The organism is Rhodopirellula sp. MGV (assembly GCF_002251265.1).
Classification (GTDB): domain Bacteria; phylum Planctomycetota; class Planctomycetia; order Pirellulales; family Pirellulaceae; genus Stieleria; species Stieleria baltica_A.
Genome location: NZ_NPDI01000001.1, coordinates 57,672 through 260,635 on the forward strand (window position 1 = coordinate 57,672; position 202,964 = coordinate 260,635).

The 202,964-nt window shown below is 55.1% G+C and carries 133 protein-coding genes and 2 tRNA genes (1 of these 135 only partly in view); 45 read left to right on the plus strand and 90 right to left on the minus strand.

Going from position 1 to position 202,964, the window contains the following annotated elements; genetic code table 11:
* The 3 genes from CGZ80_RS00185 to CGZ80_RS00200 all read left to right on the plus strand — a co-directional run.
* Positions 1-9,071 carry the 3' portion of a S8 family serine peptidase gene (locus CGZ80_RS00185; RefSeq protein ID WP_143543664.1) on the plus strand. 1,714 nt of this gene lie to the left of the window's left edge, so the window shows 9,071 of its 10,785 coding nt (coding positions 1,715-10,785); the start codon falls outside the window, past its left edge; it ends in the stop codon at positions 9,069-9,071.
* Between the two features lie 5,357 nt (positions 9,072-14,428).
* Entirely contained in the window at positions 14,429-17,362 is a 2,934-nt protein-coding gene (locus CGZ80_RS29175) for a tandem-95 repeat protein (RefSeq protein WP_409994528.1), read from the plus strand.
* A gap of 117 nt (positions 17,363-17,479) precedes the next feature.
* Positions 17,480-39,706, plus strand: a complete 22,227-nt coding sequence (locus tag CGZ80_RS00200) for a tandem-95 repeat protein (RefSeq protein ID WP_094410758.1) — start codon at positions 17,480-17,482, stop codon at positions 39,704-39,706.
* Between the two features lie 79 nt (positions 39,707-39,785).
* Here the strand turns inward: CGZ80_RS00200 and CGZ80_RS00205 are convergent, their stop codons facing one another.
* From CGZ80_RS00205 to CGZ80_RS00240, 9 genes are all read right to left on the minus strand, one after another.
* Positions 39,786-40,859: a glycosyltransferase family 4 protein gene (locus CGZ80_RS00205; RefSeq protein ID WP_094410759.1), complete on the minus strand. Its 1,074-nt coding sequence runs from the start codon at positions 40,857-40,859 to the stop codon at positions 39,786-39,788.
* A 114-nt stretch (positions 40,860-40,973) separates the two neighbouring features.
* Positions 40,974-42,128, minus strand: a complete 1,155-nt coding sequence (locus CGZ80_RS00210; RefSeq protein ID WP_094410760.1) for a DegT/DnrJ/EryC1/StrS family aminotransferase — start codon at positions 42,126-42,128, stop codon at positions 40,974-40,976.
* A gap of 31 nt (positions 42,129-42,159) precedes the next feature.
* A complete protein-coding gene (locus CGZ80_RS00215) occupies positions 42,160-42,819 on the minus strand; it encodes a hypothetical protein (protein WP_094410761.1) in 660 nt (219 codons plus the stop codon).
* Complete coding sequence (locus CGZ80_RS00220) at positions 42,816-43,586, minus strand: sulfotransferase (protein WP_143543666.1); 771 nt, start codon at positions 43,584-43,586, stop codon at positions 42,816-42,818. The genes CGZ80_RS00215 and CGZ80_RS00220 overlap by 4 nt, the downstream gene beginning before the upstream one ends.
* 2 nt (positions 43,587-43,588) lie before the next feature.
* Positions 43,589-43,762: a hypothetical protein gene (locus tag CGZ80_RS28165; RefSeq protein ID WP_198953590.1), complete on the minus strand. Its 174-nt coding sequence runs from the start codon at positions 43,760-43,762 to the stop codon at positions 43,589-43,591.
* Positions 43,763-43,969: 207 nt separating this feature from the next.
* The gene (locus tag CGZ80_RS00225; protein ID WP_094410763.1) at positions 43,970-44,323 is read right to left on the minus strand and encodes a hypothetical protein; all 354 of its coding nucleotides are present in this window, start codon (positions 44,321-44,323) and stop codon (positions 43,970-43,972) included.
* A gap of 439 nt (positions 44,324-44,762) precedes the next feature.
* Positions 44,763-45,173, minus strand: coding sequence for a hypothetical protein (locus CGZ80_RS00230; protein ID WP_143543667.1), 411 nt, complete (start codon positions 45,171-45,173; stop codon positions 44,763-44,765).
* Positions 45,174-45,430: 257 nt separating this feature from the next.
* On the minus strand, positions 45,431-45,961 hold the full coding sequence (locus CGZ80_RS00235; protein ID WP_094410765.1) for a PilZ domain-containing protein: 531 nt from the start codon (positions 45,959-45,961) through the stop codon (positions 45,431-45,433).
* A gap of 290 nt (positions 45,962-46,251) precedes the next feature.
* Positions 46,252-47,259: an ATP-binding cassette domain-containing protein gene (locus tag CGZ80_RS00240; protein ID WP_094410766.1), complete on the minus strand. Its 1,008-nt coding sequence runs from the start codon at positions 47,257-47,259 to the stop codon at positions 46,252-46,254.
* 133 nt (positions 47,260-47,392) lie between these two features.
* Between CGZ80_RS00240 and ispF the strand changes: the two genes are divergently transcribed.
* Positions 47,393-47,896 (plus strand): 2-C-methyl-D-erythritol 2,4-cyclodiphosphate synthase, encoded by a 504-nt coding sequence (gene ispF, locus CGZ80_RS00245; RefSeq protein WP_094410767.1) that lies wholly within the window; start codon positions 47,393-47,395, stop codon positions 47,894-47,896.
* Positions 47,897-47,919: 23 nt separating this feature from the next.
* On the opposite strand, the gene CGZ80_RS00250 is transcribed toward ispF, so the two are convergent.
* A complete protein-coding gene (locus CGZ80_RS00250; protein WP_094410768.1) occupies positions 47,920-48,636 on the minus strand; it encodes a hypothetical protein in 717 nt (238 codons plus the stop codon).
* Between the two features lie 56 nt (positions 48,637-48,692).
* Here CGZ80_RS00250 and CGZ80_RS00255 point away from each other — a divergent pair, with 56 nt between their 5' ends.
* Positions 48,693-49,577: a response regulator gene (locus tag CGZ80_RS00255; RefSeq protein WP_094410769.1), complete on the plus strand. Its 885-nt coding sequence runs from the start codon at positions 48,693-48,695 to the stop codon at positions 49,575-49,577.
* 200 nt (positions 49,578-49,777) lie between these two features.
* The gene (locus tag CGZ80_RS00260; protein ID WP_143543668.1) at positions 49,778-52,051 is read left to right on the plus strand and encodes an AMP-binding protein; all 2,274 of its coding nucleotides are present in this window, start codon (positions 49,778-49,780) and stop codon (positions 52,049-52,051) included.
* Here CGZ80_RS00260 and CGZ80_RS00265 read toward each other — a convergent pair.
* The 5 genes from CGZ80_RS00265 to CGZ80_RS00285 all read right to left on the minus strand — a co-directional run bounded on the left by CGZ80_RS00265 (position 52,048) and on the right by CGZ80_RS00285 (position 57,957).
* A complete protein-coding gene (locus tag CGZ80_RS00265) occupies positions 52,048-52,626 on the minus strand; it encodes a histidine phosphatase family protein (RefSeq protein WP_094410771.1) in 579 nt (192 codons plus the stop codon). The genes CGZ80_RS00260 and CGZ80_RS00265 overlap by 4 nt on opposite strands.
* Before the next feature lie 107 nt (positions 52,627-52,733).
* Entirely contained in the window at positions 52,734-53,108 is a 375-nt protein-coding gene (locus CGZ80_RS00270) for a hypothetical protein (RefSeq protein WP_094410772.1), read from the minus strand.
* A gap of 258 nt (positions 53,109-53,366) precedes the next feature.
* A complete protein-coding gene (locus CGZ80_RS00275; protein ID WP_094410773.1) occupies positions 53,367-55,592 on the minus strand; it encodes a sialate O-acetylesterase in 2,226 nt (741 codons plus the stop codon).
* A 22-nt stretch (positions 55,593-55,614) separates the two neighbouring features.
* A complete protein-coding gene (locus CGZ80_RS00280) occupies positions 55,615-57,009 on the minus strand; it encodes a glycoside hydrolase family 5 protein (protein ID WP_158222487.1) in 1,395 nt (464 codons plus the stop codon).
* Between the two features lie 42 nt (positions 57,010-57,051).
* Positions 57,052-57,957, minus strand: a complete 906-nt coding sequence (locus CGZ80_RS00285) for an alpha/beta hydrolase (RefSeq protein WP_094410775.1) — start codon at positions 57,955-57,957, stop codon at positions 57,052-57,054.
* 232 nt (positions 57,958-58,189) lie between these two features.
* Here CGZ80_RS00285 and CGZ80_RS00290 point away from each other — a divergent pair, with 232 nt between their 5' ends.
* The 3 genes from CGZ80_RS00290 (at position 58,190) to CGZ80_RS00300 (ending at position 63,571) form a co-directional block, all read left to right on the plus strand.
* Positions 58,190-58,738, plus strand: a complete 549-nt coding sequence (locus CGZ80_RS00290) for a DUF2760 domain-containing protein (protein ID WP_094410776.1) — start codon at positions 58,190-58,192, stop codon at positions 58,736-58,738.
* Positions 58,739-58,820: 82 nt separating this feature from the next.
* Positions 58,821-60,653, plus strand: a complete 1,833-nt coding sequence (locus CGZ80_RS00295) for an Hsp70 family protein (RefSeq protein WP_094410777.1) — start codon at positions 58,821-58,823, stop codon at positions 60,651-60,653.
* Between the two features lie 62 nt (positions 60,654-60,715).
* Positions 60,716-63,571: a hsp70 family protein gene (locus CGZ80_RS00300; protein WP_094410778.1), complete on the plus strand. Its 2,856-nt coding sequence runs from the start codon at positions 60,716-60,718 to the stop codon at positions 63,569-63,571.
* An 83-nt stretch (positions 63,572-63,654) separates the two neighbouring features.
* On the opposite strand, the gene CGZ80_RS00305 is transcribed toward CGZ80_RS00300, so the two are convergent.
* From CGZ80_RS00305 to CGZ80_RS00320, 4 genes are all read right to left on the minus strand, one after another.
* Positions 63,655-65,514 carry a CRTAC1 family protein gene (locus tag CGZ80_RS00305; RefSeq protein ID WP_094410779.1) on the minus strand — a complete coding sequence of 620 codons (1,860 nt, stop codon included), beginning with the start codon at positions 65,512-65,514 and terminating at the stop codon, positions 63,655-63,657.
* The gene (locus CGZ80_RS00310; RefSeq protein ID WP_094410780.1) at positions 65,504-68,398 is read right to left on the minus strand and encodes a tetratricopeptide repeat protein; all 2,895 of its coding nucleotides are present in this window, start codon (positions 68,396-68,398) and stop codon (positions 65,504-65,506) included. The genes CGZ80_RS00305 and CGZ80_RS00310 overlap by 11 nt, the downstream gene beginning before the upstream one ends.
* 193 nt (positions 68,399-68,591) lie before the next feature.
* The gene (locus CGZ80_RS00315) at positions 68,592-68,969 is read right to left on the minus strand and encodes a hypothetical protein (protein ID WP_094410781.1); all 378 of its coding nucleotides are present in this window, start codon (positions 68,967-68,969) and stop codon (positions 68,592-68,594) included.
* 164 nt (positions 68,970-69,133) lie between these two features.
* Positions 69,134-70,528 (minus strand): two-component system sensor histidine kinase NtrB, encoded by a 1,395-nt coding sequence (locus CGZ80_RS00320; RefSeq protein ID WP_094410782.1) that lies wholly within the window; start codon positions 70,526-70,528, stop codon positions 69,134-69,136.
* A 252-nt stretch (positions 70,529-70,780) separates the two neighbouring features.
* On the opposite strand from CGZ80_RS00320, the gene CGZ80_RS00325 reads away from it, so the two are divergent.
* The gene (locus tag CGZ80_RS00325; protein WP_094410783.1) at positions 70,781-71,788 is read left to right on the plus strand and encodes a putative zinc-binding metallopeptidase; all 1,008 of its coding nucleotides are present in this window, start codon (positions 70,781-70,783) and stop codon (positions 71,786-71,788) included.
* A gap of 117 nt (positions 71,789-71,905) precedes the next feature.
* On the opposite strand, the gene CGZ80_RS00330 is transcribed toward CGZ80_RS00325, so the two are convergent.
* The 10 genes from CGZ80_RS00330 to CGZ80_RS00375 all read right to left on the minus strand — a co-directional run bounded on the left by CGZ80_RS00330 (position 71,906) and on the right by CGZ80_RS00375 (position 83,324).
* Positions 71,906-72,970 (minus strand): chemotaxis response regulator protein-glutamate methylesterase, encoded by a 1,065-nt coding sequence (locus CGZ80_RS00330; RefSeq protein WP_094410784.1) that lies wholly within the window; start codon positions 72,968-72,970, stop codon positions 71,906-71,908.
* Between the two features lie 33 nt (positions 72,971-73,003).
* Positions 73,004-74,539: a CheR family methyltransferase gene (locus tag CGZ80_RS00335; protein WP_158222488.1), complete on the minus strand. Its 1,536-nt coding sequence runs from the start codon at positions 74,537-74,539 to the stop codon at positions 73,004-73,006.
* A 95-nt stretch (positions 74,540-74,634) separates the two neighbouring features.
* Positions 74,635-74,907, minus strand: a complete 273-nt coding sequence (locus CGZ80_RS00340; RefSeq protein ID WP_094410786.1) for a hypothetical protein — start codon at positions 74,905-74,907, stop codon at positions 74,635-74,637.
* 169 nt (positions 74,908-75,076) lie between these two features.
* Positions 75,077-77,716 carry a methyl-accepting chemotaxis protein gene (locus CGZ80_RS00345; RefSeq protein ID WP_198953591.1) on the minus strand — a complete coding sequence of 880 codons (2,640 nt, stop codon included), beginning with the start codon at positions 77,714-77,716 and terminating at the stop codon, positions 75,077-75,079.
* Positions 77,717-77,854: 138 nt separating this feature from the next.
* Positions 77,855-78,388 carry a chemotaxis protein CheW gene (locus CGZ80_RS00350; RefSeq protein ID WP_094410787.1) on the minus strand — a complete coding sequence of 178 codons (534 nt, stop codon included), beginning with the start codon at positions 78,386-78,388 and terminating at the stop codon, positions 77,855-77,857.
* A 73-nt stretch (positions 78,389-78,461) separates the two neighbouring features.
* Positions 78,462-80,471, minus strand: a complete 2,010-nt coding sequence (locus tag CGZ80_RS00355) for a chemotaxis protein CheA (protein WP_094410788.1) — start codon at positions 80,469-80,471, stop codon at positions 78,462-78,464.
* Positions 80,472-80,493: 22 nt separating this feature from the next.
* Complete coding sequence (locus tag CGZ80_RS00360) at positions 80,494-80,859, minus strand: response regulator (protein ID WP_094410789.1); 366 nt, start codon at positions 80,857-80,859, stop codon at positions 80,494-80,496.
* 17 nt (positions 80,860-80,876) lie between these two features.
* Positions 80,877-81,890 (minus strand): methyl-accepting chemotaxis protein, encoded by a 1,014-nt coding sequence (locus tag CGZ80_RS00365; RefSeq protein WP_094410790.1) that lies wholly within the window; start codon positions 81,888-81,890, stop codon positions 80,877-80,879.
* A 63-nt stretch (positions 81,891-81,953) separates the two neighbouring features.
* Entirely contained in the window at positions 81,954-82,259 is a 306-nt protein-coding gene (locus tag CGZ80_RS00370; protein WP_094410791.1) for a lipid asymmetry maintenance protein MlaB, read from the minus strand.
* A 555-nt stretch (positions 82,260-82,814) separates the two neighbouring features.
* Complete coding sequence (locus CGZ80_RS00375; protein ID WP_198953592.1) at positions 82,815-83,324, minus strand: MarR family winged helix-turn-helix transcriptional regulator; 510 nt, start codon at positions 83,322-83,324, stop codon at positions 82,815-82,817.
* Positions 83,325-83,923: 599 nt separating this feature from the next.
* Between CGZ80_RS00375 and CGZ80_RS00380 the strand changes: the two genes are divergently transcribed.
* The 8 genes from CGZ80_RS00380 to CGZ80_RS00415 all read left to right on the plus strand — a co-directional run bounded on the left by CGZ80_RS00380 (position 83,924) and on the right by CGZ80_RS00415 (position 92,490).
* Positions 83,924-84,145, plus strand: a complete 222-nt coding sequence (locus CGZ80_RS00380) for a hypothetical protein (protein WP_094410793.1) — start codon at positions 83,924-83,926, stop codon at positions 84,143-84,145.
* Positions 84,146-84,226: 81 nt separating this feature from the next.
* Positions 84,227-84,799, plus strand: a complete 573-nt coding sequence (locus tag CGZ80_RS00385; RefSeq protein WP_143543669.1) for a hypothetical protein — start codon at positions 84,227-84,229, stop codon at positions 84,797-84,799.
* A gap of 2 nt (positions 84,800-84,801) precedes the next feature.
* Positions 84,802-86,274 carry a sodium:solute symporter family protein gene (locus tag CGZ80_RS00390; RefSeq protein ID WP_094410795.1) on the plus strand — a complete coding sequence of 491 codons (1,473 nt, stop codon included), beginning with the start codon at positions 84,802-84,804 and terminating at the stop codon, positions 86,272-86,274.
* A gap of 129 nt (positions 86,275-86,403) precedes the next feature.
* Complete coding sequence (locus CGZ80_RS00395) at positions 86,404-87,510, plus strand: aspartate carbamoyltransferase (RefSeq protein WP_094410796.1); 1,107 nt, start codon at positions 86,404-86,406, stop codon at positions 87,508-87,510.
* Positions 87,511-87,533: 23 nt separating this feature from the next.
* Entirely contained in the window at positions 87,534-89,453 is a 1,920-nt protein-coding gene (gene asnB, locus CGZ80_RS00400) for an asparagine synthase (glutamine-hydrolyzing) (protein WP_094410797.1), read from the plus strand.
* Positions 89,453-90,706, plus strand: coding sequence for a Zn-dependent hydrolase (locus CGZ80_RS00405; RefSeq protein ID WP_094410798.1), 1,254 nt, complete (start codon positions 89,453-89,455; stop codon positions 90,704-90,706). Before asnB ends, CGZ80_RS00405 begins: the two co-directional genes overlap by 1 nt.
* Before the next feature lie 53 nt (positions 90,707-90,759).
* On the plus strand, positions 90,760-91,497 hold the full coding sequence (locus CGZ80_RS00410; protein ID WP_094410799.1) for a cysteine hydrolase family protein: 738 nt from the start codon (positions 90,760-90,762) through the stop codon (positions 91,495-91,497).
* 159 nt (positions 91,498-91,656) lie between these two features.
* A complete protein-coding gene (locus CGZ80_RS00415) occupies positions 91,657-92,490 on the plus strand; it encodes a hypothetical protein (RefSeq protein ID WP_094410800.1) in 834 nt (277 codons plus the stop codon).
* 49 nt (positions 92,491-92,539) lie between these two features.
* On the opposite strand, the gene CGZ80_RS00420 is transcribed toward CGZ80_RS00415, so the two are convergent.
* On the minus strand, positions 92,540-93,343 hold the full coding sequence (locus tag CGZ80_RS00420; protein WP_233148143.1) for an endonuclease/exonuclease/phosphatase family protein: 804 nt from the start codon (positions 93,341-93,343) through the stop codon (positions 92,540-92,542).
* Positions 93,344-93,474: 131 nt separating this feature from the next.
* Positions 93,475-94,218: a hypothetical protein gene (locus CGZ80_RS00425; RefSeq protein WP_094410801.1), complete on the minus strand. Its 744-nt coding sequence runs from the start codon at positions 94,216-94,218 to the stop codon at positions 93,475-93,477.
* Positions 94,219-94,504: 286 nt separating this feature from the next.
* On the opposite strand from CGZ80_RS00425, the gene CGZ80_RS00430 reads away from it, so the two are divergent.
* Positions 94,505-95,431 carry a glycosyltransferase family 2 protein gene (locus CGZ80_RS00430; RefSeq protein ID WP_094410802.1) on the plus strand — a complete coding sequence of 309 codons (927 nt, stop codon included), beginning with the start codon at positions 94,505-94,507 and terminating at the stop codon, positions 95,429-95,431.
* Here the strand turns inward: CGZ80_RS00430 and CGZ80_RS00435 are convergent.
* The 28 genes from CGZ80_RS00435 to CGZ80_RS00570 all read right to left on the minus strand — a co-directional run bounded on the left by CGZ80_RS00435 (position 95,376) and on the right by CGZ80_RS00570 (position 127,078).
* Positions 95,376-95,984, minus strand: coding sequence for a hypothetical protein (locus tag CGZ80_RS00435; RefSeq protein WP_233148144.1), 609 nt, complete (start codon positions 95,982-95,984; stop codon positions 95,376-95,378). The genes CGZ80_RS00430 and CGZ80_RS00435 overlap by 56 nt on opposite strands.
* Positions 95,981-97,408 (minus strand): hypothetical protein, encoded by a 1,428-nt coding sequence (locus CGZ80_RS00440; RefSeq protein ID WP_094410803.1) that lies wholly within the window; start codon positions 97,406-97,408, stop codon positions 95,981-95,983. The genes CGZ80_RS00435 and CGZ80_RS00440 overlap by 4 nt, the downstream gene beginning before the upstream one ends.
* Positions 97,405-98,565 (minus strand): glycosyltransferase family 4 protein, encoded by a 1,161-nt coding sequence (locus CGZ80_RS00445; protein ID WP_094410804.1) that lies wholly within the window; start codon positions 98,563-98,565, stop codon positions 97,405-97,407. The genes CGZ80_RS00440 and CGZ80_RS00445 overlap by 4 nt, the downstream gene beginning before the upstream one ends.
* On the minus strand, positions 98,566-99,735 hold the full coding sequence (locus tag CGZ80_RS00450; protein ID WP_094410805.1) for a glycosyltransferase family 4 protein: 1,170 nt from the start codon (positions 99,733-99,735) through the stop codon (positions 98,566-98,568).
* A gap of 124 nt (positions 99,736-99,859) precedes the next feature.
* Positions 99,860-100,753: a glycosyltransferase family 2 protein gene (locus CGZ80_RS00455; RefSeq protein ID WP_094410806.1), complete on the minus strand. Its 894-nt coding sequence runs from the start codon at positions 100,751-100,753 to the stop codon at positions 99,860-99,862.
* Positions 100,750-101,997 carry a glycosyltransferase family 4 protein gene (locus CGZ80_RS00460; protein WP_158222490.1) on the minus strand — a complete coding sequence of 416 codons (1,248 nt, stop codon included), beginning with the start codon at positions 101,995-101,997 and terminating at the stop codon, positions 100,750-100,752. The genes CGZ80_RS00455 and CGZ80_RS00460 overlap by 4 nt, the downstream gene beginning before the upstream one ends.
* Complete coding sequence (locus tag CGZ80_RS00465; RefSeq protein WP_094410808.1) at positions 101,994-103,013, minus strand: glycosyltransferase family 2 protein; 1,020 nt, start codon at positions 103,011-103,013, stop codon at positions 101,994-101,996. The genes CGZ80_RS00460 and CGZ80_RS00465 overlap by 4 nt, the downstream gene beginning before the upstream one ends.
* Positions 103,010-103,969, minus strand: a complete 960-nt coding sequence (locus CGZ80_RS00470) for a glycosyltransferase family A protein (protein ID WP_158222491.1) — start codon at positions 103,967-103,969, stop codon at positions 103,010-103,012. The genes CGZ80_RS00465 and CGZ80_RS00470 overlap by 4 nt, the downstream gene beginning before the upstream one ends.
* 62 nt (positions 103,970-104,031) lie before the next feature.
* A complete protein-coding gene (locus CGZ80_RS00475; RefSeq protein ID WP_094410810.1) occupies positions 104,032-104,907 on the minus strand; it encodes a sulfotransferase domain-containing protein in 876 nt (291 codons plus the stop codon).
* Positions 104,904-106,001, minus strand: a complete 1,098-nt coding sequence (locus tag CGZ80_RS00480) for a glycosyltransferase family 10 domain-containing protein (protein ID WP_146043044.1) — start codon at positions 105,999-106,001, stop codon at positions 104,904-104,906. The genes CGZ80_RS00475 and CGZ80_RS00480 overlap by 4 nt, the downstream gene beginning before the upstream one ends.
* Positions 105,922-106,917, minus strand: coding sequence for a sulfotransferase (locus tag CGZ80_RS00485; RefSeq protein ID WP_158222492.1), 996 nt, complete (start codon positions 106,915-106,917; stop codon positions 105,922-105,924). The genes CGZ80_RS00480 and CGZ80_RS00485 overlap by 80 nt, the downstream gene beginning before the upstream one ends.
* Before the next feature lie 25 nt (positions 106,918-106,942).
* Positions 106,943-107,920: a galactosyltransferase-related protein gene (locus CGZ80_RS00490; protein ID WP_143543671.1), complete on the minus strand. Its 978-nt coding sequence runs from the start codon at positions 107,918-107,920 to the stop codon at positions 106,943-106,945.
* 86 nt (positions 107,921-108,006) lie between these two features.
* Positions 108,007-108,639 carry an acyltransferase gene (locus tag CGZ80_RS00495; protein WP_158222493.1) on the minus strand — a complete coding sequence of 211 codons (633 nt, stop codon included), beginning with the start codon at positions 108,637-108,639 and terminating at the stop codon, positions 108,007-108,009.
* Entirely contained in the window at positions 108,639-109,829 is a 1,191-nt protein-coding gene (locus CGZ80_RS00500) for an acyltransferase family protein (RefSeq protein ID WP_094410815.1), read from the minus strand. The genes CGZ80_RS00495 and CGZ80_RS00500 overlap by 1 nt, the downstream gene beginning before the upstream one ends.
* Positions 109,826-111,133 (minus strand): glycosyltransferase family 4 protein, encoded by a 1,308-nt coding sequence (locus CGZ80_RS00505; protein ID WP_094410816.1) that lies wholly within the window; start codon positions 111,131-111,133, stop codon positions 109,826-109,828. Before CGZ80_RS00505 ends, CGZ80_RS00500 begins: the two co-directional genes overlap by 4 nt.
* Positions 111,118-112,461, minus strand: a complete 1,344-nt coding sequence (locus tag CGZ80_RS00510; RefSeq protein WP_094410817.1) for a glycosyltransferase family 4 protein — start codon at positions 112,459-112,461, stop codon at positions 111,118-111,120. Before CGZ80_RS00510 ends, CGZ80_RS00505 begins: the two co-directional genes overlap by 16 nt.
* Positions 112,458-113,663, minus strand: coding sequence for a glycosyltransferase family 4 protein (locus tag CGZ80_RS00515; RefSeq protein ID WP_143543672.1), 1,206 nt, complete (start codon positions 113,661-113,663; stop codon positions 112,458-112,460). Before CGZ80_RS00515 ends, CGZ80_RS00510 begins: the two co-directional genes overlap by 4 nt.
* Complete coding sequence (locus CGZ80_RS00520; protein WP_094410819.1) at positions 113,660-114,646, minus strand: class I SAM-dependent methyltransferase; 987 nt, start codon at positions 114,644-114,646, stop codon at positions 113,660-113,662. Before CGZ80_RS00520 ends, CGZ80_RS00515 begins: the two co-directional genes overlap by 4 nt.
* Positions 114,647-114,669: 23 nt before the next feature.
* Positions 114,670-115,827 (minus strand): acyltransferase family protein, encoded by a 1,158-nt coding sequence (locus CGZ80_RS00525; RefSeq protein ID WP_158222494.1) that lies wholly within the window; start codon positions 115,825-115,827, stop codon positions 114,670-114,672.
* A gap of 8 nt (positions 115,828-115,835) precedes the next feature.
* Positions 115,836-117,119 (minus strand): ABC transporter ATP-binding protein, encoded by a 1,284-nt coding sequence (locus CGZ80_RS00530; RefSeq protein ID WP_094410821.1) that lies wholly within the window; start codon positions 117,117-117,119, stop codon positions 115,836-115,838.
* Positions 117,120-117,134: 15 nt separating this feature from the next.
* The gene (locus CGZ80_RS00535; protein ID WP_233148145.1) at positions 117,135-118,004 is read right to left on the minus strand and encodes an ABC transporter permease; all 870 of its coding nucleotides are present in this window, start codon (positions 118,002-118,004) and stop codon (positions 117,135-117,137) included.
* Positions 118,001-119,074, minus strand: coding sequence for an NAD-dependent epimerase/dehydratase family protein (locus CGZ80_RS00540; protein ID WP_094410822.1), 1,074 nt, complete (start codon positions 119,072-119,074; stop codon positions 118,001-118,003). Before CGZ80_RS00540 ends, CGZ80_RS00535 begins: the two co-directional genes overlap by 4 nt.
* Before the next feature lie 8 nt (positions 119,075-119,082).
* The gene (locus tag CGZ80_RS00545; protein WP_094410823.1) at positions 119,083-120,204 is read right to left on the minus strand and encodes a glycosyltransferase family 4 protein; all 1,122 of its coding nucleotides are present in this window, start codon (positions 120,202-120,204) and stop codon (positions 119,083-119,085) included.
* A gap of 6 nt (positions 120,205-120,210) precedes the next feature.
* Positions 120,211-121,287 carry a non-hydrolyzing UDP-N-acetylglucosamine 2-epimerase gene (gene wecB / locus CGZ80_RS00550; protein WP_094410824.1) on the minus strand — a complete coding sequence of 359 codons (1,077 nt, stop codon included), beginning with the start codon at positions 121,285-121,287 and terminating at the stop codon, positions 120,211-120,213.
* A 48-nt stretch (positions 121,288-121,335) separates the two neighbouring features.
* Complete coding sequence (locus CGZ80_RS00555) at positions 121,336-123,537, minus strand: O-antigen ligase family protein (RefSeq protein WP_158222495.1); 2,202 nt, start codon at positions 123,535-123,537, stop codon at positions 121,336-121,338.
* Positions 123,538-123,681: 144 nt separating this feature from the next.
* Entirely contained in the window at positions 123,682-124,671 is a 990-nt protein-coding gene (locus CGZ80_RS00560; RefSeq protein ID WP_094410826.1) for a GDP-mannose 4,6-dehydratase, read from the minus strand.
* 1 nt (position 124,672) lies between these two features.
* On the minus strand, positions 124,673-126,028 hold the full coding sequence (locus CGZ80_RS00565) for a glycosyltransferase family 4 protein (protein WP_094410827.1): 1,356 nt from the start codon (positions 126,026-126,028) through the stop codon (positions 124,673-124,675).
* Positions 126,029-126,085: 57 nt separating this feature from the next.
* Entirely contained in the window at positions 126,086-127,078 is a 993-nt protein-coding gene (locus CGZ80_RS00570) for an NAD-dependent epimerase/dehydratase family protein (protein ID WP_094410828.1), read from the minus strand.
* A 793-nt stretch (positions 127,079-127,871) separates the two neighbouring features.
* Between CGZ80_RS00570 and CGZ80_RS00575 the strand changes: the two genes are divergently transcribed.
* On the plus strand, positions 127,872-128,633 hold the full coding sequence (locus CGZ80_RS00575; RefSeq protein WP_094410829.1) for an LON peptidase substrate-binding domain-containing protein: 762 nt from the start codon (positions 127,872-127,874) through the stop codon (positions 128,631-128,633).
* A 76-nt stretch (positions 128,634-128,709) separates the two neighbouring features.
* Here CGZ80_RS00575 and CGZ80_RS00580 read toward each other — a convergent pair whose 3' ends face one another.
* The gene (locus CGZ80_RS00580) at positions 128,710-130,281 is read right to left on the minus strand and encodes a sulfatase family protein (protein ID WP_094410830.1); all 1,572 of its coding nucleotides are present in this window, start codon (positions 130,279-130,281) and stop codon (positions 128,710-128,712) included.
* 852 nt (positions 130,282-131,133) lie between these two features.
* Here CGZ80_RS00580 and rpoB point away from each other — a divergent pair.
* From rpoB to deoC, 5 genes are all read left to right on the plus strand, one after another.
* On the plus strand, positions 131,134-134,856 hold the full coding sequence (gene rpoB / locus CGZ80_RS00585; RefSeq protein ID WP_094410831.1) for a DNA-directed RNA polymerase subunit beta: 3,723 nt from the start codon (positions 131,134-131,136) through the stop codon (positions 134,854-134,856).
* A gap of 228 nt (positions 134,857-135,084) precedes the next feature.
* The gene (gene rpoC, locus CGZ80_RS00590; protein ID WP_094410832.1) at positions 135,085-139,470 is read left to right on the plus strand and encodes a DNA-directed RNA polymerase subunit beta'; all 4,386 of its coding nucleotides are present in this window, start codon (positions 135,085-135,087) and stop codon (positions 139,468-139,470) included.
* A 174-nt stretch (positions 139,471-139,644) separates the two neighbouring features.
* The gene (gene nadA, locus CGZ80_RS00595; RefSeq protein WP_409994529.1) at positions 139,645-140,790 is read left to right on the plus strand and encodes a quinolinate synthase NadA; all 1,146 of its coding nucleotides are present in this window, start codon (positions 139,645-139,647) and stop codon (positions 140,788-140,790) included.
* 110 nt (positions 140,791-140,900) lie between these two features.
* Positions 140,901-143,768: an excinuclease ABC subunit UvrA gene (uvrA, locus tag CGZ80_RS00600; RefSeq protein WP_094410883.1), complete on the plus strand. Its 2,868-nt coding sequence runs from the start codon at positions 140,901-140,903 to the stop codon at positions 143,766-143,768.
* A 128-nt stretch (positions 143,769-143,896) separates the two neighbouring features.
* Complete coding sequence (gene deoC / locus CGZ80_RS00605) at positions 143,897-144,622, plus strand: deoxyribose-phosphate aldolase (protein ID WP_094410834.1); 726 nt, start codon at positions 143,897-143,899, stop codon at positions 144,620-144,622.
* 170 nt (positions 144,623-144,792) lie between these two features.
* Here deoC and CGZ80_RS00610 read toward each other — a convergent pair whose 3' ends face one another.
* From CGZ80_RS00610 to rbsK, 5 genes are all read right to left on the minus strand, one after another.
* A complete protein-coding gene (locus tag CGZ80_RS00610) occupies positions 144,793-145,800 on the minus strand; it encodes an ABC transporter permease (RefSeq protein WP_094410835.1) in 1,008 nt (335 codons plus the stop codon).
* Positions 145,797-146,900: a sugar ABC transporter ATP-binding protein gene (locus CGZ80_RS00615; protein ID WP_409994525.1), complete on the minus strand. Its 1,104-nt coding sequence runs from the start codon at positions 146,898-146,900 to the stop codon at positions 145,797-145,799. The genes CGZ80_RS00610 and CGZ80_RS00615 overlap by 4 nt, the downstream gene beginning before the upstream one ends.
* Positions 146,855-147,343, minus strand: a complete 489-nt coding sequence (locus CGZ80_RS29180; protein WP_409994526.1) for an ATP-binding cassette domain-containing protein — start codon at positions 147,341-147,343, stop codon at positions 146,855-146,857. Before CGZ80_RS29180 ends, CGZ80_RS00615 begins: the two co-directional genes overlap by 46 nt.
* A gap of 4 nt (positions 147,344-147,347) precedes the next feature.
* Positions 147,348-148,337: a sugar ABC transporter substrate-binding protein gene (locus CGZ80_RS00620; protein ID WP_094410836.1), complete on the minus strand. Its 990-nt coding sequence runs from the start codon at positions 148,335-148,337 to the stop codon at positions 147,348-147,350.
* Between the two features lie 63 nt (positions 148,338-148,400).
* Positions 148,401-149,381: a ribokinase gene (gene rbsK / locus CGZ80_RS00625; protein WP_094410837.1), complete on the minus strand. Its 981-nt coding sequence runs from the start codon at positions 149,379-149,381 to the stop codon at positions 148,401-148,403.
* A 184-nt stretch (positions 149,382-149,565) separates the two neighbouring features.
* Here rbsK and hisA point away from each other — a divergent pair, with 184 nt between their 5' ends.
* From hisA to CGZ80_RS00640, 3 genes are read left to right on the plus strand one after another with little or no spacing between them, the layout of a single operon-like run.
* Entirely contained in the window at positions 149,566-150,294 is a 729-nt protein-coding gene (hisA, locus tag CGZ80_RS00630; protein ID WP_094410884.1) for a 1-(5-phosphoribosyl)-5-[(5-phosphoribosylamino)methylideneamino]imidazole-4-carboxamide isomerase, read from the plus strand.
* A 4-nt stretch (positions 150,295-150,298) separates the two neighbouring features.
* On the plus strand, positions 150,299-151,390 hold the full coding sequence (locus CGZ80_RS00635) for a prolyl oligopeptidase family serine peptidase (protein ID WP_094410838.1): 1,092 nt from the start codon (positions 150,299-150,301) through the stop codon (positions 151,388-151,390).
* Positions 151,391-151,401: 11 nt separating this feature from the next.
* Entirely contained in the window at positions 151,402-152,382 is a 981-nt protein-coding gene (locus CGZ80_RS00640) for a hypothetical protein (RefSeq protein ID WP_094410839.1), read from the plus strand.
* Between the two features lie 118 nt (positions 152,383-152,500).
* Here the strand turns inward: CGZ80_RS00640 and CGZ80_RS00645 are convergent, their stop codons facing one another.
* The 3 genes from CGZ80_RS00645 to CGZ80_RS00655 all read right to left on the minus strand — a co-directional run bounded on the left by CGZ80_RS00645 (position 152,501) and on the right by CGZ80_RS00655 (position 155,186).
* Complete coding sequence (locus CGZ80_RS00645) at positions 152,501-153,235, minus strand: SDR family oxidoreductase (protein WP_094410840.1); 735 nt, start codon at positions 153,233-153,235, stop codon at positions 152,501-152,503.
* A 191-nt stretch (positions 153,236-153,426) separates the two neighbouring features.
* Positions 153,427-154,437 (minus strand): hypothetical protein, encoded by a 1,011-nt coding sequence (locus CGZ80_RS00650; protein WP_094410841.1) that lies wholly within the window; start codon positions 154,435-154,437, stop codon positions 153,427-153,429.
* The gene (locus CGZ80_RS00655; protein ID WP_143543673.1) at positions 154,434-155,186 is read right to left on the minus strand and encodes a hypothetical protein; all 753 of its coding nucleotides are present in this window, start codon (positions 155,184-155,186) and stop codon (positions 154,434-154,436) included. Before CGZ80_RS00655 ends, CGZ80_RS00650 begins: the two co-directional genes overlap by 4 nt.
* 344 nt (positions 155,187-155,530) lie before the next feature.
* Here CGZ80_RS00655 and CGZ80_RS00660 point away from each other — a divergent pair.
* Both CGZ80_RS00660 and CGZ80_RS00665 read left to right on the plus strand, forming a co-directional pair.
* Positions 155,531-155,604: transfer RNA gene (locus tag CGZ80_RS00660), tRNA-His, on the plus strand.
* A 75-nt stretch (positions 155,605-155,679) separates the two neighbouring features.
* Positions 155,680-155,973, plus strand: coding sequence for a hypothetical protein (locus tag CGZ80_RS00665; RefSeq protein ID WP_094410843.1), 294 nt, complete (start codon positions 155,680-155,682; stop codon positions 155,971-155,973).
* On the opposite strand, the gene CGZ80_RS00670 is transcribed toward CGZ80_RS00665, so the two are convergent.
* The 5 genes from CGZ80_RS00670 to CGZ80_RS00695 form a co-directional block, all read right to left on the minus strand.
* Positions 155,974-156,981 (minus strand): DNA glycosylase AlkZ-like family protein, encoded by a 1,008-nt coding sequence (locus CGZ80_RS00670; protein WP_158222496.1) that lies wholly within the window; start codon positions 156,979-156,981, stop codon positions 155,974-155,976.
* A gap of 141 nt (positions 156,982-157,122) precedes the next feature.
* On the minus strand, positions 157,123-158,193 hold the full coding sequence (locus CGZ80_RS00675) for a DUF1559 domain-containing protein (protein WP_094410885.1): 1,071 nt from the start codon (positions 158,191-158,193) through the stop codon (positions 157,123-157,125).
* Between the two features lie 125 nt (positions 158,194-158,318).
* Positions 158,319-159,104, minus strand: a complete 786-nt coding sequence (locus CGZ80_RS00680; protein ID WP_094410845.1) for an ABC transporter ATP-binding protein — start codon at positions 159,102-159,104, stop codon at positions 158,319-158,321.
* Between the two features lie 255 nt (positions 159,105-159,359).
* Entirely contained in the window at positions 159,360-162,179 is a 2,820-nt protein-coding gene (locus tag CGZ80_RS00690) for an FtsX-like permease family protein (protein ID WP_094410847.1), read from the minus strand.
* The gene (locus CGZ80_RS00695) at positions 162,176-162,889 is read right to left on the minus strand and encodes an ABC transporter ATP-binding protein (protein ID WP_409994527.1); all 714 of its coding nucleotides are present in this window, start codon (positions 162,887-162,889) and stop codon (positions 162,176-162,178) included. The genes CGZ80_RS00690 and CGZ80_RS00695 overlap by 4 nt, the downstream gene beginning before the upstream one ends.
* 285 nt (positions 162,890-163,174) lie before the next feature.
* Between CGZ80_RS00695 and CGZ80_RS00700 the strand changes: the two genes are divergently transcribed.
* From CGZ80_RS00700 to CGZ80_RS00710, 3 genes are all read left to right on the plus strand, one after another.
* Positions 163,175-166,165, plus strand: a complete 2,991-nt coding sequence (locus tag CGZ80_RS00700; protein ID WP_094410848.1) for an FtsX-like permease family protein — start codon at positions 163,175-163,177, stop codon at positions 166,163-166,165.
* 446 nt (positions 166,166-166,611) lie between these two features.
* Positions 166,612-171,546: a beta strand repeat-containing protein gene (locus CGZ80_RS00705; RefSeq protein ID WP_158222497.1), complete on the plus strand. Its 4,935-nt coding sequence runs from the start codon at positions 166,612-166,614 to the stop codon at positions 171,544-171,546.
* Positions 171,547-171,928: 382 nt separating this feature from the next.
* Positions 171,929-173,692: a ShlB/FhaC/HecB family hemolysin secretion/activation protein gene (locus CGZ80_RS00710; RefSeq protein ID WP_094410850.1), complete on the plus strand. Its 1,764-nt coding sequence runs from the start codon at positions 171,929-171,931 to the stop codon at positions 173,690-173,692.
* A 202-nt stretch (positions 173,693-173,894) separates the two neighbouring features.
* Here the strand turns inward: CGZ80_RS00710 and CGZ80_RS00715 are convergent, their stop codons facing one another.
* Positions 173,895-174,401 carry a DUF3592 domain-containing protein gene (locus tag CGZ80_RS00715; RefSeq protein ID WP_094410851.1) on the minus strand — a complete coding sequence of 169 codons (507 nt, stop codon included), beginning with the start codon at positions 174,399-174,401 and terminating at the stop codon, positions 173,895-173,897.
* 325 nt (positions 174,402-174,726) lie between these two features.
* On the opposite strand from CGZ80_RS00715, the gene CGZ80_RS00725 reads away from it, so the two are divergent.
* Complete coding sequence (locus CGZ80_RS00725) at positions 174,727-174,957, plus strand: sulfurtransferase TusA family protein (RefSeq protein ID WP_094410853.1); 231 nt, start codon at positions 174,727-174,729, stop codon at positions 174,955-174,957.
* A 68-nt stretch (positions 174,958-175,025) separates the two neighbouring features.
* Positions 175,026-175,415 carry a DsrE family protein gene (locus CGZ80_RS00730; RefSeq protein ID WP_094410854.1) on the plus strand — a complete coding sequence of 130 codons (390 nt, stop codon included), beginning with the start codon at positions 175,026-175,028 and terminating at the stop codon, positions 175,413-175,415.
* Positions 175,416-175,419: 4 nt separating this feature from the next.
* Here the strand turns inward: CGZ80_RS00730 and CGZ80_RS00735 are convergent, their stop codons facing one another.
* Positions 175,420-178,242 (minus strand): bifunctional diguanylate cyclase/phosphodiesterase, encoded by a 2,823-nt coding sequence (locus CGZ80_RS00735; RefSeq protein ID WP_094410855.1) that lies wholly within the window; start codon positions 178,240-178,242, stop codon positions 175,420-175,422.
* A 38-nt stretch (positions 178,243-178,280) separates the two neighbouring features.
* Positions 178,281-178,883 (minus strand): DsrE/DsrF/DrsH-like family protein, encoded by a 603-nt coding sequence (locus CGZ80_RS00740; RefSeq protein ID WP_094410856.1) that lies wholly within the window; start codon positions 178,881-178,883, stop codon positions 178,281-178,283.
* Between the two features lie 392 nt (positions 178,884-179,275).
* On the opposite strand from CGZ80_RS00740, the gene CGZ80_RS00745 reads away from it, so the two are divergent.
* Positions 179,276-180,244, plus strand: a complete 969-nt coding sequence (locus CGZ80_RS00745) for an aldo/keto reductase (RefSeq protein WP_094410857.1) — start codon at positions 179,276-179,278, stop codon at positions 180,242-180,244.
* A gap of 81 nt (positions 180,245-180,325) precedes the next feature.
* Here the strand turns inward: CGZ80_RS00745 and CGZ80_RS00750 are convergent, their stop codons facing one another.
* Together CGZ80_RS00750 and CGZ80_RS00755 are read right to left on the minus strand one after the other, a co-directional pair.
* On the minus strand, positions 180,326-181,525 hold the full coding sequence (locus CGZ80_RS00750; RefSeq protein WP_143543674.1) for an efflux RND transporter periplasmic adaptor subunit: 1,200 nt from the start codon (positions 181,523-181,525) through the stop codon (positions 180,326-180,328).
* A gap of 57 nt (positions 181,526-181,582) precedes the next feature.
* Positions 181,583-184,723, minus strand: coding sequence for an efflux RND transporter permease subunit (locus tag CGZ80_RS00755; RefSeq protein WP_094410859.1), 3,141 nt, complete (start codon positions 184,721-184,723; stop codon positions 181,583-181,585).
* A 135-nt stretch (positions 184,724-184,858) separates the two neighbouring features.
* Here CGZ80_RS00755 and CGZ80_RS00760 point away from each other — a divergent pair, with 135 nt between their 5' ends.
* Positions 184,859-185,524, plus strand: coding sequence for a GntR family transcriptional regulator (locus CGZ80_RS00760; RefSeq protein WP_094410860.1), 666 nt, complete (start codon positions 184,859-184,861; stop codon positions 185,522-185,524).
* Positions 185,525-185,674: 150 nt separating this feature from the next.
* On the opposite strand, the gene CGZ80_RS00765 is transcribed toward CGZ80_RS00760, so the two are convergent.
* The 3 genes from CGZ80_RS00765 to CGZ80_RS00770 form a co-directional block, all read right to left on the minus strand.
* Complete coding sequence (locus CGZ80_RS00765; RefSeq protein WP_094410887.1) at positions 185,675-186,889, minus strand: DUF1559 domain-containing protein; 1,215 nt, start codon at positions 186,887-186,889, stop codon at positions 185,675-185,677.
* 63 nt (positions 186,890-186,952) lie between these two features.
* On the minus strand, positions 186,953-187,204 hold the full coding sequence (locus CGZ80_RS27465) for a hypothetical protein (RefSeq protein ID WP_143543675.1): 252 nt from the start codon (positions 187,202-187,204) through the stop codon (positions 186,953-186,955).
* 325 nt (positions 187,205-187,529) lie between these two features.
* Positions 187,530-188,435, minus strand: coding sequence for an AraC family transcriptional regulator (locus CGZ80_RS00770; RefSeq protein WP_198953593.1), 906 nt, complete (start codon positions 188,433-188,435; stop codon positions 187,530-187,532).
* Between the two features lie 377 nt (positions 188,436-188,812).
* Between CGZ80_RS00770 and CGZ80_RS00775 the strand changes: the two genes are divergently transcribed.
* From CGZ80_RS00775 to CGZ80_RS29075, 3 genes are read left to right on the plus strand one after another with little or no spacing between them, the layout of a single operon-like run.
* Positions 188,813-189,781 carry an alpha/beta hydrolase gene (locus tag CGZ80_RS00775; RefSeq protein WP_198953594.1) on the plus strand — a complete coding sequence of 323 codons (969 nt, stop codon included), beginning with the start codon at positions 188,813-188,815 and terminating at the stop codon, positions 189,779-189,781.
* Between the two features lie 52 nt (positions 189,782-189,833).
* Positions 189,834-190,022, plus strand: coding sequence for a hypothetical protein (locus CGZ80_RS00780; RefSeq protein ID WP_094410862.1), 189 nt, complete (start codon positions 189,834-189,836; stop codon positions 190,020-190,022).
* A gap of 56 nt (positions 190,023-190,078) precedes the next feature.
* Positions 190,079-190,669 carry a DapH/DapD/GlmU-related protein gene (locus CGZ80_RS29075; RefSeq protein ID WP_315851393.1) on the plus strand — a complete coding sequence of 197 codons (591 nt, stop codon included), beginning with the start codon at positions 190,079-190,081 and terminating at the stop codon, positions 190,667-190,669.
* A 203-nt stretch (positions 190,670-190,872) separates the two neighbouring features.
* Here the strand turns inward: CGZ80_RS29075 and CGZ80_RS00790 are convergent, their stop codons facing one another.
* The 8 genes from CGZ80_RS00790 to CGZ80_RS00830 all read right to left on the minus strand — a co-directional run bounded on the left by CGZ80_RS00790 (position 190,873) and on the right by CGZ80_RS00830 (position 198,396).
* On the minus strand, positions 190,873-191,355 hold the full coding sequence (locus CGZ80_RS00790; protein ID WP_094410890.1) for a TIGR03067 domain-containing protein: 483 nt from the start codon (positions 191,353-191,355) through the stop codon (positions 190,873-190,875).
* A gap of 35 nt (positions 191,356-191,390) precedes the next feature.
* Positions 191,391-192,146, minus strand: a complete 756-nt coding sequence (locus CGZ80_RS00795) for an SDR family NAD(P)-dependent oxidoreductase (protein WP_094410863.1) — start codon at positions 192,144-192,146, stop codon at positions 191,391-191,393.
* A gap of 103 nt (positions 192,147-192,249) precedes the next feature.
* A complete protein-coding gene (locus CGZ80_RS00800) occupies positions 192,250-193,134 on the minus strand; it encodes an RNA polymerase sigma factor (protein ID WP_094410864.1) in 885 nt (294 codons plus the stop codon).
* A gap of 224 nt (positions 193,135-193,358) precedes the next feature.
* Positions 193,359-193,976, minus strand: coding sequence for a hypothetical protein (locus CGZ80_RS00810; RefSeq protein WP_094410866.1), 618 nt, complete (start codon positions 193,974-193,976; stop codon positions 193,359-193,361).
* 336 nt (positions 193,977-194,312) lie between these two features.
* Positions 194,313-194,386 (minus strand) — tRNA-Pro (locus CGZ80_RS00815).
* A 111-nt stretch (positions 194,387-194,497) separates the two neighbouring features.
* Entirely contained in the window at positions 194,498-196,099 is a 1,602-nt protein-coding gene (locus CGZ80_RS00820; RefSeq protein ID WP_094410891.1) for a serine/threonine-protein kinase, read from the minus strand.
* A gap of 50 nt (positions 196,100-196,149) precedes the next feature.
* On the minus strand, positions 196,150-196,833 hold the full coding sequence (locus CGZ80_RS00825; protein WP_094410867.1) for a sigma-70 family RNA polymerase sigma factor: 684 nt from the start codon (positions 196,831-196,833) through the stop codon (positions 196,150-196,152).
* 798 nt (positions 196,834-197,631) lie between these two features.
* Positions 197,632-198,396, minus strand: coding sequence for a DUF1080 domain-containing protein (locus CGZ80_RS00830; RefSeq protein WP_233148150.1), 765 nt, complete (start codon positions 198,394-198,396; stop codon positions 197,632-197,634).
* 374 nt (positions 198,397-198,770) lie between these two features.
* Between CGZ80_RS00830 and CGZ80_RS00835 the strand changes: the two genes are divergently transcribed.
* The 5 genes from CGZ80_RS00835 to CGZ80_RS00855 all read left to right on the plus strand — a co-directional run bounded on the left by CGZ80_RS00835 (position 198,771) and on the right by CGZ80_RS00855 (position 202,659).
* Complete coding sequence (locus CGZ80_RS00835) at positions 198,771-199,043, plus strand: HAD family hydrolase (RefSeq protein WP_094410869.1); 273 nt, start codon at positions 198,771-198,773, stop codon at positions 199,041-199,043.
* A 93-nt stretch (positions 199,044-199,136) separates the two neighbouring features.
* Entirely contained in the window at positions 199,137-200,744 is a 1,608-nt protein-coding gene (gene lpxD, locus CGZ80_RS28175; protein WP_198953595.1) for a UDP-3-O-(3-hydroxymyristoyl)glucosamine N-acyltransferase, read from the plus strand.
* Positions 200,729-201,001, plus strand: coding sequence for an LpxI family protein (gene lpxI, locus CGZ80_RS28180; RefSeq protein WP_233148151.1), 273 nt, complete (start codon positions 200,729-200,731; stop codon positions 200,999-201,001). Before lpxD ends, lpxI begins: the two co-directional genes overlap by 16 nt.
* 138 nt (positions 201,002-201,139) lie before the next feature.
* The gene (locus tag CGZ80_RS00850) at positions 201,140-201,841 is read left to right on the plus strand and encodes a class I SAM-dependent methyltransferase (protein ID WP_094410870.1); all 702 of its coding nucleotides are present in this window, start codon (positions 201,140-201,142) and stop codon (positions 201,839-201,841) included.
* Between the two features lie 206 nt (positions 201,842-202,047).
* Positions 202,048-202,659, plus strand: a complete 612-nt coding sequence (locus tag CGZ80_RS00855) for a thioredoxin family protein (protein ID WP_094410892.1) — start codon at positions 202,048-202,050, stop codon at positions 202,657-202,659.
* A gap of 9 nt (positions 202,660-202,668) precedes the next feature.
* Here CGZ80_RS00855 and CGZ80_RS27800 read toward each other — a convergent pair.
* Positions 202,669-202,964, minus strand: a 296-nt coding sequence (locus CGZ80_RS27800) for a hypothetical protein (RefSeq protein ID WP_233148152.1), incomplete at its 5' end; no start/stop codon positions are given.

The following is a 202,964-nucleotide window of genomic DNA, read 5'->3' on the forward strand; positions in this document are numbered from 1 at the left end:
GCGGTCTGACGATCGCACTTGGGGCGCTTGACCAACTGACCGCCACAGCGAACTCGACGATTCGAAACGTTCCGGTGTTGGATGCGGACATTCGTGTGGACCCAACATTTGAGAATCCTGCGATTGTCTTTAGCAACCAAGTCTCCTTCGACTTGAACTACGGCGAAGACTTTTTCCGCAAAGCGATGGCTTCGATCGGCCTGATTTTGGGACTCGATCAATCCAACGATGTCACGCCACAAACCTTGATGGCGCTCGACCCCGAATTCCTGAACGGGACGATCAATCCGGACAGTTACACCGCACCGATCGACCCCTTTAGCGATAGCCAAACGGCGATTCAGCAAAAGGTCAATCCGCAAATCGATGCGAACACCATCGTCCAGCCACTGCCGAATTCGCTTGAAGGTGACGAACCGGTCTTCCCAGGTCGATTGGACGTCATGCACGGCCAATTGCTGCATCGCGCTGACAGCATCGACGTCGACCTTTATCGATTCGAAGTCGCTTTGGACGCGGCGCGAGAATACGGAACTCTGACGGTCGAATCGTTCGCCGAGCGGCTTGCCGATTCTAGCTTGCTCGATACCTCGTTGACACTGTTCCAAGACGTTTCGGCGACTGCGACAACCAACTTCGGGTTGGGGCCGGACATGCTGGTTCGCTTCGATTCGCAATTGCCCGGCGAGCTTGGCAACCGTTCGCGAATCGAGTTCATTCAAACCGACCGTGTCATCGGCGATGTGAATATCCGAGTCGATCGCGTTGCCGCCAGCAATGGTGAATTGGTGGACAATGCGATTCGCGTTGACTTGCCACGTCGCGGCCCAAGCGTGACCTCGCTGACCGTTGGACAGATCGTCGACGCGATCAACAACGATCCGTTCGCGAGTTCCCTGTTTGACGTTGCGATTGTCAAAGGCAACAGCAACACGCAAGTTCTCGATGTCGCGTCGAGTGCCTACTCTCCCGTTCGACTGGCCGGTGGCGGAACCGTTGAACTGTCACGCAACGACGATTACTTCAGCAACGATTCGCTGATGACGGCCCGTTTGGAAAACGGTGTCTACTACATCGGCGTTGCTGCCAGTGGCAACGACAGTTATGACCCTGCCCTCAGTGGCAGCGGATATGGCGGCAAGACTCAGGGCAAGTATGAGTTGTTGGTCAAGTTCGAGCCTCAGGTCAGTCAAACCGACATCATTCGTGACCGAGATTCGGACCGCGAAGGCGTTCCTGGCACCGCGCTCGATGGTGACCTGGATGGAACGCCGACTGGCGTCAACAATTTCTGGTTCCAAACTCGTCCTCTGGACAGAGTCTTGGAAATCGTTTCCGACGGAACCGGGATCAATCCAGGGCAGACCGTGACCGTTACGGGGGCCGATGGAACGAGCCGACGTTTCGAATTCGTTTTGATCGGAACCGATCCCCAACCAGGCAACATTCCGGTCCGCTACAGCAACCTGAGCACGATCGCGAACATCGCAACGACTTTGGCGACGGCGATCAATGGCAACACAGGTGTCCTTGGCGTTACCGCGACGGTTCAAATCGATGAGACCGACCAACTCGCACCTGCCCAGTTGGTGCTCGAAGGTGAGCGATCGCTAAAGTTCAGTGCGAATTTCCAAGGCATCCATGCACTAGGACGCACGATCTTCGTCGACAAGCTGGCGAGTGTTGTCTCTGACGGAAGTTTGGACGAGCCATTCCGCGACATTTCCGGTGCGGGCGGAACGGGCGCGTTCGACGCCGCATTGCCTGGTGACATCGTTCGTATCGTTGGCAACGGCGGTCAAGACAATGACGTGAGCACCAAAGCAGATAACTTCTCGTATCAAATCGGTCTTTCCGAAATCGGCGGAAACACGCTCGAAGACGGGCGGCACATGAACGTGCCCAAGGGCGTGACGACGATGATCGACGCCGGCGCGTTGTTCAAGTTGCGTTCGGCGACAATCGGTGTCGGCAGCAACAACTTGCTGACCGATCGCAGCGGCGGTGCGCTGCAAGTGCTCGGTACCCCGCGGATGTTGCAAGTCGGCGAACCCGGTGCGCCCGGATCGAACGATACCGGTCTGACCGACCTCGGCGTGAACGGGGATGTTGTCTTTACCAGTACCCGTGATCGTGTGGTTGACGCCGCGGCGGCCGGGAACAGTCCTCTGCCTGACGACGGAAACTGGGGCGGGATTATCTTCCGCAGCGACTTGGACCGAAACGAAGGTCGCAAGAACATCGAAGACGAGGGGATCTTCCTGCAAGTCATTAACCACGCCGACATTCGCTACGGCGGTGGTAGCAACATTCTGATCAATTCGATCCAGCAAACGGTCAACCCAATCCAGATCGTTGACTTGCGTCCGACGATTACGTTCAACCGTTTGACACGCAATGCCAGTGCGGCGATGAGTGCGTCACCCGACGCGTTCTTGGAAACTCGCTTCCAGTCGCCTCGCTATCAGCAGGCCGGCGCGTTTGTTGCTGACTATGGTCGTATCGGTCCCGATATTCGCCAAAACTTGGTAGTCGACAACAGCATCAACGGTCTGTTTATTCGAACGATCGCTGAAAACGGCCAAACGGCACGACCGGTGACCGTTGCGGCACACATCGATGACGTCGATATCGTTCACTTCATCGCCGAGAACGTCGTCTTGGCGGGACAGCCTGGTGGCCCAATCGAAGACGGCTATCGTCCGACCGTCGCCGCAGTCACGTTGAACACCGCCGGGGGCGGACAGTTGGCCGCCGGCACGTATGACTATCGTGTCACTTTCGTCGATCGCTCGGGATTCGAATCCTTGGCGAGTGATGCCACCTCATCGGTCACAGTGAGCGCCGGTGCGCGTACCGTGCAGATTCTGAACCTGCCATTGATCGGTGACGGATCAGACTATCTGACACGCCGACTCTATCGATTGGATCCGGGCTCAGGTGAATATCGCTTGGTCGGTGAACTTAACCGTAGCGAATCCAACTTTGTCGATGACGGATCGGTAGCCGGTGGTGCGGTCTTGGATCTAACTCGCGAAGGCGTTCGCGGTCGTTTGAACGCTTCGCTGGTAATCGATCCGAACACTGTGGTGAAAGTCCGCGGTGCACGTATCGAACTCGGTCAGGGCACGAACCTGTTCGCCGAAGGTGTGCAGGGACAACGAGTCGTCTTTACCAGTGCACTTGACGATCGTTTTGGCGCCGGCGGTTCGTTTGATACCAATGAAGATGCCGGTACACCTGGTGGCGGCACCGCACCAGAACGCGGTGATTGGGCAGGTATCTATGCCGCTCCGACCGCAAACGTCAGCATGGATTATGGCATCGTCGCCTACGGCGGTGGTGTTAGCTTGATCGAAGGCGGCCAGACTCGTGGCTTCGCCGCGTTGGAACTGCAGCAAGCAACCGCACGCGTCACGAACTCGCGATTCGAATACAACGACCATGGCCAAGACGGTTCCGGGCCGGTCGGCCGCAACGGACGATTGGCGGTCACTCCGGCAACGATCTTTGGTCGCTTTACACAGCCGATCATTGCCGACAACCAGTTCATCGATAACTACGGCTCGATCATCGATTTGGACCTGGCATCGATGACCGACGAAATGATCAGCGATCCGGGACGCCAGATCGGCGACGTCGACAAAATCGTCGGATATGACGACAACGTCGGTCCGTTGCTGCGAGGCAATACGACTGATAGCGAGCCGAGCAGCGCGTTCGGACGTCGTCAATTAAACGGACTACGAATTCGCGCCGGCGAGTTGGCAGGGGCGAGCACTTGGGACGACACCGACATCGCACACGTGCTGTTCGAATCGGTGATCGTGGGCAACACCGTTTCGAGTGGTGGCCTGACTTTGAAGAGCCGTCCTGACGAAAGCTTGGTCGTGAAAATGACCGGCGAAGGCACTCCAAACAGTCCGACGGCCGGCACTGGAATTACCGCGACCGGATCGACGGGGGATATCTCCGATCGGATCGGCGGTACGGTGCACATCCTGGGTCTGCCTGGCGTCCCAGTTGTCTTGACTAGTTTGAAAGACGACTCCGTCGGTGCAGGCCGTAAAACTGACGGCACCGCACAACAGGACACCAATGGTGACGGCGTCGGAAGCCGCCCCGCCGGAAACGATTGGCGAAGCTTGTTCTTCGATGGACTAAGCAATGACCGAAACTTGGGCGTCGTGCTGGAGCAGGAACTGTCGACCGCAGCCCCTCCCGGACGCAACGCATCGGTTGCTAACGCCCAGGTCCTTGGTGAATTGGCACCTCGTTTGACCGCCAGTGATGACGTGGCCCGCTTGGGTTACGAAGTCCGCGGCTATATCAGTGCGGCTGGCGATATCGACACTTACACGTTCAGCGCCGTTTCCGGAACGCAAGTTTGGATCGATGTCGACAAGACTTCGCTCGGTTTGGACAGCGTGATCGAAGTCCTTGATGACGCTGGCAACGTTCTCGTTCGCTCGGACGATAGCTTCAGCGAACTCGATAACGTTGGCGACATCGATGTCCTGTCGCCTAACCTTGCCGCGCAATCGTTGGGAGATGCCGAAGATCCCGGGACCAAACGTTGGGTCAACGGCGAATACTACGATGTCGGTTCGACCAACTTGCGGGACTCGGGATTGCGTCTGACGTTGCCAGGCGGCGTCGGCATCCAGAACGACTATTTTGTTCGTATCCGCGCGGCATCGACCGACCCGGACGACATCGCCGGCGGCACGACCACCGGTGCGTACAACTTCCAGGTGCGTCTGCGGGAGGAACAAGAATTCCCAGGCAGCGTCGTCCGGTACGCCGACATCCGTTATTCCAACCACGGTGTTCACGTCCAAGGCTTGCCAGGAAGCTCGCCGTTGGTCGGTGAAGCTCAGGAGAACGAATCGGCAGACGTGATTTCGGCGGCGGGACAAGAGATTGTCGATCAATTGCCTTACCTGCCCACCGGTGGCTTGGGCATCGAAGGCGAGCCAAACTACCCGACCAATCTGTACGCCGACAACGGCGAATTGACCGGCGGTTACTTCGGTGGTTTCGATGCCTTCGACCCGACCGTCTTGAATTCGCGTCCCCAGAACCTGGGTGACTTGGTCGATTCGAAAACCGGTACGATCAGTGTCGGCGGTCAGTTGTCCAGCATCAATGATGTCGACTTCTATCAAATCGACATCGACCGCGATGGAATGATGGGTGCCTCGCGTCGTTCGACGGTCTTCGATGTTGACTTCGCAGCCGGTTTTGACCGTCCAGATACCAATATCAGCGTTTTCTACTCGCCGACCGGGAACCCCAACCAAGCCCGTTTGGTCTTGTTCGGGGAAAACAGCAATGTTCTCGACGACCAATCGAGTCCCTTGTCGACCGAGTTGATCGGCGAATTGCTGGAGCGAGGATCGATCAGCACACAGGACCCATTGATCGGTCCGGTCTCGTTGCCGGCGGGAAGCTATTTCATCGCAATTACTGAAAGCAGCCGAGTCCCAACCGAGTTGAACAATAACGGTGTTCGCCGGGCGCCAATCGATTCGACCGTGCGGATCTTCGATGACCGCATCGAAGTCAACGGAGGTGGGACTGCCGAATCACCGCTGTACGACGGGTTTGTTGAGACCGTCAGTGCCGGTTGGTCGATTACGACAAACCGAGATGTCGATTTGGGACACAGCCCCGTTTCGACGTTCTCGTCTACCGATACGGTCGCACCGACAGCTCAAGTCAGCACTTTCAACAGCAACCTGAGCTTGAGCCTCGCCAGCGCTTCGCTTCGTGGCGGAGTCAATGTTCCTGGCTCGGGTGATGAAAATGGGTTGCCGAATTACATGCCCGAACCGGGCGTTGATTTTGCCGCAGACAAGCTGCTGCTGGCATTCAAAGACGGCGTTGCGACCCAAACGCAAAACAGCGTCTTGGCAGCACACGGCCTGACAATCAAACGCTCGTTCCAAACCTTCAACGGCATGGTAGTCACGACCCAAGAGGGCGCTGACATCGTGGCTCTAGTTGAAAGTCTTAACGACGAAGACGCGATCCTGTATGCGGAACCTGATTATATCCGCGAACTCGCCGTGACTCCGAACGACCCGTTGTTCAACACACAGTGGCACTACAACAACACCGGTCAAACCCAAGGCACGCCAGACGCTGACATCGACTTGCCCGAAGCTTGGGATACGTTTACCGGATCGGATGAAGTTGTCGTCGCTGTGATCGACTCGGGGATCCAACTCGATCACCCGGATATCATTGACAACCTCTGGGTCAACCCGGGAGAAATCCCAGGGGACGGGATCGACAACGATAACAACGGCTATGTCGACGACATCAACGGCATCGACTCGTTCAACGGTGATGTGGATCCAACCGACTTGACGGTCGGACACGGGATGCACGTGGCCGGAACGGTTGCGGCGACTGGTAACAACAACATTGGCGTTACCGGTGTGTCTTGGAACTCGAAAATCATGCCGTTGAAAGTCGGCGATGATACCGGTTTGAGCACTGCTGCGATCGTGGAAGCGATCGACTACGCAACCATGATGCGAAGAGATCATGGGATCAACGTCAAGGTGAGCAACAACAGCTACGGCGGTTTCTTCCCCAGCTTCGCGGAGCAGTTCGCGGTCCAAGCTCATACCAACGCAGGCATCCTGTTTGTCGCAGCGGCTGGTAACGATGGCTTGAACATCGACCAGTTGCCGACGTATCCGGCGACCTATCCGGTACCTGGAATCGTTTCTGTTGGGGCGACCGATGATGACGATCAACTTGCCAACTTCAGTAACTTTGGCGTTGGCAACGTCGATTTGGCCGCACCTGGTGTGAACATCAACAGCCTTGGGCTTGGCAGCACGTATGTGCTAAACAGCGGTACTTCGATGGCGTCGCCACACGTCGCCGGGGTGGCGGCATTGATGGCGGGCTACGCCCCTAGTGCGACCGTTGCCGATCTGAAGAACGCGTTGATGCTGGGAGCCGATCCGCTCACCAACTTGCAAGGCTCGTCGATCACCGGTGCCCGTCTGAACGCGGCCGGTGCTCTGGCCGCCCTGCCGTCAGGTTTCGTCGGCAACGAGTCCTACCACTTCGACCGAAGCGAAGAGGTCGGAACGTTAAGTGCAACGCCGTTCGACTTGACCGGCTACTCGGCTGACGATTTACCACGTTTCTACTTCGATTACTTCATCGGCAAGGCGGGATCGGACACGATCAGCGTCCAGGCTCACAGTAACGAACAATCCACGCCGGTATCGCTTGGAATCGATCTAAACGATCCGACCTTGGGCGGTGCTTGGCGTCAAGCGATTCTTGACTTGGGGCAATTTGCCGGTGATACGGGAATCGTGATTGAGTTCACGTACCAAACCGACACCAGCGTGACGGCAGAAGGTCTGTACCTGGACAACTTCATCGTCGGCTTCGCCGAACGCGGCGAATTGGTCGACGGGGCCGCGTTCGGGCAGGGCGGTTTCACCGCAGCAACCGGCGGCTTGGTGGGCGAGTATCAACTGGAAGTTCGCCCCGGTACCGAATACACCGAAGTTCTCGATGGCGGTTACTTCATCGACCGTGCTTTGGAAGACGCACCGCGGACTGTCGTTACCGAATACCTGCAGCTGAAATCCGGCCGCAGCATCATGCCGTACGACACGTTCGAGATTGAGATCTTGAACACCGTTACGGGAATGAACGAAACCGTTGTCTTCCAGTTCCAGCCGAGCAATTCGGCTCTACAAGATCCGTCAAAAGAAGACGCTAATGCGGTAGCGGTGAATTTCGACCGATTGGATACCGAAGCGGATATCGCCAATCGATTGACTCTCGCGATCGCAACGCTGACCGATTACGCGATCTTCGATTCCGGTCGCACTGACATCCGATTGACCGACTCGTTTGATACCAACGATCGACATTCGCAGTCGGTGACCATCATCGCCCCGTCTTCCGATCAGATCAGTGACGGCAGCACTTTCCGGCTCGGAGATGGCCGGATGTCAAAGACATTCGAGTTCACGACCGACTCGGCAGTGACGTTCGGCAACATCCCGGTGCCCTTTAGCCCTGGTGATTCAGAGCTGGAAATCGCACGTAGCATCATCCAGGTGATCAATTCGGATGTTGTTCAGGGAACGATGTATTTGCGTGCTTCGACCGTGTCTGGCAATTGGGATTTCAATAACCCAACTTCGCCTGACATGTTGCCAACTGATGCCCGAATCGCATTGCATGGCAACGCCGTTGGTAACTTCCAATCGGTCGAACGCGTGGCGGACGCGACCACCGGTGACCTTCCCGTTTCCGCAAGTGGCGACCTGATCCTTTCGGCGATCTATCACAACGGTATCGGCGATCCAAACACCGTGCGTACGCAAGGTCAAGTGATCATCGAGAACAACAAGATCAGCGAAGTTCGCGCGATCGGCATCTGGAGCGATCCGGGATTGCGTGGTACTGACCCAGAAGACGAACGCAATGAGCAAACGGATTCTGCGGGAACGAACTACATTCAAATGCCTCCGGTTGGCAATTCGCCGCTGGGTGGTGTGATTAACTTCCCAGAATTGAATGACAGTGTGACCGGCGGATTGGCGCCCGGAGTTGTTGCCCAGAACAACATCATCGACCGCGCCGGTTACGCAGGAATCAAAGCGGACGGTGACACTCGTCCGTTCGTGCTGGAATGGAACGACTTGTTGGGAATTTACGCGAGCGGCACCACTGTGGTGACGTCGCTGGTGACATCATGGTTCCTGACGGATTCACGTTTGCTCTCGATGCGGGCGGTACTCGCGTCGTGTTTGAATTTGAGGAACTCGGCGGCGTGCCAACCAACTTGGGCGGCAGCGGCGTTGTCGGTGGCGACGGTTGGGTCGATGGACACGTACCGGTTTACTATCGCTTGGGTGCCGGGGCCACGACCTACAACCCGAATGCTCCTGCACCGGTCCGGAGTGTTGGATCGACTTATCATGAGATCATGTTGTCGATCTACGAATCGATTCAGGGCAGCATCCTGGTCACGAACGGATTGGTCGAACTGGTCCACGCGACGCTGGGGCCATCATTGACGTACACCGCGTTGCCACAGCAACAAACGATCGATGGCGAACTGGTTGCACCTCGTCCTTGGGCAATCGACCCGAACTATCTCGATTACGCTACCCCAGCGGTCTACCTGGAAGGCGTGACTGGGATGTACGCGACACAGGCGTTCCAAAAACAAGTCGGATCGGGGCGTTCGTCGCAATTGAACTTGAACCGTCTCGGGTACTTCACGCCCGAGACCAGTATCGAGACAGATTTTGATCCCAACACAGGTATCGCGACCAATTCTCCGGCACCAATGATGCCGATCGCCGAGTCTCCGCAGCCGCTGGCCAAATTGGTCAACAACACGATTCGTGGCAGCGACGGAACCGAAGGAGCAATCTTGGCTGACGGTTCATTGTCGCGGGCAATCGAATCGCCAACGGACGAGTCAAACGACACGATCTTCGACGCCGTCGATACGAAACTAGAAGTCAGCCACCGAGGTGCTTACACGGCGACCGGTACGATCGGCGACAACCAAAACTTCTTGACCGCCGATCAGGACGTCGACTTCTTCAAAGTTGAACTTGATGTCGGTGACCGATTGATCGTGGACATTGATACGGATGAGGACACTGATCCGTCGACGATGATCCGCGTCTTTGATTCTTCGGGCATCGAAGTTTTCGTCGGTGATGTCGGTCAATTGCCCGACTACCTGAACCCCGGATATTCGACTTACGCCGCGACGCCCGCTGTGGATACCGCAAACGGCCGCGACCAATTTGTCGACTACACCGCGTTGAAGAAGGACACGTACTATGTCGGTATCAGCAGCGTCGGTAATGATTCGTACGAAGCGAAGAGTCTGACCGAACGTAAAGAAGGAACCGGTGGCATTGGCGATTACGACATCAACATCGAAGTCTTGGCACCTCGTTCGTTCGTCTTTTCGCTGGACAGTCACCCGTTGGATCCATTCGGTGCAGAGCAACTGAGTGGGAACCTCAACGGTACCTATACGTCAGGTGGGCCTGCCGGTGCGGGAACGTTGATCGGTACCACGTTCACGATCTCTCAGATTCCGGATTACTTGGTTCCGACCCGTCCCGGCGACGCCTATGCCGGTGTCAACGCAGATGGAAACCGGGTCACGTTCGAATTTACCGCCGGACAGAATGTGGTCGTGCTTGGGAACGGCAATATCAATGTGCCGATCCTGGATGGCCTATTGGATGGCAACGGATACCGAGTGCCTGACATCATGCGGGCGATTTCCAACGCGATCAACGGTTTCTTGAACAACGCGGCGTTGCCAAACCACGGTGTCGGCAATGGCCCGAATGGCCAAGACGGACCGATTGGTCGAGTTGTCGCTCACGCCCTTGGCGGTAGTGATGGCGACAACATCGGCATCCAGAATATGACTCGCGAGAACAACGCGTATCTTGATCCGACCATGTTGCCATACGGCATCTACGGTTCGATCGACTTCCCAATCGGATATGGTCACGATCGTCGCGAAAGTGGTGGTACGGCAAACGTGATTCCGAACGGAACGTTGACCGATTCCCGTGGAACGACCGAGTTGTACGTCTTGATCGAGAATGCCGCACGCATCGAGATCAGCCCCGAAGCACGAGCTGCCGGACTGAAGCTCGGCCCAGACAACACCGGTTTGGAAGCCGATCGCTTGGGCAACACCTCGTTCGCGACCGAGTCGGATCAGCTACTTGCCGAACAAGGGATCTTTGTTGGCAGCGGTGCCAGCGCGTCGATCTTGAACAACGTGGTCGTGAACGCTCATCAGAGTCTGGTGAAAGACGAGTCGAGTGTGTTTGGCTTCGGCGGACGGATCGACGAAAAGAACCCCGATTTGGCGGTGAAGAAAGGCAGCGTCGTCGCGACGGGTAATACGTTCCAGTACGACGATTATCGCAATACCCAGATTCGCTCGGACATCTCTTGGTGGGTCGGTTTCGGCGGTTTCGTCAACAATAACTTCGCTCTTGATACCGGGCTTTCGACTGACCTGCGAACCGGCCCAAGCAATGTGGCAGGCGGCAACTCGGACTTTAACTTTGTCGTCCGACAGCCCGGAACGCCTGGCCAGTCGCCTGGTGATTTCGTGACGTTTGTTGGTGATGACCTGTTGGAAGACGGTGCGGCCGGACGGTTCCGCCCAGCTGCTAATTCGAACATCATCGACAGTGCTGTCGACGCGATCGAACCACTCGTTGAATTGGTGGTCTTGAACGACCAACTTGATATTCCGACGCGAGTCATCGCGGCGCCGCAACGTGATTATTCCGGCCAATTGCGTGCCGACGAACCCACGATGGCGCCACCATCGGGTATTGGTGCGAACGTCTTCAAAGACCGCGGTGCACTTGACCGAGCTGACTTTGTCGGCCCAGTCGCTAGTCTGCAAACGCCGTTGGACAATGACTTCGCGATGACGGATACCGATCCGGCGATCAGCTTTGTAAGCCGCGAAGACGGGACCTTCACCGAGTTCCGTGTCCTGGTCCAGGACTTGGGTGATGAATCCAATCCGTTCGTCGGAAATGGCATTGACCCAACGACGATTTTGGTTCCGCCGATCGACGGACTGCGAGATCGTGGTGCCAACATCACGCTGTTCGAGAACGAACGGTTGCTGAAAGAAGGCGTTGACTACTCGTTCAGCTATGACGAGACGAGCGGCGTGATCTCGCTCCGTGCTTTGGCCGGGGTATGGCGAGATGACCGAGCTTATCGAATCGAACTCAACAACCGCGACCGTTCGGTTCTGGTTGCACCCGAAGCACGAAACTTGGCCGACGGCGATCAGATCTCTGTGATCGATTCCGACGGCGGAACTGTGATCTTCGAATTCGAAACAGGCTACTTGTTGAACATGCCTGAAGTCTTGACCCTGGAAGTACCACGCCAAGGTACGAACCAAGGCGGACTGATCGATGGTGGCGTGTTCACCCTGGACGGTCTGGTGTTCGAAATGGATTCCAACGGAACCACGGTTCCCGGCAGTATTCCAGTGACGTTGCCGACCACACCGACGCCGATCGATTCGGCGGCTCGTGAGATTTATCTTGCCGAGATTGCACAGAACATTCGCACGGCAATCATCGCTGCGTCCAATAACCCGAACTTCCAGTTGGACGTTGACGTTCGGGCCGAAGGTCGGCGAATTTACATCGGAGCGGAAGCGGGCAAGACCGTTGACGCTGGAACGAGCGGTTTGTTGATTGAACCGCGAACGCTGGCCTTGGAAGTTCCGCCTGCGGGATCTGACATCGGCGGCGTGATTGTCGGTGACACGTTCACCATCAACGACGGAAACGTCTCTGCGACGTTCGAGTTTGTCGATGTAAACACCACAGCGGCGGCCGGCAACATTCCGATTGATATTTCGCCAGTGGGCGGCGCCGCGTTGAACAGCCAATTGACCGCAGCGGCGATCGTCGCAGCGATTCAAGGTTCGAACTTGCGACTGACCCCGGAAGTCATCGGACGCCAGATCTTCTTGGGCTTGCCAGATAGCGGTTCGGCATCCGTATCGAGTGGCCGATTGCGTGCAGTCGGGCTAAGCCGTACTCCAGATGACGGTGACTTGATCACGGTCACGCCGAATGATGGCGGAACCCCTGTCGTCTTCGAGGTCAACCGCACCGACGAGCCAGACGGAGCGGGCGGGACGATGAACGACGGCGTGACTGCTGGTCGAATCGCCATCGATATCACTCGCGAAACAACGGCTGACCAACTGAGCGAATTGTTCGCCGCGGCGATCCAGTCACAGTCGATCGCCGGACTGCCAAACGAAGGTGTGATGGCAGTCGGTGGCGGAGTGTTGCAGCTTGGTGGTGAAGAGAATTTGCTGATCAACGCCGCCGGTACTCCATTCCGAGTTGCCGGGTCGCCAGGTGTGACGGGCGTTTCGACTTTGGAAGTCTTTGGACCGCTCCTGTTGGAAGTTCCGTTCACGACACCACTGGAAGGCGAATCGTTTACGATCACCGATCCAAATGGTCTGGTGATCAACTTCGAAATCGACACCGACAGCATCCTGACCGATCCGTCCGCGGTTCGGGTTGCGATCCCACGTTTCGCTGATCAACAAACCGTTACCAGTGCAATCGTCGCTGCGATCAACGGTTCGACGACCGGAGTGAATGCTGCGGCAACCGGAACTGGCTTGATTTCGCTCGGCCGTATTCAATCGAACCGCGTCGACACGGCTGGCAGCTCATTCACAGCACGTCGTGGAATCGTCAGCGATGGCGAATCGATCACGATCCGCCAAGGCGGCATTGCGGTCACCTACGAATTTGAATCGGTGGTCAACGGCGGTGGAGTTGGTCAAGGACACATTCCGGTTCCATTCCAGCCAACCAGTACTCCGGTCGATGTCGCGAACAGCTTGGCGGCTGCAATCAGCAGCAATCCTGGCGGCTTGAACGTCGATCCGCAGGTCACACCAGAAGGCCGTGTCGAACTGAACGACGTCGCGGGAACCACCGTCGATGTGAGCAGTGCTGCGTCCGTGATCTTGACTGGGGTCCCAGGCGGTGCGAATGCCGTTTCGCTGTCGCCTGCCGACTCGCCAGAGATCATCAATCGTGCGATTCTGGCCGCGATCAACAACCTGCCGAGCAGCTCACCGCTGACCGCAGTCAATCGTGGTGGGGCGACCTTGTTCATCGAGAACGCACGGCGTATCGACGGTCCGATCAAGAACTTCTACCTGCCAGCGATTAAAGACTTGGCGGGCAACAATCTGGCATCGAATCGTGATGACACGACCACGCAATTTACCTTGCTGATGCCGGGTATCCCGTTGGACTTCGGTGACGCTCCGGATCCACGTGGTCTGATTGATGGTCACTATCCAAGCTTGATCAGCAACGATGGTGCACGTCACGTCGTGACTGGTGATTTGACCCTGGGTTCACGTATCGACGCGGAACCAGACGCTCAAGTCACAGAGGCGGCTGATGGCGATGACTTGATTGCGTCCGTTTCTTCGGTTGGTCAGCTCTTTGCGACCAGCTTGGGTGATGGATACGCGGCGATCGAAGTCTTGCAGAATGTCGACGGTACAACCCGTGACGGTGATACCGTGACACTGGGCATCGCCGACCGTGAGGTCACTCTCGAATTCGACTTGGACGGGATCTTTGCCGAAGATCACTATGCGATCGCCGTCGAACCGGGGGATGCTAATTCGGTCGACAGAATCACCGAAGCAATTCGCGCGGCTGTTCTCGAGTCTGGACTGGATGCGGCCGGCGTCGAAATCTCAGGGGACCAAGTCTGGGTCTTCTCGGACGACGAAGACGGCGTACGCTTTACCAGCGCATTGAATCCGAACGGGAACTTCAGCAAGTCGGTGATGACGCCGATTACGGTCAGCGTGACTGGCACCGGTATCCTGCAAGCCTGGATCGACTTCAACGCGGACGGCGACTGGGATGACATCGGTGAGCAGGTCATTACCGGAACGGAATCGAGTGCGATGTTCGTTGATACCGGCTCACCGGTCGAACGGACTTTCAATATCACTGTTCCTTCCTTCGCGACTCCGCCGAACACTGCCACCGAAACGTACGCACGGTTCCGTGTGTCACGCGAAGGCGGACTCGGCCCGGCCGGTTTGGCCCAGAGCGGTGAAGTCGAAGATTACCGCGTTCTGTTGGTTCCGGATGCACCGCCGACACTGACACCAAGCCAGTCGACGCGACAGTTCAACGTTCAAGAGGACGGTGCTCTGTTGGCCCTCGATCGTGACGGCACGTCGACGACGAGCACCGCAGACGACGGCCTGTTGAAAGGCATCGTTGATCCCAATGGTGACCAAGTCGCGATCTACTCCGAGGACACTGGGGTTCGTACGCTGACCACCGACGGACAAGTTGCCGGTCAACTCAGCATTTCGTCCGACGGTACGTTCACCTTCGTTCCAGAGGCCGAATTCAACGGTCAAGCAGTCTTCACGGTTCGCTTGACGGATGTGAAGCCGACCAACACCGAAGCGAACTTGGTCAGTCAAACGCCGTTGACCGTGACGATCACGGTGACTCCTGTGAACGACCAGCCGTTCGCTGCCACCTCAAACGTGTCACAGTCGGTCAGTGTCGACGAGGATCAAGTCACGATCTTTACTGCCGAAGATCTGATCGACCCGTACTACGTCGCCGGACCAGCAAACGAAAGCGATCAACTGTTGATTTTCCAATCGGTTAGCAGCATCAACGGTGGCGAAGCGGTGTCGTCGCTTGGCGGGATCTTGGAAATCCTGCCAGGTGGTCGCTCCGTCCGTTACACACCACCGGTGAACTACAACGGTTCCGTGCCAGATTCGTTCAACTACAGCGTGGCGGACGTTCCCGGAACGTTGCAAACCTCGCGGGTTGCCGACAAGCAAGGCACGATTTCGATCTCGATCAACTCGGTCAACGATCCACCAATCGCGGCCCCAGACTTCTTCAACGCGATGGAAGATACCAATTTGGTCATCGCGGTACGCGGCGACGGGCAGACGTTTGACGGGATCTTGGACAACGATCGTCCGGGACCACAGAACGAAATCGATGCTCCGTTTAACCAAACGCTGTATCTGCCAATGGATCAGTTCGATGAGCCGATCACAACGGAACGTGGCGGTATGGTCCGCTTCGTCAATGGCGCTTTGTTGTACTCGCCACCTGGCCTGTACAGCGGACTGGATTCTTTCACCTACCGCGTCGCGGACAGTGATGATGCGGAATCGATTGGAACCGTCACCATCGACGTTGGCGGCGAAAACGATGCACCCGTGTTCGAAGGCGTCGGCGGAGAAAAGGACACGTCCAACCGACCGATCACGGATATCGAATTGTTGGAAGCGAAACCGAACAACGTTTCGACCTCGTTCGTGCTCGATTCCTGGTTCTCCGATCCAGAAAGCGATCCTTTGACTTTCACCGTCGTCAGCAGTGATCCCAACGGTGACATCGTCGATGTCGACTTGGATGACAGTGCTTTGACGCTGACACAAAAGGCGTTTCAGTTCGGCGAAGTCACATTGACCGTGACAGCTTCCGACGGCTCGATCAGCACCACTCAGGACATCACTGTCACGATCGTCAATGAAAACGACTCGCCGCTGATCAACCAGCGTCTGGGAACATTGGTTATCGACGAAGACAACGATGTGATTCGCCAACTCGGTAACGTCTTTGTCGATCCCGACAATGACACACTGACGTACACGATCACGCGTCTCGGGTCTCAGAACCGTCCGACCGCCGAAGATATCGCGAATCATCCGCTGATCGAATCGATCGAGATCGACCAGAATGGCGAAATGAAGATCACGCCGAAGCCAGACCAGAACGGCTCGGTCGAAATCGAAATCGAAGCGACCGATGGCGAATTCCGTGTGAACGACCGTTTCACACTAACGGTCAACCCGGTCGAAGATGCACCGCGTGCGGCGAACGACGCCTACAACTTGCCGATCGGTTCGACGCTTCGTCGCTTGAATCCTTCCGATGGAGTTTTGGCAAACGACTTCGATCCAGATGGTGATTCGATTCAGGTTATCCTGCCGATCGAAAGCATGCCGACCAAGGGCGACTTGGAAATCAATGCCGACGGAACGTTCGTCTACAACAACCGTTCTGGAAGCGTTGGCGAAACCGATACGTTCAGCTATCGCATCATCGATTCGAACAACAACGTGAGTGCGGTTCGCACCGTGACGTTGACTTTGAATCGATCGCAATACCAGAACCCGATCGGCGGATTCGAAGCCGACGTTACCGCTGACGGATTCGTTTCGCCGATCGACGCGTTGCGGATTATTAACCTGATCGCACGACGTGGCGACAGTACCGGTTCGGTTCCTGTTTCGCAAATCGGTACGCCTCCACCAGACTTCTACGACGTTGACGGTAACGGCGTGGTCTCGGTGCTTGACGCTTTGTTGGTGGTCAACGCACTCGGACGAATCCGAAGCGGTGCACAGGGTGAGCAAGTCGTTAGTTCGTTGTCGGGACTGGGATCGACCAGCTACGTCTCGGCGACTTCAGACTTCTTGCCAAGTGTAACGTCGACGCTTTCGTCCAACGATGATGGCGAAGATTCGTCGTCGGATGCGGAAGCCGTTTCGGCAACCGCAACAACTGACGCCCTACTGACTGCAGGGTTGCAGTTAGATTCTGCGATGGTCGACTCGGCCGGTGACCAACTGGTCGATTCGACGAGCTCGGACAAGGACGAATCAGCCGTCGACGAAGCACTTGCGGGTTTGTTTGACGACCTGGATTTAGCGTTCGAGTCATAACAGCTCGAACATCAACATGATTTTTTACCGAGGAAAGTTGGTTACCTTATTCGACTAGCTTTCCTCGGCGGCCCTTCCCGTTTTTATTTCCTCACCGATCTAGGCTACGGTCAACCTATGACCTCTCGACGAAAAACGAAGCTCAAGTCCGCACACAAGACCTCACGCCGCTCGCAACATCAGGCGTTGGAGCGACGCGAATTGCTTGCAGCGGAATTAGAGGCACCTCGTTTGATCGCTGTGTCAGCGAACTCGGGGCAGCAGTTCGACCTGCAAAGCAACACGCAGCTATCGACCTCGCCAACGGAGTTGAAGTTTCGCTTCGGGGGTGATCTGATTGACGCGTCGACACTGGCGGGGATCCAATTCAAACGGGCCGGGGGCGACGGATCGTTCACTCCGGATTCTGCAGAAGCGGCCGCAGGTCAGCCCGGATATCAAGTCGTTACGCCTGGCTATCTTGGGTTCGAAGACAACGACGGGACGAACATTATCGTCGCCCGTTTTGCCGAAACGCTGCCCGATGACCAGTACCGTGTCGAGATCGCCGGCTATGACGATACGAACGCGCAAATCGTTGGTCTGCGAGACGTCGATGGCGACTTGTTTGCGGCCGACGGTGCGACCGATCTGATTTCGCCAGTTCAGACGATTCGGTTCGAAGTCGAAATCGGGGCTCGTGTCGTATCGGTCGTTCCGCAGCCGATCGAGAATCTGACCGGGGCAAACCCCGTTCAACGTCGCGACCAGATTTTTGTCTATTTCAACGATGACCCGCTTTCCAATCCGCTCGCGGGGCCGGTCAATTCGAGCACCAGTTCGCTGCCGGTTGTTAAGCCTGATTACTACAAGTTGATCTATACCGGTGAAACGGTCGAAAACACCGACGACACCGTCAACGAGCCGATCAATGTCGAATACGATCCGCTGCTCAATCGTGCACGGTTGACGTTCGCGTCCGACTTGGTCGATCTGTTGCCAAATGATCCGTCTGGTGATCCGCTCGCGTCGGGCACATTCCGTCTGCGTGTCGGTCGAGGCGATGATTTGCCGACCGCACCGATCGAAGTCGCCAGTGCTGGCGGCGGTGGTGATACCTTCGCCGACGCGATGGATCTTGGCACGACGTTTGGAAACGCCACACAAAGTGTTGTTGTCACCGAAGGATTGATCAAATCCACCGACGCGATCATTCCCGATTGGCCTGGCGCGTATCCTGCGCCCGGTACTCGTGACAACCGACGTGACAAACAAGTCACAGGCCAAACGGATACGGCAGTTGGTATCGACGTCTTTACCTACAACTTCGCCAGAATCTATGGCGTCGATCCCCAGCAAAACCTGCTCGAGAATGCAATCACGGATGCGCAAAAGCAACGTGTGCGTGAAGTGCTCGATCTTTACAGCGAGCGATTGGGCGTCGAGTTTGTTGAAACCGCGGATGACGGTTTGCAAATCGTTACTGGTGACTTGCGAGCGGTCGTACCGACGGCCGATACCGGTGCCGGTGCGGATACACCACTGAGTCTTTATCGCGTCAGCGAGCGCGATCCGTCCAAAGGTATTTTGGTTCTCGATGCTGGCGAAAACTGGTTTGACGGTTACGGGATCTCTCCCGACAACCGGTTGAGCTACTTCACTGAAGCATTGCGCGGTGTCGGCAATTTGCTGGGTATCGGCAACATGTTCGAATTGCCGAGTGGTGTTGCCGCCGGTGGTAGCAGCCCTGACGAACCGAACTCGATCGACTTCACCAACCAGTACTATCCGAATCTGCCGGTCGAGCCTGAGTTCCTTAGCCAAAGCGACGTGACGATCGGTCAAGGTCTGCATCGTCCTGAAAGCAACGATGTCGACTTTTACAAATTCACGACGATTCAAAAAGGCCAAGTTTCGATCGAAACCCTGGCCGAACGTCTCGACGGCAGCAGCCTGCTGGATACGCACCTGATGCTTTACCGCGTCGTTGATGCGGCGGCTGGCGACTATGAATTGGTCGCGCAAAACGACGACTTCTACAGCGAAGACTCGTTTGTGGGTGTTGAACTTGAAGCCGGAAACTACGTCGTCGGCGTCAGCGCCAGTGGCAACGACCAGTACAACGGGATGATTTCTGGGAGCGGCTTGGGCGGCACCAGCGAAGGTCGCTACGAACTTCGGATCACGTTCAAAGCTGCTGGCGGCCAGACGATCACCGATACCAACGGCACTGCGTTAGATGGCGATGGTGACGGCGAAGCGGGTGGAGAATTCAACTTCTGGTTCCGCACCGCGCGTCCAATCGACGTCGCTGGCGCGGACGAACCACGTACGATTTTCGTCGATAAAGCTCGCGGTGATGATAGTGCCGCGTTCGACGGTTCGTTGGCGACTCCCAAGCGAACGATCAAAGCCGCGCTCGCGATGGCTGGTGAAGGCGACATCGTGCGGATTCTGCCAAACGCCGGTGTTGACGGTTTGATCAACACTCAAAACGACAACCTTGCGTACGAGATCGGTGTCGGTGGCGCGACCAACAATGCTCTCGCCGACGGCGCCGAATTTGTCGTGCCGAAGGGCGTCACCGTGATGATCGACGCCGGTTCGTTGTTCAAAATGAAGGATGCCAAGATTAGCGTCGGTAGCGAAACGGTTGATGAAGACCGTTCGCTGGCTTCGCTACAAGTTTTGGGAACCCCGATCATCGCCGGAGAAACTGGCGGCTCGGGTGAAGTGTTCTTTACCAGTTGGGACGACCAATCACTCGGCGTGGACACCAACCCACTTCCGACGACCGCTCAACCTGGTCAGTGGGCAGGTATCGAGTTCCGCAACGACTTCGATTACTCCGAAGGCCGACCGGTTTGGGAAACGGAAGGGATCTTCTTGGACTTCGTCTCGCACGCGAACATCCAATACGGTGGTGGCAGCATTAGCCCCAACGATCCGGTCGTGACACCATTGCAAATGAATGAAAGTCGGCCAACGCTGATTTTCAACTCGATTCGCAATAGTGCGGATGCGGCGATCAGCGCCGACCCGAACAGTTTCTTGGAAACGAACTTTACCGAGCCTGTCTATCAGCGTGCGGGTCGCTTTACCAGTGACTACAGCCGCGTCGGGCCCGAGTTGTCGGGCAACCGTTTGACCGACAACACCATCAACGGCTTGTTCGTCCGTGTGGAAACGCCAGCTGGTGGTCAGTTGGAACCGATGACCGTGCCAGGTCGATTCGATGACTTGGACATCGTGCACGTCCTAAGCGAAGTTTTGGTACTTCAAGGACAAGCCGGCGGACCACAACTGCTGGAAGAACGTCCGGACGTTTTGAACGTCGCCTTGTCAGCCCAATCCGACGGGACGCTCGCACCGAACACCACCTACGATTATCGCATTACTTATGTGACGTCAGCCGGTAGCGAGTCACTGGCAAGCTTGCCGACCGTCCAGCTGACGACATCGGCAACCTCGAAAACGATCGTCGTCAATAACTTGCCGACCACCCCATCGAACTTCGTCGGCCGGCGTCTGTATCGACGTATTCCCGGCAGTCCGAACTTCGAATTCGTCACGCAACTGGACCGTGTAACGACCAGCTACACCGACAGTGGCGAGACTCGCGGTGGGATGTTGCGATCGGAATTCCGCCCCGACGGTTCTGCGGTCGTTGCCAACACGGGACGCGGCGGATCGCTTGCCGCGGGTGTCGGATACAACTATCGCTTTACCTTTGTTGATGCGATCGGCGGCGAAACATCGGCGAGTGCCGCGACAACCACTTTCGCGGCACCGGATAGTGGTGCACTAGCGCTGACCGGAATTCCCGTTCCGACCGAAGATTACGTCGGCACCCGTGTTTATCGTTTGATCCCGCAGTCCAACGAATACGAACTCGTCGTCGAATTGAAAAATGGCGAGACGTCGTACACCGACGATGGCGAAAACGAAACTTTGATTCAATGGCGTTTGCCGAACAACGGTGACAATTCGTCGTTGCTGTTGCCACGCTTCGACGCACGCTTGTCGATTGATCCGGGCATCGTGGTCAAATTGCAAAGCGCCCGAATTGAAGCTTCGTTTGGAGCTGATTTCTACGCCGAAGGTGTTGATGGCAAGAAGGTGATCTTCACCAGCCGTCGTGACGACACCTACGGTGCTGGCGGTACCTTTGATACGAACAATGACAAGGTTTCCGGCAACGCTCAAGTCGGCGACTGGGGCGGTTTGGTGTTCCGCCAGGACTCCACCGGTAGTCTTGATTACAGCGAAATTCGCTACGGTGGTGGGTCGACATCGATCAGCGGTGGCTTTACCGACTTCAACGCAGTCGAAATTTTGCAGGCCGACGTGCGGATCGCTAACTCCGTCATCACTGACAACGCAGACGGATTCGCCAGCCAGACGATCCGCGGCGGGATCGGTTTCAACGACCAAGCAGCCATCTTCGTTCGTGGCAGCCAACCGACCTTGATCAACAACATCATCGAAGGCAACCAAGGGGCCGCGATCAGCATCAACCCTGACTCGTTTGTGTCCGAGTCGAAACTCGATGCGGGACGATCAACTGGTGCGGTCGATACCATCACGGTCGACAGCGACAACCAAGGTCCATTGATTTCGGGCAACCGACTTGATGACAACGATATCAACGGTATCCGAGTTCGTAGCGAAATCTTGACCGGTGACAGTGTCTGGGACGATACCGACATCGTACACGTCGTTGACGGTTCGATCGTCACGATGACACATCACTACGAGGGAACGTTGCGTCTGAAGAGCGATCCGGATCAAAGTCTTGTGGTTAAGTTCGGACCAGGTGCCAATTTGGTCGGCACGGGACGACCACTGGATATTACCGATCGAATTGGCGGCACGTTGCAAGTCATCGGTACGCCTGGAAATCCAGTCGTAATGACAAGCTGGAACGACTCTTCCATCGGTGCTGGCTTTACGCCTGACGGTAAGCCAATGAATGCGACACTGTCGCAGGCAGTCGCACCGGCAGCTGGCGATTGGCAAGGCATCGTCCTCGACGAATACGTCAACGACCGGAACGTCGCATACGTGTTGGAAGCCGAAACGGCCGACAGTGCTTCGATCGCGACCAATGCGTTTGCCAAAGACGCACAAATCATTGGTGACCTCGCCGACGGACAGAAGAGCGGTGACGAAAACGAGCGTCTGGGCTTCAATGTTCGCGGAACATTGGCGACCAACGACGATGTCGACGTCTATAGCTTTACGGCAACGGGCGGAACGGGCGTCTACATCGATATTGACCAGACCAGTGTCGGGTTGGATAGCATCGTTGAACTGGTAACCGCCAACGCGACGACCGTTAGCGGCAACACCAACGTCCAAGCACGTAGTGACAACTCGTTCTATGAAGCGACCGATTCGACGTTGATCTACAGCAGTCTGCCTGCCGGAACGGTACAGCCGCTGTTCCAACTGGGAGTTGGGAATGTCGAATCCGCAAACCGTTATGACGCGGGGATGCGAGTCATTCTTCCCGGTTCGAACAACAGCGAAAACACATACTACGTTCGCGTACGCAGTGCCGATGGACAATCGAGTGGTTCTTATCAACTTGGTATCCGCTTGCGTGAAACGGAAGAAGTCGCCGGCTCGACCGTACGTCTAGCCGATATCCGTTACGCAACCAACGCGATTACCCTGCCAAGTGCACCGCTTCATTCGCCGTTGACCGGGACGGCTGGCGAGAGCTTGGATTACACAACGGTGATCGATCCGACCGCGCAAAGTGGTGACGAGTACATTCGCGAAACTCAGAACGTGCTGTTGGATTACAACGCAGCCAACGCGGACAAGCTTGGCAACCTGCTGACTTCCGATCGTGGCTCATTGGTCGTCAACGGCGTCATCGGAAACGTCTCCTCGACCGATGCGGACGTGCGTTTGGGTGATGTCGATGTCTACCAAGTCGACTTGTTTGCTCAGCAGCTCGAAAGTGATGTCTTCGACAGCGAAAACCGCTTTGTCACAGCGACCTTCGACATCGATTACGCGGACGGTTTGGGCCGACCCAATACATCGATCGCTGTTTACGATCAAAACGGAACGTTGATCCTGCACAGTCGCGATTCAAATGTCGCTGACGACCGAGGTCGTCCGCTTAACGGTGTTGACCAAGGCAACTTGGCAGGCGGTTCGGCTGGCGGGTTGGATGCTTACATCGGCCCCGTCGAACTTCCCGAAGGCACTTATTTTGTTGCCGTTAGCAGTGCCGCCGCAGTTCCTGCCGACTTGAACCAATACTTCACCGTCGATACCGACGGCCAAGGCAATGCCGTCAACGATGAGGCTCGCTTGTTCCCGATCAACTCGGTACGACGATTGATCGATGAATCGTTTGACACGATTCCTGGTAGCGGTGACACGTACTACAGCGCCGATGCGCCAATCATTCCGTCCTTCCAAGATGACACTTCGTTTGTGCCGTACTCGTTGGACGACATGCGATTGTTCGTCAACCTGGGAACGGGTTATAGCGGAACGAACCGATCCGGCCTTGTCAGTGTGAACCCATTCACAGGGATCGTGGAACGTTTGATCGGCCAGTCCGCGAGCGGCAACAGCGACATCGCAGCCCGTGCGGACGGTGAGCTGTTCCAGTATGCGTTGCCTCCGTTCAACAACCCGAACAACGGCAACAGCGGTGGCTTCGAAAATATCAGCCCTGTCAACGGAGCCGCGACCGCGCTATCGGATGACGGTATTGTCTTCCGCCAGTCCAACCAAAACGGCAACGGAACCGAAACCAACGATGCGGCGCAATTCCTAGCACGCGGACTCGCGTTCCCGTTGGCTGATCGAGGCAACTCGGCAGATACGAGGCGAACCAACTTGGTTCCCAACAACAGCGACGCATTTGTGATTGGTGCTCGTGACGCACGCGGCCGCGGCGGCGAAGTACCGTTCGAATTCACTCGGAACATTCTGTACGGTTTCCGCCAGCAGACGGGTGAAATCACCAGCTTGGGCAGCACGAATGCGGACGATCACCGCAACTTCCCAGACCAGACTCCGTATCGACCAGCTCAAGGTCCTGCCTCGGAAGACATCGAATACGGTATTGTCGATACCGGTTTCATTTACAACACCGGTGGTGACGGCGGAGAAATTCAGGGCTTGGCATATGATCCGGAGCTTCGCGACGCGCAGCTTTGGGGCGTGACAAACAATGGCGGAATTCACTCGTTCTCGCCGTACCAAACGATCAGCACTCCGGCAAATTCGCCGCTGGCTGGCTACAACCGCGTCATTCCGACGAACTTTCACGGTGTCGTCGAGAAAGTGCCGGAGCACGCTGCGATCAGCGGACCAGGAGCTCCGAACTTCAGCGGTTTGACGTTCGGTCCACGTCAGATCGACAACCAAGGCTATCGACAAACGCTGTTCATGAGCACCAGCGATGGCTGGTTGTATGCGGTGACGATCGATAGCAACGGTGGTATCACTCCTGCGAACGTCTTCTACAACGGCCGGTCGGCACTTCAACTGCAATACAGCGGCGGCCTGTCAACCGTGAACTCGGTTACCGGTATCGCTTTCAGCAATCTCGAGGCCAGCCCATGGGGCCTGACTGGCGACCGCAACCTGAATGACGGTCACGGGGTGAAAACTCCTTACGATCAAAGTCGTACGGAATTTGCGAGCCGCGGCGGTGCGAGCTTGTACTACGGTTTCGAAGTTAATAACGGCAACAACAACGCGGCCAGTCAAGCAAACGATGCCGGAAACACGTTGTCACGCCCTGATGGCAACAACGGCGAGTTGGCTCCCGGCGGTTCGCACGGTTCGATCATCTCTGCCCCGATCGACCTGGAAGGTTACAGCAGTGGCGATAAGCCAACGTTGTACTTCTCGTACTACATGCAAGTCGAAGACAACGACGACTACATTCCGACTCGCCAGCAAAACGACAGTTTCCGTGTCTTTGCCGCTGGTGATGATGGTGAATGGAAATTGTTGGCGACAAACAATGATTTCCGTCAATTGCCGGCAGCCGACGAGTACGACTACTACGACGAGACCGGCATCCCGGTCCAAGAATTGTTCGACGACACGAACAACCGCTGGCGTCAAGCTCGCGTTGACCTGTCGCCGATGGCCGGCAATGAAAATGTTCGCATCCGGTTTGACTTCTCGACCGCCGGCGCAATGCAGGCGCACTTCGATTCGCTGGAATTGGTCGCCGTCCCAGGCGATGACGTCGTCAATGGTCAGTTGGCCGCATTCTTGGATGCGACCGGCAACCAAATCGTTTTGGAAAACAAAGTCGGTACCACCGTTGCGTTCCCGGCTGCTTCCGATATCACGATTGGTGATGTGATCCAACTGGTCGACGGCAATGGTGTTAACTATGCCTTGCAGTTCACCAACACAACGCCGTTGCCAGGCCAGGTGCAAATCACTCCCGGGATGACTGCCAACCAAGTCGCGCGGGCTGCCATTGCCGCACTGAGCCAAGACGTTCAGGCGAAAGGTCCGCTGTCGACCTTGTCTACCGATGGACGAGTCCGGTTCGCATCGATCACGGATTTTTCCGTCTTCGGTTCGACCGTGATTGGCGAATCGAACCCAATCTTGGTTCAACGATTTGACACGATGTTCGATGGTGCGATCACTGCAAACGCAGGTGGCATCGCGGACCAAATCGTGATCCCTGATGGTCAGCTCATCCTGTCGGGTGACCAATTGGTCTTTGGAAATACTCAGACCATCGAGTTTGTCGAAGAACTCACTGGCAACCCAAACGAATTCCTGTTCAGTCCGAGCGAAACGGCTGACGAGATCGCTCGGCGTTTGATGACCGTGCTCGATTCGCAATTTGACGCGATCTACGAAGGCGACGGCATCATCACGATCGTCGCGAACCAAGCGGTCAACTCGGTTGCAACGGCGGATTCGCCATTTGATCAAGCCGCGATCTCTTCGGTCGACGAAGGTCGGATCGAAGTCGCCTTCCAAGATGCGATCACGGGCATTCCAGCCGACATCATCACGATCGATCATGTTGGCGGCACTTCGCGAGTTCAGTTGGTCAACCAGCTTTCCAACTTCCCGCCAGCCAATCTGATCGAAGTCCAGGTGGGCTTGCTGGACACGGCCGCTGACATCGCCGCAAAAGTCCAAGCCGCGCTACCTGGCGAAGCGGGTGCCCTGGTAACAGCCACCGGCGAACTTTCAGTTGCCGCTTCGTCTGTCACCATCAGTTCCGACATCGGCGCGATGGGAACGGGTTTGGCGTCCGCGCGAGAATTGACCGTTCCCGCTGGCAACCAGATTGCCGACGGTGAAATCCTGTCGATCGCCGACGACAACGGAATCACGACACTGGAGTTTATTGACAGCCCTGTTGCTGGTCCTGCAGGTACCGTGAATTTCCAAGCGGGCGATGCTGCGGATGTGATTGCCGCTCGGATCCTGGCCGCACTCAACGGCAACACGGAAGCCTTCGTCGTGGCCGACGTTGTCACAATCTTCGGTGCATTCAGCATTGATTCAGACAACGACTTGACCGCATTCAACGACGTCGCGATCAACGCTGCCGAGTTCAATGTGCCTCGCGGTGACCAGATCGCGGTCGATGACACTATCGACGTGACCGTCGGTGGCCTCACGACCACGTTCACGTTTGTAAACGGCACACCCACTGATGTGACGCAAATTGAATTTGCGGTGACAGATAGCTCTGCCGCAATCGCCAACCGTGTGGTGGCCGCACTCGTTGCGTTCAACGCAGTCCGATCGGATACCGCTTTCGCTAATTCCGGGGTCCGCCTGCTCGCAGACTCCGTCGCTTTCTCAGCATTTACGCCAACTGAAACGTTGGCTCACGCGACGATCCTTGGCGACGTGACGTTGATTCCGATCAACAGTGTCGAACGCCTTCGTCACGGCATGCAGTTCGCAATCTCTGCCAACGGCGATTTCGAACAGTTCACTTTGATCGAAGCCGGTCGCAGCATCGATACGAACGCTGTTCTGAATTCGAATGCGGTTTACTTTGACCGCGCGGGATTGCAGTTCACGCCGCAACAGGCGTTCAATGAAGTGGTCCGCCAAATCAACGAGGCGATGCCAAACACGGCGGTCTATGCCGATCCAAATGGCCGTGGCATTGTGATCGACGATGACAACGCTTTCGTCACCGTTTTTGATAATGGTGTTGTCGGAACGCAGCTGAACACTCGTGAAATCAACGAGTCGGCATTGCCGCTGACGTTGCCCGCCGGTAACAAAATCGTCGCTGGCGAGCAGTTGACGGTGACGCTCAAACGAGACAGCTCGCAAAGTGCTGGTGGCACCATCGTGCTTACGTTGGTCCCAGAGAGCCAAGCGACTGGAGCGGCAGGCGAGATTCTCTATAACCCAGCGGATTCGGCAGCGGACGTCACCACACAAGTGTTGTCGCAATTGCCGCTTGAACTCCAAGCGTTCCAAGACGACGCGCGCAAGCTACTGCTGTTGGGAGTTCGGTCGGTCAAGACTTCGTCAACTTCAAAGATCATCAGCTACGCACCGGCGAACACCGGTACCGCGCCGATCATCGTTGATTCGACCATGACGATTCGTGAAGTCGCGTCGCGATTGCAAACTGCTGTTTCCGAAGGAGTCGCGCCATTCATCACCGCAAACTCGAACCAGTCAAGCACTCGGTTCCATTCGACCTACGGTGGCGATCGGATTCGTCTCTACAATCTGACTCCTGCTTCCAGTGCCGGTTACGGTCTCTCGCAATACGAGGTTTTGAACTACGGCAACGGTGAATTGACCACATCGCCTGTTCCGGCGGATGAGTTCGGCGTCGGTCGTCCAGCTTCCTATGCGGGCAGCCAGCAGAGTACTGCTGCGGCAGATAACAACGACAACATCGAAGGTGTCTACATCGACGATATCGTCGTCGGATTCGCCGAACGTGGTGAAATGGTTGTTCAAGGCTCGAACCGTACTGCGTTCTCACTGAATCCCGAAACGCTTCCGGATTCGCACCCACAAGCGGTTCAACCTGAACGTCAGAACGAGACCCTGCTCGGTCCCTACTCGCTGGAAATCCGCACCTCCGACGAGTACGGCGTTCCTCAGGATTACGATCCGATCAACTTGGAATTGGACGAATACCTGGGACTCGGCCGGTCGTTCGATACCAATGACCGATTGACCAGCGGCACAGTTAGCTTGATCACACAGCCCGGCACGACGTTGCGGGACGGAAATACGTTTGTATTGGACGATGGCTGGCGTCGCCTGACATTCGAATTCGATAGCATCCGCGATGGCAATGTCACCCAAGGAAATGTGCGTGTCTCGTTCGACCCGTCCAGTCCTGATGCCGCGTTGACCGCTCGAGCCGTTCGCAACGCGATCAATTCGGCTCAGGTGCAAAACGTTCTGTCGATCACTGCCGCGACTTCCGATAGCTTCCAATCGGCTGCCAACACGGCAAACCGCGTCGAGCTGTTCGGTTCATCGTCGATCACGGTGAACCCAACTGGCGGACGCTTTATCAAACAAGATTTGGTCAAAGCTGAAACTTCGCAAGGACGTGAGACTTCGCGTGAAACAACGATCATCAGCCAAGAAGACGAGATTGTTCAACGCGTCCAATTCGGCGATGAACTCGCTCGTTCGACACCTACCGGATTCGTCAACGGCGATGCGGATACCTATGTGGGCATCGGAAAGATCGGTGACTTCGTAAACACCGGTACCGTGTTCCAGGATGGTGCAGCGGTTCTGCCAGCCGATCCGGCCTTCGACTATGACTCGGTTCGGATCTATCTGAGCCAAGGCCAGACCGTCGACATTGACGTGGACACCCTCGGGTTCGCTCGGGGTGCCGAGAAGTTGGACTTGCCATATATCAGTGTCTTCGAAGCTGGCGAAGTCAGTTCGGAAACCCTGTTCCACTTTGAGATCGATCGTCAGCGCCAAAGCAGTCTGTTTGAACCGAGTCGCGCCCCGGGCGAGTCGGAAGACGGTGCCTTCCTGGCATTTACGGCGCCAAAAGACGGCTTCTACGATGTCGTTGTCAGCTCGACTTCGTTCATGGGGTCGGAGTACCTGTTCCTACAAGAAGCGTTCCGTAACTTCTATGCCGGAGGAATGATCGAAATCACGTCGGGCGTATCACAGGTTCGATATGAATACACCAACGGCGGGCCTGTCACGCCAGGCAACGTTGCGATCGACTTGTCCGATGCCAGCCAAACGGTCGCTGAATTGACCGCCGCGGCAATCGCGGCCAATCAGGCTTCGGTTGTCAAAGCGAACGCGGATGGACAATACGTCAACCTGTTCAATTACGGCAACACCTACGGCGTTGGCCCGACGATGACCGTCAATACCAATGCGGGTGGTACGTTCTCGTTCCCACTGTTCGCTGCGTTGCAGTTCCGTGATTCGGACTTCGGCGAATACGCTTTGAATATTCGCCCCGCAGACGATCCAACCTCGGTTGGCGATGACGATGTGATCATGGTTGACTACCAATTCGGTATCAGCGATGCGAACCGAGTCGAAGACCAAGGTCAAATCGTTATCTCTAGCAACTTCATCCAAGACTCGTCCGGAACCGGTATTAACGCTGTTAGCAACACGCGTGGTAGCCGCTTGGTTGTTTCTGGAAACACGATCACTCCTGATGCGTTGCCTGAACCTGGTTCGGCACGCTTGCTGCGAAACCAAAACACAGATTCCTTGATTCCAGGTGTTGTGATCTCGAATAACGTGATCAGTAACTCTGGAACCAGCGGCATCAACTTTGGCGGCGATGTCAACGTCAACGGCCAGATCCCATCTCCGACTTCGTTCGGACGCATTGTCAATAATACGGTCGTCAACGAAGGGAATGCGGACGGTATTCGTATCAGCGGCAATGCAAGCCCGACCGTGCTCAACAACATTGTCAGTGGCTTCACCAACGGTATCGTTACGACTGCGAATCAAGCTGGCGAAGTCGTTGTCGGCGGAAACGCATTCCAAGGGAACAACAACAATTCGTCGATTCCATTGGCAACTTCGTCGATCGTGGTGCCAGGTGGCGTGCAACTGTTCCAAGACGCCGGCCGTCGAATCTACATTCCAGCAGCCGGCAGCGAAGTGATCGACAGTTCGTTCGCATCTTTGCCCGATCGCAGCGAGTTCTTCCAGACAGTTAAAGATCCTGTCGGTATCGCCCCTTCGCCGATCATCGCTCCGGAATACGATGCCTACGGTCAACCGCGTGTCGATGACCCGCTCGTCAACACGCCGGCCGGTGTCGGTCAAAACGTCTTTATCGATCGGGGAGCAATTGACCGCGCCGACGATGTACGTCCGACCGCCGTATTGACCGGACCACAAGACGCGATTGGCATCCAAATTCCTGGCGGTGACCAAGACCAAGACGGCTCCTTCGTTCGTTTGACCGAAGGAACTCTGACCTACTTCGAGGTCCAACTCCTCGATCCAGCAGGAACGGGAATCGATCCCGCAACGGTCAATGAAAACACGGTTATCCTGACCGAAAATGGCATTCGGTTGATTCCGGATCGCGACTACGTCTTCGGATACAGCAGCAATAGCAACACGATCCGGTTGACTCCACTCACCGGTATCTGGCGACCCGATGCGGTTTACGAGATCACACTCAATAACTCGCTACGCTTGGAAGTTGCGTTGCCTTCCGGAGATCAAATTCCAGACGGCTCGCAAGTCATCATCACCGAGAACGGCGGTGCCGTAACAACGTTTGAGTATGAATCCGGCTACAGCCTGGTAATTCCGCAAACGACCTTGCTGACAGTTGACGGGACGAACGCACAGTTCACCGATGGCCAGCAAATCGTGATCACCAATGCGACAGGTGTGACGCGAACCTTGGAGTTCAACACCAATGCCGCTGCGACGCCGTCGACCATCCCGATCGACATCCGCACGGCAGGAACCGTTGGACAAGTTCGTGACGCGATCCTGGCAGCTTTGCTGAGCACCGACCCGGGATCCAATCCGGCGGTTACCGTCGCTCAAGCGTTGGGCCTGAATCCGACCGCGATTGGAAATGACCAGGTTCAACTTGGTACGACCGGCGGACATGTCATCACGACAACCGCGACCGCGATGGAAATCAGCGGAGTTGACCAAGGGGTGCAATCTGGTGACACGTTTACTTACTCGGACGGAAGCACTTCGGTGACGTTCGAGCTAACCACCACGTCAGTAAGCGATCCGAATAACGTCGAGGTGCTGATTTCGCCAACCGATTCGCCTGATGAAATCGCCGCGGCAATTGCGGCTGCCGTATCAGCTCAGAACCTGGGATTGGGATCGGCACAGGCTGTCGGTGGCGGACGCGTCGCACTTGGCGGTTCCGTCGGCGACGTCGCGACGGTTAACAGTTCGGCGATGGCTTTGGAAGGTTCGCCTGGTATCGCGGCCGGTGCGATCGCGATTCCATATCGTCAAACCGCCGGTTACACGTCTTCGTTGGCAGCAGCCGATTTGCAAGCCGCGATTCGTGAGGCCGGATTGAATGTCGAAACGTTCAACCCAGGTGGTGGCACATTGCTGATCAGTGGTGCGTCATCGATCCAATCGGATATCGGTGGCGTTCTGACGGACATCGGAACTAACCTGCCAGCCGTGTCTGACTTGGCCGGCAATCGTGTTCGCGAGACTCGCGTCAATGATGAAACCCGGTTCACGATCATCATGCCTGAGGTGCGTTTCGACTTCGGCGATGCACCCGCCAGCTTTGATACTTTGTTGGTCGACAATGGCGCCCGCCACACGGTTTCCGGAACAGGTGGGGCGCGTTTGGGCGTCTACTTGGATACCGAAGAAAACGGCCAACCGGTCAATCGTGACGACGCCCTGTTGGACGTTTCAATCACGCAGGTCGGCAGTTTGTTCTCCATCGGGCAGAACTCTGTCAGTGTGGTCGGTAGCGTCAGCGGTGGTGAAGAATTGACGGTTACCATTGGCAGTCAAGTCGTGACCTACCAACTGATCCGGGCGACCGAAAATCCGACCGGGGCGAACGTTCCGATCACTTTCGTGGATGGCGAATCTGCTGAAAGTATCGCTCAGAAGGTCTTCGAAGAAATCCGTGCTTCATTCGACGTTATCGGATCGGCAGTTCTTATGGAGCTGTCAGGGGATACCGTGAATCTGCAACCGGTTGATGACGAAGACGGTGTACCGATCGGAACGTTGGTTGTTGGAAACGTACCGTACTTGGTCTTCACCGATGACCCGAACGTCACGGGCAACGTCATTCCTGACAGCGTGATCGGATTCCTGAACCCACTGGATCCTTCCGGCAGCACGATCCCGATCAATGTGACGGGAAGTGGCTTGGTCGATATCTGGGTCGACTTCGACGGTAGTGGTGAGTTTGAAGCGGACGAGCAGATTATCTTCAGCGAACCTGTCACCCAGGAACTGAACCCCAATCCGCTGATCGTCGCACAGAGTTCGTTCCCAATCGACGCGGTTCCACAAGGCCATGTGCAAGGCCAGCCGTTGCCCGATCGTTGGATGCGAGTTCGCTTGAGCCAGTCTGGCGATCTCAGCCCAACCGGTGTTGCGGTTGGTGGTGAGGTCGAAGATTACATGATCTCGGTCGCGCCTTACGATCCGCCACAACCGGTCGATGACCCCGTGAACCCGGCGAACGGCACACCTTATGTCGTGGTCGAAGACGGAACGTTGACGGTAGACACGAGCACCGCAACGCCCGCACCGATCACCGACAACGACTTGGGATTGAATCAGCTTCTGCCGGTTCGCTACTTCGTCGGACAACAGCCACAGCACGGTCGCTTGGTAATCAACCCCGGCGATGAACTGACCGGGTCGTTCACGTACATTCCGGATTCAGACTTCGTCGGAATCGATACTTTCACGTATCGCTTGACCACACAACGCAACAGCGGCTCGGAAGCTGTCAACGCGACCTTCGGAACGGTCACGATCGAAGTCACTCCGGTCAACGACATTCCGGGCGTAGTCGACCATGCATTGGTTGCGACTGAGTACCAGCCAAACGAAAGTCCTGCCGACACGCCGACGGTCTTCATGGCGTCTGACCTGATTGCCGGGGCGACCGGCGATGGCAACGCGATGATCCCAGGCTTGCCGTTTGACGAATCAAACCAAGACAGCTCGCTGCGTCTGTTGGCAATCACGGCGGGTGGTGTGACGATCGATGCGTCGAACCAGACCGCGGTCGCGATCACGCCGGAAGGCGGACGCTTGACGGCCGAATTTGCGACGGACTTTGCTGATCCGCTTGACCCGACAACCTTTGATCGAACCTACATCTCGAGGGTTTATTATCAGGGTGCGGATTACTTCAACAGCGACAACTTGCGTGCCGCAACTGATCCACCGATTTTGGATAGCTTTGTATTCACGATCGGTGACGACGGACGAAGCTTGGACGCCGATGGCAACATCGTTGCCGGAACCCCATTGTCCGCAAGTGCGACGGCGACTGTTCGCGTGACACCGCAGAACAGCACCCCGACGCCGGGTACCGACTTGGTTTCGATCGCTGATCCGGACTATGTCGACTACTACAACGGATTGGGGCAAGCAGTCGTCACCCCGATGGAAGACACTTCGATCATCATTCCTTCGGCGTTCTTGCTGCAAAATGATCTGCAAGGCTCGCCAGCAGCAGAAGACGAAAACGAAGGCATCAACTCGAACGATGGCCAACTGACGATCACCTCTGTTTCGGTCGATCCGTTCTATGGAACCGTGGAACTGGACGCGACAACCGGCGATATCATCTTCACACCTGCTGATGATATTTATGGCCAAGTCCTGTTTAGCTATGAAATCGAAGACCGTGGTCAAGACGAAGCAGTTGACGGGACACGTGCAAACGCATTCCGCCGTGCGACTGTCACGAGCACGATCTTTGTCGAGCCAGTCAACGATGTCCCGGTCGCTTATGACCGTGCGTTGAGTGTTGATGAGGCGATTGAACCGGCCGGACCAGCAATCCTGTCCTTCACCGCAAACGACCTGATCAACGGCCGTGGCGTAACGACGAACTCGCCTGTTGCGACGACAAGTTCGAGGTTTGTTGTGGTCGCGGGATCGGCAATGATCGATGGCGAGACATTCATCTTGACCAACTCGGCCGGCGTCCGTCGCGTGCTGGAATTCAGCACGACAGATGTCCCATCGGTCGGAACTGACGTCCTCGTAACGTACTTGACCACCGACACGGCTGACGAAGTTGCCTTGAAGCTTGGCAACGCGTTGGTCGCGGCAGGATTGGGTGGTGTCGTTGACGCCGCCACAGTCACCATGCCTCTCGTTACCGCCGTGTCGACCCGCAGCTACACCGCTGCGAGTTCGGCATCAGCGTCGGGTATCTCCGTGCCGGACGGTTCGATGATCGTCGGTGGTGAAGTCATTCGCATCACTGACGGCCAAGGCCAAGTGACGACATTGGAATTGAGCACCAGTGGCGTGTCGGCGACCGGTGCTGATCTGCTGGTGACCTTCACACCGACAGACACGGCCGCAACGATCGCCACGGCAATCAAGACCGCTTTGATCGGAGCGGGAATCGGTGCCTACGACGATCCAGCCCCAGCGACCGATCGAGCAGGAGTCCTGCTCAACTCGCCTACAGTCACCGGTATCAACGAGCCATCGTCGCTGATCGTTTCCAGTGGCAATCGCCTGAGCCTGCCCGATGGCGCAGGACTTGTCGATGGTGAAACCGTCACGTTTGCTGACGGTCGGGGTGGCGTGGTTGTGGTTGAATTCAACACGACCGGGACCGCCGCCGCCGGCAGCGACTTGGTGGTTCAGTACACCGCAACGGACTTGGCGACTGATATCGCGACGAACCTCGTGTCGACTCTACGCGGCAACGAGCTAGGCGTCGTGGACAACGCCGATGGATCCGTTTCGCTGACCGTGATTGCTTCGGCAGTATCCGTTGCACCGACGTCCGCGATCTCGGCTTCAACGACTGCGATCACGTTGCCCGCACCAGAGCAGCTGATCGACGGAGAGACGGTGACACTAACCGTGGATGGCAATCCGGTTGTTGTTGAATTCAATACGACGGGAGTCGCGACGGTCGACACGAACTATGTCGTTCCTTTCGCATTGACCGATACGCCAGCTGATTTGGTTGCAAACCTGGAGGCTCTACTGCGAACCGATGGTTACGCCGTGACAGCCGTTGGCGATACGCTGCAACTGTGGGACAACGCTTCAACCGTTGCCAGCGAATTGCGAAACGTCCCCGGGTTGTTCGATAAAGATTTGCCAGCTCCGTACAACGAAGCCGAGCAAACCTTGCGAGTCGTCTCATTCACGACCGCTGCCGGAACGATCAACGCAATGCCAGGATTCACCGGGTCCCAGACATTGGATTCCGATAACGGCGGGTTGTACACGTTCAACTTCACCAATGGGGTCTTCGTCAACGGTACCTATGCACCGCCTGTCGACTACAACCAAGCTCCACCGTCGGTGCCATTCGAGTCCTTCACATACTCGATCGCAGACAACGGCCGAACGACGCTGCCATTCGCTGGCTTGGTCCGTAGCTTGCCAGAGGAAACCAGTGTGCTGGAAGGTACCGTGACGATCACGGTGCGTCCGGCTAACGACAAGCCTTACATCGAGTACGAGCAAGAAGTCGAAATTCTCGAAGACCCAGCTCCGGGACAGTCGACGATCGATGGTGTGTTCACAACTGTTTTGCCAGCACCTCCAACCGCCGGCGATGAGCAACTGAACCAAGGCCGACCGACCGTCACATCCATCATTGCGACGGATCCGCGTGGTGTGATGGAACAGCTGCCTGTCGTCACAGACGAGGGCGGGTTGACGGTTTATCCGAAGGCGGATGCTGTTGGACAAGTTGTTTATGCGATCACGTTCACCGACGATCATCCGACCAACCCACAATCGACGACGGTTACGCTGACGGTCAATGTTCGACCTGTGAATGACGCTCCTCGTTTCAATCCCAATGTGGCCGGAACCGGTGCCGTCAACACGCTGGATGACGCTTATGAAGTCGCCAACGTTGTCGATCCGAACACCGGACTGGTTACCGACGCGTCGATCACGTACACGCTCCGCGAAGATAACTCGCAGCCTGTCGGTCAAGCCGACCGCGAGTACTTCATTCCGCTGTACCGTGACCCATCCGTGATTGGTTACAACCCTGTCGGTCTCTTGGACGTCTTTACCGTCGGACCGGCAAATGAAATCAGTACGACGATTGAAGGTGGAAACCAGTCGTTGATGTTGAACAATGTGCCAGTGACAACGGATCTCGGCGGAACGTTGCGTCTGGGAACCGATGGATTGGGTCGACAAGGTGTGTTCTATGATCCGCCTCAAGACTTCAACAATCAGATTGGCGGTTTCGATACCTTCACCTACTCGGTAATCGACAACGGCACCACTTGGGGCAACGGCCAACTGGAATCTGATCCACGCATCTCCACCAATGTGGTGCGATTCGATCTGAATCCGGTCAATGACCGCCCGGTGTTCGACATCAACCTGCCGCCTGCGGATATGAATGATCCGACCGGGCCGCTGCGTGCGATTGAGACCCTGGAAGACAGTTCGCGGACGTTGATCAATAACTTCGCGTTCAACATCAATCCTGGTGTTCCGACCAGTGCGTTTGACGAAGTGAATCCGGTTACCGGCCAGACGGTTCGGTTCAGTCTGACTTCGCTCGGCTTCCCGCAGTCGCAAGCAAACCAATTCTTCACCGAATTCCCAACGATCAGTGAAGAAGGCATTCTGACGTTCCAGCCTGCACCCGATGTGTTCGGCAGCTTCGATTTTGAAATCGTGCTTTCCGATGATGGTCCAGGCAACGAGACCCGAGGTGACTTGATCTCGTCGCATCCGCGTACGATCACGATTGACGTCCTGCCAATCAACGATCCACCGGTTGTCGATCCCGCAGCGGATCCATTGGAGTTCAGTATCAACGAAGACGGTTCGATCGACATCATGACCGTCGGCACCCCAGGAAATCCTGGTTTGCTTGACGTGTTCAATGTCGGGCCGATCAATGAAGGTGAGGACTTGACGCCCGGTGGCAATCAAACTCTGTCGATTCAGTCGCCGATCCCAACAAGCTCGACCTTTGAAGGGACGATCGAAGAAATCCGCCAAGGCGGACAGTTGGTCGGACTGCGATACCATCCAAAGGAAGATTTCGTCGGCACCGATACGTTTACCTACACCGTGACCGATGATGGCGTTACCGTTGATTTCGGAACCGGCGGTGTACCAAAGTCTGACCCACGAATCGCGACGAACATCGTCAAGATCAACGTGAATCCGGTCAATGACATTCCGCAGTTCAGCGGACCGGCGAACGTCACAGTCGATGAAGACGCTGGTACGGTCAGCATTTCGAGCTGGGCAAACAACGTCCTGCCTGGACCGCCATCGGCACTGGATGAATTGGATACGCAAGACGTGTTCTTCACGATCAACCAGGTCAGTGGTGCCCAAGGGCTATTCACGAGTGCTCCTGTTGCGGTAATCGATCCTGTGACGCAATCTGCTTCGCTGGACTTCGTGACCGCCCCCAACGCGAATGGCGTCGGGGTCTTTGAAGTCCAACTCACCGACGTGCCCACCGATGGCACGACACCGATGAGCACTTCGTTCCGGACGTTCACAATTTCCGTTCGCCCGGTCAATGACCCGCCGACTTTCGATCGCCCGATGGGGCCGATTACGATCACCGAAGACTTTGGTCCGTATTCGGAATTGTGGGCGACCAACGTTAGCCCGGGTCCCGCGGACGAAGCGGATCAAACCGTTCGATTCGAAGTGGTCACGCCTCCGGACGCACAAAGCTTGTTCCAGCAATTGCCGGAAATTGGCGCGGATCGATACCTGCGATTCTTGCCGGCCGCAAATGCGAACGGCACTGTCGATCTCACCGTAACCGCGATCGATTCTGCGGGTGGTGTCTCCGAGGCCGTCGTCCTGCGACTGATCATCACGCCGGTCAACGATCGACCGACAGCCGTGCCAGATAGCTTGACGACCGATGAAGATACGATCCTGACGATTCCAGCTTCACAGTTGTTGGCTAACGATATCGATCCCGATATCAACAACCCGGGCGATACCTTGACGATCGTATTCGATCAGCCCGAGTTCTTGTCACTCAGCGGGGCATCGGTCCGCTACGACGAAGCGACGCAGCAGATCACGTACGACCCGAGCGGTTCAGACACTCTGCAAGCTCTGTCCGGAAGCGAACAGGCGACGGATTCGTTTACCTACCGTGTGGTCGACAGCACCGGGGCGATTAGCAATATCGTGACGGTCGCCCTGTCCGTGTCGGGAATCAACGATGCTCCAGTAGCACTTGATGATTCGCCGACGCTGAATCCCAACGGCCCGACAACGATTCCGATCCTTAGCAATGACTCCGATGTCGACGGAACGCTTGATCCGTCAACCATCGAATTCACGTTGCAACCTGCGTTCGGTTCGCTGTCCGTCGACAGTTCGGGTGTGATCACTTACAACGCGTTCAGCACCTTCGCCCAAGAAGACGTGTTCCGTTATCGCATCAGAGATAACGACGGTGCATTCAGCAACGAGGCGACGGTTCGGATCCAAGCGAACGCGGCTCCGATCGCTCGCGAAGATCGTGCAGGAACGTACCTGAATGAATTCGTCGACATCAATGTGGTTGCCAACGACGAAGATCCAGATCCGGTTGCGGGAGCTCCCAATGGCGGGTTGGACTTCGGATCGCTGACGATCGTCAGTGCACCGTTGCATGGGGAAGCGATTCCACGCGGCGACGGTACGATCCGATACATCCCGTCCGACGGGTTCCTCGGAATTGACTCGTTCCAGTACACGATTGCGGATTCGCAGGGACGCGTCAGTAGTCCTGGTACCGTCCGTGTTCAGGTCACCGGTAGTCGCTTGCAGAACCCGAACTTGAATCCCGACGTCAATGACGACGGTGATGTTTCGCCAATCGACGCTCTGTTGGTCATCAACAAGATCGCACGAGCGGGAACGTCAAGTATTCCTGTGACCGAAAGCGATTCGGGACCACCGTACTTCGACGTCGACGGCAACCGAACGATCTCGGTACTCGACGCATTGTTGGTCATCAACGAACTGGGGCGTCGTCAGGCGTCTGGCGGATCGGGCGAGGGAGAATCTGTGGTTGATTCGATCGTTGCTGAATCGACCGTCATGAACGGGCCGATGGACTTCTTGGATTCGATTGTCGGAACTGACGATGACGACGACGATGATCGCCTCAACGCCATCGATGCGGCCTTCGGTGACTTGATCTAAGATCGTTTGACGCACGGTCCGGTGGCGAACCGCTGCCGGACCGATTGATCTTGATATTTGGAAAGGTCGTCGAAGATTTCTAAAGAACGCTCAGCAATGCTGAGCGTAGGCGTGCGTAGCACATCGCACGCGAAAAATCATCACGGACGGTTTGCAGGCCTTGCGCAGCGACCCGTTTTCGCAAGGGCCTGTCGATTATCAACTGCTCGAACGCGTTAAGCCATTCTGTATCTGAGCCGGCAAGAAAGCCGTTGACTGAATGCTCAATCAGATTCTCGTTCTCACCCAATCGTTGACCGATGACGGCTGCACCGCCCGCCATGTAGATTCGCGACTTCAGCGCACCGCGGTAGAGTGATTCGTCGACATTGAACATCGGAAAGATGCCGATGTCGATCATCAACGCTAAGTTGATCATCGCCGTTTGGTTATAGCTCGGGATGACCTTTGGGCGAAACGCTTCAAAACGCGGCAGGCGATCGGGATCTGCACCTACCAATAGCAACTGCAGGTTTTGGTGCTGCGAAAAGATCTGCTCCAGTGGTTCAAAAATTCGATACAAGGCATCGGCGGTGTACTTGCCACCGATCCAGCCGATTGTCGTCGTCTCTGGGACGCGATGGACTAAGTCTCGGTATCGATCGAACTCTTCAATCTGTGGCGAGTCTGGAACGATTGCTACATTGCTGTTGTGTTGTTCGGCATAGCTTGCCGTGAACTCGTTCTCGCAGACGACAAGGTCTGAAGTCGACAGCATCTCGTGGATCTGCTGCCATCCAGCCAATTGAAATGCGGGCAACCAAACCGCATCGATCAAATCGGTAACGACTTTTGTGTTCGGCAGGTCAACCAAGCGTTGGTGAAGTGGCCAGGACGGTACTGTGACCAACATCACGATATCGTGCGACTTCGCAAGCTCGACGATTTGGTTTTCGCGTCTGGAAAGCACCCGCGACTCAGCCCACAACGCAGGCCGGCGGAGCGACGGACGCCAGGGCCAACGCTGCATCACCGTGTTCATTCGCTCACTGGTACGTCCGACGAATGTGGCTTGTAGCTGATCGTCGGCCTGAAAGCTTGTCTTGAATTGTAGGCCGCGTACCGTTGTCGTCGGTGTCGCGAGCGATTCGTAGACGATCAGAACTTTCTTCATCGGGCGACATTCTCACTGCACGCGGGGGCGTTGCGCGTCGGTACATTGCATCGTGCATCGATGGACGCATCGATGCACAAGGGCCGCCAAACCAGTTCGGTGAACGTCACCGATTTACCAACCGCTGCGAATGACTTCACAAACGCGTTCAGCGTCACCAATCTCCATGTGCGTATGGAGCGGTAATACGAGGTATCGGTTTTCCATCGCATTCATGTTCGGTAATTCGCCCTCCCGGAAATCTGCAAAGACCGAGTAGCGGTCGTTTCGAAAGTGCACTTGTCCGGATTCGATCCGTGCATCACGAAGTTTTTTCTCGAGGTCCTGGCGGCGATCGACAAGAACGGTACAGAGCCAAGCCGCGTGGACGCGGTCGGTCATACCCGCACCGACGACCTCGATGCCGTCGAGTCCCTCAAGGCCATCGATATAGGTCTTTAAGATCGACTTTCGCAGAGCTAACGATTGATCAATTGTTTTCAGAGCGGCCAAGCCCATTGCGGCACCGATGTCAGTCATCTGGTACTTGTAGCCCACTTCGTAGATATCGTTTGCCCAGGTTCCACCTTGTTTCGCTTTGCGGTCGATACCGAACCAACGAATCCGCTGAGCCTTGTCGACGAGCGATTCATCCCGCAGCATCAGCATCCCGCCGTCGCCGGTAGTGATGTGTTTGATCGCTTGGAATGAGAACGCGGTAAAGTCTGACATGCCGCCGACGGGACGACCTTTGTAGCTCGCTCCGACCGCTTGCGCGGCATCTTCGATCAAAGGAACCCCTGCTTCATCAGCGATCGCTTGCAGTTCGTCCATGTCACAGGGCAATCCGCCATAGTGCACGCAGACAATGGCTTTCGTTTTTTCTGTCACCAAAGCACGGACGTGATTCGGATCGATATTCATCGTCCCGGCTTGGGCATCGGCGAAACGAACCTTGATTCCGTGGTAAAGCAGCGGGATGCTGGTCGCCGTGCAAGTGAAGACCGGAACGATGACCTCGTCGCCCGCTTTCAAGTCCGCCAATACATAGGCGAGGTGCATTGCGTCAGTGCAGGAACCGACTGCGATGGGGTGGTGTTGGGTTCCAATCCAATCGCGAAATTCGGTTTCAAAGCGGTCAACCTTAGGACCTTGGCCGATCCATCGGGTACGAAGCGTGTCGGCTACTTCGTCGATTGCGGCCTCAGGAACATGCGGATGAAACAAGACCAAGTTCTCACCATCCGCAGGCAGAATCGACTTGTCTCGTGTGTCGGCAAATTTGGCCATGCAATCGAATTAGGGAGCTGGATGAAATTATTTACTTGGTCGCTTCGATCCGAATGTCCCGCCAAGGCTGTTCGTGGTGGTGGGGGGCTAACTCAGAGAACCCACCAAACCCCACCGCAGACAGTTCAGATTTGAGATGCCACGCGGACCAACCAAATGAATACGGTGTGAAGTTAATTTTGTTCATGATTTCTGTCGGGTCGAAAGCATAGATGCCCCGAACGGCTTCCAGGTACTCGTTTTGGTCCCCCGCGTTGGCGAGCAGATGCTGAGCACACTTTTCAATCGACGGCAGTTCGATGACCAGTTTGCCAGCGGGTTTCAACAGTTGGTATGCGTCGGTGAAGAACTCGCGGGCTTGCCAGAGGTTCAGGTAGCTGAGCGAGTGGATCATCAATATTTCGCTAATGCTGTCTGCCGCAAAGGCAGCACGTAGCTCGTCAAATCCCATGTAAAAATCGGCACAGGCCCGAACGTCTGCATCGATGTTGACGTATCCGTCGAGATGCATCGGGCCACAGCCCAGGTTCAGTTTAATGTCGTCAAGTTTCGATAGCGGACCGGCAACCCGTGGAACGACCTTGGGCCCCAACACGGCAGTGCTGGGCATGATACGTTTGGCGACCTCGTATCTGAATCGGCGGATCAGACGCCCCGGAAGTTTGACGCAACGATCAACAAGTCCGCTCATTCCAACATCACCTGAAAGCCTTTCTTGATTGCCATCACTCGCCACTTAAATTTGGTCCAAGCACGAGTTCCCAAGCGGTCTGTTCGCAACGTTTTTTGATAGACCGATGCATGCTGGTCGGTAAACGGCAACTCTAAAAAATCGTGTATTCTGCGACCCACCGCCACCGGTTGCCGACAGAGTTCCTCATAGCCGACTTCGTGATAGTGGCCGTGCGCTTTGCCAAACGTCTCGACACGTTCGAAATGCGCCAGCGTCAATTTTTTCCAATGTTCCGGGTCATTGAAAACGCCGACACCAGGTTTTTCGCGGTGCGATAGAGATGCCGCGATGTCATCGGGATCACGCCGGATGAACAGCACCTTACTTTTCGGAAACACGTCCAAATACAACGGCAATAACACACAGGTACGCGCGTCTTTGATTCCCCAGGGTGAGGTTCCGTCATAACCCCACTGCATTAGGTCAATGCGCCACTGTGTTTTCATAAACTCCCCAACCGTGTCACGAAAGCTCATCACCTCTTCGACGGACATGATCGGGTAGTTGGCCCAGTTCGCCCCCCCTCCCATCAACAACTGGTCATTGACGTAGTTGGAAAAGAAGTGCGATTCGCATTGCGTCGCGTTGTTGACCATGAAGAGGCCACAGGCATGCAGGCAACGCGAAAGCGCGGTGCTGCCGCTGTTGTGCATTCCCATGACCAACACGGGGTCTGGAGAGACACCTTGGAAATCGGTTGGGATCGTTTGACGCTCGGTGGCCACGTTTACTTGGCTGCTTTGATCTCGGCGGCTTCCGCTTCCAACTTCGCGATGCTGTCTTCGAATTCCTTCAGCTCTTCCAAGTCGTCCGCTTGTTGCCGCGAACCGGCAAGTTGCTGGCGGAGACTAGCGAGTTTCTTGTTGATAACATCGAGACGCTTTTTCTGTTTCTTGTCCACTCGAGGCTCGTGGGTAAACGTTGAAAGACGGGGACTATCGAGTCGTTAATGATAGATTGTTGAGACTCCGAACGCTTCCGGCGGATCACCCTGACGGCGGGCAAAGGCAAGAAAAAAGCCCGACCGGATGGCCGAGCTTTCGGATTTGTCTCGTTCGATCGCTTTGTAGCAATCGAATCAATGGACCGACTTTTACGGTTGGGCTGACTAGAACCCGAAACCAATCGACAGACCGCTGCGTCCGTATCCACCGTATGGCCCATACGGGCCGAAAGAACCGTAGCCCATCCCGCCGTAGCCAATCCCACGCCCGTAGATCGAACCGGTGTATGGAGCCCGGTAGGACCCGTAGTATGGCGAGCGATAAACCGGGCTGGTGAAGTATGAACGCCCGACGGAGTAAGCAGGGGCGCGGTAGCGAACAGTGGGGCGATAGGCGTTACTGTAGCGGACGGCAGAACGAGCACGTCCACGGTAGCAATTGCCGGCCGACGCGTCTGACTGGAACAAAAACATCGAACTGACACCGATGGCGACAGCCATGACAGCTTTCTTGAACATCACAAAAAATCCTGACTTGGGAGGGAGGGAAGATTGAGTACACGCCCAGTGTTGGTGGGCACTCAAGTCCGACGGGATCTTGGGAAGGTTACCTAGCAACGTCATGGTCACTTACAGCGACAGTCCGTCATGGCTTGAGCTTTTTCGAACGCTTTCTCAAAGATGCATCGCTCGTGCCAACACATTCAATTTCCGCGGCTGGCTGCCCAATAGGTCTTCGCAGATCAGCGAATGAACACCAAAAAGCGGAATGAATCAATTTCGTGCTTGATTCATGCGAACCAGCGAAGTTCAAGCAGCACGGTCGCTTATCTTGCCAGGTGTGGTCGCATTGAATGCAGCCTGGTATCTCGTAATAAGACAGGAAATACCGATTAAACTTCGCGCGACGCGGCGAAGAATTGATCGAAGTGGCGAGGCGTTTCGTAGCCGGCGTATGCTACCAACCCTTCGCTTCGCCCTCGATCATGATCTGTTCAATGTCCTCGTCACTGATGTTGTTCTCAAGTGCGAGATGAGTCGTTTCACGATCGGCAATTTTTTGCGTCAGGCCTGCAAAAGCCTGGCCGGCTGCACCGCTCTTTGGGATCTTATTCGAATTGCGATTCATCGAGTCAGTCATCGCGGTGTAGTCACGATAGATCTGCTGCCGCGTCGATTCGGGTAAGTCGACGACACGGTATTGCAGATTTTTTTTCGCCTCTTGTTCCGCGACCGCTCGTTGTTCGGCCGCAACCGCTTCCGCTTGTTTGGCTTCTTCTTGTTGCCGTCCGACGCGAAAGAACGTGATCACGATCAAGACAAGCATCGCGACAAAAGCGACGCCTAGGGCAATGACCCACTGCATCATCTTGGATTCGGATCCGGAATCCGCATCCTGATTGGATTGAGTGCGTTTGGGGCCAGAATTAGCCGTGGTGCTGCGGGGCGCGGTTGGATTTTGAGTCGAAAAGACGAGATTGCATGACGGGCATCGAGTTTTTGCCATCGACGCAGGGACGTTGACGGTATTACCACAACCGGGGCAAGCGAGTCTTTTGATCGACATATCAGCAGCGGTTTGAGGGGGCGAAGAGAGGCGTAGCGAGTGTTCGCTACATTAGCACGTTAGTCCGTACGATACATCATCCAGCGTCGCTGAAGTTCCATGACCATGCGGCGGACTTCTGGAGGCGGACTGACTTGTTCAAAGCGGACGCATGCGGGAAAAAAGAACCCATAACCGTTGCGTCCCATCCGTCGAACGATCCCTTCCATTTCAATGGTTTCGTCGTTGCAGGCCAAAGTCAAGCGAGCTTCGTCGCCGATCTGAAACTTCACAGGATCGCGATCAGACGCTTTGACAAAGACGCCTGTCATGCTGATGTTGTCCGGACGTGCTTCGAATTCCAAGTTGTTGAACTGGATCCAAACACGGAGATCATCCCGGCGCAGAATCGGAACACGGAACGACTGCCGGCGATTGTCATCATCGTTGACAACCACTTTACTCTTTTGAACCGTTTCGACAAAATCGACCAACTCATCAACGGCATCTGCGTCGAGCGTCAGTTGCGTCTCGGGGTGGCTGACGCTGCAAATAGTCAAAGCGTCTCCGTCGTAGCTCAGTTCGATATCACGTAGAGTCAGCTTCGCCATCAGCCTGTCCTTTGCCTGTGCCTCTTATTCTGCGTTGGTGGAGTTGCTTTATAACGCCCATCCCAGCCGGCGTCATCGACGGGCATTGTCATCCTTGCACAACGTCAGCGTTCCAATGTTGGTGATCGGCATGAATGTCGATTCCTCGCGTCAAATCGTGTTCACAGAATGAGAAAACCGCTTTATACAGCACTTTCCGGTCATCCCAATTATCTTGATCTGTGAAACCAGGGGGAAGCAAATCCTCTTCTTCGAATCAGTTTTTGTGATTTACGGCCACGCTCAGGCTGCTATCGGGCGGCGACCGGTTCAGCTTCCGAGCGACTTGTGGACTCCCGAAACAGCTCGGCAATGACGTCTTCAAGTGGCGGGTCTTCAACGGCGACGTCTTCGATTGGGTGTTCGGAAAGCAATCGAGAAAGCGTGCGGGGGACATCCGCTCGTTCGACGCGGAGCCGCACTTTGGGCCACGTTTCCGACAGCACTTCACCGAACACGGTCGCGTCCACTTGGTGAACTTCTGGGAATTGAACGGTGATGATTTTGTAGCCTGAAAATTTGTCGATAATTCCTGACAGAGACCCGTCGTACTGGATCAAGCCACGTGCGATGACGACAACACGCTTGCAAAGTGCGGCGACGTCTTTCATGTAGTGGCTGGTCAACAAAATCGTGATCTTGCGTTTCTCTTGGTAATAACGCAAAAACTGCTGAATGTTGTGTTGGGCAATGACATCCAAGCCGATTGTCGGCTCGTCAAGAAAAAGCACTTCGGGGCTGTGCAGCAACGCAGCCATGAGCTCCATCTTCATTCGCTCGCCGAGCGATAGCTCGCGAACTGGTTGCTTTAGTAGTGGTCCAACCTCCAGCAAATCGGTTAGTTCGGCCAACGTCGAGTTGAATTGCTCGACCGGCACACCATAGATCTGCTGCTGCAAACGGAACGATTCTTGTGCCGGAAGATCCCACCACAGCTGGTTCTTCTGTCCCATCACCAAAGCAAAACGTCGGCGGTAGGCATTCTGGCGTTGCCAAGGAACGTATCCCATTACCGAAGCCGTTCCACCGGTCGGGTCAATCACGCCGCTGAGCAATTTCAGCGTGGTCGTTTTGCCCGCACCGTTGGGTCCAAGAAACGCGACGAATTCTCCGGCTTCAACTTCCAAGTCAATGCCGCGAACCGCGTGGACTTCTTCGTATTCGCGATGAAAAAGTCCGCGAATACTCTCGCGCAGGCCTTCGCCTTTGCGGTAGACGCGATACGACTTTGTCAGATTGTGAGCTTCGATGATTGGCATGAACGGTCCAGCCCATTGGGATCGGCGACGGGAAACGGTATTGTAGTGGGCCAAGGCAATTTTTGACGACCACGCTGAAGACGGAAATTTGTGGCGTCGTTCTCTTTCCGGCCCGCGGTGGTCTATTCAGCCGATGAATCCTCAGGAAGTCAGCTTGCCCAACATTCGGATCGGCTTGGGGTACGATTCGCACCGTCTCGCTTCCGGAGGGCCATTGCTGATCGGCGGGATCGAGATTCCCGCCGACGTCCACGCAGTTGGACATAGCGATGCTGACGTGTTGCTGCACTCGCTGACCGATGCGCTGCTTGGGGCGATTGCCGATGGCGATATCGGCCGTCTATTCCCCGATACCGCAGCCGAAAACAAAGACCGCGATAGCCGCGATTTTGTGAACGAAGCCAACGCTCGAGTGAACACGCAGGGGTATGGAATCGTCAATTTGGATTGTGTGATTCTGGCGGAACGGCCCAAGATGGCACCGCATATCGATTCCATGCGATACGCCATCGCAGAAATGCTCGGAATCGATATCGGCCGTGTCAGCATTAAAGCCAAAACGGGTGAAGGAGTCGGTGAAATCGGGACCGGCCAATCGATCGCCACGCGTGTGGTCGTCTTGCTAGCCGGGAATTGACCATACCGCCGGTTCGGCCTCGTCTAACAGCGACGCGGTTTATCTCCGTCTGATTTCTTGCGCCAAGCCCGCATTTCATTCGGTCCGATGAACATCACCAGAATCGCGTCCGGTCCGGCAAAGCGGTCAAACACGTCTTCGTGGAACTCGTCTTCACCTGGCCAGGGATATGAATAGACGATCCCAAAATCTTCCAAGTCCATGCCCCACTCGTCGTACGGTGAAGGTCCATCGTGGCCCAACGATGGCAACGTGGGGTCGTAGGTAAGTTTCTCCGCGCCGTTGGGAAGGAAGTTGCCGTGGAAAAGTTCGACGTCGGCAGGCCACTGCTTGACGGTTTGTTCAGCCTGCCGGATGAGATCCGGATGGGATTCGATCCCAAACGCGGCCAGCTTAAGCGTCGAAGCCATGCACGCCACACTGGCAAAACCACAACCCCATTCCAGAAAACGTCGGCTTGTCAGCGATTCATGATCCAGAATCCAAGTCAACGTTTGATAGACAAGTTCATAATCTGCCGCAACAAATTGTGCCGCGTGGTGTTGGTTCCAACAGTCTTGGAATCGCTCAATCCTCGTCCGCATCCAAGTGAGCCGTTCGGCAATCGAAGGGGCAATCGGCAACAGGTTGATATCGGCAGGTAGTTCGATCGGGCAAAGCATTGGGAGATAGACGGATGAAGAGGATTTCGGTTGGCAGTTCCTAGGCGGATCATCGCCGTACCGGACAGATCTGCCCATTGCTGTGCCGGTTCACGCTATGATTGAAGCATCCGATCGCTGGAGTAAAAGCCCCCATGTGCCGAGTCTTGGTTGTCGACGATAGCCCAACGCAGATGACGTTGATTACGTCGATCTTGCGCGCTCGCGAAATCGAAGTCGAAACCGCCAGCAACGGGCTCGAAGCAATGCAGCGCATCGCGCAGAATGCACCCGATCTGGTTTTAACCGACATGCAGATGCCGGAGATGAATGGCGTCGAGCTGATCCGGAAAATGCGATCCGAATCGCCGATGTTGCCATCTGTCCTGGTAACCGCATTCGGGACCGAGGGATTGGCCGCGGAAGCCTTGGGCGTTGGGGCGTGCAATTACATCTCCAAGGATCACGTCGGTGTCTTGCTGCCTGATACCGTGTACCGAATTTGCCAACTTGCACAGGCCAATGAGGAATCGTTGTACTTAAAAGCGGCTCTGGTGCCTCAGTCATTCCAGTTCGTGCTCGATAGTTCGATTGATCGGCTGGTCCCCTGCACCGCATTGCTGATTCGTATGATGGCCGCCATGAATGTCTTGCACACCATCGACCGTCTACGCATTGCCGAAGCAGTACACTACACGCTGCTGCACTGCATCGTGCACGGCAATTTAGGGAAACCTCTTTGCGAGACGCCGTATTCGATCGCCGATGCGATGAACTATGTATCAACGCATGACTCCCCAGCAGAAAAAAACGGATGTGACCCTTGTGTCTCGATGCGTTTATCGGTCAACACGTCCGAAATCAAGCTTTCCATCGCCTTTGACGGGGACGGGCCATCGATTCGCCAAGCCCCGATGCCAGGGACACCGCAAAGTTTTTCAGACGAGCGAGGGCGCGGCATGTTGTTGCTGACCAGCGTGATGGACGAAGTCTTTATCGATCCGATGTCACACGACTTGCGACTAACCAAGTATTTCTAGCCGGGCCTCCGATTGTGCGTTACGGCACAGATTCGTAGCCTGAACCAATTGCCGCCCCGAAGCGACTCGGAAAGAATAACGATTGCTATTGTCGCTTCGTCCAATCAGTGAGCGGTCTTCGTCGATTTGCCGATCAAGACAGCTTACTTTTGCAGGCGACCTATCAACCAGATGAACTTTGCAGCGGACTTCTTCGCGTTATGGCTACAACCTCTTTGCCCGAATGTCTTCGCCGTCGAGCGGAAGCCCATGGTGATCGAATTGCGTTGACATTTTTGACCGACGAGTCGTTCGCCGGTGAGCAGGCACCGGTTCGACTGACGTACGCTGAGCTCTACGATCGATCGCTTGCTGTCGCCGCCCAACTCAAGCATCTTGAATTGATCGAAGCCGATTCCAATCTGGATCGCCAGGCGAACGATGGGACATTCAATTTTGCAGCACAACCTCGAGTCGCTTTGCTCTATCCGCCTGGCGTGGAGTCATTGATCGCGTTGATCGGGACACAAATGGCTGGCGCGATTCCTGTGCCGGCCTCGTTTCCACGCCCCCATCGCGAAATACCAAGGCTGAACGCGTCCGCGCAAGACTGTCACCCCGCTGCCTTACTAACCGATCGAGCGACACTGGAAACGCTCGCCCAGGACAAGCTCTCCGAAAGCTTGCAGAACATTCCGATTGTGGTAACCGACTCAGGCAAAGTCACAGAGGGCGGTCAGCCGATCGACTGGGAAACCGTCGTTGACGCCAACGCTACCAACCCGGATGCGGGCGCGCTGTTGCAGTACACCAGCGGCAGCACGACAGCGGCTCGCGGTGTGGTGCTCCGACATCGGAACCTAATGTCGAATCTTGAATCAATTCGCCAAGCATTCGAACTCGACTTCATGCCAGACGAACGAGTCAGTGATTTGGAACTGCCGGACGAAGCAGTCGATGTCGGCGTGTTCTGGTTACCGTTTTATCACGACATGGGATTAATCGGTGGAATCTTGGCGCCGCTTTACATCGGCGGACACACGGTCTTGATGAGTCCGCGGGCTTTTCTGACTCGCCCCATTCGATGGCTGCAAACGATCAGCACTTATCACGCTTCGATCTCAGGCGCGCCAAACTTCGCCTATCAACTCTGTGTTGATCGAATTCCCGGCAAGCAAACCGCTGACCTTGAACTCAGTCAATTGCGACTCGCATTTTGTGGTGCGGAGCCAGTTCAGGCAAAAACACTGGAGGAGTTCGCGCAACGATTTGCATCAAATGGCTTTCAACCTTCAGCGTTCTATCCCTGTTATGGACTCGCCGAAGCAACGCTGCTGGTTGCGGGAGGCCGAGTTGCTGAGCCGCCGTCCGTGCTTACCTTGCGACGTGACGACTTTCAAAAGAATGTTGTCTCGCCCGTGGATCCGAATGGAAAGACAAAGCTCAGCCGTCGTGAACTGGTACAACTGGTAGGATGCGGCCGCGAAGTTTGGCAGACTGACATTAAGATCGTTGATCCGACGAATGGTGAAGGGCTGCCGGACGGAAGCATCGGCGAAATTTGGGTGCGCGGCGGAGGCGTTTCAGATGGTTATTGGTCGGAACTCACCGGTGAGACTGCTCCCGAGACATTTGACTCAGATGATGTAGCCGACAAGCGATCGGAACAGAGGTTTAACGTCGCCCTCGCGTCGGGTGAAACGGGGTTCTGTCGTTCCGGTGACTTGGGATTTGTCTATCAAAATCAGTTGTACGTCACTGGTCGTCTGAAAGAAATGATCATCCTTCGGGGGCGCAACTTGTACCCGCAAGACATCGAAGCCACCGTGCGTCAGACGGTGGAATCATGTGTTGTCGACGCACCGGAGTTGGTTGGGTCGGATCTAGCACTCTGCCGGTCTGCAGCTTTTGCCGTCAGTGGAAACCGGGGCGAAGCTTTGGCGATCATCGCAGAGGTGCCGAGGACGCTCGACGATGAACGATTGCTAGGTGAAATTGTTCGTCAGATCAGGCACGCCGTGATTGATGTCCACGATGTCGATCCGCAACACATCTGGCTGACACGGCCGGCAACGATCGCTGTCACTACCAGCGGAAAAACGCGTCGTGTCGATTGTCGTGAATCCTTTTTGGCGGGCGACTTGAAAGCTCGCTACCAGTACAACCGATCTGCGTTCAGCGAACAATCGCCGCTCCAATTTCCTGACTTGCCGAAACGCCCGATGCCAGGTGACCAACCGAAGCTGCAACAGGAGATCGAGGACTGGATGGCACAGTGGTTGATCTCCCGGGCGGGGATCAACCCGGAGGAGTTCTACCGCGACCGCCCGCTAAGCGAATTCGGGCTCGACAGCTTGTCAGCTGTCGAACTCAGCGGCGAAACCGAAGATTGGACCGGGGTGATGCTGACACCCGAAGTCGCGACCGACAATCCTTCTGTCGAGTCGCTCAGTCGCTTTATCGCGCAGCGTTACGTCGATACCCGGGCGATCTAATACTCGTTCAAGCAAATTAATTGCGCGGTTTCGACGTGTTTGATTGATCGGTGAGCGGTCAAAGGCTTGTCTTTGAATCGAGTCAGCAGAATCTGTATCGGATCGCCATGCGAAACCAGAAGGTAGGTCAGGTCTTGGCTGGTTTGATCGATTGATTCAACACAGTCCCACATCCGCTCGGCCACCACGAGAACGCTTTCAACATCCCATTGGCAATGAGATGGATCCAGTTTGTCTTGCTGCCAGACGACTTCGTAGTTCGTCGACGAAGTCCCATCGAAATCGCCGAAGTACCTTTCACGCAGTTGCGTCGTTTCCACCGGATCGATCCCCAACGCGTTCCCGATAATCTTTGCACTCTGCATGGTCCTCAAAAACGGCGAGCAGAAGATCGCAGTGACCTTACTAAGCTCATCTTTGTGCTGATGAAACGTGGCTTCAATTTCTTGTTGACCTGTTGCGGTGAGGCCAAAAGCGTGCCTCGCAATCGCGAGCGAACTTGCCACCTGACCTTCGACATTCGCTTGGCTTTGCCCATGACGTAGCAACAGAAACCGATTGCGAAGTTGCATCATTCGTTGACGAGGATGTCAGAGGGAGAGAGCAATGAAATCAACAAAAAACGCCCGTGTGATTGCCTCACACGAGCGTCGGATACGATCAAGATCAATCTCGATGCTTGTTACTTGTGCTTGCTGTGACAAGCTTTGCAGTTGCTCGCCTTCTTTAGCATTGCGGTCGCGTCGTCTTTGCCTTCTTTGACGGCTTCGACGGCTTTCACCAGATCACCAGTCAGCTTTTTCCAGCTCTCTGCTTCGCCTTTCTTGGGCTCGCATTTCGCCAAAGCGACCAGCATTTCATGTAATTTTGAAATCTCTTCTTCAGACGCATCGCCCGACGCCACTTTCTTGACCAGTGGGCCTTTGAATGCTTCTTTCATGACCTCTTTGATGGTGTACTTCGGCTTGTCGTCTTCGTCCGCAGCCAAAACTGGCGAGCAAACGGTGATGACGGCAAACGCACCCATCAGGGCCAACGAGATACTTTTTCGCACCATTTCGTGTCTCATTAACGCGTTTAGGAAACCCCCGCAACAACACGCCGCAGAGGACCAAGATAGATATAAGTGATCGTCATTACGAACGCCACAAAATTGAATTCGCAGTGCTAAAAAATGACGGAAAACTTCAACGTTTCGCGCCGATCAATCCATCGATCTCGAGGGAATCATCGGTCACGTTTTTTGCCTCAAGACTCTACGCGGCTGGCAACTTGTGGCCACCGAGCCGCAAACGTGGGGAGAATGCTATTTTTCCTATTCTTCCAAAAAGGTGCCTGACACCTTTTTGACGTAGATGCGGAGGCGGGCGGCGGAATAGGTGTTCGCGTTGCCGCTGAAGGTCCAGTCGGGGTTTTCGCCGCTGCCGTTGCCGATCCCTAAGTCGGCACCGCCGCCGTTGTTCCAGTTGTTGATCGCGAAGATCGTCTGGCGGGCGGCAAAGTTGTGGATCTGCATCGATCCGTAACCGTTGTGCGGTGGCGCTGGCTGGTCGCCGAAGTCAAAGCTCGCACCCGATGCTCCAGGAACCTGCGAGGAGTTGGTTTGGCCGTAATTGTTTGGCCAAAACTCGATGTTCCCTTCCGCGATACCCGTTCCACTCTTAATCGAAGGCTGGTTGGAAAATACATCCAGGTTCTTCACACGCTGTTGGAACCCGTTGCCCAGCGATGCGACCGGAATACCGAGCTTCTTGGCATCGTCGGTGAACGCGTCCATGGCGACAAAGACCTTTTGCTCTTCGCCGCTTCCCGTCGTCAACTCAACCAAATAGCCAACACGGTCAAAACTGTCGATGTTGCCACTGTTGTCGACGTCGTATTCGATCTTTCCGCCAAGCGATTTTAGGTTTGCATCGAACACCAACGCGTAGTCACGTTCGATTGCCAAGGTGCTGACAAAGTCCGGTACTTCGCCACCGCGGAACGCCCCGACGGGCAGTCCGCTGCCACCCATCAAGTTCGGCTCGGCCAGCTTGTGCCAGGCAAAACGAAACGCCGTCGGCGAGTTGACTTTTTCCGAAGTCAAAATGACTTGGTTGCCTTCGATCTTGGCCGTTGCCGGTTGAAACCCATACGAATCGGCACCAACAACTTCGAAGTGAGACGGTGTTTTGCCGTCGCGTGTTTTCAAACCGCCAGCGGTGTCTTTGAAGGTCACGATCAAGCGATCGCCGTCAACCTTCATCGATTCCATCGAAGGGCTCGCCGCAGTCAAATCGGACTTGCCATAGTCATGTTTGAGTGCCCACAACGCCAAACGCTCACCGACGTCTTGCTTGTTCGGCGGGTGAATGTCTTGCAGCGTCGCGATGTCATTGATCACAACCATCCCGACATTGGGCAGTTGCTGAACCGCGGCTTGTGCCTCCCAAAACTTCGCCAAGATCGTTGGATCTTCGTCGCCATATTGGTAAGGAGCAATCTGTACGAAGTAGAACGGAAAGTCACCTTGGTCCCAAAGTTGACGCCAACCATTGATCAATGCTTTCTTCTTTTCGAAGTACAGCATGCCTTCGCCATGGTTCGATTCGCCCTGATACCAGATGGCACCGCGAATCGGGAAGCCAACGATCGCGTGGATCATGCCGTTGTAAAGCATGGTCGGATCTTGATGGCTTTCCCAAGGACGGAGGGCTGTTGGAAACGCCGGGCTTGGCGAAACTCGTTTGCTGCCGCTCAAATCCTTTTTCGCTTCGTCGACCCAATTTTCAGTGGCTTCGACGTGCGATTCGAGGGTCTTGTTGTAAAGATCGCTGCCAGGCATCTTGGTTTCGACGGCCTGATAAATGTCTTGCAACGCATCAACCTGTTCAAACCCGACAGGTGGTGTCCATGGCTCAACGCGTGTTCCACCCCATGACGAATTGATCAGCCCGATCGGCACATCAATGTCTTTTCGCAAACGCTTCGCCATGAAGTATCCGCAAGCGGTGAAGCGGCCGACCGTTTTGGGCGAGCACAGTTCCCAGGGCGCAGCAACGTCGTCGATCGGATCGTTCGAGGGGCGGTGTGCGAATTTGATGTGGCGGATCAACGAGTCGTTCGCGGCAGCGATTTCCGCCGACGAATTGCTGCTTCCACGAACGTCCCATTCCATGTTCGATTGGCCCGAACACAACCAAACTTCGCCGACCAGCACATCGGTCAACTCGATCGTGTTGTTGCCTTTGACGGTCAGCGAACGAGCTTCGTGACTGGCATCGATCGCCGGCAATTCGACGTGCCATTTACCATCGGCATCCGCGACGGTTTCGGCTGTGTTTCCGGCAAAGGAGACCGATACGGATTCTTTCGTGTCAGCCCAGCCCCAGACACGGATCGGCTTTTGTTGTTGCAGCACCATGTGGTCGCCGTAAAAGCCAGGCAAGCGAACGTCGGCATTGGCATGATTCGCAATGCTGGCCGCAAGTCCAACGGCGGTCAGGGCAATCGCGTTGCCCCAGCGACCGCATACGCGGCTGCAAAGGTTTGTCAGTTTCATCAAGCTGTCTATCGATCGAGGGTTAGGGTTGAAGTGCGTTGAGAAGCGGTTGTCGGTATTGTTGTGTTCGTGGATCAAAGATGCCAAAGCCCGATGCGAACTCCCAATAAGCCCAGTCCATTTGCAGCGATTCCGCTGCCGCACGGACCGCAGCGGTCCAGCGGGCTCGCGAGTCCATATCGGCCTCTTGGTACGCACCGAATTCGCCAAGGTAGATCGCACGACCATGTTGCTGGCCCCAGCGAGCGGCCTTTGCCAAGTCATCGCGGATGGCATCCCCTGCGGTACTGAGCAGCGATTCTTTACGATCGGCATAAACCAACGAAAGCGATTTCACGATGAAAGGCTGCGTTTCGTTTGCCGTGTTGTTTTGCAGGTAAATTCGGTCAAACGAACCACCGAGCACCCCAGCGTCAAACGTCACACGGAGTGGCTCGCCCGGTGCGGTGGTCACGTCTTTCGCGACTTTTTGTTCGCCACTGACCAACGAGATTTTCAGTGCGACTTTCGAATCGACTTGCAGCTCCAACGCTTGTGGGATCGGACGGCTCGATGCGGCACGAAGTTGCACGCCAGCCCAACCACGTTCGAAAGCGGCTTGCAAGCCATTCGTCGTGCCAACCGTTTTGGTGTCCCAGGACTCGTTTCGCCAGCCTCCGGCAATCGATGCGGTGTTGGCATTCCAGACGATGCCAGTCGGTTTTACCGGCTGCGTCCACGGTGCACCTTGGTGCGTGAAATCAAACGGAAGGTAATAGTGCACCGTGACAACCAGGTTGTCGTCTTGCGGAAGCTCAAGCGTGTCCAGCGAATCGACGGAGTTGAATCGGATTGGCCCAACAACGACTGTTCGATTTGGATTCGATTTGCGAATCACGTTCAACGAGTCCACGACCCACTGATTCCAAAGCTTCGCATCTTCGTTGAAAACATCGTGGGGTTCGTTCAGCAGTTCGAATGCCACCCGATCATTTGGGAGTGATCGAAAGTGTTCGGCAATCTGCTTCCACATCGCGACGAAACGGTCGTGGTTCTGCGCCGGCTGTTCATTCAAATTCGGATCGTGGTGAATGTTGATCAACAGCTTTAGGTCGGCATCCAAGCAAGCCTTGACAATCGTGTCGACACGCCGGACGAATTGGGCATCGATCTGATAAGGCGACGTCTTTGCCGTGTGATAGCCCCAACTGATCGGCAACCGAACATGATCGAAACCTGCCTCTTTGACGCGGGCGAACCAATCGGTGTTTACACGTAAACCCCAGTCGCCTTCGTTCGGGGCATCCAGCATATTGCCGAAGTTAATTCCGCTGCCCAAACGCAGAGGAGTGGACTCGGCAGTTGACAGTTTGGGACTCGATTGACTCATTGCCGTTGGCAACAGATCCGTACTCGTCAGTCCGAAAAGAACAGCCACGCAGAACGCAGCTCGCAACACAGCAGTCATCAAACGTTTGGTTCACTGGAGGGAGGATCGAAAGTTACTCGGATTGGCCAAGCAAGTGTCTTCGACGAATCGTGTCGCCTGCTTCGCGACATTGTCGCCCGCGTTTGCGACGCTGTGATTGGCGTTCGGTATGGTGACCAGTTCGCATTCGACGCCCACGGATTTCAATGCTTTGTCCAAGTTGTATGCATGTTCGATGGGGACGATGTCGTCCGCATCGCCGTGGACCTGCATCATCGGCGGATCGTCTTTGCTGACGAATGAGATTGGCGAGACATCGGTCATCTTGGCAGCATCCATTTCGCCGGCGGGCGTCCCCGGTTGGTACCCGATCAATTGGCGGTAGGCGGGATGTTGGTGATCGATCGACTTGAGCAGCGACCAATCCGTCGGCCCCGCAAAGCTGACTGCACACGCGACACGTGAGGATTGAGTTTCAACCGGATCCGTCGAATCTGGATCGGCCGCGTCGTCAGCCAGAGCGACATAGGCCGACAAGTGTCCTCCCGCGGACCCGCCCGTCACGCCAATTTTGTCGGATGCGATGTTCCATTTCTTGGCGTTCTGGCGGATGAACTGAATTGCCCGCAAGCAATCGTTGACCTGTGCCGGGTGTGTGGCAACGTATGTGAAGCGGTATTCGACCGCGACGACCGATGCTTTGTTTTCGGCGGCAAGCCGCAGCAACCAGCCTGGTACGTGTTCTTTCGAGCCGCCACTCCAGCCGCCGCCGTGGAAAAACACCATCGCGGGGGTCGGTTGGTCGGATTGAGCTTGATAGACATCCAGCCGCTGGGCCGGGTGAACGTCGTCATACGCGACGTCTTTGAACGTCGGGGTCGATTGGGCGCAGCTGGGGGTGATCAGGGCGATCACGATCAATAGGTGGGCGACGCCGATTGCGGTCAGTCGTTTCATAGGTAGGTCCTCGGAGGCGATTCCGAACCATTGTAGCCCTCGGGAATCGAATCCGGATCGCTAGGGGCGTGGAAAATCGACTTGCACCCCGGATTGCGGGGGAACGAATGGGTTTTCGAGGTCCTGCTGCGGGGGCGTAGGGGGCGATTCACGGTCGCCTCTTGACGCTTTGCCGGGAATCGCCAACGCTTTGACCGAATAGATTCTCTGACGACTAACTTCAGGCGACCTGATGAGCTTTTCAGTTGCGTTAAAAGCGTTTTTTGCGGCGATCGGAAACAAAGACAAATCTGACCAGATCGATGCCGTATTGTCGGGTTCGGCCACCAAATCACTCGCAGCCCCGGCTGCGAAAGTGGAACCAGCGAAAGTCGAAAAGCCGGCTCCTGTGGTCCCCCCAGAACCGCGCCGTGACTCGGCCCTGACGTTGTTGTCGGCTTTGCAACGTGAATCGCGTTTGATTGACCTGATCCAAGAGAATTTGGACCAGTACAGTGACGCCCAAGTCGGCGCCGCCGCGAGGCCATGTTTAAAGCAGTGCGCGGGCGTGTTGGACCGATTGTTGGGGCTCAAGCCACTCGTCGAGGCGTCCGAAGGCGAAACGGTCACAGTCGGCGAGTCACCTTCGCCGATGCGTTACCAATGGATCGGTGAAGGCACTGCCACCAGCGGCAAGCTCGTGCATCACGGTTGGCAAGCCACCAAAATCGAACTGCCGACCTGGTCCGGCAGTGACGATGACGCCAACGTTGTCGCCCCGGCACAAATCCAAGCAAGCTAGTCACGGTACCGATTGCACGCGTCACAGGACCGACAGGTCGTGGCGCCGCACCCGTGAATCATCTCGAACAAAGACAGAACACATGACAGCGCGATTTTGCATCGGTATCGACCTCGGAACGACCAACTCCGTCGTCGCCTTTGCCGAGATCTCGGACGATAAACGCGTGCAGCCGGAATTAAAGCTGCTGCCGATTCCCCAATTGATCGCGCCAGGCCAAGTCGAGACCCGGTTGTCGCTGCCATCGTTTCTGTACCTGCCACGCGAAGGCGAAGTCGCATCGTTGGAGATGCCGCTCAATACCGAACCACAAACTGGTATCGCCGGTTACTACGCTCGCCAACAGTCTGCGGAGAACCCACAACGCGTCGTCGTGGCCGCGAAGAGCTGGCTGTGCCACGGCAGCGTCGGTCGCACCGAACCGGTCTTGCCTTGGCAATCGCCGCCCGAGGTCCCCAAGGTTTCTGCCTTCGATTGCACGACCAAATTCCTCAAGCATCTCGTCGCCGCATGGGATGACAGTCACGCCGACGCGCCGCTGAAATCGCAACAAGTCGTCTTAACCGTCCCCGCGTCGTTTGACCCCGCCGCACGCGAGCTGACAAGACAAGCCGCAATCGAAGCCGGCCTACCCGATCACTTTGTATTGCTCGAAGAACCGCAAGCCGCCGTGTATAGCTGGTTGGCATCGCGTGCTGACGATTGGCGTGACCAATTGAGCTCCGGTGACTTGTTGATGGTCGTTGACGTCGGTGGCGGAACGACGGACCTGACATTGGTCGCCGTTCAAGAAGACGGCGGCGAGCTGAGCTTGCAGCGTTTGGCAGTCGGGAATCACTTGCTGCTCGGCGGCGACAACATGGACTTGGCTCTCGCCCACCAAGTCTCCACCGACTTACAAACGCAAGGTCATTCGCTGGACCCATGGCAAAGCGTATCGCTATGGCATGCTTGTCGTGATGCGAAGGAGAGTTTGCTGTCCGCCGACGGGCCGGACGAAAAAACGATCTCCGTCCTCGGTCGCGGCAGCTCGCTGATTGGCGGAACAATTTCGACGCCGCTGACGGCCGATCGTATTCGTGACGTGATCGTCGAAGGTTTCTTTCCGCTGTGTTCGGCAGCGGACCGCCCACAACGCCAAGCGGCATCCGGGTTCCAAGACATCGGCTTGCCTTACGAAGCCGATCCCGCGATCACTAAACAGGTCGCCGCGTTCTTGGCGGATCAAGCCGACACCATCCGCCAAGCCAACCCCGACGCACCCGAGGGCTTTGTCGGCCCAACGCATCTGCTTTTTAACGGCGGCGTGTTCCGTGGCGAAGCGTTGCGGCAACGGATGCAGCAAGCGGTCAGCGACTGGTGCGAAACCGAGCCTGAAGTGCTGGGCGGTCGTGAAGAGCTGGATTCGGCGGTTGCTTTGGGCGCCGCGTATTATGGCTGGTCCAAGCAATCCGGCGGCATTCGCATCCGTGGCGGAACGGCAAAGTCGTACTACATCGGGATCGAAACGGCCGGACTGGCGATTCCCGGTGCACCCCGTCCGCTGCGTGCGTTGTGCGTCGCGCCTCAAGGGATGGAAGAAGGCACCGAGTCCGAAGTGCCAAGCAACGAGGTCGGTTTGATCGTCGGCGCACCGGCCCGTTTCCGATTCTTTGCTTCGGCAAAACGAACCGACGACACCGTCGGTACGCATCTGGATCGTTGGCAGCCCGACGAATTGGTGGAGAGCGAGCCGATCGAATTGACGCTTCCGCGGCAATCGGGTGAGAACGAAAAAAGCGACGACCCGTTCGTCCCCGTTCGCTTTGTCAGCCGAGTGACGGAGCTTGGAATGTTCGAATTGTGGTGCCACGCGACACGGACCGACGAACAATGGAAAATGGAGTTCAACGTCCGTGACCAAAAGGATCGCTGATCGGATCCGTCGGGCCCTTCGATCATTCACTTTCAGTGCTTCAAGAACCCAGTGCGTCAAGCATGTCAACTTCGCCGGAACGCCAGCCCAACCCTGCCGACTCGAATTCCGATCCTGATTCCAGCCCGTCACGCTATGTCGTTGGCATCGACTTGGGCACGACGAACTGTGCCCTGTGTTTTGTCGACACGCACAAAGAGGATTGGACCGTCGAAACGTTCGCGATCGAGCAATGGGTGGACCTCGGGCAGATCGAAAAACGCGAAACACTGCCTTCGTTTCACTACCAGCTGACTCAATCGGAATCGTCGGCGATCGAATCGGGCCTGCCTTGGGAACAGAACGCCAAGAAATCGAAAAAGGATCGTCCTGGTTGCGTCGGAGTGCTGGCGCGTGACGCAGGAACACGGCATCCGGGACGGCGAATCAGCTCCGCCAAAAGCTGGTTATCGCACGACGGAGTCGACCGCACCGCCGACTTTTTACCTTGGCATGGCGACCCCGATGTCAGTCGGCTATCACCACTGGAGGCATCGGCGGAATACCTCAAGCACCTGCGACAAGCCTGGGATCAAGCTCATCCTGACGAGCCACTGAAAACCCAAGACATCGTGATCACACTGCCAGCGTCGTTTGACGAAGTCGCACGTGAGTTAACGATCAAGGCGGCGAAGTTGGCCGGATTGAAACGTGTCTATCTGATCGAAGAACCCCAGGCGGCTTTCTACGCATGGATCGATCGGCATCGTCAACAATGGCCTGACTTGGTTCGTCCCGGGCAATTGATCTTGGTATGCGATATCGGTGGCGGCACGACCGACTTGACGTTGATCCGTGTGCAACCGGCCGGTGAATCAGGCGACCAGGTCCAGTTCCACCGCGTCGCGGTGGGAAAACACCTGATCTTGGGCGGCGACAACATGGACTTGGCCGTCGCGAAGTTGGCCGAATCCAAGTTCGCTGCCGACCAACCCAACACGACTTTGTCGGCCCAGCAGTGGGATCGCATGGTGCAGTCTTCGCGGATCGTCAAAGAGACGATGCTTGGCGATGATCGTCCCGAATCGTTCACACTGAACGTCGCCGCCGAAGGAGCCAAGTTGCTGGCCGGCGCAATCCAAGTGCAACTCAGCCGCGAGGACATCGATGCGGCACTGCTGGATGGTTTCTTTCCGAAAACCGAATTGACGGACCGGCCGGTGGCTGGGCAAAGTGGATTCCAAGAGTTCGGTCTGCCCTACGCTGCGGACCCTGGCATCACACGTCACCTGGCGGAGTTCCTATGCGAACATCGACGCAGTGGGCTTGATGATTCAGATCAGGAATCCGCCGACCGTCCCGACTTGGTGCTGTTCAATGGCGGCGTGATGACAGCGTCGGCGATTCAAAATCGGATTGTCGGCCTGATCAAAGATTGGTTTGCCGAACCCAACGAAGATTGGTCGCCAACAGTGCTGACATCGCCGCGATTGGATTTAGCGGTCGCGCACGGTGCGGCCTATTACGCGATGGTTCGCCGCGGTCAGGGCGTCCGGATCGCTGCGAACCTTGGCCGTTCGTACTACATGCAAGTTCAAGGCAACCCGCCGCAAGCGTTGTGTTTGATCCCGGGAAACGCCGAAGCCGGACAGCAGTTCCGTGTCGACGAACACCCGCTGCGATTGCAGATCGGACAGCCAGTACAGTTTCCGTTGTGGGTCAGCAGCACTCGCCTTGCTGATCGGGCTGGCGAATTGATTGCCATCGATCCCAACGCGATGACACCTCTGCCACCGATCTGCACGGCGCTCGTTCGGGGCCGCCGCCGCGAAGATTCGCTGCTGGAAGTTTACATCGAGTCAGAGCTCAGCGAGATCGGCACCGTCGGGATGTACTGCGTCAACGATGACGGCGAAAAACGGAAACGTTGGAAGTTGGAATTCGACATCCGCAGTACGCTTGAGACCGATCGCCAAAGTCACTCCGGCGAAGGCGAAGTCGCCGGTGTGGTTGATGTCGAGACGGTGGAAGCCTGCGCCAACGCGATTGTGGCGACCTTTGCCGCTGACCCGACGATCAAACCACGCGACATCATCCCTCAGTTGGAAACGATCATTGGGGCGGGTCGCGACCAGTGGCCACCGACGTTAATTCGTGAGCTGTGGCAATTCTTGCTCGATCACGAGACGGGGCGTCGAATGTCGCCGGCACACGAAGCTCGTTGGTTGAACATGAGCGGTTTCTGCTTGCGACCGGGTTACGGCGTTGCAGTTGACGATTGGCGTGTCCAGTCGACTTGGAAACAGTTGCACGGCAAGCTGGCGTTTCCTGCTTCGCAGTCGCGGACCGAGTCCATGATTCTGTGGCGACGGATTGCCGGTGGACTGACCGCAGGGCAACAGGAACAACTCGCCTCCCCGATGCTCGCCAACCTGCGCAGCAAAACTCGACGGATCGAACCGCACGAGGCGAACGAGTTTTGGCGGCTAATCGCTTCCCTCGAACGTTTAAAAGTTGCCGACAAAGTCGAGCTTGGCGAGATCGCGTTGGTCGAGATGACCAAGAAGAAAAATGAACGTCTGCGTTCGGGGTTGCTGTGGGCGATTGGCCGAATCGGATCACGGCAACCGGCGTACGGACCACTCAATTCCACGGTGCCCGTCCCCAAGGCGGAGTTTTGGGTGAAGCGATTGATCGAGATCAATCCGACGGAAAAAGACCTTCCGCTGGCGATTGCGCAAATCGCGAGACTGACGGGTGACCGCTATCGCGACTTGTCCGAAGAGGTGCGTAAAGATGCCGCGAACTATCTGGATCGTATCGATGCCGATCCACATTTCGCACGCTTGCTGCGTGAAGGCGGCGAGCTTGGCCGCGAAGAGCAGTCGGCCGTTTTCGGCGACACGTTGCCGCTGGGAATCCAGCTCGGCAACGGATAATGTTTATCGTTCTACGTCCATGCAACGATGCCGTCGATCGAATCGATCATTAACGGACGACATCGTTTGATTTGAATCGCGGACTATTGTCGCGTGATGGTGTGAACCTGGTCGACCGCTGGTGCATCGATCGTTTGGCGATACCCATCGGCCCAGATGATGGTGACATCATCGACCTTGTCGGATTGGCCAAGACCAAACGTCAGTGGCAGCTCGACTTGCGAAAGGTAGCTTCGCGTCGGCATCACTTGTTGACGCAGTTTTTGTTCGCCAACGGTGACTTCGACCCAAGATCCGATCGCGTCACGGTTGGTGTTCTTGCCATCGCCAACCAGTTTCAGACGCAACCAGTGGTGGCCAAGTTGTTGATCATTTCGCAACAGGCGTGGTTTGCGTCCGCTGGAGGTGACGATCACGTCCAAGTCACCGTCGTTATCCAAGTCCGCGTACGAGGTTCCGCGACCGACCATTGGCTTCAGCAAGTCGGTGCCGACCGATTCTTGGCCAACCGCGACAAACTCCGTATCGAACTGTGGCCCGGCATTCCAGAACAACTGTGGTGGCTGTTCATAGTGTTGGCTGGGCTGAACACGGTTGATGTCTTCTTCCAAGTGTCCGTTGGCACAGAACAGGTCCGAACGACCGTCGAGGTCGTAGTCAAAGTAAAACAAGCCAAACGTCAGCAGCAATCGTGTGGTCGGCCCAAGTCCGGTGCTGACCGCTTCGTCGTAGAACTGCATCGTGCCAGTCTTGGCGACGTACAACGCGGTCATTTCGTTGGAAAAGTTGCCGATCGCGACCGCCAATGCCTTGGGACCGCGGAACGACGCGATGTCGATTCCCATCGCACCACGTGCATTGCCGCTGGAATCGAACGCGATACCACTGAGTGCACCGACATCGGTAAAGTTGCCTTTGCCGTCGTTTTGCAACAGCAGGTTCTGCACCGTGTCGTTTGCGATCACGATGTCCAACGCGCCGTCTTGGTTAAAGTCACAGAACGCAAGCCCCAGGGACTTTGACAGCGGGACGCCCGTGGCAGGGTTCCGGATTTGGATCCCCGCGATTTCGGACACGTCCGTGAACTTGCCGTCGCCTTCGTTGCGGTACAGGTAGGGGAAGGTGCCTTGAAAGTTCTGCGGACGGCCATAGGCACGACCACCACCGATCAGTTGGAACTCTTGCGACTGATCGTATTCGCGGCTCCACTCGACGTAGTTGCAAACGAACAAGTCCAAGTCGCCGTCGTTGTCAAAGTCGAACCAGCCAGCGCTGCTGCTCCAACGATCCGCGTCACCAGCGACTCCGGCCGATGCGGTCACGTCTTCGAACTTGCCGTTGCCCAAGTTTCGGTACAGGTGGTTGGCACCCACGCTGGTTACAAACACGTCGACCCAGGAATCGTTGTCAAAGTCACCGACCGCGACGCCCATCGCATAGTCGCTCAGGGCGAGTCCCGATTCGGCGGAAACGTCGGTCAGCTTGTCGCCATCGTTGCGGTAGAGCACCGATGTCGATTGACGATCGCTTGCTTTGTCCCAAGGCCAGTCGCTTGAATTGATAAACAACACGTCTTGGTCGCCATCGTTGTCAAAGTCAAACGTTGCGACGCCGCCGCCCATCGTTTCAGGAAGCAACTTGTCACCGACGGCGCCGTTGTTGTGGACAAATTCGACGCCATAGCTGTCGGTGATGTCGGTGAACGGGGTCTGCGGGATTTGCACCTTTGGCATTTCGCGTGTTTCGACAGCAGCCAGTTCGGTTTCCTTGACCGGTGGTGCCGTGACGCGGCTTCGCAGCACGATTGCTACGGTTCCGCCGACGAGCACGAGAAACGCGATGACGGCAAACGAAATGCGAAACGCCTTGCCGATGTCCGCATCGTCACGGGCTTCTTCCTCGGGCGAAGGACGCAGGGTTTCCAATTGATTCTCAGTTGACATTGGTTGCCTCCGCTTTCGTTTCGGTTTCGGACGTTTGGGCTTCATCACTCTCCTGCAGTGCTTCTTCTCGCTGCAGTGAATAAATCACGACAGCTTCCGCGGCATGGTTTGCCGCAGGGTATTTTTGACGTGCCAATCGCACCGCCCGACCTTGGGCGTTGTCGTCTGGCTTGTAGATTCCGTGCAAGTCACGGTGTTTCGCCGCACTCTCTCGGTCACCAATCTTCTCGTATAGCTCGCGAAGGTTGTGGTGAGCGGTCACGTTTTCGGGATCAATTTCCAGGGTTTTCTGGAAGCGGGTGATCGCTTCTTCGAAATACTTGCGACTCTCATCACCACGGCCTTGGCGATCACGAACATTGCCCAGGTCGAACAGCGTTCGGCCAAGCAAGTTGATCACTTCGATGTCCAGACTGAAGTCGAATCCGCGGCGTTGCATCTCTTCGGTGCTGTCTTCCAACACACTACGCAAGTTCTTTTCCGCGTCTTCCAAGCGGCCCTGCTGGGCGTTGACCGCACCAGACAACCAAGCGTAGGTCCAACGCGGGAATCCGTCGGTGTCGCTGAATTCGTTCGCTCGTTTCAGTGCCGCGACGGCATCATCCAAGCGACCTTCTGAATTAAACACGCGAGTCAGGTTCATTGGTCCGTCGTAACGTCCCAGTTTTTCAACCGCGCTGAATGCTTCTTCGGCCTGACGAAGTTCGGCTTTGCCTTTGAGCAACAACCCGATGCCGTAGTCGTTCCAGCGTTGCCAGACCGGGATGTCACGTTCTGCGTTGCTGACGCTCGACGCGACGCCTTGGACCGGGAAGGTCACTGTGTCAGTGGCCAGCGTCGTGATCGGCAACTCGTTGATGTAATCCTGGCCGGCTTCGTGTCCGCGGATGATCTGGCCGAGCTTTTCGTTCTGCTTGGCGACAAAATCCATGTACCGCTGGTCGAACTTGCGATATTGCAATTTCAATTCGACGGTGACGGGTGCGTCGACGTCTTCGGGAATCGTCAAACCGTAGTGAACCGTTTGCCCAGCTCCCGGCGGGATCTGGTGGTTGTAAAGCGGCGTGAAAATGTCCTCGGCGTTGCGGCGATCGATTCGATTGCCGTCTTTATCCAGCATGAACACGTTGACGAAGTGCGACCAAGGATCAACCTCGTTGCCACGTTGTTCGTTGACCGCACCGCTGCGGCCGATCACGCGATCGCCACTGGTGACGGTGACTTCCAACCAGACTTCGTTCGAGTCGACCGTTCCCTGCGTAAACAGGTGACCCAGCTTCAGCGTGCGGATGACGGTTTCCAGCAAGTACTTGTTGCCAGGGACCAGCTCAGGAACGGTCGGACGCAGTGGGGCGACCAGTTTGCCGTCGATTTCGCCACCTTCGCGGATGCCGAAGATGTCGACCCGCATGGTGTCTTTCAAAAAGTCTTGGTGTGCCTTGATGATCTCGTCGCGATCACGCAGCCATGCCAGCCCCGTGTTCGCACTCGGGAACAAGTGATCGTGGACGCTCAACTCGGTCGCGTCGTCAAACATTTGAGCACCAAAGTCGTCGGACTTGACCAATGGCATGTGGCACTTGCTGCAATTGTCGACTGCTTTTGGCGGGTAGTAGAAACTGCGTGCCCCGTGACCCGACACTCCACTGAAGAGGTAAGGATCGTAGTGATTCTGACCACGCAAGAATTCCTTGTAACCGGTCAGTGCCTTGGGCAAGTGGACCTTGTGGCAGGTCGAACAGAACTCGGCCGTTTTATGGAACGGCTTCAAGAACGTTTTCTTGTGGAACGTCGGTTTCGCTTTAACCAGTTGATTATTGACCCATTGCAGCATCGCATTGTCGCTACTGGCAAATGGGTAATGCAACGGTTCTTCGATGGTGTAGTCGGCGTTTCCGCGGACGCTGTTGACGTTGGTGATCGCGTGACAGACCGTGCAGGTGATGCCTGCTTTGGCGGTCTTGTGTTCCAGCATGTCAAAGTTCGGATCGTCGAATGCGCCCGAGAAGAACGGCACCGGGTCGTGGCAGCCCGCACACCAACGCGACGCTTGAACGCTACCGTCTCGCTTGAGAGATTTCTCGCGAGTGTCGCTGACGCTGGCAAAGTACGGCGGGTTGTTAAACGAGCTGAAGCGGTGAACGCTGTCGCTCCAATCTTTGTGGATGTCGGCGTGGCACTTCAAACAGTACTCGTCGTTCATCAGCGCGTCGGCTGGGATGAAATCACCGGTACTGGTTCGAGCGAGCGAGGGCTCGAAATACTGCACGCCGGATTCTGGACCGATGGAATTCCACTGGCGCGGGTCCTGCGTTTGCATGATCACCAACAACGCGATTGCCGCACCAGCGACACCCGCGAACTTCATGCCGATTTTCCATTTGATACGTGGCCCAGCCAATCGGTGCAGCCAATACAACCAGACCAACAACAGCGGTGACGCGACATGCAACCAGTACACGGTGCTGCGCGCGAACGGTTGCCGCAGGTCAAAGCCCGCAATGCGAACCAGCAAGATCCCGGTGATCAGCAATAGCAGGCTGATCGCGAACAGTGCGTATCCGATGCGGACCGCCCGTCGGTTGCGACGGTCTTTGGAGTTCCACATGTGGACGAAGCCAAAGATCACCACCGGCAGGATCAAAATCACGCCCAGCAATAGGTGGGCGAGGAACATGTATTGGTAGTAATAGTCCTGGTAAGTTTCCTGCGAGAACCACTCCAAGAAAGTGATCAGCCCCAGGTAACCCGAATTGGCAAACAGCAACGCAAAGAGAACGAAGATGAAATAGAGCAGCTTGCGTAGCTTTGGCCCGACGGCGCGGACGTATTTCTTTTTCTTGGGTGTTGGCTTGGCTGTGCCCGCACCGGATGACGTGGACATGGGGTCGGAATTCCTAGCGTGATCGACAGTATTGTGTGCGCCGCAATGACCTGGCAGGGGCATCAGCGGAAAGCGAAAATTGGTCTGGGAATTCGCGTCAATCGATTGGCTTGCAATCGCGGATCAACAGGGGGCACCAACTAGAAATTGCGAGTGGGCACCATGCGAGGTTGCGTTGACGCGAATTCGAACACTAGACACGTGGAGGCCGTTCGATCGGCAAGAGATGCCCCGGCAGCACATACTGATTCGATTCGACCAACGCATAGCCAAGCTCGGACTCAATACTGTGGTCTTGGAGACGCAGGACTGCGAGTGGCTGCGTGTTTCGCGTGACCTTACCGTCCGCAAAAGAAACTGGGATCGCGGGCACCGGGACGCTTTGGCAATTTGGGCCGTCACAGGGAACGGCAGGAAAGTCACGGCTGATTGGGAAGTCAATCTGCGCATGCCCGGTGGGATTTTCGATTGAATGCTGCAGCCAATCACCGCAACTCGCGTGTGCCGACTGCGGTTGAAACGCAATCGCCAACAGGCATGTTGTGGTGAAAAGAAGAACGGCGCGAAACATTTCGATCGATGAAAAGATTGAGAGGCCTAGACTCGACTTTCAGATTAGGGTGGCACCAATAAAGTGTCAATGAAAAAGCCTCGTGGATTGACCGATCGTCACAGGGTGGCACACGATTGCAATGGCAGATCGCTTGACTGCGCGATTGAGCCCATTTTTTCGGGCTAGTCGTGGCTCATCTCGGGTGGCGTGGCATCGCCGGCAAGCACTCTTTCGTGCTTCGGAAGCAGCACGCTGAAGGTCGTTCCGGCAACGCCTGTTTCAAGTTCGAGACGCCCCCCATGTTGCCGTACGATTTTTTCGGAAATCGCCAACCCCATCCCGGTCCCGTCGTTTCGTGTTGTGAAGTACGGGTCGAATACTTTGTCTTGAAGGTCTTTGGGGATCCCGCATCCCTCGTCCATCACGCGGATCGCCACCCAATCGCTCAGGTCTTCCGTTTCAAGAGTCACTTTGCCGCCCTCGGGCATTGCGGTGAAAGCGTTGAGTAGCAAATTCAACAGCACCTGTTCCATGCGATCGGCGTCCAAGCTGACACGTAGACCCGTGCGATTTATCGGTGTGACGAGCTGGATTCCTTTGGCTGCCGCCTGGGGGGCGGTCAGGCGGACGAGTTTGTCGATCAAGTCAATCAGGTTGATTTGGATCCGGTGAAGTTCTGCGACCGAGGCGTATTCCCGGAAGCTCTCCAGCACGTAGGTCACTCTGCGTACTTCCGTCCGTAGCACCTCGAGGCTTTCCTGGACCGTTTCTTCATCCCCCTCGTCTTCAAGTGCCTCTGCCAACAATTGGACATGCAGCGACAGTGCCGCGAGAGGGTTCTTGATTTCATGCTGGAGACCAGCGGCCAGTGAGCCCAGCCCCATGTACCGTTCCATCCGGCGCAATCGCCGCTCAATCAGTGCCTTTTCTGAAACGTCCAAGATGTGGATCACGACACCGATTTGGTTGCCCTGGTGGTCATGCAATAAATTGCAACCGGTTCTCAGAAAGCGTGTTTGAACCTTCGACTCGAAAACGTACTCGTGATCACGAACCGGTTTTTGCTTTTGCAGCACCTCTGATCGCAAGTTATCCAGCACACGATAAGGCTTGGGGAGTTGGGCGAGAGTCGTTTCCTCTGACATCGGATCCGTTCCCAGCATCATGATCGCGCAGGGATTCACGCTTAAGATTTTTCCTTCGCAGTCGACGGTGATCACCGCCTGGTCCAAGCTCGCCAGAATATCGGTTGCCAGAACTTGTACGCTTCGCAGTTGCGTCATGTTGACCACGTATGAACGCACCAGCATCGCGAGGGTGATCGCTGACCCCAACAAATTCAAAATGAGCAGCGCCGTCAAACGAGACTGCAAGCGAAGTTCGCCGGCCAATTCCTTCGCGTCCGGCAAGTCACTGTTTGGGAGGTGCTTGGTGATCTTGCCAACGATTTCTTGTTCACGCCCGAAGTCGGCCCAGATCCAACTGGTCACAATCAAACCGATCAGACTGAGAATCGCGAGTGCGCCAATCGCCCACGGCCAAATCCGAGAAGCAAAAGGTGAGTCATGATCAAACATCGAAGCGTCCGCATAGTGGCCAAGAAGACAGCGTTTCGCCTTGATTGGAATTCGCGGATAATCACGCCGCGGGCCGAATCGAGGGAACGTCAGGACTGAATGATAAAGTTCTTCCCCGCGTTTTGGCTATCCGTCCTCGACGTCTTGGCACATCAGTTGCTCTAGTGGTACGGCGAATGTCGACTGAGTGGCAGTCGACCTGGATGATACGTCCTTGTCCGATTTTCAACCTCTTTGAATCTGTGTTGCACAATGAAAACCTTTCAGTGCGGGTGTGGTGCCGATCTGTTTTTCCACAGTGACCATTGCGTAAGCTGTGGCAGTCAGGTGGGGCGGTGCGCGTGTTGCTCGAAGGTCACTTCTATTGACGTTTCGCAGCGCTGCACGAATTGTGGTGAAACGTTGGCGATGTGCCAAAATCGGACGGAGTACCAAGTTTGCAACGGAACAACGCGTCAGAGCGACCCTGAAGCCAGGTGCCGTTATTGTGAACTGAATCAGGTGATTCCCGACCCATCGATCGACAGTAACCTCAAACAGTGGCGGTTGGTCGAGCGGGCAAAGCACCGGGTGCTTTACGACATTGATCGAATCGGGCTGCCATTAAATGATCAGCAGGAACCGAAGCTGCTGTTCGAATTCAAGTCATCGTCGACCGAGCCCGTCTCGACCGGACATGCCGATGGTGTGATCACCCTCGACCTGGCGGAAGCAGACAGCGTTCATCGGGAACGTACCCGGGTGCAGTTCGGCGAGCCTCACCGAACGCTGGTTGGTCATTTCCGCCATGAACTCGGACACTATTTTTGGCAGAAATGTGTGCAGACAAGCTGCATTGAAGAATGTCGAGCGATTTTCGGCGACGAACGCGATCCGGAGTACGGTGAAGCACGTGATCGCTATTACGAACAAGGTGCGCCGGCGAACTGGCAACAGAGTTTTGTCAGCGAATACGCGACAATGCACCCTTGGGAGGATTTCGCGGAGACATTCAATGCCTACTTGGACATGATCGCGATCGCGCGAACCTTTGGTCACTTTCAAGACGACGGCGACCGTCTCACCGAAGCCGACTTTGATTCATTGATCACCGATTATCGGCGGATCGGGATCATGGCGAATGAACTCAATCGCGACATGGGGCTACTGGACCTTGTGCCCGAAGTGTTCACGCCACCGGTGATCGAGAAAATGCGATTTATCCACCGATTGGCTTCAGCGAGCGCGGCCAACAACCAAGGGGTTGCGACCACTTGTTAAGACCGCGATGTTGAAATGATCTGACGGCGACGTCGCCTGCATCTCCGCAAACGCAGCAAGTGAGGCTGCTGCTGATACCGACGGAGTTTTGGGTGACAGCGAATCATCGATCTTTGGTTAGACGTTGGCGGTCATCTTTTTCGCGTGACTCAGGATTCCCTCGGCAATCTGATTGAGCGGCATGACCGTGTCGACGCCACCACGCTTGATCGCTTCGTTGGGCATACCAAAGACAACGCAGCTATTTTGGTCCTGTGCGATTGTCGCGGCGCCAGCTTTTTTCATCGCCAGCATTCCATCGGCACCGTCATATCCCATTCCGGTCAAGATCACGCCGAGAGCGTTACTTCCGACGTACTTCGCACAAGAGTCGAACAATACATCGACCGAAGGCCGGAACTGGTTCACCGGAGCGTTGTCATTGAGCTTCACCATGTAACGAGCACCGCTACGCCCGACTGTCATATGGAAATTGCCCGGTGCGATCAACGCTTGGCCTGGCAAAATCATATCACCATGCTGAGCTTCTTTGACTTGGATTTGACAGAGTTCGTTCAAGCGATTGGCAAAACGTCCCGTAAATCCTGGAGGCATGTGGATAACGACAACAATGCCAGGAATGTTCGAAGGCAGTTTCGGTAGGACTTGGGTGAGTGCTTGGGTCCCACCGGTTGAAGTCCCGATCGCGATCACTTTGTGAGTACTGGTAATCAACGCGTCAGACGACGTGTTCGAAACCTTTTCTTGAACGACGACATCGGGGATTTCGAGTTTGGTGACCTTGGCGCGTGCCGCGGTCCGAACTTTTTCGACGATCTCATCACCGACAGTCGCCATCCCATTGGTCACGTCGACCTTGGGCTTGGTGACAAAGTCGACAGCGCCGAATTCCAACGCGCGAATCGTCGTATCGCAGCCCTTTTCGGTCAGCGAGGAAACCATCACCACCGGCATTGGGCGTGAACGCATCAACTTGCTTAGAAACGTCAGGCCATCCATGCGCGGCATTTCGACGTCGAGCGTAATAACGTCTGGCTGCTGGGCAAGGATACGCTCGCGTGCTTTGTACGGATCACTTGCCGACCCGATCACCTCGATATCCGGCGCTTCGGATAGGATTTTCGTGATCAGCTGCCGCATTAGAGCTGAGTCATCGACCACTAGAACCTTAATTTTCGACATTGTGCCCCCCTCGGCGATTTTAGACGTTTTGATTTAGAACAATGTGATATCGGAAACCGGCTCGCTCTTCGTCGTCGTCTGAGCGCGGTCGATTTTTTCGGCTTCGATCGTTTTCGAATGGTCAAGCAATTTCATTTTTGCCCGTCCACTGCATGGTTCGAACAAAACCTGCATGCCTTGATTGCCACCGAGATACTCGGCCGTAATCGGAATGTTTTCTGTGTGTAAAAAGTTGCGGATGAAGTCGACGTTCTTTTGGCCAATCTTGTCTTCACCACTCATTCCCAAAACATTGGCTCCGCCGAACACCTTGGCTTTCAGTCGGCGTCGGTCGCCGCCGAGTTGCATGATTTCGTTGATCAGCAATTCCATGGCGTGGACGCCAAAGCTGGCGATCTTTCGTGATCCCAATTGACCGGTCGGCAGCGCGAAGTGATTCATCCCGCCGGCTTTGATTGCGTCGTCATACAGGCAAACGGCGATGCATGAACCCAGTACCGTGCTGATCAGCATCGGTTTGTCGCTGCTATGAATGTCCCCGACGATGATCGATTTTCGTTCGAGTGGCGCAGTTGCTTTGGCAACGGGAGTCGATGAGGCGTCATTGCGCGGGGAGTTGCCGGAAAGCATCGGCCGTGGCGTCGGCGTGCTGTATTGTGGCTGTGACTGTGACCCGCTCGCCGGTCCGCCGACATAATTTGTGTGTTGGTAGATTGTCCGGCCAACTCGAGTGTAGGTACTCGCCAATCCGGAAAGCGATTCGGAGTGCCCGATGAACAGCGTTCCTTCGGGTTTGAGGTAATCTGCCATGTGCCGCATGACTGTGTCTTGCGTGGGCTGATCGAAATAGATCAACACGTTACGGCAAAAAATGACATCGAACTGCGTCCGAATCGGCCATTCCGATTCCAGCAAGTTCAGCTGGCGGAACGTAACCAGGTCTTTGACTTCTTGGCGGACCGTCAGTGACCCAGGTGTTGATTTCGACGGCGAAAAATACCTTTTGACGATTTCGCCCGGTGTTTCAAGTAATTGGTCGGGAATATAAGTCGCTTCTTTGCAACGTTCGAGAACATTGGTGTCAATGTCTGTCGCCAAGATGCGAATGTCCCAACCTGGCTGGTTGGCGAAGACTTCACGGACCGAAATGGCAAGGGTGTAGGGCTCTTCGCCGGTCGAAGCCGCCGCACACCAAATACGAAGCCTCCGCGGACGCTCACGCCGCGTCGCTTCTTCGATCATGCGTTGGAAAATGTTGTTGCGGAGATGTTCAAAGTGGTGATCTTCGCGGAAGAAGTGCGTCTTGTTCGTCGTAACGCGATTGATCATCTCCTGCATCTCGGCGCCCTGAGGGCCTTGCGATTTCAGCAGGTCATAGTATTTCGCAAACGAATCCATTTTAAGATGACGGAGGCGTTTGCGGAGCCGCGACTGGATAAAGTCCAGCTTGTTGTCACCAAGAGAAATCCCGGTTGTATCGTAGATCAGTTCACGAAGAAGCCGGAACTGTGGGATTCGCAGGACGGCTTGCTGTGCGGCATCCTCTGCCAAGGTTTCAGTCGAAGGCATAGTGAACTTGGGGTGAATCAAAGTGCGTCGAACCGGTCGACGCATCAGCCTTTGAAGTGAAGGGAACTGAGTAACACTGAAACGATACGACCGTCTTACGGTTCCTGATCAGGCAGAGTCGTTTGGATGGACGTCATCGTGGTCGAACTCTCTTCATCCATCTTGTCGATGTGTTCCATGATGCGATTCGTGTGCCTGCAAGATTGACGCAAGGGTTGAACCACATGGATTCCTAGACTGGCCGTCAGGTTCAGAAGCTCGGCACAAGAGGCGAGCAAATCGTCCCAACTGTTCGACTCGTCGGTATTGGAGTGCAATCGATCCCGCGTTGAAAACATTTGTTGCATGCGCTGTGTCAATCCGGACATGATGTCAACTCTCCAGCAAAGAATACGCCTTCCGGTTGCAACGTCGTTTTCGCGTGCAAGCGGTGCCCAGTCTCGAAGACTCCCCCGGGGCAGTGGCACCAAGGGGAGTCTACGTCGGATCCGATCATGCCACTCGAATTGCGGCACGATCTTGTCCTATCTGTCGGATTTAGAAATCCATAAAGTCGTCATCATCGTGTCCGCCCATCGATGATGAGGGCGAAGGGGCGTGCTGACGTTGCGGGGCCGGTCGCGACGAACCACGGTTGCCCGATCCGCCACCGGTTCCCAATTGGAAGCGGCTGACCATCTGGTCCAAGCTGCGGGCGTGATTGAGAACCGATCCCGAGGTGCCGGCCATTTCTTCAGTCTGGCTGGCGTTGGCTTGGGTCAGTTGGTCAATCTGTGTGACCGCTTTGGTAACTTGTTCGATACCGGTCAACTGTTCTTGCGACGCGGCCGCGATCTCGGCGACGATGTCGGTCACACGTTTGACCGAGTCGACGATTTCGCCAAGCGTTTCGCCGGACTTGTTGACCAACTCGGTTCCTTTCTCGACCTTGCTGGCCGAATCTTGAATCAAGCTCTTGATCTCTTTGGCCGACGAGGCACTGCGTTGTGCCAAGTTGCGAACTTCGGATGCGACCACCGCGAATCCACGACCTTGCTCACCGGCACGTGCGGCTTCGACGGCTGCGTTGAGAGCCAGCAAGTTGGTTTGGAATGCGATTTCATCGATCGTCGTGATGATGTCCGAGATCTTCTTCGACGATTGGTTGATTTCACGCATCGCTTGGACCGCGTCACCGACGACTTTACCGCCTTCGGAAGCGACGTCGCGTGACCCGTTGGCAAGTGCCCGAGCCTCTTGAGCGTTGTCGCTGTTCTGTTTGACGGTGGTCGTGATTTCTTCCAGACTCGATGCCGTCTCTTCCAAGCGTGCGGCTTGTTGTTGGGCACCACGTGAGATCTCTTCGGCCGCACTGGACATCTGCGTCGATGCCGTCGCGACGGTCGAGGAAACTTCGCGGACTTCAACGAGAGCGTCGCGGACCGACAGGACCGCTTTCTCAAGTGCACCGGCGACTTTGCCGATGCCGTCTTGTCCGAGGTCGGGGAAGGTGACGTCGAAGCAACCGTCGGCAACCGAGTTGACGATGTTCAAGACGACTTCGACCTTACGCTGCGTTTCTTCCGAACGCACGCGGTCTTCTTCCATCTTGTCTTTGATCTGCTGCTCCATCGCCAATCGCTCGGTGATGACTTCCCAAGTAACCATCGCACCGAGGTATTGACGGTTCGCGTCGTAAATCGGGCTAACCAGCAAGGAAAGCGTTTCCGGGCCGACTTTGATATCTGCTTTGACCGGCAGGTTGCTTGGGTCGGCCAACATGCGACGTTGGTGCGAGGGATTCTTGTGGAAGATATCGATGCACTGACCAATCATTTCGTCTGCACGACAAGGCAGGAATTCCTGCAGTCGACGCAGCGTGCTGGTGGACGCGGGGTTCATGTACTTGATGATGTAGTCCGTGTCCGCAAACATCACGTTGATCGGTGTTTGCTCCATCATCGACTCGATGCGAGCCATTTCCTTGTCGGTGATTTCTTTCTGTGCGATGAAATCACGCATGCCGTCGGCGAGGCCCCCGATTGCGTCTTCGCCGGTGGTGGTGATGACTTTGCTGAAGTCGCCGTCTTGGGCACTTCTTACCGCATCGAGGATTTCGTCGACCGCCTTGTGAGCGCGTTCGGTTTGGCGAGTCGCTTCCTTTTCGGCTTCGGCAACTTGTTCCAGCAATTTCTTGGCTTCGGTGATATCCGAAGCGTACTTGACGACCTTGTACGGCTTTCCGTTGGGGCCGAGAATCGGGTTGTACGATGCTTGGATCCAGACTTGCTTTCCATTGCGGTCGTAACGCAAAAACTCGCCTGATTGGAATCGGCCAGACGCCAGGTCGGACCAAAAGTTTCGGTATTCGGCCGAGTTGGCATGCTCAGGATTGACGAAGATCCGGTGATGTTTGCCCTGGATCTCGTCGAGTGAATAGCCGACAACTTTCAGGAAGTTCTCGTTGGCAGTACGGATGGTGCCGTCCAATTCGAATTCGATCACCGCTTGTGACTTGCTGATCGCGTTGATTTGACCTTCGTGATCGGCCGCTTTCTGTTTCGCTTCGGTGATGTCGGTTGCGAATTTGACGACCTTGTACGGCTTGCCTTCGGCGTCGAAGACAGGGTTGTACGTCGCCTGGATCCAGATCGACGTGCCGTCTTTGCGGAATCGTTCGAAGTCGCTCGACTGGAATTTTCCGTTGGCCAGGTCCGACCAGAACTGACGGTACTCAGGCGAACTGGCGTACTTGTCATCGACGAACATGCGGTGGTGGCCGCCTTTCACTTCGTCGAGTCGATAGCCAAGTGCGTTGAGGAAGTTGTCGTTGGCGGTGATGATCGTCCCATCGAGCTTGAACTCGATGGTCGCTTGCGATCGGTTGATCGCGTCCAGCTGACCTTGGGAATCGACGAGCTGTGACTTCGTTGCGGAAATGTCGGCCAGGACGGTACGCAGACCGTCGGCTAGGTGTCCGACCGCATCGTCGCCGGTGACTGTAATTTCTTCCGAGTAATCGCCTTCGACTGCGCGATCCACCACGGACATCAGTTCTTCGATCTGATCGATGGTGTCGTGATCAAAGCTGTCTTGTTCGTCGATTTCGACGGGTTCGGGTTCTGGTGCCCGACGCGTCGGTTTACGTGATTCGGTGCGGCGTGCGGTCTTTTGGTTCGTCGGTTTAGTGGTGGCCATTCGTGGTGCCCCCTCGTTTGAATGGTGTGGTTAAAATCTAGGAGTTAGCGGAGGTGATCCGCGAAGGAACGACGACCGAAGTCCGGATGGCGATGCGATCCGGTGGTCGCCCAGGAGTCGAACGGTGTGTCCGGCTCGTTACATCGAAACGGTTTCCGCCCCGATTAAGTCGTCCATGTTTAGTAAGGTGATCAGACGCTCGCCGCTTTTGGCGATGCCTGTCATGAACGCAGTGTCGGCTTGGCCACCAAGATCGGGGGCCGATTCGATGTTTTCTTCGGCGACGTTCAGCACGTCGCTAACGGCGTCAACGACCAGTCCGATCACTTTGTCACCGATGGTGACGACGATGATGACAGTGAACTGGTTGTAATCGACCTTTGGCATTGCGAATTTGGCACGCAGGTCAATGATGGGGACAACCGTTCCGCGGAGATTCATCACGCCGCGGATGTAATAAGGCATGTTCGGAATCGGAGTGATACGCGAAAGCCCTTTGATTTCTTGGACACGAAGAATTTCGATCCCGAATTCTTCGTCCTGTAGCGTGAACGTCAGGAACTGATTTCCGTCGGTCGACAATTCCGTCACCTGAGCGATGTCGCTGATGTCGGTGTTCTCGGCGACTTTGAGCGCTTCAGAGATTGATTCTAGTTCTTGGGTGATTGTCATCGATTTACCTATCTAGAAAGCCCAGGTATGACACGTGGTCGAACTGGTTTGGCGGGATGGAACGCGAGCCGCACTAGCCCGCCAAAGACTTCAGACTGACGATGTCAAGGATCAGGGCCACACGCCCGTCTCCCAAAATGGTTGCCCCGGCAATACCGTTGACTTTGCGGAAGTTTGCTTCGAGGTTTTTGATAACGGCTTGTTGCTGTCCGATCAGGTCGTCCACCAACAGCGCGAACTTCATATCGTGGTCTTCGACGATCACGAGCAAACCCTGACAAGGATCAGTCTGGGCATCGCTGAGATTCAAGACCGAGTGGAGATGCAAAATCGGTACGACTTCGCCACGCACTTGAACCACATCCATGTTGTTAGCCAATCGTTTGACTTCGCTCCGCTTGGGGCGGAACGATTCGACGACGGACAACAGAGGAATCACGTAAACTTCCGATCCCAAGCTGATCAACAGGCCATCGAGGATGGCCAATGTCAGCGGCAAACGGACCGTCACGACGGTGCCTTTACCGGGTTTGGAATTTAGCGTGACGCTTCCTTTGAGCGATTCAATGTTTCTACGAACGACGTCCATGCCGACGCCGCGACCTGAAACGTCGGTAACCTTTTCGGCCGTCGACAATCCGGCATGAAACACCAGTTCGCAAATCTCTTGTTGAGATAGTTTTTCGTCGGGGTGGACGATGCCTCGGTCGATCGCCTTCTGGCGAATCCGGTCAAGGTCCATTCCCTTTCCATCGTCCTTCAGTTCGATGAAAATGTTTCCGCCCTGGTGGAACGCTCGAACCGAGATCTCACCTTCGGCCGGTTTACCCGCCGCGATGCGAGTTTCGGGGGACTCGATCCCATGGTCGACTGAGTTGCGGATCATGTGGATCAGCGGGTCACCGATCTGGTCCACCACCGTTTTGTCGAGCTCGGTTTCTTCACCCGAGACTTCGAAGTTGATTTTCTTGCCCAGTCGGCTGCTCAAGTCGCGAACGATTCGAGCCATTTTTTGGAACGTTGCCGCGACCGGAACCATCCGTAGCGACAAGCTCTGTTCTTGAAGGTCGCGAACGATTTTGCTCAGTTGGACGATGGCAGGCGAATCGGTCCCGCCGTTCATTCCGGCCCATTCCTGTTCGACCATCGAAATGCCGATGACGAGCTCGCCGATCTGGTTGATCATGCTGTCGAGCCGTTCGCCGTTGACGCGCACCGATTCACGGTGAGCGGGCGGGGCGGCCTTCGCAGATGCGTTTTTTGCGTCCTTGGCGGCTGATTTGGCAGCGGTCGGCGGCGCCGCTTCGTCGGACGCTTCGTCGTCGACTTCGGAATTGCATTCAGCGACTTCGGCCGGTTCTTCCGGTTCAGACTGGTTGAATTCGACAGTGGTTTCGTCGTCGACGAACATGAACACGTCACGGAGTTCGCTTTCGTCGCAATCAGATTGCAAACGCAGGGTCCATGCCAAGTACGATGACTCGGGGTCCATCTCGGTGATCGCTGGCAGTTGCGATGTGTCGAGTTTCAGTTCGCTAACGGTGCCGCATTCTTCCAGGTCGCGAAGCAACAACAGCGGATCAAGACCGAGGTGGAAAAAGTGGCTGGAAGGTCGAAACAGGACGTCGTATTCGGCAGGGCCGGATTCGGTCGTGTCAGTCGCTTGTGCATCGGATGCCTCCGGTGCCGGCCCGCCTGCGCCGCCATTGATCTCTTCCAAGCGGGCGACCACTTCGGCGGTGTTCGTTGGTTCGGGGGTCCCATCGCGTGCTGCCGATAGCAGTCCGCTGAGGACGTCGACCGACGCGAGGAGTACTTCGGTGGTATCGCTGGTGACTTGGATTTCGCCTTCGCGCATCCGATCCAACAGGCTTTCGAGCACGTGGGTAAATTGGCCCACGCCGTGAACACCGAATGTCGAGCTCGCACCTTTGATCGAGTGTGCGGCACGAAAAATTGTATTGAGCAGTTCCGTGTCGTCGGGCGTACTTTCGAGCTGCAGTAGGGCAGCTTCCATATTTTCGATGTGCTCGCAAGCTTCATCGAAAAACGACTCCAGGAACTGACGCATGTCGACCTTCATGGGTTTTCTCTGTCAGTTCGAGTTAGCGTACGACCTTGTTAATTACTTGCATGAGCTGTTCGGGATTGAACGGTTTGACAATCCAGCCAGTCGCCCCGGCAGCTCGCCCCTCTTGCTTCTTTGAATCTTGTGATTCGGTGGTCAGCATCAAGATGGGCGTGAATTTGTACTTCGCGTCAGCACGGAGCCTGCGGATCAGCGTCATCCCGTCCATCACCGGCATGTTCAAGTCGGTGACGACAACCTTGACGTCCTTTCCGGCGACGTTCTTCAACGCCTCTTCTCCGTTACCCGCTTCAATAACGTCGAAACCAGAGTCCCTTAGAGTGAAGGACACCATTTGACGCATCGATGTGGAGTCATCGACCACTAGCGCAGTGTTAGCCATTTCTTCTAGAGCTCCGGTTAAAACAACTCAATGTTGGATTCGTTAGAGGATTCTTGGGGTTCCGAGTCACCACTGAAAACGCGGCGTTCATCGTCGATACAGTACGAAGCGGAAAGTTTGTCCAGCCATTGTTGTGATCGCTTCTTGGCAAGGCCGCGCGGCTGGTCGCCAACGATTGATCCGAACGTTTCTCGTATGTCGTTGATCGTTGCGGTGACATGGTGCATCCGTTGACTGACCGCGTCTTGGAACTGCAACGTCATCACCGACATCGAAATGGCTCCCGCCAATTCGTCGCTTGATGTCTTTGTCGATTCGAGATTGTTTTCCAGTTCCATTTGGTATTGAGCCAGGCTGGAAAGCATCTCCTCGACACGCTGTTCGCAGGACGCGGTCGCCTGTTGTTCGACAGTGACCAAGCTCTGCGTTTTTTCGTAAGTCGCCCTAAGTGAACTGGCAAGGCGATCGACGACTTCCCGAATTCGCTTGCTGGCTTCGGATACGTTTTGGGCGAGGTCGCCCGTTTCCGATGCCACGACAGCAAAGCCGTCACCAAAGTCGCCAGCACGGGCGGCTTCGATCTGGCCGTTTAGCGAGACCATGCGAGAACGATTGGCGATGTCTTCGATCTTGACCATGCAGGATTCGACGTCTTGCACATCGCGTTCGATGTCCGCCAACATGCTTGCCGTTTCCTGAGTCGAAAGGCTCGTCTGACGAACCTGGGTCAACAACTCTGAAACCACCTCACGAACCTGTTCCACCCCAGCAGTTGACTCGCCACGCCGCGAGTCCGTTGCCATGCGTACTACTTCTCTAGCACGTTGTGCCATGTCGCCAAACGAACTGCTCAAATTGTCCGTGGCTGTGTTCCCCTTCTCGACCGCGTCTTTAATCTGCGCTTGGAGAACTTCTAACACCGGCAGGCACGCCGACACCTCTGTTGACAATCCGCCAGGACGCAAGCGTTTGCCAAGGCTCCGCAATCCGCCCCATACCTGTTGCCCAATACTTTTTGCTGAATCGGTCATCGCGAAATTCCCCCGGCGAACTCCAGGTTCAACTCATGTTGCAATCTGTGTAACGCCATCGATCTACGCTTCTGACTCTGTGGCCCCGGCAAACGCTTCAGCCGGAAGCAGTTCTTCCGCGCCGGCTCGCTTTAAAGAATTCGCCAGTTGCTCTGACACGCCGATCCATTCAATCGACTTGTCACTCTCTTCGCAGGCCGCTTGAGCCGCGATCAATAACTGAAGAATCGAGGCGTCGACATCGCGAGCTTCTGTGAAGTCAAGCTGTAACTTGTCACCCGATTGCAACGCTTCGCGAATTGATGCGTGAAGTTGTTCAGCTTGTGCGACTCCGATTGAACCCACCAACGGGATGTTGATCGTTTCCATGCCCCCGATTCCTACTTAAACGTTAGATGTAGCCTGCCACGTTTGGACTCCGCACGACGACTCACTAAGGATTGTCGAGCGTCGCCGGCAAACTTTGCAGGATCAATGAAGTGAAACTGATCCGCAGAGTGAAGGCAGACGCTACGAATGCGAACAACCCTTGCGAACGGTCCATTGGATGTACGTCGAGCTCCGCAGAGAGCGACGCTTCACCAGAGGAGGTGTTCCCACTTCGTGACAACGTTGGAAATCTAGAACGTCGAAAGTTGCGCGTGAGCGAAACGACGGTAAACAGACACCGTTAGGGAAAATTGATTGACGACCGCAGGCAAACCCTTGTTTTCCGGGGTGAAACCATTCGCAATCACGCAATCTTCTTGACTGTTTGATTGAGGGTCGGCCGTCAGTGGTGGCCGTATCAGATCGAAGGCAGTTGAGGGTTAGCCTTCACAAGATGCCTCCGTTGGCCTTGCGGTCACCAAACGATGTACTCCATTCACCTACGTTTTGGTGTGTCGTTTTCGCGAATGGAGTAAATGCTACAAGCAGAGAGAATCAGTTGTTCTCGGCGACAATGCCAACTTCTAATTCTGGCGTCAGTACCGGCGCGGCATCGATATCACAAGCATCCATTAACTCGACGATTCGCTCGAGGGCCCGGCGCAGTTCGATCCGTTCGTTTTCCTCGAGCGATTCCAGACGCGCGAGGAATTGTTCGTGCAACGGTTGAGGCAAACTTTCGAGACGGTGTATCCCTTGCTCGGTCAATGCGACAAAAACCTTACGTCGGTCGACACTCGAGCGTTCACGTTTCAGGTACCCGCCCTTCTCAAGCCGGTCCAAAATTCGCGAGACGGTTGGTGCCGAAAGCTGCACGGTTTCGGCAACACTCGCAACGGTTATCTCTTGTCCCGGATCCGCTTCGGCAATCGCTCGCAAACACAGCATCTGTGGGACACTCACTCCGGCCTGACGACCAACGTGCCGGGAGTGCTCTGAAGTTTTGCGAATGATTCGCCGAATGGCGCGGAGGATCTGAAATCCGATCGGTTCGTCTTTGCTCACAGGACCTGTCGTCACTAACCCAGTCATTCTCTGTACCGTTTGCTAGCTGGTGGTCATCCAGCGGCTTCAAATCGTAATCCGCCAGCGACACTCTAGCTGTGGCGAAGTTTAGTCAGCGTGGGGCATCCGATCGAGTGCTCTTGCGCGATCACACTGGAGAGTAAACCAGGCTCAAAACGCTGTGATTGCGAAAGAAGTTGGGGATGCCCTGTCACCAAGGAGAGGTAATCGCAGGATGTTTGCTATTGCAATTATTTCTCTAGCACGTATTATTAACGGCACATCATTTTTCGCAAAGCGCTTGTCGTTCGCACGACACGGATTTTTTGTCGTGCCTCTTGAGGGACCGCGACTTTGCACCATTTCTCGCTGTTTGCGTTGGTCTCGGAGATCGTGTCGCGTTCGGCGAAGGTTACTGGATTGCATCGAGGGAGGACGTCATGTCCTGTCTCCCTGGCGGACTTTCTACCGGTCGACGCCTGCTAAAACTGCTCGGATGTAGTTCTGCGGGGCCCACCTGGCGAATCGTGGTGTGCAGCAATCAGCGGTGCGCAAACGTTGTCGTGCCGGACATTCTGAACACGTATTGAGGAAGACTCATGACGGAATTCACCGAGATGAAGACTTACGACGTTCAACAAGTCGGTGACGCAGGCAGTGTGCTGTCGACCGTTCCAATCGACGCGATTAGCGGTGAAGCGGCGGCAAAGCAATTGAAGTCGGTCGAGCGTGGGACAGAAAAAATCATTGTCTGTCTCGACGGCTCCCCCATGAACGAAATGGGCGTTGACTACTGGCAAAAACGAGTTCGACGCCGCTAAAGCGGTATCTGCTCCGTCCTCATTCCAACGCAATCGACGAACTGTCACGCTGAATCACTTGGTAGATCAAAAATGACGCCCATGAGACTTCGGCGGTCAACGCCGCCGATACGTTTCGTCTTGCGTGCGACCGCGTCACGCCCCGGTTGGCTCGGGCTGTTTCTGTTGATGACAACTACGATTGGATTCGCAGACGCTCCTGCCATCCAAACGTCGATCGATGGATCGTCCGGTTCGGACGACGTTGGCTTTTCGGATGAAGCCAGCGGCGGCGAATTGCAGGCGATCGCTTTTGGTGAGGATATCCCGTCAAGGGTTCGCGAAGGTTATGTGTCGATCACTTGGGCTGACGTGCCGGATGCGGCGCGATACGAAGTGATCGATCGCAATGGAAGTGTCCTGCACTCGGGCGTTTTTTCACAAGCTTTCATTTCCGGGTTGCCCGACGGTATCTACCACTACCGCGTGCGAGCTTTGTCCGGAACTGGCGAACCGATTGCTATTACGCCAAAAGAACTTGAAGTCGAAGTGTCTCACTGGCCCTATCGTTACGTGGTACCTTTGTTGCTCGTTGGCTTGTTTGTCATGCTGAGCGTTGTTGGTGTGATCGTGGCGGGACAGCGTGGGATAGTCACCAAAGAGGTGCATCCGTGATCATGGCAGCAGGATCGGATGGGACGATCTTGAGTGCCGAGGCGGGCTACGTTTTGCTAGCCGTCTTTAGTGTGCTTTGGATCGGTCTCGGGTTATGGTGGGGCCGCAAGGCAAAGTCTTTTGATGGGTTCTCCGTCGCCGGGCGAAATGTCGGCCTCGCCCTCGCCACTGCGACCGCAGTGGCAACATGGATTACGTCCAACACAACAATGTTGGCACCGCAGTTTGCATTGCAACTTGGGGTTTGGGGAGCACTCGCCTATTGCACGGCTAGTTTCGGGCTGTTCGCTTTTGCGCCGATGAGCGGGCGAATCCGCAAGCTCATGCCGAACGGTTACACGGCGGTCGAGTTTGTGCGTCAGCGTTATGGCAAGCTGGGATCTGTTCCGTTCCTGATCATTTCGCTGTTCTATGCCATCACCTGGCTGGTCTCGATGACGATGGCTGGCGGAAAGTTGTTGCACGTCCTGTCGGGAATTCCCTATGAAGTCGGCATGACGGTGGTGCTTGGTGTGTGTGTCATGTACACGCTGTTTGGCGGTATGTACGCGGTGATCGGCACGGATTTCATTCAAAGCCTGATCATTTTGGTCGGACTGGTCGTGGTCGCGATTGCCGTGCTCACGCAGGTCAGTCTGGGCGAAGTGCACCACACGCTGCAGGAAGAGCGTCCGATGTTGCTGGACGTCTTTTTCCCGGCTGCCCTGATGGCATTGTTCAACAACATGTTATTCGCGTTCGGCGAGATCTTTCATAGCAACGTTTGGTGGAGCCGAGCGTTCGCGATGCGAGAAGGCGTTGGCCCCAAAGCGTACGCACTAGGCGGCCTGATTTGGCTTCCCGTTCCAGTGGTCGCGGGCTTTCTCGGGCTCGCCGCTCCTGCGCTCGGTATCGGAATCAGTCAACCAGACACGGTCGGCCCACTCGTTGCCGCAACGCTGTTGGGATCTGGCGGCGCATTGATGGTTTTCATCGTGGTCTTTTGTTCGCTTGCGTCGAGTATCGACAGTTTGCTCGCAGCGACTGGTGACCTGATTGTCAACGATATGGCAGAACCTCTTTGTGCTGGTGCGGTTAGCGACCAGACGAAGCGACGTTGGTCGTCCGTTGCCGTCATCGGACTAGGTGCGCTAGCCTGGGGGTTGGCGATTCCGAACTATGGGACTTTGGCGACCGTGCTCTTTTTCGCCGGCCCAATGGTCGGAAGCTGTCTTTGGCCAATTGTTGGCGGCTTGTATTTCCGCAAGGCGAGTCCTGTTGCTGCGTGTGCCTCAATGATCATCGGCAGCGCTGCCGGATTGATCGCTTACTACGCGATCGGTTGGTTCACCGCGTCGTTGATTGGGGCGGCAACGAGCGGAATGGTGTTTGTCGCGGCTTCTATGATTTGGCCTGACGAGTTCGATTTCGATTCGTTGGCCGGGCCCGTAACGAGTTCTGACAGTGCGGATGAAGGGGCGGTAGACGAACAATGATTTTCTCAGTTTGGTTTTTGAAGTTGATTGTGATAGGCGGCATCGCGCTCTGCATCGCAGGCGCGGTTGGATTGATGGTGTTTTTGATCTCTGACATGAAAGAAAAACGGATTTGGTGAGACCGACTCAATGACTTCTGCTCCACATTCAAACCGATCCTCGGCTAACAGCCCTACGGCGAAAGGTTCGCTTGCCAGCCACGCGAGCAACTCAAAAGGGCTCACGGTCAAACCTTCAGACCTGCTCGATTTTTGCAATCAGCAGATCGACCGTGAAGCACTCGAAGCCCTCGCCGGCCAATCGATACTCAATCCCCGTCAGTTCGATCGCCGCACCGTCGTTGCGCTTTCGCAGTTGGCCGCGTTGTTGGAGTCTCGAAACGTCGAACTCGATAAGCCGCTTGACGGAAAGATCGCGATCACGGCTTTCTTTGAAGCGAGTACGCGAACACGACTTTCATTCGAAAGCGCTGTCTTGCGACTCGACGGAAAGGTTTTGTCCGTCCCAGACGGACAGGTCACTGGGATTGCAAAGGGCGAATCGCTGGCGGACATCGGCGAGATGTTCAATACCTATGGCGATGTCGTGATCATGAGGCATCCCGACACGGATAGCGTTGATGAAATTCGAAAGAATCTGCAACGTCCGTTGATTAACGCCGGCAATGGAAGCGGGCATCATCCGACGCAAGCATTGATCGATTGGTATGCACTGCTGAAATGGCGTCCGGAATTGGTCCGTCAGGACTGCCCCGAAGAGAAGCGGATTCACCTTGGGATCATCGGAACTCCTGGTTCGATGCGCGCTGTGAAAAGCTTCTTGCGGATCTCGCTGATGTTCACCGGATCGGTGCGAAAGATCACGCTGATTTCTGAAATGGCGGATCCCGTCGGTTTGGATTTGACTGAGCCGATCGAGCAGTCGCCTATCGAATTAGAAATCACGAACGACGTCCGCGAAGTAATCCCAGAACTGGACGTTGCGTATGTTAATTCGATTGCCTTTCTAGGCGATAGCTATCGGAATCTCGGTAGCCGCTATCGCATCGATTGCAACAGCAGGCTGAAACCGAATGCGGTGGTGATGCATCCGCTTGCTCGGAACGAAGAGCTGTCGACCGATTTGGACGACACTTGTCACAACCTTTACTTTGCCCAGGCGGCCGGCGCCGTGTTTGTGCGTCAGGCCCTTTTGACCGCTGTGCTTGACCGACTTGATCGCGTCAGCGGTATCTAGATTCATTCTCAAGATTCAGTTTTATGTGTGGAATTACCGGTTTTTGGAATCCGTCCCGAACGAACGAACGCGAGATGCGGTTTGTCCTCGATGGGATGCTCGATGTCCTCGATCACCGTGGACCCGACGAACGCGGGAGCAGGCTGTTTGTCGAACAAGGGTTGGCGCTTGGACACACGCGTCTGTCGATCGTCGGACTCGATCATGGACACCAACCGATCGAATCTGCCGACGGCGACTACGCGATCACCGTCAATGGCGAATTGTATGGCTACAAACGGCTGCGTACTGAATTGGCATGCGAGTCACTCGATTGCCAAGGGAAAAGCGACAGCGCCGTCGCGTTGCCGCTGTACTTGAAACACGGATTGTCATTCGTCGATCGACTGCGTGGCGAATTCGCGATCGTGTTGTATGACCATCGTGAACAACGATTGATCCTGGTACGTGACCGCTTCGGCATCAAGCCGCTGTACTACGCGATCAATGACAACGGATTTTCATGGGGATCGGAAGTCAAATCGATTCTCAAGCACCCCGACATCGATCCGAAACTCTGCCCCAAGGTCGCTCTGCACCAAATGATGCAAGTCATGGTGCCCGGGACCACGGCATTCGAAGGCGTGAAGGCAGTGCTTCCAGGGCACATGCTGATCGTGCAACGTGATGGCGACCGGTTGGTTGCCAAGCAAACGCGTTGGTGGGACCTCGAATTTCCAACCAGTCACGATCCAAACCCGAATCCAGATGAGTATGTTGCTGGTGTCAAAGAACGTTTGATTGATGCCGTCGCGACTCGCTTGGAAGCTGACGTCCCAGTGGGATGCTACCTTTCCGGCGGCATCGACAGTTGTTCGATCCTTGGGCTCGCAACGACACTCCAGCAGTCACCGGTCAAGGCGTTCACGATCGCTTTTGATAGTGATGCTTACGACGAATCGAATATCGCCAAGTTGATGGCCGAACGTACCGGTGCGGAACAGGAACTGTTGCGACTCACCGAAAAAGAGTTGTACGGGCCCGCATTCGAACGTGCGACTTGGCATGCCGAGCGAACGTTTTACAACACACTTGCGGTTGCCAAATGGCACATGAGTCGTCGCGTGCGGGCGTGCAACTACAAAGCGGTCGTGACCGGCGAAGGCTCCGATGAGTTGTTTGGCGGATACCCGTTCTTTAAACGCGATTGGTTAGGGCGGGACGACGAGGGTGGCATTTTCGCGGGTGCGATTTTGGCTGAAGAAGACCTGCAGCATCCCGACTGGATGGATCTGTGTGGATTTACGCCGTCCTGGATTCAGCCTTGGATGTTGACTCTCCAGCGTGTTCGCCCACTGCTATCGTCATCGTTGCAAGACATGCTTGCCGAGTATGATCCGGTCGGAGAAGTCGCCAAGGCAATTGATCCAGCCCAGGTACGTGGGCGGCATCGATTGGATATTTCGCAGTACACTTGGAGCAAAACGATGCTCGAAGGCCAAATCTTGACCTGGGGTGGGGACAGGATGGACATGGCCAATAGCATGGAAGCACGCCCGGCGTTCTTGGATCACCATGTCGCCGAGTATGCCGTCAACATTCCGCCTGAAGTTCGTATTCGCGACGGCGTCGAAAAATGGGTGCTACGCGAAGCGATGGTCAACGTGTTGCCACGCGAACTTTACGAACGCAAAAAGTTCGCTTTCATGGCGCCGCCCGCCCATACCGATCCGGTCAAACGTCAAGCGATCCAAGAAATGATTGATCATTGGATGACGCCACAGCGTGTTTCCGACCTTGGCATTTTCGATGCTAAAAAACTGAACCAGTTTATCGACGACGCTTGGCAGGAAACGGACGGCACAATCGCTCGACGAAATGACATCGTGATGAACCATGCCCTTCAATTGCATTTGCTGCACGGCCAATATGTCGAAGGGCTTCCTCTGCCTGTAGTGGATTGATGAGCATTGCCGCAACAAAGCAGCTTCGTGTCCAACTGGAACGCATCAAGACGGACATTCTCGAACTCGCCGAACTCGGTCGTGATCCCGCTGACAAAGGGATCTATCGAATGGCGTTTACTGATGCCGATATGCAAGGCAAACAGTGGCTGCAAGACCGTATCAAAGCCGCCGGATTGACTCCGCAGCTCGATGGTGCGCTCAACATCTCGGCAGTGCTTGAATCCGGAAACGACAAGCCACGCATTATGGTCGGGTCGCATATCGATACCGTTCCTTGTGCCGGTGCTCTCGATGGCACTCTGGGGGTCGTTGTTGGATTGGAATGCTTACGATGCATGAAAGAGCAAGGCATTCGGCCCGGACGCGATGTCGAACTGATTGCGTTCAGCGACGAAGAGGGCCGCTTCGGTGGAATGTTTGGTTCGCAATCCGTCGCCGGGCAAATGAATCCTGGTGCCGTCGCCACAATGAAAGACCTGAACGGGATTCTGCTATCGGACGAACTAAAACGGCACGGTTACGACGCACGTTATGCGCTGGATGCGGCACGCGATCCGGAATCCATTGCCGGCTACCTGGAATTGCATATCGAACAAGGTCCTGTACTCGACCGATTGAAAAAGCCCGTTGGGATCGTCGACGAAATCACTGGGCTTTTCACATGGGCCGTCCGTCTGCGCGGCGAAGCCAACCACGCGGGAACGACTCCAATGGACATGCGCAATGATGCGTTCATGGGATTGGCGGAATTCGCGAACGAACTGCCCAGGATTCTCGAAGAAAACGGCAGCGATCGCAGTCGAGCGACGATCGGAAAAGCTCAGATTATGCCGGGGGCAGCGAACACGGTTCCCGGATTGGTCGAATTCTCTTTGGATGTCCGCGATACGAGCGAAGTGGTGCTCGACGAACTTGCCGCCGCACTTCGAAAGGCCCTGTCGGCGATCGCAAGACGACGAAACTTAATGTTCGATTTTGAACAGATGAGTTACCTACAGCCCGTCAAATGCAGCGATCTTATTGTCAATCGAGTCATCGAGCAGGCGAATCATTTGGGGCTATCGTATCTTAAGATGCCCAGCGGTGCCGCACATGACGCGCAGATCATGGGACGGATTGTGCCCGTCGGAATGGTCTTTGTCCCCAGCAAAAAAGGTCAAAGCCACTCGCCCGCCGAATGGACGGCCTGGTCCGACATCGAAGCCGGCGCTAACTTGATGCTACATGCGATTCTGTCGATGGCAGACTAGACGCCAGGACTGGAAACGCAGTGAGAGATTGATTCCTTTTGAAAGTGACAGCGATGAACCTCGGCCAATCCGATTTTGAACACCTCGATCCGCTTCGCGATGTCTATCACGAAGCCTTCGTCGAAAATCCCGCTCAGCAGACGTTTCTTAAAAAAGGCAACGTGGCGTTGCTCTGCATTGATTTGCAATACCTTGATGCGGCACGAGGACATGGCGTCTTCCGCGATGCGACTTCGCACGGCGTTTCACCCGAAGCACAAGAGTACTACTTCAATCGTCTTGATCAACTGGTCTTGCCAGGTGTGCAGCGAATTCAGAATGCGTTTCGCGAGCACCAATTAGAAGTCATCCACACCCGTATCCAGTCTTTGACACGCGATGGCCGTGACCGCAGCAAAGGCCATCGACGATTGGGGCTGTTGGCAGCACCTGGCACACGCGATGCGGACTTCATCGAGTCCGTTGGCCCGAAAGACGAATACGATGAAATCGTTATCAACAAGACTGCCAGCGGTGTGTTCTCATCAACCAACTTGCACTATGTGCTGAAGAATATTGGTATCGAAGCGCTCTATGTCGTCGGCGTCTATACCAACGAATGTGTCGAAACGACTGTTCGCGATGCGTGTGACCTTGGCTATCTGGTGACCGTGGTCGAGGACTGCTGTGCGACCGTGACTAAGGAACTCCACGAGGCCTCCTTGGCAACGCTGCGTGATCGCTACGCACGCATCGTGACTTTGGACGAAGCTCTCGGAAATCTCGCGAAGTATCACCAGGTCACACAATAGTTCACATCTGAGAGATGCGGTCTGGATTACATGTTCGCCAACTACCAGAGTAATCGCCCTCGTTGATGGAAACATCGACAACATGATCACCGAGGTGAGATGGTGTGTGCAGTCCCGTTTAGCTCGAAAGCCGATCCGAATCTATCCGCTCCATCGACGATGCGGGTCAGCAGATTCGATTCGATTTCATCTTGGCTGACCACTTGGTTGCTCTTACTAGCGATTGGCGTGATGACACTGTTCGTCCTTTGGTTGTGTTCCCGTGAAGGTCAGCGAATTCACGCCGTCAGCCAAATAGAACGGATGGAAACAAGTCACGCGGCACTAGGAGTCGATCAAGGCTTCGAATTGCCGTCCGAGACGGAAGTTAGCGACCTACAGGATCCAAGTTTCACCGAGGCACTGGTGTTGGTGTCCAGTATCGCTGCGGAATTGCCAAAGTCGCAGGCGATGGGGCAAAACTTATCGAAACGCGGTCGCCCCGATGGAAAGGACGGAAGCACATTGCGGGGTATCGGGCCCGGCGAAGGTGACGATGACATTGTGCCTAGATGGCAGCGGTGGGAGCTGCGATTTGAAAGTCAGGACAAAGATGATTACGCGGCCCAATTGGACTATTTCGGAATCGAACTAGGAGTGTTCGGCGGTGGTCAAAACCACATCGAATCAGCTTCTTCGCTGTCCAAGCAGCCAAAACGCACCGTCAACGCTCAGCCCAAAACCGAGAAACGGCTTTACTTTTCTTGGGCCAAGCAAACGATCTTTTCTGGTTTTGATCGCCAGCTTCTCGCCAAAGCAGAAATCTCAACTGAGGGACGCCACGTTGTTCGATTTGTCCCGCCAGAACTCGAAGTCTTGCTTGCTGATCTCGAACGCGAGCATTGCGAAACGAATCTGAAGTCGTTTCCGCAGAGCATCCAGAAAACCGTATTCCAATGCCAAACGAGCAGCGACCAATACGAGTTCGTTGTCGCTTCGCAGCAATACCGATAACCAATTTGACGGACGTGGTCACGCGTCCGTCATCTGCCTGTACAATGCGTTACTGTGCGATCGTGGCGGTGATCGGATAGTGATCCGATGGAAAGTGACCGTCAAAGGATGTCCGCACAACTTCGGCGTCTTTCACGGTGGCATCTTTCGAGACCGCAATCCAATCAATCCGTGCACCTTCTGATTTTCCGACCCAAGAGTTGAAGGTGCCTTCGTCGCTGCGCTCGGTAACGTGGACTTCGCGGTAGGTATCTTTCAGCGATTCATTATCGACGAGTGCTTGGTATGGCTCGCTACCTGCATCGCAATTGAAATCGCCAGTGACGATGATCAACGGATCGTTTGCGGTTTTTGCCAATCGTCCAATCCGTTCGGACAGCAATCGGCCGGATTCCAAGCGAGCTTGTTTGCCACGATGGTCAAAGTGCGTGTTCACAAACAGGATTGGTCGATCCGATCCCTGTTTGTCTTGGAGTAGCACCCAAGTTGCCATACGTGGAAGCGACGAATCCCAACTTTTTGATTCAGGGACTTCGGGTGATTCGCTCAACCAAAAATGCCCGCCTGCCAATTGCACGAAGCGGTCGGACTTATAAAAAATCCCGCAGTGTTCGTTGGGCGTGTTCATCCGAGACCGACCGAAATACTGATAGCCTGAGGTTTGTTCGAGTACAAAGTCTTTTTGGAAGTCGAGCGTCTCTTGTGTACCCATCAGGTCCGGCGAGAAGTCGTTGATCACTGTCGCGACAAACGGCTTGCGTTTGTCCCAATGATTTTCTCCGTCGTTTGCTTTGCCATAGCGAAGGTTGAAACTCATCACCCGCAACGTGTTCTCGGCATGTGCGGTAGACATTGACAGCGCCATGCAAAACAAGGCGATCAGAGTGGCTGTGGTTTTCATCGGTATTGGGGAGGATTGGTGTGGGGAGAGGCGGGAATCCATCTGTGGCATTATATCCGGTCAAACTCGATCGGTATCCACGGTCACAACGCTCCCAGCATCCAAATACTGACAAAGCTCCCCGACAAGAACCCTAGCAAGGTGCTGAACCAGATAAACGCAAGTTTGAGTTTTCGCCTTGGAACACCGTTCGGACACGGCGGCAAATTGGCGAGTAGGTACAACGGAAGCAAGCAGCTAATCGGTGTCAGCAATACGATCGTACAAATGGATGCCAAAAGTGCACGACGCAATGCGGCCTCGTAAGCTTCGGTTGTGGCTTCGTGGTCGATTGTAAAGTCGCGGTTGGGAATTGACTCGACAACTTCAGCCGCTTCATAAGGATTTAACGAAAGCCGCTTGCGACTGTGATTCGTCAGTGGGATCGAGTAGGGTTCGTTGGGCACCTTGGCGGAGGCGAATGCTGAAGAAACGCTGCTACTACTTTTGGGGACAGGGATATCGGAGCGTGACGCTTGGCAATTCCAGCAGTATTCGAAAGTTGCTTCATTGGGCTCGTCACAGCGTGCACATAGCCAAGGTTCCTTTGCGAGCAGTTCCTGCTCATGTTGACGGAGCAGTTCGTCGGCTCGATCGAAGTCTTTTGCGGCGACTTGAATTCGCACAAGACTGTCGGTCGGCGCGCCTCCCATGCTAAGGGCAGTACCGGGATCAGTGCCGGTGAGGTGCGAACGGATTTCTGCACCGGCAAGCAGACTTTGTACGCTGACGGCCGACCATTGATCACCGAATTCGCGAAGGACGCAAAACCGTTCGTCGGAAGGCATAGGTGGTAATGCCGCTCAAGATAACGAGGTGTTGATCGAAGCCAAGAACGTGAGTGGACTGGTGCCACGTTCGACACCATCATACCCAGACAACAAGCGACGGGTCGGTTGCCAGATAGGTCAATCGCATGGGTTCTGTTCGAGGGTGAACCGACATCGTTGCCAATCGGTATACAAGGAATTTCGGACCGAAGTGCTCGTCGATCGATGACGTACTCCGTGTGGCGACTGAAATAGAACTGTTGCCGCGACAATCGATCAATCGGTTCAGACTTTGTGATCAGCCATGTCCCACCTCACCTCCGTCTCCGTGGTTGTCATTGCCAAAGACGAGGCCCATATCATTCAGAGTTGTCTCGATTCGCTAAGTTGGGCGGACGAAGTGGTGGTGGTCGATGATTATTCCAGCGACCATACGCCTTCAATTGCAGAGAGAGCGGGCGCACGTGTCATCACCCATCGATTCGACACCTTCGCCGGTCAGCGCAATTGGGCATTGAAGCACGCGCGTTTGCGCAATGAATGGGTGCTGATGTTGGATGCTGACGAGGCGTGCACGCCCGCTTTCACCGAAGCGATCGAGAACGCTCTCAATAGCGTGAACGACGACACGGCCGCATTCAAAATGTGCCGCAAGACGATGTTGTCCGGCCGTTGGCTGCGCTACAGCGATGGGTATCCTGTTTGGATCATGCGACTCGTCCGAAACGGACGCGCAAGATTCGAAGATTCCGGACACGGTGAAGTCCCTGTACCTTCGGTTGACGGTAGAGTCCAAACGATTGTCGAGCCGTTTGTCCACCAGCCGTTCAGCCGCGGGATCCAACATTGGTGGGACCGGCACATTCGCTACGCACAGCGAGAGGCCTGGCAAGAGTGCCAAGAAGCGGCAAACCTAGATTTTAGAGCACTGGTAGCTCGTGACCCGAGCCAGCGTCGGGCTGCACTACGTGCCTTTTCGCGACGTTTGCCTTGTCGCGCGGCGTTTCGATTCTGCTACCAGTATCTCTTCAAGCGGGGCTTTCTCGACGGCGCAGCAGGGCTGCAGTTTTGCCGCATGATGGCCTGCTATGAACAGATGATCGTGACAAAAAAGTGGGAGCTGGCACAATCAATGCTCGCCGAAAGCTGTGTCGATCGACACAAAGCACTGCTTCCTACAAATCCGCCAACGAACCAAGCGGTGGACGAACCAAGGGTTCACGCGGTTTAATCTTCTTGGCGGGATGTCCACCAACGATCGACCATGCATCGGTTGATCGAATCACTACCGCCCTTGCCGCAACGATGCAACCCGTTGCGATGGTAACCCCTGGGCCAATGAACGAGTCGGCACAAACCCAGGCGTCGTCTTGAACCGTGATGGGCGATTTAATCAGCGGTAGCGCCCCATCGGAATAGTCGTGCGTTCCGCCACATAAATGCGAACGCTGCGAGACTGTCACCCGATCGCCGATCGTCATCGGCCCCAGGTTATAAATCAAACAGTCGAAGCCGAGCGACGACCAATCACCAATCGCGAGATTCCACGGAATAAAGATTCTCGCCGATGGATCGATACGAGCTTCGTGTCCAATCTGGGCACCAAATCGCCGCAGCAGAAAGCGTCTCCACCCCCAGCAGGGACGTGGTGAATAGCGGAACAGTGGTCCGGCCAACGCCCAGAGCATCCGCCCCAGCAGTTCCAATCGAGTCCACTTGCGAGACCGGCGATTATCAGCGATCCCGTCGCATGCCGTCGATTTTCGGTCACCGCACTCGGTCAAGTTGGCATCGCTCCCCAAGGCATCGTGTAGTCGCGTTCGGGGTGCAACTCGGTTGAGAAGCTTCGTCGCTGTGTCCCAAAGTTGACTCGTGCCAAGGATGCGACACCGAGCGTCATACCCAACAAAATCAGAACCAAAAGCCCCGACGAAGGGTCACCGCTATATTGCTGGTGCGACACGGTAAACGACGCCAAGTTGGCGACAACGATTGCAATCATGGCAAGCTGGGTCACCGCCCCGTGCCATGTTCGTGGGACGACGGCAATTGCACCGCCCATTCCGCGGATCAAGCTAACACCGGCCAGAAAGATAAAGATCACGCCGAAGATTCCAAGCTCTCGGAAGACTCGGCTGACGCCGTCTTCCTGCCAGCTACGCAGCCCTTTCTGGTCAATCAAGTGATACGCACCTTGAGTCGCAGTGCCGATCCCGGATCCGACAACGCCGGATTGCGAAATCGTATGGTGGACCGAACCGCCCACCAATTCTTGGTACCGTTCGGCACCTTGTGTAAACATCGTGCCGGCGAAATTCGTGTATTCGGTGCTCACGTATTTTTCGGTCGCGACCATAAAGATCCCGCCAAGCAAAAGGCTGGCCATCACTACTGGCATGATCACGCGCTGGAATCGCAAAATTTTTCGTCCGTAACAAAGTAGGCCCAATGTTGCGACAAACACCAGCGGCATCCCCAGCATCTTGCGACGCCCCGACAGCAACAGGCAGAGGCAGCCAAAGCCCGAGAGTAGCAGCCAAAATGGCGATTGACGCTTCGGTTGTTGAAGGGCAAGCGTCAGAGAGAACATCACGACTTGAGCTGCGTGCAGACCCATGATGTCCGGGCTGCGATACCAACCGGCGATCAGTTGCACTATCTCGCCGCCGCTGTACCGGATCCAGTTCATCCCTCGCATCCCGCCAAGACCCGGCCAGTCGGTCGCACAGTATTCTGCGACCACGCTGATCAATGCGATCCCATTGACAAGACAATAGAACTGAAAGATTCGCCCTAGCTCTTTAGGCCGTAGCGAGATCAGGTATCCGAGAACGATTCCGGCAAATGGAGCCAGGTACGACACCGTTCCCAAGGCCACCATTTTGTAGCCGCCCTGGTACAACACGAGCGATAAAACGCAGCCAGGGATGATTGCGATAATCAATAGCCGAAACGCATAGAGAATCTTGGCATGTTCTTTTAAGGCTTGTTCGATTTGACGCCTTGAACGAGACCATGCAGCCAATGTGATCACCGCCCATAACCCGAGTACACTGACTGTGATGAGAACGGGTTCGTCCGGCGTCATCTTGCGGACCGGATCACGCAAAAAATCCAGAGCGATCGCCCAATAGATCGCTTTGCGCCAATCGGTGAGAGCAACCAAACATGCAATGCCCAAGCATCCAAGGTATGCAATCGTGATCATGGTGAACTGTTGCCCGCAATACTGGCACGCCGCCAGGCTATGCCATTTCGATTTCGACTCGCCTCCATGTAAGCATTATCCAATTGGTCCGCGAAGCGTTCCAATGTGAACTCCGCGGCGCGACGATACCCCCTGTCGATGAATTCCTGTCTCTTTAAATCGTCGGAAAGAATCGTAGCCAACGCGTCCGCCATTAAGTGTTCCTCTTTTGGCGGGACGACGTATGCCGCATCCCCAACGACCTCGGCCAATGATCCGCCGTCACTGCAGATCACCGGACAACCGCATGCCATCGCTTCGATGGGCGGCCAACCGAATCCTTCGTAAATGCTCGGGAAAATGAATGCTGCTGCGTGAGAGTAATAGGCAAAGACTTCTTCGTTTGTCGGATTGATGACGAATTGAACCTGTTTATCGATTCCCAACTGCTTTGCCAATAAAACCAACTCTGCGGTTGGTTCCGGTCCTGCCATTAGTAACTTGTGTGGGAACCTGTCGGAAAGCATCGCGAACACCCGTAGCACACCGACGCGGTTTTTATAGAAACCGTTGTTTCCGATGTGAAAGATGAAGGGCGTTTCGGCTGGGCAGATTCTTTGTTCGGCGTGATCGCGGTTTTTAATCCTCCGCCCGCAGGATTCGAGCGGCGGGTAAACAACCGAATCAGAAGCCTTTGATTTTCCAACGTGCTGATGGAAATCGCTGCGAGTTGATTCGCTACAGAAGATTAAGTGGTCGGCGTGGGACAGCCCAGTTGCGGCTTGTCGGACGATCAACCGAGAAATCATGTTCGGACGCGGCACAGCGAAATGCTTCTTTGATTGAAGCAGCGGAATCATGTCGTGCACGGTAACCACGACCGCTTGCTTGGCAAAGTGTTTGGCGAGATAGCCGTGGCTACCGTCAAGGATATGCACCAAATCAGCATCGCACTCCCGCGACAAACGTTTGGCATGTCGGACCGTCTGTGAATGATGTTTTGCCGTACGAAGGATCGGCGGGATCTGCGAAACATCATCTGCTACACAAACTCGCGAGACGACGATGTCTTCGCGCTCGAGCAATGCTCGTTCGACCATGTCCGCATAGTGTCGCATGCTGCCAACAGAATCTGGCAGAGCGGTATCAACCAAACAGACGCGCATCTGTGTGGTCACCTATCGACGTGCCCAACGGGCAGCGTCAACGATTCCTTCGGCCGCGGCACGAGGCGAGTAGTCTTGGATCAGTTGGAATGCCTGATGCCCCAATTGTGCCAAATCAACCTTTGCCGAACTGGCATGGCAAAATGATTCGGACAGCGCGTTCCAATCCGCAAAGGGAAATACGAATCCGGTTTCACCTTGTCGAATCAAGTCGCTGTGGCAACCGACCTGATCACTGACGATCGCGGGCAATCCGCATGCCATCGCCTCGTTGACCACCAATCCCCAAGTTTCACCGTGATCGGATGGCAACACCAAACAATCGCTTGCAACATACGATGCGACGATTTCGGATTGGTTCAGGAAACCAGTAAAACTGACTGGCAACTGGTGCGACTGCGCATACTGCTGGCAATCCTTTCGTAATTCGCCGTCACCAACCATTAGCAGATGCATCGGAGCATTCGGTGTCTGTCGCGATGCAGCTTGGCGAAACGCGTGAAGCAGCTCCATCGGATGCTTCTTTTGTTCGAACTTTCCACAGTACAGAAAGCAAGTCGATTCGGTAGGGATCGACCATCGCTGTCGCAACGATTCACGCTCGGTGCGTATTGAGGCGGCGTTCGCCGCAAAGCGGTCGTTGTCGACGCAGTAGCGGGCGTCAAACATTGCTTCTTCGGAGATCCCATAGCTTTTGTAAAACCGTCGATTCTCACCGCCGATTGGTAAGAATCCGTTGAAGCGGCGTACCAATTGACGCTGCAAGGCACGTTTCCACCATGGGCGTGGACGCAATCGGTTGGCTTCTCCTCGGACGAGGCAGGGAATCTCAATCTGCCGACAGCTTTTCAACGTTTGAAGACACGTTTTGACAACCCAGCCGTTGACCACGACGACATCCGCTTTCAATTTCCGCAGCGTCTCGCCGACCAAAGGCGTGTCACAACCGGAGAAACGCGTCACACTCGGAGACTTGGCAATATTGTCGAGAACTTCGAAACGGTAGCCATCCAGTAGAGGAACATCCCACTGGAACTCGACACCGAAACCATCACCCTGTGTCTTCGCACCGGGCACCATCGCGAACAACGCGGTGAAGTCAATCTCGGAACGATTGGCCAACAACCGAAAGATCGGAACTTGATACTGAATCGGATGGCTAGTGACAAAGGCGAGTTTCATCTTTCGAACGCATCGCGATGAGTGTTTTTACGCTTGGTATCCGGCGCGGCTTTTCCTCTCTTCGGCCATTCGTTTTCTTGATCGAAGGTAACTTTAGGAAAACAAACTCGCATCAGCTCCGTTGCTACGTTTGTCGCTGTCGTATCAGTCGCTTGGCCGCAAAGAAAGCGCGGCACTCTCCAATGACCTTGACGGGAACCCACCAAGGGTGGGTCATGTGGAACCTTGTACGAACTTCGCGTGCGATACGTCGGGCGCAGTAAAGATGCGCCGTGCTCTTAGATGGCGCATGCAACAGCGCAAAGTAATGATCGCCGATCCCGTGGCGAGGGTCTGCGCTGGTCAGGTGGTTGCCGTGGCTGCGCGTGCCGCCGCGATCGACTCGCAAGTGGTCGATACCGGCGCTTCCAAGAAATCGCATTTCGCCTCCGGCGATGCTGACACGCCTGGCAAATTCAGTTTCAAATCGAAATGCGGAACCGACAAATTGTTCGTCAAATCCGCCAATCGAGATCGCTCTGTTGCGGTTCACGCAGAGGTTTCCCGCCATCACATTACGGACCGGCATTTCACGTGTCGAATGGAACGGAAAATCGTCGTCGATCCGAAGTCCGGATAGTTCTCGAGGTGCCGCGATGTCTTCGGGTTGCTGCCAGGGCTGGATGACTTGCCCAACCGTCGCCCACAGATTGGGACATTGTGTGTGGGCGTCGCTGTGAACACGAACCAACTCCGACCTTGGCCGGATGTCATCGTCAAGGAACAGTACCAAGTCCGAGTTTGCTTGTTGCAAGCCGGCATTCATTGCCGCGGTGATCGACGGTGTTTCCCTTCGGATCCATCGAATGCAGTTCGCATCGTTCCAGCAAGACAGTTGTCGGTGGGCCACTTCATCGTGTTCGGGGGTCTGATCGACGACCAGAATCTCTTTGGCCGGATATCGCAGATCAAGAAGAGCCTGGACCGTATCGATCAGAACTTGGTCACGACCGTAGGTGGGAATCACGATCGATGTCACGGCGAGCGCCTGCGATCAGTTCGGTGTCTCGAACGGAAATTCCGGTTTGCGGCTTTTTGCTGACGAAAAAAAGCAACCAACTGCTGTGCACAATTCGCCCAAGTCAATTTCTGACAATAAGCAGCCGAAGTTGCTAGTCGGTTGACATTGATCGCATCGCTATTCGCAAACGCCAAGATTCGCTTGATGAAGGCTTCCGTATCACCAACTTGGCACAATCCATCGGGCATCACTTCACGAAGGTGATCACGCATTCCACCGGTTTCCGATGCGACAACAAGCATGCCGCGGGCCAGAGCCTCGGCACAGGCCTTTCCCGCGCCTTCGAAGAATGATGGAAAGACAAAAATACCGTGTGAATCGAGTAGTGGCAGAAGCTCGACTTGCAACACCCAGCCCTGCAAAGTCACGCGATCGGCAATTTCAGGAGCAAGGCGTTCCCGAATCCATTGGTGGTCTTCTTTGGACGTCACCCAAGTCATTTCCATGTTGGGTGAAGCGGCTAGTGTTTGATTAACGATCTCGACCAACAAATCGGGACCTTTAATAAACGAGTGCTGTCCGATGAACAGCATTCGGTTTCGACGGTTCGCCGTCATCGGCAAGACCGGTTCTGTTAAGAACGACTCTGGAACGCCGTGATGAATGGTCGCCAATTGACTCGGATCACAACGGGTACGCGATACCAAGAATTCGCGGTCATCAACGCACGGCAAGACAATCCCGTCGAACCATTTCAGCGTTTCGGCCCATTGACGTTGCAACAGCGGTCGCAGCATACCGGTCAAGACGGGATGGCGAGAACTGGAAAAACCCATTCGACGTCGCCAGTGTGGAAGCACCTCGTCGACTCGAAGTTCTAACCCATGGCTGCGGTTGATCACGACGCCTTCAAAACCGGAATGTTTGAGTGCCTTGGCCGCGAGGTATCCTTGCGGCTGGCTGATCAGGACCGCATCGAAAGGTTGATTCCGGGTCGCTTTCAGAATCTCACGGCGATAGGCCCGTGGTTGCTCGAGCAGCGAGTGCAGGTTGCCGTGATTGATTCTTCGTGGCCCAAGTCGATCGCTCCAGATCTCTTCGACATGATGTCCAAGTTCACGGAATGCACGGTTGGTGTGAAAGACAGTACCTGCGGCGCCGCTGTTCGGATTGGAAGGAACGTTCGCGACAGTTAAGATCCGCAACGGGCCTTCTGGTAAAGGTGTCGCGTTTCGTGCTGCTTGATCGTAGGGGGCGTTCATTGCATTCGTGGCACTGACGTGGTGACAGCGGAACTCGCGTCCAGCTGCAGCCAAGATTGTGCCAGACGAACCCATGCTTTCGCATGAAGTGGATTGTGATGGATCACACGTTGCAGGTACCTTCGGCCACGGATGTCGCGATTCTTGACCAGTTGTGATCCGACCAGATAATTCAGCTTTGACTGATTATCCCGTACCGGCGCTTCGATCGTGTTGTTGCGAGCCCGCGACGCACGAACTTGTTGCGAAAGGCGTTCGGCTTCTTCCAAAATCGGCGTTTCATCTTGGCCGGCGACTCTTGCCGCCCGGCAACGTTGGCCAAAGACTCCGAATTTCGCTTGAACGTTTCGCCCCGACCCAGTCAAACTGCCTGGCCAAAACCGAAAGTCGTAGAGTGTTTCGTTGACATAGGCAATCTTTGAAACCTCTGCCATCCGCAACCAAAGGTCAGTGTCTTGTGCGTAGTAAAACGCATCGCGATAACCGCCTACGGATTGATAGACGGATTTGCGGAACATCATCGTTCCGTGGGCAGGAGGACCAAGCTTTTCGTTCAGTAGCCTCGACGTTGCCTCGTCTGGATCTGACGGTCGCGTCACCACCGTTAGGTGCTCACCTCCGGGGCCCAAGTAGCGAGCCTCGCAAGAAACAAATCCGATGCTTTGGCAGCTTTGAAACAGTTCAAATTGTCGTTGAAGACGCGTCGGTGCAGAAACGTCATCGGAATCTTGACGTGCAATCAGCGGCGCGAGCGCGACATCGCATGCGCTTCGCAATGCACGCGTCAAACCGGTGTTGGGTTGATGGATTACCCTCAATCGCGAATCTTGTTCCGCAAGCGTTTCGAGGATCCGTTCCGTTCCGTCGTACGATCCGTCGTCGATGACGATCATCTCCCATTGGGAAAGCGTCTGTGCCTGGATCGAGCGAATCGCATCGGTAACGTGTGCGACGTCGTTAAAGCAGCTCATCACGACAGAAACCAACGGTCGCAATTCAGATTCTGCAGCGCTCATCGATTCGCCACCTTTCGCATTTGGTGAATCGCTTGGACCGTTTTAACGGCACCTTTCCATCCCAACCATCGCTTAATTCTGCGAAACAGATGAGTCGCTGACGGTTGCGAATTGAGCTTCGTCATCTCGTCGGTCAAATCCAACGCCGCTTCGGCTTCGCTTACAAGTCCACGTTCGCCGCAAAGCCTCGCGATCCAGAACATCGTTCGACTAAAGTTCGCGACATAATCCCAATCGGTTTTCGAGATTCGCTTCATCTCGTACCAAACGGATCGGTGCGCTTGAAACAAACTGTTGACTCGATCGCTCGTCATACCTGCGACCATTCCACTGGCACGCGGTTGGTCATGATCGATTACTGTGCACAACGTCTGATCGACAGCGACGGGGCGCACGCCCAACAGTCCCGCGCGCAGATCGTGTTCCCAATCTTCCATCATCCGCAGCGGTTTCCAGGGACCGATCGCGTCACACACGGTTTTCCGCCATAGCGGCGTCAACGTCGCCCATCCGCGCTTCGGTAGGAACGCTGGAAAAAGTTGGTCGATGACTTTGTCAGTTTCTGCCCAGGCCGTCATTTTACCTGTCGTCGGATCCATGCGATTTGTGACACAGTAACAAACACCCGCTGCCGGATCCGATCGAAGTTGACGCACCTGAACCGAAAATTTGTCCGGGTGCAGGCGATCATCGCTATCGAGGTACTGAATGAATTCACCACGTGCGATCGCGAGCCCCGCATTGCGAGCTGCACCGGGTCCTGCATTGGGTTGAGTGACAACCCGTACCTCGTCAGGAAAGTCGCGTTGAAGTTTTGCCAACACTTCTGGTGTTTCATCATCGCTACCGTCATCGACAAGGATGATTTCGATCGGTCGATAGGTTTGTGCCAGCACACTCGCGACACTATCAACGATCATCACTGCGCGATTGAAGACCGGGATAATGGTCGACACCAGCCCCACGATCGGCGTTGTGGGAGGGCACGCCGGGCGGGTTCGATTCTCTAAAACGGCGTTCACGTTGACGATGTGCCTCGCCCGCGCAACATGTGGTGTAGACGTGAACGAAGTTGGAATCGCATGTGCGCGATCCACTGGTAACTTCGGCTGCATGAAAGCGAGTATTGATGGTCGTGAAGCCATGACCGTGATTGCCATTCCAAAGCCGCGATCACATTGCGGGGCAATTCGTTGGCATAGTTGCCTGTCCCACCGGTTTGGATATGGTTGGGATGCAGCAGTGTGATCTTGTCGTAGGTATTACCGCCACTACCGCATTGGTTTGTCGCATTGGCGATTGAACGGCGTTGGTTCTCAACGCTGAAACGCTGCTCAAGACGTTTCGCTTGGCGTGGACTGATCGGGCATCCAAGGTAGTTTGCCAGTCGATGGGCTTCACCGGCAAGGTTGCTGATCATCGATTCATAGCGGGCGACGTGGATTCCTGGGACGGATATCCAATCGTTGTACTCAGCAAGTAATTGCTGCAACCCGCCATGGACAAATGCAAACGCGGGCAGGTCATATTTGCGAACGATTGATGCAACGACGTCCCGAACATCGCGATACACGTAAACGATTTTGGCTTGACCGGTTCGGGCAAGTTCGGCGATCTCTGGACAGTAGCGATGCAGCTTGGCAATCGCTGGTTTGGCGTGATCGGATTGTTGGGCCAGAAAGGAATGGATCGATTCGGGGGACACCAAATGAACAGGTTGATCGCCTAATATTGCGGCGACGAGCTGAGATTGCAGCGTTGATCCGCCACGCCGCATTCCGACGCAGAAGACGTATCGAAAGCCAACCGACTCCGGACGTGCCTGATCAACGTATGAAGGCGCGAATGTCGGCGTAAATGGTGCTGACGCTGATGACGGAACGTGAGTCGTCATGATGCGGTTCGACGTTGAATCTGTTTCGAAATCGGATTGTGGCGGATTTCACGACGCACGACGGCGGACAACCTTGCAAGCGTCGATCGGCTTTTGACGAACGCTGGCATCTCCAACGCAGGCATGTCGCGAAGGTTTTCAGGTAGGACAGAAGCGAGACGGTGAAGCAAGCCGTGGTGCGAATGCCAACGCTGTTCGATTGCTTTTCGTTTATTCGCAAGAATGTAGGGACGCATCGCTTCGTAGTTCGCTTCGGTCGCTCGTTCCAAACAGTCGGAAAGCGAATCTTGCGAATCAAAGCACAGCATCCCGCGTCGATCAAAAAGCGTGTCGATACTTGGGCAACCGTAGTAGATCGGTACGGTTTCAGAGAGCAAACAATCGATCAACTTCTCGGAAAAGTACAGATCGGCGACTGCGTTTTCCATCGCGATCGAGTATCGGTACGAACGAAGTGCAACGTTTTTGGTTGGAATCGGCCGGATGCCTTTTCCAAAGCAGTCGATATCAGCGTTCTCCAAACAACGGTTCGCGATTTCTCGTCGGAATTGGTATGCCCCGATATCGTCGTGCTGAATGCTACCGATAAACGAGATTTGTTTGGTTTTGTCAGGGTGGTCATTCAAGACATCAAGCGAGTCTTGGTCAGAATGGACGCCAATCCAGTTGGTGCCAAACAACAACGGTTGGAATACCGGGTTGGACAACACCAAGTCGCTTTGATGGGTAAAGACGGTATCGAATCGCTTTGCCAAAAGATCCAAGTCGTCAAAGCAAGGGTTGATCGGACTTTCGATCAACGCCGCGAATCGTCTGTTTTGCGGGTACCGCAGCGCGGCATCGTTGTATGCCGATTGGTTGACAAAAAGGCCCGCATGAAACGACTCGTTCGTGCGCCCCGCGTTTCCGAGACAAAACTGATAGTGAGTGCCATCAAGATCGATGGTCAACGATGCTTGCGGGATCTTGATCCCGTAGCAATCAATGCGAACGGTTGGAATCGGGGGAGCTAGATCAAACAACGGACGTCTCCAGTTTTGGTGGGCGACAGGTCCATTCCATCGCATCGTGATAAAGAGGGATTTCGAATTCATCCCAAACGTTTCGGATCATTCGTTGTTGATCCGAGCTCAGTTGCTGTTTCCAGCTATCTGCCATCGCCGAGCTTCTGCGAGCGACCGCATGTGTGTGATAAGCGTCAGGCCGACTCGGTCCTTGAAAGCACAGCGATTCGTGACGTTGAAGCGTCGAGTCGTCGTAGGGTAAACCCAGAGTGGCGTGGATTTCGCGAAAGCTTTCGATCGGTTGCCGGCACAAGTCTTCGAACTGATACCAGGTGATTGCGCTGTTTTGCCGAACCTGATTCCACATCACGGTATTCAGTAGACCGTGCAGGACGGTCGCTGCCGCAGCGTCCTGTCCATCCTGGTGTTTCACCATCAACGATCGAAAAGGAGCGAGATGGTCATCCAAAAGGTCTGATCGATTCAAGAACGAACGAATGAATTTTCCGATCGGCCATCCCAGTCGTAGAACGCTTGAAACAAAACCCGCCGGATGGCGAAACAAGACGATCGTTCGAAAGTCGAAGTGTTTGGTGAAGTAACCTGAGAGCAGGCACGCCAAAGGATCTTTGACCATTACCCGACGGATCGTTGGCCGCAACAATCGGAGCGGCATAAGTGCATGATCAGTGTTCGCGTTCAAAGACGTGCTTCGGTAGCGACCGCGGAGCAGGCCCGTCATGTAGCGATCAATCTCGGAGCTGCGTTCGTTGATCGATGTGTACGAGAACTCTTCGTGCCAGAACCCTTTGTTCGGGTTGTATGGCTCGTGGATGTACCAGAGCCCCGGTTCGGCAAGCATCTTCGCAAACCACGTCGTACCGCTGCGATGAGTTCCGCCGATAAAGATCGGTTTACCGCCCGGGAACTGACTGATCACGCGACTCTGTTTGGAATATTCCATCCAAGCGTCACGAAGCTTTCCAACTGTCAGTTTGATACCCATCTTTCGATTCCGCGTCCGGCTACCGTCATGAACCTGTGGTCGACGATGCGACGTGGCATCCATGAATTTTCCTTCGCAAACGGTGAATGCGTTGTGATTCAGGGATCCGCATTTTCTGGTCGTGCATGCTGCGATTCCGGTCGCCCGATGCTTTTTTGGGGGCCGCCGGATGCCAAAGATGAAGAGCGAATGTGGTGCCGCCTTCGATCATCGAACTGGTCCGAAGTCGCGAAATGAATTCCGTGTCCTCTCCGCCCCAACCAAAATAGTCTTCGTCGTGACCACCAATTCGCTGGTATGCATCACGTTTGACAGCCATGGGCGTTGGATTGTTCTGAACGATTTTTTCGATCCCAACCACTTCGGGCAAACGATGTTGCTCAAGCACTCGCTGTGTGGTGACGCGATCCAGATGGAAAATGAAACGACAGGGCCGAATACCATCTGCCGACCCAATCTGGGTGAGTGTTGTTCGCACGAAATCTGCTGGCACTACATAGTCACCATCGTGGACCAAAAGCACTTCACCGGTGGCAAGTTCGGCGGCACGGTTCAACGCGATGCTTTTGTTGAATCCGTTCGCGTTGTCCATTGGAACATGCAGGTATCGGATGCCGGTGGGGAGTTGATGTTCGAGTTCAGCACGGGGACCGATTTCACAGACAATGATTTCGATCGAGACGCCTGTTTGTCCGATTAGCGACATCAGGGTCAGGTGCAGCAATGGCAATCGCGTGCGGCCTCCGATCGCGATCAAAATTGATGCATCTGGATGTTGAGTGTTTTCGAGTCGGTTGCGGTCAACCAGCAAAATGGGATGTTGCGATTGGCAATATTTGAACAGCCGGTTGGCAACGCTTGGAAACACCTTGGCGAGCGTCAGTTGAGAAGAATCACTCCAGTCGCAGATGCGAGTTTCTCCATCCGTTGAGATCGATAGCGATTCGTCTCGGTTGCAGAGGTCCATCCATGACCAGCCAATCTGTCGGGCTAGTCGTGGCATTCGCAGCACGAATTCTGCTTTCCATCGCTCGTGCAGCCAACAGCCAAGTTGCTGACGGAGCAAGGAGGGTGAAAGATGGAACGAATTCAATTTCCAGCTACTCCGGAAGGGTTTGACGATTTACGTTCGCCAATTTTGCGTGCTGGACTGCCCGCCCAAATTTCGTATTCGGGCACCTCACCGATTACCACCGATCCGGCGCCAATCACCGCACCAGTGCCGATCCTCGACCCGGCAGTGACCGTTACGCCAGCTCCCAGCCACACGTCATCGCCTAATCGGATATCACGTTTTCCAATCGCGGGGGCTTGTTCGCGAATCGGCGTGTCTCGATCGGTGCCATGATGACTTGCGACAAGCGTGCAAAACTGGCTGATGAGGCATCCGCATCCAATCTCAATTCTTCCACCGCCACTGCGTAGATTGTTGTACGGGCCGATCCATGTTTGCGAACCGACCGTGATTTTGCCAATACCGTTTTGCTCGTCGCCAAATGTCAGTACACACCCATGACCGATGGAAACAGCTTCGCCAAGCCGCAGTTCGCTGAGGCTTTGTTCGGTTAGCACGACTTCATTGGAAATGCGACAGGTCGGTGATTGGAATTTCAATTGCCGAATAATTGCTAGTTGCGATTGGCGGCGTCCAAGGTCAGCGACCAACTCGGGATGTCGCAAGAGTCGCAAGCCAGCACAGATACTTCGAAGCGTTTGGAACATCAAGCTTCCGTCGCTGCTACAAAGCGGGCTTGGCGTCGGTAGCGAGGCATGACACCGTTGATGAACCATTTTTCCACCGCGTGATGGAAAACGAGGCCACCAAGTATCGAGACACCCCAAAGGAGGACGGTTCGCTCAATCCACTGCAAACCAGTCGATTCAAATTCGCAACAGCCCGACACGAAACCCAAGATTGGGATGTGGACCAGATAGACGGAATAAGAAATTCTTCCGAGCTTCGCCAGTTGATTGGCAACCGGGTTTGTCATCCATTTCGTTGCTTCACGATCTAACATCCAATTCATTAAACAGAAGAAAGAAATCGCCGCGAGTAGCTCACCGACGTGTTGCAGTGCGGGACGCGATGCGATTGGAAGCAAATTCGCGAACAATGACGAGTGGCCGGTGTTGTCTAGCAATTGAAACATGTTCGAATTGAAAAACAACGCGAACAGCATTGTCACAGTTGCGAGCGGCAATGAGTGAGTCCAGCGTGGCAGCGTTCGGTTCCCAAGGCTTGCGTCAACGGCGATTGCCCCAAGCATCCAGTGAAGCCAAAACATCGTTGGCCAAAAATGCCAATAGCCAATCTCAACTTTGCCGATAGGAACGGCGGGCGATGAGCTGACAAAGAAACGCCAAAGCAACGTCACTGAAACGACGATCGCAAATGTCTGTCGCAACGGCAGTCGCTGAAACATCACGATCAATGCGAAGTACGCAAGATACAACTGCTCTTCCATACCGAGCGACCAAAACACTCCGTTTGAAAGTTCGGTCGCGAAGTTGGTAAGGTTGTGCAGCATCGTGAGATGCAAAAACAAATCCCAGAACGCTGCCGTATTGTCGAAACTGTACGTTTCCCGGGCGGCCGCCACGAACAGACTGAACGCGATCGCAGCCAAGTACGGTGGGTAGAGTCGCCAAAAACGTCGTTTCCAAAACTGAAGCCAATTCAGTTTGTATTCGCCCGTGTTTGCCTTTTCGATCGCAACTTTCCGATGAATACAAAATCCGGAAAGCAGAACGAATAAGTGCACTCCCATGTAGCCATAGTCTGCCAAGAAACTCGGCAGGAACCAAATGTTCTGGCGAAATCCACCTGGGGCATCATGTTGGCAATGAATTGCCAACACACCGAGAATCGCGATTCCGCGAAGCACGTCGATACTTTGCAACCTTCCGCTCACGCTAACACACTCGCTAGCTGATGCAGTTCACGTGTTTCAACCTCGGTGACCAAGCCACTGTTTGTTGGCCATTCGCTGCCCGGACTTTGGTGGCGAATCGGTTTATGAAACAGTTTTCGAAGCCCTGATTCAATGTGGGCGGGGATTCCAAGACGCGAGAGGCGACCAGGTAATCGATCGCGAATCATTTCGACATGCCCCGTCTGTTTGGGACGCGAGAGGCATTGGCGAAGCGTCTGATCCCACGCCTTCATGGCCCCCCGAAACGAATACTCGCCTTGTTGTGACCGTTCCGCGTTTTCAGAAAGTCGAACACGGCGAACCAGATCGGCAGACAGTTCAGCAACACAATTTGCAGCCGATTCAGTGTCCCCGATTGGGAAAGTCAATGCATTGGTTTGATGACAGAACTGCTGTTCGATTTCCAATCCGTCGAATCGCGAAATGATAGGGACGACGCCATGCGCCATCGCTTCACGAGGTGCGATCGTGACACCTTCCCACGCGGCAAAGTGAACGAATAGGTCTGCGTTGGGGTAGAATTCTTGATAGAGTTGGTCGCGGTCTACCCATCCATGGAATTTGATCTGCCCCTTTGCCGTCTGCTCCTGGAACGCTTGACGGAGGTCTTCTTCGAACGGTCCCGTTCCGACAAATTCCATTTGGAAATCGATCTCGCGTTTAACGAGCGAATCGATGAAAGGAATAAAGTCACCACATCGCTTTTGTTGGTTTTCAAGCCGACCGGCATATAGCAATCGGATCGGTCCCTCTTGTCGTTGTGAACGGATTGGACGTCGAATCGGTGCACGTACACCGCCAGCGATACTGCGAACGGAATCGGGAGTGAACCCGGCCCAGTCGGTACAGGTTCGGGCGATCAATTTGCCAGACGTGATGCAGCAGTCGATCGCATTTCGGTAGCGCCGAGCGTCGCTTAGGTATCCGGGTTCGAACGATCGAATTCCTAATGCGAGATGCGGCTTGGTCTTCGATCGCACGATAGCGGGCAATGCATCGAAGACACGCATCACCAAAACGATGTCGGGTGATTCCTGGTCGATGGTATTGGCAATCGCATCGACGCGCGTTTGACGAATTCCTGAAGTGCCATCAATTTTGATGATCGGCAACTCGGGATGAATCTCGCTGTAAAGCTCTGGGCGATTGAACGTTAAACCTTGGGTCAAAGCCAACTTGACATTCCACCCATAGTCCGGCAATTCCCGGCAAAGGTCGGCGATGATTTGGTCGGCGCCACCACGCGGGTTGCTGCAACGCGAGACGATTAACAAACGTGGCATGCCGCGTCCGCCTCCACTTGTTGCGTTTGGTTCAAGATTGACTCAAGTCGCTGTGGACAATGGTCGCGATTGAACAGCGGCCATTCGACGCCATCGACGTGTTTGGATTGACGAAGCCAGCGACGAAGCCGACGGGCGCGGTCCGCCCATTCGACCGAGACACCTGCTCGGTCCAAAATTCCGTTGTCGTGTCTGATGGATTGGCACAGTTCTGACGCCGGTGCAACAGGAGCGGTCTGGTGGACATCTTCGATCAGCTGTCGCCAACCAGTCATGCATCGATTCCAGGTGTATTCGGATTCGGCATGTCTTCGGCCCGCGTCTGCCAATCGATGGCGTTCGGCAGCGTTGAGCGAAAGTTCTTCGATAATGCATGCCGCTTGGTCAACATCGCCAATCAAAAACGATCGGCCGTGCTCCCCATCGACAACCAAACCTTCACTGTGAAAACCGACGTATTGCGATGTCACCGGTACGACGCCATTCATCATCGCTTCGGCCAAGACAATGCCGAACGTTTCCGACGAAGAAAATAGCAATAACAAGTCGAGGTTGGGCAGCACATCACCGTAGATCTGATCGGACGATTGAGCGCCCAGCCAAGTGATACAGTGTTGATAAGGAATGAGTTTCGAACGGAGTTCTGATTCGGCGGGTCCGCTGCCAGCAATTGTGAACTGAAACGGCAGACGGCGTTCGGTCAGGACTCGGCATAATTCTGCAATGTCGAAGACGCGTTTATCGCCTTTGGTCAAACGACCGACGTAGCCCAGACGTATCGGGAGGTCGGGTTGCGGAGGATTCCATGCCGCAATTGGCAGTCGAGCACCGTTGGGGACATGTGAGACTCGGTGTGATTCGAACTCTGCGAATTGCGTGAGAAAACGTCGCGTCATTTCGCCAACGCAAACGACATGATCGATCCCGGTTCGAAGGTCAGTCAGGTCCGCCAACATCGGTGGCAAGTTTCCGTGCGCTGAGCTAATCAGGTACAACGCACGAAGACGTTTTTCACGAATCGTTGCCGCGTTTGCATCGAGCACGCCCAGTGGCAAAACCGCGGTCGGATTGACTCGACGGATGACACGCTGGCAAGCCAAAATCCGCGACTCGCGAGTGAGTTCACGACCGTCGACAACAACCGAATGAAGGTTCGGGTGATAGCGACGAAATCGTTGCGGATCGTTTTCCGTTTGTCCGCGAACCAAGGCCACAGTCAGTGGGATTCCATGTTTGTCGCAGTCTTCGGCAAAATGATCCAACCATGTCGCGACTCCTCCGACCGGAGAAGACGTTCGCATGAATGCGAGTAGACGCGGGCGGTTCATGAGACAACCTCCGAGACACCTAACATTCCACGGACACCAGAGGCAAACGCGTCGTACGACAAGACTTCATTGGCAACGCGAGCGCTCGATTCGGCTTGATCGCGATAGTAAGAACTGTCACAGGCAAGCGACTGAAGTTGACTGACAACGGATTCTGGTGCGAGTGATTGACAGACCACTCCCATCGAATGTTCCTCGCAAAAGCGACTGACTGAACTGTATTGTGGCGAGTGCACAAAGACTGGTCGTCCCGTCGCCACGTAGCTGCTTAGCTTGGTCGGGAACGAAAGCTTTGCCAGTTCAACTTGACCAGCCGAAAACGGTTGTGGCAAATACAAACAATCACAGCTTCCCAGCAAACGTTGCAAATCGTCTTGGTTTCGCCAACCATAAAACAAGCACTTCGCTGTACTCTTGGAACGAAACTGGACCTGGCTGCCGGTGACGACCAGCACCACCTGGCGACCAGCGAGTTGCCAGTCAATCGAATCAAGTGCCCGATGGAGCGACTGCCACGCATCTTTCGCGTAAAGTGAACCAGAGAATCCGATGTGAAACTCACCGGGATGATCGGATTCCAATCGTGGTCCAACCGACTTTCCAGGAAGCCCGTGACGTACGATGTGCATTGCCGCGTTCGTTTGGCCTTCGTAGCTCGATGCGGCTTCTTCGCAAATGACACCGATTCGGCTTGATCGCTGAAGCAACTGTCGAAATCGGCTGAGGGTTCGGCTTCGATTGAAACGGTCGATTTGCCGTTGTTTGCAAAGGTGAATCGGGTCGTCCCAGACCTGGGTGATCAGTGTGCCCGGAAAACTATCTGAAATCATCGATGCGAGGTCAATCATTCCGATACTGTTCAGGACCACCCAAAGTTGTTCGGGATCACGCTGACGGATGAATGTATTGATGTGCTGAAGTTGCTGCTGCAGCTGCTTGCCAAAACGAAACCGATGTCGGCAATAGCGTTGAGGCAACGTCAACGCGTTATGTCGTTCCGTTGTGTACCATTCGTTCGGCGGAGTGATGGCAATGGTCGAATCGACATGGCGTAGCGGTGTCTGCAACCATTTTTGATTGGACTGCATCGCGGCCAAAGAAACAGGGGTGATCCCTGGGACGTCAAGCATGTCGCGGAGAAATACACCGTCGACGCCCGGACTTCCAGGAACCGAAGCTGCGATCAAACAAGTCTGTTTCATCGTTTCGGTGTCTCCTTCGAGACTGTCGGTTTTGCTAAGCAAACCAACATGTGATCGTTCAATGACACCGCCATCGGAGCTCGGTCGCGATGCATCAAACGACGTTGACCAGGAAGTCGTTGAATCAATCCGGCAAGATGACGCTGAGGACCGTGGCTCATTCGGCCACGCCAATGCAGCGTTTCCAAGCTGTGCTGAAACTTGTGACGCAAGGTCCGCCGTTGATGGCTGTGCCTGATTCGGCCCTGCAATTTCAATCCTTCCGCTTCGGCTAGCCAGCGAATGCTGCGTGGATTCGCAAAGCTGAGGTGTTGAATCGTGTGCAGATACCAATGCTGTCCGGCCAGCAGGTTCCAACTCCAATGACTCGAATTGCCTGTTGAAAAAAGGAACATGCCGCCCGGTCGAAGTAGACGGACGATTTGACGGATGGTTGTTTGTGGATCGGGCAGGTGTTCAAAGACATCAAACATCGTTGCCACATCGAACTGGCCGAATTCCGCGTCAGGAATATTTTCAGGGAAGTCGGAAATCCAGCGGATATCACGCTGTTTCAGGGATTCCAAAACAGAGTTGCAAGGCTCGACGGCCGCTTTATTCCAGCTCTTGGGCAGCATCGACAAAAATCGGCCATCAAAAGCACCAATGTCCACAATCTTGATTTCGGATTGACCCGCAAAACGTTTGCGAATCACTTTGCCGGCGACATTCCAGGATTGAATATCAGCTTCGACGTAGTCCCAAGCCTGGGCTGGCAATTCGCGATAAAGTTGTCCTAGCGACTGTTCGTCAAGCTGGGGTTTGCGATATCGAAGTCCGCATTGATGACACTCGTACAACTCGCTATCGCGAACCGACTCGGCAAGAGTGCGAACTTCTACGGACGTTTTATCCGATCGCAATTCAATTGGCAGCGAACAGCGTCCAAGTTTTGAACGCTCCGACGAACCGCAGAGGTTGCAACAGCTAATGGGGAGACTCATCTTTTTTCGAACCGAAAGTCCAGCTACGCCAAACAAGCTTGCATCGGATCCGCCGATCGCGGTTGCGACAAGAGATGTCGAAACCGGTCGAGCGGCTGGATAATCCAGCGACACATTGCGATTGAACTGCCGACGGTGATGAACGCAGCAAGCCAACTGATGTGAACCGGTTGTCCCGCAAATTGGGATGCGAAAGTGGTGACGAGTTCAATGACAAAAAAGTGCAGCAAGTAAATAGGGTACGAAAGTTCGCCGATCTTTCGATCCCATTCACTACTTCGAAACAAGTGGAACAGTCCAACCACAACCAAGGCCCAGCCGGCGTAGCTGATCAATTCTGCGTACTCTTTCCCAATCACCAACCCAAGCCCTTTGGTCAGCGTGGCCGCGACTGTTCCTAGCAGAATCGTGCCAGCGATCGCGGCAAGGATCGAACGCTTGGCACCTTTGCGAGAATCAGTATCCAACGACCAGTTCAACCGAAGGTTAAGTGTTTCGTACAATCGGAAACTGAGCATGCCGCTGACAAAAATCGCTAGCTCGAAAGGGAAGAAGCGATAGTTGAAGGGATCTTGATTCAGTCCAAACAGTTCATAGGCGGTAATTCTTGCCAACAGGGACAACACGACGATCGCGGTCAGGAAAGCTGTTTTGCGTTTTGCAAGCCAGGGCGCGAACCAGTAAAACGTCAGCTCAACTGCGATCGTCCAGCACTGCGGGATCAGCAAATAGCGATAGAGTGGCGTCGGTGAATTTCGAAAGCAATGTGTCAAGCAAAGTGGTTCGCCCAAGTCATGCTTTAGGAACATCACGATGTCTTGGCCAAACAATGTCACATTCGAGATCGCCGCGAACAGAACTCCTAAGGCACCGTTATTCGCTTGCATCGTCTGATAGGGAGTCAAACTCAAGTAGTTGCCCGACAGACAACCGACGATGAAGCTGATCGCAACGACGATTGCCAACACGACAAAGTAAGGAACCGCAACGCGAATGAGTCGGGACCGATAAAACTGAAACGTCTTGTCGTATCTTTGGGACAGAATCAGCTGCATGTAAAATCCGGAAATCAGGTAGAACACCTGAACGGCTTGGCGTCCGTTCAACATTGGGCAGGGCAACAACGAGGACGAGTGTGCCGTTAGAACACACAACGCCAAGTAGACTCGAAGGATGCCCATTGTCTGGTTTATCGGGTTACCGGATCGCAGTTCAGCAACTGTGGTTGCGGTAAACGCACGGGGCCCCATCCGGCATGCCAGCCACGAAGGTCCGTGACAGGCAGCTCGATTCGAAACGGCATCACTTCGGAAACGGAGTCGTAGATGCGTTTCCCTTGCGATGCCGCATCGGCGATTGATATCGCGCAGTGGTACTGTCCAGGAGCCAAATCGAATGATGCGTCGAAGTGATACTCGCGACAATTTCCGCTGCTCGGTGCTTCGGCTGTCTCCGTAAACGTGCTTCCGACAGGATTTTGGTTGGCGTCAAAAACCGTGATGCCAAGCAGGAAATCGCGGCATTGGGAATTGGCACGAATCGTGGCTGTAAAACGAAATGGTTGACCATCGATGTCGTCGGTTTGCTCCAATTGCAAGTCGACAAACTCCAGCTGGCGACAGAGACCTGAAAACGATCGCGGTAGGTCTGCAACCGAAGATGACTCGGAGTTTCCGCTGAGGTTCTCTTGGATGTAGACGTTCACCGCTTCGTCCGTATCGCCATCGAATGCCACTTGTCCGTGAGAAAGGACAACGCATCGATTGGTCAACGCACGCACAGAAGCGAGGTTGTGGCTGACGAACAAAACCGTCTTTCCCGATTCGGCAACGCTTTGCATTTTTCCAAGGCAGCGGCGCTGAAACTCGACATCCCCTACCGCCAAGACTTCGTCAACAATCAAAATTTCTGGATTCAGGTGTGCGGCGACTGCGAAGCCCAGGCGGACTTTCATCCCACTGCTGTATCGTTTCACGGGAGTATCAAGAAACTTCGCGACGCCCGCAAACTCAACGATGTCATCAAGCTGTCGCTGGATTTCGTGTCGGGTCATTCCCAGAATGGTTCCGTTCAAGAAGACGTTTTCTCGACCGGTGAGTTCCGGGTGAAAGCCCGTGCCGACTTCGAGCAGGCTGGCAACACGCCCCACCAATTCGGCTCGCCCGGACGTTGGGTAGGTGATGCGACTGAGTAGTTTTAATAGCGTGCTTTTTCCGGCGCCGTTTTTGCCGACGATTCCGACCACGTCACCTTGGTCGACTTCGAAACTGATTTGACGTAGGGCCCAGAAATAGCCGGAGTCAGCTGTCTGATCGCCAGCTCGTTCGCTCGACCGGTGTTGGCGGTGTGATGTCGTTCCGTTGTTGAACAGTCGTCCAAGCACGGCATTGGCCAACTCGCGAATGCTGCCCGCGTGCGTCAGTCCCAACTTGTAACGTTTGGATAGTTGATCGATTCGAATCGATGTCGTCATGTCAGGGAAGCAGTCTTAGATGACGTCTGCGAAAGTGGATTCGACTCGGCGGAAGTAAAACAATCCGCTGATCAGGACCAACGCTGTTGAACAAAATGAGAGGGCGATCATGCCCCAATCCGGCGACACCGTTCCAAATAGGCTCCAACGAAAACCTTCGATGACACCCACCATCGGATTCAATCCATAAATCGTTCGGTACGCATCCGGAACCACCGAAATTGGATAGACGATCGGGCAGAGATACATCCAGATCTGGATCAAGAACGGTACCGCCATTCCGACATCGCGGTATTTGACATTCAATGCTGTCAGCCAGATGCCAAACCCGAGTGCTGTCAGCACCGTGATCCCGACAAAGAGTGGTATCGCAAGCACCGATAGCCCCGGCGTGTACTGATACCAAGCCATCATCACGATCAGCATCAGGAACTGGAGCGCGAACTCAACCAGCCCGACCCCGATTTTCGCCAACGGTAAAACGATACGAGGGAAATAAACCTTGGTCAGCAACGCCGAACCGCCGACGACACTTTGAGTGACTCCGGTCAGCGATGTTGAAAAGTACAGCCAAGGCATCAGTCCCGCGAAAGCAAAGATCGGGTAGGGCACTTCCGTTTCGATGCGGACAAACACACTGAATACGAGCGTGAAGATCGCGGCACTTAGTGCGGGACGCAAAATCGCCCAGCCATATCCGATCACACTCTGACGAAACCGAGCCGAAATATCTCGCCACAGCAGTAGCCAGAACAGGTCCCGATATCGGTAAAGCTCTTTGACGTCAAACGCGTTCCACGTCGAAGGCGGCTCGATCACCGTCACCATCGTCGACGAACCGATGTCGGTCGCATGATCAAGACTCGAAATACTTGCTCCGCTCATCGCGAAATGGAAATCCAGTTTGGGTTGGCTTCTGCAAAGACAGCGATTTCCTCAATGATTGATTCAACCGGGGTGGTCGGATTCCAACCCCAAGTCTGCGTCGCTAGGCTGTGGTCAAGCACTACCCATGGCAAGTCAAACGGTCGCGGTGTTGTGTCTGCTAACACTTCGTTCGATCCCCAACGTTCCTCACACCAGTCGCTAAGCTGTTTCAATGATCGGGCCGATTCGATTCCGCCCGATACGTTGACGACACGCGGTTGGTCTGCGGGTGACGTTTCGAGTTGTCGAATCAACAGCAGCGACAAGTCTCGTGGGTGCAAGCAGTCGCGTACCTGATGGCCTTGTCCGTCAAAGCCGATGTAGCGAAGCGAGCGACCTTCTTTCCAGCTGTGCAACCAATAGGCAAAGATCCCTTGGTCGGCCTTTCCGAATTGACCTGCACCTGCCATCACTCCACAGCGATTGATCCAAACCGGAAAATCGAACGTGTAGCCGTATTCGAGTGCAAGTTGTTCCGATGCAAGCTTCGTCGCGCCATACAACGAAACCGGTGGCGCGGTACTAAATGTCTCTTGAATGCCCGAATCTGATACGCCAATGGGAAAGTCATTCGTGCTGGGACGGAATTTGTCCGTTGCAACTTCAACTGGCAACTTCGTCAGTGGATCAATCGAATACACACGACTGGTGCTCAACAGGATCAGGCCTGCTTTGTGATTCTTGCAGTGTTCCAATAAGTTGACTGTTCCGGCAAGATTCGACTCCAGCAATTGCCGGCTGCCCGATTTCGAGTCGATCCCGGCAAGGACGCTGGGGTTTGCTGCCGCATCAATGACCCAATCGACTGGGCCAATCGATTCGACGTCGCTGGTGCAGCGAATATCGGCATGAACCACTTCGATTCCAGCGTGTTCCAGTCGTTCGCAGTTTCGCCAGCTTCCGCGGCGCGAATAGTTGTCGAGACCGCGAATGCGAAGGTCATTCGAAGCGAAGTGTTGCCGCAATGCGAGCGCAATTTCGCTTCCAACAAATCCACAAATGCCGGTGATCAAAATGTCGAGTGCCATGATGATCGCTAGGCCCCGGCGAGTGCTTCGATCTGATGAAAGGGCTTGTAGCAGTTTTCCCAAGTCAGCTCGGCTGCCCGGATCCGAGCAGCGTCACTAAATCGTTGCCACTGTTGTTGATCGGTAAGCAGTTTCGCGAGCGCGTCCGCAGTCCATTGGGGATCGTTCACCGGACCGAAATGGCCGGCCGGTTGGCAAACTTCAGAAATGGCGCAACACGTCGTGCTGACGATGGGGGTTCCAAAGGCCATTGCTTCCGCGGCTGGGATTCCGAACGATTCGCAGTAGCTGGGCAAGGCGTAAACCTGATTGACCGCATATTGGCGATGGAGTTCCTCGTCACTGACACGGCCGAGGATTTCGACAAACGGTCCAAGGCCCAAGCGGTCAATTTGTTGTCGTACCTTCGTTTCATAAACTGAATCCGGCCAGGGGCCACACAGCCGAAGTTGGGCCGGAATCGATCGACCATGCAGAATCGCAAGTGCATCGACCAACGTGTGTGCGCCTTTCCAATTGGCCATTGCCGAAACGGACAGGATCGACAACGGGTCTCGTGGTTGATCGCGAAACTGCTGGGCCGTTTCGAAGGTGTCTCGGTTTAGTCCGACATAGGCAATTTCGTGCCGTCGTGAACTGGGTTCCCGATGGTCCGACGCATAAAGTTGGCGGAGGTGATCGGACAGATAGATCATCAAGTCTGCACAACGATAGGCTTTGGCGTAACCGAGTCGCTGCAACTGGGCCTTGAGTCGATCGGACCAACCGCGATGCGCTTTCGGCCGATAGCACCATGGGTTTTGGCACAAGATCGCTTGCGGGACGGGACAGCGTGGGATCCATGACCCTGAAGCCGTTAACACGACATCGGCTGCTCGGCGACGGATTAAGTCCGGCAACGACAACGCTTCCCAGACACTGCGTTTAGCCCAATGTCGCAAGCGATCGGAAACCGGAATGGAAATCGCGCCACGGGCAAGGATTTCCTCGGGAGGTGAATCCGATTCGTAGTGCAAAATCATCATCTGATGAGCGGGCAGGATGGCTTCGCTGTATGGTCTCAAGAAACCATACACGACATGCCTGCCGCTCATCGATCCGATTGACAGAGTGTTGACGAGCAAACGCATTGTTCGCTAGCGGTTTAACAGGACTTGGGCAATACGTTCGGCAGCTTTGCCGTCCCAAAGCTCGGGACAACGCGGTTTCGGCGGGTTGGCTTGAATCTCAGCCCAAGCGGCGAGCAGCGATTCTTTGCCTGGTTGAACCAAGCGATTGGTGCCTTCGTCGATCGTGATCGGGCGTTCGGTATTCGGGCGAACGGTCAAGCAGGTGACGCCCAGATAAGTCGTTTCTTCTTGAACGCCGCCGGAGTCGGTCATGACGACTTTTGCGGACTTCATCAATGACATGAAATCAAAGTATCCCAGCGGATCCACCATCATGATCCCGGGTGCGACTTGGATGTTGTTGTCTTTCAAGCGTGCGCGGGTTCGCGGGTGAACCGGGAAGACGATCGGCAGTGTCTCGGAAATTTTATTGAGAGCGCCAATCAATTCGGCCAGCATGTTTGGCTCGTCCACATTGCTCGGACGGTGCAGTGTCGCGAGAACATAACCGCCCGGTTCGAGTTCCATTGTCGAGAGCGCGTTGCTCTGTTCGATCTTCGGCAAGGCGCGGATCAGCGAATCGATCATGACGTTGCCGACGCAGCGGATTTTTTCCTGCGGCACACCTTCGGCGATCAAGTTTTCGTCGCCATCCGGTGACGGTGTCAGTAACAGATCAGCAATCGCGTCCGTTACCAAACGATTGATTTCTTCCGGCATGCCGCGATCACGTGAACGCAGGCCTGCTTCGACGTGTGCGATCGGGACACCCAGTTTTGACGCGACCAAGGCACATGCGACGGTTGAGTTCACGTCGCCGACGACCACCAACCAGTCCGGCTTGTGCCGAAGCAGAACCGGCTCGAACTCGATCATGATGTTCGCGGTCTGGGTCGCGTGTGAGCCACCTGAAATGCCCAGGTGCTCGTCCGGTTTTGGCAACTCCAGTTCACGGAAAAACACGTCGGACATCTTTTCGTCAAAATGCTGTCCGGTGTGTACCAGGACTTGTTCGACGTCAGAATCGGCCGCTGAAATCGCTCGAATGATCGGGGCGATTTTCATGAAGTTGGGGCGAGCGCCGACTACGGAAAGTATCTTCACGGCTTCTTGTGTTGGGTATGATGAATTTGGCTGGGGAAGTAGGTTTCGTTAGCCCTGATTTTCATCTTGGCTTTGGGAAACCATACGCGTGGGGAGTTGAGTTGGAATCAATTTTTCGAGCGGAATTGCGGGGTACCGTTTCGCTTTTCCAAGCACGACATTGGTTCGATCGGGCGAAATATCCGCCGCCCGGCGAAACGCTCTCGTTGCCTTTCGGAAATCGGCGTGGTCCGCAAATGCCGTCCCGACATTCAGCTGGACATTGGCCGAGTTCTTGAATAGCTGTGCTGACTGTTCCAGTGCCAAGTCCGTTTGATAAGGATTCTGATGCACAAACTCCATGGCGACCCAATTGAATCTCGGCTCAATCGAAAGTGGACGCGAACGAAGTGATGCCAGGTTGTACCGAAGTGCCCTGTGGTAACATTCCATCGCGGCGGTCGGAACGGCTTCGGTCGGAATCGGCGACACGTCTAAACCACCACGCGAATTTAACGATCGAGGCGACAGGCTATTGCGCCATGCGATGCGTCGACAGGTCTTACTTGTCGTGGCATACAACAACTCGCGACCGAGTTCCGGCAGTTCGTCGGAACCGAACGCTTTCATCTCTGTCAATCGTCCGCGTTCGAATTCAAGATTGGTGTATGCGTTCAACAATCGCGATGTCGGATGCCGCTCGACGGTTGACCGGTACGTTTGGGAAAGATCGGACAATTCTGACAATCGATCCGGCGCAAACGGATCGTGTTCCAAGTGGTGCTCGATCACACGTGCGGCAGAGTCAGCCACGGAGTCCCTGTTCAATTGAACAATCGCAAAAAGCGTCACCATCGACACGATTGCCGTGACAGCAACCGCGCCACGGTTGGAACGGTTGCGCACCGAGTCAGCGGAGCCTATGCCAGGATTCGCACGCGACCAGAGAACGCTTACCAAAAGTCCTGCGATCAGCAGATTCGAAGGGACCAACAAGCCGAAATCAAAGCACTGACTGACCGCCACGCTAATAAGCAAGTAAACGCCGCCAGTCGCATAGGCATGATCAATTGAGTTTTCAGATTTGCAAAGGCGTCGAATTGCGACACGAACCAGACCAAACATTACTGCGATCGCAAACAGGCCGAATAGCGATGTTTCGACGAGCAGTTCCAGCCACAAGTTTTCTGCATGGACAAACCAACGCCAAGGACTCGATTCTTGCCAAGGAAGGTAGGCATACGCGTACGTCCCGAAACCGCTGCCGAGTGGCAGCGAATGCCATGCGGCTCGAAATCCATCTGGCCAATGACTCCAACGGGCGTCGGTAGCAAGTTGTTCGTGAACGGTTTGAAGGTCGATCCGGAATGATGATGGCGAAAAAAGTACGGCAACAAGTCCAGTCAAACTAACCGCCGCGATCACGTATGCCATTCGTGTAAACCGTCGCATCACAATCGGCGTGATCAATCCTGCAGCCATCATTGCGATCAGTCCGCCACGCGATCCGCAACCGGCAAGACCGGCAACGCAAGTCACTAAGGCGACAACTGCGAAGATAGTGGTCGGCGAAAGCAAGAACACCTTTGAAGCGGTAAGAAAGCGTTGGCCTTGTTGACGGAGTGAATCGAATTGGTGGAGACGTTCAAATAGGATTCCCGTGGCCGCTGCGAGGCCAAGGTTCATGCCCAATGCCGCATTGTTTCGGTTGAGGAACGTGCCGAAGGGGGCTCCTTCGCCGCCAGCTTGAAAGCTCCACATCGCGAACGAAGGGAAATGGTTTCGTACTGATCCAACGATTGCGATCACGGTGCCATACAGACCGATTCCGAGCATCAATAGCATGGCACGATGTGGTGACGCGAACACATCCGTAGCGACAAAACAGACAGCAGCAAGGATGAGCAGCAACGCGGCCGCATGAAGTGTTTCGGTGGGGCCGATGGAAATCGACATCCAGGTCGATGAGGTTTCTTCGAAAGGGGCCAGCCATCGTTCTGCGATGCTGGCACGCATCGGGCTCAGTAAACTGACCAATGACGCCGGCAGTGGCAACGTTGTTAGGAGCGCAAACGCGGCCAATCCGAAGATCAGCAGCGCAGGCAAAGTAGAGGTGAGTTGCGGTGAAGTGTCCTGGCCATTGGCTGCACCGGACAGCCATTGACAGACCTGGAACGCAACCGCGATCGAAAGCACGAAGGCCGCCAAGTATTGTGTCCAGGGGAGCACCCCGCCAAAATCGAGCGATGTCGCGATCGGCGTCAGCGTCAAAAGTATTGCACATGCCCATCCTGTGCAGGTGCATAGGATTTGCGTGCGGTCTTCGGAAGGTCTTGAAGGACAATCCATGGGATCGTGTCGCCGAAACATCCGGGCCGTTCGGCGAATTGCTTCGATCGCGAAGCGCGGTCGATGCTAGACCGCCACTCGGTCGAGTTTTTCGAGGTCAGCTTGCACCATTAGTTCGGCCAATTTCGGCAGCGTCGTTTTCGCTTTCCAACCCAAGACGCGTTCCGCTTTTCCCGGGTCACCGACCAGCCGAGTGCCTTCGGACGGACGCATGTAGCGCGGGTCTTGTGTCACGTGGTTTTTCCAATCCAGACCGACGGTGCGGAACGACGCCGACAAAAAATCTTTGACACTAAAGTCGGAACCGGTAGCCACAACGAAATCATCAGCTTGCTCGTGCTGAAGCATTCGCCACATCACTTCAACATATTCGGCGGCATATCCCCAGTCACGCCGGCCATCCAATGAGCCGAGCGAAACGGAGTCTTGTAGTCCGCGTGAAATCGCTGCCGCGGCACGAGTGATTTTGCGGGTGACAAACGATTCGCCACGCAAGGGTGATTCGTGGTTGTAGCAAATCGCGTTGCAGGCGAACAATCCGAACGACTCGCGGTAGAGCGTCACCATTTGCGTCGCGAACGCCTTGGCGATGCCATAGGGAGTGACGGGCCGCATCGGGGTTTGTTCGTTTTGCGGGGCTTGATCGGGACGCCCAAAGATTTCGCTACTGCTGATGTGCAAGAACTTTGGCTTGCGTTCAAGATCACGAATGATTTCGAGCAACCGAAGCGTGCCCATCGCGGTGAATTCACAGGTGGTTTCGGGGATTTCGAAACTCGCCCCGACATGGCTTTGGCCGGCCAAGTGATAAACCTCGTCGGGGACGCATTTCAACATGATACGTCGGATCGTTGTCGTATCTGCTAGGTCCGCGTAGTGCAAAAACAGTTGTTTGTTGTAGATGTCTTCGCGGTGGAACAGGTGGTCCAGACGGGCGCGAGCGGTGGTACTGCTGCGGCGTACAATTCCGTGAACCAAATAGCCTTTGGAAATCAAAAGCTCGGTTAAATAGGATCCATCTTGACCAGTGATGCCAGTGATCAGGGCGGTTTTCATGTCAACCAAGTGGGGCGTTGGGCGATTGAACCGTAACGCCGATCGGGAAATTGGTCACGACCGGAGCCAGCATTTTGGGGCGTGGGACAGATGCCGGGTCAATCAAGTGATGCAACATCCGTGCGAAGCGTTCCACAATGACGGTCCGGTCGAATTCCGTCAATGCGATGTGACGAGCCGTCTTTTGCCGGCCGCCCAGTTTGGTTCGCTGCTTGATTTCTCGTCGCGATTCACCCTCTGCGATCGCGACGGCATTCGCAATTAACTCTGGCGAGCCGGGGCGAACACACCAGCCAAGCTTGCGGTCGATGATCGTCTGAAAGAGATCAGTTTTGGGGTCTGCGATCGCGATAACGGGCCGTCCCACAGCCATGATGCCATACAGTTTGCTCGGGCACAGACAACCTACAACGCGTTCGTGCATTGAAACGACGTGGACATCGGCAGCAGACAAGCTTTCGTAGAGCTTTTCGCGAGGTTGGTAGGACACGAACTGCACCCTGTCCTCGTTCAATCCAAGTCGCTGTGCATGTTCGATAAGGCGATCGCGTGACGCACCATTGCCGACCAGCAATAGCTTTGCTCGCTGTGGCCATTCCGGCGAAGCGGCCGCATCGATCAGGACTTCCAATCGCTGGGTCAGTCCCATATTGCCAGAGTGCATGACGACGAAACGGTCATGCAATTGGTGCCGCAGGCGGAAGTGATTGTTGAAATGATCGACCGGGAACAACTTCGAACAGTCAGCCCAGTTTGGCATGATTTCGATTTTTGACGGTTCGATGTTCCACGCTGGGTTGGTCAAGCGGTCTTTCATGCATTGGCCAAGCACCAAGATTTTTGATGCGTCTTGGTAAGCGATTCGCAGCCGCTGGCGAATCAGTCGGCCGGCCATTGGCAAGCGAAGTTTGCCGATTGCTTCGGCAACGTCCGGATAGATGTCTTGCAGGTAAACACAGTGTCGCGAACCGATTCGGCGTGCGTGTTTGGCACCTGCGATCGGCAACATGAAGGGGTCCGTTTCACTGATCACCACGTCAGCGGCAAGACCGGTCGATTCGAGGTATCGGTCGACCGCTTTGTAGAACGAAATCATCCCCAGGATTCGGCCGAACGGGTTCTTCTTTTCGAACCGTCGATGATCCAGCCGATGGATGGTGACCCCTTCGCGAACTTCGATGCCGCTTGCATTGAAGCGTACATCGTGTTCAGGGAAATTCGGCTGACCACAAACCACGTGAACGTCAAACTCGTCGGCGAGACCTGCACAGAGGTCCGTCAGCAGTTGACCGGTGGCTTCGATATCTGGCCAGTAAGACCGATTCAGAAAAACGATTCGAGGACGTCGTGTCGACAAAGGTAGTTGCTACTTGCGGCAAGCCACTCCGTGAGGAATGACTTCAGGCGATGGGAATCAAGGCAGCGGAATTTGCTGCGACCAAGGTTGATTCTGCCGGTACCAATCGACCGATGCGTCGAGACCTTCTTCAAGGCTGACTTCGGGCGTCCAGTCCAACAGTTCTTTTGCTTTACTGATGTCCGCGCTGGTCGTCATCATGTCGGCTTGGTGGAAAGGCTTGTAGTTAATCTTCGCCTTTTTACCGAGTCGTTCTTCCAGCATTGCGATCAGTGTGTTGAGCGAGACGGGTGTTCCGCCGCCGCCCAGGTTGATGATTTCGTATCCGACGGGCTTGGCCGCCAAAATGGTTCCGCGTGCGATGTCGTCGACGTAGGTAAAGTCACGTGATTGTTCCCCGTCACCGAACAATTCGATCGGCGTGCCTTCGTCAATCCAACGGATGAAACGAAAGATCGACATGTCAGGCCGCCCCGCAGGTCCGTAGACCGTGAAGTAACGGCAGATGGAAACGTCAAGTTTGTAAAGGTGGTGATAGCTGTATGCCATCACTTCAGCCGCTTTCTTGCTGGCGGCGTACGGCGATATGGGAGTGTTGACCGGAAGGCTTTCCTGAAATGGCATCGGTTGGCCGGCGTACAGCGACGACGTCGAAGCGAGCACGAACTTGCTAACGCCTGTCCGATGCATTTGGTCGATCAGGTTCAAGCTGCCAAGTGAATTCGTAGACAGATAAACGTAAGGGTTCTCCATGCTGTAGCGCACACCAGCACGGGCGGCCAAATTAAAGACCGCGTCGAATTTGTCCGCATCAAAGATCTTTGCCAACGCTTGGGCGTCTTCGATGTCCGCTTCATGGAAGACAAAGCGGTCCGACTCCAGCGATTCCAAGCGATGCCGTTTCAGCTCGGGCGAATAGTAATCGTTAAGGTTATCGATCCCGACGACTCGATGACCGCTGTCCAGCAGCAAACGGCTCACTCGCGAGGCGATAAAACCGCCGCAACCGGTGACGAAGTAGGTTGATCCTGGTTGAGTCGTGCTATTCATGATTCAGCGTTTTCGGGAACGTGGCATTTCCGGGGGGGAGAATATGTCACCGGGATTCTAGCTGGGGTGTTTCGCAGTGGTAGAGGAAGTCCGTCTATAAACAGCCTTCGCGACCACCAACCGCGTCCAAGGCGCGGACTTCGTCCACTTGGGTGACAGTGCTTTTGTTTGCCTGCCACCGCCTCGATGCAATTTGCTCGAATCCCGCCGCATCAGAATCGCATCGAAGATGCTGCGGAGACCCGTCGCTTTTCATCGCCATCTGGCCAACATCGGAGCCAAAAAGTTCACGCGGATGAGTGAGCAAAACGAGGGTTTGGTGCAGGTTGTAATGAAGGTCACAACTGGGCGTCCGAAAGCCCTAGAACGCCGTAAACGCCCGTGTTTTACGGCGTTTTTGTGTTGTCAAAATTTGAATTTGGGGGAACACGGACAAAGCAAAAAACGTCATCGTTCTCGCCCATGTTGATCGCCCGACGTAGCGTTCTCGAATCGGGTGATTCTCTGATTCAACGATGCGCCGTTCATGTTGCCAAAAGTCAACGCCCCGGCACCGATCGAGACCTATGTTGCAGCGTGAGAAGGATTACAAGGTTTCCTTTTCGCCATTTCCTGGGCCTGGCGTTTTCCACGCAATTGGCAAATCGCTACAGTAGTGGGGTGAATCGACTGACACCGGGCGCCTCCGCAATCAAATGTGTTCACCGGCGTTTGGTGCCGAATAACACTGGCTGGCCCTTTTAGCAGACGTACTTTAAGAGACTCCTTTCACACATTTTTCGACGGAATCGCCATGAGTGACTTGGATGATCTAACTCGACTTCCTGACGATTTCGATGGTCAAGTGCGGTTGTTTCCGTTGCCGTCATTGGTGTTGTTCCCACATGCCGTGCAGCCGTTGCATATCTTCGAGCCAAGGTATTGCGAGATGTTGTCAGACGCGCTGGCGACTGACGAGTTGATCGCGATGGCAACACTCACCGACCACGTGTCCGGTGCCATTGGTCAGCCTCCGATTGCGCCAACGGTCTGTCTCGGTCGGATCGTTTCCCATGTGGCTTGCGATGACGATCGGCACAATATCCTGTTGGTCGGGATCAAGCGGGCACAGATCGCTACCGAGATCGACGCGAAGCGATGTTTTCGCATCGCCAAGTCAAATGTGCTCGACGACCTCTATCCGCCCACCGGCAAAGCGACGCGGCGACAACTTCGCGCCGAGTTGCTCGATGCGTTTGGTGAAGTCATCCCATCTACGAAATCCGCGAAGCAGGAGCTCGCCGAGTTATTGACCGGATCGATGGGGTTGGGACCGATCACCGATATCATCGCCCATACTTTGCCGCTGCCGATTCCGATGAAGTTGGACTTGTTGAAAGAGTACAACGTCGATCAGCGCGCCGAAAAGCTGATGGGCTTCCTCAAGTCTGGCGCGGTGGCGCTGGGGCTGTCCAAGACGGGGGCGACTGGTTCCTCCGACGCGAATTCGGAAACCGCCGGAGCTGACGACACACCGGGCGGGATTCGGTTTCCACCGCCGTTCAGCGTAAATTGAACGACAGCGTGAATTGAACGACAGGCTATCAAGCCGGAGGTCGTTCGCTGGCCCTGTTGCTCGTTGGCAGCAGTTGCTAGTTCGCTTCAGTCCAATCGGGGCGGCTGTGCCCAGCCGTTTTGATTGCGTCGAGTCGGGCGAGCAGTTCGGCAAGCTTGTCGGGGTGTTGCTCGGCAACGTTGTTGGATTCGCTAGGGTCGTCGGCAAGGTTGTAGAGTTCGTATCGTCCTGGCCCCTTTTCGTATGTCAGATGTTTGCGCGGTTTGGCATCGGGATACGACAGCACCTTCCAGTCGCCGACTCGCAGCGCAAGCGTTGGTCCTTTGTTGGGCTGTTGAAGCAAGTGATCCCGTCCCTTGGCGTTCGGTGTGCCAAGCAATACATCGATCATATTGAAGCTGTCGGGGCATGCGCCGGCGGGCAAGGGTTGGTCCACCAGGGCAGCAAGGCTGGCTGGCAGATCCACAGTGCAGACAACTTGGTCGGACTTGCCAGGTTTAATGGTTCCAGGCCAAGACGTGATGAACGGCGTTCGTGTTCCGCCTTCGTAGATGCTGTATTTACCGCCGCGATAAATCCCTGATGGCTTGTGCGAGTGCAGTTGTTCGATCGCGCCGTCTTGATAGCCATCGTCCAGTACTGGGCCATTGTCGCTGCAAAAGACAACCAACGTGTTTTGGTCAAGGTTTAGACGTTTCAGCGTGCTGGTCAATTCACCAACGCACCAATCCAGTTGGACAATCGAATCACCGCGAAAGCCGAGTTTTGTTTTGCCTTGGAATCGCTCATGCGGCATGCGCGGCACGTGCAAGTCGTGTGACGCGAAGAAGAGGAAGAATGGCTTGTCCTGATTCGCTTCGATGAAGTCAACCGATTTCTCCACCCACGCATCGGCGAGGTCTTCGTCGCGCCAGCGGGCTTGGTGACCGCCGGTGAAGAAGCCGATGCGACCGATGCCGTTGTGGACGGTTTGGTTGTGCCCGTGGCTCCAGTCCATCTTTAACGTGGCGCGAACTTCGGGATCGCTGCCCAGCGGATGGTTCTCGTCAGGACGGTTGTTGCCTACCCAGAGTGGGTCGTCCGGATCAAGATTCACAACGCGATGGTTTTCGACATAAACACTTGGGACGCGATCGTTGGTCGTTGGCAACAAGTAGCAGTAATCGAAGCCAATTTCGAGCGGCCCGGGTTTCAGTTCTCCGTTCCAGTCGGGGGCATCGCCTTGGCCGAGGCCGAGATGCCATTTGCCGACCACGCCGGTTTGGTAGCCGGCTCGTTTCATCAGTGACGCGACCGTTTCTGTGCCCGGCTCGATCAGGCTGGTCGCGTTGGGCGGCGCGATGCCTGCGCCGGGTTGCCGAAAGGCATACTTGCCGGTCAGGAACGAAAAACGCGTCGGGGTGCAGGTCGATGCGCTGCAGTAGCCCTGTGTGAATTGCTGGCCGCCTGCGGCAAGCGCGTCGATGTTTGGCGTTTCCAGTTCCGTCGCGCCGTAGCAGCTCAAGTCACCGTAGCCGAGATCGTCGGCCATGATCACGATGATATTCGGCGGTCGTTCTGCGGCGTCGGTTCTTGATTGGGAGTAGCTGCCGAAAACGAAAAGGGCAGCGAAAAAGCTGGCGAGCAGCGTAGGCGGGTGAGTGGTCATGCGGCGGGAGCATCGCGGGGGCAGGGAAGCGGTGACGGCGAGTTCCACCGTTATAGCAGGTCCCGATGCCTCCGACGGAACCATCTGGACTCCCGAGCCTGAGCAGCCTCCGGTGAGCTGCCCGAAGGGTCTGCGGGAGGGGGCTCGGGGTGCCATTTGGCGGTAAGAAGCCGAGAAATTCCCGGAAATTTATCGCGAACCGGGAGATGGCGGCTGTGCTGTGCGCCAGCTCAAAACCCGTTCTTTGGCGTTAAGTTGTTTGGTGGCAGTGGTTTATGCTGGAAAATGCGTGTACAGCACAATTCGGGCCACTTTTTGGCGATGGGGTTTTCCATGTCACCGGGTTTTGATATTCTCCCTAGTGAGCCGAGGTTCCAGCCGTACCGACTCGCCGTGCCAGCCCTGATCATCTATCAGGCCCTAATAACCGGGCAACACCTGCAGGTGTAACGATTGATCGGACGTGACCGGTGAAGAGGACATGTATTTGGTCACGTTAGTTTTGACGATTACGTCTATCACATCCTTGTGTGCACATCCCCACGACAGAATGAATGGTCGTGCCGGGGATGCTGCTACCGTTACAGCCAGTAATGCTTGGCTGTGGTCGCTGTCTGGCACCTCGCTGATCAAATCAATCGACAAGATTGCTTTCCATCCATGGAGTCTCTTGAAACAAGGTTGGTCATGTCAATTGGAAAGTTGTCGAGTCTTAGCCTCCGTTGCATTCGCCCGAATCCCAAGGTGGGTTGAACTTGAATCGTCGGCAGATCACTGCCTCGTTTCAGTTGCCCATTCCTAATAGCCGTCCGAGATCACGCATCTCAAGTCCAGCAGGAGCTTTCTCTACCGATGGCAGTTACGTCCCACCGTCGTCTGATTCCAACAAACGTCCGTTACTTCGGCAGCGATCAAGGTGAGTTTGATCTCCCTGATTTGACCGCCTTGCAAACCGCATCCTACAAGGAGTTTTTGCAGGAGGATGTCTCCACCGAGGATCGTATCGATAAGGGATTGGAAAGCGTGCTGCGCGAGATCTTCCCGATCTCCAGCTATGACGGCAACATCACGCTCGATTACCTTCGCTACGAACTCGGCAAGCCACGTTACACCAGCCAGGAATGCCGTCAGCTGCGACTGACCTACGGCATGCCGTTGCGTATTTGGCTGCGATTGAATCGTGAAGAGCCGCACGAGGAAGAAGTTTATCTCGGCGACATGCCGATCATGATGGGTGGTGGCGAGTTCATCATCAACGGTGCTGAACGCGTCGTCGTTAGCCAGCTACACCGTTCGCCCGGTGTCGACTTTGTCTGGGACACGGACACCACCACCGACCGCAAGCTGCCTTCTTGCCGCGTGATTCCCGAACGCGGTAGCTGGGTTGAGTTCAACGTGACCAAAAAGGACTCGTTGACCGTCCGGATCGACCAAAGTGGTAAGTTCGCCGCAACGACGTTGCTTCGCGCGATGGATCCCAAGTACTCCACCGACGCGGACATCCTGCAAGCTTTCTATCCGACACGCACCGAGTCGCTCGATGGCATCGAGAGCGCTGCCGTGATCGAAGGCAAGATTGCCGTCGATGACGTCGTGTTCCCATCGGAAAGCGAGCGTGCTGGCGAAATCATCATCGAAGCGGCACACCGCATTTCGAAAGAAGTCGCCGAAGCAATTTGCACCGCCGGTGTCACCAGTGTCGAAATCATGGACGCACCAAAGGTGCCCGTGATCTTTAACACATTGATGGAAGACAACACCGCCAGCCACGAAGAAGCGTTGCTGCGGATCTACCAGCGGCTGCGTCCCGGTAACCCGCCACAGCTTGAGAAAGCACGTGTGCTGTTCGAAGAGAAGTTCTACGACGACAACCGATATCGTCTCGGTAAAGTCGGCCGCTTCCGTTTGAACCGTAAACTGGGACTTGGCGTCAGCGAAGAAGTCATGACGCTGCGTCCGGAAGACATCATCGAGTCGATCCGCTACCTGATCGATTTGTTCGATCCGGACAGCAACGCAGAAATCGACGACATCGACCACCTTGGTAACCGTCGTCTGCGTACCATCGACGAACTGGCTTGTGAGGAACTCCGCAAAGGATTCCTGAAGCTTCGTCGTACCGTTCAAGAACGCATGAGCGTCAAAGACGCGCAGGACATGACGCCGCGTTCGTTGATCAACCCCAAAAGCGTTTCGGCGGCGATCGATTACTTCTTCGGTCGTGGTGAACTTTCGCAGGTCGTTGACCAGACGAACCCGCTGAGCCAGTTGACCCACGAGCGTCGTCTGTCGGCACTTGGACCTGGCGGTTTGAACCGTAAACGTGCGGGCTTCGAAGTTCGTGACGTTCATATTTCGCACTACGGTCGTATCTGCCCGATTGAGACGCCTGAAGGTACGAACATTGGTCTGATCAGCTCGTTGGCAATCTACGCCGGCGTTGACGATTATGGCTTCTTGATCACGCCTTACCGCTGCGTCAAAGAAGGCATCGTGACCGACGAAGTCGTCTGGTTGCGTGCTGACGAAGAAAACGAAGCCTACATCGCTCCAGCCGATACGGAGCTTAGCGAGCGTGCGTTGGTATCCGGGCCAAACATGATCGCCCGTTTCCGCAGTGACTTCCAAATCGTTTTGCCGACCCAGGTGAACTACATGGACGTCGCGCCCAGCCAAATGGTTGGCGTCTCGGCAGGTTTGATCCCGTTCCTCGAGCACGACGATGCGAACCGTGCGTTGATGGGGTCGAACATGCAGCGTCAAGCTGTACCGTTGTTGGTCGCCGAGCCACCGATCGTCGGAACCGGGATGGAACGCGAAGTCGCACGCAACAGTGCGATGGTCGTCCGTGCCCGCCGCGCCGGCAAAGTCACTTATGTTGACTCCTGCCGCATCGAAATTGGCAGCGATCACTACGAGCTGAAAAAGTACCAAGGTCTGAACGAACGGACTTGCCAAAACCAAAAGCCGCTGATCCGCCTTGGCGACCAAGTCGAAGAAGGCCAGATCATTGCCGACGGTGCGGCGACTCGTGATGGCGAGTTGGCACTGGGACGCAACGTGTTGGTCGGGTTTATGTCGTTCGATGGATTCAACTACGAAGACGCGATCATCATCAGCGAAGAGTTGGTTCGTAACGACACGTACACTTCGATTCACATCGAAGACTTTGACGTCGAAATCCGCGAAACCAAACTGGGCCGCGAAGAGTTCACGCGTGACATTCCAAACGTCAGCGAAAAAGCACTCCGCAACCTGGACGAAAACGGCATCGTCCGTGTCGGTACCTACGTGAAGCCGGGTGACATCCTGGTCGGTAAGGTCAGCCCGAAAAGCAAGACCGAATTGACACCGGAAGAAAAGCTGTTGCACGCGATCTTTGGTCGCGCCGGTGAAGACGTCAAAAACGATTCGCTGGAAGTGCCTTCGGGTATCGAAGGGATCGTGATCGACACCCACAAGTTCTCCCGCCGGATGAGCTTGAGCGAAGACGAGCGGAAGGAATTCGAGCGTGAACTGAAAGAGGTCGAAGCGATCGGCAACGCCGAAATCGCTAGCACCTTCGAATCGTTGGTTCGCGACCTGGAAGAAGCCGCCGGCACCAAGCTGAAAGACTCGACCGGTACTCCGCTCGCGGATGGTCAAGATCCTAAGTTCGTCGCCGAGCGAGCGATCGCGTTCCGCTTGGATCACGTCATCGGTCAGGTGAAAGGCGAAGATAGCATTGCCGCTGTTGAAAAGGTTTACCGGACTCAATGGCGTAACGTCGAAACCGCAATCGATCAGCGTGACCGCAAGCTCAACAGCATGAAACGCGGTGACGAACTTCGCAGCGGCGTGTTGCAAATGGCCAAGGTCTATATCGCGACCAAGCGAGTGATTTCGGTCGGTGACAAGATGGCTGGTCGTCACGGTAACAAGGGGGTGATCGCCAAGATCCTTCCGATCGCCGACATGCCTTTCCTGCCAGACGGAACTCCGCTGCAAATCATGTTGAACCCGCTGGGCGTTCCTAGCCGGATGAACGTGGGGCAGATTTTGGAAACCCACCTCGGTTGGGCCGGTGCGAAACTCGGCTTCCAATCGATCACACCGGTTTTCAACGGGGCGACCGAAGAGGACATCAACGATGCACTCGAAGAAGCCGGCCTGCCGCGTCACGGTAAGGTTCGTCTGATCGACGGCCGTACCGGTGAACCGATGGAACAGGAAACGACGGTCGGTTACATCTACATGTTGAAACTGCACCACTTGGTCGACGATAAGGTCCACGCACGTAGCACCGGGCCGTACTCGTTGATCACGCAACAGCCACTTGGCGGTAAAGCCCGCTTCGGTGGTCAGCGTTTCGGGGAAATGGAAGTTTGGGCTCTCGAGGCCTACGGTGCCGCGTACATCTTGCAAGAGCTGTTGACCGTCAAGAGCGACGACGTCGAAGGCCGTACCAAGATCTACGAATCGATGGTCAAGGGCGAGAACACCCTGGAAGCCGGCACGCCAGCCAGCTTCGACGTATTGACCAACGAAATCCGAGGACTCGCGTTGAACATGCAACTGGAAAAGCGGCCGATCTAGTCGCACGACGTCGTTGACCGCGTGGACGCCAGGAATGCGGCGTCCCGCGATCATGAACCGGCGATCGAGACCACGGTTTCGATCGCAGCCTGACACGTTCAGGTGCACGACACAATCGAAAGCTCGTCAGCGAGACACGGACTGATTCCGAACTAAGGATTCCCTGACGAACTTCCTTTCAACCGAAAACCAATAGCTCAACCGCTCACTGCTAAAGGCTCACATATCATGTCGATTGGCGAAACCAGCAACTACGATCGCATCAACGACTACGCTTCGGTTCGGATTTCGTTGGCGCGACCGCAGGACATCAAGAGTTGGTCCTTCGGCGAAGTCAAGAAGCCCGAAACAATCAACTACCGAACCTACCGTCCAGAAAAAGACGGTCTGTTTTGCGAACGGATTTTTGGCCCCGAAAAAGACTGGGAATGTGCCTGCGGTAAATACCGTGGGATGAAATACAAAGGCATGATCTGTGACCGCTGTGGTGTGAAAGTCACTCACAGTCGCGTGCGTCGTAAACGCATGGGCCACATCGATCTTGCTGCTCCGGTCGTTCACATCTGGTTCTTCAAAGCAATGCCCTCGCGTCTGGGCAACTTGCTGAACATGAAAACCAGCTCCTTGGAAAAAGTCATCTACTTCCAAGACTACGTGGTGATTGACCCAGGTCAGACCGACCTCGAGCACCAACAGCTGTTGACCGAAGAAGAGTTCCGCGCCGCTCGTGCACAGTACGGCGTCGGATCGTTCGAAGCCGACATGGGTGCCGAAGCGGTTCGCAAGTTGCTGAACCAACTGGATCTGGTTTCCTTGTCCGAACAGCTTCGCATCGAGCTGGACGAAACCGGCAGCAAGCAAAAGAAGAAAGACCTGACGAACCGCTTGAAGATCGTCGAGTCGATCCGTGACAGCGACAACCGTCCCGAGTGGATGGTGCTGGACGTGATCCCGGTCATTCCTCCCGACTTGCGTCCCCTCGTTTTGCTGGACAGCGGCAACTTCGCGACCAGCGATTTGAACGACCTTTATCGTCGGATCATCAACCGGAACAACCGTCTTCGCAAGCTTGTCGACCTGAACGCGCCCGAAGTCATCATCCGCAACGAAAAACGGATGTTGCAGCAATCGGTCGATGCGTTGTTTGACAACAACCGCTGCAAGCGTCCCGTCCTCGGATCGTCCAACCGTCCGCTCAAGTCGTTGACGGACATGATCAAAGGTAAGCAGGGTCGTTTCCGTGAAAACCTGCTCGGTAAACGTGTCGATTACTCGGCACGTTCGGTCATCGTCGTCGGGCCTCGTTTGAAGCTACACCAGTGCGGTCTGCCAAAGAAGATCGCGCTCGAACTGTACCAGCCGTTCATCATCCGCCGCCTGAAAGAACTCGGCCACGCTGACACCATCAAGTCGGCAAAGAAGATGCTGGAGCGTAAGGACGAGGAAGTTTGGGATATCCTGGAACAGGTCATCACCAACCACCCCGTGCTGCTGAACCGTGCTCCCACGCTTCACCGGATGGGCATTCAAGCCTTCGAACCGACCTTGGTTGAAGGCAACGCGATCAACCTGCACCCGCTCGTTTGTAAAGGCTTCAACGCCGACTTCGACGGCGACCAGATGGCGGTCCACTTGCCGCTTTCGATCGAAGCACAGGTTGAAGCTCATACGTTGATGATGAGTACCAACAACGTCTTCGCGCCATCGAACGGTAAACCGATTATGAGTCCTTCGCAGGACATCGTGATGGGTTGCTATTACATGACTTGCGAACTGCCCGACCGCCGTGGCGAAGGCATGACGTTCAGTGGTTACCAGGAAGTCGAGTTTGCCTACGCACAAGGCACCGTCGACCTGCACGCCAAAATCAAGATGCGTCTGCCCCGCCACCAGCGTCTCAAGACCGAGAACAACGATGGGCAATACGGCCAGATCATCGAGACCACCCCAGGACGCGTTCGGTTCAACGAAATGCTTCCCGACGGGATGGATTACTACAACCGTGCGATGCGCAGCGGTGACTTGGCAGGCGTGATTAGCGATTGCTACCAGCGTCTTGGCCGTCGTCAGACGATTCACCTGCTTGACGACATGATGCAGATGGGCTTCCGTGAATCGACGCGAAGTGGTCTGTCGTTCGGTACTGACGACCTCGTGACTCCGGACTCCAAGATCGGCTTCATCAAGGACGCCGAAAAGGAAGTCATGCGTCTGAAGAAAGACTATGACCGCGGTCTGATGGGTAACGACGAACGTTACCAAATGGTGCTCGACGAATGGACCAAGGCTCGTGAATTGATCACGACCGACATGATGGCCGCGATGGAGAGCGACACGCGAAAAGGCGACTGGTACATCAACCCCGTCTTCTTGATGAGTCACTCCGGTGCACGGGGTGGTATCGCCCAGATTCGTCAGTTGGCCGGTATGCGTGGTCTGATGGCGAAACCAACCGGTGAAATTATCGAGACGCCCATTAAGGCAAACTTCCGTGAAGGTTTGTCGGTGCTCGAATACTTCAGTTCGACGCACGGTGCACGAAAGGGTCTGGCCGACACCGCCCTGAAGACGGCGGACAGCGGTTACCTGACACGTAAGCTCGCCGACGTCGCTCAGAACGTGGTTATCACGATGGACGACTGTAGCACCACGCAAGGCATCACCAAGGGTGTTGTCTACCGCGGTGAAAAAGTCGAAGTTCGTCTTGCCGATTCGATCAATGGTCGTGTCAGTCGCAAGTCGATCGTGAACCCAGTGACCGACGAAGTGATCGTCGAAGAAAACGAGATGATCACGCCCGAAATCGCTCGCAAGATCGAGCAGATGGGGCTGGAAAAATTGCAAGTCCGTTCGCCAATGACCTGCGATGCACCGCTTGGTGTTTGCCGTCGCTGTTACGGCATGGACATGTCAACCGGTGCCATGGTCGAAGAAGGCATGGCCGTCGGTATCATTGCTGCTCAGTCGATCGGTGAACCCGGTACACAGCTGACCATGCGTACGTTCCACATCGGTGGTTCGGTGAGCAAGGAAATGCAGCAGTCGGACATCAAGAGTAAGAAGTCCGGTGAGGTTCGTCTGACTCGGATCCGTGCGGTTGAGAACAAGGACGGTCGTAAGGTCGTTCTGACCCGTAACGGCGAAATCGCGTTGGTCGACGATCGCGGTCGTGAATTCGAAAGCTATCCGATTCCAACCGGTTCGATCCTTCTGGTCCAAGACGGTCAGAAGGTCAAGCCAGGCGAAACGCTTTGCGAATGGAACCCCTACTCGGTGCCGATTCTGTCGGAAGTTTCCGGTAAGGTCCGCTTCGAGGACATCGTCGAAGGCGAAACGGTCCGTAGCGAACGTGAAGCATCCGGTAAGAACCGCTTGGTCGTCGTCGATCACAAGGGTGATTTGCACCCTCAAATCGTCGTCGAAGACAACACCGGCAAAGCACTCAACGTGCAGTTCTTGCCCGAGCGTGCGACCATCTCGGTCGTCGACGGTCAAGAGATTGTGCCTGGTACCGTCCTTGCTGAAATCCCACGCGACAGCGGTGGTGTTTCGGACATCACCGGTGGTCTGCCGCGGGTTACCGAGATCTTCGAAGCTCGTAAACCGAAAGACCCTGCGATCATTGCCGAGATCGACGGTGAAGTCGAAATCTTGCCAGAGAAGAAACGTGGTAAGACGACCATGTTGGTCCGTAGCGAATCGGGTATCGAACGCGAACACATGATCCCAACCGGTAAGCACTTCTTGGTGCACACCGGCGACATCGTGCGTGCCGGTCAATCACTGGTGGACGGCCCGTTGGTTCCCCACGACATCCTGCGTGTCTCGGGTGAAGAAGCGGTGCAGCAGTACCTGCTTCACGAAATCCAACAGGTCTACCAAGCACAGAAGGTAGAGATCAACGATAAGCACTGCGAAATCATCATCGCTCGCATGTTGCGTAAGGTGAAAGTCGAATCGCCCGGCGATACCAACCTGCTGCCAGGTTTGGTGATCGACCGATTCCAATTCCGTCACGCCAACCAAGAACTGACGAAGTGCTTGAAGGTCGTTGATGCGGGCGACAGCGATTACACCGAAGGCGTTATCATTCCGAAGGAATTGTTCGAAGAAACGAACGCCAAGATCGAAGCCCAAGGCGGAACCCCGATGAAGGGTAAGAAGCCGAAAAAGGCAACCGCCAGCACCCAGTTGCTGGGGATCACCAAGGCAGCCGTTCAGTCGAACTCGTTCATCTCGGCGGCGTCGTTCCAAGAAACCACCAAGGTGTTGACCGAAGCGGCATTGGCCGGCAAGGTCGACAAGTTGGTCGGTCTGAAGGAAAACGTGATTTTGGGACACCTCATTCCAGCCGGTACGGGTTTCCGCGTCTTCCAAGAATCGGAAGTCAATTACCGTCCCGAAGCGGTTGAGGAAGCGGTCACCAACGCCGTTCCTGACCTGACGCAAAGCTTCCCGTTGTTGGAAAGTGGTGACACCGCAATGGGAGCTCCTAGCAGCAGCCCAATCGACCACGACGCGACGCGTCTGATGGGTGATGCCAACCCAACATTGGCCGACACCGGCGAGCAACCACCGATGCTCGGCGGCGACTTGCCTCCAATGGGCGAGTAAGCCGATCGGACTCGATCGAAACTGATTCAAAATCCCGCTCGCGTCACCGGCGCGAGCGGGATTTTTTTGTGAACCGGCTTCCACCCGGGCGGTTCTTGATTCCTATTGCCATTCGATACAATGGCGGATGCGAAACATTACTTTTTCCAGGACCCATCCGTGAACTTGTCATCTTTGCCGACCGCGACGAAAGACCCCAACGAGCACGCCAAACACGCGTTGGCGGACTACAAATCGATGACCAGCGAGCAGCTGATCGAGCGGATCACGGCGGTGCGAGAGGAGTTTGGCGATCGATTGTTGATACTCGGTCACCACTATCAGCAAGACGAAGTGGTCGAGCACACGGACCTCCGTGGCGATAGTTATCAACTGTCCCAAATGGCCGCCGAAAGCGATGCGTGCCGAACGATCGTTTTCTGTGGCGTTCACTTCATGGCCGAGACCGCAGACATCCTGGCCAATCGTCCGGAAAAGCTCGATCAACGCGGTGAACGCGTCCGTGTGATTTTGCCGGACATGGCCGCGGGCTGTTCGATGGCAGATATGGCTGCGATCAATCAAGTCGAAGCGGCCTGGCAAGACATGTCGGAAATCATCGATACCGAACGTGTGATTCCGGTGACGTACATCAATAGCGCCGCCAGCTTGAAAGCGTTTTGCGGACGCAACGGCGGCATCGTTTGTACCAGCAGCAACGCACGTGCTGTGTTGGAATGGGCATTCGAACGGGGCGATCGCGTGTTCTTTTTCCCCGACCAGCACTTGGGACGTAACACCTCGCTGAAGATGGGCATCACCGAAGACCAGATGCCGGTTTGGGATCCGTATGAACTGGAATTGGGTGGCAACGACGAAGCGGCAATCGAAAACAGCCGTGTCATCCTTTGGAAAGGACACTGCAGTGTGCACCAAATGTTCCGCCCTGAACACGTCGACATGTTTCGCAAGCAGCATCCCGGGATCAAGATTCTGGTCCACCCCGAATGCCCGCGAAACGTCAACGACATCGCTGACCTGTCGGGCAGTACCGGATTCATTATTAAGGCGGTGCGTGAAGCCGAACCAGGAACCAAGTGGGCGATCGGAACCGAGTTGCACCTCGTCAATCGATTAAAGGCAGAGCACCCCGAGCAAGAGATTCATTTTCTCAGTCCTGTCCTTTGTATGTGTGCGACGATGTATCGAATCGACTTGCCGCACCTTTGTTGGTCTTTGGAGAACCTTCGCGACGGCACCCCGGTGAACACGATCGAAGTGGATCCCGAAGTGGCCAAGTGGAGCTTGGTTGCGCTCGAACGTATGTTGGCGGTCAAATAGGTACCGCATCAAAGCTGGGATTGCACGAACTATGCTTCGCTTACATGACGACCTTGGCGAGCATCTAGGATCTCGATGTGCCCCTGCTGAACTTGGATGAAGACTCTTCTGTGCCGACAACGAAATCAAAAAGAAAGTCTGCGAGTGCGGACGCGACAATCTCACTACGCGGATGCCGTGTTCACAACTTGAAAGATATCGATCTCGACTTGCCAAGAGGAAAGTTGATCGCGTTTTGCGGACTCTCCGGCAGCGGGAAAACGTCTCTGGCACTCGATACGTTGTATGCCGAAGGCCAGCGTTGCTATATCGAAAGCTTTTCGGCGTATACGCGGCAGTTTCTGCAGCGACTCGACAAGCCCGACTGTGACTCCATCACTGGCATCCCGCCTGCCGTCGCAGTCACGCGGGCGAGCGGATCGAAGAACAACCGTAGTACCGTTGCCACCGCGACCGAGATTGCCGATCACTTGCGTTTGTTGTTCGCCAAGTGCGCGACGTTGTACTGTGTCGGATGTGGCAAGCCGGTCACTGCGGATGATCCAACAAGCGCCGCCGAATCACTGCACGCCAGCGGCAAACGGGCGATGATCGGTTTTCCGATTTGGCTACCCGATCGAAAGTCGGGTGGTGAGATTTTGCTGGGGCTTCAGCAAGACGGTTTTGTGCGGATCATTGTCGACGGAGTCTCATTTCACTTGTCCGATTCGGACCGAGCTGAGCTTGCCAAGAAGATCCCTAAAAGCGGCATCGAGTGTATCGTCGTGGTCGATCGCGTCTCGCCGGAGAGCGACCTCGGGCGATTGACCGAATCGATCGAAACGGCGATGGGGGAAGGTCACGGTCGGGCGGTGATCTTGACCGAACTTGTGAGTGACGGTGACGTCGTTCGCGAAGGCCCGGCAGTGTTGGGCAAATTCATGTCCGTTGATGGCCGATCCTTTGAAAGGTCCATCATTAGTGACAGCCGGCGTTGCGACGATTGCGATCTTGACTATCCCGACCCGGTGCCGCGGTTATTCAATTTCAACAACCCTCTGGGCGCGTGCGAAAAATGCGAAGGCTTTGGCGAGCTCGTTGAGTTTGACATGGATTTGGTCGTGCCCGACAAGTCCGTTTCGATCCGTGACGGTGCGATCGCCCCGTGGAGTACGCCGGCTTACTCGCATGAGCTCGAAGAGTTATTGGATTTGGCCGATGACTATGATGTTCCCGTCGATGTTCCGTTTTCCAAGCTCACCAAAAAACAACTCCGCGTCGTCACCGAAGGCGTGCGTGAGCGCAAGTTTGGTGGACTCGATGGTTTTTTCGCATGGCTAGAACGCAAAAAGTACAAGATGCACGTGCGAGTGTTTGCCTCGCGCTACCGCAGCTATCGGACCTGCGACGCGTGTGACGGGAAACGCTTCAAGCCAACAGCCCTGGCCTATCGGGTTGGTGACAAGTCAGTCGCCGATTTGTTGTCGATGAGTGCCGCCGACGTCGCTGCGTATTTCGACCAAACACCGCTCGGTGCCAAGCAGCAAGAAATCGCCAAGGAACCAATGCGTCAAATCGATGATCGCATCGGTTATCTACGATCAGTTGGATTGGGGTACTTGGAACTTGATCGGCCGCTGCGGACTTTGTCTGGTGGTGAAACGCAGCGTGTCGCACTGACCAGTGCTTTGGGCGGCGACTTGGTCAACATGCTGTACGTGTTGGACGAACCGACGGCGGGGCTGCACCCGGTGGATGTCGAAGCGTTGGTTGATTGTGTTCGCAAGCTTTGCGACCGTGGCAACACCGTGATCGTTGTTGAACACAACGAGATCATGATCAAGCAAGCGGATCATGTGGTTGAGATCGGACCAGGGGCAGGGGCACGTGGCGGAGAAGTTGTCTTTCAGGGGACCTCGAAGGCTTTGCTGAAAGAGACGGACAGCTTGACCGGTCAATATTTGACTGGAAAGCGTGGTACGACGCTCCGTTCACATACTCCTCGTGAACCACATGGCAAAATTTCGCTTTGTGGTGCTTCCGGACACAACCTACAAAACGTCGACGTCGAAATCCCGCTTGGCGTATTGTGCGTCGTTACTGGTGTTTCTGGCAGCGGAAAGAGCTCGCTGGTCCAAGACACGTTGCTTGCCGCGATTCAGCAACGCAAGTTGGGACAAACGGTTAAGCCATTGCCGTTCGAATCGATCACCGGTCTTGGGCAGATCCAGGACTGTGTGGCAGTGGATCAATCGCCGATCAGCCGTTCGCCGCGAAGCTGCCCAGTGACGTTTTTGAAAGCGTTCGATCCGATCCGCAAGGTTTTTGCCGAGAGCCCCGAAGCAAAGGCGAGAGGTCTGACCGCAAGTCACTTCACGTTTAACAGCAGCAAGGGACAGTGCCCTGCATGCGAAGGCGCGGGCGTGCAACAGATCGACATGCAGTTTTTGGCGGATGTCGCGATGCAGTGTCCGGAGTGTCGTGGGACACGATTTCGGGACGACATTTTAAAAGTCCGCTATCGAGATCGTACCATTGCCGACGTCTTGGCGATGACGGCGCAAGAAGCCTATGAATTTTTCCGTGGAGCGGCAAAAGTCCAGGCAAGACTGAAACGGATGATCGATGTTGGCATTGGATATTTGCCACTCGGGCAATCCGCGACCACGCTCTCCAGTGGCGAGGGCCAGCGATTAAAGCTTGCCGCATTCTTGGCATCGGCGAGTCGAAAGAAGACTCTGTTTGTCATGGATGAACCGACGACCGGTTTGCACTTCGATGACTTGGTACGGCTGGTCGATTGCTTTGATGCCTTGATCGCCGACGGGCATTCGCTGCTAGTGGTCGAGCACAATCCGTTGCTGATGCTTTCGGCAGACCACATTATTGACCTGGGGCCGGGAGCCGGTAAGCACGGCGGTCAGGTCGTTGCGGTTGGAACCCCCGAACAGCTACGCCAAAACTCGAAAAGCCAAACGGGTCGGATTCTGAGCTTTTGACAATGGGCAGCCGCTGGAGTGTTGGCCGCCGTTTCAGCGAGTCAAAACCCACTGCCAAAGTCGATCGCGTCGGGTAAACTCATCGCTCGCACGAACGATGAACCAAACAAAAACCGGAGACCGGTCCGATGGCACACAGTTACGAAGATTTGGCGAAGATGATCGACCACTCGTTGTTGCATCCAACAATGACGGACAAAGTGCTCGACGAAGGGATCGCACTCGCGCTCGCGTATGATGTCGCAAGCGTTTGCATCATGCCCTACTACCTGAAACGCTGTGCCGAACTGTTGGCCGGAAGTACCGTCCAGGCGTCCACGACCATCGGATTCCCGCACGGTGGCCACACGACGGCAATGAAAGTCGCCGAAACCGAGCAGGCGATCAAAGACGGCTGCCAAGAATTTGACATGGTCGTCAACATTTCCAAAGTCCTTAGCGGTGACTGGGACTACGTGACGGCCGACATCAAAGCCGTGATCGAACCGGTCCACGCGGCCGGCCAAAAGGTGAAGGTGATCTTCGAAAACTGTTATCTCGAAGACAGTCAGAAAATCAAACTCTGCGAGATCTGCAACGAACTGAACGCCGATTGGGTCAAAACCTCCACGGGCTATGGGACCGGTGGTGCGACTATGGAAGACCTAACGCTGATGCGGAAGCATGCGGCAGATCATGTGCAAGTCAAAGCCGCAGGCGGTGTTCGCGATGCGGAAACGTTGATCAAAGTCCGTGAAATGGGTGTCAGCCGCGTCGGTGCCAGCAAGACCAAACCGATGCTCGACGAAGTCCGCAAGAACCTCGGCTTACCCGAAATCAACGTCGCCGACATCGCCAACCCAAGCGGCTACTAAGCGTCGCTGTCACCGTAGTGGACGAGGCGACGAGTCCCATCGCTACTAACTGCCACCGTAGTGGACGAGGCGACGAGTCCCATAGCTGCTAGCCGTCGCTGCCACCGTGGTGGACGAGGCGACGAGTCCCATCGCTGCGCTCGGACCCTGACCGCTCGGTCGATCCATTTTCAAGCCTTGCTTCGCATCGAAAGACGCTGACGCAGGGCGTCCAGCAGCACCGCCAAGATGATCACGCCACCGGTGACAACCTGTTTGATCGCATCATCCACTCCCATCTGGGCCAGCCCAGATTGAAGCACGGCGATGATCAAGACTCCGATAAACGACGCGATCACGCTGCCACGTCCTCCCATCAAACTGGTCCCACCAATCACGCATGCCGCGATTGCTGAAAGTTCTAACCCACGTGCCGCGTTGGGGTCGGACGTTAGCAGTCGGCCCGTATGCGAAATCGCAGCCAGGCCGCAAAGCAACCCACTGATCGCAAACGTCGCGACAAAGATCGGCGCTGTTCGAATACCGCTCATCTTCACCGCTTCGCGGTTGGTGCCGATCGCCACGCAATATCTGCCATAGACGGTTTGCGTCAGCAGGAATTGGGCGATCAACACGGTCGAGATTGCGATCAGGAATGACGGGGACAAAGCCAACCATTCGATCGGTTCGCCAAACCATTCGAATCGGCTGCCGATGTAGATGGATTGTGAGGCGGTGATCAGTTTTGTCCCACCCCGCGCCATTTCGAGCATCCCGAGGGTGACGATAAACGATGGGATCGCAAACCAGGCGGAAACAAAGCCGCTCAAGAATCCACAGACGGTCGTCGCTAACAGACAAAGACCGACCGCGCTGATGAGTCCAAGTTCATAATCCGTCATTGCAACGCCGATTACCGCGGCGCCAAGTGCTAGCAGTGATCCGACGGAAAGGTCGATGCCTCCGACGATCAGCACCAATGTCATTCCAACAGAGACGAAGATCAAATCGGGACTGCTATTGGCGATCGTCAGGGCCGTTTGCACTCGAAAGAAGTTTTCAGTCAAACTCGAAAACAAGATCACCAAAATCGCCAGCACGGCTAAAAGTCCGGCGTACTCAACGACGGACTTTATGACGTGACGATGCAGTCCAGTGATTGGTCGACCAGAGGCGGCCAAAGATTCAGTTTGATTCATTGTTGGACTCCTACGGGCGAGTGCGGAGGCCTTTCAAAGCTGGCTTGTAAGATCAAATCCTCACTCCATTCGCCTCGCGAGAACGTCCGAATGAGTTGTCCCTGGTTCATGACCGCAATCCGATCACAGGTTTCGAACAACTCATCCAAATCACTGCTGACAATCACGATGCCTTTGCCTGTCGACGCGATCTCATCGAGCAGTTGGTAGATTCGACGCCGCGCCCCGACATCGATCCCCCGTGTCGGTTCATCAAAGAGATAGACGTCTGCATCACTCGAAAGCCATTTCGAAATCACCACTTTTTGTTGGTTCCCACCGCTAAGTGTGCCGGCCAGTTGATCGTCACTGGTGCAGCGAGTTTGCAGCTGTTTACAAAGTTGCTGGGACACGGTGCCTTCGCGAGTTTGTTGAATCAAACCCAACCGCGAAAAACGTTGGCGAAGCGAGGCGAGTGAAACATTGTGACGAATCGATTGCGACAACAGCAAACCGTTGTCTTTGCGATCTTCGGTCACCATCGCGAGACCAGACTGCACCGCGTGGCGTGGATGCCGGAACCGCTGCGGAAATCGGTTGCCGACTTGAACAGCGCCGGATTCGGCAACATCTGCGCCAAAGATGGCCCGCAACAGTTCTGTCCGACCGCTGCCGACCAATCCAGTGATGCCAAACTTTTCACCGCACTTGACCGAGAACGAGAAGTCACGAACGATGCCACAACTCAGCGATCGGACCTGCAAGGCCGAAGGTTGATCGTCCGCTATAAAACTTTTGAACGGATGCAGCGTGATATGTCCCGGTGACTCTCTTGCAACGTTCTGCTTCCCGCTCATCAAATCGACCATGTCATCCGTCGAAAGGTTGTCGACGGATTCCGTTCCGACGCAGCGGCCATCACGCAATACGGTCACGCGATCAGCCATCCGTTTGACTTCGTCGAGTCGGTGAGAGATATAGATCATCCCTACGCCACGCTGCTTGAGAACGTCGAGTTGTTCGAACAGACGTTCCGTTTCGGCCCCGGAGAGAGCTGCGGTGGGTTCATCCAGAATCAAAAGTTTGCATTGGCGTGCCAATGCGGCTGCGATTTCGACCATCTGCCTTTGGCCGACGCCAAGCTTCGATACTGGTATCGCCGGATCAAGATGCTCGAGTCCCAGCCGTGACAGTGCTTCCGTCGATTGTTGGCGGAGTTCATTTCGCCGGATGATTCCGGCGCCTGCGGCAGACACGACAGAAACAGATTCTCGGCGATACTGAGTGTCGGTATCAGGTTCAGTTCTTGCTGGATGATCTGAACCCCGGCAGCTTCCGCAGATTGTTTGTTCGCCGGGCGATAGGAACTGCCGTCAAGTGACATCGAACCCGAGGTCGATGACGTGAGTCCGGCAATCATCTTGCACAGCGTACTCTTCCCGGCGCCATTGGCACCTAGTAACGCATGAAGTTCACCGTCGCGAAGTTCGAACGACGCTTCGTGCAATACAGTGACTTTGCCGTATTGCTTGGTCAGTTGATGTGTCGAAAGGAGTTGGCCCACGCCATCATTCCTTCGTCGTTTCCGCCAACGATTCGGCGGTCACAAGGTCAACGGGCGTCTCGGTGTCCGTCGCCGGCTCATCCGGGTTTTGGAGATGTTTCATCGCAAGCTCGATCCCAAAGACAGCTTGTTGATCGGCGTATTGGTCCGCAGTTGCGAGGACTTTGCCCGACATCAAGGCGTCTTGGATTGCGGTGATGTTATCAAAGCCGACGATTAGTACTTCGTCCGATTTGCCAGCAGCTTTGACGGCAGCGATGGCACCGAGCGCCATCGAGTCGTTAGCAGCGAGAATCGCTTTCAGTTGTGGATGTTCGCTTAGGATCGATGAGGCGACCGTGTTGGCCTGGCTCATTTCCCACTGAGCGCTCTGCTTGGAAACAATGTCGGCCCCTAACTCGTTCATCGCGTCTTCAAACCCGGCAACACGTTGCTGCGAGTTGGCAGCCGTTTGAATGCCTTCCAAGATCGCGACTTCGTCACCTTTTTGCAGTCGCTTGGCCAAGTATTCAGCGACCTTTTTGGCACCGCTACGATTATCGGGGCCGGCAAATGGGATCGAGATGCCCTCGGCGGTAAGGACTTCGCGATCCAGTTGGTTGTCGATGTTAACGACAACGATGCCTTGTTTGATTGCCTTACGAAGTGCCGGGGCGAGTGCTTTGGAGTCTGCCGGTGCGATCACGATGGCATTCACGCCAGCGGCGACCATTTCGTCGACCAAGGCGACTTGGCCACTCAAGTCTGTTTCGTCTTTGATCCCGTTGACGATCAACGTGTACTGATCGGAATTCTGTTCAGCATGGTTGCGAGCCCCGTTGGCCATCGTCGAGAAATACTCGTTGGCCAGTGACTTCATGATGAGTGCAATCTTCGGTTTGCCGCCGGGTGCAACCGAGGTTTCACTTGATGTTGTGTCTCGAGAGCAACCGATAGCAAGAGCGCACGTGAGCACCATTAAAAACGCAAATGGCTTTGCGATTCGAATTCGCATGACGAGATAGGCGGGAGTGGGGAGGGGCGGGGAGGAAGCCAAAGACAGGCTTTGCCGATTTTATCAGACCTGGGTACGGCGTTGTGCATTCAGGGCTGCGATTTGTTCAACCTGTGCGGCGGTTGGGAGGCTCGGTTGTGCACCGGCAACCGAGGCGGCCAGCGCTCCGGCGACATTCGCAAAGCGTATCGCTTCTGGAAGCGACAGCCCCATCGCGAGCCGCACGGCCAATGTCCCGGCAAAGGCGTCTCCTGCCGCTGTCGTGTCAACAGCTTCGATTCGATGGCTTTCGATCAGCATCGTTTGTGTCCCATCATGGACCACTGTTCCGACTTCGCCCATGGTAATGATGGCGATCGCCGCACCCAGTTCGTGCAGTCGTTCGGCAAGCTTCTTTGCCTGTTCGATGTTGTCACAAGAACGACCGGTGAGGATCGCGGCTTCCGATTCGTTTGGACAGATCACGTCGACGTTTAGCAGCGTCGGTGGCAGTGTGATTGCAGGTGCTGGGTCCAAGATAACTTTGACGCCACTCTCTTTGGCAACTTGAATCGCGGCCTCGACCGCGTCGAAAGGCGTTTCGAGTTGAACCATCAACACGTCGCTTTGCCGAATGAGATCGCCATGACGTATGACATCATCGACGGTGACTTGCCCATTGGCCCCCGGAACGACGATGATCGAGTTTTCGCCGCTCCGTTCGACCGCGACGATTGCAACTCCAGATGGCGACGAACCAGTCACCTGAACGCCATCGCAGTTCACGTTTTCGTTCTCAAGATGCTGTAGCAACTGGTTGCCAAAGCCGTCATCGCCGACACGTCCGATCATGTGCACCTCGCCTCCCGCACGGACTGCGGCGACGGCTTGGTTGGCGCCCTTTCCGCCAGGAATTTCATCAAACGAACCGGCGCTAATTGTCTGTCCGGGCGTCGGCAGTTTTGCGCAGCGGACGACCAAATCCATGTTGATCGAACCGAGGACAGCGATTTTGGGGCGACGAGAGGTTGTCGCGGTCAGGTCCGAGTTTTGGGAAGAAGTCATAGCAGGCGGGCGGCGATGGGGCGTGTCGGAGGGGAGGGCGAGTGAGCGAATGACGGCAGGGTGGCGATGCAGTGTAATGGATGGGAGAACGACACTGTCCCACTGGTCAATTCGTGGGCAATTCGCGATGCTGTGGTCTACACATTCGCATCTGATTCCTCACATTTTTGCCTGTCGTCCGATGATGGAAATTTGGCCCGCTATTGACCTTCGCCACGGTAAACCAGTTCGCTTGCGTCAGGGCGACTATGACCAGCAAACGATTTTCGGCGATGATCCGGTCGAGTTCGCGATCAAATGGAAAGAATTAGGCGCCAAACGCCTGCACTTGGTCGACTTGGACGCGGCACGTGGCGACGACCCCACCGCAAACCGTGAAGCCGTTCGGCGAATCGTTGCCGAGACGGGGTTGCCCTGCCAAATGGGCGGCGGCGTGCGCGATGAAAAGGCGATCGAAGCCCTGTTGGAAATCGGCTTAGCGCGATTGGTTGTCGGATCGGCAGCGTTGAAACGGCCGGAGTGGTTCGCCAACATGTGCGACACGTTCCCAGGAAAGCTCGCCGCTGGGATCGATGCTCGCGACGGGATGGTTGCGACCGATGGTTGGCTGGAAACGAGCACCACGCCTGCGGTGGAACTCGCGCAGCAATTGCGAGAAAAGACGGCCAATATCGCCGCGATTATCTACACCGACATTGCACGCGACGGAATGATGAGTGGTCCGAACTTCGATGGACTTCGCCAAATGTCGGATGCGACCGACATTCCCTTGGTCGCTAGCGGTGGCGTGACTGATTACAACGACGTCACAAAGCTGGTCGAAATGGGGATGCCCGCAGCAATCGTTGGGCGATCAATCTATGATGGAGTGATGCAACTGGATCAAGTCATCGAGATCGCCGGAGACCATTAATCGGATGTCCCTTTTGTTTCGCAATCGATGTGCCATCGCCGTGACGATTGTCGGCTGTCTTCTGTTCGCCGTCCGTCTTCCCAACAAAACGCTCGCACAATCGATCGACGCGGAACAACCACCCGCTGCGGCACCAAAGTACAACTTGCTGCCGCCTCGTGGGATCGAAATCGACTCGCCATCGCGGCAAGCACTTCAAAAACGTTTGGACGAATTGTCCGCAACACTTGATGAGGCTGCGAACCGTTCTGTAGATGCCGCGACATGGCGGCCGCATGTGGCGGTTCTTCTACGCGCGGTTCGCTTGGCAATCACCCAAGACCTGTTCTACAAGACGTCGCAAGTCGACGACGCCAACAAGTTGCTCGATGAAGCGAACCGTCGAATCGCTGCTGCGACGGATGGGAAACGCGGATTGGAGTTGCTCGGTTTTGATCCGGATAACGATTCGCTTGCCCAGCCACTCGTTGGCGGCTTTGTTTCGCGGATCGATGATTCGTTTCAACCGTTCGGTGTGGTTGTACCGGCCGGATACAACAGCAAGCCAGCTTCGACGCCATACCGCTTGGACGTTTGGTTGCACGGCCGCGGTGACAAGACCACCGAGATTCCATTTTTGTCCGAACGGATGACCAAGGTGGGGCAATACGCTCCGGAAGATACGTTTGTTCTGCACCCTTTTGGGCGGCACTGCAACGCGTTCAAGTTCGCTGGCGAAACCGACGTTTACGAATCGATCGATGCGATGAAGGACTTGGTGCCTGTCGATTCGCAACGTGTTTCGATCCGTGGCTTTTCGATGGGCGGGGCAGGCTGTTGGCATTTAGCCGTGCATGATCCGACGCATTGGATGGCTGCCAACCCGGGGGCCGGTTTCGTCGACACAATCGTCTATCAAGGCTGGACGAAGGCGACGCCTTTTGAAGTCACGCCGACAATGCAAAAACTGTTTCGCTGGTACGACGTTTTGCCTTGGGTGGAGAACCTAAACGACACCCGTGTCGTCGCTTACAGTGGCGAGGTCGACAAACAGAAACGAGCTGCGGATCGCGTTGTCGAACAAGCGAGAATCTGGGATTCAAATTTCCCTATGTGATCGGGGCTGGCATGGGGCACAAGATCGACAAGGATTCCGCAGCCGCGATTGATACACAACTCGCTACGTGGGCCAAAAAAGTCACAACCTTGCCGGAGCCGAAGCTTCAATTTACGACGTACACGCTGCGTTACAACACGGCAGGTTGGGTGCGTGTCACCGGGATGCAGGAGCACTGGACCGCGGCCACGGTCGAGGCGTCGATCGAAGCGAATGAAGGTCGCATCGAGTTGAATACGACCGGCGTGACGCACCTGGAATTAGATTTCTCCCGATCGGGTTGGGCTGGCCCACTGACAGGAATCGACTTGTCGATTGACGGTGAAAAGCTCGATGTCGTCGATAGCGGCAATCAACCTGGATTCCAATGCCGTTTGGCAAAGCTTTCGTCGGGTGATTGGGTGGTGGAGCACTTCCGAACCAAGGAACTCCGCAAACGCCCGGGACTGCAAGGTCCGATTGATGACGCGTTTTGCGATCGTTTTGTCATCGTTTTGCCCAGTCGTCCTGCACGTCATGGTCGTGTGCAACGCTGGATTGATCGTGAGACGGAATACCTGCAGCAGCGCTGGCAACGATTGATGCGTGGTGACGTGCAAGTGGTGACCGATCGCGAGTTGACCGATGACCAGATCGCAACGAGCCACTTGATTTGTTTCGGTGACTTTTCGAGCAATCGATATCTGTTTAACGTCGCCGATTCGCTACCGATCCGCTGGACACGCAACGAGCTCGTGGTTGCAGACGAAACGTTTGACCCTGCGAACCATGCACCCGTGTTCTGCTATCCCAATCCACTGAATCCAGATCGATATCTGGTCGTGAATAGTGGGATGACGTTTCGTGAGTTTTCCAACGTCAGCAACAGCCGGCAAGTCGCGATGCTACCGGACTTCGCAGTCATCGATGTGACCGACCAAGACGACTCGATCTATCCCGGAACGATCGTCAAGCAGGGCTTCTTTAACGAGCAATGGCAGCTCGAACAGTAACTCTGCGAACCGGGCATGGGTACATGACAAAAAAAAGCGGCCTGGCGGGAACGCGATCCCGCCGAAGCCGCTTTGCAAAATTTTGATTTGATCGGTCGCTAGGCCCGACCGGTTCAGACTAGACCCACTCTTGCTTGGTCGGTTTGACGACCACTTCGGGGACGTTCGCACGAGGTGGCAGGGCGCAGATGGTCGCGACGACTTCTGCGATGTCTTCCGGCTGCAGAATCGAATCCTTGTGCTCTTGTGAGACCGGTGCGGGGCGGTTGTCCAGGATTGGCGTGTTGACTTCGCCCGGGTAGACGTTGGTGATGCGAACGCCTTCGTTGCGGACTTCGTTGCTGATCGCGGTTCCAAGTGCGGTCATCGCAAACTTGCTGGCACAATACACCACGCCGCCCAAGGTGATAGCGCGTTTGCCGGCGACCGAAGAAATGTTGACGACCAAGCCGTCGTGGCGTTCACGCATCGCGGGTAGAACTTCGTAAATGCAACGATAAGCACCGCTCGCGTTGATTTGCATCACGCGGTCCCAGTCTTCTGGGGACATCTCAGCCATCGTGCGTTTTTGAATATTGATGCCAGCGCTGTTGACCAGGATGTCGGGATCGCCGAAGTGCGACTTCACGGCGGCGAAAAACGCTTTGACGCTGTCGGTATCGGCGACATCGATCGTGTGGCAAAAGACGGGAGTTTCCGACTCAATCGCCCCGGCAACGGTTTCCAGCTTTTCGATTCGACGGCCACCGATCGCAACGCGGCAACCCAGGCTTGCCAGCTTCTTCGCGATGCCTTCTCCAATCCCGGTTCCGCCGCCGGTGATAGCGACGATTTTTCCTTTCAACTCACTCACTGAGAATACCTACGTTTGCTGAGCAAAAAAAATGTGGTTTTGTGTGTGGATGTCGGGACTGTTTCCGCGTTAGGCAGGTGTCCCTGGTCCGTGTGCGCGTTGCTTTGGCCAAAGAGCGACCGCAGACAAAGGGCGATTATCACCGGTCTGGCAAGCGTTGAAACGCCTTGTCGGGGGGCCGGTCGTGTCTTCTAAGCCATGCTTCCGCCGCCGAGCGTCTCTGCCCCATTCGCTCCGGCGGGGGCATGCTTAGTATCTCGATCACCGACAGTTGTCGCAATGATGGCAAGCGTCGCCGCGTAGAGAACGTTTGTCGTTAAAATACCGACCAAAACGCTCCATGCGATCATCATCGATACGCCGGCCTTGCGAGTGCGATGGTGCCACGCCAAGTACAGCCCAATCGGCAACAGTGCCACCAGGATGAGGGTCAGGCATTCGTAGACGAAGGGCGTTTCAAACCAGCTGCCTCGCACGTCAATAAACCGATCTTCGCTGGGGGCCACCAAGGCGTACGCTCCTGTCCCATTCCACCATACGGGGCTGGCCAGCATCGTGGCGGTGGTCATTACCGCGATCAACGTTGTTTGGCATGCCAGCAATCGCTTGGCAAAAGTCGTCCGCCAACTTTGGGGCAATGTTGTTTCCGATGAAAGCTTGCGTCCGGTTAACGGTGCCAAGATCAACGCGGCCAATGAAATGCTGATCAAGGGTTCGGCGACTCCGGCGATGAGGACGGTTCGGTTGGCCCATCCGACAAACCAAATCCATGTTGCCAGTGCCAACCCGCCTTGCTGAGCGAAGGTACGAATTGGTTTGGGAAATCCAGTGCCCATGCGATTGGCGAATGCCAGCCAAAGCGAAAGGATCGTTCCGGCGATCAAGTAAATTCGATAGACCCAGGCATTTTCGGACAGGCTGCTGCCTTGGAACGTCGCATCCCAAATGAACAGCGGCGAAACCATCCAGCTCGCTTCGCGAGTTAGTTCGGCGGTGCGAAAGAACTCGGCCAAGTTCGTCGTGCTGGCTGGTGCGCCCGCCGGATACCAGGTCGATACGTCAACGAGTGACGAAATGAAGTACATTGCCGTCACGAGTCCGAGGCCGATTTGGGTGACTGCGATCGAGCGTACGGGACTGGGTTGGAACCAGAATCGGTTCCACGACGACTGTTGATCGGATTTGCTTGCGGTCTTTTTCATTGAGCTGCCTCGCGTTCGGTGCGTGGCGAGGTGGTCAAGCGTTGGGATTCGATTGAGACCAAATTGATTTGCTCACCGTCGCGAACGACGCGAGCCAGATAGGCGGGGCCGGCGGCGTCTTGTTCGGCAGTGGTTAGCTGTGTCGGAAGTCGCACAATTCGAACCGCACCGATGGTCTTATCGGCTCGTATCAACGGCATTAGAAGCGCTGCCGCGAGTGATCGCTGATCGGATTCCGAGAGTGTTGCCGCCAGCGTCATCCACTTGTTGTACCGGTCCCAAGCGGCAAGTCCGGGAATGCCTGAAGGGTCAACGGTGGTCCATTCGGTTTGCGAGTCAATCGTCAGCGGAACGCGTGGTTTAGTCGACGCGACTTGCAGTCGGTGTGGTTGCTCGTCGGGTGTCGCATGTGCCAAGTAGAACCGGCGTCCATCGGCAGCAAAGTGAGTACCGCGAAGATACGGGGCGAGTGTATCGAGCAGCGAGCTCTGCAGTGCGGAGGGCTCGATGATCGCCGAGTAGGACACAAACAATGCGACTAAATGAGCGACTGCAAAAACGCCCAGGATGTTGCGAACCAAGGGCGATGGCAACGGTGAATCGGCAGGGGATTGGAACGTCGGCGTCGTGTCCGAATTGGATTCGCCACCATCGGTTTGTTTGCCGACAGGCTTCGTCTCCGAAGGCGAATGTTCGGCTGTCGAATCGGATGCTTGCGAGCGACTTGGGGGCGGTTTGCGGCGAGCCATCGAGGCGTTCGGTTCTCTGGCGATCAGTTGGATAAAAAATTCGAAAGACGCATGCTGGGGGCGATAGGTTACCCGTTTGAACGGCGTCGGAAAATGCACTCCTGCGATAGGTCGTCGAACCCGGCGGATTTCAGACCCAAAATGGAGGTTTTCAGCAGTCAAACGCAACGCGGGTCGACGTACGAACGTGGAAAATACACCGATTGCCCGGGTTGCCCCAGCTGACGATGGGGGCCAGGGCTAGAAAGTTTTCCGGAAGAAAAAACGGACCGTTGACCGAACTTTAATTGGCGGATACAGTCATTGAATCTGGCGGAGCAACTTGTTGCGTCCCGCTTCAGACGGTGGGTGTAGCTCAGTTGGTTAGAGCACTGGATTGTGGTTCCAGATGTCGCCGGTTCGAACCCGGTCATCCACCCTTCTTTCCCATACCGCTACTCGGCGGTGAGCCCCGTCGATCGTTTGTTAGCGGTGTGACTATTCGATCTGTCGAATGATCTCCCCAGAACTCTCACGCGATGCTTCCGGACGTCTGGCGATCACGCTGTTCGATGTCCCGATGGAGTCGTTCCTCGAATTGACGAGTGAAATCCAAGCGACATTCGCGTTGGAAGCCGACAGTCTGCCTCGCAGCAACTTGGCTGACCGTTCGGTCATAACACTTCGTCGAGGTGAAGCAAGAATCGAAACCGCATGGGACAATTGGTCTGGTTTTATCGTGACCAGTTTGAACGAGTCCTCCGATGCGCTCGTCAACGAAATCTATGCTTGGTTTGGCACGGCGTGACTACGGCTTGCGGTGTTCGATTTGCCACTGGCCGCTTTCGAGTCCCAGGAACGTTGCCATCGCTTCGACTTCTGATTCGGAATGCGATCGAAACGTTTTGTCGCGTGGTCGTTTCCTGTGGTATCCAAACTCGACATTCAAACGTCGATCGGCGACCGAAGCGTTCGCCCAACCGATCACGTTGTCTCGGTACAGCACCGGCATCGCGTAATAGCCACGTTGCCGTTTCGCCGCCGGGACATAGGCTTCGAAGCGATAGTCCCAGTCCCACAAATGGTTGAACCGTTCACGATCACGAACCAGTGGATCAAATGGGGCAAGAATTCGGACTTGATCCGGGATTTCCTCTGCTTGCCAAGCGTCTCGGATCCAAAGGTATCGCACACCATCGACTTCGATGTGTTGTAAGCTGCCTAAGTCAACCAATGAATCGATCACAGCCACACGTTCTTTCCGCGTGGCGAGCAGATGGTTGTGATAACGCAGTTCCGAAACCAAAAATCGCTGTGTCGTCGGGCCAAAAACATGCGCGGTCGCAAGCACAAGGTTGCGATAGCGTGACAATGAATCGACCGACGATGGATTGCCGTCGTCAGGAACTTGATAGATCCGGATGCCATTTTCGCGTCGGCAAACTCGCAAGTAGCCGTGATGATGCAAGTGATCGAGCACTTGCTTTGACGCACGTGACTTGCCGCCCCAGTAATTTGTGACTGATTCTTGGCCGAATCGCTCGTCCAAGTGACGCGGATGGGCTTCGCCCAGTTCCGCAACGGCATCAAGGATTTCACGTTCGAGTTTCTTCAGTCGGCCTTTGGGACGCCAACGCAAATCTTGCCAGACATCCGGTGTCATAAAACCGTATGCGAACAAGAAACCTTCTTCCGCGTTCAGATCCGGAAACGATTGTTCTAGGTCACCGGCGCTGTACGTTACCACCCGTTGGCGAAGCATCAGATCTTGTGCCCTTGCCGGCGAACGGATCGGGTCGGCTTGCACAAACTTCATCGACTCGAGCGCTTCGCGAAGGCCGGTGAACTGGGGAAATGACCCTGCGACGACACGGTTGCGAAATGTTTTGCGGCTTATTCGCTCGATGCTACTCATCCCATCAATCTAACCACGAGCAGCTGTTTTGTTCAATCTGCGTTACTGCTGTGACGCGATGGATTGGACCTCGTTTCCGTGGCGTGTCCAGCTCGCATGCCAGAGGTTGATATCCACCGAGTCGGTGACGAACTGGACACTGCCGTCCGCCAAGCAGACCATTCCGCCACCGGGGTGATAGCTGCGAACTGAATTAATTTTGGCCGAGCGGTTGGCAATGTCGGGTACTGGGGAGTTTGGCCCCATGCGACCGCAAAGCAGCGGACCATTCGGGTCGCAGCCACGGAGCCAATACAGATGTCGGCCGCCATTCCAGCCGGTACTTTGGGCGAAGACGTAGTCCGTGTCTTTCGCGTCCAATGCGGCCAGCAATGTGTCGTCCGTATTCGCGGACGCTCGGTAGCGTTGTGTCGTATTTCGGTTTTCGGCAAGATCAGTCAGTGTACCGCCCGGACCGCGAATGGTTTCGCCAAATGCGATCGTATGAGTTGTCCCGTCCAATAGACTCGCAAAGCGGATCTTTGCATTCACCCAACAAAGACCGTCGGACGCACCGAATGACGGGTGAAACATTTTGTCCATGCCGCTGCCGTGGTTCATGCCATAGTTCGTGCCCGCAATGGTCAGTGGCGCGCCGGAAGGCATTTCGATGGTGTGCGTTGCCGGTTCGGGATCGCTTGGACAAAGGTACGTTGGGATCGCTTTCCCCGCGGCCTCGTGAAGTGCGTCGGGTAAATCGAATCGTGGGTGCCCGAGTTGAACGCTGAAGTCGATCAGGTTTGCGACATCGGCTTTCTCGAGGTACGGCAATAACTTTGCCATCGGCGAGTAATCGTTCGGGTAGCCAATGCCATCGAATCCCGCATTGGGGAAATGTTCTCGATAAGTCGATGCATAGTTGTGAAGTGCCAAGCCAACCTGTTTCAAGTTGTTGCTACACGACATGCGCCGCGCCGCTTCCCGTGCAGCTTGGACGGCGGGGAGCAACAGTCCGACCAAGATTCCGATGATCGCGATCACGACCAAAAGTTCGACAAGCGTGAAGCCGGGGCGGGAGCGACTTGCATCGGCAGCAATCAGTTTTGGTGTAGGTGGTTGAAGATCGGAGGGCATCGTATCAATTGTGTTCGAGGAGGGGCGTGCGCGTTGCACGCTGGTTTCCGTGAGTCGCAGGCTGCATGGCGCATTGAGTGTGCGACTCATTCTCAAGATTTGTGCGTTCAACGCTGATTGATTCGTCACACCAGTGACGCTTCGCGATCGCCGACGACTTGTTGGTAGTGCGCCGCGAGTGACTGGGCGTCGCCATATTCGCTTGCTTGAAAACGTTCGACGATTCCACCGTCTTTCAAAACCACCACGTCGTCTGCCCACACGGCAACGCTGGGTTCATGGGTGACTACCACGATGGTGCGGTTCTGTTCGCTGCAAAGTTCGCGTAGCAATTTGCAGATCGCTTGACCGGTCACACTATCAAGGCTGCCGGTGGGCTCATCGGCCAAAACAATTGCGGGATCGGTGATGAGTGAGCGTGCGATCGCGACGCGTTGTTGTTCGCCACCGCTTAGCGAATCGGGACGGTGTGTCAAACGTTCTCGGATCCCCAAACGTTCGGCAAGCTCGTTGACTTTCGTTTCGTCAGCGGTACGACCTGCTGCGAACAATGGGAACAGGATGTTGTCGCGGGCTGTCAGCGAAGGGACCAAGTTAAACGCTTGAAAGACCAACCCAATTCGGTCGCGTCGGAACTGAGTGAGTTGACGATCAGACATCGACGCCAGGTCGACACCCGCGATGCAGATCTGACCACTCGACGGATGCGTTAAGCCGCTCATGAGATGCAAGAGCGTGCTTTTACCAGATCCGCTCGCCCCCATCACGGCAACGAACATCCCCTGCTCGATCGTCAGGTCAACGTGGCGCAACGCTTCGACTTGGCGATCGCCTTGAGCGTATACCTTCGATGCATCACGAACCGTGGTGATTTCCGTAGTTGAACTGGCTGGTGTTTGAAGGTGATTCATAAATCAACGTGTGGTTCGCAATTGTCAAAGAAGTAAGGGGGGATTGTCTTGCAATCGAAAATGACAGACACGCAAAACAGGCAAGCTGAATCCATTCGCAAGCGATGTGCCAAAGGCAGCAATACGGAGTGGCTCGGGCAATCAAAGCATGATTGTTGCTGTGAAGCCCGGCTAACGCGGTTGTTTGCATCCAACGATGCGACGGACTATGAAAACCAACGATGGAAATTTCGTCGCGAGTGAACAATCAACCGCCTAGGTCAGATCTCCACCCGATTGAAGGAGCTTCATCGGACGCGTACGACGGATGGAGTACGCCGGCCACGCGGCGGTAAGAATCCCAAGCAACAAAACGAGTCCTACACCGGATGCAATTGGGAGCCAGGGGAGAACCATGGGTGGGTGTAATCCACCGAAGAAGCTGATGTACTGTGCCAGTCCGGCGCCGCACCATCCGACAAGAATCCCAAAACCGACGCTCAAAAGGCTAGCGATCAATGCGATCATCATGCCTTCGGCCAGGATCGCGCGGGCAAGTTCTGAAGACGTAAATCCGATCGAGCGTAGCACACCGAGTTCCCAGTGTCGCGCACGAACGGATGCAAGAATCACGTTGAGCACTCCCAGGCATGCGATCAACAAAGTGACTAGCGGTACGACACTGATCACCCACAGCCACCTTCGTGCGGCCCCCTGCAAGTGATCGCGAATCCCTTGGACTGGGACGACACGAACACTTGATTCTTCTTGGTTCGTGTCTTGGGAAACGGTTGCGACGAGTTTTTCAATCGATGATTGGATTGATTCCACATCAGCTTGGTCATCGCTAAAGGAAAACCAAACATGGGATGCGAGTGGCAGATCAAAATCGCCTGCAACGGAATCGAAGTCGGCAAAGACGAGTGCGGCCGCGCGGTGAGTCCTGGTTCTCAGGCCAGTTAGTTTGGTTTGCCAGTGCCAGCCCTTGAGGTGGACCGCGCCGGCGATGGTATAGCTTGCCGTTTGCCCGGAGTTTCGCGGGGGATCCAATGCGATTGTCTCACCAACGTGAAGTCCCGTTTCCGCGAGGAAGTGATCGGGAACCACACATGCATGGCCAGATTCCATCAAAGCAATTGCGTCCTCTGGATTGCCTGCGACCCATTCGAATTCCAAGAGTGGGCGTTCGCCACCGAGAGCTGCCGCGGGGTCTAGGCCAACGATGACGACGTTGTCCTGACGGGTAACCGAAGCTCTTTCTGCGCTGTGTGTGAGGTCGTCAACCAGTCGCGGTTGCTCGACAACGAGTGGCAAACAACGCCGAGCATCCACACCTGGCATTTGGCCGATCGTGACGGCGGTTTCAGGAGGAAGGCCGAGTTTGATCACCGCGATCGCATCGGGTGTCCACTCGCCGGGAATAAATGCTTCCAACATCGTGAATCCCCAAACTTGGATCCCCACGAACAGCCCCAGCCCGAAGGCCATCGATACAGCGGCACCAACGGTACGCCAAACGTTGTTGGTCAATTGGCTGGCGAGCAGTTTTGCATCAAAGCCGAACGCCTTCGCAAACAGAGCTCCGCAGCAACGATCGACAAGCACGACAATCGAAGGAGCTAAAACGACAAAGCCGATCGCTACACAAATGAAGACGCCGCCCATTGCGACCCAAACTCCTTTCTCGCTGGGTGGGAACACAAACGTCAGAATCGGACCGGTGGAGATCAACGCGAATCCGATCGCGATACTTTGCCAAGTCACCGTGGAACCCAAGCTGCCTTCGTGCCGTGGTGCCATCGCATCGATCGGTTTGACGCGGGTCGCACGATAGGCCGGAATGATCGCCGCAAACAATGCGCCACCGAATGAAGCGATTGCGGCAAATGCCAAGCTTCCGCCGCCGAAGCCAACGCCGTGATAGAGCAATCTTCCGAACAGAATTTCCGCTGTCTTCAGTAAGCTCCAGCCAATTGCTGTGCCCACCAACAAGCCGAGCATTCCAAGAGTGAGGCCTTCGATGATGATCAGCAGAGCGACTTGCGCACGCGTGAGCACGACTGCTCGCAAGATCGCGTATTGGCGAATCCGTTCGGTAACACCCATGCTGAGCGAACAGAAGGTGACCAACATCGCCACCAGCATCGCAATGCCGGTTGCCGCGAAGGATTGCATGCGAACGTTTTGCGCCGCGGCCGCTTGGTCGAGAGCTTCTTCGATTTCGAACGCCTCTTGAAACTGCAGCGGGACTTCGTAGTCGCTCAGCTTTGGTGCCCAACCGAAACGGAACCGGTTGATGTCAGCGTTCGGTTTGACTGAGACGCCTAGCAAACTGATTTGGAATGGAGCCCCGCTGATCTGTTCCACCATCGTAATCGGGACAAACACTTCGCCCGAGCTGGGCGTCAGCATCGGGATTCCAGCCGCTTCGGCCCCAGGTAACGTCGGCGCGTTCATGATCCCAATGACCGTCGCAGTTCGTTGTAACTCGCCATGTTCGTCGGGACGTGGCAGTTCGAACTTGATCGGGTCATGAAGGGCGATGCCACGACGCTTCGCAACATCGGCCCGAACAACCACACCGTCAGCGTTCTCCGGCGCGATCCACTGGCCGTCTGCCATTTCGAAAGGAGGCTCCGTTGCGTCGGTTGCCATCACCATCAGGCTCGGCAAGCGTCCTTGTGGCCCACCTCCGGGTCCACTGCTGGGCCCACTACTGGGACCGCCACGCATCCCCATGCTGCTGCCGCGTCGCCGGGGCGACTCCTGCTTCGGGCCAGAGAAGTTTTGTTGCTCAGCGAGTGCGACGCGACCGGCCCACATCGGGTCAACAGCTGCGACAGATTCGTCGTCGCGAAGTGGCTTCAACACATCGGCGTCGATGAAGTGTGTGTCGTCGCCACTGATTGGTGCGATCGCGAGCTCATAGCGGCCCAAGGCCAAGTTGGCGTATTCGTCATACGTCTTGTGCAACGCTTCATAGCTGCTAGTAACCCAGATCACCATGCAAACGGCGGTTGCCGTTGCAATCGTGGTCAATGCGGCTCGCGTCTTGCGTTCAAATAGGAACGCGATTGCCAATTTGAAGACTTTCACGCAATGGCCTCCGTACCGAGCAATTGCTGGTACTGTTGTGCGACCGATTGAGGGTCACGGCTCCCGTCGGTTGCGAACTCGGCCAGGTTCTTACCGTCTTTTAAGACGCAGATTCGATCGGCCCACATCGCCACGTGGGCTTCGTGTGTCACCATCACGATGGAGCAGTTTTGTTGGTCGACCAGCATGCGGAGCAACTGACAAATCTGGGTTCCGGTGACAGAATCGAGGCTGCCGGTCGGTTCGTCAGCCAATAGGATCGCCGGGTTGCAAACCAAAGCACGCGCGATCGCGATCCGTTGCTGTTCGCCACCGGACAAAGCGCCGGGTTTGTGGTCGCGGCGTTCCGACATTCCGAGTTGACTCAACAGTTCATCAACGCGGTGATCCAGTTCGGTGCCACCTTTGGCAGGCAAGCGAATGTTTGCTTCGGCGGTCAAACTTGGGATCAAGTTATAAGCTTGAAAAACGATTCCCAAGTTGTCACGTCGGAATTTGGTTAGCGGAACATCGGAGAGCAACGACAAGTCCTGCCCGGCAATCGTGACGCTACCGCCATCGACATCGATCAGTCCTGCAATCGCATGCAGCAAGGTGCTTTTTCCCGATCCGCTTGCACCCATGATGGCGACAAACTCGCCTTGTTTAACAGTCAGGTCGACACCGTCGAGCGCGTGGATGGTGGCATTGCCTTGTTGATAGGTCTTCACCACTTGTTGGACATCAAGTGGAACTGAGGATAGAGCGAGAGTCACTGAAGAATGATTGCCAGAAGGAAGGGGCTGTTGTGGATGGGTGTCTGTTCGGATCCAAAATCGGTAAGGCGGATATTCCATCGCCGATGCCGAAAAAAACGTCGCGAGTATTGAAGCGACATACATACGATGCAGGAAACACTCGCGATTCGATCGTCCGAACGACATTGGCATAGTGGTTGCAATCGGCGTTCCAACTTCGTCTCACGCCTTGCATTCAGCTACTGTCGATACCTCCTTATGATCAGACTTCGCTTCATCACCAAGCTCGTTACATCACAAATGCGCTTGCATCCGGGCAGGGTGGTGATCACCGCACTAGGAGTGATCGCATCAACATGCGCGCTCGTTTGGGTCGTTAGCGGATATGACGCGTTGGTGTCACATTTTGATGAGAATGCCGGCAAGTATCTTGGGCGCTATGACGTTTTGGTAATGGGAGGTGGAGGTCCACCTGGTGCCCCCAAAGCCACGATCAAACCAGAACTCATCGAAGCGTTGCAGCAAGATGCCGGGGTCTTGGAAGTCAATCCCGTCAGCAGTTCTCGTGTGTCGGCGACACGTGTCAAACGGGAGAACGACAAAGAGGATCCGGAGTCCTCGCTGGGGCTGCTGATCGGCAACCGGCCGCCGGTCAACGGGGCACCTCCGGTCGGTCCAACTTTGGTTGGAACACCCGCGATTTCATCGCCGTATGAACTTGTCGATGGCAAGTGGCTTGGCGGCGAGGACCAAGTTGCCGCGGCGGTCGTCGGCGAAGACGTTGCCAAGGACATGAAACTCTCCGTCGGCGACTCGCTATTGGTGACAACGTTCGGCAACCAAGTCGAATTGGAATTAGTCGGCATTATCGAACAAGCCCCGCAAGCACCCTCATTGGGCGGTGGTGGTCGTGGCAGAGGCCCGCGAGGCGGAGGCGGACAGGGACGCGGGGGACAGGGACGCGGCGGACCCGGTCGCAGTGGTCCTGACCGCAAAGGTCGCGGTGGCCCGGAACAGGGTGGCCCTACTAAGCAGATGAACTCGGTACCGAAAGGCGACGAAGCAAGCACCGAGATCGGGTTGCCAGGTGGCTTTTCGCAGGGCGTCCCAACCAATGCGATCTACGTTCGCCCCGTGGTGGCCGATCGGATCAATGGCTTCACCGTGCGACCCGAAGTCTTGCAAATTGCGATTCGAGACGCGGTGTCTGTCGAACAGTTTCGCGAGGTTTGGGACGACAAACTTGCTGCAAACCGGCCGCCATTAAAAATCATCGACTTCGCCGCGGTTCGTGAAGGCATGGAATCTGGGCGATCGATCTCGGGGCAGCAATCACAAGCTTGGGCCGCGACGGGAATGGCGTCGCTTGCCGCGATCTTTATCATTTTTTCGACACTCAGTATGGGCGTCAGCGAACGTGCACGCGAGTTTGCGATGCTTCGGGCAGTCGCACTGACTCGATCACAGATCGCGGGCATCATCGCGATCGAGAGTATCGTGTTGGCGTTCTTGGGTTGGATCGGTGGATTGCTGGCCGGTTGGTTGATGGTTCTCATCGGCAGCCGCATCTTGCCGGGGCTATTTAGTTCGGGTGCGATGCTGGGGTGGACGAGTCTCTCGCTGAGTGCAATTACGGTTTTGGTCGGCGCGACCGCGGCGGCGATCCTTCCTGCTTGGCGGGCGATGCGAATCAAACCGCTCGATGCGATGTCGACGCGTCCTAAGACGCCAAGTCCTTTTTGGTGGATTGTGTTTGGAGTGATCGGGCTGGTTTTGTCGGCGATCACACCGATCACAGTGTTTGCATTGCCGATGTCGGATGAATGGCGAACTTGGTGCTACTCATTCGTCACCTATCCCATGTTGCTCTTGGGGATGATCCTACTTGCGCCTGCAGTCGTTGTCGGTTGTGAACGCGTTTTGGGGCCAGTGGTGACAGGCCTGATGCGACTTGATCAACGGATGATGAAGACGCAGCTCTCCAGCAATCTGTGGCGAAGCGTTGGTGCGACGCTGGCGTTGTCGGTGGGACTCGGATTGTATGCATCGACACAGACATGGGGCTATTCGATGTTGGTACCGTTCACACCAGGTGAATGGTTGCCCGATGCACTGGTCGCGTTCCACCCTGTCGGTTTGACGGACGAGGACGCTGCGTTAGTACCTGAGGTCGACGGCGTGAAGTCGAGCGAAGTCATGGAGCTAGCGATCGAGCAGGCCAAATTCGATTGGGAAGGCGGCGAGCCACCAAGTCGTCTTCGTTTTGGCGACAACGGCGTCGTGTGTGGTTTGGACGCAGCGCGAGCATTTGGCGGAGAGCATCCATTTTTGTCAGTCAACTTTGTCGAAGGCACAGCGGAATCCGCAATCGATGCAATCAACAATGGAAATGGCTGTGTCGTATCGCAAGATTTCGTGATGGCAACGGGCCTGACCATCGGTGACGAGGTTCCGTTCCTTCTACCCGCTGACGAGAGCCAGCGTGCTACCTACAAAATTGCCGGGGTGGTATCACTACCCGGTTGGCAATGGGTCACGAAGTTCTCGGGGGTTCGTCGGCACTTCGTCCGTACCGGGGCCATTTTGTTTGCCAACCACGATCGTGTTCATAGCGACTTTCGCTTGAAGCGGACGGAGTTCTTCTGGGTGAACTTCGACGACAACGTGAATCTGGAAAGCGTCGAAGCACAGTTCCAAGCGATTGCGGAGCGACGCAGCGGCGAAACCTTTTTGGCCGAAGGTGTCGGCACGGTCAAAGCATACCGACCGTTTGCCAGGATGACCGCAACCAGCAACGTCAAGAAGGCGATCCAGTTGCGTGCCGACGGAATGATTTGGGGAATGAGCTATCTGCCACTAGTCACTTTGGCAATCATGTCACTTGCAATCGCGAATACGGTTATCGCTTCCGTGCGTGCACGTACGTGGGAGTTCGGTGTCATGCGTTCAATCGGCGTCAGTAGAAGCCAGTTGGTGCGTTTGGTGTTTGCTGAGACCAGCTTGATTGCACTATCAGCCTGTTTGCTAAGCCTGTTTTTCGGACTCGTCGCCGGTTGGTGCGGTGTGGGTATGGCGCAGTTTGGCGGATGGTTCGCCGGCCCGCCTTCATTCATGATCCCTTGGGGTCAGTTGGCAATCGGTTTTGCGATGACACTGTTGTTGTGTTTACTTGCCGGACTTTGGCCCGCGATTAAAACCGGGCGAAGCGAACCACTTCGACTTCTTCAATCTGGGCGTGCAGCCTCCTAGCGGCCAAATACCTATGGTTGTCTTGGTGCTTCGCAAAGGGTTCAGTTTGTTGGTGCGACTCGAGCAACAAGCTGAGGGTCATCCATCAGTTCGACTGTTCTTATCAGAATCTCAAAAGTCAGATTTCAATGAAGCAAACTTTGAAAGTTCAGCCTGTCGCAGTCGGGAGGGATCTAGCAAAGCGAGGTAAACCGCATCGAAATACTTGACTGTTCCTGTTCTCCAGAATCTTCCGCGTGTGCAAGACTTCCGCGTTGTGAAAACGAGGAGTCTGTAGGTAGGCACATCTGGGGCAAAAGATGAACGGTATCGGGGCAACTGCGAGCGGACGTGGATCAAACGGTCAATTGTTCCGCAATTCAAAACGTCGCAAAAACACTTGCCGAAACGTCCGTCGCAAACGGGCGATGTTGTGTGCGATCTTGGCAAGTTGCTCGATGCCTGGAATGTCATGGAATTCCAATTCGCTGCTGGCACAGTCGCCAGTCGGTGGCCAAATCGTTGCTGGCGTGGGAACGATTGACAGCAGTTTGAGTGATCGGACCAACATCACGACGACTACCGATCGTGCGGTCATCAACTGGAATGACTTTTCTGTGGGAGCTGGTCACACTGTCAACTTCGATCAGCTCAATTCGACCTCGGCAGTCTTGAATCGTGTCGTTGGCAACGCGCCCCAATCGCTGATCAATGGGGCAATCACCTCGAACGGAAATGTTTTCGTTTCCAATCCCAGCGGGGTTGTCATTGGCAGCACGGGGGTCATCAATACCAACGGCTTTACGGCAACGACGTTGGACATCAGTAACGAGCGATTCATGAATGGCGATTTGACCTTCAGTGGTCAATCAGCCGCTTCAATCGTCAACAATGGGCACATCAACACTGGTGATGGTGGAGCGCATTTGATCGCGTCTCAGGTGTTCAATAATGGCACTATCGAGACAACCGGCGTGATCAACTTGGCCACCGGCGGCCAATTGAAGATGAGCGGTGGGCGTTATATCCAAGCCGACCTGGAGACAATCAGCAATGGGATTTCGGGTGGATCATCACTAATTAAAAACAGTGGTGATATGCGGGCGATTGGCGGTCTGGAGGTTGGCGGAGAAGTTTACTTGGTCAATCCCAACGGGGCGATCGTCAACGACGCCAACATCGTTGCGGCTTTGAAAAATCCTGACGGCAGCCAAGCGGGCGGGCACGTTGAAATGATCGCCTCCGGAAACACGACGCTTAGCGGTGCATCGGTTGATGTCAGTGGGGCAACAGGCGGCAGCGTGATCGCGACCGGAGACTCCGTTTCAATCCTTGCGAGCGAGATCGATGCCTCGGGCGAACATGGCGGTGGCAACGTTCGCATCGGTGGCGGGTGGCAAGGGAAAGACGCGCAAGTTGCCAACGCGGTGAACACGACTGTCTCGGCTGATTCGACGATCAGTGTCGATTCGACGCTTGACGGGGATGCCGGGACGGCAGTCGTTTGGGCGGATCAAAAAACAGAATTCGCGGGCCAGATTAATGCTCGCGCACTGGGGGATGGCGACGGCGGACAAGCTGAAGTTTCAGGAAAGCAGGACTTGCTGTTTACGGGCAACGTCGCGCTGTTGGCCAGCAATCCTGAATACCAACACGGATCATTGCTGCTCGATCCCGCGACGTTCACCCTGGACGCGGCGAACCAAGATGCGATTCGAGCACAATGGGGCTCGGGCAATTTGACGATCGTCGCACAGGATACGATCAGTATCGATGTGGATCTCTTCCCCACAGACTCACCTGGCGGCGATGAAAAGTTTTCGACCGATGGTTCCAAAACACTATTGACCATTCAAGAAGAAGGCGGAGGTGACGGCGCAGTCGATATCATCATCGGCGGCGAAATCCGCGATCGTCGTACGGGTAGCGCCGCGGTAAATATTAACGCGGGGACCGGATCGGTGACCGTCACTGCGACTGGGAAAATCGACAGTAGCCTAGGTGGCCTGAGTGATGTGACCGTCTACGCGAACACCTTGGATGTGGTGGGGGATGCGACGTTTGATGTGTTGGTCGCGACAGGCAACCAAACCGTTGGACTTGGTGACAACGCGACCGGTGTTCTGAATTTGAGCGACAACACACTCGCGAACGTATCGATTGGAGAAATCCAAGGCAGTGATTTTGATCTCGACATGCTTTCCACCGGCCGAGCGCGATCTGCGATTCGAGTTGTCGGTGACAATGTGAATATTGACCGTTTCAACGGGCAGGCTCTCGATATTGAATCGGATGACTTGACGATCACCGGTCCGATTGATGGCAGTGGACGCTTTCGATTCATCGGCCAAGCGAATCAGACGATCGGTTTGGGGAGTGGTGCCGGAAGCTTGCAGTTTTCAAAATCCATCCTGGCCGGAATCACAGGATTCAGCCAATTTGAAATGGGACACAACACGACTTCCGGAAGCGATATTTCGATCGTCGATGCGGGGCTGAATTTCAATAGTGTGACACTGCGTGGATCGTCAATCGATATCGATCGATTGTCGATCGGTGAAAGCCTGAGTTTGTACACCGACAGCTTAAATGTGCAGAATGCTCTGACGAAGACCTCCAATGCAGGGACGTTGTACCTGCAATCGATGAGCAATACGCGGACTGTCGGTCTCGGGGATGGTACGGCAGGGTTGCTGAACGTGACGGCCGACGAATTCGATTTCCTCGGCCAGTACAACGCCTTTGATGTCCTGGTGGGCAGTGGCGTGATCACAGTCTCGGAGGATTTTACCGGAAACTACAGCAGTCGCATCAAGCTAAACAATTCGAACGGATTGATTCATCTCGACGGAGTCAGCCTCGATAGCAACCTCTTTCAGTTGTTCAGCAACGACATTCAAATCACCAATGCTGTGATGGGTGACATCGATACCACTGACCTGGATTTCAATGCCGGTGTGAACCGAATGGCCGTCGGTTCGGCCTCGCCAGGTGACTGGACAATCGACAATTCCGAGTTCGCTTTGCTAAGTGGGTTCGAAACGCTGACCCTGCACAACGAACAGTTGAACGGGATCATGGACATCGCCGGTGCTGGCCCCGGAAACAATCTAGATTTCAGTTCGATCACGTCCGGGACCGTTAACTTTTTGAGCGATTCGCTGCGACTGGCGGACGTGTCGGTTCCAGAAGCGTTGAACCTGACAGTGTTCAGCGGACTTGCGTTCGATGGTGAAGTAACCACCGATGATAACACCAAGACTCTAAAAATCACCGCCGGTCACGCAGCGATCAACCAGAGCGGCTCGACAACCTTAGGACTCGGGACCGGCACGGCGGGCGCTGTCCAACTTGACGACAGTGAACTCGCCCGGATTCAGCAGTTCGCCACCTTGCATGCCAAGCATGTCTCGGCGATTTCGCCCGGAACTACACAAGTGAATGCAACGATGGATCGAAACCTGATCCTCGAGGGCGGGCAACAGACCGACATTCAGTCATTGACCCTGACCGGTGGCAGTGACCTTGATGTCTCGACAACGTTTGTGTCTGGCGGCACAGGCAATCCAGGCAATGACCGGATCATTATGGGAAATGTCACCACCGATGGTGACATTACCTTGGATAGCAGCCGTCTGGAAGTCAACGGAGACGTGCACACTGTCAGTGGCGATGTCTCGGTCGACACACAAGTTACCACCGTTGGGAATGGCTCACAAACCAGTCATGTTGGGATTGGAACAGCGAACGGCACCACAACGATCGATACGGGGACGCTGAATGTGAATGCCAGTAATTTGGCGGGCGCACAAATCGGTTATGCGTTCACGGGAACTGAAACGCAGACGGCCAGCGGCGACATCACGATCGAGACCACGGGCGATATCAACTTGACCGGGCAAGGGGCGTTCTTTGCTGCGATCGGACATGGCGATGACCTGGGTGGCGATGACACGGGCAAAACCGTATCGGGAGACGTCACCGTCAGTGGCGGCAAGAACGTCACTTTGCAAAAGGCACACGTTGGGCATCTTGTCGATCCGAGCGGAACCTATGCCAGCGGCAGCACATCTGTTTTCGCTGGGATAGCTGATTTCAACGAAGACAACGAAAATCGTACGGGCGGTGACTTCCACCAACCCTACTCGCTGAACATTGATTCGCAATCGATCCTTGTCAGTGCGGACTTCAGCGATGATGGTCAATTGAGTTTGTACGCTCCTTCTCTGTCATCGTACAATCTAGATCCTTCTGCACTGCTTAACGGTGGTAATGCGACCGGTTCTCCACCGACTAACTTTGCGGGTCCAAGTGACCCGGCGAACGAATTCTTTGGTGATTACGTCGGCACCTTGTCGAACAACTGGTCGCTCTATTCAGCACCAATCGGCTTGGACGTTCAAATTATCGATGCGACAAGTGTCTATGGTGCAGTGATCACTTCGCCTGCGACGGTTGACCTGCTCAGCAACCCTTCGGTGCTATTCGGGGCGACCTCGGTCGGTGACCTTGGTTTACAAGTCGACTATTCCAACATCGACGAGCAAACCGACGCCGGGACGTACACGCTACAAGTCGATGGCGACAACTTGAAGTCCGGATACTTCGTACGCAAGGTGTATCGGAACGGCGAGACCTACGGGACGGGGCCGGGAGTCTTGATTACCAATTACGGCCGGCACATCATTACCCCTGCCACGTTGAATATTTCGGTGAGCAACCAGACCAAGACCTTTGGTGATTTGTTCACTTGGACAGGAAACGAATTTGTTGCTACCGGTTTAGTGAACAATCAGACCATCGACAATCTGTTGATGACTTCAACCGGTGCCGTCGCCACGGCGACAGTCGCGGGTGGGCCATACACGATCATCGGTTCGACGCCAACGGGAGCCAATTTCAACGCGTTGAATTACAGTATTTCGATCTTCGACGGCTCGATGAATGTCATTCCGGCACCGCTGGACGTTTATTTGCTAACGTCCAGCAAGCTTGTTGGGACCGAAGGTGAATCCGTGACGTCAGATTTCGTCATCGTTGGTCTCAAGAACGGAGACCTTATCAATGAGATTTCCGTCTTGAGCGAGGGTCTTCCCTCCTCGGCAATTGTCGGTTCCTACTCAATGAGCATCGATACGCTGTTTGGCGTTGGCTATGACGCCACCAACTATGCGATCAATTTGGTCAACCCGGTCTATACCGTTTACGTACCAAACGACGAAACGGTCAACGACTTGTGGACGCGGTACAACAACGCGCTGATGACGTTACCTCGTATGCTGAGTGGGGGTGGCGGTGCTGTGCAGGTCAGCGTTGGAGGCCGTTCGAGCGTGGAAATTACGGACCGCAAGCGGCGTGATGACGGCAACGACGACGATGAGAGCAACGATTCCGATTCGTAACACGACTCGCTTTTAGTTCGTCGCCGTGATTGCATGTTCGAGCCGGTTACTGTTCGAGCCCATCGATGTGGTGTGACGCCGACACCTGCTGTGAGGTCTGTCTGAGGCAAGCCAGATCGAGGGTTCCTCGGCGTAATCTGTACTGGTCATGCATCTTGGTTGAGCTGTGCGAGTTGCACCTACCACATTGCGCTGCATGATGGGATCAGCTATTCGTGCCGAATTTGGTCGCTAGAGTAGCCCGGCAGGGTTGCATCGCTGTTCGATTGTCTGACAGTTGATGCGCTGTCGTGCTGCCCTACGGCGGATACTGTTCTTCGGAACACGTCACCGGAATTCGCCGTTTATTGATTGACATGGAAGTCATTAGGGGCAAGACAGGATGTCTGCAAAACGTTTCTGGAAATGGGCGGGAGAGATCTGCGCATTAAGCGTGCTGTTCGGCAGCACTGCGATGGCCCAAAACTTTGAGCGCTATCAACCCAAGGTCTATCAACCTTGGCAATCAGGGCAGTTCGACTTGGAACTTCCTACCGAAAGCGACGTCGAAACACCGAGTAGCGACGTGGTGCTGGTCGATTCGCTTGAGGCGGTGATTTTGGTTCCGAATCGGGATGATGTGGACCCGCAGGCCGCATTCACGGATTACGAGGGAATCCATTCCGAGATCATCGATGCATCATCACTTGCGAATTCATCGCGCGTTCATCGTGTGATTGAAAAGTACCTTGGGTCTGCGATCACGTTGCGAAACTTGAACCAGATGACTCGCGACATTATCACGGTGTACGAGCGCTGTGGGCAGCCAATTGTCGACGTGATGATCCCAGAGCAAAAGATCACCGGCGGGACGGTACAAATCGTGATCACCGAGTCGCGGATTGGTGCCATTCGTGTCGCAGGCGGATGCTGGGTTGATCCCTGTTTGGTTCGCAAGAACATTACGTGTTCTCGTGTTGGGGCACACATTTATGAATCAAGGGTTTCCGAAGATTTGTATTGGCTCAATCGCAGTCCCTTTCGAAAAGTCGGTTTGGATGTCAAGCCAGGAGCCAGCGACGGAACTTCAGATTTGATCTTTGAAGTTCAAGATGTCTTTCCGATGCGAGCTTATACCGGGTATGAAGACACTGGAGTCAGGGCACTGAATTTGGAACGCCTGTTCGCCGGTGTTTTGATTGGCAATCTATTTGGGCAAGACGGCATACTTGGGTATCAATACACTGCGGACGGGGACTTTGCACGGTTGCACGCACATGCACTGAGTTACAACGTTGATCCATGCCGCGAGTACGGACTACAGTTGTTTGGAAGCTGGGCCTCTGCGGTGCCGGACTTGCCAGCTCCGATCACGCAAGATGGAGAAGCATGGCAGGTCGGTTCACGGGGGTACCACTATTGGACACGCACGTCGCATGAAGAGCGTGCGTGGTACACAGGAGTTGACTTCAAGTCTTCGAATACGTCGGTGGAATTTGGTTCCTTGAACGCATCGACAACTGCCGCCGACTTGTTGCAACTCAGCTTGGGATACTTGGCGCTTGTTCGTGAAGACAACGGTGACTATGCCCGTCTCAACACGTCATTGAACTACGGACCTGATGGCGGGTTTACATCGCAAAACAACGCAGCCGCGTTTAACAGTCTTCGTCAGAATACGGCACCGGGTTATGTGTATTGGCGAACGGACTTTGACATGCGTCGCCAAATTGCCTGCGACTATGAGATGAGTTTCCGAGGGGCGGGGCAAATTTCCAGCGATCGGTTGTTGTTCAGCCAAACGATTGGTTTTGGCGGATACGATTCGGTTCGTGGCTATGATCAGCGAGTTGCCAGTGGCGATGGTGGCTGGATCACCAACTTCGAGTTCGGTCCAAAAACCTGGACAGCCGGCTGCGGAAAGCTGGAACGAACGGTGAAAGCGTATGGGTTTGCTGACATGGGGCAAGCCTTTATCCTGCACAGCATTCCCGGCGAAGAGAAAGAGCAGTTCCTCGCGGGCGTTGGCGTCGGTTGCCGGGTCGCCTTCGGCCAATCGGCATCACTTCGATTCGATTACGGCCGCGGCCTCAACGACGTCCAAGGCACCAACGCTGGAGACCGAGTCCACATCGGCCTCGTCACCTTCTTCGGCCCCCGCCCCTAAAAGGTGTCAGGTACCTTATTGGCGCTTTAGGTAAAATGCTGATTGATTGGTCGTTACTTGGCGGCCAATCATTGGGTGTGGGAAGATCTCCGTTTCCACCCAAGATTCCGCGAATGATCAGCGTTGTAGAATTCGACGGCGATATTGCAATCGCTCTCTCGTCACGGTGATAGCTACTCGGCACCGGACTGGATCAGCGCCGCTACCGGAGCACGTTCAAGGCTGCGGCGTAGTCGGAATTTCCGGTGACCGCGAAATGAAAGGTGAGTAGAAAGAGAAGTCCTGCGGAAGCGAAGATCATTCCGGCAAAGAAGCCGGCATAGGCTGAGCTGAAGTTGCCGCCAAATAGGTAGGCTTCTTCTGGATTGGCTTCGTTGTATTTGATCTGGACGACCTTTGCCGCACTGAGTTTTTGGTGAAGTGCGTGATGTCCCTTGAAGCTCGATGACGTGTATGTCGGATGGATTTTAGTCCCGGTGTAGGTGCATCCGACCACGGAGTATTCATATTCGACGGTGACTTGATGTGAGAGACCTCCCTCAGAATCAGAATGAGACTCAAGACCGCAGTTGACGATTGAGGCTTCGGTCGATGGCCAAGCAGTAACAGCTTGTCCTTTGGCAATTCCACGCAGTGTAGAGAGACAGATTCCAACACCGACGAGAATGAAGATCGCGCAGAAAGGATAGATGACCCACATCAATTTCATTGTCGTCGACGTTGCGTAAATAAGTTGCGAAGTAGAACCGGGATCGGCGAATTATTGGTTTTACGTAGGAATGGACTGCATTGGTAGGGCTGCGTGACGGAGACTTCGAGGCGCAATTTGCGAACGAATTGATCAATCTCCAGGTTGCGATCTTCCTGCTGAAACGTGTCTGTCGTCCAAATTCGCTGCAAACGCCAGCAACCGAATCTCCGAATCATCCGTGCCAGCCTCGACAATTCGGAGGTTGGACGTTGGGAAGTCGATTGCGATTGGGAAAGGAGTTGTTTTTGAAAAGTCGACGGTCGGCCGCGACGATTTCACTTGCATGAATACTCACACTCTCAACTGCCGCGGGCTGAATTGCCCGATGCCAATCGTTGAATTGACCAAAGCCGCTCGAGCCGCAGAGCCGGGAGATCGGATCGAGGTCACTGCAACCGATCTGGCGTTCAAGCCAGACTTGGAGGCTTGGGCAAGACGCATGGGGCACACCATCGAAAGCTTCGAGCAGACCGAGAACGAGCAAGTCGCAATCGTTGTCCTCGCTAAGAACTAACGCAATCGACGGGCAACCCCTCCCACTTTGCGGGCCGTCTCGCAATCACGCCTCACCTAGAAGCATGTATGTCGAAAACGAATGATCGCGTCGTCATTATTTTGACGTCGGGTAAGTCAGACAATGGGAAGAACGCAACGATGGCGTTTTCTTGTGGGCTCGCTTCCTTGGCCATAGGGAGACCGACGACGGTGTTCCTTACCAGCGATGGCGCCGTTTGGGGTTATCAAGGAAGTTCCACTGGGATCGCCGTTCAAGGATTCGCGCCGCTTTCGGAGCTCATCGAGCAGTACCTCGCAGCGGACGGCCACATCGTACTTTGCTCGGTCTGCCATACGACCTGTAGCGTGGGGCCGCCTGGCGGTAAGTTCGAAATCGAAAAGCTCCCAGGGATCGAAATCGGTGGCTTCACGACGGTATTGGACTTGGCGATCGGCGGAACGACCATGTCGTTCTAGTCTGCTACCACTCGAAACAGCGAACCGGCGTGATCGTTGGCTTTTTCTCACGAGGCGAATATTGCTTTCGCCAATTTTCGAAGTCGACGACTGGCATCGGTTTGCCAAAGAAATACCCCTGTAGTTCGTCGCAACGGAGTTTTGCGAGGTACTCGACTTGCTCGATGACTTCGACACCTTCGGCGACGATCGTCAGTCCAAGTCCCCGTCCCAAGGAGATAATCGATTGCACGATCGAACGTGAAAATCGGTCGTGTACCACGTCGCGAATAAACGACAAATCGATTTTCAGGGTGTGGACGTTAAACGTCTTCAGGTAGCTAAGTGAGGAGTGACCGGTACCGAAGTCGTCGATCGCGATTCGGAACCCCGTCTCAGCTAGTTTATCGATGACCATGGTTGAGTGTTCGACATTGCTCATGATCGCGTTTTCGGTGATCTCAAGTTCCAGCCATTCGGGGTCTGCTCCTGTCCGTTCAAGGATCCGCACCAGTGAATGTGCAAAGTCGACACTGCGAAGTTGGATCGGAGACACGTTGACGGCGATGCGTAGCGGTTTGCCCTGATCATGCCAAAGGCGTGCCTGCTTTGCGGCGGATTCAAACACGTATTCTCCCAACGCGTTGATCAGGCCCGAATTCTCGGCGATGGGAATGAAGGTACTTGGGGGGACGAATTGTCCTTCACTATCCCGCCATCGGACCAGTGCTTCGCACGAAACCAGTTCCTTTGTCGTGGCATTGACCTTCGGTTGGTAGTGTAGTTCGACATCGCCATTGGTGATCGCACCACGCAGTTTGGTTTGTACCTGCTGTCGCATGTCGACCTGTTGCTTCATCGACGGTTCAAAATAGGCGACGGCGTTTTTTCCCGCTTGCTTAGCAGAATACATTGCTGTGTCCGCATAGCTCATCAGCATTTCGGTATCTGTCGAGTCTTGCGGGAACCGAGTCACGCCGATGCTCAGTCCGACGTGGGCTTCCGCTTCGGTCAATGCGAACGGACGTTTGAATTCGTTAATCAACTCGGCAAGTAGTTGTTCCTGAGTCGTGAGATCGTAATGGACGTCTCGGAACAGAATTGCAAATTCGTCACCGCCGAACCGGGCGACAAACGCGTCAGATCCTACGACGGCAATGATGCGGTCGGCGACAAATTGTAAAAGTTGATCGCCTCCGGCATGTCCGATTGAATCGTTGACGTGTTTAAAGTCGTCCAGGTCGAGAAAGCAGATCGAAAATGATTCAGCAACATCGTTGGAAGACGGTTTGCGATTGACCAAGTTGACGATCATCTCGCGAAAGAATGCGCGATTGGGACAGCCTGTCAAACTATCGTGCATTGCGCGGTGATGAAGTTGTGCTTGGCTGTTTTCCAGTTCGGTGATGTCCGATGCGAGGGCGATAATTTGGCGGTCAACGTTACCGTCGCTTGGGCTGAGTGAAACCCAAAAGGTCCGTTGCATGTGTTGCGAGATTTGTGAATCGCTGGCCAAGCGAATTTTGCCGGACCAGGATTTGCCATTCGCAGCGTTGGAAACATGCCGCAGAATACTATCGGTTTCGACATGGATCAGATCGGCAAATCGCTTGCCCGCAATTTCATCGCCGGTCCCAACATTTGTCATTCTCGCGAATGCCGGATTCGCTTCCAAGATCCTTCCATGGATATCCAAAATCGCGACACCTTCAGCTGATTCTTCGAACACACTTGCGAGCAACTGAAGGCGATGTTCACGGTGCCTGTCGTCGGTGATGTCCCGCGATGTTGCGATTACAAAGCGGTCCGAACTTGACTCGTCAGTGAAGGCGGAATATCGATTGGCCGAATAGTGTTTGCAGCCTTGGTCATCGATCCAGCTGTCGACGCAAGTCGATTGGGGGACGTCACCGGCGAAGCACGCATCGATTTGTGGATCAAATTCTCGGAGTCCGGGGACATCGATTTCATCAGGCAACTTGCCGATGATCTCGTCCTCGGTTACCCCATGTGCGTTCAAAAACGCACGGTTGGCAACGACGATGCGGTGGTCCGAGGCACGAACGCTTAATTGGTCCGGGACAGCGCTGACAATTTTATTGAGGAAGTCACGATGCCGACGCAGTTCGGCTTCGAACTGTTTTCGTGAAGTGATATCGCGAACGATCGCAAGGATCTGTCCGCCACCGGAGATGACAAACGGGCTGAATGTGAATTCGGCCCAAAACGTTGTTCCGTCGTGTCTGGTGACTTGCGCCTCGAAATGCTGGGATTGGCCCTGGTCTGTTTCGCGAAGACAAGTGTTTAACGTGTCACTAGCGTCCGTTCCGTCATCGAGCTTGAGGGCATGGAAAAATCCACGTCCCGAGTGCAGCATTTCGCCACGCGAGACTCTGAACATCTCGAGTGCGTTGTCGTTGCATGCCGAGCAACCTTGATTGTCAAATACCATCACCGAATCGCTGGTGCGTTCAAAGATCGTATCGGCAAGGCGTTTGGTATCTTTGGCGGATTGCTCCGCAGCGCTGCGGGCATCCGATAGCTCTTTCTTGATTTGTTCGAGTTCGTCGATAATTTCCGCGGAACGCACGATCGCGTCCGCTTGCGCTACGGCAAGTGACTCTGACTGTCGTCGCGATCGTTCGAGTTCGATATCACGTTCCGTCAACATCTCGCGGAGATGGACGAGCGAAGACGTCAGATCTGAAACGCTCAGTTTCAGGTCAGATGGCTCGGTGGACGAATCGCATTCTTGAATCTCATTTACCCATCGATCGATCTGCTCGAGCTGTTCGATAGGGCTGCGACTGGACGGGGCGCTCTTGTGGGCGACGTTGGGTTGGGACATCGTTTGGACTGCAAAAATCTGATGCTTCAGTAGTCCGCCTAAATGAACAACGTCGTGTTGGCTTGCGCTGCTTGACTGACGAAGGTCGCGACGCCGCAGTAGTCCATGTCGGGATAGTCGATCAACTCGGCGCGGTCGATACCCATCAATCGCATCGACATTTCACAGACTTGGATTTTGACACCGAGGTCGCCTGCGGTGCCAATCAACGTTTCCAGGTCCGCAACATTCTTGCGACGCATTTCACGCTGCATCATCGCTCGGCCGATCCCTGCGAAGTCCATCTGCGACAGTTTGGTTCGCTTCGCCGATGCGGGCAGCATCCAGCCGAATGCTTTTTCGATCACCGATTTTTTGCCGGCGGACATTCCACCTCGGCGAAGTGCCGGAGTTGCCCAGAACGTAAAGAACATACGAACGTCCATGCCGCAGGCCGCCGCGCCCGTCGCTATCACAAAGGCAGCGAGTAGACGATCTTGATAGCCTTCGAAAACGACGAGGTTCAGTTGATTGGTATCAGAAGTCGTTTCGGTCAGCTGTGCGACTTGACGTTGCAGGCTTTCAATTTGGTTCTCAAGTCGTTTGAGTTGTTCGCTCCCACTCAGAACTTCGTGAAGCGTTTCGGGGGTTGTTCCGTGCATGCTCAAACTCGGCATTCGTTATCCAAGGGCCATCCAACGCGTTGATCCGTTTTTTCAACGCTGTAGAAATCTGTGATGCCGTTGGAGAACGATAAAATTGGCGACGAACCAAAGCAGCGGAAACACCGAATGCAGCTATCGAATGTAGCGAACTTCCGCGATCTGACGCTTATTCGGTGGCCACTTGCGTGAGGGGCGACCGACACCATGACGGCATGTGGTTGTTGGCCGTCTTGTGGGTACCTGGGTTCGTCCCGCGACCTCACCGGCAAGCCAACGTGGATGGCGGGGGGCAACTTGGCGGTTTAGTAGAGTTTGCTAGGTGCTATTAACGCCTGCGATGCGACAACGTCGCGTTGATCAATCACGCGTCCCATTTAGGAGACCGAATAGTGCAAAAGAATCAGCTTGGTAAATCAGGACTTTCCATCGCACCGTTGGCACTTGGCGGAAACGTTTTCGGTTGGACCATTGATGAAGCAACGTCCTTCGAAATACTCGATGCGTTCGTTGACTTCGGTTTTGATTGTGTTGATACAGCCAACATGTATTCGGCCTGGGCAGTGGGCAATCAGGGTGGCGAATCCGAAGCAATCATTGGGAAATGGTTTGCGAAGAGCGGCAAACGTGATCGAGTCGTCTTGGCAACAAAAGTAGGGATGCCGATGGGAGACGGCTCGCAAGGACTAAAGAAGGACTACATCTTAAAATCCGTTGAGGATTCCCTGCGCCGGCTGCAGACCGACCACATCGATCTTTATCAATCGCACCAAGACGATGCCGACACTTCGTTCGAAGAGACGCTGTTGGCATACGATGAACTTATCAAGGCGGGCAAAGTGCGCGCGATTGGTGCGTCAAACTACTCGGCGGATCGATTGGCCCAAGCGATTAAGGAAAGCGAATCCGAAGGCTTGCCAACGTACATTTCGTTGCAGCCAGAATACAACCTGTTTGATCGTGAAGGATTTGAACGCGAATTAGAACCGCTGTGTGTCCAAGAAGGCCTTGGAGTGATCAGCTACTATTCGCTTGCGAGTGGGTTTTTAACAGGCAAATATCGTTCGAAAGACGACTTGAGTAAGAGCGCTCGTGGAGGTGGGATTGGCGAAAAGTATCTCAATGGGCGCGGTTTCAAGATTTTGGAAGCACTTGACGAAGTCGCAGCTGCCCAACAAAGCCAACCTGTGGTGGTCTCACTCGCTTGGTTGATGCACCGAAAAAGCATCACCGCACCAATCGCAAGTGCAACGAGTGTCACGCAGCTATCGGAACTTGTGAAGGCTGCTGACATGAATTTGAGCGACGCACAGGTTGAACAACTCGATATGGCAAGCGCGACAACGCAAAACGTCGAATGATCGTCAACGTCGCGACACGGTTTTCGGTGACCTATTTTCCAGTCGACACCACCGACCACAGCATTTCGCTCTGGCCGGCGGTTATGACGGTGTCGTAACCGGATCCACGACCGTCCCCTCTTTGAAGTCATCACCAGGGCGAATGATTAACGTTTCGTCTCCGACCAGTCCGGCGCTTAATTCCAGTGATGAACCCTGATCGCGGAGCACCGTGACGTCTCGATAGGCAACGGTGTTGTTTTGGGCTAGGACCGCTACCTTGGTGCCGCTTCCGCGTGTGATCAATGCTCCGGATGGAATCAGGACGCGGCTCGGTTGGTTGACTTTGAATTCCGCTTCGATATACATCCCGGGAAGCAATCGATGGTCTTCATTGGGAATTTGCACTTCGACACGAAGTGTCCTGGCATCAGGAGAAATCGATCGTGAAGTACGAGTGACTGACGCAAGGACACGGTCTTGTCGGTTGTTGACGCGAAAGATCCCGACTTCGTCCCCGACCGAAATTGCTGTGGCGTAGTGCTGTGGGATCTCGACGATAACGCGAAGGCGATCAATCTCGGAAAGGCGGAACAGCCCCGGTGCGTCTTCCGGTGAATCTGCCGTGATCAACGCCCCCACGTCGTAAGCTCGTTCGGTGATGACACCATCGAATGGGGCCTCGATCGTTTGAAAGCGAATCTGTTGTTTCAGGCGTTCGATTTGAGCTTGCCGCGCGTCGATCGTTGCCGACGCCATTTTTTGGGCCGCCAAGGCGACTTTGTATTCTGCTTCTCGTTGATCGACCGTTTCTTGCGAAGTCGCTTGGCTTTGGCTGAGTTTCTGCTCGCGAGCGAAGCGTATTTTTGATAGTCCTAGTTCGGCATCGATGCGTTGTCGTTCCGCTTGTGATTGTGACAGCGATGCTTTTGCTTCATCGAGTTCGGCTTGGACCTCAGGTGCTTCGATCACCGCAAGCACATCTCGAACCGAAACACTATCGCCGATATCGACTCGCTGTTCTCCGAGATAGCCTTTGGCCCGAGCATAGATTCTGGTCTCCTGATTAGCGACGGTGCTACCAGGTAAGACAAATGTGTGGAACGGAGCTGTCAAGCCGACTTTAGAAACGGTAACACGGGGTGGACGCGTTGCGTGATCAAGTGCGATTGCACGTGCTTTGTCGCGACGACTGATTTTCGGCGCAGCTCCAAATGCAAAGAGACCACCGAGGATTGCAATGGTTGCCAAAATCGTGGTGACTGAGCTGAGGAAAGCTTTCGCATTGCTGGATAGTGTCATCGTTTGAAGTTCGAAGTGTAGGGACGGTGTGGTCTTCAGCGTTTTCAATTGCGGCGGTCACGCGGCCGGCTGGTTGTCGGATCGCTTCAGTAAACGAAAGAGCAGCGGAACAAAAACGAGTGTGTAGACCGTTGCCAAAAGCAATCCACCGATCACCGCACGGCCGAGCGGAGCGTTTCGTTCGCCGCCTTCACCGGCGCCGATTGCCATGGGCAGCATGCCAACGATCATCGCCAGGGCTGTCATCACGACCGGACGCAGCCGAGTTTGGCCAGCTTCTTGCGCCGCATTGTGTGTCGATGCACCGTCAGCAAGTCGTGCGTTGGCGAAGCTGACGACCAGGATGCTGTTCGCTGTCGAAACTCCGATGCACATGATCGTTCCCATCAAAGCGGGCACGCTGATTGTGGTGTCAGAAACGAACAGGCTCCATGCGATTCCGCTAAGGCATCCCGGTAGGGCGCCGAGGATGATCAGCGGGTCCAGCCAAGACTGAAAATTGACAACCATTAACAGATAGACCAGCAAAATGGCGAACACTAGTCCGCCCAACAATCCGCGAAATGATTCTTCCATGCTTTCGATTTGGCCGCGCAGTGCCAGTTGGCTGCCGCGGGGTAAGTCGGCTTGTGTCTCCTCGATCAAGCGATGGAGATCAGTCGCGACGCCAGCGAGATCTCGGCGATCAACCGATGCGCTGATCTCGTAAACTGGCTGAACGTTGTAGTGACTGATTACTGCTTCGGTTTCGCCACGTCGCAAACCTGCGAAGTTGGTCAGCAGTTGTGTCTGTTCGGCGTCTTGTCCGAATAGCGGCGTGCGCAGTAGCGACTCGACATCATCGATTCGTCGCTGTGGGGTTTGGACCGCGACACGATAGTTGACGCGATTTTCGGGGCTGACCCAAAAGTTTGGCGAGATCTGAACACTCGAAGCCAGCGAGACAAGCAGGCTATCGGCAACTTGTCTCTGGTCGAGTTCTAGTTCCGATGCCAACGCCCGATCGACATCGATTTTCAATTCCGGCGCGTCGGTGATTTGCCGAAGTCGTACATCAACCATGCCGGGGATCGTTCGCACACGCTGCATGAGCTTTTTGGCGAGTTCGAAGTTTGCTTCGCGTTTGGTCCCGACGACCTGCAGATTAACGGCGGCTGGTTTGCCGAACGTCAAAATTTGGCCCACGATGTCGGCGGGCATGAAGTAAAACGTGCACTGTGGAAAGCGTTTGGGGAGCTCCTGTCGCAGCAAGCGGACATAGTCGTTCGTTGGTGCGTGAGATGGATTCAGCGAAACCAAAATCTCGCCGTCGGACACACTAACGGTGTCGTTGTCAATGTAGGCAATCGTCGTGAAAAACGGTGGTAGACCGAAGTTGTCCAGCACCAATTCGAGTTCGTCCTGAGGCACGATCTCGCGTATCACTGATTCAACTTGTCCAAAGATCACTTCGGTCTCTTCGATCCGTGTCCCCGCCGGGGCACGCACATGCAATCGAAATTGTCCCGCGTCCACTGATGGGAAAAAGTCTCTCCCGACAAGCGGCAAGAGAGCGAGCGATCCGACGATGATGCCGAGCAGGAGGACACACCAGCGACGTGGTTTGTTGAGCACCCTGTCCAGCTTTTCACCATAGTTTGCGGTGATCTTGTTAAAGATGCTCTCGAACGCTTGATGCCAGCGAGCAAGTTTGGGCCACCGGCTTGGACCATGTTCCGATTCCTGGCGAACGAGCATTAGCATCAACGTGGGGACCAAGGTTCTCGAAAGCAAATAGCTTGTCCCGAGCGCAAACACGACGGCCATGGCAAATGGTACGAATAAATACGACGCCGGCCCATCTAGAAACGCCACCGGGATGAACACGATGCAAATCGCAAGTGTCGATACGATCGCGGGTTGGGCAATTTCCCGTGCCCCGTCCAGGATCGCGCGTCGTATCGGGACTTTTTGCTGAAGGTGCCGATGGACGTTTTCGATTTCAACGGTGGCATCGTCGACCAGGATCCCGACCGCCAATGCCAGACCGCCGAGCGTCATGATGTTGATCGTTTCGCCAAGCATCCACAGCATCGATAAAGACGCCAAGATGGATAAAGGGATAGAGACAACCACGATCAGCGTACTGCGTAGTGATCCTAGGAAAACAAAGATCATCAACGCGGTCAGGCCAGCTGCGATTCCCGCCTCGTGCAAAACGCCTTCAATTGCCGATTCGACGAAAACGGACTGATCAAATAACAAGTCCATCTGTAGGTCGTCTGGCAGTTGGGCACGAATACGTGGCAACGCTTCACGAATGCCGCGTACGACCTCCAGCGTCGAAGCACCTTCGCCTTTGAGCACCGTCATCAAGACCGCGCGTTTTCCGTCTCGCCGGACGACGTTGGTTTGCACTTGAAAGCCACTATGGACAGTGGCAACATCACCCAAAAAAATGCGGGAACCGCTTTTCGTCTCAATCGGGATTTGTTCGAACGTTTCGATTAGCTCGGGGCTGCTATTCAAGCGAATGTTGAATTCGGTTTCGGCGATTTTGGCAGCACCGGCGGGGATGATCAGGTTTTGGGCGTTGACGGCACGGCTGATGTCGGCTGGTGAAAGTCCGCGGGCGTACAACGCATTCAGGTCCAGATCGACCATGATCTGCTTTGGCTTTCCGCCGTAGGGCTGTGGTACCCGAGCGCCAGGGATCGACCCGAAGCGTTGAATGATAAAGTTCGCCGCATAATCGGACAGTTCTTTTTCCGTCAACGTATCGCTGCTGACAGCGATTTGCACGATCGGTACACTCGTCGCACTGTATCGCACGATAAATGGCGGGTTGATTCCCGGTGGCATGTTCTTGAGCACCGTTTGGCAAGTCGCACTGACTTGCGCGATAGCGGCCCCAATATCGGCATCGGGTTGAAAGAAAATCCGAATCACACCGACGCCATTGAGCGATTGGCTTTCAATGTGCTCAATATCGTTGACCGAAGCCGACAAAACTCGCTCGTTGTTGAGCACAATACGCCGCTCGACATCCGATGCGGGCATGCCTTGGTAGGACCAAACCACCGTGACGACGGGCAAATCCACCTCCGGAAAAATGTCGGTCGGCATTTTCCAAATGCTGACACAGCCAAACACCAGGATCAAAATTGCCGCGACTAAAAACGTGTATGTCCGACGCAGCGCCAGTTCGACTATCCACATGGATTGTTTGATCGTTGATGTAAAGTGACCGTGTAGCTGTCGCCCAGGGCGACGGATCGGCCCTCGAAAGCGGACTCGATCGGTAATTAAAGATTATCGATAATCGATTGCAGGTCAAATCTTTTACGAACCACTATGCCCAAAAAATCCACCTCGCCGCTTGTCCGTGAACGCGTTTGCGACTCGATCCGCGACGCTTTGACCGACCGGATTCTCAACCGAACGTATCAGCCAGGCGATAAAATCACCGAGCTGGCGATTGCGAAAGAGTTTGGTACCAGCCAGGCGCCTGTCCGAGAGGCGTTGCGGGAACTGGAGTCCAGCGGATTGGTGCGAACCGAACGTTACAAGGGGACGCGTGTCCGTGAAGTCAGCGCGCGTGAATCGGCCGAGGCCTATCGGGTGCGTGCCAGTTTGGAATCGCTAGCGGCCGAAACGGCGCTCCCAGCGCTCTGTGGGCAATTGCCGGCGCTCCGCGAATGTGTGAAACGCATGGAGTCTGCGGCAAAGAATCGTCGCCCGGCGATCCAGGCCCAGCAAAACCACGCGTTCCATCGGTTGATCGTTGAAGCGTCGGCGAACTCGGTGCTCTTGCGGATTTGGGAGTCGCTGGCATTCGAAGCCCGGACACACTCCCGACTCAAGCAACGGCAGACCGATCCCCTGGACGACGCGAAATCTCACCACGCGATGATCGCGTCAATCGAAAACAGTGACGCGGTTGAGCTAGGGCGACTGCTTCGCGAGCATTCGAACTCGTTTGCGGAATCAATCGAAAGCGAACAGGAGGCTTGCGATTGAGCGGTTGCAGCGGCTGATCATCGCTGCCGCGGCGAGTGCCGAGTTCTTAGAAGCGTACCGAAACGAGTTCCGGTACGCTGTTGAAGATGGACGTTGTCAAGCAATCACATTTGAGCGATCTTGAGAAACGTCTGTTGATTCTCGCGGCGGTTAGAATTCGCCTTCGACGGTTTCGCCACTCGCCCGTGTTCCAAGGCTTCCCCAAAGCCCAAACGGACTTTGCGATCCTGGCGGCAAGTAGTTGTGGATCGTCACCTGAGCCGAGTTCGAATCGCCCGCTTCAATCGAATCCGTGATAAATCGAACGGCACCGTCGCCCATCAAGACATGAGCTCCGCCTTGGTGACGACTGCTGATCGAAGCCAGGTATTCTTCGTGATAGTTACCGTGGTGGCAAAGCTCGGTGTTGGGCGCCAGCATGGTGAAGAACGACGTATACAGAGCGTTGGCTGCCATCCATTTAGATCCACGGCGATCTTCGATCGAAGCAGTGATTGCTTGGGTCGAGCTCCAAAATTTGGGGCGTTGCTGATCGATCCCGGCTTTACAGCGAAGCAGACCGCCGACGTCCCATTGGGCAGCTGTGCGACCGCCCGCGTAGGCTGGCGTTGAACGGATATCGTTGTCGCCTAGGTCGGTGATGATTTCACCGCACATGATGGTGTTCGACAAACCGTCGAGGATGTCACGAAACTGCATCTTCTTACGATAGATAAACGCACCACGTGATGCCGCTTGGACGTACGTGATGTGAGTCACGTTGGACTGTCCTGCCTGGTTGACGTAGGACTCCGCATCGCGAGTCGCATGGTTTGCGTCGCCCCAGCAAGCGGCGTAGTTTGTACGCCCAAGGCTGGGAAGGCCTTTGCCCGGATCGCTAGGGCAGCGATACGTTGCAATATCAGTTACCCAGGGATCGTATGGATAGGCGGCAAGTTTCGCGACCGTGGTTGTCGGCAACGGTCCCATTGCCTGCCAAACCATGTCATCGTTGGTTACATAAGTATTGCTGATCGTGTCCCACAGCGCTTGCTGTTCGATATAGGGCGTGATCCCAACGAGGAAACTGAGTCGGTTGTAACTGTTACCGCCGCCGCCACGCGTCGCTTTCGGCGTGTCATAGAGAGCTCCGGAAAAGTTATAAGTTCCGGTGCCGTCGAGCGGCATGTTTTTGAAGGCAGAGTGATAGTTGTGAATTGCCAAGCCGATCTGCTTGAAATTATTGCTGCAGCTCATTCGTCGAGCTGCTTCCCGAGCCGCCTGGACCGCGGGAAGAAGCAATCCCACCAGAATACCGATGATCGCAATGACCACCAGCAACTCCACCAGGGTGAACCCGGCTGGAGTCCGTTGTTTTCGTGACATCAAAATAAACATCCCAATGAGAGACTGAGAAAATCAAAGCGAGCGCGACTTGAAGCGACGCAATCAGTCGGTGATGTCGGTCGAAGCTGCAGGATCAAGACCCAAGTCACCATGCTTGTCGGCATGAGCTTGCATCTCGTCTTGTGTCGCCACAACACCGGTTTCGTCGCCGCCACATCCGACGCTCAAAGTTAACAGTGCTAACACCAGGCAAGAAAAAACGTATCGCATCATCTGACGTATTTGATAAAGGAACAAAAAATCACCTATGGTCGCGATTTCGCCACCCTCCGCGTTTATAGTGGTCTTGTTCACTACACACACGTGAAAAGAACAAAAAACGATGAAAATGTAGAAACGAACAAATTTAAGATTCGTCAGCACATCGCAGCCATAGACACGCGTACAATAGCCGCCCGTTTCGCTTGCCTCTTGGTCTTGAGGTCAACTGACTTTTGAAGCCGAAGGTCTGGTCAGTTATCCGCTTGGGTAATCGGCGTTTTTAAGTTCCAACGTATCGCGTGATGTCGCAAGAACGCTGGTTTAGACAGTCGCGATTCTCCGCGTCCGAGCCTTTAGTAAACCAACGACGTTGTTCCATATCGCCATTGGAAATGACTGCTTCGTAGGGAACGGCACATCAGTGAGAGACGCCAGGAGCGGCGCTGTTGGCTGTCAGATCGGCGATGTCTTGACGAGGCGGGGCGCCAAATAGTCGGCGGTACTCTCGGCCAAACTGAGATGGGCTTTCATAGCCGACTCGGAATGCGGCTTCGGCGGCTTCGAGACCTTCGCTGAACATCAGCCTTCTCGCCTCTTGAAGTCGGAATCGCTTCTGGTACTGCAGCGGACTTAGCCCAGTCATTCTCTTGAAGTGTTGATGGAATGCTGATGGACTGAGGCCCACGTGGCTGGCCACACTCTCGACTTTAGCGGGTTCTGCAAAGTGTTCCTTCAGCCAAGAGATTGCACGAGCGATTCGCTGTGCAGGTCCTCCGGAAGCAGCTGTCTGTCGCAACCGGATGCCTTCGGGACCGCTAAGTAACCGATAAGTAATTTCGCGCAGAATAAGCGGGGCAAGCGATTCAATATCGTTTGGCGTATCCATCAACGCGAGTAAGCGTCTGATCGCATCCAGTAACGAATTCTCGACGGGGATCACGCCAATTCCGCGACTCGTCGACGTTCGCGCTGGAACCATTGCGCCTCCCGCGAGCAATTCCGCCACATCAACGGATTGGATTTCGATGCGAATCGCGAGACATGGATTTTTGGCAGAGGCCTCCACAACTCGGGTTGCGGCTGGCATATCGACGGACACCAACAAGGATTGAGCCGGGTCGTAACGAAAAGCCTCGCCTCCAACGACCACCTCTTTGGCACCCTGCAAGATGACACAAAGACTCGGCAAGTAAACCACTGCGTCATAGTCTGTGGGAGAAGAGGATCGGTAGATCGTTAATCTTGGGACAGACGTGTGGAGCTCACCATCCGCGGTAGCGTGGCGTTGGGCGATCTGTGCGATTTTTTTCAGCTCAGGTGACATCAAGTTCTCCTCCCTTTCGATGCCCCAAGCGTACGCTGCTCCGTATCGGCAGTCATGCCAAAAATGCAAATCGTGTAGGAATAGGCTAGTCGCGAGGACGAATAGGATACCGGTCAGTTCCGTAATCGGTATAGCATCTACAGGCAGGGGACACTCGCTGCAGCCTACATCACAACGGGGCGCCTACATCACAACGGGGCACGGTGTGGACCGCTTTACCAACGGAAAGGAACGAGATGAGAACCAAAATCACATTCAATCCCATCGGGCCGCGGGCGATCATCAGGGGCTTGCTTTCGCATGCAATTCGGTGCTCTGTCCTAGCCGCCGTCCTGGTCGCCATTCAATCCAATTCATCTCCCACCGGAGCCCAAGAAATGCTTAGCGGAGCAGACAACTTTTACAAAAGCGACGACGTAACTGCTCGGAAAGTTACTTTTAAGAATCAGTACCAAATGACGATTGCCGGGAACCTGATTGTTCCCAAGTCAGTCAATCCGGGAACAAAGAATCCCGCGATCATCGTTGGCCATCCGATGGGGGCTGTGAAGGAGCAAAGCGCCACCTTGTACGCGAATAAAATGGCGGAGCGGGGCTTTGTCACCCTGGCAGTGGATCTGTCGTTCTGGGGCGAAAGCGAAGGCATGGCTCGCAACGCCGTCGAACCGGCTATGTTTACCGAAACGTTTATGGCTGCCGTCGATTTTCTCGGCACACAATCATTCGTTGATCCGGAAAAGATCGGCGCGATCGGCGTGTGTGGAAGCGGAGGCTTTCTCATCAGCGCTGCCAAAATCGATCCCCGCCTGAAAGCGATCGCCACTGTGAGCATGTATGACATGGGAGCAGTCACACGCAACGGCTATGGCAAGTCGCGGACCGTGGAGCAACGCAAAGAGCTGCTGGCCAAAGCAGCACAGTTGCGGTACGAGGAATATACGACCGGCGAACAAGTTTTTCAGAACTACTTGCCATTCGACCTTCCCAAGGACGCTGACCCGGTAACTGCGATGTATCACGATTTCTACCGCACACCGCGCGGGCTGTATGTTCCCGAAGGCCGGACCGCAGAATTAACGCAGAACCGCACGCTCGCGGGCGATATCAAGTTCATGAATTTCTATCCATTCAATGACATCGAAACGATTTCGCCGCGGCCCCTGTTGTTCATCGCAGGTGACCAAGCTCATTCGAAGGAGTTCAGCGAGGATGCCTACGAACGTGCGTCGCAGCCAAAGGAGTTGTACTGGGTGGAGGGTGCAAATCACGTTGATCTCTATGACCGAGTGAACGTCATTCCGTTCGAAAAGTTGGAAACGTTCTTCAATGAGAATCTAAAGAATTAGGTCGAACCGGTAGTCGGCCGCAACTTCACTCAAGCAGCACCGCCCTTCCGCATTGTCGGTTACCGATTTGAAGGCGTGCTCTGTTGAAGCGGTCGATAGCCGAACGAAATGGTTTCTTTGCGACTTGATGAATGTGCTGCGGATTGTGTTGTTACAGGAGGTCGCGAATATCCGCATCTCGATGATCGACCCAGCCGCCAACCACACGGAGCGACTGGGCGCGATCAGTCTGAGCACATAGCGATTAACGATTACACGGTTGGCCCAGCCAATCAGCCCTGCTAGGTTTCAATCCCCATGGAAAATCTCGACAACATCTTTACAAGATTGCGATCTGGCGAACCTGTGCCGATGGACGACCCAGGTTTCAGCCAGGTTGCAGATGCGGTGAACCTTACGATTCGCAACTTGGCCAAACTCAACGGGGCTGCGGATACCGATCAGGTCCGGCGCTTCCTTGGGGAGCTTATTGGGCAACAAGTGGACGACAGCACGACTTTGTTTCCTCCTCTGCACACGAACTATGGGCGGAACATCAAGCTTGGAAGGAGCGTGTTCATCAATCACGCATGCTCGTTTCTCGACCTTGGCGGCATCACAATCGAAGATGGTGTCATGATTGGCCCCCGGGTCAACATCACATCGGAAGATCACCCGGTCGAGATAAAACTTCGGAAGACCTTGGTAACGCGTGAGGTCATTATCAAAAAGGACGCTTGGATTGGTGCGGGGGCGACGATTTTGCCGGGTGTCACGATTGGCGAGGGAGCGGTCGTGGCCGCAGGTGCCGTCGTCACCAAAGACGTGCTAGCTGGTACCGTTGTGGGCGGTGTACCCGCCAAACTTTTGAAGCAAATCGACGACTTTGACGCTGCCGAAGAGATGTGAGCACAGAGAAAGAATAGCGGGCCACGCCGACCACTAAGCCAATTGTGGAATTGGAGTTGGCCTGTCAGTCGGCGCTGAAAATTTCACGTCACCAAGACTCGCCCAAACGAAGTCAAGGTGGAGTAATCCGCAAAAAATTGAGGTGGTAGCGGCAAGGGCAATGCGCTTTGAACTTACAAGACTCGCACTCCGTTGCCGAAACACTATTCGCCGGTTTTGACACGTCGCAGCTCCAGCACGACGTCGGCTTCCGGCAGCTTGAACTCTTTCGGACGTGGCTTCCCCGTCCACTCCTTGTCCTTCCAGACACCGACGACACAGCAAACTTTCAATTTGTCGCCTTCAAGCTTGTAAATACCGAGAGCATCACCTCCCGTCGCCTTTGATTCGTTGGAGCGGTGATCCCAGATCTTTGGCTCCGTAGTCGGGTCGAGATCAAAGGTCCCAGCCCAGAGTTCCTGAGCGTTTGCGTCTAACGCCGCGTATGTTCGGTCTCTGCGGAAGACCAATCGCTTGGCATTCTTCGTGCTTCCGAGCGGTTGCACATCGACGATCTCCCAGCTTCCCGCGAAGTGTTCCAGCGACTGCTCGATGTCCTTCGACTTCGCGTTCTTCGTCGGTGACTCGTCCGCCATCGCCCTGGGAGAGACCGCTAGCACGACAAGGGCAAACATTAGAGACTTCATCGTATTCTCCTGGATTGGTTTGTGAAAAATTGGCATCATCGCAATCCTCCCGAAGCAAGGATTACTTCACCCGTTAGCCAAGCAGCATCTTCAGACGCAAGGAAAGCGACCACTCTGGCAATATCGGTGGGCGTTCCAATTCGACCCAGAGGAGTCATCGCAACCAGTTGTTTCTCCATCTCGCTACTCACGCCGTACAACCCTGCCGCTTTCGTGCCTTCACTGACCGTTACACCGGGATTGACGGAGTTAACCCGAATGTTTCTCGATGCTAACTCCTTGGCCAGTACGCCCGTTACAGCGTCGAGTCCTGCTTTCGTGGCGGAATAGATCGAGTAGCCAATGGGGTGTGAGCGTGAGGCTCCGGAGCCAATGTTGACGATGCTCCCGCCGTCCGCTCCGAAATGTTTGAGCGACTCCTGTGTCACCTGTAGTGGGCCCAATACATTGGTATTGAACTGGCGATGGAATTCCTCTTCGGTGAACGATTCGAGGGGTTGGGAGTGAAAGACCCCTGCGTTGTTCACGACGATGTTCAACGTGCCAAAGGCAGCTCGTGTTTCCGCAAACAGCCTTCGCACATCCGCTGCGTTTGATACGTCACCTTGAACTGCGATCCCTAGGCCACCAGCCTCTTGGATTTCACGTACTACGGTATCGGCACCAGTCTGGTCGGCGGCGTAATTGACGACCACCGCGGCGCCCTCTGCGGCGAGTTGCTTGGCGATTCCGGCACCAATCCCTTTTGATGCGCCGGTGACCACGGCAACCTTGTTCTTCAGTTTCGACATGTCTCAGGCTCATTCTGTTTAGCGTTCGGATTGCGATGAGAACCATCACTGATCTCAAAGACACAGAACAGGAATGCCTGTGACATTCTTGCTTCAACTTTTCTCAAAGTAGTCGCAGCGTTCGGCGAACGTCATCTCGTTTGAGCAGCCGCTGTAACCAGTCAATCTCATTTGCCGGTCGCAGGAAAGGATGTTCGCGAAAGAGGGCAGCGTGCTGCTGCTCGACCACATCATCGATTCCCCGAACCGTTTCGTCTGCCACATCGCGCACTCTCTCGAGATGCTGCTGCGAAAACATCAAATGCTGGAGATCGATATGGCCATCTTCGATGAACCCGCGAGTCTTCTTGGGGCAACGGCAGGGGTTGCTCGCGTTTACCAGTCCACACTGATCGTTCAGAAAGTTGTGTAAATCACGGCGGGCACGCGAAAGACATTGCCGAAAGTTGACCGCCGTCATCTCCAAGACTTCACCGCCCACTGCGTCAGTGACACCGAAGATCTCACCCAGCGTAAAAATCAGTCGTTGTTTCCGATCCAAGCAAAGCAGCATTCCCATCGTGCAACTGGTCTTGGCTTCCTCAACCAGGATTGGCAGTGCGACCGGGACCGTTTTAGGATCCGGCAAGTCCAAGTCCGGCGTGCGTTCGATTGCTGCTCCGTAATCGGAGAACGTCATTTCGTGAGTCTCGGCACCGCGTCGTTTCATGTTCAGAACATGATTGGCGGCGATGCGGTAGAGCCAAGTGCGAAACTTGCTTTCACCCTTGAACGTACTCAGCTTGGTAACGACTTTGACGAGTACTTCCTGCGTCACGACCTCAGCATCTTGCGGTGAGAAGACCATTCGTACGGCAACGTTATAAACCCACGCTTGGTGCCGTAGAATCAGTGTCTCAATCGCGTCGTAGTCGCCATTTTTCGCCTGTTCGACGAGATCGGCATCCGTGGCACCGTCCGGGGCACACTCTCTGAATGGGTTGTGCACGACAGAACTCCAGTGGCTAGGGGAGGTGAAAACGCAGCTTCCATCGCCCTTAGACATGTCTGCAAGGGAAGTGTGACAGATCTGGATAGAAAAAACGGCAATGCGAAGCCTGCTGCGAGAGCCATTCGAATCCAGATCCGTTTCGACATGCTTTTCGACTTGAAACTAGGGACGTTTGAGGCGATTGCAAAATGAGTGAACAAGCGTTTGGACGATGGCAATCGCTAGCGTTTGACCAAGAACGGGTAGTCGGTGTAGCCGAGAGCACCGGGGGCATAGTATGTCGCGACATCGGGCTCGTTGAGCGGTGCGTCATTTCGTAGCCGCGCGGGCAAATCGGGATTCGCGATGAACTTTTGGCCGAACACGATCGCATCGGCTTCACCGACACGTATCGCATTCGCCGCCGTCGCTTTTTCGTAGCCGCCATTGGCAAATAGCACGCCTTCAAATTCGGCTCGAATGCAAGGTGTCACGCGTGGCGCGTCCGCGTTGTAGAGTCGACCCGGTCGGATCGCTTCTGCGACATGCAGGTAGGCGAGCTGGAACCCACTGAGCATCTTCGCTGTCCGCGAATACAACGCAATGGGATCACTATTCGCCATCCCATTGCCACTCATGGTGGGACTTAAGCGAACGCCCGTGCGATCCGCCGACCACGTGTTGGTGACTGCCGCAACCACTTCGCGGAGAAAACGTAGTCGGTTTTCGATTGAGCCGCCGTATTCGTCGCTGCGTTGATTCGACGAATCTCGCAAAAACTGGTCGATCAGATATCCATTCGCACCGTGAATCTCGACTCCATCGAATCCCGCGTCCGTCTTGGTTATCTGCAGCCACAAACATCATGAAAATCCGCCGCGAGATGCGTTTCTGCAACTCATTCAAGAATGGAAAACGGAAATTCAGCAAGGTTTTGTACGGCAGCCTCGAAAGTAGGGAGCTGTGTAAGGGGAACTGAATTCGGCACCGCCATGCAACGATTCAACATGCGGCAGCTAGCGAGTGCGAATCAAAGAAAAGCAGCTCGCTGCAACTCGACTCGATTGGTTGGCTGTTTAGAAGTCAGGGCTAACGCAAGCCAGCGCACCGGCGCGGAGCGGGCCTGAAAGGCCGAAGGATCTTTGACAAGATCCACTACCTAAGAAGATGCGAGTGATACATCGCTAGAAAACCAGTCGGGGCGACAAGATTTGAACTTGCGACCTCTGCGTCCCGAACGCAGCGCTCTACCAGGCTGAGCCACGCCCCGATGGGTTTGTCGCGGGTGATGAAAGACACGCTTGCGACGGGTGCAATATAGTCGATCCGGTTGGCGGCGGGGAAGATGCGATTCGATTTGTTCTGGTGGTTTGTTTGGCGGCTAGAAGGTGCGAAGGTTTGGGGCGTTTTTCTTTCGGCGATGGTAGTAATGGTAGCCGGGGACGAAGAAGCACAGAGCGGCAATAATGCCGAACAGGAGATGCCCCCACTGCGGCGCGAGCGACATAAGAATCGCTGCGGTAAACAAGGCGATCGCTTGTAAGTAAAACCGACCCGTCAACATCCCTGCTTTGACCACAAACACCATCCCGCTGATCACGCCCAACAATGGGCTGAGTTTCAGCACAGGTAACCCGAGCAGGCTTTCGATCGGAAACAAACAGCCGATCGCGATCATGCTGCCGCCCCAGACGTGCGCGATCTGACGCTCGATAAACGTCACGGGGCCCATCCGTTGCCGTAGCTTCCAAAAGACACCGGCCCATGCGCCGAGTCCGATCGTCCACAGCCCCATGTAAATGACACGCGATTGCACGCCGAGGTATTCCAGTTGCCAGGTAAGGTAGCAGGCAACCAACAACACCAGTGAATGCCACATCCACAACACGCCCCAGTTTTCCAGCACGGCCGCGTGGTGTGTTTCTCGGAAGATCCGCGCGACGACTTGGTTGAAGTGGCCGCTTCGTGCCGAAACGACTTCGTCCGCCAGGAACGCATCGAGATCGTCGGCCAAGTCACCGGCGGTGGCGTAGCGCAGGTCGACGGGCTTTTGCAAACAACGCACGACCACCATTTCTAAGTCACGGTCGAGTCCCGGCCGCAGAGCTCGCGGCGGGCTGGGATCTTGCTCGATCACCAGCATCACCATTTCCACCGGCGTCTCGGCAACAAACGGTGGCCGGCCTGTCAGCGTGTAAAACAGGATCGCGCCGAGGCTGTAGATATCGGTTGCCGGGCCGAGTAGCTCACGTCGTCCGCCGGCCTGTTCGGGAGACATATAAGCTGGCGTCCCGACCAGCATGCCGCTGCGGGTCAGGTCAACGTCGGCACGAACTTCTTTGGCCAAGCCGAAGTCCGTCACCAAGACACTGCTGTCTTTGGAAAGCAGAATGTTGCTGGGTTTTAAATCGCGGTGCACGACGCCTTGGTCATGGGCAAACTGCACGGCACGCGCGATCCGCGAAACAAGCTCTGCGGCTTCACGTTGTGGCAGGGGCGCACGCGAAACTCGATCGGCGAGCGTTTCGCCGTCGATGTATTTCATGCTAAAGAACGGCCGGCCTTCGAAATCGCCGACGTCATAAACAGGCACGATGCCAGGATGCTCTAGTTTGGCTGTCGCGGCCGCTTCGGCAAGAAAACGCTGCAAGTCGGCGTCACTTCCCAAGCGACCACGCAAGATCATCTTGACGGCAACTTCGCGTTCAAGGCTAAGTTGACGGGCGCGAAACACGACGCCCATTCCGCCACGTCCGACCTCTTCAAGCAATTGGTAGTCGCCAATTGTTGTCGGAAGCTGCAGCCGCGCATAACGAGGTTGACCGTCGGCTTTGGGGGGGACCAGCTCGTCGGAGCTGACGCCGGCGGTGTCAGTGATCAAGACAGCGCCCCAGAGTTTACGAAGCTCGTCGGCGAGATCCGGGTGTTGCTGGCAGGTGGTGTCAAAGTCGACGGGTTCGCCACGGCAGATCGCGTCCGTCATCTCGCTGAGCAGGTCTGCTAAGCGTTGTTCGTCGCGTTCGGAAAGCACACTCACGGCGAAGACTCGGTATCGACTGAATCGCCGCCGGCGGAGCTGCTGCCGTTGTCGACCGACTGCAGGGTTTCGCGAAGGCGGCGGACGGCGCGGAGGTACCGCATGCTTGCCGCAGCGGCGTTGAGACCTAACGCTTCGGCGATTTCGAGGTTGGAGAGATGTTCATAGTGACGCATCACAATGATCTCTTGGTCCTGCTCGTTCATCTTGCCGATTGCTTCTTCGACCTTTTGCGCGATCTCGCGTTGTGTTGCAGCCGCGGCAGGCGTAAGGGCTGGGTCGCAAACCTGGATCGCCAATTCGAGCGTCGATTGATCTGGACTGGACGCAGCCGCAATCGGCTGTTCGCGATCCATGTTGCGTTTGGCGCTGACCCGGTGCCGTCGGTACGTGTCGATGATGCGGTCCCATGCGATTTGGCGAAGCCAGAGATGGAACGCCATCGAGGGATCGGAAAGGTATTTGTCCAGACGCCCGCTGGCCTCGACCATGACGTCCTGGACAACATCGCTGACGTCGACGCGTTGCTGGACTTTCCGGTCAAGACGCAGTTCGACCAATCGCCGAATCGGGGCGCGATGTTTTTCTAGCAGCTGATTCACCGCGTCGGCGTCGCCCTGTTTGGCGGCACCAAGCAGCGTTTCGGTTTGATCGTCACCGGCCCAAATCGACTTCGTCATTCAACCTCTCCTTGCGTCATCGTAGTGTAGCGAAAAGAGGTGAGTTTGGCGTGGTGGGGCACCCGAGATTGGTTGGGGGAAGGTTGAGACGCGGGGGCGGTTTGGAGGAACGGGATCGGTACGTGATCGCGTTGTGGGGAGATGGGGTGCGTGGGGAGTGGATTGCAAATTTGGGGAGTGGATTGCAAATTTGGGGAGTGGATTGCAAATTGCAAAATGAACATTGCAAATTGGTAATTGGGTGGTGGGGAAGCACCAATATCAATGCTCGAAAGACCTCGGCCTTGGATGCATTTCGTTTTAGGCGACGCCCCGGTGAGTTTCCTAGCCAGGTCCTTAGGGCCTGGTAAATCGTTGCCCTAGCACGTCGAGCCGGGCCAAAGACCCGCTTGTTGGTAGGAGTTCGATCACGTAACCGCTCGCTATCGCGAATGCGGCTGATGGGGGTGCGACGGTGTAGATCCGGTGGACCATTCGCCGGCGGTGACGGTCCATCGTATGCGCCGTCTGGGACGCACCAATTGACATTGAGGCTCGAAAGAGATCGGCCTTGGAGGCGTTTCGTTTTAGGGGCAACGCCCCGGCGAGTTTCCTAGCCAGGTCCGTAGGGCCTGGGAATTGGTCACCCCAGCATGTTGAGCCGGGCCTAAGGCCCGCCTAGTTGTTGATGGGAATTCTGAGCACACAACCGCTCGCTATCGCGAATGCGGCTGATGGGAGGCTCGGCATGCAATCGCTTGCGATTGCGGGCGGTGTTGGATCGCGTGGGGAACTGCCGGCTTTGGTCTAAACCATCGGTTATTTGACGGGATGAAGGACGATGTTTTTGAATCGCATGACCATCGGGTCGCCGACGTGAAGCTGAAACGCGATGACGCCGCTGGTGGCAGCTTTTTCGGATTGGTTGTCGATCACTTCGGCAGTCATCGTGCCGTTGATGAAGTGTTGCAAGTGATTGCCTTTGGCAACGACGCGGTAGTCGTTCCATTTTCCGGGATGGATGCCATTGCCAAGTTTCGCGCCGTTAGCAAATTCCTTGACTTCCTTTTTGCCGTCAGCACCGATTGTGACTGACTGGCCACGCTCGGCGAGGATGCCGCGTCCTTGTTCTTCGTAGAGGATACCGGCGTAGCGATTGCCAAAATCGATGTCGGCTTGGTAACCGCCCACCACAAAGTTGTCTTGATCCAACACTTTGCTGCGGTACTGAATGCCGCTGTTGGTGTTTTCGATTTTGAACTGTAGCGTCAGCTCGAAGTCAGCGGGTTGATGATCGGTATAGATCAAAAACGTATTTCGCTTGAGCGGATTCTCGGCAACCGTGCGACCGACGAGTTCGCCGTCTTCAACGGACCAGAGATCTTCGCGTCCTGACCAACCGGAGAGGTCTTTGCCATTGAACATGTTGACCGCTTCAGTCAACTCGTGTGACTTGGCGTCAACGGTGCTCTCGTCTTGAGCTTGGACGGCGGTTGCGGCGAGGCCACAGCATAGGAGCGCGGCGGAGATTGAACGGAGGTAGCGCATGTCGAGTTCGCGGTGATTGGTGGGGAAAGGAATCACTTCGTGCCGCGGGAATGTCCTCACGCGGCACCGATTCGCAATTGTAGCCAACCTGTGCGGGCAAGTTGGCTACGCCCGCACCAATCACCGAGAGAATCTCGAACAGGCTTACTTGGCCTTTGACGACACGTACTCGAGGTTGGTGAGGCTGAATTTTTGTGGGCCGGTACAGTCGATTGACGAGGTGTTGCAAACGCGACACAAAAATGCCGGGGCAACGACATCATTCAGCGAGATCATCGCATATTCGAAGTCGGCGGACTTGGAGGCGAGAAAGGAAAGTCCGCCTTCGCTGACGTCGCGGGTGAATCGCGGAAGTACGACTCGCCGCGGGGAGCAAAATCGTCGTCGAGAGGTTGGACGGGTGATTTCCAGTGATTGGGGCATCCGCACCGAACGACGCCGTTCCAACGGCGGTTCTGGGACCGGGATCGGCGTCGTTCTATGCCGAGGTGACTCGCCGGCTTGATGTTTCACCCAGTCAAATTCTGTTGATCGGCGATGACTGGGAAAATGACGTTGCTGCCCCACGGAAGTTTGGTTGGCAGGCCACCTATCTGCGTCGTGATGGCAAGCCTGGTGATAGTGATAAGTCCAATTCCTACGACAGTTTACGCGATGCTGTCGTCGATATTCTTCCGGCTTAGAATGCGCATGAATTGATGTTGGTCGGCAAAGGGGGTGCCGGTTACATTAGGGCGATCCGTATCGAAACATCCCACTTTGGAAAGGATTCCTCCATGGGAACCACGCTGGCACAACTAGCCGAACTCGTCGATGGAACGGTTTTCGGCGATCCCGCTCAAGTGATTACCGGGGCGAATATCATCCGCGACGCGGTGGCTGGCGAGATTACCCTGATGGACAAGCCCGATCAGGTCCAGCTTCTCATGGAAAACTGCCAGGCAACCGCCGTCCTGGTATCTCAAGCATCCGAGAAGTTGACCATCGATGGTATTGTCGTTGCCAATGTTCATGAAGCGTTTGGCAAAGTGATCCGCTTCTTTCAGCCGTGGGAACAGAAGCAAGCCAGCGGCATTCACCGATCGGCCATCGTCTCGTTAGCAGCCGTAGTCGATCCTACCGCTACCGTCGGTGCTGGCTCCGTAATCAGCGATGGCGTGGTTATCGGTAAGAACACGATCATCCACAGTGGCGTTCACATTCAAGCTGGTTGCCGAATCGGGGAGAACGTCACCCTCTTTCCTGGCGTGGTGCTGTACGACCGAACCGAAGTTGGCGATCGCTGTATCATTCATGCTTCAGCCGTGCTGGGTGCCTATGGGTTTGGCTATGACTCGTCGACCGGCAAGCACATTCTTTCTGCTCAACTAGGCAACGTGGTGCTGGAAGCAGATGTCGAGATCGGGGCAGGTACTACCATCGACCGCGGTACCTACGGGACGACCTTGATTGGCGAAGGAACCAAAATCGACAACATGGTGATGATTGGCCACAACTGCCGTCTCGGCAAGCACAATCTCATTTGCTCGCAGGTCGGTATTGCTGGCAGCGTCTCGACTGGCGACTACGTCGTCATGGCGGGCCAGGTTGGCGTTCGCGATCACGTTCATATTGGCACCGGCGCGGCGCTCGGAGCGAAGGCGGGCGTGGTACCGACATTCCGGAAGGTCAGCAGTCGCTTGGTATTCCGGCAGGCCCCATCAAAGAGGTCATGGCCGAGCACATGGCCATTAAACGCCTGCCTGACATGCGGAAGACAATCAAATCACTGGCCAAGCGAATCGAGCAATTGGAAAAAGAAGCCGAAGCGTTTAACAAGCCTGCGATTCGGAAAGCTTCGTAGAGTTTGCACGATGGATTCAGCTCAACAAAGCCCAGTGGCTCTTTTAGCTGGCTGGGGAAATCTCCCGATTATTGTGGCCGAGGCAATTAAACGCAGCGGCCGCGGTGTTGTCTGCGCGGCGGTAAAAGACCACGCCGATCCCGTGCTGGAAGAGATTTGTGATGCCACGACCTGGGTTGGCCTCGGCCAGCTTGGCAAGGTAAAACGCCACTTTCAGCGTCATCGTGCCATCCAGGCAACCATGGCTGGGAAGATCCATAAGGTGCGTCTTTTCGATCGCGGCGCAATGTGGAAGCATTGTCCCGATTGGTTTTGTCTCCGTACCTTCGCCCCGCAAATGATCTGGGGCAGTGGCGATCGCAAGGATGATACGCTGTTGATGGCAATCGTCAGGGGTTTCGCTCGCCAAGGAATTACCTTCTTACCTGCAACCGATTTTGCTCCGGAGTTGCTTGTGAAATTTGGCATGATTGCGGGCGTCAGCCACGTGGTAAACAGTTGCGAGATATCGAGTTCGGCTGGGAAATGGCCAAGGAACTAGGCCGACTTGATATCGGGCAGAGCGTGGCCGTCAAGAATCAGGCCGTTCTTGCGCTCGAAGCGATTGAAGGAACCGATGCCTGTATTCGCCGGGCCGGACAACTCTGCAAGCAAGGAGGCTTTACCGTCGTGAAAGTCGCCAAGCCCCAGCAAGATATGCGGTTCGATGTCCCAACGATCGGTGTGGGGACTTTGCAGACGATGGTCGAAGCAGGGGCAACAACTCTGGTTTTGGAAGCGGAAAAACCATTCTCTTAGATGAGCCAGCCGTGTTAGAATTTGCGAAGACACATCGATTGACAATTCTTGCCGTGAAAGAGGATTGTCTCGCCGATCTCACTTCTACTTCGGAAGCGGCCTAGGTAATCACATGCCTGGCCGTCCTGCCAGGATCGTATGCCCCGCACTTTATTCTTTGCTCTGTTGTTTGTTGCCTTCTCGTCGGCCTCGGTGCTGGCGCAAGAAGGGGTTGTGCTTCAGAATGGTCTCCCCTTCTACAAAGGGCGCGAGATCGCCCAGACGATGCATTATCGGGGGGCGCCTTGGCTCATCCGCGAGAGCCGTCAGCGGGAAGAAGACTGCCAGAAGATGCTGGAAAACCTAGGCGTGAAGCCTGGGATGACGATCTGCGATATGGGGTGTGGCAACGGTTTCTATAGCTTGAAACTGGCCGAGATGGTCGGTGAAGAGGGCAAAGTCCTGGCCGTCGACATCCAAGCGGAAATGTTGCGGCTATTGAAAGCCAGGGCGGAAGAGCAAGGGATCGACAATATCGAACTGATCTTGGGTGACATCGATAACCCTAAGTTGCCCGAAGGTAAAGTCGATTTGGTCATGTGTGTTGATGTTTATCACGAGTTTTCGCATCCCGAAGAGATGTTGGCTGGAATGCGAAAGGCACTTAAGCCAGATGGAAAGATCGTGCTTCTGGAGTTTCGCATGGAAGACCCCAAAGTACCTATCAGAACGCTTCACAAGATGAGCAAGGAGCAGATTCTTAAAGAGTACAAAGCGAACGGCTTTCATTTGGCGAAAGAATTCGACGATTTGCCCTGGCAACACATGATGTTTTTCGAGAAGGCGAAAGAAGAGAATTAGTGATCCACCACGCTTCTTCCCGCTTGAGGGAAAAGGCTATTGGGTGTTGCTGTCTTCGACTGATTTTCCAAAACCGTCGTTTCATCCCCTATTGATGTCTGCGCCGGTAATCCAACATGGCAACGAACCGATTTGCCACGAATCCGGGGCTTCCGTTGGTCGCCCCTATTGGATTGGCGGCGCAGGCCTCAATAAGTATTGAAACCATGAAGTCTTTGATCTCCCTGTTAATGCTGCTGACCATCCTCATTCCCCAACTTCTAGCTGGGGAGTACAACCCGACGGTCAGTGTGGGGGAGGTTCTTGCGTCTTGGTCTGACTTACCTGGCATCGATGGTGAGACGCATTCATGGAATGATCTCAAAGACAAGAAAGCGGTGATCGTGGCGTTCACCTGCAATACTTGTCCCTATGCGGTCGAGTACGAAACACGTTTGAAACAACTCGCCACCAAGTGGGCCAAAGATGAACGCGTGGCCCTGGTTGCCGTGAACTCCAATCTGGTCGAAGAGGATTCGCTGGAAGCGATGCAGGAAAAGGGGAAGGCTGCCCAGTTTGATTTTCCGTACTTCAAAGACGAAAAGCAGGAACTCGGCAAGGCATGGGGCGCGACACGAACACCCGAGTTTTTTGTCTTGGATCGCGAGCGGAAAGTCGTCTACATGGGAGCGTTGGATGACGATACCAACGCAGAAAAAGCAACGCGAAACTATGTCAACGAGGCGGTCGAAGCAATCCTCGCCGGCAAGAAGCCCGAAGTTCAGGAAACAGTACCGATCGGTTGCAATATTCGCTATAAGCGTAGCCGCCGTCGTTAGTTGACGATGCTAATGTACGAACTGAAAGAGCTTAATCCGATTGCCATCGGGATCGGCGATCGTCCACTGCAAGAAACCCTCGTCACTTTTTTCGATCGGCTCGGCCGGTTCGGTGAGATACTCGCGGACGTAGCGTTGGACTAGTTCCAGATCTTCCACCTCAATCGCCAGGCTAATTGCTGAACGATCACGAGGCTGGTCATCCTGCAATTGAAGCAGCGAAATTCGCCAATCTTCTCTCGTTAACAGGGCATATCCATCCTCCTCGCTTCGAAGTCGGCAATCCATTTTCAGCGCCGTGGTAT

What these genes read in the sequence shown, in the direction of transcription:
- CGZ80_RS00210 (WP_094410760.1), bottom strand. Translation starts at nt 42,128, where the DNA reads ATGGCCAAATTTGCCGACACACGAGACAAGTCGATTCTGCCTGCGGAT.
- CGZ80_RS00825 (WP_094410867.1), bottom strand. Translation starts at nt 196,833, where the DNA reads ATGACGAAGTCGATTTGGGCCGGTGACGATCAAACCGAAACGCTGCTT.
- CGZ80_RS00740 (WP_094410856.1), bottom strand. Translation starts at nt 178,883, where the DNA reads ATGCACGGAACAACCCCCGAAACGCTTCACGAAGTTCTGAGTGGGAGC.
- CGZ80_RS00715 (WP_094410851.1), bottom strand. Translation starts at nt 174,401, where the DNA reads ATGAAATTGATGTGGGTCATCTATCCTTTCTGCGCGATCTTCATTCTC.
- CGZ80_RS00425 (WP_094410801.1), bottom strand. Translation starts at nt 94,218, where the DNA reads ATGCCTTCCGACGAACGGTTTTGCGTCCTTCGCGAATTCGGTGATCAA.
- CGZ80_RS00575 (WP_094410829.1), top strand. Translation starts at nt 127,872, where the DNA reads ATGAGTGACTTGGATGATCTAACTCGACTTCCTGACGATTTCGATGGT.
- CGZ80_RS00525 (WP_158222494.1), bottom strand. Translation starts at nt 115,827, where the DNA reads ATGGGCATCCTTCGAGTCTACTTGGCGTTGTGTGTTCTAACGGCACAC.
- CGZ80_RS00850 (WP_094410870.1), top strand. Translation starts at nt 201,140, where the DNA reads ATGCCCCGCACTTTATTCTTTGCTCTGTTGTTTGTTGCCTTCTCGTCG.
- ispF (WP_094410767.1), top strand. Translation starts at nt 47,393, where the DNA reads ATGAATCCTCAGGAAGTCAGCTTGCCCAACATTCGGATCGGCTTGGGG.
- CGZ80_RS00530 (WP_094410821.1), bottom strand. Translation starts at nt 117,119, where the DNA reads ATGACGACATCGATTCGAATCGATCAACTATCCAAACGTTACAAGTTG.
- CGZ80_RS00570 (WP_094410828.1), bottom strand. Translation starts at nt 127,078, where the DNA reads ATGAATAGCACGACTCAACCAGGATCAACCTACTTCGTCACCGGTTGC.
- CGZ80_RS00770 (WP_198953593.1), bottom strand. Translation starts at nt 188,435, where the DNA reads ATGTCACCTGAGCTGAAAAAAATCGCACAGATCGCCCAACGCCACGCT.
- CGZ80_RS00440 (WP_094410803.1), bottom strand. Translation starts at nt 97,408, where the DNA reads ATGATCACGATTGCATACCTTGGATGCTTGGGCATTGCATGTTTGGTT.
- lpxI (WP_233148151.1), top strand. Translation starts at nt 200,729, where the DNA reads ATGGCCAAGGAACTAGGCCGACTTGATATCGGGCAGAGCGTGGCCGTC.
- CGZ80_RS00350 (WP_094410787.1), bottom strand. Translation starts at nt 78,388, where the DNA reads ATGACAATCACCCAAGAACTAGAATCAATCTCTGAAGCGCTCAAAGTC.
- CGZ80_RS00490 (WP_143543671.1), bottom strand. Translation starts at nt 107,920, where the DNA reads ATGCCACGACTAGCCCGACAGATTGGCTGGTCATGGATGGACCTCTGC.
- CGZ80_RS00310 (WP_094410780.1), bottom strand. Translation starts at nt 68,398, where the DNA reads ATGTCCACGTCATCCGGTGCGGGCACAGCCAAGCCAACACCCAAGAAA.
- CGZ80_RS00300 (WP_094410778.1), top strand. Translation starts at nt 60,716, where the DNA reads ATGTCAACTTCGCCGGAACGCCAGCCCAACCCTGCCGACTCGAATTCC.
- rbsK (WP_094410837.1), bottom strand. Translation starts at nt 149,381, where the DNA reads ATGACTTCTTCCCAAAACTCGGACCTGACCGCGACAACCTCTCGTCGC.
- deoC (WP_094410834.1), top strand. Translation starts at nt 143,897, where the DNA reads ATGGCACACAGTTACGAAGATTTGGCGAAGATGATCGACCACTCGTTG.
- CGZ80_RS00735 (WP_094410855.1), bottom strand. Translation starts at nt 178,242, where the DNA reads ATGTCCCAACCCAACGTCGCCCACAAGAGCGCCCCGTCCAGTCGCAGC.
- CGZ80_RS00390 (WP_094410795.1), top strand. Translation starts at nt 84,802, where the DNA reads ATGGCAGCAGGATCGGATGGGACGATCTTGAGTGCCGAGGCGGGCTAC.
- CGZ80_RS00345 (WP_198953591.1), bottom strand. Translation starts at nt 77,716, where the DNA reads ATGGCCACCACTAAACCGACGAACCAAAAGACCGCACGCCGCACCGAA.
- lpxD (WP_198953595.1), top strand. Translation starts at nt 199,137, where the DNA reads ATGGGAACCACGCTGGCACAACTAGCCGAACTCGTCGATGGAACGGTT.
- CGZ80_RS00680 (WP_094410845.1), bottom strand. Translation starts at nt 159,104, where the DNA reads ATGAATCACCTTCAAACACCAGCCAGTTCAACTACGGAAATCACCACG.
- CGZ80_RS00540 (WP_094410822.1), bottom strand. Translation starts at nt 119,074, where the DNA reads ATGGCACTCGACATTTTGATCACCGGCATTTGTGGATTTGTTGGAAGC.
- CGZ80_RS00275 (WP_094410773.1), bottom strand. Translation starts at nt 55,592, where the DNA reads ATGAAACTGACAAACCTTTGCAGCCGCGTATGCGGTCGCTGGGGCAAC.
- CGZ80_RS00640 (WP_094410839.1), top strand. Translation starts at nt 151,402, where the DNA reads ATGGGGCACAAGATCGACAAGGATTCCGCAGCCGCGATTGATACACAA.
- CGZ80_RS29175 (WP_409994528.1), top strand. Translation starts at nt 14,429, where the DNA reads ATGACGCCGATTACGGTCAGCGTGACTGGCACCGGTATCCTGCAAGCC.
- CGZ80_RS00305 (WP_094410779.1), bottom strand. Translation starts at nt 65,514, where the DNA reads ATGTCAACTGAGAATCAATTGGAAACCCTGCGTCCTTCGCCCGAGGAA.
- CGZ80_RS00710 (WP_094410850.1), top strand. Translation starts at nt 171,929, where the DNA reads ATGTCTGCAAAACGTTTCTGGAAATGGGCGGGAGAGATCTGCGCATTA.
- CGZ80_RS00370 (WP_094410791.1), bottom strand. Translation starts at nt 82,259, where the DNA reads ATGGAAACGATCAACATCCCGTTGGTGGGTTCAATCGGAGTCGCACAA.
- CGZ80_RS00535 (WP_233148145.1), bottom strand. Translation starts at nt 118,004, where the DNA reads ATGAGCGGAGCAAGTATTTCGAGTCTTGATCATGCGACCGACATCGGT.
- CGZ80_RS00250 (WP_094410768.1), bottom strand. Translation starts at nt 48,636, where the DNA reads ATGGGCAGATCTGTCCGGTACGGCGATGATCCGCCTAGGAACTGCCAA.
- CGZ80_RS00700 (WP_094410848.1), top strand. Translation starts at nt 163,175, where the DNA reads ATGATCAGACTTCGCTTCATCACCAAGCTCGTTACATCACAAATGCGC.
- CGZ80_RS00270 (WP_094410772.1), bottom strand. Translation starts at nt 53,108, where the DNA reads ATGGTGCGAAAAAGTATCTCGTTGGCCCTGATGGGTGCGTTTGCCGTC.
- CGZ80_RS00475 (WP_094410810.1), bottom strand. Translation starts at nt 104,907, where the DNA reads ATGACGACTCACGTTCCGTCATCAGCGTCAGCACCATTTACGCCGACA.
- rpoC (WP_094410832.1), top strand. Translation starts at nt 135,085, where the DNA reads ATGTCGATTGGCGAAACCAGCAACTACGATCGCATCAACGACTACGCT.
- CGZ80_RS00295 (WP_094410777.1), top strand. Translation starts at nt 58,821, where the DNA reads ATGACAGCGCGATTTTGCATCGGTATCGACCTCGGAACGACCAACTCC.
- CGZ80_RS00430 (WP_094410802.1), top strand. Translation starts at nt 94,505, where the DNA reads ATGTCCCACCTCACCTCCGTCTCCGTGGTTGTCATTGCCAAAGACGAG.
- CGZ80_RS00255 (WP_094410769.1), top strand. Translation starts at nt 48,693, where the DNA reads ATGTGCCGAGTCTTGGTTGTCGACGATAGCCCAACGCAGATGACGTTG.
- CGZ80_RS00395 (WP_094410796.1), top strand. Translation starts at nt 86,404, where the DNA reads ATGACTTCTGCTCCACATTCAAACCGATCCTCGGCTAACAGCCCTACG.
- CGZ80_RS00615 (WP_409994525.1), bottom strand. Translation starts at nt 146,900, where the DNA reads ATGGTCGAAATCGCAGCCGCATTGGCACGCCAATGCAAACTTTTGATT.
- CGZ80_RS00380 (WP_094410793.1), top strand. Translation starts at nt 83,924, where the DNA reads ATGACGGAATTCACCGAGATGAAGACTTACGACGTTCAACAAGTCGGT.
- CGZ80_RS00230 (WP_143543667.1), bottom strand. Translation starts at nt 45,173, where the DNA reads ATGATGCAGTGGGTCATTGCCCTAGGCGTCGCTTTTGTCGCGATGCTT.
- CGZ80_RS00340 (WP_094410786.1), bottom strand. Translation starts at nt 74,907, where the DNA reads ATGTCCGGATTGACACAGCGCATGCAACAAATGTTTTCAACGCGGGAT.
- CGZ80_RS00385 (WP_143543669.1), top strand. Translation starts at nt 84,227, where the DNA reads ATGAGACTTCGGCGGTCAACGCCGCCGATACGTTTCGTCTTGCGTGCG.
- CGZ80_RS00335 (WP_158222488.1), bottom strand. Translation starts at nt 74,539, where the DNA reads ATGCCTTCGACTGAAACCTTGGCAGAGGATGCCGCACAGCAAGCCGTC.
- CGZ80_RS00485 (WP_158222492.1), bottom strand. Translation starts at nt 106,917, where the DNA reads ATGGGTATCAAACTGACAGTTGGAAAGCTTCGTGACGCTTGGATGGAA.
- CGZ80_RS00760 (WP_094410860.1), top strand. Translation starts at nt 184,859, where the DNA reads ATGCCCAAAAAATCCACCTCGCCGCTTGTCCGTGAACGCGTTTGCGAC.
- CGZ80_RS00205 (WP_094410759.1), bottom strand. Translation starts at nt 40,859, where the DNA reads ATGAAGAAAGTTCTGATCGTCTACGAATCGCTCGCGACACCGACGACA.
- CGZ80_RS00240 (WP_094410766.1), bottom strand. Translation starts at nt 47,259, where the DNA reads ATGCCAATCATCGAAGCTCACAATCTGACAAAGTCGTATCGCGTCTAC.
- CGZ80_RS00665 (WP_094410843.1), top strand. Translation starts at nt 155,680, where the DNA reads ATGATCTCCCCAGAACTCTCACGCGATGCTTCCGGACGTCTGGCGATC.
- CGZ80_RS00325 (WP_094410783.1), top strand. Translation starts at nt 70,781, where the DNA reads ATGAAAACCTTTCAGTGCGGGTGTGGTGCCGATCTGTTTTTCCACAGT.
- CGZ80_RS00450 (WP_094410805.1), bottom strand. Translation starts at nt 99,735, where the DNA reads ATGAAACTCGCCTTTGTCACTAGCCATCCGATTCAGTATCAAGTTCCG.
- rpoB (WP_094410831.1), top strand. Translation starts at nt 131,134, where the DNA reads ATGGCAGTTACGTCCCACCGTCGTCTGATTCCAACAAACGTCCGTTAC.
- CGZ80_RS00750 (WP_143543674.1), bottom strand. Translation starts at nt 181,525, where the DNA reads ATGACACTATCCAGCAATGCGAAAGCTTTCCTCAGCTCAGTCACCACG.
- CGZ80_RS00515 (WP_143543672.1), bottom strand. Translation starts at nt 113,663, where the DNA reads ATGAAACAGACTTGTTTGATCGCAGCTTCGGTTCCTGGAAGTCCGGGC.
- CGZ80_RS00670 (WP_158222496.1), bottom strand. Translation starts at nt 156,981, where the DNA reads ATGAAGTTTGTGCAAGCCGACCCGATCCGTTCGCCGGCAAGGGCACAA.
- CGZ80_RS00635 (WP_094410838.1), top strand. Translation starts at nt 150,299, where the DNA reads ATGTCCCTTTTGTTTCGCAATCGATGTGCCATCGCCGTGACGATTGTC.
- CGZ80_RS00315 (WP_094410781.1), bottom strand. Translation starts at nt 68,969, where the DNA reads ATGTTTCGCGCCGTTCTTCTTTTCACCACAACATGCCTGTTGGCGATT.
- CGZ80_RS00650 (WP_094410841.1), bottom strand. Translation starts at nt 154,437, where the DNA reads ATGAAAAAGACCGCAAGCAAATCCGATCAACAGTCGTCGTGGAACCGA.
- CGZ80_RS00420 (WP_233148143.1), bottom strand. Translation starts at nt 93,343, where the DNA reads ATGTCTACCGCACATGCCGAGAACACGTTGCGGGTGATGAGTTTCAAC.
- CGZ80_RS00415 (WP_094410800.1), top strand. Translation starts at nt 91,657, where the DNA reads ATGCGGGTCAGCAGATTCGATTCGATTTCATCTTGGCTGACCACTTGG.
- CGZ80_RS00330 (WP_094410784.1), bottom strand. Translation starts at nt 72,970, where the DNA reads ATGTCGAAAATTAAGGTTCTAGTGGTCGATGACTCAGCTCTAATGCGG.
- CGZ80_RS00405 (WP_094410798.1), top strand. Translation starts at nt 89,453, where the DNA reads ATGAGCATTGCCGCAACAAAGCAGCTTCGTGTCCAACTGGAACGCATC.
- CGZ80_RS00675 (WP_094410885.1), bottom strand. Translation starts at nt 158,193, where the DNA reads ATGCCCTCCGATCTTCAACCACCTACACCAAAACTGATTGCTGCCGAT.
- CGZ80_RS00790 (WP_094410890.1), bottom strand. Translation starts at nt 191,355, where the DNA reads ATGAAGTCTCTAATGTTTGCCCTTGTCGTGCTAGCGGTCTCTCCCAGG.
- CGZ80_RS00290 (WP_094410776.1), top strand. Translation starts at nt 58,190, where the DNA reads ATGAGCTTTTCAGTTGCGTTAAAAGCGTTTTTTGCGGCGATCGGAAAC.
- CGZ80_RS00520 (WP_094410819.1), bottom strand. Translation starts at nt 114,646, where the DNA reads ATGAGTCTCCCCATTAGCTGTTGCAACCTCTGCGGTTCGTCGGAGCGT.
- CGZ80_RS00510 (WP_094410817.1), bottom strand. Translation starts at nt 112,461, where the DNA reads ATGAACCGCCCGCGTCTACTCGCATTCATGCGAACGTCTTCTCCGGTC.
- CGZ80_RS00505 (WP_094410816.1), bottom strand. Translation starts at nt 111,133, where the DNA reads ATGCCACGTTTGTTAATCGTCTCGCGTTGCAGCAACCCGCGTGGTGGC.
- CGZ80_RS00410 (WP_094410799.1), top strand. Translation starts at nt 90,760, where the DNA reads ATGAACCTCGGCCAATCCGATTTTGAACACCTCGATCCGCTTCGCGAT.
- CGZ80_RS00260 (WP_143543668.1), top strand. Translation starts at nt 49,778, where the DNA reads ATGGCTACAACCTCTTTGCCCGAATGTCTTCGCCGTCGAGCGGAAGCC.
- CGZ80_RS00460 (WP_158222490.1), bottom strand. Translation starts at nt 101,997, where the DNA reads ATGAACGCCCCCTACGATCAAGCAGCACGAAACGCGACACCTTTACCA.
- CGZ80_RS00795 (WP_094410863.1), bottom strand. Translation starts at nt 192,146, where the DNA reads ATGTCGAAACTGAAGAACAAGGTTGCCGTGGTCACCGGCGCATCAAAA.
- CGZ80_RS00620 (WP_094410836.1), bottom strand. Translation starts at nt 148,337, where the DNA reads ATGCGAATTCGAATCGCAAAGCCATTTGCGTTTTTAATGGTGCTCACG.
- CGZ80_RS00755 (WP_094410859.1), bottom strand. Translation starts at nt 184,723, where the DNA reads ATGTGGATAGTCGAACTGGCGCTGCGTCGGACATACACGTTTTTAGTC.
- CGZ80_RS00820 (WP_094410891.1), bottom strand. Translation starts at nt 196,099, where the DNA reads ATGACGGACGCGATCTGCCGTGGCGAACCCGTCGACTTTGACACCACC.
- CGZ80_RS00225 (WP_094410763.1), bottom strand. Translation starts at nt 44,323, where the DNA reads ATGTTCAAGAAAGCTGTCATGGCTGTCGCCATCGGTGTCAGTTCGATG.
- CGZ80_RS00265 (WP_094410771.1), bottom strand. Translation starts at nt 52,626, where the DNA reads ATGATGCAACTTCGCAATCGGTTTCTGTTGCTACGTCATGGGCAAAGC.
- CGZ80_RS00705 (WP_158222497.1), top strand. Translation starts at nt 166,612, where the DNA reads ATGTCATGGAATTCCAATTCGCTGCTGGCACAGTCGCCAGTCGGTGGC.
- CGZ80_RS00320 (WP_094410782.1), bottom strand. Translation starts at nt 70,528, where the DNA reads ATGTTTGATCATGACTCACCTTTTGCTTCTCGGATTTGGCCGTGGGCG.
- CGZ80_RS00855 (WP_094410892.1), top strand. Translation starts at nt 202,048, where the DNA reads ATGAAGTCTTTGATCTCCCTGTTAATGCTGCTGACCATCCTCATTCCC.
- CGZ80_RS00495 (WP_158222493.1), bottom strand. Translation starts at nt 108,639, where the DNA reads ATGTTCCAAACGCTTCGAAGTATCTGTGCTGGCTTGCGACTCTTGCGA.
- CGZ80_RS00560 (WP_094410826.1), bottom strand. Translation starts at nt 124,671, where the DNA reads ATGAAAACCGCCCTGATCACTGGCATCACTGGTCAAGATGGATCCTAT.
- CGZ80_RS00465 (WP_094410808.1), bottom strand. Translation starts at nt 103,013, where the DNA reads ATGAGCGCTGCAGAATCTGAATTGCGACCGTTGGTTTCTGTCGTGATG.
- CGZ80_RS00360 (WP_094410789.1), bottom strand. Translation starts at nt 80,859, where the DNA reads ATGGCTAACACTGCGCTAGTGGTCGATGACTCCACATCGATGCGTCAA.
- asnB (WP_094410797.1), top strand. Translation starts at nt 87,534, where the DNA reads ATGTGTGGAATTACCGGTTTTTGGAATCCGTCCCGAACGAACGAACGC.
- CGZ80_RS00765 (WP_094410887.1), bottom strand. Translation starts at nt 186,889, where the DNA reads ATGTCACGAAAACAACGGACTCCAGCCGGGTTCACCCTGGTGGAGTTG.
- CGZ80_RS00285 (WP_094410775.1), bottom strand. Translation starts at nt 57,957, where the DNA reads ATGAAACGACTGACCGCAATCGGCGTCGCCCACCTATTGATCGTGATC.
- CGZ80_RS00580 (WP_094410830.1), bottom strand. Translation starts at nt 130,281, where the DNA reads ATGACCACTCACCCGCCTACGCTGCTCGCCAGCTTTTTCGCTGCCCTT.
- CGZ80_RS00480 (WP_146043044.1), bottom strand. Translation starts at nt 106,001, where the DNA reads ATGAATTCGAAATCCCTCTTTATCACGATGCGATGGAATGGACCTGTC.
- CGZ80_RS00235 (WP_094410765.1), bottom strand. Translation starts at nt 45,961, where the DNA reads ATGGCGAAGCTGACTCTACGTGATATCGAACTGAGCTACGACGGAGAC.
- CGZ80_RS00545 (WP_094410823.1), bottom strand. Translation starts at nt 120,204, where the DNA reads ATGCGTTTGCTCGTCAACACTCTGTCAATCGGATCGATGAGCGGCAGG.
- CGZ80_RS00610 (WP_094410835.1), bottom strand. Translation starts at nt 145,800, where the DNA reads ATGAATCAAACTGAATCTTTGGCCGCCTCTGGTCGACCAATCACTGGA.
- hisA (WP_094410884.1), top strand. Translation starts at nt 149,566, where the DNA reads ATGGAAATTTGGCCCGCTATTGACCTTCGCCACGGTAAACCAGTTCGC.
- CGZ80_RS00355 (WP_094410788.1), bottom strand. Translation starts at nt 80,471, where the DNA reads ATGAAGGTCGACATGCGTCAGTTCCTGGAGTCGTTTTTCGATGAAGCT.
- CGZ80_RS00730 (WP_094410854.1), top strand. Translation starts at nt 175,026, where the DNA reads ATGTCGAAAACGAATGATCGCGTCGTCATTATTTTGACGTCGGGTAAG.
- CGZ80_RS00655 (WP_143543673.1), bottom strand. Translation starts at nt 155,186, where the DNA reads ATGGCTCGCCGCAAACCGCCCCCAAGTCGCTCGCAAGCATCCGATTCG.
- CGZ80_RS00725 (WP_094410853.1), top strand. Translation starts at nt 174,727, where the DNA reads ATGAATACTCACACTCTCAACTGCCGCGGGCTGAATTGCCCGATGCCA.
- CGZ80_RS00365 (WP_094410790.1), bottom strand. Translation starts at nt 81,890, where the DNA reads ATGACCGATTCAGCAAAAAGTATTGGGCAACAGGTATGGGGCGGATTG.
- CGZ80_RS00215 (WP_094410761.1), bottom strand. Translation starts at nt 42,819, where the DNA reads ATGAGCGGACTTGTTGATCGTTGCGTCAAACTTCCGGGGCGTCTGATC.
- CGZ80_RS29075 (WP_315851393.1), top strand. Translation starts at nt 190,079, where the DNA reads ATGGAAAATCTCGACAACATCTTTACAAGATTGCGATCTGGCGAACCT.
- CGZ80_RS00775 (WP_198953594.1), top strand. Translation starts at nt 188,813, where the DNA reads ATGCTTAGCGGAGCAGACAACTTTTACAAAAGCGACGACGTAACTGCT.
- CGZ80_RS00200 (WP_094410758.1), top strand. Translation starts at nt 17,480, where the DNA reads ATGACCTCTCGACGAAAAACGAAGCTCAAGTCCGCACACAAGACCTCA.